Source organism: Streptomyces sp. SJL17-4 (assembly GCF_036826855.1).
Taxonomy (GTDB): domain Bacteria; phylum Actinomycetota; class Actinomycetes; order Streptomycetales; family Streptomycetaceae; genus Streptomyces.
In genome coordinates this window covers 2,411,573-2,642,258 of record NZ_CP104578.1, presented here as the reverse complement: position 1 = coordinate 2,642,258, position 230,686 = coordinate 2,411,573, and the positions used below count along the sequence as shown (strand labels likewise).

The window sequence follows — 230,686 nt, the reverse complement described above, 5'->3', positions numbered from 1 at the left end:
CGGCCTACGCGGCCGAGTACGGCGGCAACGAGTTCGAGGGCGGCGACTTCTCCGGCGCCGACTTCGACTCCGGCGACTTCGGCGGCGGGGGTGGTGACGGCGGCGGCTTCGGCGGCGGCGACTTCGGCGGTGGCGGCGACTTCGGCGGCGGCGGATTCTGACCGCCGGCCCGCACGGCCTGGTCAGACCAGTGGCTTCACCGACATCAGGAGATGGCGGTGGGCCGCTTCCGGGCCGACGGCGCCGTCGGTGAGCAGGGCTCGCTGGCCCGGGCCCAGGAGGTGGAAGTGGACCTTCGGGGTGTCCAGGGTGGTCAGGGCGTCCAGGAGGTAGCCCGGGTTGAAGGCGACCGTGAGGGTGTCCGGGCCCGTGAGGGTGGCCGGGAGCTGCTGGGAGGCCACGTCGTCCTCGTAGCCCGCCCGGAGGTGGATCGACGTGGGGGTGAAGGTCAGCTGGACCGGGCTGTCGCCCTCGGCGACGACCGCGACCCGCTTCACGGCCTCGGTCAACGGGACCCGGTCGGTGGAGGCCAGGGCGTGGTCGCCCAGGGCGAACAGCTTGTCGTGGCGGGGGAGACGTCCGTCGAGCAGCCGCGTGGTGGTGCGCAGACCGCCGCTCTCGAAGCCGACCGAGCCGCCGTCCAGGGCGAGCGTGGCCGGGCCCGCGTTCACCAGGGAGCGGGCTATCTCGGTGAGGCGCCGGGCCGGGACGACCACGTCGGCGGGTTCGTCCCGGGTGTCCGCCCCCGGCTTCCATTCCAGGGTGCGGACGGCGTACCGGTAGCGGTCGGTGGCCGCGAGCGTCATGGTCGTGCCGTCCAGGGCGAGCCGTATCCCGGTGAGGACCGGCAGCGAGTCGTCCCGGCCCGCCGCCACGGCCACCTGACCGACCGCCGCGGCGAAGGCGTCCCCGTCCACCAGGCCGCGGACCTCGGGCAGCTCGGGCGGGGCGGGATAGTCGTCCAGGGGCAGCAGGGAGAGGCCGAAGCGGGCGTCGCCCGAGCTGACCGAGAGCCGGGCGCCCTCCACGGCGAGCTCCGTGCGGCCCCGGGGGAGCACCTTGCAGATGTCGAGCAGCCGCCGGCCCAGGACCAGCGCCCGGCCCTCGACGTCCGTGTCGGCCTCGACCTCGACCCGGGCCGAGGCCTCGTGGTCGAGGCCGGACACCCGCAGCCGGCCGTCCCTCGCCTCCAGGAGCAGGCCGCCGAGAACGGGCATGGGGGAGCGGGCCGGCAGGACGCGCGCGGCCCAGGCCACGGCATCGGTCAACACGCCGCTGTCGATACGGAATTCCATGCCACCGACGCTAGACGCCACCACTGACAACGCCGTTGGCCTGCGGCGCTCCAGAGGGAAGGAAATCGCTCGCTTGATCGTTCCGGTGACTGAACACGTCGGCGAGTTTCAGGGGGAGCAGCGCGATGAGCGACGGCCACGTCCACGGCACGGTGGAGCCCGGATTCGAGTCCGTACGGGAGGAGTTCGCCACCGTCGTGGCGAGCGAGGCACGCGACGGCGGAGCCCAGCTCGCCGTCCACCACCACGGCCGGCTCGTCGTGGACCTCTGGGGCGGCGACGGGGTCCACGGGGACTCGCTCCTCGGCCTCTACTCCTCCTCCAAGGGCGCCATGGCCCTGATCGCGGCCCTCCTCGTCCAGGAAGGCGTCCTCGACCTGGATCGCGAAGTCGCCTCCTGGTGGCCCGAGTTCGCCGCCGAGGGCAAGGGGAGGCTGACCCTGCGCCAACTGCTCGCCCACCGGTCCGGCGTGATCGGTGCCGACGGCGGCCTCAGCCCCGACGAGCTGGCCGACGACCGGGCCGTCGCCGCACGCCTCGCGGGCCAGCGCCCCTTCTGGGAGCCGGACACCGCCCACGGCTACCACGCCCTCGTGATCGGCGCCCTCGTCGGCGAGGTCGTCCTGCGGGCCACCGGCCGGACGATCCAGGAGCTGTTCGAGGAGCGGGTCCGCGCCCCGTACGCGCTCGACTACTACCTGGGCCTGCCCGAGGAGCTGGAGCCCCGCTTCCGTACGGCCCTGCCGATGCTGCCGACGCCCGCCGAGCAGGCCCTCCTCGCGGAGAACCCGATCGCCCCGGACAGCCTCATGGGCATCGCGTTCAACTTTCACGCGGACCCGCCGTTCGACATCGTCGGGTACGCCAACTCCCGTACGGTACGGGCCCGGGCGCCGATCTCCGGCGGCGGCGTCGGCTCCGCGCGCGGCCTCTCCCGGATGTACGCGGCGATCGCCGGCGAGCTCGACGGCCGCGCCCCGCTCCTGAAGCCGGACACGCTGGCCGAGGTCGCCCGGATCCACTCCTCCGGCCAGGACATGGTGACCGGCGCGACGAACGCCTTCGGCCTCGGCTTCGTCCCGCTGGCCACCCGCCACCCGGTGCTCAGCCCGCTCGCCGTCGGCCACAGCGGCGCCCCCGGCTCCCAGGCCTTCGCCGACCCGGCCACCGGCCTCGCCTACAGCTACACCCGCCGCCGCTTCGCCTTCGCCGCCGGGCCCGGCGCCGCCGAGAACGACCGCCTGATCCCGGCGGTGGCCGCGGCGGCCGCGGCGGCCGCGAGCCGGAACGCGGATCTCGGGCGTGGCGGAGGGCGTGGCCGAGAAGGAGACGTTTGACATGATCAGCCGATGCATCGAGAGGACGATCCCCTGGACGCCGTGAAACGGCTCGGACGCGCGGCGGAGGCCGGCGACGCGGCGCTCGTCGCGGAACTCCTCGCCGCGGGCGTGGACCCGGACGCGCAGGAGCAGTACCGGCCCACACCGCTGGACCTGGCGATCGGCAAGGGCCGCGCGGACGTGGTCGCCCTCCTCCTCGGCGCGGGCGCCGACCCGCAGCAGTACACCGGGGAGTACCGGGAGCTGACGCCGCTCTGCCAGGCCGTGTCATGGGGGCGCGCCGACATCGCGAGGCTTCTCCTCGCCGCCGGGGCCCCCACGGGCATCCAGTCCCGGCACGGGAACCTGCTCCCGCTCGTCCTCGCGGCGACCTGTACCCAGACCGACGACCGGGGGCCCCTCATCGACGTCCTCCTGGAGTACGGCGCGGAGCCGGACGACCGGTCGATGAAGGGTGAGACCCCTCTCGAATGGGCGGCGGGCACACCCCACCCCGACACGGTCCGCCATCTGCTCGCCCGCGGTGCCACCCCCACCCCGCTCGCCGCCGGCCGGGCCCACCGCGGCGCCCGGCGCCTTCCGGAGCATGCCGACGCCTTCCGGCAGATCGAGGAGGCCGTCCTCCGCGCCGCGGGACGCTGACGACGCCGCGACGCCGACAGCCGCGCGACGCCGGGAGCCGCGCAACGCCGAGCGCCCGCCTTCCGCTGCTGCGGAGGGCGGGCGCGCTCGTGTGACGTCGGAGTCGAGGTCCGGATCGGGTCCGGATCGGGTCCGAATCGGGTCCGGGTCGGGATCAGGCGGCGTTCTTGATCGCGGAGATGTCGAAGTTCAGCTTGACCTTGTCGCTGACCATCACGCCGCCGGTCTCCAGGGCCGCGTTCCAGGTCAGGCCCCAGTCGGAGCGCAGGATCTCGGCGGAGCCCTCGAAGCCGACGCGCTCGTTGCCGTACACGTCCGTCGCGGAGCCGTTGAACTCCAGGTCGATGGCGAGCGGCTTCGTGACGTCCTTGATGGTCAGGTCGCCGGTGATCCGGTACTTGTCGCCGCCCAGCTGCTGGGCGTGCAGGGAGCGGAACGTCATGAGGGGGAACTGCTCGACGTCGAAGAAGTCGCCACTGCGCAGGTGGCCGTCGCGGTCCGCGATGCCCGTGTCGATCGAGGCGATCCTGACGTCGATCGAGGCGGTGGAGGCGTCCGGGTTCGCGCCGTCCAGCTTCAGGGCGCCCTCGTGGTCGGCGAAGGTGCCGCGGACGTTGGTGACCATGGCGTGACGGACGGTGAAGCCGATGCTGCTGTGGGCCGGGTCGATGGTGTAGTCGCCGGTCAGGGCGGTCAGGGCCGGGTCCACCGGGAGGGTGGCGACGGCGACGGCGGACTCGTTGCTCTTGCGGTTGAAGATACCCATGACTGACAGCTCCTTGATCGGGATGTGTGTTGATCAGTTCTTGTTGAACCTTCAACGAGAATGACTGTAGACGCATTCCGTTCAACTTTCAACATCTCTGGAAGATGTTCATCCGAACAGTGCCGCCAAGACGCCGACGCCCTCTGGCGGACGCGCGTAGAACTACGGCACCATCTCCCTGCGCGATGAGCACCACCTGCACAACCGTCCCCACCGTCACGGTCACCAGCAGGAGGCACCCCATGAAGCTCCGCTCCGTCCTCACCGCCCTCGCCCTCGTCCTCGGCGCGCTCTTCGCGCCGGGCGTCGGCGTCCTCACCGCCGCCGGCGAGGCCCACGCCGTCACGAAGATCAGCCACGCCACCGCGACCTCGATGTTCCGGTCCTCCGGGATCACCTGGTCCTCGTCCGGCGGCTGCTCGGACCGAAACAACCCCACCTGTACGTCCTTCGAGCAGCTCAACCTCGCCACCGCCCAGGGCGCCCAGACGCTGAAGAGCGCCAGCGGCTGCGCCCTCAACATCACCGGCGGCACCGAGACCGGCCACGCGGGCGGCACGTACTCCCACTGGAACGGCTACAAGCTCGACTTCAGCAAGTACACGTGCGTCGGGAACTACATCAAGAACACGTTCACCTACATCGGCGTACGCGGTGACGGCGCCCCGCAGTGGAAGTCCGGCGCGGGCAACATCTACGCCGACGAGGGCAACCACTGGGACGTGACCTTCTACAACTGCGGCGGCTGCTGACCGGCCGCAGACCTCAAGGAACCCCCTCCGGTGGTCACTTGGACTAACCGAAGGGGGTTCTTGGACTGGAGGGGCCCGCGCGGCGCGATCTCGTTGACGCTGCCGCCGGGGCGGGGGCCAACTAGTGCGCATGTCCCTCCCCCCTTCGCGAAGAATCCGTGCGGCCTGTGCCCTCGCCGTCGCTTCCTCCGCCGTGTTCGCCCTGGCCGGGCCCGCCCTTGCCGACGGCGCCACGGCCGGGGGTGCGGCAGCCGCCACCGGCACCGCAGCCACCGCGGCCACCGCCACCGACGGCCCCGTCATCGCCTCCCGGCAGCTCTCCGTCGCCGTCGCCGAGGACTTCCCCCGCGTCCTCTCGTACACCGACCGCGCGAGCGGCGCCCGGCTCCTCGGCAGTACGGCCCCGGTCACGCAGATCGTCCTCAACGGCACCGCCCGTGCCGTCCGGGCCAAGGGCGCCCCCGTCCTGACGGCCGACTCCGCCGCGTACACCCTCACCTTCCCCGACCTCCCCGGCGTCGAGATCGACGCCCGGCTGAGCGTCGACGGGCGGGTCACCACGTTCCGGGTGACCGCCGTCCGCGACACCGAGGGCTTCCGGGTCGGCACCCTCGACATACCGGGCCACGACCTGGTCTCCGTCGGTTCCTCGGACGCCGGCGCCGCGACCGCCTTCACCCGGCTCGACCCGGACTCCACCCGGACCGCCGACGTCTTCGCCCGGATCACCGACGCGACCGCCGCCGAGGCCGACCCGTTGGGAGCGAGCTACGCCATCGTCAGCACCGGGCAGCTCGCCGCCGCCGTGGAGTCGAACTCCAGCTACGACAAGCCGTCGGGGGCATCGGCCCGCGACGGCGCCCGCTTCTGGCACCAGGCCCGCAAGCAGACCACCGGCACCGGCACCGAGACCCGGGTCGGCGTCTGGTCCGGCCAGTGGACCTACCGCGGCGAGGGCGCCCCGAAGCCCGCGAGCGGGGACGGCCTGCCCTGGGCCAAGGTCGTCGTCACCCCCGACGCCAACGCCGACGGCACCACCGACTGGCAGGACGGCGCCGTCGCCTTCCGCACGATCGGGATCAAGGCCCCCGGCAGCGAGGACACCCCCGACCGGGTCGTCGCCCACATCCCGTTCAACTTCGCCTCGCAGGCCACCCACCCCTTCCTGCGCACCCTCGACGACGTCAAGCGGATCTCGCTCTCCACCGACGGACTCGGCCAGTTCGCGCTGCTCAAGGGGTACGGCTCCGAGGGCCACGACTCCGCCCACCCCGACTACGGGGGCAACTACAACAAGCGGGCCGGCGGCCTCGCCGACCTCAACGTCCTCCTCAAGGAGGGCCGGAAGTGGGGCGCGGATTTCGGCGTCCACGTCAACGCCACCGAGTCGTACCCCGAGGCGAAGAACTTCAGCGAGACCCTCGTCGACAAGACGAAGCCCGGCTGGAACTGGCTGAACCAGAGCTACTACATCGACCAGCGCCGGGACATCAACAGCGGCGACCTCGCCCGCCGCTTCCAGCAGCTCCGCGACGAGACCGACCGCAACCTCTCCACCCTCTACATCGACGTCTACTACACCCACGGCTGGATCGCCGACGAGACGATGAGGGCCGTCCAGGCGCAGGGCTGGAACGTCGCCACCGAGTGGTCCGAGAAGTTCGAGCGGGCCTCGCTCTGGTCCCACTGGGCCAACGACCTCGACTACGGCGGCGCCACGAACAAGGGCCTCAACTCGCAGATCGTCCGCTTCATCCGCAACGGAGAGAAGGACGTCTGGAACAACCACCCGGTCCTCGGCCAGACCGCCCTCGTCGACTTCGAGGGCTGGACCGGCGAGACCGACTGGAACGACTTCACCGCCAACATCTGGCAGCGGAACCTGCCCGCCAAGTACCTCCAGCAGCAGCGGATCACCCGCTGGAACGGCAACGACCTCACCTTCACCGGCGGGGTCCGCGGCACCGTCGAGAACGGCCGCCGCACCTTCTACGAGAACGGCCGCAAGGTCCTCGACGGCGACGGCTACCTGCTGCCCTGGGACGACGGCAGCAAGCTCTACCACTACAACAAGTCCGGCGGCACCACCAGTTGGGCCGTCCCGTCCGGCGTCCGCTCGTACACGGTCCACAAGCTCACCGACAACGGGCGCGTGAAGACCGCCACCGTGCGCCCCGTCGACGGGAAGATCACCCTCGACGCCGTCGCCGGACAGCCCTACGTCCTCCACCCCGACCGCGCGCCCGCACAGCCCGCCCCGAAGTGGGGCCAGGGCACCCCGGTGAAGGACCCCGGCTTCAACGACGCCGCGCTCACCGGCTGGACCAGGACCGGCACCGTCGCCCGTGACACCGACGTGCAGGGCCGCAACAGCGCGAAGCTCTCCGGCACCGCCACCGCCTCGGTCCGCCAGTGGATCACCGGCCTCACCCCGGGCGAGCGGTACACCGCCTCCGCCCTGATCGAGGTCGAGCCCGGTGCCACCCGGCCCACCACCCTCTCCGTCGGCGGGCGGGCCGTCACCGTCGAACGGTCCTCGCTCCAGGACAGGGTCGCCGCCTCCGACTGGAACGGCACCCGCTTCCAGCGCGCCAAGGTCACCTTCACCGCGCCGCCGAAGGGCAGCACCCCGCTGAAGATCGAGGCCGCGGGCGGCAGCGCCGCCACCGTCCGGATCGACGACGTCCGCATCGTCGCCAACGCTCCCGCCACCAAGGCCGGGACCGTGGTGTACGAGGACTTCGAGGCCGTCGACCAGGGCTGGGGCCCCTTCCTCAAGGGCGACGCGGGCGGCACGACCGACCCGCGCACCCACATCGCCCAGCTCCACGCCCCCTACACCCAGGCCGGCTGGAACGGGAAGCTGATCGACGACGTCATCGGCGGCGCCGAGTCCCTCAAGTCCCACGACGAGAACAGCGGACTCGTCTACCGGACGGCGCCGTGGACCGTCCCCATGAAGGACGGCCGCAGCTACCGCGTCGAGTACGACTACCGGTCCAGCCACGCGGGCGCGTACGAGTGGATCACCGGCTACGACCGGACGAACGGCACCTCCGTGGAGACCCGCCGCACCCCCCTCGGACAGCAGCGGACGAGCGGGCACTTCTCCGAGACCGTCACCGCCGGCTGCGGAGACACCTGGACCGGACTGCGCAAGCGCGGTGACGCCCCGGACGGCGCCGACTTCGTCCTCGACGCCTTCACCGTCACCGACCTCGGCCCGGCCACCGAGCGCGCCGCCTGCGGCACGCTCACCGTCACCGCGCCCGAGACCCTGGAGCCCGGCCGCCCGAACCAGGTCACGGCCACCTTCGGCAACGACGAGGCGACCGAGGTCTCCGGCGCCCTGGCCGCGCTCACCCTCCCGGCGGGCTGGACCGCCGAACCGGCCGCGCCCGTCACCCTCGGCACCGTCGCGCCGGGCGGGAAGGCCACCGCCACCTGGCAGGTCACGCCTCCGGTGGACGCGGCCTACCAGCCGTACACCCTGGACGCCACCCTCACGTACGCCGTCGGGGGAGGGGAGCGGAAGCTCACCGCCGCGACCACCGTCCGCACGCTGCCCCCGCCGCCCACCGCCGACAGCTGGGCCAGCGACCTCGACTGGACCTCGGCCACCAACGGCTGGGGCCCCGTCGAGCGGGACCTCTCCAACGGTGAGACCGGCACCGGCGACGGCTCCCCGCTGCGGATCGGGGGAGTGACGTACGCCAAGGGCCTGGGCAGCCACGCGCCCGCGAAGGTCCGCTACTACCTGGGCGGCCGCTGCACCTCCCTCACCGCCGAGGTCGGGGTGGACGACGTCCAGACCAGCCGGGGCACCGTCCGGTTCAGCGTCCTCGCCGACGGCACGGAGCGGGTGAAGTCCCCGGTCCTCAAGGCCACGGACCCGGCCTGGTCCCTCACCGCCGACGTGACCGGAGCCACCTGGGTCGACCTGGTGGTCGACGACGGCGGCGACGGCAACGGCAACGACCACGCGGACTGGGGCAGCGCCCGCTTCCACTGCGGAGGCTGACCGGGGGCGGCACACCGGGCCCGCGACCCTTCGGGGCCGCGGGCCCTTTCGGCGGCATCGGCTACCTTGTGGGCGGCGAACACGGGCCCGGTGCAGAGGGCCGACGAATCCCGGCCCACCAAGGTCTATGTTGAACCCCTACAAACACGAGGGGTACCTGACTGTTGACTCGTGCTGAACGGTTCGTCGTTCTGTCCAGCCCCACCAGGATTCGACACGGGAGACTGTACGGAGTCGACGGCGGGGTTTTCTTGTCCGACTTCGTAGGGTCGGTACATGACCGTTGTGGACCAGATCCCGAGCGAGCCCGCTGACGCCCGTGGCCGAGTGGCCGAGCTGCACGTCCTGCGCGAGCAGGCCCTCCGCGGCCCGAGTGAGCGCGCGACCGAGGCCCAGCACGCCAAGGGCAAGCTGACGGCGCGCGAGCGCATCGAGCTGCTGCTCGACCCTGGTTCCTTCAGCGAGGTCGAGCAGCTTCGCCGGCACCGCGCCCAGGGCTTCGGCCTGGAGGCGAAGAAGCCGTACACCGACGGTGTGATCACCGGATGGGGCACGGTCGAGGGCCGGACGGTCTTCGTCTACGCGCACGACTTCCGGATCTTCGGCGGCGCGCTGGGCGAGGCCCACGCGACGAAGATCCACAAGATCATGGACATGGCCATCGCGGCCGGTGCCCCGCTGGTCTCCCTGAACGACGGCGCGGGCGCCCGTATCCAGGAGGGCGTCTCGGCGCTCGCCGGCTACGGCGGCATCTTCCAGCGCAACACCCGCGCGAGCGGCGTCATCCCGCAGATCTCGGTGATGCTCGGCCCGTGCGCCGGCGGCGCGGCCTACAGCCCGGCGCTGACGGACTTCGTGTTCATGGTCCGTGAGACCTCGCAGATGTTCATCACCGGACCGGACGTCGTCAAGGCGGTCACCGGTGAGGAGATCACCCAGAACGGCCTCGGCGGCGCCGACGTCCACGCGGGTGTCTCCGGTGTCTCCCACTTCGCGTACGACGACGAGGAGACCTGCATCGCGGAGGTCCGCTACCTCCTGTCGATGCTCCCGCAGAACAACCGCGAGAACCCGCCGACCGTCGCCTCCGAGGACCCGGCGGACCGCCGCTCCGACGTCCTGCTCGACCTGGTCCCGGCCGACGGCAACCGCCCGTACGACATGCACAAGGTCATCGAGGAGCTCGTCGACGACGGCGACTACCTGGAGATCCACGAGCGCTGGGCCCGCAACATCATCTGCGCGCTCGCCCGCCTCGACGGCCAGGTCGTCGGCATCGTCGCCAACCAGCCGCAGACGCTGGCCGGTGTCCTCGACATCGAGGCCTCCGAGAAGGCCGCCCGCTTCGTGCAGATGTGCGACGCCTTCAACATCCCGATCATCACCCTTCTGGACGTACCCGGCTTCCTGCCGGGCGTCGACCAGGAGCACGGTGGAATCATCCGGCACGGCGCGAAGCTGCTGTACGCGTACTGCAACGCGACCGTGCCCCGGATCTCACTGATCCTGCGCAAGGCCTACGGCGGCGCGTACATCGTCATGGACTCCCAGTCCATCGGCGCCGACCTGACGTACGCCTGGCCCACCAACGAAATCGCGGTCATGGGCGCCGAGGGCGCCGCCAACGTGATCTTCCGCAAGCAGATCGCGGAGGCCGAGGACTCCGAGGCCATGCGAGCCCGCATGGTCAAGGAGTACAAGGCCGAGCTGATGCACCCGTACTACGCGGCGGAGCGCGGCCTGGTCGACGACGTCATCGACCCCGCCGACACCCGCCAGGTGCTCATCAGGTCCCTCGCGATGCTCCGCACCAAGCACGCCGACCTGCCGTCCCGCAAGCACGGCAACCCGCCTCAGTAAGAGGAGTCATCCACGTGACAACCCCTGCCAACCTTCTCCGCGTCGAGAAGGGCCACGCCGACCCCGAGGAGCTGGCCGCCATCACGGCGGTGCTGCTCGCCCGTGCCGCCGCCCGGTCCGACGAGGACACCGCCGCGGGCCACCGCGGCCGCACCACGGCCGGCTGGCGCCGCCTGGAGCGCGAGCACGGCTTCCGCGCCCCGCACAGCTGGCGCTGAGCCGCCCGAAGGCACGACGGAGGGCCGGAAACCGGTGAGACCGGGTTTCCGGCCCTCCTTCATGCCTTCAGGGGCCCCTGACACGCCACACACGCCGAACAACACGTACAACGCCGTACAACGCCGAAGGCCGCGTTCCCGACGGGGAACGCGGCCTTTCGGTACGGGCGCCGGGGGACAGCTACCGCAGGCGGGCCATCAGGGCGTGCTCGACCAGGGTGATGAGCGCGCTCTTGGCGTCGGCGCGGTGCCGGGCGTCCGTGGTGATGATGGGGGTGTCCGGCCCGATCTGGAGGGCCTCGCGGACCTCCTCGGGCTGGTAGGGCTGGTGGCCGTCGAAGCCGTTGAGGGCGATGACGAACGGCAGGCCGCTGTTCTCGAAGTAGTCGACCGCGGGGAAGCAGTCGGCGAGACGGCGGGTGTCGACCAGGACGACGGCGCCGATGGCGCCGCGGACCAGGTCGTCCCACATGAACCAGAACCGGTCCTGACCGGGCGTACCGAAGAGGTACAGGATCAGGTCCTGGTCCAGGGTGATGCGGCCGAAGTCCATGGCGACAGTCGTCGTCGTCTTGTCGCCGGTGTGCGTGAGGTCGTCGATCCCCGCGGAGGCGGACGTCATGACGGCCTCGGTACGCAGCGGATTGATCTCAGAGACGGCGCCGACGAACGTGGTCTTGCCCACGCCGAAGCCACCCGCCACCACGATCTTCGCGCTGGTGGTTGAACGGGCCGCGCCGCCGCTAGAGCTTGCGAAGTCCACTGAGCACCCTTTCGAGCAGTGTCACGTCTGGCTGACCGCCGGCGGCTTCGTCGCCGCCCGGCTGGTGGATGGCGACGAGCCCGGCCTCTGCCAGGTCGGCCACGAGGATTCGGGCGACGCCGAGGGGGATGGAGAGAAGGGCCGAGATCTCGGCCACCGACTTGATCTCGAAGCACAGCCGGCAGATCCGCTGGTGCTCGGGCAACTGCCCCTGCAGCCGGGACGGATCGGCCGTGGTGCTGACCAGCGCCTCGATGGCGAGCTGGTAGCGCGGCCGGGTCCGGCCGCCGGTCATCGCGTACGGACGCACCAGCGGGTTGTGCGAGCCGCCCGAGCTGCTGGAGCCGGCGGCGGACGGAGCGCGCGAGGAGCCCTGCGCACCCGCGGGCTGGGCGTGGGGCTGCCGATAGGGCTGCGACACACCCTGTCTGCTCGGGGTGGAGGGAAAGTTGAACCGGTTCTGCGCGGTGTCGCCGAGCGGCGCCTGGTGCGCGTCATAACCGTTGTAGGGGCTTGAGCCCGGTGGTGTTCCCACGTCTCCTCCTCCGACTGCCTCGCGGTCCATGTCCCTTGGAACCGCGCCACCGCACCTTACGGGGCGGTGGCGCGAAACGCACTGTCTGTCTGTTAGTTGAGAAGACTTCCCTGAAGCTCCGCCCGGAGGTCAGGAGTCAGGACGGTGCCCGCGCGGTCCACGAGCAGTGCCATCTCGTAGCCCACGAGACCGATGTCGGCCTCGGGGTGGGCGAGCACGGCCAGCGAGGAGCCGTCCGAGATCGACATGATGAAGAGGAAGCCGCGCTCCATCTCCACCACGGTCTGATTGACCGCACCACCCTCGAAGATCCGGGACGCGCCCGCGGTCAGCGAGGTCAGTCCGGAGGCGACGGCCGCCAGCTGGTCGGCGCGGTCCCGGGGGAAACCCTCGGACATCGCCAGCAGGAGTCCGTCGGCGGAGACCACCACCGTGTGGGACACCCCGGGGGTGTTGTCCACGAAGTTGGTGATCAACCAGTTCAGATTCTGCGCCGCCTGGCTCATGCTCACACTAACGCTCCTGGTTGTAGGTACTGCCCGGGCCGAGGCCCGATCCGTTCGTGTCCGTTCCCGCGCTGCGTCCCTGCTGGACGCCGCGGCGCAGGTTGCTCAACCTGCCCCGTACGTCCTCGGGTGCGCGGGAGACCTGGGGGCCGCCCTGCGGGGTCTGCTCAGCCGTGCCCTCGACCAGGTTGGCCTTCGGGACCCGGCGGGGAAGACCGGACGAGGTGACCCCGCCCGCCTTCGGGTCCTTGAGCTTCCCGGCCCGCTGCCAGCGCTCGTCGTTGGTCGAGCGCCATTCGTCGGTGGGGTCGGCTTCGTTCTGCTGCTGCTCCTGCGCCGGCTGCGCGGGCTTGGCCTGCTGCGGTGCCTGCTGCTGCGGCGCCTGCTGGGTCGGCGAGGCGACGCTGCCGCGGCGCGGCAGTCCGGCGTCGGTCAGCGCGTGACCGGCGTCCGGGACGGCACTCGGGGTCGGACCCGGACGGTCGAAGCCTACGCGGTCGGGGTCCTGTTCGGGAGCGCTCGGGGCAGATTCCGATTCCGCTCCGAACGGCTGCTGGTAGCCGCCCTGGTAAGCGCTCTGATCCTGCCAGTCTCCCTGGTGGGACTGGGTATCGAACGCATTGCCGTACTGCTGGTGTTCGGTTCCCGGGGTCTCGTACGAGGCTTCCGCATAGCCCTGCTGCGGGTAGGCCTCGTAGCCCTGCTGCGGGTACGCGTAGCCGTCCTGCTGCTGCGGGAACCCGGCCGCGTACTCCTGGCCGTACCCCTGCGACTGCTGGGGCTGCTGCTGCCCGAACTCCTGCGCCGGGGCGTACTGCTCGGCCGGGTACTCCTGACCCTGCTGCTGCCCGTACTCCTGGCCCTGGGGCTGACCCTGCTGCGCGTACTCCTGGCCCTGCTGCCCGTACTCCTCCGGCTGCTCCGTCTCGTCACGGAACAGCGGCCGGTCGCCGCCCTGTGCCTGGGCCTCCAGGGCGGCACGCCGCCCCTCGCGCTTCAGCGAGCGGTTGACCGGGTCGAGCTGACGCTCCTCCTCGGCCGGCTGCTCGTAGCGCGAGTCGTCGAAGCCGAGGTCGGCGGCGGTCAGCATCGGCTGCTGCTGCGGCGGGGCGCTCTCGAAGGCGCTCTGCTGCTGCTGCGGAATGATCTGCGAGACCGTGAAGTCGTCCTGGAGCGGCTGCTCGCCACCGCCACCGTGCGTGATCGCGTCCGGCAGCATGACCAGCGAGGTCGTACCGGCCTGCTCGCCCGAGGGGCGCAGCTGGACCCGGATGCCGTGGCGGTCCGCCAGCCGGCCGACCACGAAGAGGCCCATGCGCTGCGAGACGGCCGCGTCGACGGTCGGCGGGTTGGCCAGCTTGTGGTTGATGTCCGCGAAGTCCTCGGCGGTGAGGCCGATGCCCTTGTCGTGGATCTCGACCATCACACGGCCGTCGGGCAGACGGGTCGCGGTGACGCGGACCTTGGTCTGCGGGGAGGAGAACGTGGTGGCGTTCTCCAGGAGCTCGGCGAGCAGGTGCACGAGGTCGGTCACGGCCTGGCCGTGGATCTCGGCGTCCGGCACGCCCGCCAGCTCGATGCGCTCGTACTGCTCCACCTCGGAGGAGGCGGCGCGCATGACGTCGACCAGCGGGACCGGCTGGTCCCAGCGGCGGCCGGGCTCCTCGCCGGCGAGGACGAGGAGGTTCTCGCCGTTGCGGCGCATACGGGTCGCCAGGTGGTCCAGGCGGAAGAGGTTCTCCAGCTGGTCCGGGTCGGCCTCGTTGTTCTCCAGGTCGGTGATGAGGGTCAGCTGGCCCTCGATCAGCGACTGGTTGCGCCGCGAGAGGTTGGTGAAGATCGCGTTGACGTTGCCCCGGAGCATGGCCTGCTCGGCGGCGAGCCGGACGGCCTCGCGGTGGACCTGGTCGAAGGCGCGGGCGACCTCGCCGATCTCGTCCTGCGTGTCGATCGGGATCGGCTGCACACGGGTGTCGACGCGGCCCGGCTCGGTACGGGAGAGCTGGTCGACCAGCATCGGCAGGCGCTGCTCGGCGATGCCGAAGGCGGCGGTGCGCAGCTGCTGCATCGCGCGGCTCATCTGGCGCGCCATCATCCCGGCGAGGATGAAGGCGGCGAGCAGGGCGACGACGACGATGGCGCCGATGACCCAGGCGTCCGTCTTGGACTCGTCGGAGATCTTGATCGCCTCGGCCACGGCCTTGTCGACCAGGGTCTTCTCGACCTCGGAGTAGCCCTCGAACTTGGCCGTGGCGATGGCCATCCAGGTCTCGGCCGTGATGCCCTTGGCCTTGAGCGACGCGAGGCCCTCGGGGTCCTTGGCGGTACCGATCGCGGTGGCCGCGCCCGAGTAGACGGAGCCGTCCTTGCCCTTGGGCAGGTCGAGGCCGGCGGCCTGCATCTGCTTGGCGCCCTCGGTGGCCTTGCCCGTCATGACGCGCTTCAGCATCTCGACGTCCTCGGGCATACCACCGGAGGCGAACTCGCCGAGGGCGATCTGCTCCAGGTAGTTGTACGAGTTGAACGCCACGGACTGCTGGGCGAAGACGGTCTCGGTGCGGCTGGGCCGGACCAGGAGCTGGGTGCCTATGGAGCGCTGGAGGGACTCGGCGCCCTTGGCCAGCTGGATGGCGTAGACGCTGCGGCCGTAGGCCGTGACGTTGCCGGTGCCGAGGCCGAGCTCGTTGGAGAACTCGGTCAGGTAGTGCTGGACGCCGGTGTACTGGAGCTGGGTGTTCACCGGGTCGAGGGAGCGGGTGTACGCGGCCTTGCGCAGCGCGTCGAGCTTCGGCTCCTCCTCGCGGAAGAGGTTCAGCCGGCGCTCCAGGCCCTGGCCCGAGGGCAGGTCCTTGGCGGCCTCGTCGAACTTCACCTTGGCGGCGTCGGTCGCCGCGTACGCCCTGGTGACCTCGTCGCTCTTGCGGTCCTCGGCGGTCTTCGCGGCCAGCAGCGGACCCGCGGTGAGGTCACGCTCGTTCAGGAGGGCGGTGCTGTACTCCGAGGCGGCGCGCACGATGAGCGCCGTCTTCTCGGCGTCCTGCGCCTCCTGCCAGGTGTCGATGGCTCCCTTGACCTGGAAGCCACCCATGACCAGGCCGACCAGCACGGGTATGCAGAGGATCGCGTTCAGCCTGGTGGGCACCCGCCAGTTGCGGGGCGAAAGCTTGCTGGAGCTGCCCGGGGCGGCGGCCACGGCGGGCTGCGTCACGGGCACGTCCGCGGGCGACATCACCGTGCGCGACGGCGGGGTGAAGTTGCCCCGTGTCTCCTGCTCCGCGGAGCTTTCCTTGCTGCGCCTCACTCGACCAACAACCTCTCGGCGTCGGCACCTACGTTGTGCCGGTGTTTCGTTCAGGGCCGTACTACTCGGGAGTTCATGAATTGCAGCACGTGAAGGGGGTCGGTTCCAAACAGTGGGATGCGGCCGGTTTCACGGGCCCACGCCTCGTATAAAACGGGCATAAAGAGCGAGCCCCGTCAAAAGACGGGGCTCAGGTGAGCGCAGCGACACCGATCGGATGCGTCGGGTGTCCGAGGCGCCCCAATTCTCTGTCGAAACGTTATGAACGCGCGGGCGGCCGTGTCGAACGACACAGACCGCCCCTGGCGGTGGCATATGACAACCGCTCTGGTCGTCCGGCTACTTGAGCCGGGCCATCAGAGCGTGCTCGACCAGGGTGATGAGCGCGCTCTTGGCGTCGGCGCGGTGCCGCGCGTCCGTGGTGATGATGGGAGTGCCGGGGCCGATCTGGAGGGCCTCGCGGACCTCCTCCGGCTGGTAGGGCTGGCTCCCGTCGAAGCCGTTGAGGGCGATGACGAACGGCAGGCCGCTGTTCTCGAAGTAGTCGACCGCCGGGAAGCAGTCGGCGAGACGGCGGGTGTCGACCAGGACGACGGCGCCGATGGCGCCGCGGACCAGGTCGTCCCACATGAACCAGAACCGGTCCTGACCGGGCGTACCGAAGAGGTACAGGATCAGGTCCTGGTCCAGGGTGATGCGGCCGAAGTCCATGGCGACGGTCGTCGTCGTCTTGCCACCGGTGTGCGTGAGGTCGTCGATCCCCGCGGAGGCGGACGTCATGACGGCCTCGGTACGCAGCGGATTGATCTCGGAGACGGCGCCGACGAACGTGGTCTTGCCCACGCCGAAGCCACCCGCCACCACGATCTTCGCGCTGGTGGTTGAACGGGCCGCGCCGCCGCTAGAGCTTGCGAAGTCCACTGAGCACCCTTTCGAGCAGAGTCACGTCCGGCGTGCCGCCGGTCTCTCCGTTGCCCGGCTGGTGGATCGCCACCATGCCGGCCTCCGCCAGGTCGGCGACGAGGATGCGGGCGACGCCGAGGGGCATCGACAGCAGCGCCGACACCTCGGCCACCGACTTGACCTCACGGCACAGGTGGCAGATCCGCTGGTGTTCCGGGAGGAGCGTGGCGAGGTGCGCCGGGTCGGCCGTGGTGCTGACCAGCGCCTCGATGGCGAGCTGGTAGCGCGGCCGGGTCCGGCCGCCGGTCATCGCGTACGGACGCACCAGCGGCTGGTCGCCCTCGTGTCCGTACTCGTCGACTGAGGCGCCGTACGGATCGTGAGAGGCGGGGGGCGGGGTCATGAATCCTCCGGGCGTGACGGCAAACCTTCTGCCGTCTGATGGGGCCGGTGGGGGGCCGGGTGGGGCGGCCGGACGGATAACGGTGCCAGGGCGGTACGGAGGGGCGTACCGCCCTGTCGGTCGGTGGTGCGGTGGGGTTTTCCGTGGAGCGACCGGCTAGTGGAGCAGGCTGCCCTGGAGCTCCGCGCGGAGATCCGGGGTGAGGACACTGCCGGCCCGGTCGACCAGCAGCGTCATCTCGTAGCCGACGAGGCCGATGTCGCACTCGGGGTGCGCGAGCACGGCCAGCGAGGAGCCGTCGGAGACCGACATGAGGAAGAGGAAGCCGCGCTCCATCTCCACCACGGTCTGCGCGACGGGGCCCCCCTCGAAGATCCGGGACGCGCCCGCGGTCAGCGAGGTCAGTCCGGACGCGACCGCCGCCAGCTGGTCGGCACGGTCACGGGGGAATCCTTCGGACATGGCCAGCAGGAGTCCGTCGGCGGAGACCACCACCGTGTGGGACACCCCGGGGGTGTTGTCCACGAAGTTGGTGATCAACCAGTTCAGATTCTGCGCCGCCTGGCTCATCGCGTTCAACTAACGCTCCTGCTGATGGTTCGGACCGAGGTGGTGATTACCCGTGGTCGAGTTACCTGCCTGCCGGCCCTGCTGGATGCCGCGGCGCAGATTGGTCAGCCGGCCGCGGACGTCGTCGGGTGCACGCGAGACCTGGGGGCCGGCCGTGTGGGCCTGCTCCTGTGCGGTCCCGGGTACGAGGTTGGCCTTCGGCACACGCCGGGGAAGACCAGAGGTGGTGACACCGCCGGCCGCGGGCTTGCGCACCCGCTCGGCCTGGCGCACCAACTCGTCGTTGGGCGAGGTCCGCCAGGCGGCCCCGCCGTTCTGGCGGCCGTCGGCCGGGTCACCGGCCGGACGCTGCGCGGGAGCGGACTGCTGCGGCGCGGCCGGGGCCTGCGCCTGCCGCTGCCCCTGCTGCTGCTGTGCCTGCTGCTGGGCCTGCTCCTGGTGGAACCAGTTGGTCTCCAGCGTGTCGTACAGCGGCGTACGGCCGTCGCCCGCACCCGCCGGCGGCAGCGCCTCCGGACGGCGCGGCTGCTGGAGCTGCGGCTGCTGGCCCTGCGGCTGACGCGGCTGGACCGGCTCCGGGCGCTGGGCGCCGAAGTCGCCGCTGCCACCGCCGGTGCGCTGACGCGGGGCCGGCGGCTGCGGGGCCTGCTGCTGCGCCTGCGGTACGAAGGGCTGCCGGCCGAACTGCTGCTGCTGCTGGCCGCCCTGGTAGCCCTGCTGCTGCGGGGCCTGCTGCGGGCTGTCGAAGTCGGGCCGCGCGAACTGGCCGGTGGAGCCGGGACCCTGCGGCGCGCCGAAATCGGGGCGCGGGAACTGCGCCGTCGACGCCGGGTCCTGGACGCCGCCCTGGTACACCTGCGGCGTCTGCTGCTGGCCCTGCTGCGGACGGCCCTGCGACTGCTGCTGAGGAGCATTGAAGTCGGGGCGCGGGAACTGGCCCGTGGAGCCGGGGCCCTGCGGGGCCTGGGCCGCGAACGAGCCGGTCGTCTCCGGGTCCTCGTGACCGCGCGGGGCGTCCAGCGGGGACATCTCCTGCTGCGGGCGGCGGACCGGCTGCTGGGCCTGGTCGTTGCCCCAGCTCGCCGCCTGCGGGCGCTGCGGCTGGGGGTTGCCACCCGGCAGCTCGGCGCGCGGGAACTCGTACCCACCGGTCTGCTGGGCACCCTGGCCCTGACCCTGCGGGGCGTGCTGCGGCGCGCCGGGTCCGGCCTGCGGGCCGCCCTGGCTGCCCCAGACGTCCGTACGGGACGGGATGGCGCTCGACGCGCCGCCGATGAGGCCGCCGCCACCGGGGCCCGGGCGGAGCGGCTCGCCGCTCTGCGGGGTCTGCGGCAGCTGACCGGTCCGGTCGAGCGACGCGTTCTGCGGCTGCGGGTTATGGGACTGCGGGGCGCCCTGCGGGCCACCGGCGAGCGGCGCACCGTCGCGGGCGGGCAGCGCGGCCCGGGGACCGCTCGTACCGACCTGACCGCGCGGGGCACCGGTGCCGAGACGGCCGGCCGCCGGGGACGGCGGACCGCCCTGGCCCGGACGTCCGCCGGGGCCACCGGCCGCGCCGGGGCCGGCGGGAAGCCGGCCGCCCGGGGCGGAGGCACCCGGCGGCATCGCGCCCTGGCCACCGGCACCCGGCTTGGGCATCGGCTTCTTGCCGCCCTGGGCGACGTCGACCGGCAGCATGACGAGCGCGGTGGTGCCGCCCGAGTCGGAGGGGCGCAGCTGGATGCGGATGCCGTGTCGCAGGGACAGGCGGCCGACCACGAAGAGACCCATGCGGCGGGAGACGGAGACGTCCACGGTGGGCGGCGAGGCGAGCCGCTCGTTGATCGCGGCGAGGTCCTCGGGGGAGAGGCCGATGCCGGTGTCGTGGATCTCGACGAGCACACGGCCGTCGGGCAGCGCGTGACCGGTGACCCGCACCTTGGTCTGCGGCGAGGAGAACGAGGTGGCGTTCTCCAGCAGCTCGGCGAGGAGGTGCACGAGGTCGTTGACGACGCGGCCGGCGACCTCGGTCGCGGGGACCGAGGCGAGTTCGATGCGCTCGTACTGCTCCACCTCGGAGGCGGCGGCACGGAGCACGTCGACCAGCGGGACCGGGCGGGTCCAGCGACGGCCCGGCTCCTCACCGGCGAGGACGAGGAGGTTCTCACCGTTACGGCGCATGCGCGTCGCGAGGTGGTCGAGCTTGAAGAGCGAGGACAGCTGGTCCGGGTCGGCCTCGCGCGACTCCAGTTCGGAGATGAGCGAGAGCTGACGCTGGATGAGGCCCTGGGAACGGCGCGAGAGGTTGGTGAACATCGCGTTGACGTTGCCCCGGAGGAGGGCCTGCTCGGCGGCGAGACGGACGGCCTCGCGGTGCACGTCGTCGAAGGCCGCGGCCACCTGGCCGATCTCGTCCCGGGAGTGCACACCGACGGACTCGACGGAGGTGTCGACGTCCTGCGGGTCGGACTCGGAGAGCTGCTTGACGAGCTCGGGCAGACGTTCCTGGGCGACCTTGGTCGCGGTGTCCTGGAGCCGGCGCAGCGAGCGGATCATGGACCGGGCCACGACGAAGGCGCCGATGAGCGAGACGCCGAGGACGAGGAGGATCAGGGCACCGTTGACGATGGCGTCCCGCTGCGACTCCTGGCGGAGCTCACGGGCCAGGCTCTCCATGTCGCCGAGCAGACCGCGCTCGATGCGGTTCATGGTGGCGATCTTGGTGCCGTACTCGTCGGTGAAGTTGAGGTGGCCGCGCGTGGGGCCGCGCTTCATGGCGTTGTCATCGTTGAGGACACGCTCGGCGTACTTCTCGGCGGCGGTGATCGACGGGTTGCCGGTGTTCAGGGAGGCGGTCTTCTCGGCGGCGTCGCCGCCGGTCGACTCGTAGATCGCCTGGAAGGACTGGAGCTCGCGGCCCTCGGAGTTGAGCGCGGCCTCGGCGTAGAGGCGGTCACCCTGCTGGATGTCACCGGAGGTCCGGTCGCTCGGCGGCAGCGCCGCGGCGATGATCGCCTGCTGGATGGAGGCGTACTCCTTGGCGGACGAGAACGCGGCGAGCGCGCGGGTCCGCTTGATCATCTCGGGGTTGCTGGTCGCCTGCGCCATGTCCTGGGACAGGCTGAGCAGCGAGCGGATGAGACGGCTGTACGCCTCGACCGTCACCGAGTGGGAGACGTCCTTCTCGTAGGCGTTGCTCCGGATCGTGTGCAGACCGCTGACCTGCGAGGCGATCTGGTTGACGTTCTGCCGGATGCTGCGCAGCGCCTCGTCGCCCTCGGTGGCCGGGATGGCCTCCGTGGCCTGGAGGAAGGCCTTGTACTCGAGGTCCGTCTTCCGGCGCGGGTTGGCGACCTGGTAGTCGCTGACCGGGCGGCCGTTGGCGAGCGGACCCGCGGAGAGGTCGCGCTCGGACTGGAGGGCCTGCGCGAGGTCGGTGGCCTCTCGGGTCAGCTTGGTGAGCAGCTGCATGTGGTCGAGCTGCTCCATGTCCTGGAGCGACTCGCTGATGCGGATGCCGCCCAGGGTGGTCGCGGCGACCACGGGGAGGGTGAGGAGCGCGACCAGGCGCGTGGAGATGCGCCAGTTGCGCAGGGCTATTCGGGGGCCGACTGCATTTTCGGCGGTCCCGGTGGTCCCGCCCTTCTCGGCCCGGCCCTTGGAGGAAGCGTCGGACGGCTCGGCGGAGGCGGACGCGGCGCTCGTGCGCCTGCCGCCGTCACCGCCGTCGCCGGACGGCCCCTGACCCTGGTTCGGGGTGTGCGAGGCCGAGGGACCGCGGTCGGTCCCGGCACGCGGTTCCTGCTCCGCCGGAGCATCCGCTCGGCCCTGACGGGCCTGGGGAGACCCCGAGCCATCCCTCTTGAAACGTCCCTGCACTAGCGTCGCAACCTCTGGACCAGGCGTCCTTCCGGATGAACGGAGAGGACGGTGTCGGCGTCAATCGGGGTGCGTGGAGGGCACCCCAGGTGGTCGTCGGTGACCGGCGCAGTTCCCCCTTCCCCGCCACTAGGCCGGCGCTGCGTTGCGCCCCCTGCGCGCCGGCTTGAATCCCGCGGCGGTGCGTGGAATTCCAGCACAGTGCCGGATCTCCAACAAGGGCCGCGTGTCGCGCCGGGAGGGTCATGACAACCCGTACGCACAGTGTCACCGCATGTAGAAGATGATCACGGAGGATTCGGACTTTTCCTCTCCAATGGCTGCGCGTACCCGTGTGTCCCAGTCGCGATGATCAGGAGCGGAATAGAGCATTCAGTGGCGGAATGTCCCTTTCCGTGACGTCAGGCCGCAGTCCGTAATGCCTGGAATGTGGCGCCCGTGGTGAGCAAACTCACACGAAGATCGATGTCTTAGCCATGCATTCGAAGGGAATCGCATGTTTAGCCTGACGCTTTACACCCCCTCGCGCCCGAACGCGGCGCCCGTTCCGGAACAAGGTCAGATCACCGCGATGAAGACGACGACGCCCGGCTCCACGGCCAACCCCCGCCGTTCCACCCTCGTCCACCTCTCGGACGCCGCAGAGCTCGGCCGGGTCGCCCTGCCCGAGTACGCGGTCGAGCTGCCGGCGAAGACGGCCAACCCGCGCCGCACCGTCCTCATGCAGCCCCCGGCCCCGTACCAGCCCCAGCCGTACGCCTCCGCGTCCCGCTGACGCCACCGCCGGAGCCACCCGCGTCATCCTTGTCACGGGCCCGGTGACATCGCCGGTCGGCCGCCCCGCGCCGCGTTAGCCTGGAGCGTCAGACTCCAGCCAGCACCAAGTGAGGGGCGACAGCACTCGTGCGCATCGCCAGATTCTCCATCGACGGCAATGTGGCCTTCGGCGCCGTCGAGGGCGAGGGAACCGTCGAGTCGGGCGGCCTCGTCCTCGACATCATCAAGGGCATCCCGTACACCGACTTCGAGCTCAGCGGCACCAAGGTCCCGCTGAGCAAGGTACGGCTCCTGCCGCCCGTGCTCCCCAACAAGGTCGTGGCCATCGGCCGCAACTACGCGGAGCACGCCGCCGAGCTCGGCAACGAGGTCCCCGACGTCCCCGTCGCCTTCTTCAAGCCCACCACCTCGGTGATCGGCTCCGGCGACGCCATCGAGTACCCCTCCTTCTCCAACGAGCTGCACCACGAGGCCGAACTGGCCGTGGTCATCGGCCGCATGTGCCGAGAGGTGCCCCGCGAGCGCGTCAAGGACGTCATCTTCGGCTACACCTGCGCCAATGACGTCACCGCCCGCGACGCCCAGCAGCGCGAGAAGCAGTGGGCCCGCGCCAAGGGCTTCGACACCTCCTGCCCCCTCGGGCCCTGGGTGGAGACCGACCTCGACCCGAGCGACCTGACCATCCAGGCCACGGTCAACGGCGAACAGCGCCAGCTGGGTCGGACGAGCGACATGATCCGCTCCATCGAGGACCTGGTCGTCCACATCACCGAGGCCATGACGCTGCTCCCCGGCGACGTCATCCTCACCGGCACCCCCGCCGGGGTCGGCCCCCTCAACGTCGGCGACGAGGTCGCCGTCACCATCGAAGGCATCGGCACTCTCACCAATAAGGTGATCAAGCGTGGCTAACGCGAAAATCCGCGTCCGTTTCTGTCCCTCGCCGACCGGCAACCCCCACGTGGGTCTGGTCCGCACCGCCCTCTTCAACTGGGCCTTCGCCCGGCACAACCAGGGCACCATGGTCTTCCGCATCGAGGACACCGACGCCGCTCGCGACTCCGAGGAGTCGTACGACCAGCTGCTCGACTCCCTCAAGTGGCTCGGCCTCGACTGGGACGAGGGCCCGGAGGTCGGCGGCCCGCACGCGCCGTACCGCCAGTCGCAGCGGATGGACATCTACAAGGACGTCGCCGACAAGCTGCTCGGCCACGGCTACGCGTACCGCTGCTACTGCACCACCGAGGAGCTCGACGAGCGCCGTGAGGCCGCCCGCGCCGCCGGCCGCCCCTCCGGCTACGACGGCCACTGCCGCGACCTCACCCTGGAGCAGAAGTCGGCCTACGAGGCCGAGGGCCGCGCGTCGATCGTCCGCTTCCGGATGCCCGACGAGCCGATCACCTTCACCGACCTGGTCCGCGGCGAGCTCACCTTCACCCCGGAGAACGTGCCGGACTACGGCATCCTCCGGGCAAACGGCGCCCCGCTGTACACCCTGGTCAACCCCGTCGACGACGCCCTGATGGAGATCACCCACGTCCTGCGCGGCGAGGACCTGCTCTCCTCCACCCCCCGCCAGGTCGCGCTCTACAAGGCGCTCATCGAGCTGGGCGTCGCCAAGGAGATCCCCTCCTTCGGGCACCTGCCGTACGTCATGGGCGAGGGCAACAAGAAGCTCTCCAAGCGCGACCCGCAGGCCTCCCTCAACCTCTACCGGGAGCGCGGCTTCCTCCCCGAGGGCCTGCTGAACTACCTCTCGCTCCTCGGCTGGTCCTTCTCGGCCGACCAGGACATCTTCACCATCCCCGAGATGGTGGCGAAGTTCGACATCGCCGACGTCAACGCCAACCCGGCGCGCTTCGACCTCAAGAAGGCCGAGTCGATCAACGCCGACCACATCCGCATGCTGGACGTGAAGGCGTTCGCCGAGGCCTGTGAGCCCTGGCTGCGGGCCCCCTTCGCCAACTGGGCGCCCGAGGACTTCGACCGGACCGCCTGGGAGGCCATCGCGCCGCACGCCCAGACCCGCGTCACCGTCCTCTCGGACATCACGGCCAACGTGGACTTCCTCTTCCTGGCGGAGCCGGTCTTCGACCAGCCCTCGTGGGACAAGGCGATGAAGGGCGAGCCCGCGGCCCTCCTCGCCACCGCCCGGGAGAAGCTCGAAGGCGCCGACTGGAGCGACCCCGAGTCCCTCAAGAACGCCGTGCTGGCCGTCGGCGAGGCCCACGGCCTCAAGCTCGGCAAGGCCCAGGCCCCGGTCCGCGTCGCCGTCACCGGCCGCACGGTCGGCCTGCCGCTCTTCGAGTCCCTGGAGATCCTGGGCAAGGAGAAGACCCTGACCCGCATCGACGCGGCTCTGGCGAAGCTCGCCGCCTGACCCCTCCCGCGCGGTACGGTCGGTCCATGACCATCCGCGCGGTGCTGTGGGACGTCGACGACACGATCTTCGACTACGCCCGCGCCGACCACGTCGGCATGAGCGCGCACCTGACGGCCGAGGGCCTGGTGGACGGATACGCATCCGTCGACCAGGCCCTCCGTCGTTGGCGGGAGCTCACGGCGATCCACTGGCGCATCTTCGAGGCCGGCGGGGTCGACTTCCAGGAGCAGCGGCGGGAGCGCGTCCGGGACTTCCTGGCGGCGCCGGGCCTGACCGCCGCGGAGGCAGACGGCTGGTTCGAGCGGTACGTCTCCCACTACGAGGCGGCCTGGGAACTCTTCCCCGACGCCGTCCCCGTCCTGGACCTGCTGGCCGATGACTATCGTCACGGGATCCTGTCCAACTCCAGCCTGCGCAACCAGGACCGCAAGCTGCGGGTCCTCGGCGTACGGGAGCGCTTCGAGGCCGTCCTCTGCGCGGCGGAGCTCGGGGTGGCCAAGCCGGCCCCGGAGGCCTTCCACGCCGCATGTACCGCCCTTGACCTGCGCCCGAGCGAGGTGGCGTACGTGGGGGACCAGCCGGACATCGATGCCAGGGGCGCCGTGGAGGCGGGGCTGCGGGGCATCTGGCTGGACCGCGCGGACACCGGCGGCCGCCCCGACCTGAAGCGGATCACGAGCCTCAGCCAGCTCCCGGCCCTGCTCGGAGGGCATACCCGTTTTGGAGCACCGTCCACCTTCGGGTAATGTTCTTTCTGCGCCGAGGGGAACAAGCCGAAAGGCAAGAACCCGAAAAGCGCAAGCCGAGCAAGATCCCCCTGGTGGGGAGGTTGTTCCGGTGGCCTATGGTGTAATTGGCAGCACGACGGTTTCTGGTTCCGTTAGTCTTGGTTCGAGTCCAGGTAGGCCAGCTCGCAGAGCTCATCTGCATCGTACGCGGATCTCATCCGCAAAGCCCCCGTTGTGTAGCGGCCTAGCACGCCGCCCTCTCAAGGCGGTAGCGCCGGTTCGAATCCGGTCGGGGGTACTGATCCATCCTGTAGGTCACTTGGGTAGCTCCCGGTGGATCTACGGTGACATCACCCGGCTCCGGCCGGGTGGGATCGCTAGGGCCCCCGTTGTGTAGCGGCCTAGCACGCCGCCCTCTCAAGGCGGTAGCGCCGGTTCGAATCCGGTCGGGGGTACGGTGTAACCACCATGGCCTATGGTGTAATTGGCAACACTACGGTTTCTGGTACCGTCATTCTTGGTTCGAGTCCAGGTAGGCCAGCTCGCAGAGCTTATCTGCACCGCGGATCTGATCCGCAAGGCCCCCGTTGTGTAGCGGCCTAGCACGCCGCCCTCTCAAGGCGGTAGCGCCGGTTCGAATCCGGTCGGGGGTACAGAACGAAGAAGCCCTTCCCTTCGGGGGAGGGCTTCTTCGCTGTTCGGTGCCGTATGGACGTACCTGGGCGCAACTCCGGCCCACCGCTGCGGCGTTGAAGCGGTGGGCCGGGACGAACGGAAGAGGGAGGACGTCAGCCGGTGCGGCGGAGCGCCTCGGAGAGACGGGCCGCGGCGTCGATGACGGCCTGGGCGTGCATACGGCCCGGGTGGCGCGTCAGACGCTCGATCGGACCCGAGACCGAGACGGCGGCCACCACGCGGTTCGACGGGCCGCGTACGGGCGCGGAGACGGACGCGACGCCAGGCTCCCGCTCGCCGATCGACTGGGCCCAGCCGCGGCGCCGTACGCCCGACAGGGCCGTCGCCGTGAAGCGGGCGCCCTGGAGGCCGCGGTGGAGCCGCTCGGGCTCCTCCCAGGCCATCAGGATCTGCGCCGAGGAGCCGGCCTTCATCGTCAGCGTCGAGCCGACCGGGACGGTGTCCCGCAGGCCCGAGAGCCGCTCGGCCGCCGCCACGCAGATGCGCATGTCGCCCTGCCGGCGGTAGAGCTGGGCGCTCTCGCCGGTGACATCGCGCAGATGCGTCAGAACCGGGCCCGCGGTCGCGAGCAGGCGGTCCTCGCCGGCCGCGGCGGCGAGCTCCGCCAGGCGCGGTCCGAGGATGAACCGGCCCTGCATGTCACGCGCCACCATCCGGTGGTGTTCCAGTGCCACGGCCAGTCGGTGTGCCGTGGGTCGTGCGAGTCCCGTCGCCGCGACCAGTCCTGCGAGGGTGGCCGGACCGGACTCCAGGGCGCTCAGGACAAGGGCTGCCTTGTCGAGAACGCCTACGCCGCTAGAGTTGTCCATGCAACGATATTCGCGTCTCACTCTGTGAAACGCAAGTTCAATTTCCTGCGGAACTTGTCACTCTGGTGAGGCGGCCGCACAACGGCCCGCGAAACGGGTCTCTAGTTGTGCCGGCGTAGACGTCGGCCGGAGGGAAAGCGATGGGTAGGACACTCGCGGAGAAGGTCTGGGACGACCACGTCGTCCGGCGCGCCGAGGGCGAGCCCGACCTCCTCTTCATCGATCTGCACCTGCTGCACGAGGTGACCAGCCCCCAGGCCTTCGACGGTCTGCGCCAGAACGGCCGGCAGGTGCGGCGCCTCGACCTCACCATCGCCACCGAGGACCACAACACCCCGACCCTCGACATCGACAAGCCGATCGCCGACCCGGTCTCCCGCGCACAGCTGGAGACCCTTCGGAAGAACTGTGCCGAGTTCGGCGTCCGGCTGCACCCGCTGGGCGACGTCGAGCAGGGCGTCGTCCACGTGGTGGGACCGCAGCTGGGCCTGACCCAGCCGGGCACCACCGTCGTCTGCGGCGACTCGCACACCTCCACGCACGGCGCCTTCGGCGCGCTGGCGTTCGGCATCGGCACCAGCCAGGTCGAGCACGTGCTCGCCACCCAGACGCTGCCGCTGGCCCGCCCCCGGACCATGGCCATCACGGTCGACGGCGAGCTGCCCGAGGACGTCACCGCCAAGGACCTGATCCTGGCGATCATCGCCAAGATCGGCACCGGCGGCGGCCAGGGCTACATCCTGGAGTACCGCGGTTCCGCCATCGAGAAGCTCTCGATGGAGGCCCGGATGACCATCTGCAACATGTCGATCGAGGCGGGCGCCCGCGCGGGCATGATCGCCCCCGACGAGACCACCTTCGCCTATCTGAAGGGCCGCGCCCACGCCCCCGAGGGCGAGGACTGGGACGCCGCCGTCGCGTACTGGAAGACCCTGAAGTCCGACGAGGACGCGGTCTTCGACGCCGAGGTCGTCATCGACGGCCCCTCGCTGGCGCCGTTCGTCACCTGGGGCACCAACCCGGGCCAGGGCGCGCCGCTTTCGGCGAACGTCCCCGACCCGGCTTCGTACGAAGACGCTTCGGAGCGCCTGGCCGCCGAAAAGGCCCTGGAGTACATGGGGTTGACCGCCGGGCAGCCGCTGCGCGACATCAAGGTCGACACCGTCTTCGTAGGCTCCTGCACCAACGGCCGCATCGAGGACCTGCGCAACGCCGCCGCCCTCCTGGAAGGCCGCAAGGTCGCCGACGGCGTCCGGATGCTGGTCGTCCCCGGCTCGGTGCGGGTCGCCCTGCAGGCCGTCGAGGAGGGCCTGGACAAGGTCTTCAAGGAGTCCGGCGCCGAATGGCGGCACGCGGGCTGCTCGATGTGTCTGGGCATGAACCCCGACCAACTGGCTCCCGGTGAGCGCTCCGCGTCCACCTCCAACCGCAACTTCGAGGGCCGGCAGGGCAAGGGCGGCCGGACCCACCTGGTCTCGCCCCAGGTCGCCGCCGCCACCGCCGTCCTGGGCCATCTGGCCTCCCCGGCCGATCTGTCCGACGTCGCCACCACCGCGGGGGTCTGAGGAACCATGGAAGCTTTCACCACGCACACCGGCCGGGCCGTCCCGCTGCGTCGCAGCAACGTCGACACCGACCAGATCATCCCGGCGCACTGGCTCAAGAAGGTCACTCGCGACGGCTTCGAGGACGGCCTCTTCGAGGCCTGGCGCAAGGACTCCGAGTTCATCCTCAACCGCCCCGAGCGGCAGGGTGCCTCGGTCCTGGTCGCCGGCCCCGACTTCGGCACCGGCTCCTCCCGCGAGCACGCCGTCTGGGCGCTCCAGAACTACGGTTTCCAGGCGGTGATCTCCGCCCGCTTCGCCGACATCTTCCGTGGCAACTCGCTGAAGAACGGCCTGCTCACCGTGGTCCTGCCGCAGGAGACGGTCGACGCGCTCTGGGAGCTGACCGAGGCCGACCCGACCGCCGAGGTCACCGTCGACCTGGAGCGGCGCAAGGTCCTGGCCGCCGGGATCGACGCCGACTTCGAGCTCGACGAGAACGCCCGCTGGCGACTCCTGAACGGTCTCGACGACATCAGCCTCACCCTTCAGAACGAAGCCGACATCGCGGCATACGAGGCGTCCCGACCGGCCTTCAAGCCCCGTACAATTACGGTCTGAGCAGCGCTTTTCCAAGACTGCGCCCCCCACCGCCCGGTGGGGGGCGCAGTCGCTTGTTGAGACCCTGTCGGGCGACAACTCGCCCTAGATGGCACAATCGGTGCATGGAACGCGACAGCCAACTCGAGCTCTACGAGTCAGTCGCCGCCCGATTGAAGGAAGCGCACACAAGAGTGCGCTCACTGCAAGTCCCGGAGGGCGTAAGGATGGCGCTGTCCCGGAAGCTGCTGGTCGTGACGGCCGCGGCGAAGCACGATCTCAAGGACGCGGCAACGCGTCTGGACCGGTTGATGAAGGACCTCGACGAGGGCCGATTCCCAGAGGACGACTGACACCAAGAACTCCGCAGCGGATCTTCTGCGTTGCGGCACTAGGGTGATTAGCCCGTTTCGTGTTTGATTTGCGGTATATACATGCCTAACGTGCGAAAAAGCTTGAACACTTTCGTTCTGGCAATGTCTCCGAAGGGGAAGACGTGAACAAGGCGCAGCTCGTAGAAGCGATTGCCGACAAGATGGGCGGTCGCCAGCAGGCCGCCGAAGCCGTCGACCACGTGCTTGACGCCATCGTGCGTGCCGTGGTCGGTGGCGACCGGGTCTCGGTGACGGGTTTCGGCTCGTTCGAGAAGGTCGACCGCCCGGCCCGCTACGCCCGCAACCCGCAGACGGGTGAGCGGGTGCGGGTCAAGAAGACCTCGGTCCCGCGCTTCCGTGCCGGTCAGGGCTTCAAGGACCTGGTCAGCGGCTCGAAGAAGCTCCCCAAGGGCGGCGAGGTCTCCGTCAAGAAGGCCCCCAAGGGCAGCCTGACCGGTGGCGCCTCCGCCACCGTGAAGAAGGCCGCCGCCAAGAAGGCCAGCACCGCCAAGAAGGCCGCCGCGAAGAAGGCGACCCCGGCGAAGAAGGTCACGACGGCGGCTGCCAAGAAGGCGACCCCGGCCAAGAAGACCACCACGGCGGCCGCCAAGAAGGCGACCCCCGCCAAGAAGACCACCACGGCCGCGGCGAAGAAGACCTCCGCCGCCGCCAAGAAGACCACCACGGCCGCCGCGAAGAAGGCGACCAAGGCCACGGCCAAGAAGACCGCGCCGGCCGCGAAGAAGGCCACGGCGACGAAGGCGCCCGCCAAGAAGACCACGGCGCGCAAGACGACCGCCAAGAAGACCGCCGCCAAGAAGTAGGACGAGCGGTAGACACCCGCCGGGCCGGGCTCCCCCCAGGGAGCCCGGCCCGCGGCGCGTCCGGGGCCCCGACAGCGGGGACCGGGCGCGTCAGAACGTCTGGAGCGTCACCAGGGTGATCCGCAGGCCGGCCCCCGACGTGCCCGGCTCCGCCTCGATCCGGACCCGCTGCCCCGGCCGCAGCAGCCGCAGCCCGCCCGCCTCGAAGGCCTCCGCCCCGAACTCCACGGGGGTGCCGTCGTCGAGCAGCACACTGCCGCTGTGGGTCTCGGAGTCGTACGTGAACGCGGTCGCCTGCATGGGCCGCAGCCTATCGGGCCGCCGGCAGCCACCGGGCGGCCGTCCGCGGGCCGAGTCCCAGCTCCCCGGCCGCCGCCAGATCCTCACCGGTGTCCACGTCCCGGCGCACCGAATCCACCCCCGCCAGCAGGATTTCCACCGCGCCCGAAGACAAATGCCGAAGCCGCGACGCACCTCCGAATGCCGGTTCCAATTCCACGCCCGGACCCGCCGAGAGGAATGTCGTACCTATTTCGGCGGCATCCGCGAGAAAAGCCCTCGGAAATTTTCCGGCCACGTCCAGGACCCGGGTCAGCTCCTCGGGCCGCAGCGCCGGCAGATCCGCGTTGAGCGCCGCCACCCGCGCGGACGGCCGCCGGGACCGTACGGCACGGACCCCGTGCGCGAGCGCCGGGTTGAGACCCGCCGCCGGGGTGTCCGGGACGATCCGCGCGCCCAGGGCCGCGAGCGCCCCGCCGGCCGCCGGATCGTCCGTGACGACCACCACATCCCGTACCCGCGGGCAGTTCAGCACCGCCCCCACGGTGTCCTCGGCGAACGCGAGCGCCAGCCGCGGGCGCAGCCGGGCCCCGGCCGCCGCGGCCAGTCTGCTCTTCGCCAGGGCAAGGGGCTTCAGGGGTACGACCAGGGACCAGCCGTCGTCCGCATGCGTGTTCATCGCGGCCCATTCTGTCCCGCCCACGCGGTCCCCCGGAGGGCCCGGGGCGTACGGTGTCACTCGACAGAGCTGGAGCATGGGGCGACACTTGACCCCCTGCCAGCCGGTCCCGGAGAAAGGTGTACGAGTGCCCCGCCGCAGAATCGGCTTCTGGTACCGCCTCGCGGCGGTCATCGCCAAACCCCCCCTGGTGGTTCTGTTCAAGCGGGACTGGCGCGGCATGGAGCACATTCCGGTCGACGGCGGCTTCATCACCGCGGTCAACCACAACTCCTACCTGGACCCGCTGTCCTACGCGCACTACCAGTACAACACCGGCCGGGTCCCGCGCCTCCTCGCCAAGGCGGGCCTCTTCAAGGCCCCCTTCGTCGGGATGATGCTGCGCGGCACCGGACAGATCCCCGTCTACCGGGAGACGACCAACGCGCTCGACGCGTTCCGCGCCGCCGTCGACGCCATCGAGCGCGGCGAGTGCGTCGCCTTCTACCCCGAGGGCACCCTCACCCGGGACCCGGACATGTGGCCCATGGCGGGCAAGACCGGTGCCGCGCGCGTCGCGCTGCTCACCCGGGCCCCCGTCATCCCGGTGGCCCAGTGGGGCGCCAACCTGGCGATGCCGCCGTACGCCAAGGAGAACAAGCTCAGCCTGTTCCCCCGCAAGACGCTGACCGTGCAGGCCGGTCCGCCCGTCGACCTCTCCCGCTTCTACGGACTCGAGCCCACGCCCGAGGTGCTCCGCGAGGCGACCGAGGTCATCATGGCCGCCATCACCGCGCTCCTGGAGCAGATCCGCGGCGAGCGGGCGCCCGCCGAACCGTACGACCACCGCAAGGCGCGCCTGGCACAGCGGCGCAAGGCCGCCGAAGGGGGCACCAAGTGACCAAGGCAGCCGTCTTCGGAAACGGATCCTGGGGTACCGCGTTCGCGATGGTGCTCGCCGACGCGGGCTGCGAGGTGAGCCTCTGGGGCCGCCGCGCCGAACTCGCCAAGGAGATCAACGCCTCCCGGGTCAACCCCGACTACCTCCCGGGCGTCGAACTCCCCACGGCGATCACGGCCACCGCCGACCCGGCCGAGGCGGCCCACGACGCCGACTTCACCGTCCTCGTCGTCCCCTCCCAGACCCTCCGCGGCAACCTCGCCGCCTGGGCGCCGATGCTGGCGCCCGACACCGTCCTCGTCTCCCTCATGAAGGGCGTCGAACTCGGCACCGCCAAGCGGATGAGCGAGGTCATCACCGAGGTCGCCGACGTGCCCGCCGAGCGCGTGGCCGTCCTCACCGGCCCCAACCTGGCCAAGGAGATCGCCGCCCGGCAGCCCGCCGCCGCCGTCGTCGCCTGCGTCGACGAGACGGTCGCCCAGCGCCTCCAGGCCGCCTGCATGACCCCGTACTTCCGCCCGTACACCAACACCGACGTGGTGGGCTGCGAGCTGGGCGGGGCCGTGAAGAACGTCATCGGCCTCGCCGTCGGCATCGCCAACGGCATGGGGCTCGGCGACAACTCCAAGGCCACGCTCATCACCCGCGGCCTCGCCGAGACCACCCGCCTCGGCCTCGCCATGGGCGCCGACCCGCTCACCTTCTCCGGCCTCGCGGGCCTCGGCGACCTCGTCGCCACCTGCTCCTCGCCGCTCTCCCGGAACAACACCTTCGGCACCAACCTCGGCCGCGGGATGACCCTCCAGGAGACCATCGCGGCCACCAAGCAGACCGCCGAGGGCGTCAAGTCCTGCGAGTCGGTGCTCGATCTGGGCCGCCGCCACGGCGTCGACATGCCCATCACGGAGACGGTCGTCTCGATCGTCCACGACGGCAAGCCGCCGGTCGTCGCCCTCAAGGAACTGATGTCGCGCAGCGCGAAGGCCGAGCGCCGGTAGGTCCTGACGGTCCCCCCTGTCGGGTCCGGCGCGCGCTGCGCCGGACGCGCGAGGGGACCGGGGCCGCAAGGTCGTTCGGGACGCGCAAGGTACGCTCATCGCGATATGAGCGAGAACACCCAGAGCCCCCGCAAGCCGCGCGTGGCCGTCGTCTTCGGCGGACGCAGCTCCGAGCACGCCATCTCCGTCGTCACGGCGGGCGCCGTCCTGAGCGCCATCGACCGGGACAAGTACGACGTGCTGCCCATCGGCATCACGACGGACGGGCGCTGGGCGCTCACCGCCGACGCCCCCGAGCGCATGGCCATCGCCGACCGCGCCCTGCCGAACGTCGCCGACCTGGCCGAGTCCACCGAGGGCGGCGTCGTCCTCTCCGTGGACCCCGCCAACCGCGAGGTCGTCCTCACCGAGCCCGGCGCCGTGCCGAGGGCCCTCGGCGAGGTCGACGTGGTCTTCCCGATGCTCCACGGCCCCTACGGCGAGGACGGCACCCTCCAGGGCCTCCTGGAGCTCTCCGGCGTCCCCTACGTCGGCGCGGGCGTCCTCGCCTCCGCCGTCGGCCAGGACAAGGAGTACATGAAGCGGGTCTTCGTCTCCTTCGGCCTCCCGGTCGGCCCGTACGAGGTCATCCGGCCGCGCGAGTGGGAGCAGAACCCTGCCGCGGCCCGCAAGAAGATCGTCGAGTTCGCCGCCGACCACGGCTGGCCGCTCTTCGTGAAGCCGGCCCGCGGCGGCTCGTCCATGGGCATCACCAAGGTCGACGACCTCTCCGGCCTGGACGAGGCCATCGAGGAGGCCCGCCGCCACGACCCCAAGATCCTCGTCGAGTCGCTGCTGCGCGGCCGCGAGATCGAGTGCGGCGTCCTGGAGTTCGAGGACGGTCCGCGCGCCAGCGTGCCGGCCGAGATCCCGCCGGTCACGGACCACGACTTCTACGACTTCGAGGCCAAGTACATCGACTCGGCCTCCGGCATCGTGCCCGCCCCCATCGGGGACGAGGCCACCGCCGAGATCCAGCGCCTCGCCGTCGCCGCCTACGAGGCGGTCTCCTGCGAGGGCCTGGTCCGCGCCGACTTCTTCCTCACCGAGGACGGCGAGTTCGTGATCAACGAGATCAACACCATGCCGGGCTTCACGCCGATCTCCATGTACCCGCGCATGTGGCAGGAGAGCGGCGTGAGCTACCCCGAGCTCGTCGACCGGCTCATCCAGGCCGCGCTGACCCGCTCCACGGGCCTGCGCTGATCCGACGCGTCCCGGAAGACCGTGCCGCCGCCCTCAGAGGCTGGACGGCACGGTCTTCCGTACGGGATCGGCGAGATCCGCGAGCGGCGTCATGTCGTGCGTGTACCGCTCGCCGAGCGTCACCTCGACGTACGTCTTCCGGTACGTCGTGGTGAAACGGGGCCCGCTGCCCTCGGGACGCTCCAGCATCCAGTTGACGCCGTTCGCCTCGACGCCCTGCGCCTTGGGATCGCTCATCTTTTCGGGCCGGGGCACCCCGCAGCGCAGTACGATCGCACCGTCACCCCAGCCGGCGGTCAACTCGGAGCCGGGCTCCGGGTCACTCCGTTCCAGCCCCACCACGGTGTCCGGAAGCTCCTTCGCCAGTGCCTGGCAGAAGGCGGCCTCCGCCGCCGGGGGGCTGGGAACCACGACGGACGCCGCGGCGTCCGACGAGGAACAGCCGGTGGCGGCCAGCAGCAGTACGGCTGCCGAGACGGCGGCGGGCAGGCCGAAGGGCCGGTGGGAAGACATCACCGGCCAAGCGTAGACGGGGGCTACAGATGAACGACCGGGCAGGTGAGGGTGCGCGTGATGCCGTCCACTTGCTGGACCTTCGCGACCACCATGCGGCCGAGTTCGTCGACCGTGTCCGCCTGCGCACGCACGATGACGTCGTACGGACCGGTCACGTCTTCCGCCTGGAGCACCCCCGGGATCTTGGAGATGGTGTCGGCGACGGTCGACGCCTTGCCCACCTCGGTCTGGATGAGGATGTACGCCTGAACCACGGAACCTCCAGGGCGACCACGAGGATCTTGTGGGAGAAAGGGACGCCACGGTACCGCGTCGCCGCGGGCCGCGGGGAGACCCGCGCCTCCCGAGGCGCTCGCGGGGTGGCGTACGCAGGACAGAAGTTGACGGTCTACTTGACGGTACCCAGCACGGTGACGGCCCGCGACCCGCGGCGCGAACAGACGCGCCCCCGCCCGCCGGCCGGCACGAAGACACGAGGTGAGGCGCGGTGAAGGGCACAGTCGGAGAGCTGGGCGAGTTCGGGCTCATCAGGGAGCTCACGTCCCGGCTCACCTCCACCCCGGCGGTACGGATCGGGCCGGGCGACGACGCCGCGGTCGTCTCCGCGCCCGACCGGCGCGTGGTGGCCAGCACGGACATCCTTCTCGAAGGACGTCACTTCCGCCGCGACTGGTCGACGGCGTACGACGTCGGCCGCAAGGCCGCCGCACAGAACCTCGCCGACATCGCCGCCATGGGGGCGGTCCCCACCGCGCTCCTCCTCGGCCTGGTCGTCCCCGCCGAGCTCCCCGTCACCTGGCCCACCGAACTCATGGACGGCCTGCGCGACGAATGTCAGGTCGCGGGCGCCGCGGTGGTCGGCGGCGACGTCGTCCGGGGCGACACGATCATGGTCTCCATCACCGCGCTCGGCGATCTGCGCAACCACGACCCGGTCACCCGGGGCGGCGCGCAGCCCGGCGACGTCGTGGCCTACACCGGCTGGCTCGGCTGGTCCGCCGCCGGTTACGCGGTCCTCTCCCGAGGCTTCCGCTCCCCCCGCGCCTTCGTCGAGGCCCACCGCAGGCCCGAACCGCCGTACCACGCGGGTCCCGCGGCCGCCGGTCTCGGCGCCACCGCCATGTGCGACGTCAGCGACGGCCTCATCGCCGACCTCGGCCACATCGCCGAGGCCAGCAAGGTCCGCATCGACCTGCGCTCCGGCCTCATCGACATCCCGACCCAGATGAACGACATCGGCCAGGCCGTCGGCGTCGACCCCATGCAGTGGGTGCTCACCGGGGGAGAGGACCACGCGATCGTGGCCACCTTCCCGCCCGACGTGAAGCTGCCCGCCCGCTGGAAGGTCATCGGCGAGGTCCTCAACCCCTCCGCGCTGCCCCAGGTCACCGTGGACGGCGCGCCCTGGCACAGCGTGGGCGGCTGGGACCACTTCGGGGAGACCGAATGACCTCCCCGCCCCCGCTGGTGCTGACCGTCGCCGGATCCGACTCCGGCGGCGGCGCCGGCATCCAGGCCGACCTGAAGGTGATGCTCGCGCTCGGCGTCCACGGCATGAGCGTGCTCACCGCCGTCACCGCCCAGAACTCACGGGGAGTCCAGGGCGTCTGGGAACTGCCCGTGGAGGCCGTACGCGCCCAGTACCGGGCCGTCGTCGACGACATCGGCGTCCAGGCCGTCAAGACCGGCATGCTGGCCTCGGCCGCGCTCGTGGAGACCGTCGCCGAGCTGCTCGGCGACACCGTTGCCCCGGTCGTCGTCGACCCGGTCGGCGTCTCCAAGCACGGGGACTCGCTGCTCGCCGAGAGCGCGCTCGACTCGGTCCGCACGAAGCTGCTGCCCCGGGCCACCGTCGCCACCCCGAACCTGGACGAAGTGACACAGCTCACCGGCGTCCACGTCGTCCACGAGGCCGACATGCGGGTCGCGGCCGAGGCGATCCTGTCGTACGGGCCGGAGTGGGTCCTGATCAAGGGCGGGCACCTGCCCACCGGCCGGGAGGCCGTCGACCTGCTCACGGACGGCTCGGAGGAGCACTGGCTGCGCGCCCCGCGCCACGACAACCGGCACACCCACGGGACGGGCTGCACGCTCGCCTCGGCGGTCGCGTCGGGGCTCGCGAAGGGCCTCCCGGTGCCGGTGGCCGTACGGGAGGCCAAGGAGTACGTGACCGGGGCCATCGCCGCCGGATTCGCCCTGGGATCGGGCATCGGGCCGGTCGACCACGGCTGGCGGTTCAGGGACTGAGGGTTCCGGGAGCCTGCGGGCCCCGGGGTCCTGCCGTTTCATGGCAAGGCAAAAGGCCGGTTCACCTAGGTGAACCGGCCTTTCAAGGCAACCGCAGGGGCTGCGCTACGACAGAACACGTCGCAATTAGCGCGAGACCTTGCCGGCCTTGATGCACGAGGTGCAGACGTTGAGCCGCTTCGGCGTCCGACCGACCACGGCACGCACACGCTGGATGTTCGGGTTCCAGCGACGGGGCGTACGGCGGTGCGAGTGCGAAATGTTGTTGCCGAAGCCCGGCCCCTTGCCGCAGACGTCGCAGTTGGCAGCCACGGGTCACTCCAAAGACTTCAGATTTACAGTGAAATCCGGCGCACCGGAATCAGGAGTCTGAAGTGGCTTGCCGGGGGATGGCCCGGTGTGAACCGGGCAACCGAAGCAGCATACAACGCCTGCCTCGGTGGAACGAAACTACCATGGTCTCGGCGGACCTCGCCCCGGGCCCAGGTCACTGGGGGTCTCCCCTGGTCGAGCGAAGCCGAGAGCTTGGGGGAGGGACACCTCGGGTCTACCCTGCGGTGAGCCCACCGCCGAAGGAGGACCCCCCGTTGTCGCGAGCCCTTCAGCCCTTCGAGGAGCTCGTCGAGCTCGACGCCGAAGCGGTCAGGTCCTGGTGCGCGCGGTCGCTGGACGCGCTCGGCCGGGAGCGCGAGGAGATCGACGCGATCAACGTCTATCCCGTGGCGGACGGGGACACCGGCACCAATCTGTACCTGACGGCGGAAGCCGCCCACCAGGCCGTCGAGGCCGTCTTCGCCGCCGCAGCACCCGGGCCCGACACCGCCGAGACCGTACGGGCCATGGCGCACGGAGCCCTGCTCGGCGCCCGCGGCAACTCCGGAACCATCCTGTCCCAGCTCCTCCGCGGCATGGCGGGCGTCCTCGCCGACGGCTGTGACGGTGATCACCTCGCCCGCGCCCTCGGCGAGGCCGCGAGCGCGGCCCGTCGGGCCGTCGCCCACCCCGTGGAAGGCACCATCCTCACCGTGGCGAGCGCCGCGGCCGGGGCGTGCACCGCCGGCGGCGGGCTCGTCGAGGTGGCCAGGAACGCCCACGAAGGGGCCAGGACCGCCCTCGCCGCCACCTCGGGGCAGCTCGAGGTCCTCGAACGCGCCGGCGTCGTCGACGCGGGCGGCAGGGGCCTCGTGACGGTCCTCGGCGCCCTCCTCGAAACGGTGACGGGACAGACCCCGCCGCCGGTGCCCGAGGCGCGGATCAAGCCCGTACCCCCGGAGGACTGCCCCACCGAGGACGGGCCCGCCTATGAGGTGATCTACCTCCTGGAGGCCGGGGACGAGGCCGTGGAACGGCTCCGGTCCCGGCTCGATGCCCTGGGGGAGTCCCTCGTCGTCGTCGGCGGCGACGGGCTGTGGAACGTCCATGTGCACGTCGACGACGCGGGCGCCGCCGTCGAGGCCGGTGTCGAGGCCGGCCGGCCGCACCGCATCCGGATCACCCACTTCGCCGCCGACTCGGCGGCCGCCTCCGCGCGCGGGGAGCGCGCCCAGCGCGCGGTCGTCGCCGTCGTCCCCGGCGAGGGCCTCGCCGGGCTCTGCGCCGAGGCGGGCGCCACGACCGTACGGACCCTGCCCGGCGAACAGCCCGCCGGCGACGAACTCCTCGACGCGATCCGGCGGGCCCACGCGCGCGAGGTGGTCCTCCTGCCCAACGACACCGACCTGCGGCAGACCGCGGCGGCCGCCGCCGAACGCGCCAGGGCCGAGGGCATCCGCGTCGCCCTCATCCCGACCCGCGCCGCCGTCCAGGGCATCGCCGCCCTCGCCGTCCACGAACCCGACCGACGCTTCGACGAGGACGTCGTCGCCATGACGGCCGCCGCCGGAGCGACCCGCTACGCCGAACTCGCCGTCGCCGAACGGCAGTCCTTCACCTCCGCCGGCGTCTGCCAGGCCGGCGACATCCTCGGCCTCATCGAGGGCGACGTCGCCGTCATCGGCACCGACCTCGCCGAGACCGCCCGCACCGTCCTGGACCGGATGCTCTCCGCCGGCGGCGAACTCGTCACCCTCGTCGTCGCCGACGACACCCCGCCCGACCTCGCCCCCGACCTGGAGGCCCACGTCCGGCGCGGCTACCTGGCCGTCGACACCACCACGTACCACGCGGGCGCGGGCGCTCCACCGCTGCTCATCGGGGTGGAATGAGAGCGCCCGGACTTTGGGCTCGCGATATCGCGGCCCCAAAGCCCGGGCGCTTTGGCACACTGTGTCGGTTCGATCCCGTGGTGTGCAGTGACTCCGCCGGTGCGTGATGCGGTGGCTCCTCACTCGCCCGCTGACGCGAACTCGTGACGGACAAGCCCTGCCCGATGCCCAACGGCATGCGGCGAATCTAACGCCTCGCTGACGACCGTGTCCCAGGATCCGGTACGAGAGCTGGGCCGAAATGTCAGAGTGGTGGTGTGCAATAGAACTCGTGCCCGCGCTCGACGAACCACTCAAGAAGTCCCTCGGCCCCGCCACCGCCAAGGTCATGGCCGAGGCACTCGACCTGTACACGGTCGGTGACCTGCTCCACCACTACCCCCGCCGGTACGCCGAGCGAGGGGAGCTGACGACCCTCGCCGACCTGCCGCTCGACGAGCACGTCACGGTGGTCGCACAGGTCGCCGACGCCCGTGTGCACACCTTCAACGGCTCCAAGGGGCGCGGCCAGCGCCTCGAAGTGACCATCACCGACGGCAGCGGCCGACTCCAGCTGGTCTTCTTCGGCAAGGGCGTGCACAAGCCGCACCACGACCTGCTGCCCGGCACCCGCGCGATGTTCGCCGGCAAGGTCTCGCTCTTCAACCGGCGCCTCCAGCTCGCCCACCCGTCGTACGAACTCCTCCGCGGCGACAGCGAGGAAGCCGTGGACGTCTGGGCCGGGGCCCTCATCCCGATCTACCCGGCCACCACCAAACTGGAGTCCTGGAAGATCGCCAAGGCCGTCGACGCCGTGCTGCCCAGCGCCGTCGACGCCGTCGACCCGCTGCCCGACGCCCTGCGCGAGGGCCGCGGCCTCGCCGAGCTCCCCGACGCCCTCCGGCTCATCCACCGGCCCCGTACCAAGGCCGACATCGCCACCGCGCGCGACCGCCTCAAGTGGGACGAGGCCTTCGTCCTCCAGGTCGCCCTCGCGCGCCGCCGGCACGCCGACACCCAACTCCCCGCCGTCGCCCGCCGACCCGTCCCCGAGGGCATCCTCGACGCCTTCGACGCCAAGCTCCCCTTCACCCTCACCGACGGCCAGAAGAAGGTCTCCAAGGAGATCTTCGACGACCTCGCCACCGAACACCCCATGCACCGCCTCCTCCAGGGCGAGGTCGGCAGCGGGAAGACCATGGTCGCGCTGCGCGCCATGCTCGCCGTCGTCGACTCCGGGGGACAGGCCGCCATGCTCGCCCCCACCGAGGTCCTCGCCCAGCAGCACCATCGCTCCGTCACCGAGATGATGGGCGAGCTCGCCGAGGGAGGGATGCTCGGCGGCGCCGACCGGGCCACCAAGGTCGTCCTGCTCACCGGCTCCATGGGCACCGCGGGCCGCCGGCAGGCCCTCCTGGACCTGGTCACCGGCGAGGCCGGCGTCGTCATCGGCACCCATGCGCTGATCGAGGACAAGGTCCAGTTCCACGACCTGGGCCTGGTCGTCGTCGACGAGCAGCACCGCTTCGGCGTCGAGCAGCGCGACGCCCTCCGCGGCAAGGGGAAGCAGCCCCCGCACCTCCTGGTGATGACCGCCACCCCCATCCCGCGCACGGTCGCCATGACCGTCTTCGGCGACCTGGAGACCTCCGTCCTCGACCAGCTGCCCGCCGGACGCTCCCCGATCGCCACCCATGTCGTCCCCGCCGCCGACAAGCCGCACTTCCTCACGCGCGCGTGGGAACGCGTCCGCGAGGAGGTCGAGAAGGGCCACCAGGCCTATGTGGTCTGCCCCCGCATCGGCGACGAGGAGGACCAGAAGAAGAAGGCCAAGGCGTCCGCCGAGGACGAGGCCGAGAAGCGTCCGCCGCTCGCCGTCCTCGACGTCGCCGAGAAGCTCCGCACCGGGCCCCTCGCGGGACTCCGGATCGCCGTCCTGCACGGCCGCATGCACCCCGACGACAAGGACGACGTCATGCGCCGCTTCGCCGCGGGCGAGCTCGACGTCCTCGTCGCCACCACCGTCATCGAGGTCGGGGTCAACGTCCCCAACGCCACCGCCATGGTGATCATGGACGCCGACCGCTTCGGCGTCTCCCAGCTCCACCAGCTCCGCGGCCGCGTCGGCCGGGGCTCGGCGCCCGGCCTCTGCCTCCTCGTCAGCGAGATGCCCGAGGCCGCCCCCGCCCGCCAGCGCCTCGCCGCCGTCGCCGCCACCCTCGACGGCTTCGAGCTCTCCCGTATCGACCTCGAACAGCGACGCGAGGGCGACGTCCTCGGCCAGGCCCAGTCCGGCGTCCGCTCCTCCCTGCGGGTGCTCACCGTCATCGACGACGAGGAGGTCATCGCCGCCGCCCGCGAGGAGGCCACCGCCCTCGTCCTCGCCGACCCGGACCTCACCGCCCACCCCGGTCTGCGCACCGCGCTCGACGCCCTGCTGAGCGAGGAGCGGGAGGAGTACCTGGAGAAGGGCTGACCCCACGCGGACACGAGCCGCCATAAGCTATTGCGTACGCAATGGCTTATGGATGACGAGGACACCGATGACTCGCGTGATCGCCGGCACCGCCGGCGGGCGCCGCCTGGCCGTGCCGCCCGGCAACGGCACCCGCCCCACCTCCGACCGGGCGCGCGAAGGCCTCTTCTCCACCTGGGGAGCCTTCCTCGGCACCCTCGACGGGGCCAGGGTCGCCGACCTGTACGCCGGCTCCGGCGCCGTCGGCCTGGAAGCACTCTCCCGGGGAGCCGCCCACGCCCTCCTCGTCGAGGCCGAACCGCGCGCCGCGAAGACCATCCGCGAGAACATCGCCTCGCTCGGCCTGCCCGGCGCCGAACTCCGCACCGGCAAAGCGGAGCAGATCGTGACGGGACCGGCGCCCTCCGACCCGTACGACCTGGTCTTCCTCGACCCGCCGTACGCCGTCACCGATGAGGATCTTCGCGAGATACTCCTCACACTCCGCTCGGGGGGCTGGCTCGCGGACGACGCCCTCGTCACCGTGGAGCGCAGCACCAGAGGCGGAGAATTCGGCTGGCCGGCCGGTTTCGAACCACTGCGGGCCCGTCGTTACGGCGAGGGAACGTTTTGGTACGGTCGCGCCGCCTCTACGTGCGAAGACGCACGATGACCGGACCGGAGAGCGAGGGACCCAAGTTGCGCCGCGCCGTCTGTCCGGGGTCATTCGACCCCATCACCAACGGACACCTCGACATCATCGCCCGCGCCTCCAAGCTGTACGACGTCGTACATGTCGCGGTGATGATCAACCAGTCGAAGAAGGGCCTGTTCACGGTCGACGAGCGGATCGAGCTGATCCGCGAGGTGACCGCCGACTTCGGCAACGTCGAGGTGGAGTCCTTCCACGGACTGCTCGTCGACTTCTGCAAGCAGCGAGACATCCCCGCGATCGTCAAGGGACTGCGCGCGGTCAGTGACTTCGACTACGAGCTGCAGATGGCCCAGATGAACAACGGCCTCACGGGCGTGGAGACCCTCTTCGTCCCCACCAACCCGACCTACAGCTTCCTGTCGTCCTCGCTGGTCAAGGAGGTCGCGGCCTGGGGCGGCGACGTCTCCCACCTGGTGCCTCCGGCGGTCTTCGGCCGGCTCACCGAGCGCCTGGCGCAGAAGTGACGCGTGGCCACCGCCGCTGACGCTCCGTCACTCGGTGTCGGACGGGCGCCGACTGCCCTTACAGTCGTCCCGTCCGTCTCCATCCAGCTGTAGAGAGTGGCGAGCACCCGGTGGACGTACAGAAGAAGCTCGACGAGATCGTCGCGACCGTGCAGGGCGCCCGCTCCATGCCCATGTCGGCATCCTGCGTGGTCAATCGCGCCGAGCTGCTCGCCCTGCTCGAAGAGGTACGGGAGGCCCTGCCCGGCTCCCTCGCCCAGGCCCAGGAGCTGATCGGCGGCCGCGAGCACATGGTCGAGCAGGCCCGCCAGGAGGCGGAGCGGATCATCGAGGCCGCCCACGCCGAGCGCGGCTCGATCGTCTCCGACACCCAGGTCGCCCGGCAGTCGCAGGAGGAGGCCGACCGCATCCTCTCCGAGGCCCGCCGCGAGGCCGAGGAGGTCCGCGCCGAGGCCGACGACTACGTCGACTCCAAGCTCGCGAACTTCGAGGTCGTCCTCAACAAGACGATCGGCTCCGTCGACCGGGGCCGCGAGAAGCTCCTCGGCCGGGGCCCTGGTCTCGACCAGAACGGTTACGCGGACGAGGACGCCCCCGAGTACAGCGCCGACCCGCAGACCCTGATCCACCGGGCCGACGAGTACGTCGACGCCAAGCTCGGCGCCTTCGAGGCGGTGCTCAGCAAGACCCTGGAGGCCGTCGGCCGGGGCCGGCAGAAGCTGCACGGCCGGATCGCCACCGACGCGCTGGGCGAGCACATGGCCGCCCAGGACGGTCTCGGCGGCGCCGTGCACACCAGCGACTCCGACTACCTGGCCGGGCTCGCGGAGCTCTCCGACCCCGAGCCGGTCCAGATCCCCGTCCAGCAGCAGGCGCCGCAGCACCAGCCCGACCCGTACGCGGGATACCAGCAGGTGCAGCAGCAGCCCGACCCGTACGCCGGCTACCAGCAGGCCCAGCAGCAGTCCGACCCGTACGCGTACCAGCAGCAGCCGCAGCACGCCGATCCGTACGGATACCAGCAGCAGGACCCGTACGCGTACCAGCAGCCCGTCCAGCAGCAGGGGCACCAGCAGCAGGGCGCCGCGCTCGACGAGACGAGCTTCTTCGACACGAGCATGATCGACCTGGAGCAGCTGCGCCGGTACGAACAGGGGCAGTAGCGCGGGGCCGGTAAGGCCCTCAAGGCCCGGATTGGGCCCTGAGCGAAGCGTCCAGTATCCTGGCTCTTCGGTCGCGCGTATCTCCGCGATCCATGCTGCCCGCGTCTGGCAGCCTCCTCGACGCAGCATGATTCGAAAGCAGGAAGAACCCTGAGCACGCGCCTCGACCACCGCAACCCCCTCGTGTTCGACACACACGAGCTGGGGCGGCGTCCTGGTGCCCTCCAGCGGATCTCGCGTTCGATCGAGGCCCCCAGGGACCTGGGCGTCGAAGGAGTGATCGGAGTGCCCGAGGGTGCTCCGGTGGAAATCGATCTCCGTCTTGAGTCGGTCATGGAAGGGGTGCTTGTCACAGGCACCGCCCGTGCATCGGCCGAGGGGGAGTGCGTAAGGTGTCTGGAGCCCGTCGAGCTTGATCTCGACGTGGACTTCCAGGAGATGTTCTCGTACCCCGACTCCGACGACCGGGGCCGCTCCAAGGCGGCCGCGGACGACGAAGCCGAGGCAGACGAGGACATCATCCCCCTCGAGGACGGCATGTTCGACCTCGAACCCGTGCTGCGTGATGCGGTGGTGCTCGCACTGCCGATGCAGCCGGTGTGCCGGGAGGACTGTGCAGGCCTGTGTTCCGAGTGTGGAACCAACCTGAACGAGAACCCGGACCACCACCATGACGCCGTCGACGCTCGTTGGGCGGCACTGCAGGGACTCGCCGGTTCGCTGGGAACCGATGAGAAGGACAACATGAGCGGCAAAGCCTCTGACGGGGACGTCCGAAGCGCCGCCGAGAAGCAGGAGAAGTAGCCGTGGCTGTTCCGAAGCGGAAGATGTCGCGCAGCAACACGCGCCACCGCCGGTCGCAGTGGAAGGCTGCGGTCCCCACCCTGGTTTCGTGTGAGCGTTGCCAGGAGCCGAAGCTGCAGCACATCGCGTGCCCGAGCTGCGGCACCTACAACAAGCGCCAGGTCCTCTCGGTCTGATTGGGCTGGTGAGAGGCGCAATGTCTGAGTCCCGCAAGACGGACGACAAGACGGACCATGCCTCGTCCCACACGCTTCTGGAAGGGCGGCTCGGCTATCGGCTCGAGTCCGCCCTTCTGGTGCGTGCGCTGACGCACCGTTCGTACGCGTACGAGAACGGCGGTCTGCCCACCAACGAGCGGCTGGAGTTCCTCGGGGACTCCGTGCTCGGCCTGGTGGTCACGGACACGCTGTACCGGACCCACCCCGACCTGCCGGAAGGCCAGCTGGCCAAACTGCGGGCCGCGGTGGTCAACTCGCGTGCGCTGGCGGACGTGGGACGCGAACTCGAACTCGGCTCCTTCATCCGGCTCGGCCGGGGCGAAGAGGGCACGGGCGGCCGGGACAAGGCGTCCATCCTCGCCGACACCCTTGAAGCGGTGATCGGCGCGGTCTATCTCGACCAGGGCCTCGACGCGGCGTCCGAGCTGGTGCACCGGCTCTTCGACCCGCTGATCGAGAAGTCCTCGAACCTCGGTGCCGGCCTGGACTGGAAGACCAGTCTCCAGGAACTCACCGCGGCCGAGGGTCTGGGTGTTCCGGAATACCTCGTCTCCGAAGAGGGTCCGGACCACGAGAAGACCTTTACTGCTGCCGCCCGCGTCGGTGGTGTCTCGTACGGCACCGGCACCGGCCGCAGCAAGAAGGAAGCGGAACAGCAGGCGGCGGAGTCCGCGTGGCGCGCGATTCGCGCGGCCGCGGACGAACGCGCGGCGGCGGCGAAGGCCGCGGCCGAGGCGGGAACGGGAGAGGTCGCCGACCCCTCTCCGACCGCCCACCGGGCGTCGGCCTGACGGCCGCACCCTCGCTTCCCGAGAACCCCGCCCCAGGGCGGGGTTCTCGTCTTTTCACCTGGTGGCCCCCGGTAGGGTTGAACCGCTGAGGAAGACGTACGTCCGGAGGAGTCCCGTGCCCGAGCTGCCCGAGGTCGAGGTCGTACGGCGCGGTCTGGAGCGCTGGGTCGCCGGACGGACCGTGACCGAGGTCGAGGTGCTGCACCCCAGGGCCGTACGGCGCCATCCGGCGGGCGGCGCGGACTTCGCGGCCCGGCTGAAGGGGCAGCGGTTCGAGGTGGCGCGTCGGCGCGGCAAGTACCTCTGGCTCCCGCTCGCCGAGACCGGCGTCTCCGTCCTCGGACACCTCGGCATGAGCGGGCAGCTGCTCGTCCAGCCGGAGGGCGCCGCCGACGAGAAGCACCTCCGCATCCGGATCCGCTTCGACGATGCGGCCGGTACCGAGCTCCGCTTCGTCGACCAGCGCACCTTCGGCGGACTCTCGCTCCACGACCAGACCCCCGACGGCCTCCCGGACGTCATCGGGCACATCGCCCGCGACCCGCTGGACCCCGAGTTCGACGACGCCGCCTTCCAGAGCACGCTGCGGCTGCGCCGTACGACGGTCAAGCGGGCGCTGCTCGACCAGTCGCTGATCAGCGGCGTCGGCAACATCTACGCCGACGAGGCGCTCTGGCGGTCCCGGCTGCACTACGACCGGCCCACCGCCACCCTCACGCGCCCGCGCTCGGCCGAACTCCTCGGTCACGTACGGGACGTGATGAACGCGGCCCTCGACGTCGGCGGCACCAGCTTCGACAGCCTGTACGTGAACGTCAACGGCGAGTCCGGCTACTTCGACCGGTCGCTCGACGCCTACGGGCGCGAGGACGAGCCGTGTCACCGCTGCGGTACGCCGATGCGGCGCCGCGCGTGGATGAACCGCTCCAGCTATTTCTGCCCCCGCTGCCAGCGACCGCCGCGCGCGGGCGTCTGACGCGCGGGCGCCGGGCGCGACGGGCGCCGGGCGGGACGGGCGCCGGGCGGGACGACCGTCTGACGGCGCGGGCGTCTGACGGTCAGGTGCCGACCGGGGTCGCGCGCTCCGCGTCGTAACTCTCCCGGGCCGCCTCGACCTGGGGCATACGGCCCTCCACCAGCTCGATCAGGCCGATCAGCCGCTCCGCGATCTCGCGGCCGAGCGGAGTGAGCCGGTAGTCGACCCGCGGCGGGTTCGTGGGCTGCGCCTCGCGATGGACGAGTCCGTCGCGCTCCAGGGCGTGCAGGGTCTGCGACAGCATCTTCTCGCTCACTCCGTCGACCCGGCGCCGCAGCTCGTTGAAGCGGAACGTCCCGTCGTGCAGGGCGCCGAGGGTCAGGCTGCCCCAGCGGCCCGTCACGTGCTCCAGCGTGCCGCGCGAGGGGCAGGCGCGCGCGAACACGTCGTAGGCGAGGTCGTCAGTCATGCCCTCCACCGTACTCCCGCACAGCGCTCACTTCCATGCATGCGCTAACTGATGGGTTGCGCTATGGAAAAGTTAGTTCTCTCCATGCCCGTACGTGAAAGGGCCCGTCACCGAGAAGGTGACGGGCCCTTTCACGTACGGGCTACGGGGACTGCCGGCTCAGTAGCCGAAGTCCTGGGTCCACCAGGGACCGCCGTCGGCGAAGTGGACACCCACGCCCAGGGTGGTGAAGTCGCAGTTCAGGATGTTGGCGCGGTGGCCGTCGCTGTTCATCCAGGACTCCATCACGGCCGCCGCGTCCGCCTGGCCGCGGGCGATGTTCTCGCCGCCGAGGCCCGAGACGCCCGCCTGCTCGGCGCGCGCCCACGGGGTGTCGCCGTCCGGATCCGTGTGGTCGAAGAATCCGCGGGCCGCCATGTCCGCGCTGAACGCCCCGGCCAGTGCCGCGAGCCGGGCGTCCGCGCTCACCGGCGAGCAACCCACCTTGGCGCGCTCGGTGTTGACGAGGCGGACGACCTCCGCCTCCGCCGCCGCACCGCGGTCGGCGGTGGAGGGGGCCGAGGTCTTCTCGACCGGGGCCTCGGTCGTCGGGTCGGGCTTCGGCTCCGGCTTCGGCGCGGGGGCCTGGGTGGAGGGCGCGGCCGTGGTCCTCGGGGCCACCGGCTTGGCCGGGGCCTTCGTGGGCGCCTTGGTCGGCGCCTTGGCCGGGGTCTTGGTCGGCGCCTTCGAGGGGGTCGGCGTCGCCTTCGGGGTCGGCTTCGTGGACGGGGTCGCCGACGGCGAGGCCGCCTTGCCCTTGTCCGTACCCGCGCTCGCCTTCGCGCTCGGACGCGCGCTGCCCGATTCGTCGGTCGGGGTCTGCGTGGACCCGCCCTGCGTCGTCAGCTCCGGCGCCTGCCGGGCCTGGCTCGGGCGCTCGCTCGTACCGACGCTGCCGACCGTGAAGGTGTCTCCGCCGGGCAGCAGGCCCGAGGCGACGGCGATGGCGCCCACCGCGACGGCGGCGGAGGCTCCGAGCAGGCCGGTGCGCACGGGGGCGCGCCGCTTGCGGCGGGTACCCCGGTGACGGCGGTCCGAACCGTCCGCGTAGTCTTCTGCGGCGGGTGCGGCTCCGGCGCGACGGTGGCGTCCCATCTGGTCTGCCTTCCTCTTGCTGGTCCTGCTGTGGTCCTGTGCCGCCCTGCGGCCTTTGCTGATCTTTGCTGTCGGTACCGTTTCGGACCGGCGGTCGAACAGGGCGGGTCCGAACGGGTGAGGCGTGTTCGGTCGGGACTGTAGTCCATGCGGGCCGGGGGCGATGTGCTCATCTGGCAATCCGCCCGTTAGCGTGCAGGCATGAGTGACGACGTTCGGATGACCGCCTGGGTACGCGGCCGGGTACAGGGAGTGGGCTTCCGCTGGTTCACCAGGGCAAACGCTTTGGAGATCGGCGGCCTGGTGGGCTTCGCCCTGAACCTCGACGACGGCCGGGTGCAGGTGGTGGCCGAAGGGGCGCGTGAGAATTGCCACCGTCTCCTCGCCTGGCTCCACTCCGCCGACACACCCGGGCGCGTGGACGGCGTCACTGAGATCTGGGCCACCCCGCGCGGTGGCTACGACAGCTTCGCCATCCGCTGACGATCACTCTCCGACACCCTTTCCGGTGACCGAGAGAGGCGCCGGAAGGACGCGCGGTAACAGCCGGGTGGCGGGGAAACCGCCTGGTGGTTGCCAAGGAGCGCCCGTCATGGAAGGCTGCCGGGTAAGGATGATCGCGACGCCCTGAGGCACCGAGTTCATGAGGCCCCGCCGCCCACTGAGCGGCCCGGGACTCCTCGGTCGCCCCTTCAAACGGGGCGTGATCGTGTTGACCGTCAAACTTTTTGGTGAGACTCTGGAAGCCCCGCGCACCTTAGCTGTTTGGCAGTGGAACCGGCACGACAAGCAGTACTGCCGAGCACCGCGGGTGCGAAATCCCTCACGACCCAACCGCTTCGGTCGGTCACTCATTGTGGAGGACCATCCATCATGGCAAAGGCGCTTCTCGGTTACGTCGGCGGCTCCGACCCGCGACTCCTCGCCGAGATGCGACGGCTTCAGCAGCGCGTCCAGGACCTGGAATCCGAGCTGGTACGGATCCAGTCCGAGAACGACTCGCTTGCCGCTGCCGCCGCTCAGCACCAGGGAGAGTCACTGCTGAACAGCATCGACCTCGACGTACCCCAGGCGGAGCCTGCGCTCACCTGACAACCCAGCCCCGAGGGGCCAGGTGGGAAACACTCACGTGGGAAACACTCACGCCGGCACAGCCGACAGACAGCACACTTCTGTCGGCAGGCCGACAGAACTCGTGTCGGTCGACCCGACTGAACACTCACGCCGGCAGAGCAGACATGCAAGGGGCGCTTCGGCGTCCCTTCTTTCTTTCACCCGCCGTTCCCCTCCCGTCCCACCCCTCCTCACCCGAGGATCTGCCCTACACCTTCGCGGGTGAAACGCACGAGCCCCGGTAGAGTCCCGGGCGTGCACCTCAAGGCCCTGACCCTCCGCGGATTCAAGTCGTTCGCCTCGGCCACCACGCTGCGGTTCGAACCCGGAATCACCTGTGTCGTGGGCCCCAACGGATCGGGCAAGTCCAACGTCGTGGACGCCCTGTCCTGGGTCATGGGCGAGCAGGGCGCCAAGTCGCTGCGCGGCGGCAAGATGGAGGACGTCATCTTCGCCGGCACGACCGGGCGCCCCCCGCTCGGCCGTGCCGAGGTGTCCCTCACCATCGACAACTCCGACGGCGCGCTCCCCATCGACTACGCCGAGGTCACGCTCACCCGCATCATGTTCCGCGGCGGCAGCAGCGAGTACCAGATCAACGGCGACACCTGCCGGCTGCTCGACTTCCAGGACCTGCTCTCCGACTCCGGCATCGGACGCGAGATGCACGTCATCGTCGGCCAGGGCCAGCTCGACTCCGTGCTGCACGCCGACCCGATGGGCCGCCGCGCCTTCATCGAGGAGGCCGCCGGAGTCCTCAAGCACCGCAAGCGCAAGGAGAAGGCGCTGCGGAAGCTCGACGCGATGCAGGCCAACCTCGCGCGCGTGCAGGACCTCACCGACGAACTGCGCCGCCAGCTCAAGCCCCTCGGCCGGCAGGCCGCCGTCGCCCGCCGCGCCGTCGTCATCCAGGCCGACCTGCGCGACGCCCGGCTCCGCCTCCTCGCCGACGACCTCGTCCACCTCCAGCGGGCCCTCACCGCCGAGGTCGCCGACGAGGCGGCCCTGCTCGCCCGTAAGGAAGCCACCGAGACCGAACTCCGGGCCGCGCTCGCCCGCGAGGCCACCCTCGAGGCCGAGGCACGCGCGCTCGTGCCCCGCCTCGAACGCGCCCAGCAGAACTGGTACGCCCTCTCCCAGCTCGCCGAACGCGTCCGCGGCACGGTCTCCCTGGCCGACGCGCGCGTGAAGAGCGCCACCGCCGCACCTCCCGAGGAACGCCGCGGCCGCGACCCGGAGGACCTGGAGCGGGAGGCGGCCCGCGTCCGCGAGCAGGAGGCGGAGCTGGAAGCCGCCCTGGAGGCCGCCGAGCGCGCCCTGGAGGACACCGTCACCCACCGCGCCGAACTCGAACAGGCTCTGGCCTCCGAGGAGCGCCGCCTCAAGGACCTGGCCCGCGCCCTCGCCGACCGGCGCGAGGGCCTCGCCCGCCTCCACGGCCAGGTCAACGCGGCCCGCTCGCGCGCCGCCTCCGCCCAGGCCGAGATCGACCGCCTCGCCGCCGCCCGCGACGAGGCGGGGGAGCGGGCGGTCACCGCCCAGGAGGAGTACGAGCAGCTCAAGGCCGAGGTCGACGGCCTCGACGCGGCGGACGCCGAGCACGGCGAGCGGTACGAGGCGGCCCGCCGGGAGCTGGCCGACGCGGAGGCCGCGCTCGGCGCCGCGCGTGAGTCCGCCGCCACCGCCGAACGCCGCCGCGCCGCGACCCAGGCCCGGCACGAGACCCTCGCCCTCGGACTGCGCCGCAAGGACGGCACGGGTGCCCTGCTGACCGCCGGACTCAGCGGACTCCTCGGCCCTGCGGCCGAACTCCTCACCGTCACCCCCGGATACGAGATCCCCGTCGCCGCCGCCCTCGGCGCCGCGGCCGACGCCGTCGCCGCCACCGGCCCTTCCGCCGCCGCCGAAGCCCTTCGTCTGCTGCGCAAGCAGGACGCCGGCCGCGCGTCCCTGCTCCTGACCGGAGCCCCGGAACCGGACCGCCCCGGAGAGGCCGGGGCTCCCGCGTCCGAGGGGCACCCGTACCTCGCCGACCTCGTCCGGGGGCCCGACGAACTCATGGGAGCGGTACGCCGGTTGCTCGCCGGAGTCGTGGTCGTCGACGACCTGGACCAGGCCGCGGAACTCGTCAGGACCCGGCCCGCGTCGACCGCCGTCACCCTCGAAGGCGACCTGCTCGGGGCGCACTTCGCCCAGGGCGGCTCCGCGGGAGCGCCCAGCCTCCTCGAAGTCCAGGCCTCGGTCGCGGAGGCCGCCGCCGAGCTCGACGAACTCGCCGTACGCTGCGAGGAGTTGGCGACCGCCAAGGGTGAGGCCGAGGAGCGGCGCCGTACCGCCGCCGCGCTCGTCGAGGAACTCGACACCCTTCGCCGTACCGCCGAACGGGAGAAGTCCGCCGTCGCCCAGCAGCTCGGCCGGCTCGCCGGGCAGGCCAGGGGAGCGGCCGGGGAGGCCGAGCGGACCGCGGCCGCCGCCGCCCGCGCCCAGGAGGCCCTGGAGAAGGCGACCGCCGAGGCGGAGGAACTCGCCGAACGGCTGCTCGTGGCCCAGGAGGCCGCGGCGTTCGGTGAGGGCGGGGACGAGGAACCCGACACCGCCACCCGCGACCGGCTCGCGATCGACGGGTCCAACGCACGCCAGACCGAGATGGAGGCCCGCCTCCAGGTCCGTACCCACGAGGAGCGGGTCAAGGGGCTCGCCGGGCGGGCCGACTCGCTCGACCGGGCCGCCCGCGCCGAACGGGAGGCACGCGCGCGTGCCGAGCAGCGCCGCGTCCGGCTGCGCCACGAGGAGCGGGTCGCGGGCGCGGTCGCCGCCGGCGCCCGGAGCCTGCTGGCCCATATCGAGGTGTCGCTCGTCCGCGCCGAGCGGGAGCGGGTGGTCGCGCAGGCGGCGCGGGCCGACCGGGAGGAGGGCCTGACGGCCGCCCGGACCCGGGGCCGCGACCTCAAGGCCGAACTCGACAAGCTCACCGACTCCGTGCACCGGGGCGAGGTCCTCGGCGCCGAGAAGCGACTGCGGATCGAGCAGCTGGAGGCGAAGGCCCTGGAGGAGTTCGGCGTGGAGGCGACCGCACTGGTCGCCGAGTACGGCCCGGACCAGCCCGTACCCCCGTCGCCGGTCGCGCCCGACTCCGCCGACTCCGCCGACGGCGGGGACGCGGGCGCCGACGAGCCGCGCCCCTTCATCCGTTCGGAGCAGGAGAAGCGCCTCAGAGCCGCCGAACGGGCGTACCACCAGCTCGGCAAGGTCAACCCGCTGGCCCTTGAGGAGTTCGCGGCCCTGGAGGAGCGGCATCGCTTCCTCTCCGAGCAGCTGGAGGACCTGAGGAAGACCCGGGCCGACCTGCTTCAGGTCGTGAAAGAGGTCGACCTGCGGGTCGAGCAGGTCTTCACCGAGGCCTACCGGGACACGGCCCGTGAGTTCGAGGGTGTCTTCTCCCGGCTCTTCCCGGGCGGCGAGGGCCGGCTGATCCTCACCGACCCCGACAACATGCTCACCACCGGCGTCGAGGTGGAGGCCCGCCCGCCCGGCAAGAAGGTGAAGCGGCTCTCGCTGCTCTCCGGTGGCGAGCGCTCGCTGACGGCCGTGGCGCTGCTGGTCTCGATCTTCAAGGCCCGGCCCAGCCCGTTCTATGTGATGGACGAGGTCGAGGCGGCGCTCGACGACACCAACCTCCAGCGGCTGATCCGGATCATGCAGGAGCTCCAGGAGTCCTCGCAGCTGATCGTGATCACCCACCAGAAGCGGACCATGGAGGTCGCGGACGCGCTGTACGGCGTGTCCATGCAGGGTGACGGCGTCTCGAAGGTGATCGGCCAGCGACTGCGCTGAGATCGATGCCCGTGCGCGGATCGATGCACATACGCGCCCCATCATCTCTTCAAGTGTTGAACTCAAGCCATCTTGTGATGCTGATTAAGTCACACGACATCGCCTATTGACTTCGAAACTTGAAGGCATAGTCTCTGCAACGTTGCTTTTACCTTCACGTGGTGGGCGGCGTGATGTTGTGCGCCACTGGAAGGGCTTGCCCCCCACCGAGGAGTCCATGTGACCAACACCGCGCAGGCGCCCACGCCGCCGCCTTCCGAAGGCCGAGCCGCCCACCCGGACCACCTCGGCCACGTCATCTTCATCACGGCCTCCGCCGCGATGGGCGGTTTCCTCTTCGGATACGACAGCTCCGTCATCAACGGCGCCGTCGAGGCGATCCGCGACCGCTACGACATCGGCTCCGGCACCCTCGCCCAGGTCATCGCCATCGCCCTGATCGGCTGCGCCATCGGCGCCGCCACCGCCGGCCGGATCGCCGACCGCATCGGCCGCATCCGCTGCATGCAGATCTCCGCGGTGCTCTTCGCCGTCAGCGCCGTCGGCTCCGCGCTGCCCTTCGCCCTCTGGGACCTGGCGCTCTGGCGGGTCATCGGCGGCTTCGCCATCGGCATGGCCTCCGTCATCGGCCCCGCGTACATCGCCGAGGTCGCCCCCGCCGCCTACCGCGGCCGCCTCGGCTCCTTCCAGCAGGCCGCGATCGTCATCGGCATCGCCATCTCCCAGCTGGTCAACTACGGCATCCTCCAGCTCGCCGACGGCGACCAGCGCGGCGAGATCGGCGGCCTGGAAGCCTGGCAGTGGATGCTCGGCGTGATGGTCGTCCCCGCCGTCCTCTACGGCATGCTCTCCTTCGCCATCCCCGAGTCGCCCCGCTTCCTCATCTCCGTCGGGAAGATCGACCGGGCCAAGGAGGTCCTCTCCGAGGTCGAGGGTCACGGCGTCGACCTCGACCACCGCGTCGCCGAGATCGACGCGGCCATGCGCAGCGAGCACAAGTCCACCTTCAAGGACCTGCTCGCCGTCGGCTCGCGCTTCCGGCTGCTGCCCATCGTCTGGGTCGGCATCGGACTCTCGGTCTTCCAGCAGCTCGTCGGCATCAACGTCGCGTTCTACTACTCCTCGACGCTCTGGCAGTCCGTCGGCATCGACCCGTCGAGCTCGTTCTTCTACTCGTTCACCACGTCGATCATCAACATCATCGGCACGGTGATCGCGATGGTCCTGGTCGACCGCGTCGGCCGCAAGCCGCTCGCCCTCGTCGGCTCCGTCGGCATGGCGATCGCCCTCGCCTTCGAGGCCTGGGCCTTCTCCGCCGACCTCGTCGACGGCAAACTGCCCGAGACCCAGGGCGTCGTGGCGCTCGTCGCCGCCCATGTCTTCGTGCTCTTCTTCGCCCTCTCGTGGGGCGTGGTGGTCTGGGTCTTCCTCGGCGAGATGTTCCCCAACCGGATCCGCGCCGCCGCCCTCGGTGTCGCCGCCTCCGCCCAGTGGATCGCCAACTGGGCCATCACGGCCAGCTTCCCGTCCCTCGCGGACTGGAACCTCTCCGGCACGTACGTCATCTACACGGTCTTCGCCGTGCTCTCGATCCCCTTCGTGCTCAGGTACGTCAAGGAGACCAAGGGCAAGGCGTTGGAGGAGATGGGCTAACCCCCGCTGCCCCTCTCCTCACCCACGGAACTGCCCCGGCCCGAGGCCTCACGCCCCGGACCGGGGCAGTACGCCGTGGTCCTCCGCCCCGGCGCCGTGAGCCGGGGTAAGTACGCCGTGGTCCTCCGCCCTCAGGCCGCGAGCCTGGGCAGTACGCCGTCGCAGAACAGCCGCACGCTCCGCCACCCCTCCTCCACCGGCATCCCGCCGCACAGCGGATGCAGCACGAGGCTCTCCAGGCCGAGCGCCAGGCACTCCTCCGGAGTGACGACCCGGTAGACCCCCTCCGCGCGCAGCTCCGCCACCGTCGTCGCCGTCGACCGCACCGCCGAGCGGATGTCCTTCGACTGCCAGGAGGCGTACGTCCGCGCCTCGTGCAGGAAGTGCTCCCCGTACTCCGCCCAGGTCCGGTCCGGGTCCTCCGACAGGTGCAGCAGCGGCGTCACCTCGGCCGGCATCATCGTCCAGCCCTCCGTGCCGTACTCCGCGCACCGCTCCCGGTAGTACGCCTCCAGCTCCGGCAGGTGCGCGCTCGGGAAGAACGGCAGCCCGAGCCGGGCCGCCCGCCGCGCCGCCGCCCGCGACGACCCCCCGACCAGCAGCATCGGATGCGGCTGGGTGAAGGGCCGCGGGGTGACCCGTACCGTACGGCCCCGATACGTGAACGGCTCCCCGCTCCAGGCCGTCAGCAGGGTCTCCAGGAGCAGGTCCTGGAGCTTCCCGCGCCGCCCCCAGTCGACGCCGCGCTCCTCGTACTCCTCCGGGCGGTAGCCGATCCCCGCCACCGTCACCAGGCGTCCGCCGCTCAGCAGGTCGAGGACCGCGATGTCCTCGGCGAGCCGCAGCGGGTCGTGCAGCGGCCCGATGATCGCAGAGACGGTCACCGCGATCCTCTTCGTCGCTCCGAAGACCGCTCCGGCGAAGGCGAAGGGGGAGGGCAGCCAGTTGTTCGCGACCCCGTGGTGCTCCTCGGTCTGCACGGTGTCGACCCCGTGCGCGTCGGCGTACGCGGCCATCTCGACGGCGGCCCGGTAGCGGGCGGAGAGGGACTCGGGGGTCGCGCGGGGATCGACGAGGTTGAACCGTACGACGCTGAACGGCATGGGAAGTCCCCCTCCGCGGGTGGGATACCGGCGAAGGGGGACGTTATCTGACGTTGCGTCAGATGGAAACGGTCGCGCGGGCCTCGATCGGCTCGGCGGAAGCCCTCTCGGGCGTACGCGGCAGTACGGCGTACAGCGCGCCCGCCACCACGATCGTCGCCGCCCAGCCCAGGCCGTTCTCGCCGATCCAGGAGGAGGCGAGCGGACCGGAGAACCAGTCGACCTTCGTGAAGAGGAGACCCACGAGCAGCGCGACCGCCCAGGCGGCCATCGCCTGCCAGGCGAAACCGCCCCGGTACCAGTACGCGCTGGTCCGCGTGGTGTCCATGAGCGCCACCGCGTCGTACGACCGGCGCCGCAGCATGTCCACGCCGAAGACGCCGATCCAGGCCGAGAACGCCACCGCGAGCAGGGTCAGGAAGGAGATGAACGAGCCGATGAAGCTGGTCGCCACCACCATGAGCAGGAAGCCGAAGACGAGGCTGATCACCGCGTTGACGCTGACCGCCGCCGCACGCGAGACCTTGATGCCCAGGGTCTGCGCGGTGAACCCGGCCGAGTACATCGACATCGAGTTGATCAGCAGCATCCCGATCAGGGCGATCACCAGGTACGGCACCGAGATCCACATCGGCAGCAGCTCACCGATGAAGGAGACCGGGTCCTGCGCCGAGGCCAGGTCCGGCGTCGACACCGCCATGACCGCGCCCATCAGGACCATCGGCAGCACGACGATCCCGGCGCCGCCGACCGTCGAGCCGACCATCGCCCGCGACGAGGCCGTACGGGGCAGGTAGCGGGTGAAGTCGGGACCCGAGGGGACCCAGCTGATGCCACCGGCCGCGATCGTGCCGATGCCCGCGATCATCATCGCCGTCGAACCGGCCGGCTTGTCGAAGACCGCCGACCAGTCGGTGTTCGCCACCAGGTAGACCAGGACGAGCACCGAGAAGGCGCCGAAGAGATACGTGGACCACTTGCTGCACACCCGCAGCGCGTTGATCCCGAGCCCCGAGACGAGGAAGGTGCAGGTGACGAAGAGGAGCAGCGTCACCACGATGAGGAACGTGTTCGACTTCACTCCGAAGAGCAGGTCGAGGACGGTCAGCACCGCGTAGGCGCCGGTGACCGCGTTGATGGTCTCCCAGCCCCACCGTGCCACCCAGATCAGCGCGCCGGGAAAAAGGTTTCCGCGCTGACCGAACACCGCGCGCGACAGCGCCATCCCGGGTGCGCCACCCCGCTTGCCCGCGATCGAGATCAGGCCGACGATCCCGTACGAGAGGACCGGCGCGGCGACCGCCACAGTCAGGACCTGCCAGAAGTTCAGGCCGTTGAAGACGATCAGGCCGGCGCCCATCGTGAGCAGCAGCACACTGATGTTGGCCGCGACCCAGGTCGGGAAGAGCTCGCGGACCCGGCCGGTCCGCTCGGCGTCGGGGACGGGCTCGAGACCGCGGGTCTCCATCGCGCCGTCGTGCGTCGCGCCTGCGGCTTCGGAGGCGTCGTGGGGCATGGGGGTACTCCGTACAGATGTGGGGGGAACCCACCCAGCGTACGTGCTCCTGCTCCGGCCGCTTCGTGGCCGATACTGGTGGCGTTATGGAACTCATCCTTGCTGTAGTCATCGCTCTGGTCGTCGCGGTCGCCGTGACGAGCGGGCTCGTGATCAGCGGTCGCAAGAAGAAGCAGCTGCCGCCGGCCGAGCCGCCGTCCACCACGCCGACCATCACCGCTCCGCCCGCCGAGCCGCATGTCGGCGAGGAGGCGGAGACACCGCGGGAGGAACCACGCCGCACGGTCGAGGAGGTCCCCCTCCCCGCCGAGCAGGCCGTCGAGACGCCGGCCGCCGTCGAGGACCCCGTCGTCGCCGAGCCCGAGGCCCCGGAGATCGAGATCCCGGAGCCCACCGCCGGCCGTCTCGTACGGCTCCGGGCCCGGCTCGCCCGCTCGCAGAACTCGCTCGGCAAGGGGCTGCTCACGCTGCTGTCCCGCGAGCACCTCGACGAGGACACCTGGGAGGAGATCGAGGAGACCCTTCTCACGGCCGATGTCGGCGTCGCTCCCACCCAGGAGCTCGTCGAGCGGCTGCGCGAGCGGGTCCGGGTGCTCGGCACCCGCACCCCGGAGGAGCTGCGCGCGCTGCTCCGCGAGGAGCTCGTCACCCTGCTCGGCCCCGACCTCGACCGCACGGTGCACACCGAGAGCCCCTCGGACGTGCCCGGCGTCGTCATGGTCGTCGGTGTCAACGGCACCGGCAAGACCACGACCACCGGCAAGCTGGCCCGTGTCCTCGTCGCCGACGGCAAGTCCGTCGTCCTCGGCGCGGCCGACACCTTCCGTGCCGCCGCCGCCGACCAGCTCCAGACCTGGGGCGAGCGCGTCGGCGCCCGGACCATCCGCGGCCCGGAGGGCGGCGACCCGGCGTCGATCGCCTTCGACGCGGTCAAGGAGGGCATCGCGGAGGGCGCCGACGTCGTCCTCATCGACACCGCCGGCCGGCTCCACACCAAGACCGGCCTGATGGACGAGCTCGGCAAGGTCAAGCGCGTCGTCGAGAAGCACGGCCCGCTCGACGAGATCCTGCTCGTCCTCGACGCCACCACCGGCCAGAACGGCCTGATCCAGGCCCGTGTCTTCGCCGAGGTCGTCGACATCACCGGCATCGTGCTCACCAAGCTCGACGGCACCGCCAAGGGCGGCATCGTCGTGGCCGTCCAGCGCGAGCTGGGCGTCCCGGTCAAGCTGGTCGGCCTCGGCGAGGGCCCGGACGACCTGGCGCCCTTCGAGCCGGGCGCCTTCGTCGACGCCCTGATCGGCGACTGACTCCGGGCGCGACACCGCACACCGCGACACCGCACACCGCGACACCGCACACCGCGACACCGCGACACGCGACACCGCGACACACGGAAGGGCCCTCGCCACCGGATGGCGAGGGCCCTTCCGTGTACGTCCGGGGGTCTCAGAAGTGGGTGCGGTGGCAGATGTACGCGAGGGTGCCGAGCAGCAGCCGCGCCTGCGGCGGCGCGCCCGCCGTGTCCAGCGTCGGGGGCCGCAGCCAGCGCACCGGACCGAGCCCGCCCAGGTCCGACGGGGGAGCCGTGACATGGGTGCCGGGTCCCAGGCAGTGCAGATCCAGATCGGCGTCGTCCCAGCCCATCCGGTAGAGCAGCTGCGGAAGCTCCGCCGCCGCTCCGGGCGCCACGAAGAACCGCGCGCGGCCGGTCGGTGTCGCGCACACGGGGCCCAGCGGCAGCCCCATGCGCTCGAGCCGTACGAGCGCCCGGCGGCCCGCGGCCTCGGCGACCTCGATCACGTCGAACGCGCGGCCCACCGGGAGCAGCAACGCCGCGCCGGGGTACTCCGACCACGCCTTGGTCGCGTCGTCGAGGCCGGCGCCCGCCGGGACCGGTTCCGCGAAGGAGAGGGGGTGCGCGCCGGGGGCCGTACACGCCCGGTCCCCGCAGGAGCACTGGCCGGAGACGGCCCGCGCTCCGGGCACCACGTCCCAGCCCCACAGCCCTGTGTACTCGGCCACCGCAGTGCACTCCGTGGTGCGAACGCGGCGGCGTGCGCCGGACCGCATCTCACGAATGCCGCCGATCGTGAAACCCATGTCCCCTCCAACGGGTCGAGCGCGCCGGTGGTTACGACTCGGAGGATCGTCGTCACCCTTCGTCACGGTCCGTCGCCGAAGGTGGCGCGCGGTCGTGTGCGGGGTGGTGCGGGCCGGTGCGCGCGCCTTTCCGTGCATCCGTCCGCCGACTCCGGTTCGTCGCATGTCAAGTGAATCGCGTTCCACGGGCGGCGAGTTCATTCGAAGGGGTGGCGAATGGTGGCGTTTCTTGAATCGCCCTCGTGGAGGGGTGATCGTAGGATTACTTTCGGTACTCGAACCCCCCGGGGGCGCTTGCGCACGCGGGTATGCCGGAGGCAACCCGGTTTCCAGTTCGAAGGAGTACGAACTCCGGACGGGTGTCGCGAGACGCGGCATTCTGGTAGGGGTTCACATGACAGGCAATCAGGTGGATGGGGGCGTTCCAGTGGGCGGCAACGGCGCAGACGATACGACTGCCGGCAAGCGCCCGAACGAGCAGCTGGGTTCGTGGTTCGTGCGCAGCGGCTGGTCGAAGGGCGAACTCGCGCGCCAGGTGAACCGCCGTGCGCGCCAGATGGGCGCGCACCACATCTCCACCGACACCTCGCGCGTCCGCCGCTGGCTCGACGGCGAGCAGCCGCGCGAGCCCATTCCGCGGATCCTCTCCGAGCTGTTCTCCGAGCGCTTCGGCTCCGTCGTCGCCATCGAGGACCTCGGCCTGCGCACCGCCCACCAGTCGCCCTCCGTCTCCGGCGTCGACCTGCCCTGGGCCGGACCGCAGACGGTCGCCCTGCTCGGCGAGTTCTCCCGCAGCGACCTCATGCTCGCCCGCCGCGGCTTCCTCGGCTCCTCCCTGTCGCTCGCCGCGGGACCCGCCCTCATCGAACCGATGCAGCGCTGGCTCGTCCCCACCCCCGCGGGCGACCTCGAGCGCCCCGACCCGCTCGCCGACGCCCGCCGCCCCAACCGGCTCTCCGAGATCGAACTCGACCTCCTCGAATCCACCACCGCCATGTTCCGCAAATGGGACGCCCAGTGCGGCGGCGGACTGCGCCGCAAGGCCGTCGTCGGCCAGCTCCACGAGGTCACCGACCTCCTCCAGGAGCCCCAGCCGACCGCCACCGCCAAGCGCCTCTTCACCTGCGCCGCCGAACTCGCCGAACTCGCCGGGTGGATGAGCTATGACGTGGGCCTCCAGCCCACCGCCCAGAAGTACTTCGTGCTCGCCCTGCACGCCGCCAAGGAAGCCGGCGACAAGCCCCTCGGCTCGTACATCCTGTCCTCGATGAGCCGCCAGATGATCCACCTCGGCCGGCCCGACGACGCCCTCGAACTCATCCATCTCGCCCAGTACGGCAGTCGGGACTGCGCCACCCCGCGCACCCAGGCCATGCTGTATGCGATGGAGGCCCGCGCCTACGCCAACATGGGGCAGCCCTCCAAGTGCAAGCGGGCCGTCCGGATGGCCGAGGACACCTTCGCCGACGTCGGTCTCGACGGCGAGCCCGAGCCCGACTGGATCGGCTTCTTCTCCGAGGCCGAACTCAACGGCGAGAACTCCCACTCCTACCGCGACCTCGCCTACGTCGCCGGACGCTCCCCGACGTACGCCTCGCTCGCCGAACCCGTCATGGAGCGGGCCGTCGAGCTCTTCGAGAAGGACCCCGACCACCAGCGGTCGTACGCGCTGAACCTCATCGGCATGGCCACCGTCCACCTCCTCAAGCGCGAGCCCGAGCAGTCCGTCGTCCTCGCGGAGAAGGCCCTCGGAGTCGCCCGCAGCATCCGCTCCGAGCGGGTCAACACCCGGCTCCGCAAGACCGTCGACCACGCCGCCCGCAACTACAGCGACGTCGCCGAGGTCGTCCACCTCACCGACCGGCTCACCCAGCTGCTCCCCGAGGCCGCCGAAGCGGTCTGACCCACCCGGCGCCCCGCCGCCGCCCGTACTCCGGCCGCGCCGGACGTCCCGTACTGCCCGACTCGGCTCCCCCGCCGCAAGGTCACACGGACGTCAGGCGCGGCCGGTTCTGTACGTGCCACGGCCCCCGGGCCCAGCCCGATTCTCCTGTGCGGAGGGTACGGGCGTCACCTCGCCGTGACACGGCCGTTCACGGCCGCGTAACACGCCCCACCCCTTCGTCACCGCTCCGAAACATCGAGCGGCATCGGCGGAAACCGCCCTGCGCGAATCTCTGGCCCATAACCGGCCACCCCTCACGGCCGCAGCCGCCCTTTCGGCCCCGCCCCCGCACAGGCCGCATTCGACGACGAGGAGACGCCGATGGCACCAGCCATCACGACCCTGGCAGCAGACGCCCCCGAGCTGTCCGCCGCCAACACCGGGTTCATGCTCATCTGCTCCGCCCTGGTCATGCTGATGACCCCGGCACTCGCCTTCTTCTACGGAGGCATGGTCCGCGTCAAGTCCACCCTCAACATGCTGATGATGAGCTTCATCAGCCTCGGGATCGTCACGATCCTCTGGGTGCTCTTCGGCTTCAGCCTCGCCTTCGGCACCGACATCGGCTCGATCGTCGGCTGGTCCTCCGAGTACGTCGGTCTCAGCGGCATCGGCGTCACCGAGCTGTGGGACGGCTACACCATCCCGGTGTACGTCTTCGCGGTCTTCCAGCTGATGTTCGCCATCCTCACCCCGGCCCTGATCAGCGGCGCCCTCGCCGACCGCGTCAAGTTCACCGCCTGGGCCCTCTTCATCACCCTCTGGGTCACCGTCGTCTACTTCCCCGTGGCCCACTGGGTCTGGGGCGCCGGCGGCTGGCTCTTCGAGATGGGCGTCATCGACTTCGCCGGCGGCACGGCGGTCCACATCAACGCCGGCGCCGCGGCCCTCGGCGTCATCCTCGTCATCGGCAAGCGCGTCGGCTTCAAGAAGGACCCGATGCGCCCGCACAGCCTCCCGCTGGTCATGCTCGGCGCCGGTCTCCTCTGGTTCGGCTGGTTCGGCTTCAACGCCGGCTCGTGGCTCGGCAACGACGACGGCGTCGGCGCCGTGATGTTCGTCAACACCCAGGTCGCCACCGCCGCCGCCATGCTCGCCTGGCTCGCGTACGAGAAGATCCGCCACGGCTCCTTCACCACCCTGGGCGCCGCGTCCGGCGCCGTCGCCGGCCTGGTCGCCATCACCCCGTCCGGCGGCGCCGTCAGCCCGCTCGGCGCGATCGCCATCGGCGTCATCGCCGGTCTCCTCTGCGCCATGGCCGTCGGCCTCAAGTACAAGTTCGGCTACGACGACTCCCTCGACGTCATCGGCGTCCACCTCGTCGGCGGTGTCCTCGGCTCCCTCCTCGTCGGCCTCTTCGCCACCGGCGGGGTCCAGTCCGACGCCAAGGGCCTCTTCTACGGCGGCGGCCTGGAGCAGCTCGGCAAGCAGGCCGTCGGCGTCTTCGCCGTCCTCGCCTACTCTCTGATCGCCTCCGCGATCCTCGCGCTCATCATCGACAAGACGATGGGCATGAGGGTCAGCGAGGACGACGAGGTCTCCGGCATCGACCAGGTCGAGCACGCCGAGACCGCGTACGACTTCAGCGGAGCCGGCGGCGGCGCGTCCTCGCGCTCCACCGCCGCCCCCGCCCCGGCCGTCACGGAGAACACGAAGGTGGACGCATGAAGCTCATCACCGCGGTCGTCAAGCCGCACCGGCTCGACGAGATCAAGGAAGCCCTCCAGGCCTTCGGCGTCCACGGCCTCACCGTCACCGAGGCCAGCGGCTACGGCCGCCAGCGCGGCCACACCGAGGTCTACCGGGGCGCCGAGTACACGGTCGACCTGGTTCCCAAGATCCGCATCGAGGTCCTCGTCGAGGACGAGGACGCCGAACAGCTCATCGACGTCGTCGTGAAGGCCGCCCGAACCGGCAAGATCGGAGACGGCAAGGTGTGGAGCGTGCCGGTCGAGACCGCCGTACGCGTCCGCACCGGCGAACGCGGTCCGGACGCCCTGTAGCAGCGGTTCGGACGCACCGTAAGCAACGAAGGAGCCGCCGGGTGACGAGCCTCGAAGTCAGCGAAGAGACCGAAGATTCGGGACCCGGCGGTTACGCGGCGGCCCGGCTGCTCCTCCTCCACGAGAAGGAGCGGTCCGGGCCGCCGCGCCGTGCCGCCCTCGCCCGGCTCACCGACGACTGGCTGGCCGCGCTCTTCGCCGCCGCCGCCCCGCCCCGCGGGGTCGCCCTCGTCGCCGTCGGCGGCTACGGCCGCGCAGAACTCTCCCCGCGCAGCGACCTCGACCTCCTCCTGCTCCACGACGGCAGCGCCGACAAGGCCGCGATCGCCGCCCTCGCCGACCGCCTCTGGTACCCCGTCTGGGACCTCGGGCTCGCCCTCGACCACTCCGTCCGCACCGCCGCCGAGGCCCGCGCCACCGCCGCCGACGACCTCAAGGTCCACCTCGGCCTCCTCGACGCCCGGCCCGTCGCCGGAGACCACGGACTCGTCGCCGCCCTGCGCACCACCGTCCTCGCCGACTGGCGCAACCAGGCCCCCAAACGCCTCCCCGAACTCGACGCGCTCTGCCGTGAACGCGCCGAACGCATGGGCGAGCTGCAGTTCCTCCTCGAACCCGACCTCAAGGAGGCCAGAGGCGGCCTCCGCGACGCCCAGGCCCTCCGCGCCGTCGCCGCCTCCTGGCTCGCCGACGCCCCCCGCGAAGGCCTCGACAGCGCCCGCCGTCGCCTCCTCGACGCCCGCGACGCCCTCCACCTCACCACCGGCCGCGCCACCGACCGGCTCGCCCTCCAGGAACAGGACGCCGTCGCCGCCGAACTCGGCCTCCTCGACGCCGACACCCTGCTCCGCGAGGTGTACGAGGCCGCCCGCACCATCTCGTACGCCACCGACGTCACCTGGCGCGAGGTCAACCGCGTCCTCAAGGCCCGCTCCGCCCGGCCCCGCCTCCGCGCCCTCCTCGGCGGCCGGGGCGGCGCCGGCCGGGCAGGCGCGGGTCGGGCCGCCACCGGGAAACCGCCCGTCGAACGCACCCCGCTCGCCGAAGGCGTCGTCGAGATGGACGGCGAGGTCGTCCTCGCCCGCACCGCCCGGCCCGAACGCGACCCCGTCCTGCCGCTGCGGGCCGCCGCGGCGGCCGCCCAGTCCGCCCTGCCGATCTCCCTGCACGCCGTACGCCGCCTCGCCGCCACCGCCACCCCGCTGCCCGTCCCCTGGCCCGCCGAGGCCCGCGAGGAACTCGTCACCCTGCTCGGCGCCGGCGAGGCCACCGTCCCCGTCTGGGAAGCCCTCGAAGCCGAGGGGATCATCACCCGGCTCCTCCCCGACTGGGAGCGCGTCCGCTGCCGCCCCCAGCGCAACCCCGTCCACACCTGGACCGTCGACCGCCACCTCGTCGAGACCGCCGTCCGCGCCTCCTCGCTCACCCGCCGCGTCGGCCGCCCCGACCTCCTCCTCGTCGCCGCCCTCCTCCACGACATCGGCAAGGGCTGGCCCGGCGACCACTCCGTCGCCGGCGAGACCATCGCCCGCGACCTCGCCACCCGTATCGGCTTCGACCGCACCGACGTCGCCACCATCGCCACCGCCGTCCGCCACCACCTGCTCCTCGTCGAGACCGCCACCCGCCGCGACCTCGACGACCCCGCCACCGTCCACGCCGTCGCCACCGCCGTCGGCACCGTCGGCACCCTGGAGCTCCTGCACGCCCTCACCGAGGCCGACGCCCTCGCCACCGGACCCGCCGCCTGGTCCGCCTGGCGCGCCTCACTCGTCGCCGACCTGGTCAAACGGGTCGCCGGCGTCCTGGCGGGGGAGACCCCGCCCGACCCCGAGGCCGCCGCCCCCAGCGCCGAACAGGAACGCCTCGCCATCGAGGCCCTGCGCACCGGCGAACCCGTCCTCGCCCTCCACACCGCGCCGGTCGTCCCGGAACCCGAGGAACCCGAACCGGTCGGCGTCGAACTCGTCATCGCCCTGCCCGACCAGCCCGGCGTCCTGCCCGCCGTCGCCGGCGTCCTCGCCCTGCACCGGCTCACCGTCCGCGCCGCCGACCTCCGCGCCGTCGACCTCCCGATCGACCTCGGCGCCGGCTCGGGCCCCGTCCTCGTCCTCGACTGGCGGGTCGCCGCCGAATACGGCTCCCTGCCCGAGGCCGCCCGGCTCCGGGCCGATCTCGTGCGCGCCCTCGACGGCTCCCTCGACATCCCCGCCCGCCTGGCCGAGCGCGAGGCCGCCTACCCCCGCCGCCGCGGCCTCACCGCCCCGCCGCCCCGCGTCACCGTCGCCGCCGCGGACTCCCGCCTCGCCACCGTCATCGAGGTCCGCGCCCAGGACGCGCCCGGCCTCCTCCACCGCATCGGCCGGGCCTTGGAGGGCGCGGCGGTACGGGTGCGGAGCGCGCATGTGTCGACACTCGGCGCCAACGCCGTCGACACCCTGTACGTGACCCGCCCCGACGGCTCCCTGCTGCCCGACGAGGAGGCGATCGACCTGGCGCGGACGCTGGAGTCGGCGCTCCGCTGATCCGGGGGCCGCGCCGTTGATCCGGGGGCCGTGCCGTGCCGGACGGCCGGACGCCCCCTCCCCACCCATCCCCCGTGCGCCGGAATCCGGCGGGCGGGGGCACACACTTCGAGCGGCCCGATACCCTGGAGGGCAGTCCGACCGCCCCCGACACCGAGGATCCGCGACCGCCGTGTTCGATACCCTCTCCGACCGCCTTGCAGCGACCTTCAAGAACCTCCGCGGCAAGGGCCGTCTGTCCGAGGCGGACATCGACGCCACCGCGCGCGAAATCCGTATCGCGCTGCTCGAAGCGGATGTCGCCCTGCCGGTCGTCCGGTCCTTCATCAAGCAGGTCAAGGAACGCGCCCTCGGCATCGAGGTCTCGCAGGCCCTGAACCCGGCCCAGCAGGTCATCAAGATCGTCAACGAGGAGCTCATCGGCATCCTCGGCGGCGAGACCCGGCGCCTGCGGTTCGCCAAGACCGCGCCCACCGTGATCATGCTCGCCGGTCTCCAGGGTGCCGGTAAGACCACCCTCGCCGGAAAGCTCGGCCTCTGGCTCAAGGGCCAGGGCCACTCCCCGCTGCTCGTCGCCTGCGACCTCCAGCGCCCCAACGCCGTCACCCAGCTCGGCGTCGTCGCCGAGCGCGCGGGCGTGGCCTTCTACGGCCCCCAGCCGGGCAACGGCGTCGGTGACCCGGTCCAGGTCGCGAAGGACTCGATCGAGTTCGCGCGGACCAAGATGTACGACGTCGTCATCGTCGACACCGCCGGCCGCCTCGGCATCGACCAGGAGCTGATGCAGCAGGCCGCGGACATCCGCGACGCCGTCAGCCCCGACGAGGTCCTCTTCGTCGTCGACGCCATGATCGGTCAGGACGCGGTCAACACCGCCGAGGCCTTCCGCGACGGCGTCGGCTTCGACGGCGTCGTGCTCTCCAAGCTCGACGGCGACGCCCGCGGTGGTGCCGCGCTCTCCATCGCGCACGTCACCGGCAAGCAGATCATGTTCGCCTCCAACGGCGAGAAGCTGGACGAGTTCGACGCGTTCCACCCGGACCGCATGGCGTCCCGCATCCTCGGCATGGGCGACATGCTCTCCCTCATCGAGAAGGCGCAGCAGACCTTCGACGAGGAAGAGGCCGCCAAGATGGCCTCGAAGCTCGCGTCGAAGAAGGGCCAGGAGTTCACGCTCGACGACTTCCTGGCGCAGATGGAGCAGGTCCGCAAGATGGGCTCCATCTCGAAGCTGCTCGGCATGCTCCCGGGCATGGGCCAGATGAAGGAGCAGATCGCCAACATCGACGAGAAGGATGTCGACCGCACGGCCGCCATCATCAAGTCGATGACCCCGGGTGAGCGGCACGACCCGACCATCATCAACGGCTCGCGCCGCGCCCGTATCGCCAAGGGTTCCGGCGTCGAGGTCAGCGCGGTCAAGGGCCTCGTCGAGCGGTTCTTCGAGGCCCGCAAGATGATGTCCCGCATGGCCCAGGGCGGCGGCCTCCCCGGCATGCCGGGCATGCCCGGCATGGGCGGTGGCCCCGGCCGGCAGAAGAAGCAGGTCAAGCAGGCCAAGGGCAAGCGCAAGAGCGGCAACCCGATGAAGCGGAAGGCCGAGGAGCAGGCCGCCGCCGAGCGCCGCGACCAGGCGCAGCAGGGCGGGGCCTTCGGCCTGCCGGCGCCGGGGCAGACCCCGAAGGACTTCGAGCTGCCGGACGAGTTCAAGAAGTTCATGGGCTGATGAGCCGATGAGCCGACCGGGCCGCGCGCCCGAGGACGGCATGAGGGGCCCGGGGCGGTACGAAACCGCCCCGGGCCCCTTTTCATCCCTCCGGACCGCCCGCGATGCCGCGTTCGTCCCGCTCTTCGATACTGGGGCCACAGCCGCCCCGAGGAGAGCCACGTGGCCAACCCCGTACCCCCGCGCGACCGGACAGACCAGCCCTGGCGCTCGGAAGGGGCCCCGCCGCCACCGCCGGCGAAGAAGAAGATGCCCGGCGGCTGGGGCGGCCTCATCCTCACGGCCCTGATCGTCTACCTGATCGCCAACCTCGTGCTGTCGTTCTTCAACCGGGGCGACGAGCCGACGATCTCGTACACCGAGTTCAGCAAGCAGGTGAGCTCCGGCAACGTCACCAAGATCTACTCCAAGGGCGACGCCATCCAGGGGGAGCTGAAGAACAAGCAGCCCCTGCCCAACGGCGACAAGGGCGACTACAGCAAGTTCGTCACCCAGCGGCCCGCGTTCGCCGACGACGACCTGTGGGCGCAGCTGACCCGGCAGAACGTCACCGTCACCGCGGAGCCGGTCGTCCAGGAGCGCAGCTTCCTCGCCAACCTCCTCATCTCGCTCGCGCCGATGCTGCTGCTCGTCGTGCTGTGGATCTTCATCGCCCGCCGGATGAGCTCCGGGATGGGTGGCGCCGGCGGCATGCTGGGCCGCAAGGCCCCGCCCAAACCCGTCGAGCTGGAGGCCGGGGCCAAGCGCACCACCTTCGCCGACGTCGCCGGCATCGACGAGGTCGAGGGAGAACTCAACGACGTCGTCGACTTCCTCAAGAACCCGCAGGCCTACCGCGCGATGGGCGCCAAGATGCCGCGCGGCGTACTCCTCGCCGGCCCGCCCGGCACCGGAAAGACCCTCCTCGCCCGCGCGGTCGCGGGGGAGGCCGGGGTGCCGTTCTTCTCCGCGTCCGCGTCCGAGTTCATCGAGATGATCGTCGGCGTCGGCGCCTCCCGGGTCCGCGAACTGTTCGCCGAGGCCCGCAAGGTCGCCCCCGCGATCATCTTCATCGACGAGATCGACACCATCGGCCGGGCCCGCGGCGGCGGCTCCGGCATGGGCGGCCACGACGAGCGCGAGCAGACCCTCAACCAGATCCTCACCGAGATGGACGGCTTCACCGGCTCCGAGGGCGTCATCGTCCTCGCCGCCACCAACCGCGCCGACGTCCTCGACCCCGCGCTCACCCGGCCCGGCCGCTTCGACCGGATCGTGCACGTCAACCCGCCCGACCGGGGCGGCCGCGAGGCCATCCTCAGGATCCACACCCGGGAGATCCCGCTCGCCAAGGACGTCGACCTGGAACACGTGGCCCGCACCACCCCCGGCATGACCGGCGCCGAACTCGCCAACCTCGCCAACGAGGCCGCCCTCCTCGCCGTCAAGCGCGCCCAGAAGGCCGTCACCCGGTCCGACCTCTCCGATGCCCTGGAGAAGGTCCAGCTCGGCGCCGAACGCCCGCTCGTGATGCCCCCGGAGGAGCGTCGCCGGACCGCGTACCACGAGAGCGGTCACGCCCTCCTCGGCATGCTCCAGCCCGGTGCCGACCCCGTCCGCAAGATCACCATCGTGCCCCGCGGCCGCGCCCTGGGCGTCACCCTCTCCACCCCCGACTCCGACAAGTACGCCTACACCGAGGACTACCTGCGCGGCCGGATCATCGGCGCCCTCGGCGGCATGGCCGCCGAACAGGTCGTCTTCGGCGTCATCACCACCGGCGCCGAGAGCGACCTGGAACAGGTCACCAACATCGCCCGCGGCATGGCGGGACGCTGGGGCATGAGCGAGCGCGTCGGCCGCCTCACCGCCATTCCCGGCGACTCCCAGCAGGCGTACGGACTCTCGGCGGCGCCCTCGACCCTCGACACCGTCGACGCGGAGATGCGCCGCATCGTCGACGAGTGCTACGAGAGCGCCGTACGGCAGCTCCGCGAGCACCGCGACCAGCTGGACGCGCTGGCCGCCGCGCTCCTGGAGAACGAGACCCTGGAAGAGGCCGACGCCTACCGCGCGGCGGGCATCACGCGCGCGGCGCGGGAGGACTGAGCCGGCGTACGGGCCACCGGCCAACGGCTTCCGGGGGCCACGGGCGTTCGTACGGGCCACCGGGGCCCCGGCGGCCGGGGCGTCTACGGCACCTGGGCGACGACGTACCGGAAGACGTTCGGCATCCACACCGTGCCGTCCGCGCGCACGTGCGGGGCGATCGCCTCCTCGATCTCCTTCTCCACCTGGGAGAGCTCCGTCGCCCGCACGGCCTCGTCGAAGGCGCCCGTCGACAGCAGCCCGCGCACCGCGCTGCCCTCGTTCGCGTACCCGAACGGACAGGACACCCGCCCCGAACCGGCCGACCGTAGCCCCGCCCCGGACACCAGCCCCTCCAGGTCCGTGCGGAGGCCCGGCCGGCGGTCCGTGAGCCGGGCCGCGACCTGCAGCACCGCCTCCGTGGAACACCGCTCCGGCGGTCCCCAGCCGGCGAGCACGACCGTGGCGCCCGGCTGGGCCGTACGGGTGAGCGCCGCCAGCTCCGGGAGGAGCGCGTCCGTCGTGTGGAAGGCCGTGATCACGTCGTACGTGTCCCCCTCGGGGGGATCCTCCGTGACCGTCACGTCCTGGGGGAGCCGCTCCCTTGCCAGCTCCACGCGCGCGTGGTCCCGGTCCACGCCGGCCACCCGGGCGCCCCGCGCCGCCGCCATGAGAAGCGCCAGGCCGGAGCCGCAGCGCAGGCCCAGGACCCGGGTCCCGGCGCCCACGCCGACGCGGTCGTACACCGCCTCGTAGAGCGGGACGAGCATCCGCTCCTGGATCTCGGCCCAGTCACGCGCGGGGTGGTGCGGGACGAGCGTAGGTGTCATGGAAAAGTGCCCCAATCCGTGCTCGGACGACAACCCCCCGTAGCCAGGGAACTGCGCATCCCGTGCCGCGTCCAGTGCTCGCACCGCACCGATTCGTCCGGGCGGGAAGCGACCCGGTAATGTTTTTGCCACGCTTCCCGGTCCGCCCGGGAACCGTGCCCCAAGGGGCGCGCGCACCATGGCTGCACGCCGGGGCGTATGCGCCGCTACGCACCAGCTTGACGCCCCCTGCGTGACTTCTCCGCAGATCGGCGCACTGGCCCTCGTCACGACACATCAACGGCAACTGACGGGTACGTGCAAAATATTTGGGATGCCCCGGAATGGAACCCGGGGGCACTTCGGCTCGTTGTACGCGACGTGAGCACGACACCACCTGTTCTCGCCGCAGAGCTGGCACAGGCGTGGGCCGACATTCAGCGGCACCACCCCGAGCTGCCCGATCTTGCCGCGCCCGAGTCCCTGATCGGAGAGTCCTCGTCCGCCTGCGGCGCCGAGCTCTCCTTCGAACGACTGCTCCACGAGGCAGTCCACGGCATCGCCGCCGCCCGGGGTGTCCGCGACACCTCCCGCGCCGGCCGCTACCACAACCGCAGATTCCTCGCGATCGCCGAGGAGATGGGCCTCGACCACCCCGAGGAGCCACACGCCAGCAGCGGCTTCTCCCTGGTCACGCTCAACCCCGAGGCGAGGCGGCGCTACCGCCCCACCATCGAGCGGCTCCAGCGCGCCCTCAAGGCCCACACGGTCGCCACCGCGGCCGACACCAAGCGCTCCTTCCGCGGACCGGCCGCCCGGCACGGCTCCTCGGGCGGCGGCGTCCGCGTCAAGGCCGTCTGCGACTGCGGACGCAACGTACGCGTGGTGCCTTCGGTGCTCGCCCAGGCCCCGATCGTCTGCGGCGGCTGTGGCAAGCCCTTCCGTATCCCGGAGACCGTGGGCGCCGCGAGCTGACCTCGCGGTGTGTGGCACAATGGCTAGCTGTACTCGACAGTCGCACAGGACCCCTCTCTCCTCCGGCTGACGCGTCCATCGGGCATCCGAGTACCGCAACCCCACGTGGCATCTCAAAGTGCCCAACCACGTCAAGACCAGGAGACACCACTCCAGTGGCAGTCAAGATCAAGCTCAAGCGCCTCGGCAAGATTCGCCAGCCGCACTACCGCATCGTCGTCGCCGACTCCCGCACCCGTCGTGACGGTCGCGCGATCGAGGAGATCGGCCTCTACCACCCGACGTACAACCCGTCGCGTATCGAGGTCGACTCCGAGCGTGCGCAGTACTGGCTGTCCGTCGGCGCCCAGCCGACCGAGCCGGTTCTCGCCATCCTGAAGCTCACGGGCGACTGGCAGAAGCACAAGGGCCTCCCGGCCCCCGAGAAGGCTCTGCTCGTCCCGGCGACGAAGGAGGCCAAGCGCGCCTCGTTCGACGAGTTCGCGAAGGCCCTCGAGGGCGACGAGGCCAAGGGTGAGGCCATCACCCCGAAGGCCAAGAAGGCCGACAAGAAGGCGGACGAGGCCGAGGCCGCGTCCACCGAGTCGACCGAGGCCTGATCATGCTCGAGGAGGCTCTCGAGCACCTCGTGAAGGGCATCGTCGACAACCCCGACGACGTGCAGGTGGCCTCGCGCACCCTGCGTCGCGGCCGCGTGCTGGAAGTCCGGGTCCACCCGGACGACCTCGGCAAGGTGATCGGCCGCAACGGCCGCACCGCACGCGCGCTGCGTACCGTCGTGGGCGCCATCGGCGGCCGTGGCATCCGGGTCGACCTCGTCGACGTGGACCAGGTCCGCTGAGCAGGCCGGCAGCATCACCTTAGTTGTGCCGGCACGGGCCGGGGAGGGCTTACGAGCCCACCCCGGCCCGTTGTCGTTCGCGTCGTACGAGCTGTGTGACAGGAGAGTGTGGAGCAGTGCAGTTGGTAGTCGCGCGGATCGGCCGCGCCCACGGGATCAAGGGCGAGGTCACCGTCGAGGTACGCACGGACGAGCCCGAACTCAGGCTCGGTCCCGGTGCCGTACTGCGCACCGACCCGGCCTCCGCCGGGCCGCTGACCATCGAGACCGGCCGGGTGCACAGCGGCCGGCTGTTGCTGCGCTTCGAGGGCGTCCGCGACCGCAACGCCGCCGAGGCACTGCGCAACATCCTCCTCATCGCCGAGGTCGACCCCACGGAGATGCCCGAGGAGGAGGACGAGTACTACGACCACCAGCTCATGGACCTGGACGTGGTGCTCGCCGACGGCACCGAGATCGGCCGCATCACCGAGATCTCCCACCTGCCGTCCCAGGACCTCTTCATCGTCGAGCGCCCCGACGGCACCGAGCTGATGATCCCGTTCGTCGAGTCGATCGTCACCGAGATCGACCTGGAGGAGCAGCGGGCCGTCATCGACCCGCCGCCCGGACTGATCGACGACCGCGCCGAGATCGTCTCCTCCCGCGACGAGTCCGACGAGAAGTCCGACGAGAAGTCCGACGAGAAGTCCGACGACGCGTCCGGTGAGGACCAGGCATGAGGCTCGACGTCGTCACGATCTTCCCCGAGTACCTCGAACCGCTGAACGTCTCCCTCGTCGGCAAGGCCCGCGCGCGTGGACAGCTCGACGTCCACGTCCACGACCTGCGGGACTGGACGTACGACCGGCACAACACCGTCGACGACACCCCGTACGGCGGCGGCCCCGGCATGGTCATGAAGACCGACCCCTGGGGCGACGCGCTCGACCAGACGCTCGCCGACGGCTACGAGAGCGGCGCCCACGGCCCCGTCCTCGTCGTCCCGACGCCCAGCGGCCGTCCCTTCACCCAGGAGCTCGCCGTCGAGCTCTCCGAGCGGCCCTGGCTGATCTTCACCCCGGCCCGCTACGAGGGCATCGACCGCCGCGTCATGGACGAGTACGCGACCCGGATGCCCGTCTACGAGGTCTCCATCGGCGACTACGTCCTGGCCGGCGGGGAGGCCGCCGTCCTCGTCGTCACCGAGGCCGTCGCCCGCCTCCTGCCCGGTGTCCTCGGCAACGCCGAGTCCCACCGGGACGACTCCTTCGCCCCCGGCGCCATGGCCAACCTCCTCGAAGGCCCCGTCTACACCAAGCCCCCCGAGTGGCGCGGCCGGGGCATCCCCGACGTCCTCCTCAGCGGGCACCACGGCAAGATCGCCCGTTGGCGACGCGACGAGGCCTTCCGCCGTACCGCCGCCCACCGGCCCGATCTCATCGAGCGCTGCGACCCCGCCGCCTTCGACAAGAAGGACCGCGAGATCCTCTCGATGATGGGCTGGGCGCCCGAGCCCGGCGGCCGATTTTGGCGCAAGCTCGACGACGTGGAAGAATAGGCCGCTGTCGTCCGTCCGGCGCGCGCCCCTGCCACAGGGGGAACGACGCCGCCAGGACCGGACGATCTTCCGAATCACTTCGAACGTACCGCTGATGACCTGTGGCATCAGCGAGGAAAGAGACCTCCATGGCCTCCCTGCTCGACCAGGTCAACGCGGGTTCGCTCCGCTCCGACCTCCCCGCCTTCCGCCCCGGCGACACCGTGAACGTCCACGTGCGCGTCATCGAAGGCAACCGCTCGCGTATCCAGCAGTTCAAGGGCGTCGTCATCCGTCGCCAGGGTTCGGGCGTCAGCGAGACCTTCACGGTCCGCAAGGTCTCGTTCTCCGTCGGCGTCGAGCGCACCTTCCCGGTGAACAGCCCGATCTTCGAGAAGATCGAGCTCGTGACCCGCGGTGACGTCCGTCGCGCCAAGCTCTACTACCTGCGTGAGCTGCGCGGCAAGGCTGCCAAGATCAAGGAGAAGCGCGACCGCTGAGCTCAGGCTCCCGGCACGCTCGACGCTTCCGAGCCCTCGCACAGGCAGGCCGGATAGGCTCTGCCACCGATGGACACCGAAGCACAGCACACGGAGCGCGACCCCTCTTCCGACACGGAGGACGGGTCGCGCTCCGCGCGCGTTTCCGAGGACTCCGGGACCGCTCCGTCCTGGCGGCGTACGGCCCTCGTGGGCGGCGCCTGCGTGGCGTTCCTGCTGCTCGTGAGTCACTTCGTGATGCAGCCCTTCCTGATCCCCAGCCGCTCCATGGAACCGACCCTCCAGGTCGGCGACCGGATCCTGGTCAACAAGCTGGCGTACCGTTTCGGCGGTGAGCCGGGCCGGGGCGACGTCGTCGTCTTCGACGGCACCGGATCCTTCGTACGCGAACAGCCCCGGCACCACCCCGTCACCGGACTCCTGCACGACGGCGCGGCCGCCCTCGGGCTCGCCGAACCCGACGAGACCGACTTCGTGAAGCGGGTCGTCGGCATCGGCGGCGACCGGGTCGTCTGCTGCGACAAGAACGGCCGGCTCACCGTCAACGGCGTCCCCGTCGAGGAGCGCTACGTGATGTTCGGCGACCAGCCGTCCAGCGTGCCCTTCGACATCGTCGTCCCGCAGGACAGGCTCTGGGTCATGGGCGACCACCGCAGCCAGTCCAGCGACTCCCGGGACCACCTCGGCAGCCCCGGCGGCGGCATGGTCCCCGTCGACAAGGTCGTGGGCCGCGCCGACTGGATCGCCTGGCCCTTCGGCCGCTGGTCCACGGTCCAGGAGACCGACGCCTTCGACGCCGTACCCGCCGCGCCTGCCGGCGGACACGGAACGGCACCCCATGGGTAGCCGGGGACGACCGCCGGGCGGCACCGGGCGCGCCACCGACCAGGGACCCGAGCAGGCCCCGCCCCTGCCGGGCCGGGCCGAGCGGCGCAGACTCGCCCGCAAGGTCAAGCGGCGCCGGCAGCGCTCCGCGATCCGCGAGATCCCCATCCTGATCACGGTGGCCGTGCTCATCGCGCTCGTCCTGAAGACCTTCCTGGTCCAGGCGTTCGTCATTCCCTCCGGCTCCATGGAACAGACGATCCGCATCTCCGACCGGGTCCTCGTCGACAAGCTGACCCCCTGGTTCGGCTCCCGCCCGCAGCGCGGCGACGTCGTCGTCTTCAAGGACCCCGGCAACTGGCTCCAGCAGGAGGCCACGCCGCCCGCCGACGACCCGGTCGGCGTCAAGCAGGCCAAGCAGGCGCTGACCTTCATCGGGCTGCTGCCCTCCGCCGACGACCGGGACCTCATCAAGCGGGTCGTCGCCGTCGGGGGCGACACCGTCCGCTGCTGCGGCAAGGACGGGCGGATCACCGTCAACGGCGTACCGCTCGACGAGCCGTATCTGCACCCGGGGAACGAGCCGTCGACCATCCCCTTCGAGGTGAAGGTCCCGCAGGGCCGGATCTTCGTCCTCGGCGACCACCGCTCCGACTCGGCCGACTCCCGCTTCCACCTCGACGAGAAGGACCACGGCACCGTCTCCGAGGAGCAGGTCGTGGGCCGTGCCGTGGCGATCATCTGGCCCGTCGCACACTGGCGGGGCCTGGAGGAACGCGGGACGTTCGCCGCCGTACCGGACGCCCGTACGAGTTCCGAGGCCGCGCTCGGTCCGTCGCATAGTGTGTCCCAGCGGAATCTCAACGGATTCTCCGGGCTCCCGACCCCTGCGGAACTTCTGCTCGTTATGGGAGTGGTGGGCCTGTCCCTGTTCCGGGGCAGGCGAACGCACGGACTGAGGAGTGGATGTGGGGGATTTGGCCGTCGGCGCACGATCCGGACACGATGAGCCCGACAAGAGGGCCGGCGGGGCCTTCGGCGATGACACGACGGGTGACGACGTGACGGATGACGGGCAGGCGCAGCCGCCGAGTGGCGGGGCACCGGGCGATGGGGCGCCGGACGACGGCGACGAGACGGCGGGCGGCTCCGGCCGGAGCCCCAAGAAGCAGCGTTCCTTCTGGAAGGAACTGCCCCTTCTCGTCGGCATCGCGCTCGTCCTCGCGCTGCTGATCAAGACCTTCCTGGTGCAGGCGTTCTCGATCCCGTCGGAATCGATGATGAACACCCTCCAGAAGGGCGACCGGGTCCTCGTCGACAAGCTGACCCCCTGGTTCGGCTCCGAGCCCGAGCGCGGCGAGGTCGTCGTGTTCCACGACCCGGGCGGCTGGCTCGAGGGCCAGGACACCCCCACGCCCAACGTCGTGCAGAAGTTCCTCAGCTTCATCGGACTCATGCCGTCCGCGGAGGAGAAGGACCTCATCAAGCGGGTCATCGCCGTCGGCGGCGACACCGTGTCCTGCAAGGAGGGCGGCAAGGTCGTCCTCAACGGCGTCGCGCTCGACGAGACGGCGTACCTCTACCCCGGCTCCGTCCCCTGCCAGGACTCCTTCGGCCCGATCAAGGTCCCCGAGAACCGCATCTGGGTCATGGGCGACAACCGCCAGAACTCCCTCGACTCCCGCTTCCACCAGCAGCTCCCCGGTGGCGGCACCGTCTCCGACGACGAGGTCGTGGGCCGCGCCGTCGTCATCGCCTGGCCGGTCACCCGCTGGGCCACCCTCCCGGTGCCCGACATCTTCGACCAGCCCGCCCTCAACCAGGCCATGGCCGCCGCCCCGCTCGGCGCGGCCGGTCTCGCCGGAGCGCTCCCGCTGGTCCTGTGGCGCCGGAAGAAGGTCGCCGCACGGCATACCGCCGAGTAGTGACCCGCGGGTAGGGTGCCGTCCCGGACCGTCGACAGACCAACGGTCCGCCGACAGACCTACGGGGTGCGCACATGAGCGGAAACATACGGACCAAGGGCGGCCACGGCCGCCTCGGCAGCGTGCTGTCGGGGCTGGCCGTGGCCGTCGGCTGTGTGCTCTTCCTCGGCGGCTTCGTCTGGGGAGCCCTGCTCTACCAGCCGTACTCCGTCCCCACCGACTCCATGACCCCCACCCTCGACGTCGGATCCAAGATCCTCGCCCAGCGCGTCGACGGCGACGAGGTGCGGCGCGGCGACGTCGTCGTCTTCACCGACCCCCTCTGGGGCAACGTGCCCACGGTCAAGCGGGTCGTCGCCGTCGGCGGTGACACCGTCGCCTGCTGCGAGGCCGACGGCCGCCTCACCGTCAACGGCAAGCCCGTCGACGAGCCCTACCTGCGACCCGGAGCGGGCGGCAGGGTCATCGCCTCCGGTACGGACTTCTCCGTCACTGTCCCGGCCGGCAACCTCTTCCTCCTCGGCGACGACCGGCACACCTCGCTCGACTCCCGTACGCACATGGAAGAGGCCGGACAGGGCTCCGTGCCCCGCTCCTCCGTGATCGCCAGGGTCGACGCCGTGGTCTGGCCCGCCAAGGGCCTCCTGGACCGCCCGACGGGCTTCGCCGGGCTTCCCGGCGGGATCTCGGAGCCCGGCCCCGTCATGTCCCTCCTGGGCGCGATCGCGGCCGGAGGCGTGCTGGTGCTGCTCGGGGGTGCGTACGGGCCGGCGGTACGGCTGGCCGGCCGGCTCACCGAGCGCCGATCGACGGGCACCGCGGCCGGGGCACGGGAGAAGGTGGGTACATGACGGACTCCGCGGCACCGCAGACGCAGGGGCCCGGTGCCGGGCCGTGCGGCGAGCCCGGCACCGCGCCGGGGGCCGCCCCTCGCGCCGAGGTCCGACAGGTCGCGCGGGTCGTCCTGCTCGACCCCGACGACCGCATCCTCCTCCTGCACGGGTACGAGCCCGACGACCCCGGTCGGACCTGGTGGTTCACGCCGGGCGGAGGCCTGGAGGGCGACGAGACCCGGCAGGAGGCCGCCCTGCGCGAGCTCGCCGAGGAGACCGGCATCACCGACATCGACCTCGGGCCCGTGCTCTGGACGCGGTACTGCTCGTTCCCCTTCGACGGGCGCCGCTGGGACCAGGACGAGTGGTACTACCTCGCCCGCACCCGGAGAACCGAGGCCGCACCCCGGCCCCAGGCCCTCACCGAACTGGAGAACCGCAGCCTCGCGGGCCTCAGATGGTGGACCTCCGCCGAACTGTCGGCGGCCCGTGAGACGGTGTACCCGACCAGACTCGCCGAGCTGCTGCGCACGCTGCTCGACGAGGGACCTCCGCGTGCACCGGTGGTTCTCGCCCCGGAAATCGTTTAGGGGCGCGTCCGCCTGGCGCACAATAGGGGGACGCACGGCTGAAGGGGAACATGCCATGAGCGCCGAGGACCTCGAGAAGTACGAGACCGAGATGGAGCTGAAGCTCTACCGGGAGTACCGCGATGTCGTCGGGCTGTTCAAATACGTGATCGAGACCGAGCGCCGCTTCTACCTCACCAATGACTACGAGATGCAGGTGCACTCGGTCCAGGGCGAGGTCTTCTTCGAGGTCAGCATGGCCGACGCCTGGGTCTGGGACATGTACAGGCCGGCCAGGTTCGTCAAGCAGGTCCGCGTTCTGACCTTCAAGGACGTGAACATCGAGGAGCTCAACAAGAGCGACCTCGAACTCCCCGGCAGCTGAACCCGCTCGCCCGCAAGGGTGAGCGGGTTTTCCACAGACCCCCGGCCGTCCACAGCGCCGCACGCGGTCCCCTCCTCTCCGTCACAGTCGGTGACGGAGGTGGTACCGCATGAACAGGACCCAAGCACTCGGACGGTACGGGGAAGAGCTGGCCGCCCGCCTGCTCACCGCGACCGGCATGCACATCCTCGCCCGCAACTGGCGCTGCGGCCGGACCGGCGAGATCGACATCGTCGCCCGCCACGGCGACACCCTCGTCATCTGCGAGGTCAAGACCCGGCGCGACGGCGCGTACGAACACCCGATGGCCGCCGTCACACCCCGCAAGGCGGACCGGCTCCGACGCCTCGCCGCCTGCTGGCTCGACCGCAACGGCATCCCCGCCCCCTTCGGGGGCGTCCGCATCGACCTCATCGGCATCGTCCTGCCCCGCCGCGGCGCCCCGCTCCTCACCCACGCCCAGGGGGTGGCCTGAGATGGGATTCGCCCGCACCTGCTCCGTCGCCCTCGTCGGCGTCGAAGGCGTCGTCGTCGAGGTCCAGGCCGACCTCGAACCCGGCGTCGCCGCCTTCACCCTCGTCGGCCTCCCCGACAAGAGCCTCACCGAGAGCCGCGACCGCGTCCGCGCCGCCGTCGTCAACTCCGGCGCCGAATGGCCCCAGAAGAAACTCACCGTCGGACTCAGCCCCGCATCCGTCCCGAAGGGGGGATCAGGCTTCGACCTCGCCGTCGCGGCGGCGGTGCTCGGCGCCGCCGAGCGCATCGACCCGCGCGCCATCGCCGACCTCGTCCTCATCGGAGAACTCGGCCTCGACGGACGCGTCCGGCCCGTCCGCGGCATCCTCCCCGCCGTCCTCGCCGCCGCCGACGCCGGATACCGCCAGGTCGTCGTCCCCGAACAGACCGCCGGCGAAGCCGCCCTCGTCCCGGGCGTCTCCGTCCTCGGCGTCCGCAGCCTCCGCCAGCTGATCGCCGTCCTCACCGACGAACCCGTCCCCGAGGAGGAACCCACCGAGGCCGGCCGACCCGACGCCATGCTCGCCGGACTCCTCGTCCCCGGCGCCGGCCTCGGCACCGGACTCGCCGCCGACCCCACCGACCCCGCCGAAGGCCCCGACCTCACCGACGTCGCCGGGCAGCACCGAGCCCGCCGCGCCCTCGAAGTCGCCGCCGCGGGCAGCCACCACCTCCTGCTCTCCGGCCCACCCGGCGCCGGAAAGACGATGCTGGCCGAACGCCTTCCCGGCATCCTCCCGCCCCTCACACGGCAGGAATCCCTTGAAGTCACCGCCGTCCACTCCGTCGCGGGCATCCTCCCGCCCGGCGAGCCTCTCGTCCGCCGCGCCCCCTACTGCGCGCCCCACCACTCCGCCACCATGCAGTCCCTCGTCGGCGGCGGAAACGGCCTCCCCAGGCCCGGCGCCGTCTCCCTCGCCCACCGCGGCATCCTCTTCCTGGACGAAGCCCCGGAATTCTCCGGAAAGGCTCTCGACGCCCTCCGTCAGCCCCTCGAATCCGGGCATGTCGTCATCGCCCGAGCCGCCGGAGTCGTCCGCCTCCCCGCCCGCTTCCTCCTCGCTCTCGCGGCCAACCCCTGCCCCTGTGGACGCCACACCCTGAACGGCGCCGGCTGCGAATGCCCCGCCGCACTCGTCCGGCGCTACCAGGCACGCCTCTCCGGACCGCTCCTCGACCGTGTCGACCTCCGCGTCGACGTCGAACCCGTCACCCGCGCCGACCTCCTCGGCCAGGGCGGCCGCGGCGAGACCACCGCGGTCGTGGCCGAACGCGTCCGCGAAGCGCGCGCCCGCGCCACCGCCCGCCTCGGGGACACCCCCTGGAGCGTCAACAGCGAGATCCCCGGACACGAACTCCGCACCCGCTACCTCGCCGCCCCCGGAGCCCTCGCCACCGCCGAACGCGACATCGAACGCGGACTCCTCACCGCCCGCGGTCTCGACCGGGTCCTCCGCGTCGCCTGGACCGTCGCCGACCTCGCCGGACACGACCGCCCCGACAGCGAGGACATCGCCCTCGCCCTCGAACTGCGCACCGGCATCGCCCGCGGTGTGCCCGTCGGAGCGGGGGACCGCGCATGACCACCCCCGCCTCCGACCCCCGCCCCGAAACCCCCGGCACCGCCTCCCTCGGCGAGCGGCTGGCCCGGGCCACGCTCAGCCGCGCCGTCGAGCCCGGCGACGAACACGCCGGCCGCTGGCTCCAGCGCTACGGCGCCACCGGCTTCCTCGACCGGCTGCTCGACACCACGCCCGCTCCCCGGGGAGACGGCGAAGCAGACCCCTTCCCCGGCACCGCGCCCAGAAGGGTCGCCTCCTGGCGACTCCGCGCCACCGCCGCCGACCCCACCCGCGACCTCGCCACCATCCACGACCTCGGCGGACGCTTCCTCGTCCCCGGCGACACCGAATGGCCCCGCCAACTCGACGACCTCGCGGACACCCGCCCCCTCGGCCTCTGGGTCCGAGGCCCCGCCGACCTGCGCACCTGGGCCCTCCGCTCCGTGGCCCTCGTCGGCGCCCGCGCCTGCACCCCGTACGGCGCCCACACCGCCGCCGACCTCGCCACCGGCCTCGCCCGCCAAGGCTGGGTCGTCGTCTCCGGAGCCGCCTACGGCATCGACGGAGCCGCCCACCGCGGCGCACTCGCCGCAGGCGGAGCCACCGTCGCCGTCCTCGCCTGCGGCGTCGACACGCCGTACCCCCGCGGCCACGACCAGCTGATCCGCCGTGTCGCCGAACAGGGCCTCGTCGTAGGGGAGTTGCCGCCCGAGAGTCACCCCACCCCCAGCCGCTTCATCCTCCGCAACCGGGTCATCGCCGCCCTCACCCGAGGCACCGTCGTGATCGAGGCCCAACACCGCAGCGGCTCCCTCGTCACCGCCCGCGCCGCCGCGCGCCTCGGTCGCCACACCATGGGCGTCCCCGGCCCCGTGACCAGCGCACTCTCCGCCGGCGTCCATGAACTCCTCCGCGGCGACGCCACCCTCGTCACCGACGCCGACGAGATCGTCGAACTCGTCGGCGACATGGGTCAGCTCGCCCCGGCGCGCCGGGGACCCGTCCTCCCGCGCGACCTCCTCGCCCCCGCCACGGCGCACATCCTCGAAGCGATCCCCGCCCGCGGCCCCACCCCCACCACCGTCATCGCCCGCCGCGCCGGAACCACCCCCGACGACACCCTCGCCAAGCTGTACGAACTCCACTCCCTCGGCTTCGTCGAACGACACGGAGACGGCTGGCAGTTGACGAACACGACAACACCCGTGTCGAACGCGCGGCGAGGCGGTACTTGACCTGGCGCATTCGGGTGAAAAGGTGATGCCGATGAACAATCGAGTTCTCTCGGCCGCACCCGAGGGGCCGACACGCGCCACGGCCCGGGTTCGAAGGTGTGGCCGACGGCGTCCACCCGGAGCGGCGCGATCCGCCGATGTTCGCGCACCGCGACCGCGCACTCACGCTACGCTCACCAGGATTCCGTCCAGGACACCCACACCGACGCACCCGACAGCAGAACGGCTCAAGGCAACGCATGCCCCAGCACACCTCCGGGTCTGACCGCGCTGCGGTGCCCCCAGCAGCCCGGGGCACCGTGCGACCACCCGCACCGACCTCCCTCGACGAACTGTGGCGGTCGTACAAGGACACGGGAGACGAGCGGCTGCGGGAACAGCTGATCCTGCACTACTCGCCCCTCGTCAAATACGTCGCCGGAAGAGTCAGCGTCGGCCTGCCGTCCAATGTGGAACAGGCCGATTTCGTCTCCTCCGGCGTCTTCGGCCTCATCGACGCCATCGAGAAGTTCGACGTCGAGCGCGCGATCAAGTTCGAGACGTACGCCATCACCCGCATCCGCGGCGCCATGATCGACGAACTCCGCGCCCTCGACTGGATCCCCCGCTCCGTCCGCCAGAAGGCCCGCAACGTCGAGCGCGCGTACGCCACCCTCGAAGCCCAGCTCCGGCGCACCCCCTCTGAGACCGAGGTCGCCGCGGAGATGGACATCACGCTGGAGGAACTGCACGCGGTTTTCAGCCAGTTGTCCCTGGCGAACGTCGTCGCCCTCGAAGAGCTGCTGCACGTCGGCGGCGAGGGCGGTGACCGGCTCTCCCTGATGGACACCCTCGAGGACACCGCCGCGGACAACCCCGTCGAGGTCGCCGAGGACCGTGAGCTGCGCCGACTGCTCGCGCGCGCCATCAACACGCTCCCCGAGCGGGAGAAGACCGTCGTCACGCTCTACTACTACGAGGGCCTCACCCTCGCCGAGATCGGCCACGTCCTCGGCGTCACCGAGAGCCGTGTCAGCCAGATCCACACCAAGTCCGTCCTCCAGCTCCGCGCCAAGCTGGCCGACGTCGGACGCTGACCGGAGGCGAGCCGGTCGTACAGTGGAGCCGTGCCCAGGATTCGAGCGGCCTCGGTGGCCGAGCACCGGACGATGCAGCGCGGCGCCCTCCTGGACGCCGCGCGTTCCCTGCTGTCCGAGGGCGGTACGGAGGCGCTGACCTTCCCCGCCCTCGCCGAGCGCACGGGCCTCGCCCGCTCCTCGGTGTACGAGTACTTCCGATCGCGCGCGGCCGTCGTCGAAGAGCTGTGCGCCGTCGACTTCCCCGTCTGGGCCGCCGAGGTCGAGTTCGCCATGGACGGCGCTGGCACCCCCCAGGGCAAGGTCGAGGCCTACGTCCGCAAGCAGCTGGAGCTCGTCGGCGACCGCCGGCACCGCGCGGTCGTCGCCATCTCGGCGAGCGAGCTCGACGACGGCGCCCGCGAGAAGATCCGCGCGGCCCACGGCGGCCTCGTCGCCATGATCGTCGAAGCCCTCGCCGCCCTGGGCCAGCCCCAGCCCCGGCTTGGCGCCATGCTCCTCCAGGGCGTCGTCGACGCCGCGGTCCGCCGCATCGAACTCGGCGCGGCCGAGGACCCCGCGGAGATCGCCGAGGCGGCGGTCACGATGGCCCTCCACGGGGTCAACGGCACCCAGCCCTGACGGCTCAGGCGGGAGTGCCCTGACCGCTCACGAAGGCGTCCCCATCGGCAGCAGGCGGGACGGAGCGCGCGCGGTCAGGAGCAGCGGGTTCAGGTACTGGTCGCCTCTGAGGAGGCCCCAGTGGAGGCAGCTCTCCGGACAGTGCGTGCCGGGGGCGACCCGGGCGATCGGGGTGCCGGCCGGGACCCGCGTGCCGGGCTCCACCAGCGGAGTCACCGGGGTGAACGTGGTGCGCAGCGGGGGAGCGCCCGAGTTCGGCAGGGTGAGGGTGAGGACCCCGCGGCCGCCGACCGGGCCCGCGAAGGTGACCGTGCCCGCGGTGGGCGCCAGGACCGGGGTGCCCGGTGGTGCGGCCAGGTCGACGCCGCGGTGGCCGGCCGCGTAGGGGCCCGGTGGCGGCTGCCAGCCGCGGAGGATCTCCGGGGGTGGCGGGCCCACCGGCCACAGGAGACCGAGGGTGAGGATCAGTGCCGTGAGGTGCATGGGAGAACGCTCCCGCGCACGTCCGGTTCACGGGGGTCGCGGACGGTATCTGTGGACTGCTCGCGGGTTGTGGACAGTGCCGTCACCCGCTGCTCCCGGGTTCCCGTACACTTCCTATGGCGACCCGGGTCACCGGGTCGACTTCGCACGCCCCGCCACTACCCTCACCGGTCGTGGCAGCGCCTTTCGGTCCCTTGCGGGCATGGCGCGTCGGGGCGTCAGGAACATAACCGAGAAACTCAAGGAGATACGGCCATGGCCGTCGTCACGATGCGGGAGCTGCTGGAGAGCGGCGTCCACTTCGGTCACCAGACCCGTCGCTGGAACCCGAAGATGAAGCGCTTCATCTTCACCGAGCGCAACGGCATCTACATCATCGACCTGCTCCAGTCGCTGTCGTACATCGACCGCGCCTACGAGTTCGTCAAGGAGACCGTCGCGCACGGCGGCTCCATCATGTTCGTCGGTACGAAGAAGCAGGCCCAGGAGGCCATCGCCGAGCAGGCGACGCGTGTCGGCATGCCGTACGTCAACCAGCGTTGGCTCGGTGGCATGCTCACCAACTTCTCCACCGTCTACAAGCGTCTGCAGCGCCTCAAGGAGCTCGAGCAGATCGACTTCGAGGACGTGGCCGCCTCCGGCCTCACCAAGAAGGAGCTCCTGGTCCTCTCCCGCGAGAAGGCCAAGCTGGAGAAGACCCTCGGTGGTATCCGCGAGATGCAGAAGGTGCCGAGCGCCGTCTGGATCGTCGACACCAAGAAGGAGCACATCGCCGTCGGTGAGGCGCGCAAGCTCCACATCCCGGTCGTCGCGATCCTCGACACCAACTGCGACCCCGACGAGGTCGACTACAAGATCCCGGGCAACGACGACGCGATCCGCTCCGTCACCCTGCTCACCCGCGTGATCGCCGACGCCGTCGCCGAGGGCCTCATCGCCCGCTCCGGCGCCGCGACCGGCGACTCGAAGCCGGGCGAGAAGGCCGCCGGCGAGCCCCTCGCCGAGTGGGAGCGCGACCTGCTCGAGGGTGAGAAGAAGGCCGACGACGCTGAGGTGCAGACCTCCGCCGAGACCGAGAAGGTCGCCGACGCCGAGGCCGCCGACGCCCCGGCTGAGGTTGCCGCCGAGGCCGCCGAGGCTCCGGCCGCGGACGCCGAGCAGGCCTGACCCTTCAGGACCTTCGGGTGACGACGGCGGGGGCTCACGAGGCCCCCGCCGTCCACCCGTGGACCCGCCCGATCTTTCAGACTTCGAGAGAGAAACAGACTCATGGCGAACTACACCGCCGCTGACGTCAAGAAGCTCCGCGAGCTCACCGGCGCCGGCATGATGGACTGCAAGAAGGCCCTCGACGAGGCCGACGGCAACGTCGACAAGGCCGTCGAGGCCCTGCGCATCAAGGGCCAGAAGGGCGTCGCCAAGCGCGAGGGCCGCTCCGCCGAGAACGGCGCCGTGGTCTCCCTCATCGCCGACGACAACACCTCCGGTGTCCTCGTCGAGCTGAAGTGCGAGACGGACTTCGTCGCCAAGGGTGACAAGTTCCAGGCCGTCGCCAACCAGCTCGCCGCGCACGTCGCCGCCACCGCCCCGGCCGACCTGGAGGCGCTGCTCGCCTCCGAGATCGAGGCCGGCAAGACCGTGCAGGCGTTCGTCGACGAGGCCAACGCCAACCTCGGCGAGAAGATCGTCCTGGACCGCTTCGCGCAGTACGCCGACGGCTTCGTCTTCGCGTACATGCACCGCACGATGCCGGACCTCCCGCCGCAGATCGGTGTCCTCGTCGAGTTCGACAAGGCCGACGCCGCCGTCGCCAAGGGTGTCGCCCAGCACATCGCCGCCTTCGCGCCGAAGTACCTCACCCGTGAGGACGTTCCGGCCGAGGTCGTCGAGACCGAGCGTCGCGTCGCCGAGGAGACCACCCGCGCCGAGGGCAAGCCCGAGGCCGCGCTCCCGAAGATCGTCGAGGGTCGCGTGAACGGCTTCTTCAAGGACGCGACGCTGCTCGGTCAGCCGTACGCCCTTGACAACAAGAAGTCGGTCCAGCAGATCCTGGACGAGGCCGGTGTCACCCTGAAGCGCTTCACCCGCATCAAGGTCGGCATCTGAGTCCGTACGCGAACGCGACGGACACCGGACCCCGGTAGGGTCTGAGGCAGTCGACCGCGCACGCGCAGGACGACCGCAGATCTGACGAGGAGGCCATTGCCGCACGGGATACCCGCGAGGACCCAGGGCAATGGCCTCCTTCGTATGTGCACGAGGAGATCTCCATGAACCAGCACGCCGTACAGGGCGACGACAACAACGGCAAAATGGCCGGCCGCTACATGCTGAAGCTGTCCGGAGAAGCCTTCTCCGGCGGTACGGGCCTGGGCGTCGACCCCAATGTCGTGCACGCCATCGCGCGTGAGATCGCGGCCGTCGTCCGCGACGGCGCGGAGATCGCGGTGGTGATCGGCGGCGGAAACTTCTTCCGCGGCGCCGAGCTCCAGCAGCGCGGCATGGACCGGGCCCGCTCCGACTACATGGGCATGCTCGGCACCGTGATGAACTGCCTCGCCCTCCAGGACTTCCTGGAGAAGGAAGGCATCGACTCCCGCGTCCAGACCGCCATCACCATGGGCCAGGTCGCCGAGCCGTACATCCCGCTGCGCGCCGTGCGCCACCTGGAGAAGGGCCGCGTGGTCATCTTCGGTGCGGGCATGGGCATGCCGTACTTCTCCACGGACACCACCGCCGCCCAGCGCGCCCTGGAGATCGACGCCGAGGCCCTGCTCATGGGCAAGAACGGCGTGGACGGCGTCTACGACTCCGACCCGAAGGCCAACCCCAACGCGGTCAAGTTCGACGCGCTGGAGTACGGCGAGGTGCTCTCCCGCGACCTCAAGGTCGCCGACGCCACCGCCATCACCCTGTGCCGGGACAACAAGCTCCCGATCCTCGTCTTCGAACTGCTCACCGAGGGCAATATCGCGCGCGCGGTGAAGGGTGAGAAGATCGGCACGCTCGTGAGCGACCAGGGCACCCGGGCCTGACCCGAACCGGGGAACCGCCCCGCAAGGGGATGGACAGAGCCCTGCCGGTCGTACACCGTGCAGGACACAACGCGACGACACGCAGGAGCATGTGGTGATCGAAGAGACCCTCCTCGAGGCCGAGGAGAAGATGGAGAAGGCCGTCGTGGTCGCCAAGGAGGACTTCGCCGCGATCCGCACCGGCCGTGCGCACCCGGCGATGTTCAACAAGATCGTGGCGGAGTACTACGGCGCCATCACCCCCATCAACCAGCTGGCCTCCTTCTCCGTTCCGGAGCCCCGGATGGCCGTGGTGACCCCGTTCGACAAGACCGCGCTGCGCAACATCGAGCAGGCGATCCGCGACTCGGACCTCGGCGTCAACCCGAGCAACGACGGCAACATCATCCGGGTGGTGTTCCCCGAGCTGACCGAGGAGCGCCGCCGGGACTACATCAAGGTCGCCAAGACCAAGGCCGAGGACTCGAAGATCTCGATCCGCTCGGTCCGCCGCAAGGCCAAGGAGACCATCGACAAGTTCGTCAAGGACGGCGAGGTCGGCGAGGACGAGGGCCGCCGCGCCGAGAAGGAGCTCGACGACACCACCGCGAAGTACGTCTCGCAGGTGGACGAGCTGCTCAAGCACAAGGAAGCCGAGCTGCTCGAGGTCTGATGAACGACTCTTCCTGGGGGGCCCCGGCCGGTTCCGGCCGTGGGGGACCCGACCAGGGGCCCGCCCCGGCGGGTCCCGCATACGATCGGCATCAGGCGGCGCAGACTCGGCCCATGCCCATCGTGCCCGACGTTCCCGCCGGCGGATTCCAGGACGGTCACGGACGGGGGGCCGCTCACCCGAGCGGTCCCCTGTTCCGTGACGAGACGCCGCACGAGCACCCGCAGGAGCCCATGCCCAGCCCCACCCCGCCTCCGCCGCCCGCGCCGACGGCGCCACGGCAGAAGAAGAGCGCGGGGCGTGATCTGGGCGCGGCCATAGGGGTCGGGGTCGGCCTCGGGGCCGTCATCATCGCGTCGCTGTTCATCTGGAAGCCGGCGTTCGTCGGGGTGATAGCGGTCGCCGTGGTGGTCGGGCTCTGGGAGCTGACCTCCCGCCTCCAGGAGCGCAAGGCGATCAAGGCGCCGCTGGTCCCGCTCGCGGTCGGCGGTGCGGCGATGGTCGTCGCCGGTTACGTCCGGGGTCCCGAGGGCGCCTGGGTGGCGATGGCGCTCACGGCGCTCGCGGTGCTCGTCTGGCGGATGACAGAGCCTCCCGAGGGCTATCTGAAGGACGTCACGGCGGGTGTGTTCGCGGCGTTCTACGTGCCGTTCCTGGCGACGTTCGTGGCGTTGATGCTCACCGCCGACGATGGCCCGCAGCGGGTGCTGACCTTCCTGATCCTGACCGTGGTCAGCGACACCGGGGCGTACGCGATCGGCTGGCGCTTCGGCAAGCACAAGCTGGCGCCGAGGATCAGTCCCGGAAAGACCCGTGAGGGTCTGGTCGGCGCTGTGACGTTCGCGATGGCGGCGGGCGCGCTCTGCATGGAGTTCATGATCGACGACGGCAGCTGGTGGCAGGGTCTGCTGCTGGGACTCGCGGTGGCGACGAGTGCGACGCTCGGCGACCTCGGCGAGTCGATGATCAAGCGGGACCTGGGCATCAAGGACATGGGCACCCTGCTTCCGGGACACGGCGGGATCATGGACCGGCTGGACTCGCTGCTGCCGACGGCTCCGGTCGTGTGGCTGCTGTTCGTGATCTTCGTCGGTTCGGCCTGATCCGTACGCGTCTGCCGTAAGGGCCCGTCACCCCTCCAGCGGGTGGCGGGCCCTCACGCGTATGAGCGCGGTCGCCGAGCCGAAATCCCTGCATATGGACACAATGCGGTCATGGCATCCAAGGCAGGCGCGGGCGGCGCGCCCGCGGGCGCGCGACTCGTCCTGTTGACCCTCGCGGCGGGCCAGTTCCTGATGGCCCTGGACAGCTCCGTCATGAACGTGGCGATCGCGACCGTGGCCGACGACGTGGGCACGACGGTGACCGGGATCCAGGGCGCCATCACCGCCTACACGCTGGTGATGGCGATGTTCATGATCCCCGGAGGCAAGGTCGGGGTGCTGATCGGCCGTCGGCGCGCGTTCATGATCGGCTGCGTGATCTACGGCTTCGGCTCACTGACCACGGCGCTCGCGCCGAACCTCCCCGTTCTGCTGCTCGGCTGGTCGTTCCTCGAAGGCATCGGGGCGGCGCTCATCCTGCCGTCGATCGTGGCGCTGGTGGCCGGCAACTTCCCCACCGAAGGCCGCGCCGCGGCGTACGGCATCGTGGCGGCGGCGGGCGCCGTGGCCATCGGGCTCGGACCGCTCATCGGCGGTGTCGCCACGACCTACTTCTCCTGGCGCTGGGTCTTCGCCGGCGAGGTCCTGCTCGTGCTCGTCATCCTGGTGTTCGCCCGCCGCATCACCGACGCCGCCGACGAGAACCACCCGCGCATCGATCTCGTCGGCGCCGTCCTCTCCGCCGCCGGGCTCGGGGTCTTCGTCTACGGCGTCCTGCGCTCGGACGAATGGGGCTGGGTCCGGCCGAAGGCCGACGCGCCCGCATGGCTCGGGGTGTCGATGACCGTGTGGCTGATGATCGCGGGTCTGCTCCTGCTGTACCTGTTCCTCCGCTGGGAGGCCCGGCTCGTCGAGCGGGGCCGGGAGCCGCTCGTCGACCCGGCCATGCTGCGGAACAAGCAGCTCACCGGCGGTCTGACCATGTTCTTCTTCCAGTACCTCGTGCAGATGGGCGTCTTCTTCGTCGTCCCGCTCTATCTGTCCGTGGCCCTCGGTCTGTCCGCGCTGCAGACGGGCGCGCGGATCCTGCCGCTCTCGCTGACGCTGCTGGCCGCCGCGGTCCTGATCCCGCGTTTCCTCCCCGATGTCTCGCCGCGGCGGGTGGTACGGACGGGGGTGGCGGCGCTGCTCGCCGGCGCGGTCGCCCTGATGGCCGCGCTGGACGCGGACGCAGGGGCGGAGATCGTCACCGTCCCGCTGCTGCTGATCGGGTTCGGGATGGGGGCACTGGCCTCTCAGCTCGGCTCGGTCACGGTGTCGGCGGTCCCGGATCGGCAGAGCGCGGAGGTCGGAGGGATCCAGAACGCCGTCACCAACCTCGGGTCCTCGATGGGCACGGCGCTCGCGGGCTCCCTGATGATCGCCGCGCTGACGTCGTCGTTCCTGGGCGCTGTGGAGCGGAACGAGGCGATCCCGGCCGAGGTGAAGAGCCAGGCCGTCGTCGAGTTGCAGAGCGGTGTCCCGTTCCTCTCGGACGCCCAGCTGACGACCGCCCTCGACGAGGCGGACACCAGCGAGAAGGTGGCCGAGGCAGCCCTGGAGGCCAACGAGGCCGCCCGGCTGGACGGCCTGAGGGCAGCCCTCGCGATCCTGGCCGGTGCGTCCGTCGTGGCGCTCTTCTTCACCTCCAGGATCCCGCGCACGCAGCCCCGGGCTCCCGCCCCCTGAACCGGTGAACCGTGGGCTACGCGCGCGTGAGCCGGTGAACCGGGCCACGCGCGCGCGTCTGCGACACTGGTATCACCATGCCCAAGCCCGGAGAACTCACCGGGAGACGGGCCGGATAGGGCCCCTGACCTGCATGTTCAGTGCAGACCAGGGGCCGTGTTCAGCTCACGGGGCCGTCTCGGGGCCGTCAGCGTCGCGAGGAGCGGGCGGAAAGAGCCTGTCGATCGCCTTCCGGGTCCGCTCGCGGCTGGCCGGCATCAGGTGCGCGTACACCCGGAGCGTCAGGCCGGGGTCGGCATGACCCAGGTACTCGCTCACGGCCTTGATGTTCTCGCCCGCGTCCAGGAGCACCGAGGCGTAGAAGTGCCGCAGCGCGTGCATCCCGTGCTCACGCGCCGAGGCGTACGGCTGACCGTCCTCCGGCTCCGGGATGAGGCCGGCCGCGGCCAGGGCGGGCTTCCACTCCTGGATGTTGAAGTTGCTCCGCCAGACCAACCCGCTCGCGGTGTTCGTGAAGAGCAGCCGCACGGTCACCTTGGGGCCGTCCGGCTTCCGCCACGGCAGTGTCACCTCGACGGGCTTGTACGCGTCCATGTGGCGCCGCAGTGACTCCGCGACGGACCGGGGGAGTGGCACGTCCCGTTCCTTGTTGCACTTGGGCGGGGCGAGCACAGCCTTGCCCCGGATGAGCTTGACCTGACGGCTGACCCGGAGAACGTCCTCCTCGAAGTCGAGGGCGTCCTCGGCTAGGCCGACGATCTCGCCTTGCCGGAGCCCGCATCCGGCGCCGACGTCAGCCATCGCCCGGTAGCGCTCGGGCAGGGCGGCACGGACAGCGTGGACATGGTCGGGCAGCCAAGGGACGACGCGACGCGGATCGCTCGTAGGAGGGCGCACGGACTTCGCTCCGCAGGGATTCCGGGACAGAAGTCCGTCGTCAACGGCGGCCGCCAGGACGGCGCGCACGTCGCTGTAGACGTTCCGTGCGTACGAGCTGCCGATCGGGCTCGCCTCCAGAGCCGCCAGGAGTTCCCGGATGTGCTGCGGACGGAACGAGTCCAGCGGGCGGGCGCCGATTTGGGGAAAGGCGTGCAGCCGCAGCCGACGTTCAACCTCGATCTGACTCGACAGCTCGGTCGTCTGTCCCTTGAGCCACTTCTCGGCGTACCCCTTGAAGGTGATTCGGGCCGCGCGGGGGTCGACGTACTGGCCGCGGGCCATGTCGGCCGCCGTCTCGCTCAGCCACCTCTCAGCGAGCCGCTTCTGCTTGTCGGGGAAGCTCTTGGACTTCTCGGTGCCGTCGGGCCCGACGTACCGGGCGCGGTAGCGCATGCCGATGCCATGACGGCTCGTCTTCTCCCGGATGGGCTTTCCGTCTGGGTCTAAGGAGGTCTTGAACCAGCGGTCTTGGATGTGGCCGGCCATTGGGGCAGAGGGTCCTTTCAAGGTGCTCGGCGCACCCTGGGGTGCGCCGAGGAAGTTCGATCTGTTGTGGGAGCGAGCCGAGTCAGGCAGCGATGTCGGCGCTGCTCTGCTGCGCGACCCAGGCCCGCACCTCGGCGGGGTCGTACCGGACGTGCTTGCCCACGCGGAATCCGGGCGGCCCGGTGCGCTTCTTGCGCCACTGGTAGACCGTCTCCAGCGGGACCTTGAACTTGAAGGCGATGTCGTCCGGGGTGAGGTACTCGTCGGGGAGTTCGGTGACGGGCTGGGGCGTCTTGGCGGTGGCCATCAGGCTCCTTCAGCTCGGTGCGGGGCCCTTGGGCCCCTTCCTGTCAGGTCCGCTACTTCCGCTACCTCCGCTACCGCCCTGGTCAGGGGCATGATCGAGGTAGCGGAGAGGGGTAGCGGTAGCGGACGTGTCCGCTACCGGCCCCGGCCTTGGGGGCGCGGGGCCGGTAGCGGGTAGCGCTTAGGTAGCGGACGGGAAGAGCTCTTCCGCTACCGTTTCCGGGCCGCTGACCTGCGGGGTAGCGGAGGTAGCGGAGGTAGCGGCCCTCAGGAGGGGTGGGGGGCAGTAGCGGGCCCACGCGTCGTGGAGGTCGGCGGCGTAGTAGCCCTTGAGGACGGTCCCGGCGGTCTTGATGTTGCGGGCCTTGACCGGGGTGTTGTCGCTGGTCATGTACTCCCCCAGCATCTTCGCGAGCCCTCGGGAGTCGAGCGGCCGGCCGCTCATGTCGGCCCATGGCGCCTCGTCGAGGGAGCAGAGCCGGTCGAGGACGGCGACGGTGGGCAGCCGGTCGATGCCGACCAGCACGTGGTCACGGAGGTCGGTGAGGAGCCGGATGCCGATCGAGCCCTTGTCGTCGGCGCGGGCCGCGTTGACCAGCTCCACGCACGCGGCGCGGGCACGCTCGGGCCAGTCCCCACCGGCCGCATCGGCGACGGACAGCAGGGGCTCCCAGACGTCGGCCGGGCGGTCGGTGACCCCGTCGGGCATCTCGGGCCAGCGTCCGGCGACGTCCTCGCGGACCTGGTCGGCCCACTGGGTGAGCCGGTCGCGGAGCTGGTTGCCCTCGGATTCGTGCAGCCGGGCCCGGAAGGGTTCGACGTGCTCGTTCCTGGCGCGGCGGCGCATGCGGATGATGACAGAGCGGGTGGTGATGGTGTCGGGTAGGCCGCCGAGTCCGGCGACGGCGACGGCGGTGTAGGAGGGGAACTCCACCACGGTCTGGTTACCGCCGTCGCCGATGCACCGGTAGGTGACGCCGGAGCGGCGGTGTCCGGCGTTGAGGAAGCCGCGGAGTTCCTCGTTGTCCCCGGCCTTGGGGCCGAAGACGGTGTCGATCTCGTCGAAGAGGATCGTGGGCCGTCCGGCCGGGTCGGAGACGGACCGAAACAGGGCGGCGGCCCTCGCATTCACGGCCAGCATCGGCCGCGGCACGAGGGTCTCGACGACCTCCAGCGCCCGGGACTTGCCGGAGCCGGGCTCCGGGGACAGGAACGCGAGCCGCGGGGTGGAGTCGAACGCGTCGAGGAGGTGGGAGTGGGCGTCCCACAGGGCGACGGCGACGTAGGCGGCCTCACGGGGGAAGACGTTGAACCGCCGGTGGAACGCCTCCACCTCGTTGAGCAGGGCGGCGCCGTCGATGGGCTGCTGGGTCATGCGGCTTCCTTCCTTTCGGTAAGGAGCGGGCAGAGGGCCCGGTGGGCGGTGTGGTCGGCGACGAGGGCGAGCACCTGGTGGTGGCCCGTAGCGAACAGGTCCCGTCCGCACTCGCAGCGGGACGTGGCGGCGGGGACGGTTCCACGGTCGGGCAGGGTGATGTGGAGCATCCCGACGATCCGGCGCCCGGTGGTGGGGTGCGGGTCAGAACCAGAAGGGACGCCTTCGGCGACGACCCTTTGGGCGCCCACGGCCACCGGGGCTACCGGCTGCTCGGCGGCACTGGACTGGTGCGTGGTTCGGGTGTTGCTCTTCAAGCGGGGAGGGGTCGGGTGGTTCATGCGGCCCGCCGCTGCGGGTTGTGGGCGATGGACCAGTTCAGCCCGCTGCGGATCGTCGCCGCACAGGCCTTCGGCGCCAGGCCGGCCGCCTCCCCCGCCTGTTGAAGAGCCTCCTCAACCACGTCCCGGGGAAGATCGCCCCACGCGACGAACCGCCCCAGGGCTCGCGCCGCCGACAGCAGAGTGGAGTTGCGCTCGCCCTGCATCGCCCCCGCCACGCTCGCGGTCTCGGCCTCCAGACCGCGCAGCGCGTACCGCTGGGCACGCACTGCCCGGTCGGCGACCGCCGCACGGGACGATGCCGCCGAGCGGGACAGGGTGAGCAGGCTGTGCAGCCACTCCGGGAGGGGTGCGGGGGTGCGGTCGTCGAGGACCGTGTACGGGCCGGTGGGGGTGAGGCTGCCGGGGGCGACGACGTACCCGCCCCACGCGCGGGTGTCGATCAACTTGCCCAGCTTCCCAGCAGAGTTGGGCATGCGGACACCGGGCGGGGCGGTGAAGTAGAGGTGCGTCCCGCCGCTCGCGGTCCGCGTCCGGTAGGTGGCGGGGACGGGCTGTCCGGCGCGCTCGCAGAGCGCCTCGAAGGTCGTCACGCCGTCAGGCGCGTCCTGACTGCCGTTGGTCTTGGGCAGGTCGAGGTCCACCACGAGCAGCCCGGACGGGCCGGTGGCGATGCCGACGTTGAACGGGCGGTCCGCCCACGCCCGCCGGATCCGGTCCGGGTCGGTCGTGGCACGGTCCTCCCACTTCCGGTGCCCGCCGGCGCAGTCCCGGATCCGCGGGCACTGCTCCTCACCGTGGAGCGCGGGCCGCTTCGTGCCGGGGCGGAGCGGGAAGACGTGCCAGCCGCGTTCGGCGGCGCTGAGAGCGGCGTCGAGCGTCGACGGCGGCTCGCCGTCTCGCCGGATCGGGGTGGGTTGGGTCATGCTGGAGACCTCCACAGGTCTGTTGCGGATCGGGAGATGAGGGCGGCCCCGGACTTTGGCGAGACGGGGGCCGCCCTTCGTGCTGCTACGCGGCGATCAGGCCGCGCTGGCCCGGCTCGACGTCGATGGCGACGACGGCGGGCGGGCGGTGGTGGTGACGGGGGTGAGGACTGCACCCGCTGGTCGGTCAGAAGGGCGGTTCGTCGCGATACCCGGCAGGTGTGGCCCACGGGTCGCTGCCCGTGGTACGGCGGCGCGGCAGGGACAGGAGCGGGAGGAGGGTCCAGCGGCGGTTCTCGTCCCAGCAGAAACAGGGGATCCAGTCGGTCCCGGCGTATTCACCGGTCTCGTGGTCGCCGTAGTCCTGCTCGCGGCCGCCCTCGCCCCGGCACTCGTAGCAGTCGGGGCGAGGGGAGTCGGTCAGGACCAGGGCCCGTCGGGGCCAGGTCGCGACGATGATGCGCGGCCGGAGTCGACGCATGCGGGTCTCCTAGGCGGGAGTGCGGGCGGGGAGGATCGGCTGGTTGATGTGGCGGTGGTGGGTGTGGACGTAGTCGTCGAGGACGGAAAGGTCGGCGGCGAGGAGTTCCGCGATGGCGACGGAGCGGTGACGGCCGCCGTAGCAGTGGACGTGGACGTCGATGTGCTGCTCGCCCCGGACGATGCGCTGTTCGATGTCGCGGCGGGCGGTGTCGAGGAGGTGGTGGGCGCCGGGGGTGGCCAGGACGTAGGCGGCGACGTCGGGGTGCCGTCCGGTGAGCTGCGTCAGCGTGGCGCGGACAGCGGGGTCGTCGGGCGGGTTGTGCAGGGCGGTTGTGTCTACGACGACCGGGTCGGGGGCGGTCGGGCCGTCGTCGTGTCCGGTGCCGTAGGAGGTGATCCGGATGTGGGCCATCGGTTGCGCTCCTAGTGGTGGTTGATGGTGCCGTTGGCGCGGCCGAACAGGCCGGTGGCGGTGATGTTCTGCGTGATGTGCGTCGTCGACCCCGACCCGCCGCCATTGCCGGTGGCGCGTCGGGCGGTGCGGATGAGGACGGTGACGGCGGTGACGGCGGCGACGATGAGGGCGGCGGCGGACCACAGGGCGTGGCTCATGGCGATGAGTCCCGGGGCGGCGTAGGAGAGTCCGATGCCGGCGGCGGCGACGCCGCCACCGACGGTGGGCGCGAGCAGGGCGGTGGTCTTCGCCCATGCCGGGACCGGCCGTACGGCCGGCACGGGGGCGGGCAAGGCGGGGGCGAGGGCGTAGCCGGTGATGATGCGGCCGTCGGGGAGCTGGATGCTCTGCACGGCCGGGAGCCCGGTTGGCGGGGCGGCGGCGAGCGGGGCGCTCACGGCGGAGTGGTGGAGGGGGACGGGGTAGTGGACGGCGGTGGGCCCGGGGGGCTGCTCGGGGTAGGGCATGGCGAGTCCTCGGGGTACGGCACGGGCCCGTGACGGGTGGGTGTCACGGGCCCGTGCGTCGGGGTGTCAGGGGGTGTCACGCGGGGGTGTCAGAGGCGCGTGACACCCTCGTTTGCCTGAGGGTTTGGGTGTCAGGGGCCCGTGACGGTGTCAGGCGTCAGGCGGGGTGTCAGGCGGCGGCGAGGACGGGCACGATCCGCCACCGGCCGCTCTGGTTGGTGGGCTGGAGGCGGCCGTCCATGGCCGCGTCCTTGAGCCGGGCGGAGACCCAGGGTCGGCTGTAGCCGTGGGTGTCGCACCAGTCGGTGAAGTCCTTCGGGCCGACGATCATCCGGCCCTCCTCTTCGAACTCCTCCAGCGCCTGAGCGAGCAGGAGCCGGGCCTCATCCGGGCTCGGCTTTCGGCCGGTGTCCGTGCCGAACACGGGCTCGTCGTCGCCCGGTTCGTCGTCGGGGAGGTCGGCCTCGGGGTCGATACCGTCGTCCTCCGGGTCCATGAACGAGTCCTCGAACATGTCGTCCTCCTCCACACCGTCCATCTCCGACGGGCCGGTTTGAGGGGCGGGGGTGCTGTCTGGGGTGTGGCGGCGGCGCTTGGTGTAGGCGTTGCCGACGGTGCCCTCGGCGGCTCGGGTGGTGATCGGGTCCATGGCCGGGCCGTGGGCGGCGGCCCAGTCCGCGAGCTGTTCCATCACGTCCATGGATCGGGAGGTGAACCGGCGGGTGCGGCCCGGGGCGGGGTAGCGGTCCTCGGGGATGCCCGGGGAGACGACGTAGCAGTAGCCGGGACGGCGGTTGCCCCACGCGCCGGGGTGGGCGCCGGAGTCGATGACCGTCTCCGGGAGGGAGAACCCTTCGTCGCGGGGGTCGCAGCCGAACGCGATCACGGACGGGAGGGACGCGCGGGTGCTGGTGCTCATCTGGTCGTAGCTCGGGCGCTGGAGCGAGACGACCAGGGAGACGCCGGCCGCACGGGCCTCCTGAGCGATGCCGGTGAACGCGTCGTCGCCGAGAGCCCTCAGGGTGTTGGCGGCCTCCTCGAACCAGCCGACCAGGTAGGCCATGCCGGGGCAGCCGCACGCGGTGCCGTCACTCCGGCAGGAGTGCGCCGGATCGGTCTGCCGCTCGGCGGCTTCGGGGAGCCACTGCCGGTAGCGGTGGGCGCCGAGCCAACGGGTCCGGGCGGGGATGACGGCCTGGAGTGCTTCGACCATCGCCTCCGTACCCGCTCCGCCCTCTTCGGCCCAGTCGAACGCGGGCAGGAGGGGGCGGAAGTCCTGGAAGGACTTGGGGTCGGACAGCCAGACGTTGACGTCCCGGCGGGAGAGAATCTCCGTGAGGACGTTGAGGGCGCCGTCGCCCTTGCCGGAGCCGGTGCCGCCCGCGATCAGTACGTGGGTAGCGTTGCGGCCCGCCTCCGGGTCACCCGGCAGCCACAGCATGAGCGGCGACCCGTCGTCGTACCGGCCGATGATCAGCGGGTCGGCGATCGAGCCGCCCAGCTGGGACGGTCCGTCGTACTCGACGACCTCGGCGAGCATGTCTTCGGGGACGATGACCAGCTCACCGCGCCGGGCGGAGTCGGCGTTCGGCATGTAGCGCAGGGCGGTGGTCGGCAGGTCCAGGGCTGAGGCGAGCCGCGGGAGGACTTTGGTGACGTCGTCGTTGGTCTGCTCGCCCGGCTCCAGCGCGATAGGGGCGGTGACCCGGTTCGGCTCGACCTTCGCCGCACCGATCGCCGCGCGGGCCAGGCCGACCTTCTCCAGCAGCCCCTTGTCGGAACTGGAGGCCGCGGCGTCGGCGTCGGTGCGGCGCATGACCATGCGCACGTTCCACGACAGGGCGATCACCGGGCCGCCCATCAGGAACAGGTCCCCGAGCGGTCCGGCGGCCGGTCCGGCCAGGCACGCGCCGGTCAGCCACGCCGACCCCGCCGCGACTGTGATCGCGGAGTGCAGGCGCCGCTGCTGGCTGGTGTTCCGGCCGATCCACCACGTGGCGCTCGTCAGGGCCACCGAGGCGACGGTGAGGCCGACGCCGGCGGCGGCGCTGTCGGCCCACCGCATGTGGCCCAGCACCCCGCCGAGGCCGGTGCCCGCGACGCCGAGCCACGGCGGCAGGTGCGGCTTCGCGCGGTGCAGCAGGTAGCCGCCGATGCTCCCGCTCTCCGAACCGCCCCGCGGGTGGTCGTCGAGGACGTATTCCGTGTTCTTGCGTGCCATGGCCCCTCTCCCTTCTACTGCTGGGCCCAGTCCATGCGCGGCGTCGCGCGGGGACGGGCACGGTGGCGGACTCGGTTGATCTCCTCCTGGTACTCCTGCTGGAACGTCGCGTACGCGGCGGCGGCGTTCTTCGCCGCGTCCCGCAGGTCGTCGGCGGCCTTGCGGAGCTTGCGGGACACCTTCGCCGCGCGGATGCGGGAGCCGCCGATCCGGCCCTCCGGGTCCGGGACCGCCGCCAGGACGCTCTTGAGGATCTCCGTCCCCATCGCCACCTCGATCGAGAGGGCGACGGCGGCGGCCCGCAGGCTGTTGCAGTAGTTCCGCACCTGCGCCGGCGAGCTGAAGTCCGGCGCGGGCAGCAGCGCTTCGGCGTGCGGCCGACGCCCGCCACCACCTCGGTTGGTGGTGCGGTTGACGGTGACGTTGATCGGCGGGGCGAACGAGCCGCCCATCGCGCCGACGAAACCGCCGACGGCTGCCCCGGCGCTGGCGAACTTGTCCGACTTGCCGTTACTCGGACCCGCGTTGCTGGTGCTGGTCCGGGGCTGCCGGGGGCGGGTGGTGCGGCGACTGTTGGGAATCTGGGCCATGACGGGAACTCCTCAGGTCAGTGGGAGCGGCGGACGACGAGCCAGAACACCTGCGCGGTCGTGGCGAGCAGCAGCCACAACCACACCAGCGGGCCGGTGAGCGGCCCGAAGTGGACCGTGGCGGCGGCCCAGCCGAGTGCGGCCGTGGCCAGGACCGTCAGGGCCACCAGGCGGGCGGTGTGCTCGCCGAAGGCGTCGGGGCGCGTGCGGCGGACCCACCACAGCCCGCCGGCGGGCGCGGGCGTCAGGGCGGCGAGGGCCCAGACCATCCACGGCGCGATGACGTGCACGGCGGCGATGGCGGCGAAGACGCCGACGGCGATGCCGGACGGGGCCCACGTCGTGCGGTGACGCCACAGCCAGCCAACGACCGCCCACGCGGCCCGGGAGGTGAGCGAGGGCCGCTGCTCGGGAATCAGGACGACGACCGGGGCGGCGGGGCGGAAGCCGCGCTGCCTGGGGATACGAACGGTCGTGGCGCCGGCAGGCACCTTCACCGCACGCGAACGTGAACGGGATCGGGATCGGGACACAGCGGGCCTCCTCAGATGGTGTTGGGCTCGAAGGCGAAGTACAGGACGACCGCACCCTCCATCGACGGGTACTGGCGCACCGCGTCGAGACGGAGCTGGGCGAGGATGTCGAACCGGGTGAGCCCCGGCGGCGGGGTGTAGGTGCCGGAGAGGGTGCACGCGCTCTCCTGGCGGTTCTGCATGGTCAGCACGTACATGTGCGAGCCCTGCTGGGTGTTGCTCTGCACGGGAAACCTCCAGGTCAAGCAGCGAGTTGGGGAGCGTCCGCACACGGGACGCACATACCGAGCGAAGTGGGGATGCGGTATCCGGCGTCCCGCCCGCATTCCGGGCAGACCCGGCGGGCCGCGTTCGCCCGCTCCAGAGCCGCCCACCGCGCCGGAGTCATCGGCCGGACCGGCCGAGCCAGGTCGACCCGGTACAGGAACGCGACCAGCGGTTCCTTCCGGCGGCGGGGCCGTTCGAGCTGGGCCACCACCGGCTGACCACCGGGCCGCAGGTTCATGGCCCGCAGCTGGCGAAAGGTGGCCAGCCCCTCCGGCGCGAGCCGCCAGCGGTAGACGGGCAGCGTGCTCACTAGGCGGCCTCCTCAAGCGGCTGGGCGGGACCCTGGTCGCGCAGTTCCTGGTAGCGGGTGGAGACCCAGCCCACCGACCAGCCGCACAGCTCAGCGGCCTGCCGCACCGGCACCCCCGACTGGAAGGCGGCGGCCACGGTCAGGCGGGCCTGCTCCTCGGACTGCTTCACTGGCGCGGGTCCGGCGGCGAGCAGGGCGGCGCGTTCACGCTCGGCCCGCTCCTCTCGCTCGCGCTGTTCACGGCGGTCGCGCTCCTCGCGCTCCAGACGCGCCTTCTCAGCCCTCGCCGCGGCTTCGCGTTCAAGGCGTTCACGGTCCATCCGCTGCTGTTCACGCTCACGCTCACGACGTTCACGCTCAGCCCGCTCCGCCCGCTCGGCGGCCTCGGCCCGCTCGCGCTCCTCACGCCGCGCGCGCTCTTCCCGCTCATCCTGTTCACGGGCCAGGGAGGCTTCGTGGTCGCGCTGTTCACGCATCAGCCGGGCCTCGAACTCCCGCGCCTCACGAGCCCGCTTCTCCGCCGCGTCCGCACGCTCGACAGCGGCCCTCTCCCGGGCGTCCCGCTCAGCGCGTTCACGCTCCTGATGGGCGGCGAGCGCGTTCGTGATCGCCCGGCGGTAGGCAAGACCAGTCTCGGCCGTGACGATCAGCAACAGCGGCGCCACCGCGTGGACCGCCACCCCGACCAGGTCATTCTTCAGAGCAGAGTCGGCGACGTTGAGGGCCAGCGTCATGCCCCCGGTCATCCACCGCAGCACGACCGGCCACCTGCCACCATGCCCGCCCAGACGGGCCAGGACAGAGTCGAGACGGACCACGATCACGACCGCCGCGTCCACCACGAGCGGCAGAATCGGGGACGTCCACCGCCACTCGGCCGGCGTGTGGGCGGCCATCAACGGGGTGACCGTGAGCACCGAGTAGAGCATCGCCCCGCCCACGATCAGCCACGTGCCCACTGACAGGGCCCGCTCCGCTGAACGGATCTGAACACCGTTCACGACCCGACCCCCGCACCCGCCAGAACCGGCTCGACGGCCGGGACCTTCGCGTAGCCGACCAGCTCCAGCTCAGCCCCGGCGAACGTCGCATGAACACGCAGGACGCCGGTCTGACCGCCGACCTGAACGCGATGAACAACGGACTCGGGGGCGATGTTCAAGGCCTCGCGCCACGCCTCGAAGGCGGCGAAGTCGTCGTGGAACGTCAGCTCCAGCCGCTCCGGGTAGATCGGCGAGACCTCCACGGTCGGCGCCGCCATGTGCGCGAACTCCGCCGTCAGCAGCCGCAGCGCCAGCAGCGGGGCGGACAGGTCCGCCAGCGTCTGGGCCCTCACGCGGCACCGCCCGACTGCACGGCGGCGCGGTTCGTGAGGTCCCGGCGGGCCGCCACGACCCGGTGACGGGCCCGGCGGATCCGCCGCTCGTCCAGCTTGGTGACGGGACGGTCCAGCGTCTTGATCACCGCGTCGAGCAGCTCGACGTCCGCCAGGATCAGCGGCATCTCGTTCTCGATCGCGTTCAGCTCGGCGTTCGACGGCTCACCGTCGAACGGGGTAGCCGTAACAACGGCCTGAAGTGCAGCGATGGACAACATTGGGTGTGTTCCTTCCAGTCAGGAACGGCCCGAACCGAGGCCCCGGTGTCCTACCACCGGGGCCTCTCGCCGTTAGAACCAGGAATCTCCGGCTCCCCTCAACCCCGCCCGTACGGCACCCCGCGAACAGGGCCCGGACGGGCAGGGGAGGCAACCGGCCGCAGCCCGTGAGCTGCGGAGGGTCAGAAGACGCGGTGGGCGTGGCCGGCGTGCCGGTCCAGCACGAACGGCGCCCAGGTACTTCGTCGGTACATCGAGACCCCCTCAGGTCGGCGGGACGAGAGCAAGCACTGCAAGGGGGACCCGTGTCCCCACTCTCCGGCCGTTGCTCGCGGTCGCCGGGCCACCTCGCCAGTACGGGCCGAAACCCTGTTCCACCTGGCCTTTAGCGGGATTGCAGCGTCCCCGCCCTCTGCTCGCGGGCAGCACCCCTCGCCGGACCGGAATCCGATGAGGTACATGTACTACCTGTTCCTCATCATGGGGAGGGGGATTCGCATCGTCAAGTCCCTTGGTTCTTCGGGGCTTCGCGAGTCCGCTCCGCTTGATGTCTCAAGCGTGGCCTGAACAGGGCAGACGCTGGACTCCGTGGATGTACGGCTCCGAGACGACTCGCTACGGTGGAAGTCGTCCCAAGTCGTCCCGTCAGGGGGAGAGCACGACATGGCCAATGAACGGCTGCGCGGCGCCATCATCGAGAGCGGATTGACGCTTGATCAGGTTGCGGAGCGGCTCGGGGTCTCGGCCAAGACGGTGGAACGCTGGATCAACGAGCCCAAGCGCCAGCCCTACCGCCGATTCAAGTACGCCGCGGCCTCGCTCCTCCAGCGGGAGATGTCCTACCTGTGGCCGGAGGAGCGGACGTCGGCCGAGGTCACCGAAGCAGGTGGCGCAGAACTGGTCAAGCTCTACCCCCACCGATCCGTCGTCCCGAATCGGCTCTGGCCGCAGCTTTACGCGGGGGCGGCGCGGCAGTTCGACGTCCTCGTGTACTCAGGGTTCTGGCTCACCGAGGACGCCGCCTTCCACCAGGTGGTAAAGGAGAAGTCGGCTGCCGGCGTCCCGGTCCGCTTCATGCTCGGGGACCCCGACTCGGCCGCCGTCGCCGTCCGTGGAGACGACGAGGGCATCGGTGGCGCGATGGCGAGCAAGATTCGCAACGCGCTGGTCAACTACGCGCCGCTGTTCGGGCTGCCCAGCGTCGAGTTCCGGCTCCACTCCACCACGCTCTACAACTCCATCTACCGGGCCGACGACGAGATGCTCGCCAACGGCCACCTGTACGGGGTGGGTGCGTACATGGCGCCGGTTCTCCACATCCAGCGCGTCCCCGGGGGCGAGCTGTTCGACGCCTACGCTGAGAGCGTCGAGCGGGTCTGGGAGGGCGCCCGGCGTATCTCCTCGCCCACGGACCTGAGAGGTTCAGACACATGAGCAGGATCGACTACTTCCGCGACCCGAAGGCCCCAAGGGCCAACTCGGTGGTGCCCTCGGTCACGGTCGTCGTGCGTGACGGTGACGGTCGACTCCTACTCATCCACAAGACCGACAACGACCTGTGGGCGCTACCGGGGGGTGGCCACGACATTGGCGAGCGCATCGGCGATACGGCTGTGCGTGAGGTCGTGGAGGAGACCGGGATTGAGGTCGAAGTGGACAACGTCGTCGGGCTCTACACCGACCCTGAGCACGTCCTCGCGTACGACGACGGTGAGGTGCGGCAGCAGTTCTCGATTTGCTTCCGGGCCCACCCGGTCGGAGGCTCCCTCCGCACGAGCAGCGAATCGAAAGAGGTCCGCTGGGTGGACCCAGCGGACCTCGATGACCTGGACATTCACCCGTCCATGAGGCTGCGCATCCGGCACGGCCTGGATGAGTCGGGACGGGACCCCTACATCGGCTGAGCGCCGGCCGCGGCTGCGGCCATCCGCCTTTCCACCCGCTCGTTGGCGGCATGGATCTCCGGTGCCGCCCGCTGGATGAACCGACCGACGATCGTGTCCGGGCCGTACCGCTGAACGATCTCGTCCAGCCGAGCCGCCGGCGTCGTGTGCTCGCCGGTCGGCGTCGTCGTCATGTCGGACACGATGAGCGCGTCGACCAGCTCGGGCCGCTCCAGCTCGAACTCTGTCTCCAGCTCATGCCGGAGCCCACGCTCCTCGGCCTCCAGAAGCGCGCAGGAGTGGTGGGCCACGAGCCGGACAACCCGTTCGTCGGCGCCTTCCTGGTCCCGGAGGAACCGGGCTCCGTCGAGCGGGTGGAAGCCGGTGGCGGCGATGGAGGGCGAGTAGCCGATGTCATGCAGGACGGCCGCAGCCTCCAGCAGCTCGGCGTTCGCGCCGAGGATCGGGGCGAGGGACCGGGCCCGCTTGGCGACACCGAGAGAGTGCGACCAGCGGCGGGGCAACGGCTCGGACAACATCGATTCGGAGAGCGAGTACGCCCACCCAGTAAGGTCCATGGGCACCAAGGCTAGGACTCCTCCAGGTTGGACGGGAGGGCTTGAACCGTTCGGCCCTTGCCATGAACGGTGGAGAGCATCCCAGTCCCCTCCATCTGCGCGAGGGCTCGGCGCACCGCTGTACGGGAGACTCCGAACCGTGCGCACAGCTTCGCCTCCGACGGGTAGGCGGCGCCCACCGCCAATGCGTCTTCCCTGATCAAGCCAATCATGCGGTCGACGAGGGGACGGATAGGCTGGGCGGACAGTCGCCACCCGGCACCGGGCACGGAACTGATCAGGTTCTCGGCCTGCAGCGTCTTGAGCGCGCGCCGGACCGTGTTGCGGGAGACGTCGTGCTCCCGCATGAGATCGGCCTCGGACGGCAGCGCGTCCCCGGGAGAGCCTTTCTCGATGTCCTTCCGCAGCGCGTCAGCAATGAGCAGATAGGTTCCGCGCGGGCTGGCCTCCGGCACGGCACCTCCTTCCGGCAGCTTCGACTGTTGCAAGGGTCGCATGTGCCACCGGCGAGGAGACCACTGCGGGTTGGAGCCGGTTCGCCGAACCGTGCGAGCTGGCCACGGGCCGTGGTCAGCCACCTAGAAAGGTGGGTACGTCCGCCGGTGGAGTGGGAACATGAGACATGGCCCCGGACGAGGATGCTTCAGATCCACAATCACTCATTCCTGTCAGCATGCGAAGCGCAAGTGCTGACCGATGCTGGTGGTGCGGAGGGTTTGCTGACTCCCGGGAGCATCGCCATAAGAGGTCCGATGTTGTCGGAACGTTCGGCGGAGGGCGCTGGACTGACGGCGGGGTCGTCCGCGTAGTCAGCGGACGCAACCGCCCTGACTACATCCAGGGGCCGAACTCCGGCAAGTTGAAATTCCCTAAGGTTCTTTGCACGAGTTGTAATAATTCGAGCAGTCAGGCCTTCGATCTCGCCTATGAAGCCTTCTCTCAGTACTTGCGCGAGAACGCCCGCGTCGTGGACGACGGGTTCAGATTTAAGTTCTCCGATGTATACGGATCCGACTGGAGAATCCACAGAGAGGAACTGGTCAGGTACTTCGTCAAGCACGTAGGTTGTCGTCTCGCTGAGGTTGGTATCGCAGTGCCGGATGCATTGATCGACTTCATGAATGGAAAAGGGAGACGTGCGCCTCATCTCAATATGCAGATGAGCGCCAATCTTTCTAAGCTGGAGATGGGTCGGCACATGAGTCGGGTTCATGGTAGTAACGAGGGGAGTCTTTGGCTCGGCGACCATGAGCTATTGCTGGGGCGGGATGGGTCGCCTGGGGGAACCCAGAGTTTTTTCGGTTTTGATTGGTTCACGCTGTCCTGGGGGTTCTCATTCACGTGGCGGCGCGGGCAAAGTAATTTCTATCATTCGGATAAGGTTGAAATTCCTCAGTTCTGGCCCGGCGGCATGGCCGCAGGTGACGTGGAACGAGTCTGTGTGGACTGTAATTCGATCGAGAAGAAGGCGTGAATGATTCTGCGCGCATACATCGAATGTCCGGCATGTGAATCTCCAGTCATTGTGCGCGTAGGAATCGTGCGGGAGAGCCAATCTCTAACCGTGGCGTGTCCGCATTGTCAGTCCGCGATTAGGGGTGAAACATCCCCGCCCTCCGATGGTGAATTGCCTAGGTTCAATCTTCCAGGTGTCAAGATGGTTGATCATCGGACCCCTGGAGCAGATTGGAGGGTCGTCAGCACCTATGGCGACCTTCCCAGTACTTCATCTGAGGAGCACTCCTCTTTCATCTTCGCCACGCAGGTCTTCGGTGACCAATTTATGGAATATTTCCAATGTGTGGGAATTGTTCGAGAATTCGAGGAGAGGGTGGATGCTATTGAGCACGCCTACGGCTTCTATCTCCAGGAGAGATGGGATCTTCTCGACTCGGTAATGAGGCGCAGCTTCGAGGATGCCTGGCCGAAATCCCCGTCAATTCTTGATAGGCATACCCATCTGCATCGAATCCTTTCGGTGCTCGCGGCGGCGCTGGATCCCAATGGTGCCTACCCCAGAGCGAAGCGCGAGTTGTGGTCTCGAACCTTCGGAAGGGAAGAGAAATTTTCCGAGCTGGCGTTTCGTGCCACTTCGGATCCAAACTTCAAAGTAATCAATCGCCGCCTTTCGGATCAACTCGTGAGGCTTCTGCGGGATGCTGCCGATTGGATTCCGGCTCTGGCGATTGTGCATCTCCGGGCCGGGCGGATGCCGATTCCGGAAGATTGGCGAGTCCCGCTCGTCCGTATCGATACCTTGCGCGACGCCTACAGGCAGAACTTCGAAGTGAGTTGCCAAATGCTGCCACTCGTGGTTCGCATGCAGAATATGGTGGAGGGGCGCGATTTTGACGTGATCCGCGACCCTGGCCTGCCTGGTGGTTGGGAGCCTCGGATCTTGCTCCCGCGTGAGCTAGTTAATAACGTGAATCAGTACACGAAGGCGAGAGCGTCGATCAAAGAGGCGTACCTAAATCGAAACTCCCGACTGCGGTACTTTTGGAATTCTGCTTTTACTAGAGATGTCAGAAATGGCATCGCACATGCGGAGTTTGACTACGTGATGCATGATGGAATCGTGAGGTACAAAGGGGTAGAGGTGCCTCAGTATGTTTTTGTTGAGGCACTGATCCAGCAGATTGCCCTCCTGGTGTTTTGGCTTGATCTGTGCAAGCTTTGCAAGATTTATGGATCGCGGTGGGACCCGTCGAGCAAGAAGTTTCTGGGTCTCGCCTAGTTGGGGTGGCGCAGCTGAGTGGATGGCGTGTCTCAAGCCGCCTCATACTCGTGAGCTCGGCCGCCCCGCCACTTCACCCAAGCCGGGTCGTCGAGGAGGTCCTCGGCGTCCGGGAGGCCTGCGCGGCGGAGGAACTCGACCACGTCCTCGTCGCTGTGCGCGAGGCCGAGGATGTTGCCGCGTGCGGTGACGCGCCTCCCGCCGGTGGGGGAGGGCTGATGGACGACTATCGGGGCACTGTCCATACCCTCCAGGATGCCCCGGGCCGGGCGTGGGCACTGAGACCGCGCTCGGCTGGCGGACGGGGAGGTCGGGAGCGTCCCCGGCATGATCAGGAGGGCGGCCGCTCGCGCGCGAGCGGCCCGATCGGGCACCTTGGCAGTAGGTAGTCGCCCACGTTCATGACCATGGATTTCCCGCTGGCCGGCCTCCGCCCGGGGCCGTCTCTGGGCCGTCTGAAGGCGGCCCGAGACGGCCCCGGACGGCCCGGGACGACCACCACCGGAACGCGGAGCCCCTGGTTACCGGGATCGATCTGCGACACTGGGGGAACCATGCCCAAGCCCGGAGAACTCACTTTCGTCGCCCCCCGCGGAGCCAAGAAGCCGCCGCGGCACCTGGCCGACCTCACGCCCGCCGAGCGGAAGGAGGCCGTCGCCGCGATCGGCGAGAAGCCGTTCCGCGCCAAGCAGCTGTCCACCCACTACTTCGCGCGGTACGCGCACGATCCCGCCGAGTGGACGGACATTCCGGCCGCCTCGCGGGAGAAGCTGGCCGGGGAGCTGCTGCCCGATCTGATGTCCGTGGTGCGGCACATCTCGTGCGACGACGACACCACCCGTAAGACCCTGTGGCGGCTGCACGACGGCACGCTCGTCGAGTCGGTGCTCATGCGCTACCCGGACCGGGTGACCATGTGCATCTCCTCGCAGGCCGGCTGCGGGATGAACTGCCCGTTCTGTGCGACGGGGCAGGCCGGGCTCGACCGGAACCTGTCGACCGCCGAGATCGTGCACCAGATCGTGGACGGCATGCGGTCGCTGCGGGACGGGGAGGTGCCCGGGGGACCGGCGCGGCTCTCCAACATCGTGTTCATGGGCATGGGTGAGCCGCTCGCGAACTACAAGCGGGTCGTCGGTGCCATCCGGCGCCTCACCGACCCTGAGCCGGACGGTCTGGGGCTCTCGCAGCGCGGGATCACCGTCTCCACCGTCGGGCTCGTGCCCGCGATGCTGCGCTTCGCCGACGAGGGCTTCAAGTGCCGGCTCGCGGTCTCGCTGCACGCCCCCGACGACGAGCTCCGGGACACCCTGGTGCCGGTCAACACGCGCTGGAAGGTGCGTGAGGTCCTCGACGCGGCCTGGGAGTACGCGGAGAAGTCCGGGCGCCGGATCTCCATCGAGTACGCGCTCATCCGGGACATCAACGACCAGGCGTGGCGCGGTGACCTGCTGGGCCGGCTGCTGAAGGGGCGTCGGGTGCACGTCAACCTGATCCCGCTGAACCCGACGCCGGGTTCGAAGTGGACGGCGTCGCGTCCGGAGGACGAGAAGGCCTTCGTCGAGGCCATCGCCCGCCACGGCGTGCCGGTGACCGTGCGGGACACCCGGGGCCAGGAGATCGACGGTGCCTGTGGACAGCTGGCCGCCGCCGAGCGCTGACCTTGTAGTCTGAGCTCGAACACATCTCCATATTCCGACAGGGGAGCGCCACAGCGCTGAGAGTGCGGTCACCGTAGGACCGCAGACCCTCTGAACCTTGCCCCGGTCATTCTGGGTAGGAAGTTCGGTCGTTAACTCAAGCTGTTGCGCCCTGCCCGCGCCCGGTTCGCCGGTCGTGGGCAGGGCCGCGTCTCTTCCTGGTCATACCCAGGAGGAATCTCAGTGAGCACCACTCCGGTGAGCATCAAGAAGGCCGCCGCCGCCGCGCTCGTCGCGGCGCTGGGCGTCACCACCCTCGCCGCCTGCGGCACGGACGACGCCCGCGAGGCCGCCGGCAAGTCCGGCGCTCCCGCGCCGAAGACCGTGACCCTCGTGAGTCACGACTCGTTCAACGCCTCCAAGGAGGTGCTGGCCGAGTTCACGAAGCAGACCGGCTTCACCGTCAAGGTGCTGAAGAGCGGCGACGCGGGCGAGGCCGTCAACAAGGAGATCCTGACCAAGGGCTCCCCGCAGGGCGACGTCTTCTTCGGCGTCGACAACACGCTGCTGTCCCGCGCCCTCGACAACGGCATCTTCGTGCCGTACGCGGCGAAGGGGCTGGACCGGATCCCGGAGGCGTACCAGCTCGACAAGGAGCAGCACCGCGTCACGCCGATCGACTCCGGTGACATCTGCGTCAACTACGACAAGAAGTACTTCGCCGACAAGAAGCTGGCGCCGCCGGTGACCTTCGACGACCTGGCGAAGCCGGCGTACCGGAACCTGCTCGTCGTCGAGAACCCCGAGCGGTCCTCCCCGGGCCTCGGCTTCCTCCTCGGGACGGCCGCGAAGTACGGGGACGAGGGCTGGCAGGACTACTGGAAGAAGCTCAAGGCCAACGGCGTGAAGACCGTCGACAGCTGGGAGCTCGCCTACAACCAGGAGTTCTCCGGCTCGGCCGGCGGCAAGCAGGCCAAGGGCGACCGGCCGCTCGTCGTGTCGTACGCCTCCAGTCCGCCGGTCGAGGTGCTCTACGGCGAGCCGCAGCCGAAGGTGGCCCCCACCGGGGTGTCCACCGGGACCTGCTTCCGGCAGACGGAGTTCGCGGGCCTGCTGAACGGCGCGAAGAACCCCGAGGGCGGCAAGGCGCTGATCGACTTCCTGATCTCGAAGAAGTTCCAGGAGGACATGCCGCTCCAGATGTTCGTCAACCCGGTGGCGAAGGACGCGGCCCTGCCCGAGCTGTTCACCCAGCACGGCGTGGTCGTCGACACGCCGGAGACGATGGCGCCGGAGAAGATCGCCGAGAAGCGTGACCCGTGGATCCAGCAGTGGTCGTCGCTCGTTCTGAAGTAGTCCCCGACCGCCGGGGAAGCGCGGCGCGGCTCGGCCTGATGGTCGTGCCCGTCGCCTTCTTCGCGCTGTTCTTCGCCTGGCCCGTCGTCTCGATCGTCGAGCGCGGGCTGCGGGTCGACGGGGTGTGGCAGTTCGGCCGGTTCGGCGAGACGCTGAGCCGGCCGGAGATCCTCGACGTCCTGTGGTTCACGCTCTGGCAGGCACTCGCCTCCACCGGTCTCACCCTGCTGATCGCCCTGCCCGGCGCGTACGTCTTCGCGCGCTTCGACTTCCCCGGCAAGGGGCTGCTGCGGGCGGTCGTCACCGTGCCCTTCGTGATGCCGACGGTCATGGTCGGTACGGCCTTCCTGGCGCTCGTCGGCCGAGGCGGGCTCCTCGACGAGCTGTGGGGCGTACGACTCGACACCACGGTCTGGGCGATCCTGATCGCCCATGTGTTCTTCAACTACGCCGTCGTCGTACGGACCGTCGGGGGCCTGTGGGCGCAGCTCGACCCGCGCCAGGAGGAGGCCGCCCGGGTCCTCGGCGCCTCCCGCTGGAAGGCGTGGCGGACGGTGACGCTGCCGGCGCTGGCCCCGTCCGTCGCCGCGGCCGCGCTGATGGTCTTCCTCTTCACCGCGAGCTCCTTCGCCGTCGTCCAGATCCTCGGCGGATCCACGTACTCCACCCTTGAGACGGAGATCTACCGGCAGACCGTCGTCCGCTTCGATCTGACGACGGCGGCCGTCCTCACGATGGTGCAGTTCGTCGCCGTCGGCGTCGTCCTCGCCGTGCACGCCCGGATCGTTCGCCGGCGGGAGACCGCCCTGCGGATGGTGGCGCCCGAGGAGACGGCGCGCCGGCCCCGTGGCGTCGGGCAGTGGGCGCTGTTCGTGGCCGTCCTGCTCTCCGTCGCCCTGCTGATCGTGCTGCCGCTCGGTGTGCTCGTCGAGCGGTCCTTCGCCACCTCCCACGGATACGGGCTCGACTACTACCGGGCCCTGCGGACCCCGGACCCGTCCGGCACCTTCCTCGTGCCCCTCCTCGACACGATCGGGAACTCGCTGCGGTACGCCGTCGTCGCCACCCTGATCGCCCTTGTCATCGGTGGACTCGCGGCGGCCGCGCTGACGAGGCGTGCGGGGCGCCTGGTGCGGGGGTTCGACGCGTTGCTGATGCTGCCGCTCGGGGTGTCCGCGGTGACCGTCGGCTTCGGGTTCCTCATCACGCTCGACGAGCCGCCGTTCGACCTGCGGGCCAGCTGGATCCTCGTACCGCTGGCTCAGGCGCTGGTCGGGGTGCCCTTCGTCGTACGGACGATGCTGCCGGTGCTGCGGGCGGTGGACGAGCGGCTGCGGGAGGCGGCGGCCGTGCTCGGTGCCTCGCCGTGGCGGGCCTGGCGGGAGGTGGACCTGCCGCTGGTGCGGCGGGCGCTGCTGATCGCCGCCGGGTTCGCGTTCGCCGTCTCGCTCGGCGAGTTCGGCGCGACCGTCTTCATCGCCCGCCCCGACAGCCCGACGCTTCCGGTGGCGGTGGCCCGGCTCCTCGGCCGGCCCGGCGAACTCAACTACGGCCAGGCGATGGCCCTCTCGACGATCCTCATGGTGGTGTGCGCGGTGTCCCTGCTGCTGCTCGAACGGCTCCGGACCGAACGCACCTCGGGGGAGTTCTGATGCTGGTACTCGACGGGGCGACCGTACGGTTCGGGGAGCGGGCCGCGCTCGACGCCGTGGACCTGGAGGTCGCCGACCACGAGATCGTGTCCGTGCTCGGGCCGAGCGGCAGCGGCAAGTCCACGCTGCTGCGGGCCGTCGCCGGGCTGCAGCCCCTCGACGGCGGGCGGGTGCTCCTCGGCGGCACCGACCAGCGCGGGGTGCCGGTGCACCGGCGGGGCGTCGGCCTGATGTTCCAGGACCACCAGCTGTTCCCGCAGCGGGACGTCGCCGGCAACGTGGCCTTCGGGCTGCGGATGCGGGGTGCGGGGAAGGCCGAGCAGGCCGAGCGGGTGGCGGAACTGCTCGACCTCGTCGGGCTGCCGGGCGCCGGGCGGCGGTCCGTCGCCTCGCTCTCCGGCGGTGAGCAGCAGCGGGTGGCGCTGGCCCGCGCCCTGGCGCCCCGCCCCCGGCTGCTGATGCTCGACGAGCCCCTCGGCCAGCTCGACCGGGGGCTGCGGGAGCGGCTCGTCGTGGAGCTGCGGCAGCTCTTCGGACGGCTCGGTACGACGGTCCTCGCGGTGACCCACGACCAGGGCGAGGCGTTCGCGCTGGCCGACCGGGTGGTGGTCATGCGGGACGGGCGCATCGCCCAGTCGGGTGCGCCCGTGGAGGTGTGGTCGCGGCCGGCCTCGGAGTTCGTGGCCCGATTCCTGGGCTTCGACAACGTGGTGGCGGCCCGGGTGACCGGCCCGGTCGCGGAGACCGCCTGGGGGAAGGTCCCGGTGCCGGACGGCTCGCCGCAGGGCGAGCGACGGCTCCTGGTCAGGCCCGGCGGGGTCCGGCTCGTGCCCGTCGAGGACGGGGCGGCCTGGACGGTCGAGTCCCGGACCTTCCGGGGCAGCCATGTGGCCGTACGGCTCCGCCCGGTGGACGGCCCGCCGCTGGACGCGGAGCTTCCGCTGCGGGAGGTGCCGGAGGAGGGCGCCGCGGTGGGGGTGGAGTTCCGGGCGGAGGACGTGGTGGTGCTGGGCGACGACACGCCGTAGGAGACCCGGGGGCGGGGGTGCGATGAGTTTTCGCCGCCGGGGGAGTCTCCTTGGTGTTGTTGTTCCGTCGTCTCTCGTCGTCGCACGCACAGGAGGAACGTCATGGGCGAGCAGCTGCTCAGGGTCCAGAACTTCATGGTCTCGGCAGACGGGTTCGGTACCGGTGAGGGCCAGAGCCTGGAGCATCCCTTCGGGCACGCGGATCCCGGGGCCATGTTCTCCTGGGCGGGTGCCACGGCGAGCTGGCCCAACCGGACCGACCCCGGGGGCAGTCGTGGCCTCGACGACTACTTCACCCGGGACTTCTCCCACAACATCGGCGCCGAGATCATGGGCCGCAACAAGTTCGGGCCCCAGCGCGGGCCCTGGCGGGACTACGAGTGGCAGGGCTGGTGGGGTGACGAGCCGCCGTTCCACACGCCGGTGTTCGTCATGACCCACCACCCGCGTCCCTCGTTCACGCTGTCGGACACGACGTTCCACTTCGTCGACGGCGATCCGGAGACCGTGCTGGCGCGGGCGAAGGAGGAGGCGGACGGCAAGGACGTCCGGCTCGGCGGCGGGGCCACCGTCATCCGTGAGTTCCTCGACGCCGGCCTCGTCGACACCCTGCACGTCGCGGTCGCGCCGGTGAAGCTCGGTTCCGGGGTACGGCTCTGGGAGTCGCCCGACGAGCTGCTCGACCGGTTCCACTGTGACGTCGTGCCCAGCCCGGGAGGTGCGGTGACGCACCACATCTACTGGCGGAAGTGAGCGGAAGTGATCCGGGGGCGTCCTCAGCAGCGATCGCAGGCCCCGCGGGCCGCCCGCTGGTACAGGAGCGTGGCACGGGCCAGGGCGAGGCCGTAGCAGGAGAAGCCGCCGTAGGCGACGGCGACGACCCACGGGGCGTGGTCGGCCATCCCGACGTCGGTCACGCCCGTCCAGTCCAGCACGCCGACGGTCGCCAGGAGCGCCCCGAACGGGGCGAGCGCGCCCGCCCCGGCCCAGCCGAGCGCGAGCACCGGCAGCCGGGGCAGCCGCCGTCCCCACGGGCGGGTCAGGGCGAGCGCGAGGACCATGCCGAGGACGGCGAGGACCGCGGTGACGTCGACCCCGTGGTCGTACAGCCAGATGCCCAGGTCGCTGGTGTACTCCGGGTCTGCTCCGGGGCGGCCGGTGCCGGTGTACCCGGGGGTGACGCCCAGCGCCCAGGCCGTCTTCAGGGCGGTGTACGGCACGAGGGCGGCGATCGCGAAGAGTCCGGCGCGGGTGGTGTTCCGCCCGGCCACGGGCGGGGCGTGTCCGCCGCAGTGGGGGCAGGCGCCGAGCGCCCGGCGGCGGTGCGCGAGGGCCGCGTACCCCCACAGGACCGCGCCGAGGACGGCGGCGCTCTGGTTGGCGAGGGCCGCCCAGTCGATCGGCGGCTGGTTGCGGGAGAGGAAGAACAGCAGGTGGAGGGGGCTGAGGAGGGCACCGAAGCCGGAGGCCAGGCAGAGCGCGACGACGGGCCGGGCCGCCGTGGAAAGACGCTTCGCGTCCGGGCGGCGGAGCAGGGCGTACGCGAGGGCGGCGGCAGCCCCGTACACCACCGCCACGGCGGTCTCGGAGGGCGTGCCCGTGCCCTTCCCGAGGAGCGCGTAGCCGAACGCGGGCCCGGTGAGGGCGGCGAGGGCCGCGCCCGCGGCGTACAGCAGCGACCACAGAAGGGCGGCGCGACCGGCCCAGGAAGGCCAGTCGGCCAGAAGTCTCTTGCGCGTCATGGACCGAGCCTCCCGGCGGAGGGCCCGGGGGCCGTCGGCCTGTGGGCCGGTCCGTCTCCGCCGCGCGGGGGAGCGGGGGCGCGACCTCGGCGGTACGGGAGCCCGGCGGTACGGGAGCCCGGCGTGATCCGAAGGACAGGCCCTAACCCACCCTTCGCCTCGCCAGCCGCTCCAGGGCGTCCGGGGCCTCCTCGATCGAGTCCACGAGGGCGATGCGGGCGGCCATCGGGCGGCCCGCGGCCAGGGTCTCCAGGAGGGGCCAGGCCGGGAGGCGTTCCGTCCAGTGGGCGCGGTCGACGAGGACCATCGGGGTCGGGGGGCCCTGGGACGGGTAGTAGTTCGGGGTCGCGCTGTCGAAGATCTCCTGGACCGTGCCCGCCGCGCCCGGCAGGAAGACGACGCCCGCCGTGGACCGGGAGAGAAGGCCGTCCTCCCGTGTGGCGTTGGCGAAGTACTTGGCGATGTGGCCCGCGAAGGCGTTCGGCGGCTCGTGGCCGTAGAACCAGGTGGGGATGCCGACCGAGTCGCCGCCGTGCGGCAGGAGGGCCCGTACGCGGAAGGCCGCGCGGGCCCAGTCCGTCACCGAGGGCGCGAACGACGGGACCTCGGCGAGCTCGGCGAGCGCTTCGGCCAGGGCCTCGTCGGCGAGCGGTGCCACGTACGCGCCGAGGTTCGCGGCCTCCATCGCGCCGGGGCCGCCGCCGGTCGCCACGGTGAGACCGGCGCGCGCCAGCGCTCTGCCGAGCCGTGCGGCGCCCGCGTACGCCTCCGTGCCCCGGCCCATCGCGTGGCCGCCCATCACGCCGACGACCCGGGCCCCGTCGAGGAGTTCGTCGAGGGCGTCGGAGACGGCGTCGTCGTGGATCGAGCGGAGCATCGAGGCGAGGATGTCGCCGTCGGCCCGGGTCCGGCCGAACCACGCGTACGCGAGGGCGTCCGCCGTCCCCTCGTACCCGGTGTCCACGATCCCCTCGAAGAGTTCCTCGGGGGAGTAGAGCGACGCCCGGTACGGGTCGAAGGGCAGGTCGGGCACGGGAGGGAAGACGAGCGCGCCGTCGGCACGGACCTTGGCCGCCGCTTCCGGCTGCATCGGGCAGCCGAGGAAGACGGCGTCGACGGCGACGGCGGTCAGCAGGGCGAAGGTCCGGTCGGTGAGGTCGACCGACTGCACGCGGTACCCGGCGAGTGAGCCGGGCCGGGCGAGGGCCTCGTCGAACGCTTGAAGCGTGTGGATCTCGCGCCCGGACCGCCCGTGCCCGCGCGGTCCGGGCGGCCGGTATGCCGGGGGGAGCGTCGCCATGGGCTCACGATAGGGGCGGCACCGGGGTGCCGCCCCTGGAGGTGTCGTGCCGGTCGGACCGGGCTCGCGGCCCGACCGGCCGTCACCCCTTCGGTGTCTCAGCCGGTCAGCGGCAGCGCCGCCAGTTCAGCCACCGCCCAGGTGAGGGGGAGGAAGACCGCGAGCAGGACGCCGGCGCGCAGCAGGGCCGCCGAGCGGAGGACCGTGGGCGGGGCGCCGATGCGGAGGAGGGCCTCGGTGGTGTGGGCGCGGCACTGCTTGGACTCCAGGGCCGCGGTGAGGAGGGTGGCCGTCGTGCAGGCCAGGACGAGGGCGGCGCCCAGGCCGGTGAGCGGGCCGAAGGCGCCGGGGCCGGTGCCTTCGTCGTGCAGCGCCGCCGCCGCGAGCGTTCCGGAGATCACCGCGCTGACCACGCCCAGGGGGCGGCCGATACGGCGGGACTCGTCCATCAGGACGCGGCCCGCGAGCAGCCGGGTGGCGCCCGGCCGGACGGACTGGAGGAGGCGGCCGCAGCCGTGGACCAGGCCGGGGCCCGCCATCGCGAGGCCGGCGGCGGTGAGGACCCAGCCGGCCAGGACGCCCGCCGGGTTGCCGTCGAAGCGGCCCGGCAGGGGGAGCCCGTCGCCGGTGCCGCTGCGGCCCGCGTACGTCTCGATGGCCAGCCCGATCGCGACCAGGGCGATGCCCCACGGCAGCCCGGACGGCACCGGCTGCTCCGCGCCCTCGGGGGCGGTGGGCGCGGTGCGCGGCCGCAGGGCGAGACCCGCCGCCGTGGCCGCGACGACCGGGAGGACGGCGAGCAGGGTGAGGGCGGCGGCGAGCGGGATCGGCCGGTCGGCGGCGAGGAGGTCGGCGGCGGCCCCGTCGAAGGGCAGGCCCGTGATGTCACCGCGCAGGTGCAGATAGAACAGCAGCGCGACCATCGAGCCGAGCGTGCAGGCGACGGCCGTCGACGCGGCGGCGATCGCGGTGAGGCGGGCGGGGCCGAGGCCGATCGCGGAGAGGCCGGGACGGGGACGGGTGCTGGGGTCGGTGCGGGCCACCGCGACCGCGAACTGGACGGTCGCGGCGAGCGGCAGGACGCACCAGAGCAGCCGCAGCACGGACGCCGAGGACCGCTCCGGGTGCCCGACCGCGTATCCGAGGGTGCAGAGCAGGAGGAAGCCCACCCCCGCCGCCGCGACGGCGACGAGGAGCCTGCGCGTCTGGACGAGGGGGTGGGCCCCGCGGGCTAGACGGAGAGCGAGCACGCCGCGACGCCCTCCGCCCCTGACGCCGGGGGTACGGTGCCGACCCGGCGTCCGTCGAGGAGCGCGACCATGCGGTCGGCGAGCGCCGCGACCTCGGCGTCATGGGTGGCGAGGAGCACGGTGATGCCGTGCGAGCGGGCGGCGGCGGTCAGGGTGCGCAGGACCTGGGCGCCGTCGGCCCGGTGCAGGATCGCGGTGGGTTCGTCGGCGAACAGCACCGACGGGGTGGTGACCAGCGCGCGGGCGATGGCGATGCGCTGGCGCTGTGCGTGGGTGAGGGCGTGCGGCCGCTTGCGGGCGCAGGCGCCGATGTCGAGGCGCTCCAGCCACTCCGCGGCGGCGGTCTTCGCGACCCGGTGGGAGGCGCCGCGGAGGAGCAGGGGCAGGGCCACGTTCTCCCAGCCGGTGAGCTCGGGCACGAGACCGGGCTCGGGGTCGATCCAGCCGAAGCGGTCGCGCCGGAGCCGTTCGCGGTCGGTGGGTCCCAGGGTGTGCACGGGGCTGCTGTTGAACCAGACCTCGCCCTGCTGGGCGAGGAGCTGGCCGGACAGGCACCGCATGAGGGTGGTCTTGCCGCTGCCGCGCGGGCCGACGAGGGCGAGGATCTCGCCCTCGCGGACGCCGAGTGAGACGCCGCTGAGGGCGTCCGAACCGCCCAGGGCGCAGTGCAGGGAACGCGCCCAGAGCACGTCGTTGTCCGGTGGGGCCATCGCGTACACCTCGATGTCGGATCCGATCTGTGTCCCCCGTCCGGGGGAACGAAGGGACGGGCCTGTCGGTCACTGGGCACCGTAAGTATTCGGATCCGTTTGTACGGACAGCACGCGGCCCGGGCCGCCGCCATCCACTCGGATGGCGGCATGCCCGGGCCGGGGTCACGCCGTGAGGGCGGCGTGATGTCGTGTGCCTCGCGCGGCGGGGACCTCTAGAGCTTGGTCCAGGCCTCGGTGAGCACCGAGCGCAGGATGCCTTCGATCTCGTCGAAGGTGCCCTGGTCGGCGATCAGCGGCGGGGCGAGCTGGATGACCGGGTCGCCACGGTCGTCGGCACGGCAGTACAGACCGTTCTCGAAGAGCGCCTTCGAGAGGAAGCCGTAGAGGACGCGCTCGGTCTCCTCGTCCGTGAAGGACTCCTTGGTGACCTTGTCCTTGACGAGCTCGATGCCGTAGAAGAAGCCGTTGCCGCGGACGTCGCCGACGATCGGGAGGTCGTGCAGCTTCTTCAGGGTGTCGAAGAAGTTGCCCTCCTGGTCGAGGACGTGCTGGTTCAGGCCTTCCTTGTCGAAGATGTCGAGGTTGGCGATGGCGACCGCCGACGACACCGGGTGGCCACCGAAGGTGTAGCCGTGGAGGAAGGTGTTGTCGCCCTTGTAGAAGGGCTCCGCGATGCGGTCGGAGACGATGCAGGCGCCGATCGGGGAGTAGCCCGAGGTCATGCCCTTGGCGCAGGTGATCATGTCCGGCACGTAGCCGAACTTGTCACAGGCGAACATCGTGCCGAGGCGGCCGAAGGCGCAGATCGTCTCGTCGGAGACGAGCAGCACGTCGTACTGGTCGCAGATCTCGCGGACGCGCTGGAAGTAGCCGGGCGGCGGCGGGAAGCAGCCGCCGGCGTTCTGCACCGGCTCCAGGAAGACGGCCGCGACGGTCTCGGGGCCCTCGAAGAGGATCTGCTGCTCGATCTGGTCGGCGGCCCAGCGGCCGAAGGCCTCGGGGTCGTCGCCGTGGATCGGGGCGCGGTAGATGTTGGTGTTCGGCACCTTGTGCGCGCCGGGGACCAGCGGCTCGAAGGGGGCCTTGAGGGCCGGCAGGCCGGTGATGGACAGGGCGCCCTGCGGGGTGCCGTGGTAGGCGACCGCACGCGAGATGACCTTGTACTTGGTGTGCTTGCCCTGCAGCTTGAAGTACTGCTTGGCGAGCTTCCACGCGGTCTCGACGGCCTCGCCGCCACCGGTGGTGAAGAAGACCTTGTTCAGGTCGCCCGGCGCGTAGTCGGCGAGACGCTCGGCGAGCTCGACGGCCTTGGGGTGCGCGTACGACCACACGGGGAAGAACGCGAGCTCCTGGGCCTGCTTGTACGCGACCTCGGCCAGTTCCTTGCGGCCGTGTCCGGCGTTGACCACGAAGAGACCCGCGAGACCGTCGAGGTAGCGCTTGCCCTTGTCGTCGAAGATGTAGGTGCCCTCACCACGCACGATGGTGGGAACGGGCGAGTTCTCGTACGAGGACATGCGGGTGAAGTGCATCCACAGGTGGTCGTACGCGGTCTTGGAAAGGTCCTGGGTCACGATTATCGAGTTCCCCACATATAGGTCTGCTTCTTGAGCTTGAGGTAGACGAAGCTCTCCGTGGAGCGCACGCCGGGGAGGGTGCGGATGCGCTTGTTGATCACATCCAGCAGGTGGTCGTCGTCCTCACAGACGACCTCCACCATCAGGTCGAAGGAGCCCGCGGTCATCACCACGTACTCGCATTCGGCCATGGCCGTCAGGGCTTCCGCAACCGGATCCAGGTCACCCTCGACGTTGATGCCGACCATCGCCTGCCGCCGGAAACCCACGGTGAGCGGGTCGGTGACGGCGACGATCTGCATGACGCCCTGATCGAGCAGCTTCTGGACGCGCTGCCGCACGGCTGCCTCGGAGAGGCCCACGGCCTTGCCGATCGCCGCGTAGGGACGGCGACCGTCCTCCTGGAGCTGTTCGATGATCGCCAGGGAGACGGCGTCGATCGTCGGGGACGAACCGGTTCCGGTTCTGGGTTCTGTGCTTCGACTGACCACGACTTCACTGTGCACCGAGAATGTCGGTCTTGCAACCCCAGAGTGATGAAATCCGTTGTCGAGGGACTTGAATCTCACGGAATCCGAAGTTGGAGGGGGGTGGGCCTGTTGAAAGCGTCAGCCGAGCGACTAGGCTGAGGTGTCTCGCCCATCGGGACACCGCACAAGGACGTGCGACGACAGAACGTGACAGGAGGGGTGGCAAGTGACCACCGAGCTGCGCCGGCTGCGTAACTACATCAACGGGGAGTTCCGCGACGCGGCCGACGGCCGCACCATCGAGGTGGTCAACCCGGCCACCGGCGAGGTGTACGCCACCTCCCCGCTCTCTGGCCAGGCTGACGTCGACGCCGCGATGGAGGCCGCCGCGGCCGCCTTCCCCGCCTGGCGTGACACCACCCCGGCCGAGCGCCAGAAGGTGCTCCTCAAGATCGCCGACGCCTTCGAGGAGCGCGCCGAGGACCTGATCGCCGCCGAGGTCCAGAACACCGGAAAGCCCGTCGCCCTCACGGCGAGCGAAGAGATCCCGCCGATGGTGGACCAGATCCGCTTCTTCGCCGGTGCCGCCCGGATGCTCGAGGGCCGCTCGGCCGGCGAGTACATGGAGGGCATGACCTCCATCATCCGCCGCGAGCCCGTGGGCGTCTGTGCCCAGGTCGCGCCGTGGAACTACCCGATGATGATGGCCGTGTGGAAGTTCGCCCCGGCGCTCGCCGCGGGCAACACCGTCGTCCTCAAGCCCTCGGACACGACCCCCGCGTCGACCGTCCTGATGGCGGAGATCATCGGCCAGATCGTCCCCAAGGGCGTCTTCAACGTCGTCTGCGGCGACCGCGAGACGGGCAAGGCGATGGTCGAGCACCCGACCCCCGCCATGGCCTCCATCACCGGCTCCGTACGTGCCGGCATGCAGGTCGCCGAGTCGGCGGCCAAGGACGTCAAGCGCGTCCACCTGGAGCTGGGCGGCAAGGCCCCGGTCGTGGTCTTCGAGGACACCGACATCGACAAGGCCGTCGAGGACATCTCCGTCGCCGGCTTCTTCAACGCCGGCCAGGACTGCACGGCCGCCACCCGCGTCCTCGTGCACGAGTCCATCCACGACGAGTTCGTGGCCGCGCTCGCCAAGGCCGCCTCCGAGACCAAGACCGGTCAGCCGGACGACGAGGACGTGCTCTACGGCCCGCTCAACAACGCCAACCAGCTGAAGCAGGTCACCGGCTTCATCGACCGCCTCCCGGCGCACGCCAAGGTCCAGGCCGGCGGCCACCGGGTCGGCGACAAGGGCTACTTCTACGCCCCGACCGTCGTCTCCGGCCTCAAGCAGGACGACGAGATCGTGCAGAACGAGGTGTTCGGCCCGGTCATCACCGTCCAGTCCTTCGCGGACGAGGCGCAGGCCCTGGAGTTCGCGAACGGCGTCGAGTACGCTCTCGCCTCCTCCGTCTGGACCAAGGACCACGCGCGCGCGATGCGCATGTCCAAGTCGCTCGACTTCGGCTGCGTGTGGATCAACACCCACATCCCGCTGGTCGCCGAGATGCCCCACGGCGGCTTCAAGAAGTCCGGCTACGGCAAGGACCTCTCCGCCTACGGCTTCGAGGACTACACGCGCATCAAGCACGTCATGACCTCCCTGGGCTGAACCCCGGCCTGAACGCCACGCGGCCCCGGCACCCCGGTCGACAGGGTGTCGGGGCCGCGCCGCGTCGCTCGACGGAGCGTCCATTGCCCCGCCCGGTGACCTGCCGCGATGCTGCCTGGGTGAGAGCGACAGCCAGGAACAACATGTCCCGCCGGTCCCTGCTGCGCGGCATCGGCGGTGCCGGGGCCGCGAGCCTGCTCGCCGTCGGATGCGGGGTCCCCGCCGCCTACGTGGACGAGGGCGACCGGGCCGGCCGCGACCTCTCCGCCGGGGACCGGACGCTCGACTTCGCCAACTGGCCGCTCTACATCGACACCGACGACGAGGACGCCAGGAAGCGCCCGACCCTCGACGCCTTCGGGAAGCGCACCGGGATCTCCGTCCGGTACACCGAGGAGATCAACGACAACGACGAGTTCTTCGGCAAGATCAGCCCGTCCCTGATGAACCGCCAGGAGACCGGCCGTGACCTGATCGTCGTCAGCGACTGGATGGCCGCCCGCTTCGTCCGCCTCGGCTGGGCCCAGGAGATGAACCGCGCCACCCAGCCGAACGTCACCGAGCACCTCGACCCGCAGCTCCGCTCGCCCGCCTTCGACCCGGGCCGGCTGCACAGCGTCCCCTGGCAGTCCGGGATCACCGGCATCGCGTACAACCGCCGGAAGCTGGGCCGGGAACTCCGCTCCACCCAGGAGCTGTGGGCCGACGACCTGCGCGGCAAGGTCACCCTGCTGTCCGGGCTCGACGAGGCCTTCGCGCTGCTCATGATGGGCCGGGGCGTCGACGTCACCCGATGGACCGGCGACGACTTCCACGCCCTGTGCGAGCAGGTCGAGGGCCTCGTGAAGACCCGGCACATCCGCCGCTTCACCGGCAACGACTACATCAAGGACCTGTCGACCGGCGACGTGCTGGCCTGCCAGGCCTACTCGGGCGATGTCATCCAGCTCCAGGCCGACAACCCGGACATCGAGTTCGTCGTGCCCGAGGAGGGCGCCGAACTGTGGGCCGAGTCCCTCGTGATCCCCAACCTCGCGCACCACAAGGCCAACGCCGAGAAGCTCGTCGACTACTACTACGAGCCCGAGGTGGCCGCCGAACTCGCCGCCTGGGTCAACTACGTCTGTCCCGTGCCGGCCGCGCAGCAGGTCCTCGCGGACTCCGGCGACGAGGAACTCGTGGCGCTCGCGGAGGACCCGCTGATCTTCCCGGACGCGGACATGCGCGGGCGGCTCGCGATCGCCCGGGACATCACCGCGCGGGAGCGGCAGGACTTCACGAAGAGGTGGAACGCGATCGTGGGGCTGTGAGTCGGGCGAGGGGCCGGGACCGTGGGCCGTGAGCCGAGGCGACGGAACCGACCCCCATTTCTGAACACGTTCAAGATGGGCGTACGCTGCCCTCATGAGCGACTCGAACGGGCCGAGAGCCCTTCTCACGCGCATCCGCGTCTGGCTGATCGTCTTCGTCGTCTGCCTGGTCCTGAGCGGGATCACCGCGTTCCCGCTCGTCACCGAACTCCGGCTGCTCGACTCCTCGCTCGACGGGTGGGCGGCGCCCGTGGCCGAGCTCCTCCCCGGCCTCGCCGAGTGGATCGACCGGGTGCGGGGCGGTCTCGAAGCCGCCGACGAGCAGGCCCCGTACCTGCTCTACGGCAACGACTGGCTGGCCTTCGCCCACCTCGTCATCGCGGTCGCCTTCCACGGCCCCTACCGCGACCCCGTCCGCAACATCTGGGTCGTCGAGTTCGGCATGATCGCCTGCGTCGGCATCATCCCGCTCGCCCTGATCTGCGGACCGATCCGCGACATCCCCTTCTGGTGGTCGGTCATCGACATGTCCTTCGGCGTCATCGGGATCCTGCCGCTGCTCCACGTGCGCCGGATGATCAAGCGGCTCGAGGCGGCCGGGACCGGGACGGTCGCGCCGGAGCCCGTGACCGTCTAGTCCGGCAGGCCGTACGCCGCCACCATGACGTTCAGGGCGGTCGGGTTCATGTCCTGGCCCTTCGCGTCGGTGGAGTTGACGCTGTAGACGAGGGTGCGCTCGCCGCCGCGGGTGGAGGCGATGGCCGCGTTGTACCCCCAGCGGCCGCCGGTCTTGCCCCAGACCTCGCGGCCGCCGAGCTTCTTCATCGACAGGCCGGCGGAGTACGCGGCCGGGGCGCCGGACTTCAGGTCCGTCACCTTCGGCAGGGTGAACATCTCCTCCAGGAGCGGCCCGCGCACCACCCGGCCCGCGAACAGCGCCCGGGTGAACCGCTCCAGGTCGGCCGTGGTCGAGATGATGTCCCCGGCCGCCCAGCCGTCCGTCACCCCCCAGACGGAGACGTCGCGCAGCCCCGTCGTCCCGTCGTCGAGCCGCATGGTCTGGTAGCCGTGGTTGTACGGCCCGGCGATCCCGGCGGCCTCACCGGGGAGGTACGTGTCCCGCAGGCCCAGCGGGCGCAGGATCCGCCGCTCCACCTGCCGCTCGTACGAGTCGCCCGTCACCCGCTCCACGATCAGACCCGCGATCGTGTACCCGATGTTGAGGTAGTGCTGCTGGGTGCCGGGCCGGAACTCGCGCGGCTTCGCCGTCGCCGAGCGGACCATGGCCTCCGGGCTGTGGACGTCGAAGCGGTGGGCGTACCACTCCTCCACCGTGTCTCCGACGGCCAGGTCGGGGGCCGGGATGCCGTGGGTGTGGTTCAGGAGCTGGCGGACGGTCACCGTGGCGTACCGGCCGGGGATCAGCTCCGGAAGGTACGAGCGGGCCGTGCGGTCCAGGTCGATCCGGCGCTCGGAGGCCAGCTGGAGGACGGTCGCGGCCGTGAAGACCTTCGTCACCGAGCCGGCGCGGAAGCGGGCGGCCGGGTCCGCCGGGGCGCCGGTCGTCAGGTCGTGGACGCCCGAACTGCCCTGCCAGGAACCCTCGGTGCCGCCGACCCGGACGAGCGCGGCCGTGGCGTCGGCGCGGGGCAGTCCGGCGATCGCCGTGCTCAGGTCCGGGCTCACCGGCCGTGTGGTCGACGCTGCGGCCGGGGGCGTCGCGAAGGCCGGCGTGAGCGCCGGGCCCGCCGCCACCCCCAGGACGAGCGCCGCGGCGAGCAGCGTGCGGGTGGACTTCCTCATGGTCAACTCCGGTGGTGTGAGCCGTTGTTCTCGATGGCTCCATCCTGCTGACCTGCGGCGATCGGCGGATCGCCCGCACCGGCGGTCTTCCGCCGGTCAGTTCCTCGCCGACGCGGGGGAGGGGCGGGACCCCTCGCCTCCCCCGGGCGGGGGAGAGCCCGCCGCGACCAGACCCGTCTCGTACGCGCAGATCACCGCCTGGATCCGGTCCCGCAGGCCGAGCTTGGAGAGCACGTTCCCCACGTGCGTCTTCACCGTGTGGTCGCTGACCACCAGCTCCGCCGCGATCTCCGCGTTGGAGAGACCGCGCGCGAGGAGCAGCAGCGTCTCCCGCTCCCGGCCCGTCAGCACGTCGAGCCGGGGGTCCGGGGCGGTCCTGCGCGGGCCGGCCGCCGTGTACTGCTCCACCAGGCGGCGGGCCACGGACGGCGCGAGCAGCGAGTCGCCCGCGGCCACCACCCGTACCGCGTGCACCAGATCGTCCCGGCGCACGTCCTTGAGGAGGAAACCGCTCGCGCCCGCGTGCAGCGCCTCGTACACATACGCGTCGGTGTCGAAGGTCGTCAGGATCACCGTCCGGCAGCCGGTCCCCGCGCTGATCGCCCGGCAGGCCTCGATGCCGTCGGTGCCGGGCATCCGGATGTCGAGGAGCGCCACGTCCGGGGCGTGCCGGCGCACCGCCTCGATCGCCTCCGCCCCGTCCCCGGCCTCCGCCACGACCTCGATGTCCGGCTGCGCGTCGAGGATCATCGCGAAGCCGCTGCGGACCAGTTCCTGGTCGTCCGCGACCACCACCCGGATCGTCGTCATCCGCCCACCTCCGCCGTGGAGGGTACGGGGAGCAGGACCCGCACCTCGAACCCCCGGCCGCCCGGACCCGGGCCGGCCGTCACCGTCCCGCCGTGTGCGGTGGCCCGCTCCCGGATGCCGGTGAGGCCGTGGCCGCCGGAGCCGGTGCTTCCGTCGGGGCCGCGTCCATCGTCCGTGACGGTGACCCGGAGGACGCCGTCCGCGTGGGCGAGCCGGACATCGGCCCGGCGCGCGCCCGCGTGCTTGACCACGTTCGTCAGGGCCTCCTGCACGATCCGGTAGGCGCTCGCACCGGTCGCCGCGGGCAGCGCCCGTACCCCGCCCTCCGTCGTGTACTCCACCAGCAGACCGCCGGACCTCACCCGCTCCACCAGCGAGGGGATCCCGGAGAGGTCCGGCTGCGGCTCGCGGGGCGGCGCGCCCTCGGGCCCCTCCCGCAGCAGCCCCAGCATCTGCCGCAGCTGGGTCATCGCCTCCCGGCCGGTCTCCGAGATCGCGCCGAACGCGGCCTCCGCGCGCTCCGGCGCCGTCCGCACCGCCACCGGTCCGGCCTCCGCCTGCACGATCATCAGGCTCACCGCGTGCGACAGGATGTCGTGCATCTCCCGTGCGATCCGGGCCCGTTCCCGCGCGGCGGCCCGCTCGGCCTCGATCAGGTGCGCCCGCTGCCGGGCGTCCTGGAGCCGGCCGAAGACATAGGCCGCGGCGAACACGAAGAGCGAGAAGGTCAGTTCGCGGGCCGTCCGGGTGTTGAGCCCCACCGAGACCGGCACCGCGACGACCAGGAGCCCCGCCGTCGCGAGCCGTTTCCACGTCGGCGAGAGCAGCGCGATCGTGTAGACGATGACGAGTCCGGTGTACGGCAGCGGCTGCCCCGGCCCTTCGAGCGCCAGCTTGTACAGCGCGCTCGTCGCCAGGATGGCGAGGAGTACGGCGAGGGGCGCACGCCGCCGCCAGACGAGCGGGACCACCGTGAGCGTGGTCAGTCCGTACGCCGCCCAGGTCGCCGGTTCGAGTTCCGGCCCGCGCGGCACCACGAACGGCATCGTCATCGCCGCCTGGACGAGCAGCGCGATCCCCACGTCCACCGCCCATGGATTCGCCGCGCCCCAGGTGCGGGCCCGCTCCCACCGGCCGCGTACGTCCCCCCGGCCGCGGACATTCCCTCTCGGGGCCATTACGGCTTGCGGCCCACCGCGCCGAACTGCGCGACCACGGGGACGTCTCCGGTCGTCGCGCGCCAGCGCGAGCAGGACAGGATGCCCGGCTCCAGGACGTCGAGGCCGTCGAGGAAGGAGGCGAACTCGGTACGGCTGCGGGCGGTGATCGGCGGGGTCGCGTTCTCGTTCCAGAAGGCCATGGCGGCCTTGTTGCCCTCCCCGCCGAGCTCCGGCTCCAGGGTGGGGTGGGTCAGGACCAGGTAGCTGCCGGAGGGGACGGCGTCCATCAGGGTGCGGACGATCGTCCGGGCCTCGGTGGTGTCCAGGACGAAGTTGAGGATGCCGAGCATCATCACGGCGACCGGACGGGAGAGGTCGAGGGTCGCGCCGGCCGCCGCCAGGATCTTCTCCGGGTCGTGGGCGTCGGCGTCCACGTACTCGGTGACGCCCTCCGGGGCGCTGGTCAGCAGCGCGCGGGCGTGGGTGAGGACGATCGGGTCGTTGTCGACGTAGACGATCCGGGCGTCGGGCGCGGCCCGCTGGGCGACCTCGTGGGTGTTGTCGGCGGTCGGCAGGCCCGTACCGATGTCGAGGAACTGGCGTACCCCGGCGTCCGCGGCGAGGAAGGTGACGGCGCGGCCGAGGAACGCCCGGTCCGCGCGGGCCACTTCGCCGATGCTCGGGTAGAAGCCGGTGACCTGGTCGCCCACCGCCCGGTCGACCGGGTAGTTGTCCTTGCCGCCCAGCCAGTAGTTCCACACCCGGGCGTTGTGGGCGATGTCGGTCCGGATCCGGTCGTTCATCCCTGGGCCTTTCGAAGGACGGCGGAGAGCGTGTCGACCCGGTTCGTGGTGATCGCGTCGACCCCGTTCCCGATCAGCTTACGCATGGTGCGCGGGGTGTCCGCCGTCCAGGCCGAGACGAGGAGACCGTCCCGGTGCACCCGGTCGGTCAGCGCCCGACTCACCAGGCCGAAGCGGTAGTTGAGCCAGCGGGGCCGGACCACGTCGAGCAGGATCGGGCGGGGCGGGGCGAGCGAGGTCCAGGTGAGGGCGATCTCGGCGGCCGGATCGGCGGCGCGCACCTGGAGCATGGCGACGGCCCCGGCGCAGTAGTAGACGCGCTCCCCGGCGCCGCACTCGCGGACCGTACGGACGATGGCCCGGACCGAGTCCTCGTTCCCGCCGGGCAGGTCCAGCATCAGCCGCTTCTCCCCGGCGGTGAGCAGTGCCTCGCGCAGGGTCGGGACCTTGCCGTACGTCAGCTCCCGGACCTGCTCGTACGAGAGGGCGGAGAGCGGGCGGTCGTGGCCCCACAGGCGCTTCAGGGTGTCGTCGTGGAGGAGGACGGGCACGCCGTCCTTCGTCAGCCGGACGTCGACCTCGACGGCGTCCGCCCCCCGCTCGATCGCCGAGGCGATCGAGGCGAGGGTGTTCTCGCGGACGCGGTACGGGTCGCCGCGATGGCCCACGACGGTGACGGAGGCCCTGGCCTCGGCGGCTTTCACGACGGCGGTCGGGTCCATGGCGGTGTCGGAGTCCATGGGCCCATTCTCGCCGTCGTCGGCGCGGGAGCCAGCCGTCGGCGCGTGAGCCGGTCGTCAGCGCGCCGGCCGGCTGCCGGTCAGCGCGCCAGCCAGTTGTCGGTGTACGTGTCGATCTCGGCGGCGATCCGGGCCTTCCCGGCCGGGTCGAGGAACGAGGCCTCCACCGCGTTCTTCGCGAGGGCGGCGACACCGCGCTCGTCGAGGCCGAGGAGCCGGGCGGCGACCGCGTACTCGTTGTTGAGGTCGGTGCCGAACATCGGCGGGTCGTCGCTGTTGATGGTGACGAGGACGCCGGCGTCCACCATCTGCCGGATCGGGTGCTCGTCCAGGGTGGCGACGGCCCGGGTGGCGATGTTCGAGGTCGGGCAGACCTCCAGCGCGATGCGGTGCTCCGCCAGGTGGGCGAGGAGCGCCGGGTCCTGGACCGAGCTGGTGCCGTGGCCGATGCGCTCGGCGCCCAGGTCGTTGATCGCGTCCCAGATCGTCTGCGGGCCGGTCGTCTCGCCCGCGTGCGGGACCGAGCGCAGTCCGGCCGCGCGCGCCCGGTCGAAGAACGGCTTGAACTGCGGGCGCGGCACGCCGATCTCGGGGCCGCCGAGGCCGAAGGAGACCAGGCCCTCGGGGCGCAGCCCGTCGGTGGTGGCCAGGCGGGCGGTCTCCTCGGCGGAGACCAGGCCGGCCTCGCCCGGGATGTCGAAGCACCAGCGCAGGAGGGTGCCGAACTCGGCCTCGGCCGACTTGCGGGCGTCCTCGATGGCCGCCATGAAGGCCCGCTCGTCGATGCCCCGGCGGGTGGAGGAGTAGGGCGTGATGGTCAGCTCGGCGTACCGGATGTTCTGCCGGGCCATGTCACGGGCGACCTCGAAGGTCAGCAGCCGGACGTCCTCGGGGGTGCGGACCAGGTCGACGACCGAGAGGTAGACGTCGATGAAGTGCGCGAAGTCGGTGAACGTGAAGTAGTCGGTCAACGCCTCCGGGTCCGTGGGGACCTTGGAGTCGGGGTGCCGGGCGGCGAGCTCGGCGACGATCCGGGGCGAGGCGGAGCCGACGTGGTGGACGTGCAGCTCTGCCTTGGGCAGGCCCGCGATGAAGGGATGGAGGTCGGTCATCCCGTCATCGTAGGCCGGACGGTTCCCCCTCAGAGGTGAGGCCGTAGCATGGCGGGACCATGATGGGGGAGGCCCATGTCTGACAACCAAGACCAGTCGCGGGGCGGGTACGACCCGACGGACCCGTGGGCTCCGCCGAACCGCGACGGGGTCGAACTGAGCAAGCCGGCGACCCCGTCGCCGCCGCCGGTGCACGACCAGCAGACCGTCACGTCCGTGCCGCTCGCGTCGCCCGGCCCGCACGACGTTCCGCCGCCGCCGGTCGCACCCGGCGGGCCCGCGGCCACGCCCGGCGCGTACGGCTATCCGGCGGCGGACACGTCCGGCGGGTACGGCTACCCGGTGGCCCCGACCCCGGCGGCGACGCCGACGGGCTCCTCGTACGGCTACCCCGGCTACCCCTCGACGGGTGGCGGCTACCCCGGCCAGACCGGCTGGCAGCAGTCCCCGTCCAACGGCATGGGGACGGCCTCGATGGTGCTCGGCATCATCTCGGTGGCGGGCTTCTGCCTGTGGGGCCTGGGGGCGATCCTCGGCATCCTGGCGCTGATCTTCGGCATCATCGGGATGAAGAAGGCAGGCCGGGGCGAGGCGACCAACCGGGGCATGGCGGTCGCGGGCGTCGTGCTCGGTGCGATCGGCACCCTGATCAGCGCCGTCTTCCTGGGCTTCATCATCTGGGCGGCCAGTCAGGACTCGTCCAGCTTCGACGACTCCGGCTACGACGAGGACCCGTTCGCGTCGAGCCTGGTGGTCGGGAGCGACCGCTAGACCGAAGAGCACGCGCCGAAGGCCCCGCACTCCGTGAGGAGTGCGGGGCCTTCGGCGTCCGTCCCACCGGCGCGTCTCACGCGGCGCCCTGCCGCAGCCGCTCCCGTGCCTCCATCAGGGCGAAGCCCAGGAGGTTCTCGCCGCGCCAGCTCGCCGGGTCGTGGGCGCGGGGGTCGTCGGCCGCCAGGCCGATGCCCCAGACGCGGTCCACGGGGCTCGCCTCCACCAGGACCCGGGTGCCGGTGCCGAGGAGGTAGGCGCGCAGGGCCTCGTCCGAGGAGAACTTGTGGACACTGCCCTCGACGACGATCCCGAAGCGCTCCCGCGCCCACACCGTCTCGTCGAAGCCCCGGACGAGCCGTCCCGCCTTCTTGGCCTCGGCCGGGGTACGGGCGGACAGCGCGGCCCGCTCCGCTTCGGCGTCCCCGAAGAGCCGGGCCTTGGCCGCCATCATCCAGTGCTCGGCCGTCGCGTACGACACGCCGGAGACCACGAAGGGCGCCGGCCACCACTGGCTGAGACAGCTCGCCGAGAGCCGCCCGCCGGGATGCGGGCGGTGGCCCCAGAAGTGCAGCCACTTCACCTTGTCACCCCTGCTGACCTGCTGTGTCAGTGTCTCGACCATGCTCATGCACGCGAGTCTGGCATCCGCCACGGACACTCCGTACGGAGATTTTCCGGCCTCCTCGACACATGGTCGACCGATTCCGTCGCGTAACCAAAAGGCAACAACGGAATCACTTGTTGGACCACCATCCCTCTGTCAGGATCGGCACTCAATTCGAGCTGGAACAACGGAGAGCGTCATGGGCAACCGCTTCCAGGTGACGGACCGCTTCGCGGACGGCGCACAGTACATCGGCGGGCGGCTCCGCGCCGGAACCTCCGGTCAGGAACACAGCGTGATCGATCCGGCGACCGGGGAGAGCGTGTACACCTACACGCTCGCCTCCACCGCCGACGTGGACGAGGCCGTCGCCGCCGCGAGGGCGGCCTTCCCGGGCTGGGCGGGTGCCACCCCGGGCGAGCGCTCCGACGCGCTCCACCGCTTCGCCGGTGTCCTCGCCGAGTGGGCCGAGGACTTCGCCCGCGTCGAGTCCCTCCAGTGCGGCAAGCCGCTCAAGCTCACCACCGAGTTCGACGTGCCCGGCACCGTCGACAACACCGCCTTCTTCGCGGGGGCCGCCCGTCACCTCCAGGGCCAGTCCGCCGCCGAGTACAGCGGCGACCACACCTCGTACATCCGCCGCGAACCCATCGGCGTCGTCGGCTCCATCGCACCCTGGAACTACCCCCTCCAGATGGCTGCCTGGAAGATCCTCCCGGCCATCGCCGCCGGCAACACGATCGTCCTCAAGCCCGCCGAACTCACCCCGCTGACCTCCCTGATGTTCGCGCAGGCGGCGAAGGAGGCCGGCATCCCCGACGGTGTGGTCAACATCGTCAACGGCGCCGGGAAGACCGTCGGCGAACACCTCGTCGGCCACCCCGACGTCGTGATGACCTCCTTCACCGGCTCCACCCCCGTCGGCAAGCGGGTCGCCGAGATCGCCACCGCGACCGTGAAGCGCCTCCACCTCGAACTCGGCGGCAAGGCCCCCTTCGTCGTCTTCGACGACGCCGACCTGGAGGCCGCCGCCCACGGGGCCGTCGCCGCCTCCCTCATCAACAGCGGCCAGGACTGCACGGCCGCCACGCGCGCGTACGTCCAGCGCCCGCTCTTCGACGCGTTCGTGGCGCGCGTGGCCGAGTTGATGGAGTCCGTGCGGCTCGGCGACCCCTTCGCGCCGACCACCGACCTCGGCCCGCTCATCAGCCACGCCCAGCGCGACCGGGTCGCGGCCTTCGTCGAGCGGGCCCGCGGCTACGCCACCGTCGTCACCGGCGGCGAAGCCCCGGGCGGAGACCTGAAGGAGGGTGCGTACTATCGTCCGACCCTGATCACCGGCGCCGCGCAGGACAGTGAGGTCGTGCAGTCGGAGATCTTCGGCCCGGTCCTGGTGGCCCTGCCCTTCGACAGCGACGACGAGGGCATCCGGCTCGCCAACGACACCCCCTACGGCCTGGCCGCCTCGGCCTGGAGCCGGGACGTCTACCGGGCCAACCGCGCCACCCGGGAGATCAAGGCCGGCTGTGTCTGGGTCAACGACCACATCCCGATCATCAGCGAGATGCCCCACGGCGGCACCAAGGCATCGGGCTACGGGAAGGACATGTCGGCCTACTCCTTCGAGGAGTACACGCAGGTCAAGCACGTGATGTTCGACAACACCGCGGTGGCGGCGAAGGACTGGCACCGCACGATCTTCGGGGACCGATAGCAGCCCGTCGCCCGACCCGCGACGCAACCATCCCGAAAGGGCACAGCGCATGGAGCAGTACGAGTCCGACAGCCTGTCCGCCGCGCAGACGGCGGCGATACGCCGCAGCCTGACGAGCGGCCGGGGCGCTCTCACCCGCCGTTCGATGCTGCGCGCCGGAGGCGTCGGAGCGCTCACGGTCGGCGGCTTCGCGTCCCTGAGCGCATGCGGCATCCCGCCGGCCAAACGGGAGGGCCAGGGACCCGCCTCCACCGACGTGTCGGCCAAGGAGAAGACCCTCGCCTTCTCCAACTGGACCGAGTACATGGACGTCAGCGAGGACGAGAAGTCCCGCCCGACCCTGGAGGCGTTCGCGAAGCGCACCGGGATCAAGGTCAAGTACACCGAGGACATCAACGACAACGTCGAGTTCTTCGGCAAGATCAAGCCGCAGCTCGCGGCCGGCCAGGACACCGGCCGCGACCTGATCTGCGTCACCGACTGGCTCGCCGCCCGCATGATCCGCCTCGGCTGGGCCCAGAAGCTCGACGCCTCGAACCTCCCCCACGCGTACGCGAACCTCTCCGCCCAGTTCCGCAGCCCCGACTGGGACCCGGGCCGCGCCTACTCGTACCCGTGGACCGGTATCTCCACGGTCATCGCGTACAACGCCAAGGCGACCGGCGGGAAGAAGGTCGACTCGGTCACCCAGCTCCTCGACGACCCCTCCCTCAAGGGCCGGGTCGGCTTCCTCACCGAGATGCGCGACTCCGTCGGCATGACGCTGCTCGACCTCGGCAAGGACCCGGGGAACTTCACCGACGCCGACTACGACGCGGCGATCGGGCGCCTCCAGAAGGGCGTCGACAAGAAGCAGATCCGCCGCTTCACCGGCAACGACTACACCTCCGACCTGGACAAGGGCGACATCGCCGCCTGTCTCGCCTGGGCCGGCGACATCATCCAGCTCCAGGCGGACAACCCGGACATCAAGTTCTCCATCCCGTCCGCCGGCTACATCACCTCCAGCGACAACCTGCTCGTCCCCACGCAGGCCCGGCACAAGACGAACGCCGAGAAGCTCATCGACTACTACTACGAGCTTCCCGTCGCCGCCCAGCTCGCCGCGTACATCAACTACGTGTGCCCCGTCGACGGGGTGAAGGACGAGCTCGCCAAGATCGACCCCGAACTCGCGAACAACACGCTGATCCTCCCGGACAAGGCCATGGCCAAGAAGTCGCACGCCTTCCGCTCGCTCACCGGCGCGGAGGAGACGGCGTACGAGGAGAAGTTCGCCAAGCTCATCGGCGCCTGAGGCCCCCTTCGTCCACCTCTCTCACTCCCTGGGACCACGACCCATGACTGACAAGACTGCTCACACTGGAAAGAACACGGGCGGCGGCGACGTCCGTCTCACCGGGATCAGCAAGACGTACGGCTCCTTCACCGCCGTCCACCCCCTCGACCTGACCGTCCCGCAGGGCTCCTTCTTCGCCCTCCTCGGTGCCTCCGGCTGCGGCAAGACGACCACCCTGCGGATGATCGCCGGCCTGGAGGACCCCAGCACCGGCACCGTCTTCCTCGGCGACAAGGACGTCACCGACCTCCCGCCGTACAAGCGCCCGGTCAACACCGTCTTCCAGTCCTACGCGCTCTTCCCGCACATGGACATCACCGAGAACATCGCCTTCGGCCTGCGCCGCCGCGGCATCAAGTCGGTGAAGAAGCAGGTCGACGACATGCTGGAACTCGTCCAGCTCGGCGACAAGGCCCGGCACAAGCCGCACCAGCTCTCCGGCGGCCAGCAGCAGCGCGTCGCCGTCGCCCGCGCCCTCATCAACCACCCGCAGGTCCTGCTCCTCGACGAGCCGCTCGGCGCCCTCGACCTCAAGCTGCGCCGCCAGATGCAGCTGGAGCTCAAGCGCATCCAGACCGAGGTCGGCATCACCTTCGTGCACGTCACCCACGACCAGGAGGAGGCCATGACGATGGCCGACCAGGTCGCGGTGATGAACGGCGGCCGGGTCGAGCAGCTCGGCGCCCCCGCCGACCTGTACGAGAACCCGCAGACCACCTTCGTCGCCAACTTCCTCGGCACCTCGAACCTCATCGAGGCCGAGGTCCTGGAGACCGGTTCCGACGTGCTGGTCACGGCGGGCGGCGGCAAGCTCCGCGTCCCCGGTGACCGCTGTACCTCCGCCGTCCGCCAGGGCGGCAAGGTGCTCGTGGGCGTCCGCCCCGAGAAGATCTCGCTCGCGCACGCCGACGACGCGGGCTCGATAGCCGACGGCCGCAACCGGGTCACCGGCCGGATCGCCGACTCCTCCTTCATCGGGGTCTCCACGCAGTACGTGGTGAACAGCCCGGCGGGCGCCGAACTCCAGGTGTACGAGCAGAACATCGAGCGCGACACGCGGCTCGTCCCGGGTGCCGAGGTGGTCCTGCACTGGAACCCCGCGCACACCTTCGGGCTCGACGCCGCCCAGGACATCGACGCGGGCGTGGAGACGGTGGAGGACGCCGGATGAGCACTTCCACCCTGACGAAGGAGGAAGCGCCGCAGCCGGTCGAGGAACCGGTTCTGCGCAAGCCCTCCACCCGCAAGCGGCTCGTCCCCTACTGGCTGCTGCTGCCCGGCCTCCTCTGGCTCGTCGTCTTCTTCGCGCTGCCGATGGTCTACCAGGCCTCGACCTCGGTCCAGACCGGCTCCCTCGAAGCCGGCTTCAAGGTCACCTGGCACTTCCAGACCTACTGGGACGCCTTCCAGGAGTACTGGCCGCAGTTCGTCCGCTCCCTGCTGTACGCCGGGACCGCGACCCTGCTCTGTCTGCTGCTCGGCTACCCGCTCGCGTACCTGATCGCGTTCAAGGCCGGCCGCTGGCGCAATCTGCTCCTCGTCCTCGTCATCGCGCCCTTCTTCACCAGCTTCCTCATCCGGACGCTGGCCTGGAAGACGATCCTGGCCGACGACAGCGTGGTGGTCGAGGCGCTCAACGCCCTGCACTTCCTGGACGTGACCAGCTGGCTCGGCTGGACCGAGGGCGACCGCGTCCTCGCCACCCCGATGGCGGTCGTCTGCGGTCTGACGTACAACTTCCTGCCCTTCATGATCCTGCCCCTCTACACCTCCCTGGAGCGGATCGACGGCCGGCTGCACGAGGCCGCGCAGGACCTGTACGCCTCCCCGGCGACCACCTTCCGCAAGGTGACCTTCCCGCTGTCGATGCCCGGCGTCGTCTCCGGCACCCTGCTCACCTTCATCCCGGCGAGCGGCGACTACGTCAACGCCGAACTGCTCGGCTCCACCGACACCAAGATGGTCGGAAACGTCATCCAGTCGCAGTTCCTGCGGGTCCTCGACTACCCGACGGCCGCCGCGCTCTCCTTCATCCTCATGGCGATCGTGCTGGCCATGGTCACCGTCTACATCCGCCGAGCGGGAACGGAGGACTTGGTCTGATGCGTTGGATCCGCCGGAACCTCGTCGTCATCGCGGGCCTGCTGACGCTCGCCTACATGATCCTGCCGAACCTCGTCGTGATGGCGTTCTCCTTCAACAAGCCGAAGGGACGCTTCAACTACTCCTGGCAGGAGTTCTCGCTCGACGCCTGGAAGGACCCCTGCGGCGTCGCCGACATGTGCGAGTCGCTCTCCCTCTCGCTCCAGCTCGCCGCCTGGGCCACCGTCGGGGCCGTCGTCCTCGGCACGATGATCGCCTTCGCGCTCGTCCGCTACCGCTTCCGGGCGCGCGGCGCGATCAACTCGCTGATCTTCCTGCCGATGGCGATGCCCGAGGTCGTCATGGCCGCCTCGCTGCTCACCCTCTTCCTCAACATGGGCATCGAGCTGGGCTTCTGGACGGTCCTGATCGCCCACATCATGTTCTGCCTGTCGTTCGTCGTGACGGCGGTCAAGGCCCGGGTCATGTCCATGGACCCGCGTCTGGAGGAGGCCGCGCGCGATCTCTACGCGGGGCCCACACAGACCTTCCTGCGCGTGACCCTGCCGATCGCGGCCCCCGGCATCGCCGCCGGCGCCCTGCTCGCCTTCGCGCTCTCGTTCGACGACTTCATCATCACCAACTTCAACGCGGGCTCCACCGTCACCTTCCCCATGTTCGTCTGGGGCTCGGCGCAGCGCGGAACCCCCGTTCAGATCAACGTCATCGGCACCGCGATGTTCGTCCTCGCGGTACTGGTGGTCGTGGCCGGGCAAATCATCACGAACCGGCGCAAGAAATCAGCAACAGCCTGAGCCCACGGCCCTAGCCACAGGCAGCTCAGGCACCGAAGGAGTTGGAAACCATGGCCCCAGTCGCCATGCGTCTCGCTGCACAATCTCTCTCCGACGCCCAGCCCGTCCCCTTCTGGCTGGAAGACCCCGGCAAGCCCGGCGCCCTGCCCGCCCTCACCGGCACCGAGAAGTGCGATCTCCTCGTCGTCGGCGGCGGCTACAGCGGACTGTGGACCGCGCTCCTCGCCAAGGAGCGCGACCCCGCCCGGGATGTCGTGCTGATCGAAGGCCGCGAGGTGGGCTGGGCCGCCTCGGGCCGCAACGGAGGCTTCTGCGCGGCCTCCCTCACGCACGGCTTCGGCAACGGGCTCGCCCGCTGGCCGGGCGAGCTGCCGAAGCTGGAAGAGCTCGGCGAGCGCAACCTCGACGGCATCGAGGAGGCGGTCGCCCGCTACGCGCTGGACTGCGACTTCGAGCGCACCGGCGAGATCGACGTGGCCACCGAGCCGTACCAGGTCGACGAACTCCACGAGGTGTACGAGGAGATCGACCGGCTCGGTCTCGCGGACGGCCTCGAACTCCTCGACCGGGACGCCGTCCGCGCCGAGGTCGACTCCCCGACCTTCCTCGGCGGCCTCTGGGACCGCCGCGGTGTCGCCATGCTGAACCCGGCCAAGCTGGCCTGGGGCCTGAAGCGGGCCTGCCTGGACCTGGGTGTACGGATCTACGAGAACACCCCCGGCCTCGACCTGGTCTCCTTCGGCGCCGGCATGGGCGTGCGCACCCCGTACGGCCGTGTCCTCGCCCGCCGGGTCGCCCTCGGCACCAACGTCTTTCCGTCGCTGGTCAAGCGGGTGCGCGCGTACACCGTCCCGGTCTACGACTACGCCCTGATGACCGAGCCGCTCAGCCCCGAGCAGCTCGCCTCCGTCGGCTGGAAGAACCGGCAGGGACTCGGCGACTCCGCCAACCAGTTCCACTACTTCCGGATCACCGCCGACCACCGCATCCTCTGGGGCGGTTACGACGCGATCTACCCCTTCGGCGGCAAGGTCAGCGCCGAGATGGACCACCGCCCGGAGACGTACCTCAAGCTCGCCGAGCACTTCTTCCGCTGCTTCCCGCAGCTGGAGGGGCTCCGCTTCAGCCACGCCTGGGGCGGCGCGATCGACACCTGCTCCCGCTTCTCGGCCTTCTTCGGTACGGCGTACCAGGGCAAGGTGGCGTACGCGGCGGGGTTCACCGGCCTCGGCGTGGGCGCCACCCGTTTCGGCGGTGACGTGATGCTCGACCTGCTCGCGGGGGAGCGGACCGAACGCACCGAGCTCGAGATGGTCCGCCGCAAGCCGCTGCCGTTCCCGCCCGAGCCGGTCGCGTGGGCCGGCATCGGCATCACCAAGTGGGCGATGGCCCGCGCCGACGAGAACGGCGGCCGCCGGAACCTGTGGCTGAAGGCGATGGACCGGATGGGCCTCGGCTTCGACAGCTGAACTCTCGCATGTGACCTACGTCACAACTGATGGGTAGCTGAAACCGCGTAAGAGTAGCCGCTCGCCGCGCTCTCTCCGTACGGACACCGTGTCCACACGGAAGGAGACCGTTGCGATGACTGGTACGGGGGCCTCGGGCGCCAAGAGCGCGGTGGAGTGGCTGGTTTCGGTCGCGCCCGATCCCGACGCCTGCCGATGGGAGTGGGAGCGCAACCCGCACGGGGTCGCGCTGCTGCCCGCCGGCAGGCGCTGGGACGTCCTGATCCTGCCGGCGGAGCTCGGCTACCCCACGCTCGACGTCCTGACCCGCCTGGTGGACCGGCCGGGCCCGGTCCTCGCCGACTTCGGCGACGCCCGGATGGGCTTCTTCGTCCCGCCCGGCACCGCGACCCGCTGGCTCGGCACCGGAGTGCGCGGCGCGGGCGCCGGGACCTGGATCGTCGTCCCGTACCCGGGCCGGTCGACCGGCGGGGTGCGCTGGCTGGTGGCACCGGACGGTGCGGGCACCCTCACCGACGCCTCGCTCCTGGAGCTGGCGATGCACGAGGCGGCGGGGCAGCTGGCGCGGGGAGTCGACGGGGGCTGAACCGGAGTCGAGGCGCAGAGGTCTTGACCACTTGATTGGTCTGGACCATGCTGTGGCGCGCTCCCACCTCGATTCCCCCACCCCCGGAGGCAGTTGTGGACCGCGCCAGACCTCTCACCCTGCTCCTCGCGGGCGTCCTAGCCGCCGGAGGGCTCGCCGCGCTCGGCCCCGCCGCCCAGGCCGCCGACGCCGAACTCGCCCGCAACGGCGGCTTCGAGGCCGGCCTCGACGGCTGGAGCTGCACCGCCGGCAGCGGCGCCGTCGTCTCCAGCCCCACCCACAGCGGTACGAAGGCACTCCAGGCGACCCCCGCCGGCAGCGACAACGCCCGCTGCTCCCAGACCGTCACCGTCAAGCCCAACTCCTCGTACACGCTCAGCGGTTGGGTGCGCGGCAGCTACGTCTACCTCGGCGCCACCGGTACGGGCACCACCGACGTCTCCACCTGGACGGGCTCCGCCCCCGACTGGCAGCGGCTCGCGACCACGTTCACGACGGGCGCCTCGACGACCTCGGTCACGATCTACACCCACGGCTGGTACGGCACCCCCGCCTACCAGGCCGACGACCTCTCCCTCTTCGGCCCCGGCGGCGACCCGGTGCAGCTCCCGGCCGCCCCCACCGGCCTCGCGGCGGGCTCCCCCACCTCCACCACCGTGCCCCTGACCTGGTCCGCGGTCTCGGGCGCCACCTCGTACCACGTCTACCGCGGCACCACCAAGGTCCAGACGGTCAGCGGCACCTCGGCCACCGTCACCGGGCTCACCGCCTCCACCGCGTACACCTTCCAGGTCAGCGCCGTGAACAGCGCGGGCGAGTCCCCGAAGTCGGCCACCGTGAGCGCGACGACGACCAGCGGCGGCAACCCGGGCAACCCCGGCCTGCCCGCGCACGCCCTCGTCGGCTACCTCCACGCCAGCTTCGCCAACGGCTCCGGCTACACCCGGATGGCCGACGTCCCCGCCTCCTGGGACGTCATCAACCTCGCCTTCGGCGAGCCGACCTCGGTGACCTCGGGCGACATCCGCTTCAGCCTGTGCCCGGCGACCGAGTGCCCGAACGTCGAGTCGGTCGCCGACTTCAAGGCGGCCATCAAGGCCAAGCAGGCCGCCGGCAAGAAGGTCCTCATCTCCATCGGCGGCCAGAACGGCCAGGTACAGCTCTCCACCACCGCCGCCCGTGACATGTTCGTCTCCTCCGTCTCGAAGATCATCGACGAGTACGGCCTCGACGGCCTCGACATCGACTTCGAGGGCCACTCGCTGTCCCTCCAGACCGGCGACACCGACTTCCGGAACCCGACCAGCCCGGTCATCGTCAACCTGATCCAGGCGGTCAAGACCCTCAAGGCCAAGTACGGCCAGAACTTCGTCCTGACGATGGCCCCGGAGACCTTCTTCGTCCAGCTCGGCTACCAGTACTACGGCTCCGGCCCCTGGGGCGGCCAGGACCCGCGCGCCGGCGCCTACCTGCCGGTCATCCACGCCCTGCGCGACGACCTCACCCTGCTGCACGTCCAGGACTACAACTCGGGCTCCATCATGGGCCTGGACAACCAGTACCACTCGATGGGCGGCGCCGACTTCCACATCGCGATGACCGACATGCTGCTCACCGGCTTCCCGGTCGCGGGCAACACCGACCGCGTCTTCCCGGCCCTCCGCCCCGAACAGGTCGCCATCGGCCTCCCGGCCTCCACCCAGGCGGGCAACGGTCACACCGCCCCGGCCGAGGTGAACAAGGCGCTGGACTGCCTGACGAAGAGGACCAACTGCGGCAGCTACCAGACCCACGGCACCTGGCCTGCCCTCCGCGGCCTGATGACCTGGTCGATCAACTGGGACCGCTACAACCAGTGGCAGTTCTCGAACAACTTCGACGCCTACAACTGGAGCTGACCCCGGCCCGGTCAGCCCCCTGCCACGTCACGGAACACCCGGGCCGGAGCCGTCACGGGCTCCGGCCCGGCCAGCCCGCCGAGGACCTCCCGCAGATCCAACGGCACGGCCCGGACGACCGCGGACACCGCGCCGTCCGCACCCCGGACGGACACCGTCGCCCCGGCGGAACCGGCATCCCCCGGGTGGACCAGGGAGCAGCGCCCGGGACCGCCGCCGGACAGCGCATGGGCGTACAGGAACGCCTGGTACAGATCCTGCGTGGACAGCTTCCGCTGGTCGTAGAGCTTGTACTTCACGTCGACGGGCAGCCGGAAGGGCGCACCGTCCCGGGTGCCGGAGACCAGCAGGTCCGGTCGCACCTCGGAGTACGGCCCACCCGTGGCCTCGTCGAACAGCACCCGCCGCTGCCGCGACTGCGCCTCGGCGCGCATCCCGGCGGCAGCGGAACCCTCCCGCAGCAGACGCGTCACGAACGCCTCGAACAGCTGGTTCATGTCGAGGAGGAAGGCCCGGGAGGCAAGCGGACCGGCGGTGAACAGGTCCTCGATCCCGCCGCCCGAGAGCAGCAGCCGCGACCAGAGGTGAGCAGGCCGGTAGTGCTCGTTGTGCCGGTGATAGACCGGCTGCGACACGGCGGCGCGGAGATCCCCCAGCGGACCCGGGGCGTAGGCCGCGAAGCGCGCCGCCGCGCGCCTGGCCCGGCTCCGTACCTCGGAGGAGCGCGCCGTGCGGGCCGCCCGCTCCACGGCGTGGGCGCAGATCCGGTTGTCGAGGATGTCGGCGTCGTGCTCGTCGAACCGGCAGGCCAGCCGGTCCAGCCGGCCGTGGTGGCGGACGAGCTGCCGGTCCGTCAGCAGCCGGCCGCGCACGACGGGCAGGTCGTCCTCCCGCGTGAGGTAGTCGCTGCGGACCCCGTGGCGCAGCAGCCGCTCGGCGTGCTCGGTCACCATGAGGGCGACCAGGTCCCGCAGATGGGGCGGGCCGCCGCTGAAGTCCTGGCCGAGGGGAAGGGCGGTTCCGGACCCGCCCCAGGCGTAGTCGAGCATCCGCAGCACGTCGAGGTCCCCGCCCAGGTACTTCGGCAGGACGCGCAGCTCGCAGGCGTCGAGCCGGACGACTCCGACGTACGGCCCCGCGGTCACCTCCAGCCGGTCGCCCCGCAGTTCCCGTACACGCAGCCGTCCGTCGAGCGCCCCGCCCTCGACCAGTCGCCGGTCGGCGTCCGTCAGGCGGACACCGGGAACGACCAGCTGCCCGTACTCGCGCAGGACGTGCGGTCCGTGCTCAGGCGGGTTCGGCATCGGCGTCGGCCCTGAGCTCGGAGTGCAGCGCGTACACGAGCGACTCGTCGTCGAGATCGCGCAGGCAGTGGTTGACGGTGTCGACGACGGCCTCGCCGAGGAACGAGGCCAGCAGCCCGTAGTCGTCGTACGCGTACTCCTGCAGCAGCGGCATGATCTCGTCCCGGACGATCGCCGCAAGCTCCGCCGCCGTCGCCACCGGCTCGCCGCCGGGCATCAGGAAGGCGTGGCCGATCTGCCTCTCCCGGTCGAGCAGCCGCCGGACACGGGCGTTGAGCGCTTCCAGGAACACACCGAGGTCGAGCTGGTCGACGTTGAACCCGCGCAGCGGCTTCGGGTCCGGAAGCAGCTCCACGAAGGCGAAGCGACGGCGTATCGCGGAGTCGAGCATCCGGATGGACCGGTCGGCGGTGTTCATGGTGCCGAGCAGCAGCACGTTCCGCGGCACGGCGAACGGCCGCTCGCTCAGCGGGAGCGTCACGGACAGCCCGCGCTTGTCCTTCTCCAGGACGGTGATCAGTTCACCGAGGACCTTCGGCACGTTGCCGCGGTTGAACTCGTCGACGATCACGAGGTAGGTGTGGTCGGGGTCCTCCGCCGCCTGCTCGCAGACCCGCTTGAAGACCCCCGGCCGAGGCTCCAGGGCCAGCCCCGCCTGCCCCTTCACCGGTCGCAGTCCCTCGACGAAGTCCTCGTACCCGTAACTCGGGTGGAAGGTGACGAGGGTGAGCCGGCCGGCGTCCTGGAGCGCCTTCAGGGTCGTGCGGTACTCGGCGCTCTCGGGCTCGGCCCACGGGGCGACGCCCGGGAGGTCGTCGGACAGGGCTCCGAGCCGCTGCACGGCGTAGCGCAGGGCCTGATACGTCTTCCCGGTGCCCGGCGGGCCGTAGAGGATCGCCTGGCCGCGGCGGGTCAGCGCGTCGTCGACGCGCTGGAGTTCGGGGTCGAGCGGCTGGAGGACGGGGACGTCCTCGACATCCTCGACGGCCTCGTCGAGTTCGGCGTCGGCCTCCTGTGGGGCCCGGAAGTTCAGCTCATCGGCGCGCAGCTGCTTGATCCTCGTCCAGAACGCGGGCTTGACCTCGGCGATCCGGTCCGGCCCCCACCCCGGGACCGGACGGTCGAGGGACACGGAGAAAGAGGAGTCCCACTCCACCGCGACGGTGTGCCGGCGGTTGGACCGCCCGGACCGCCAGGCATAGCCGTCACCGGTGACGCGGCCGACCGCGAAGATCGCGTCGGCGGCGAGATACCCCACGACCCGGTCGCCCGGCCGCATCTCCAGGAGCCGCCAGACGTCGGCCGCGTACCGCGCGTCCTGCGCCGGCAACCGGTCCCGCACGGCCCGTGTGAACTCCTCCTTGTCGGCGAAGTCGTGCAGGTCGCCGAGTTCGTCGTGGCCGACGGCCGCGTAGCCCTCGGTGAGGCAGTCCAGGTCCAGTTCGCCGTCGGGGTGGATGCCCACGGCGAACACGCGCGGCGCCACCCGCGGCGGAGCCCACCAGGCGAGGAAGCGGTAGACGAGGTGGGGCGGCCAGTCCTTGAGCCGGGGGTGCTGCGCGACCAGCCGGCGCAGGTACTCCTTGCGGGCGAAGGGGCGCATCCGTGCCGGCACGTCGTCCGAGAGCAGGGCCGTGTAGTGCCGGGTGTAGCTGTCCGCGTACACCGGGACGATCGCGTCCGGGGCGTAGATCCGCAGGGTCTTGGCGATCAGTGTGTTCGCCGCCCGGACGGCGGTGATGTCGTCGATGTCCCCGACCCTGCCCTCGCGGGCCGCCGTCACCGCCTCGACGATGCCCAGGCGTACAGCGCTCCAGGCCGTGGCGGCGTCGGGATAGCCGGAGTCGTGCCACCAGCGACCGCCGTCCTGGCAGTAGATGAGGTGCTTCTTGGCCGAGCCGCCGGTGATGCTGCCCAGCTCGCCGCTGCCGTACTCGAGTGCGTGACAGTACGGCGGGGGGAGGTCCGGGCGGTGCTTGTGGACGCCGAGGGCGTAGCGCTCCAGCGGGAGTTCCGGCCACGCCTCCAGCGGGAAGTCCCGGCGGATCTCCTCGGCCCGGCGGTCCGCGGCTTCGAGGGCCGCCCGGTGCCGCTCGACGTCGAACGCGTCGAGGGCCTCGTCGAGGGGCCAGTACGGCAGACCGTCGGCGTGGTTCGCCGTGACGGGCCGCAGAGCGCAGGAACAGACGCCCGTCAGGGGCTTGCCGCGGCCGTTCAGCAGGCCGACGGACGCGGACCAGGAGGCAGGGTCCTCGGCGTCGAGCAGCCGGCGCCAGAGCAGACCGTCCTCGTCGGGGTGGCGGTCGAGCCGGTGCGCGTCGGTGAGATGACCGCAGCCGGGATCGTGGTGGATCTTGGCACCGTGGGCCGGGAGGATGATCTGCCCGCCCGAGGGGTTCAGCTCGTGCGCACGCCCGTCGAACGTGACCGAGAAACGTGTGCCGTGGTCCGCCATCCGTGTCCCCCTGGGAGTCTCACCCCCGCGCGCCCCCCGCGCGGTCCCGACGACCGTACCGCGTCGCGAGGACGGGCCAGCGCAGCAGCGGAAGGCACAGGGCGAGCGAGGCCAGGACGTCCAGCGGCCAGTGGAATCCCCGCAGGATCAGCCCCGTTCCGGTCACCGCCGTCAGCACGGCGGCGACCGGGAGCAGCCGGTTCGAGACCAGGAAGGCCGCGCCGAAGTAGGCGACCATCGCCGTGGCCGTGTGACCCGAGGGGTAGTACCCGTGGGCCCAGGGTTCCAGCGGGCCGGGGCGGGCCGTCCACTCCTTGAGGGGAATCACGAGCAGGGGCACGGCGGCCATGGCGAGAACCGCGTACAGGGCGGCGAGCCGGCGGCCGCGCCACACCGCGTACGCCGTCGCGCAGGCGAGGACGGGAAGGGCGACGGTCATGTTGCCGAGGTCGGCGGCGAGTTCGGAGAGGGGCCGGGGGACCGTGTCCACCGCGGCCCGGGACACCCGCTCGTCGAGCCTGGCCAGGGGGCCGTGGACGAGCACCTGCCAGGTCACGACGACGAGGGCGACGAGCGCCGAGAAGAGAGCCGGCCGCCCTGGAACAGGGGGGGTGGTTCCAGGGCGGCCGAGAGGATCGGATCGCCGCACGCCCCGGGGGGTGTGGGGCGGGCGGCCGTCCGATCGGTGAGGAGTTCCGGAGCACGAGGCTCCAGGGGTGTGCGCGACGGCACGGTGTGGGCGGGGCTGGGGAGGCTCCGCCCGGGGTGTTTCTCTCATCTGCAGAAACCGTACGTCAGAGAAGAGGGGACCGACAGCGGGAAACGCATCCCGCCATCGGCCCCCCACAGAGTCTTCACACGGAGTGTCAGATCTGGGCGAACGCGTTCTCGATGATGTCGAGACCCTCGTTCAGCAGGTCCTCGCCGATGACCAGCGGCGGCAGGAAGCGCAGCACGTTGCCGTAGGTGCCACAGGTCAGGACCAGCACGCCCTCGGCGTGGCAGGCCTTCGCCAGCGCGGCGGCGGCCTCCGCGTACGGCTCCTTGGTGTCCCGGTCCTTGACCAGCTCGATGGCGATCATGGCGCCGCGGCCACGGATGTCACCGATGGCGGGGAACTTCTCCTGCATGGCGGTGAGACGGGCCTTCATGACCTCCTCGATGCGCCGGGCCTTGGCGTTGAGGTCGAGCTCCTTCATCGTCTCGATGGAGCCCAGCGCACCGGCGCAGGCCACCGGGTTGCCACCGTAGGTGCCGCCCAGACCGCCGCCGTGGACGGAGTCCATGATCTCGGCGCGGCCGGTGACGGCGGCGAGCGGCAGACCGCCCGCGATGCCCTTGGCGGTGGTGATGAGGTCCGGGACGATGCCCTCGTCCTCGCACGCGAACCACTGGCCGGTACGGCAGAAGCCGGACTGGATCTCGTCGGCGACGAAGACGATGCCGTTGTCGTTCGCGAACTTCACGATCGCCGGCAGGAAGCCCTTGGCCGGCTCGATGAAGCCGCCCTCGCCGAGGACCGGCTCGATGATGATCGCGGCGACGTTCTCGGCGCCGATCTGCTTGGTGATGTTGTCGATCGCCTGGGCGGCGGCCTCGGGGCCGCAGTTCTCCGGACCGGTGGGCCAGCGGTAGCCGTAGGCCACCGGCACGCGGTAGACCTCGGGCGCGAACGGACCGAAGCCCTGCTTGTACGGCATGTTCTTCGACGTCAGCGCCATCGTGAGGTTCGTACGGCCGTGGTAGCCGTGGTCGAAGACGACGACGGCCTGGCGCTTGGTGTACGAACGGGCGATCTTGACGGCGTTCTCGACGGCCTCGGCGCCGGAGTTGAACAGCGCCGACTTCTTGGCGTGGTCGCCCGGGGTCAGCTCGGCGAGCGCCTCGCAGACCTCCACGTAACCCTCGTACGGCGTCACCATGAAACAGGTGTGGGTGAAGTCCTGGAGCTGCGCGGAGGCGCGGCGCACGACGGCCTCGGCGGAGGCGCCGACCGAGGTCACGGCGATGCCGGAACCGAAGTCGATCAGGCGGTTGCCGTCGACGTCCTCGATGATGCCGCCACCGGCCCGCTTGGTGAAGACGGGGAGCGTGGAGCCCACGCCACCGGCGACCGTGTCGAGACGGCGGGCCTGAAGCTCCTGCGACTTCGGACCGGGGATGGCGGTGACGACGCGCCGCTCCTGCGGGACAGCGTTCATGCGGGGCTCCTGGGGGTGTTCTGGACGCACTTGCGGGTTTCCTCCGCAGGCTAGGCGCGGGGGAGGGGTGGAGGCATGCGCCGATCGGGAGTGGTGGGGGTGTGTCGTTGTCCGGGATGGATATGACGGAGCTGGGGGCGCCCCGAGAGCGGGCACCCACCGGTGCGCGGGCACACGGGTGGGTGAAACCCCTCCGGGGCGTCCACGGGCCACTAGATTGACGGTGGCACAGAGACGGCGACCTGGCTGGTCAGGGGGCAGGGGTTCATGGAGACCGACGGCACGTACGAGTCGCGCGACACCCGGGGGGGTGCGGTCCCGCGGCCGGCGGGTCCCCCCGTGCCGTCCGGCCCTCCGCCGCAAGGGCCGCCCCCCGTGCCGTACCCCGGGCGGACCGGGCAGGCGCCTCCGGTCGGACACGCTCCGCAGGCAGGATCGGCAGGATCGGCAGGACCGACTGGTCCTGCGGGGCCGGCGGGGCAGGGGTCGCGGTCGGCCACGCCGCCTCCCGTGCCGCCTCGGCCCTCCCAAGCGCCGACGCGCATCGGGGTCGCCGAGTGGCTCCGGATCCCCCGCCCCGCCGCCGCGCCCGGCATCTGGCGGCTCGGGCACCGTGAGCGGCCCGAGCAGGAGCCGGACGTCGTGGCCGGCCGGCAGCTGATCACCGGTGGGTTGATCGCGTACCTCGTCGGCTGGCTGCTGTGGTCGCTGCTGTGGAACGGGTACCTCGAGGGAGGGTGGATCTTCGTCGACAACTGGTGGCAGCTGCCGATGCTGTGGCTCGTGCCCAACGACTGGCGGAACCCCGACAGCTCTGACTTCGAGCTGTACATCGCTGCTCAGTACCTCTGGTACGCCGTCCTCCTCGTCCTCTTCTCCGTCGGTTTCGGCCGCGTCGGCAACTGGCGGGAGATCTGGCAGCGATACGGCGTTCCCGTGTGGCCGGTGTTCGTACTCCTGCCGGGAGTCTGGCGCGAGCTCCCTCGCACGATCAGCTGGTTCACCTGGGTCTCCAACGTCTACTACGTGCTCCTCATCGCCGCCCTCGTCGCAGCCGTCGGCCGGGTCGGCGTCTGGCCCGCCGTGCGGCGACGCCGGGGGACCGGTGGCTCTGCGGTCGCCCCGACACCTCCGCCTCATTCGGCCGCCGATCCAGCCGAGTGGACCGAGCTGCGCGACGCCGGAATGGTCGAGACCGCCGAGCAGCTGGCCACGGCAACCCGCCAGGGAGTGCTCGGGGACGTCGACTACGCCCGGATCCGCCGCGCCTGGCAGGGCGTGCGGACCCGGCCGGAGCGGCTCGCGGCCTTCACCGAGGCCGTGCGCAGCCGGGGCGCAGCCGCCTGCGGCCATCCTTCGGGCCTTCGCGACCTGCCCGTTCGTACCGCCACTCATGACCTGGCCACCGAGCAGGTTCTCATCGGAACCGCCGCGGACCACCCTCGCAATCCCTACGCCCGTCGCACGACGGGCGTCGCCCTGGAACCGGGCGTTCTCGGGACCTCTCTGCTCGCCGTCGGGCCCGCCGGGGCCGGGAAGACGGTGCGCCTCGTGCGCCCCGTCGTCGAGTCGCTCTGTCTGCAGGCCCTCGCCAACCGCGCCGTCGTCGTTGCTGTCACCTCCCACGGCGCCTCGATCGGCCCTGACGGTGCCTTCGACGTGGTCGTCTCCGTCGGACAGCAGGAGTCCACGCACGACCTCGACCTGTACGGCGGCGTCGACGACCCCGACGAGTCCGCCCGGATCCTTGCCGAGGCGCTCGTCGGGGACCTGGTCGCCGACAGCCGACGGGCCGCCACCGCACTCGCCCAGCTGATCGGTCCGTACCAGGCGGCGTACGGCCGCTTCCCCGGCGTGCCCGAGCTGCGCGAGCTGCTCGTCGGGACTCCCCACGCACTCGCCACGCTGCGCGAAGCCGTCGCGGGCGACGCGGCCCAGCTGCGTGAACTCGATGCCCGGCAGCGCCAGGCTGAACGCGGCGACGAGGTGGGAGTTCTGCTCGCAGAGCGCATCGCCTTCCTCGACCGGCCCGCCTTCGCACACTTTTTCCGACCGGACCGCTCGGAGGGCTCGCGGCCGCAGTTCTCCCTGCGGGCCGTCGAGCACCCTCTGCGCGTCCGCGTCGACCTCCCCCAGCGCGGCCACGCAGAAGCCTCTCGGATCGTCTCCCGGCTGCTGCTCGCGCAGTTCTCCGAGTCCGCCCTCGCCCGCCGTGACCGTTCCCTCTTCGCCTGCCTTGTCCTCGACGATGCCACCTACACGGTCACCGCCGAATCCGTCCGGGCCCTTCAGCGGCTGCGCTCGGCCAACGCCGGCGTGGTCCTCGCGCTGCGCAGCCTGGAGGACGTGCCCGAGGCGCTGCGCGGGCCACTGCTCGGAGCTGTCGGTTGCCGGATGGCGTTCGCCGGGATCGCGCCCTGGGACGGCGGACGGTTCGCCGAGACCTGGGGGACCGAGTGGGTGCAGACCCGCGATGTCACCAACCGGCAGATCATCTCCGACGAGCCCCTCACCAAGGCCCTGCACTTCATGCGGCGCCTCGTGACAGGCAAGGCGACGACGGCCGAGGCCGTCACCGTCCGTGAAGTCGAGCGGCAGCGGTGGTCCGCCTCCGATCTCGCCCACGACGTCCCCGCCGGGCACGCCGTACTGTCCCTCACCCACGTCCGGGGCGAGCACACGCCACCCCTGCTGGTGGACCTGCGGGGCTGAGGCGGGCTGTGGCGGGTCGGGGCGGGGGTTGAGGCGGGACCGAGACGAGACCGAGGCGCGTCGTCGAGGACCGTGCACGGCCCCCGACGCGGCCGCCCACCCGCCCCCGAGCCGGAGCGAGGGACGGCCCGCCCTGGCACAATCGGTGGCGCCGCTCGGCTGAGCGGCGCCCCCTCGCTCAAAGGTCCGACGGTCCCCAATGCCGCCCACCCTCGCCTCGCTCGTCCAGCACTCCGCCCTCAAGCTCGTCGTCCGGGCGGGGGAGGACCGCCTGGACACCCCCGTCCGCTGGGCGCACGTCAGCGAGCTCGCCGACCCCGTCCCGTACATGGAGGGCGGCGAGCTCCTGCTCACCACCGCGCTCACCCTCGACGCGGAGGACCTGGACGCGATGCGCCGCTACGTGCGGCGGCTGCTCGGCGCGGGGGTCGTCGGGCTCGGCTTCGCCGTCGGCGTCAACTACGACGAGATCCCGCCCGCCCTGCTGGACGCCGCCCGCGACGAGCACCTGCCCCTTCTCGAAGTACCGCGCCGGACCCCGTTCCTCGCCATCAGCAAGGCCGTCTCCGCGGCCATCTCCGCCGACCAGTACCGCGCCGTCACCGCCGGCTTCGAGGCCCAGCGCGAGCTGACCCGCGCCGCGCTCGCCGAAGGACCCGAGGCCGTCGTCGCCCGGCTCGCCGCGCACGTCGACGGCTGGGCCGCGCTCTACGACACCTCCGGCACCGTCGTCGCCGTCTCGCCCGACTGGGCGGCACGCCGGGCCGCCCGCCTCACCCCCGACGTCGAGCGGCTCCGCGACCGGCCCGCGCCCGCCAGCGCCGTCGTCGGCGGTACGGACGACCGCGTCGAGCTCCAGTCGCTCGGCACCGGACGGCGCGTGCGGGGCGCCCTCGCCGTCGGCACCGGCGCGCCCCTCGGGACGGCCGAGCGGTACGCGGTGCACTCGGCGATCGCCCTGCTCACCCTCACCACGGAACGCTCCCGTTCGCTCCAGGCGGCCGAACAGCGGCTCGGCGCGGCGGTCCTGAAGATGATGCTCGCGGGCCAGCCCGACCACGCGCGCGCGGTGGCCGGCGATGTCTACGGCGGGCTCCTCGACGCCCCCTTCCGGCTCCTCGTCGCCGAACCCGCCGGAGGCGACCCCACCGGCGAACCGGCGCTCCAGGTCCTGGCCGAAGCCCTGGAGTCGGCGGCCGCACGCGCGGGCGAGGCGGTGCTCACCGTCCCCGAGAGCGAGCAGCGGCTCGTCGTCCTCGCCGGCGACGCGGGCGCGGTCGTCGCCGCCTGCGAGGGGTACGCCGAACGGGACGCCGAGGACGCCGGCATCACCATCGGCCTCTCGGCCCCCGCCGGTCCGATCACGGCCGCCGCCGCGTACAAGCAGGCGGAACAGGCGCTGTCGGTGGCGCGAAGGCGCGGGAAGGCGCTCGTCGAACACGAGGACCTGGCGGCGGGCTCGGTCCTGCCGCTCCTCGCCGACGACGCCGTCCGCGCCTTCGCCGACGGGATGCTCCGCGCCCTCCGGGACCATGACGCGACGGGCCGCGGCGACCTCGTCGCCTCCCTGCGCGCCTGGCTCTCCCGGCACGGCCAGTGGGACGCGGCCGCGGCCGACCTGGGCGTCCACCGGCACACCCTGCGCTACCGGATGCGGCGGGTGGAGGAGATCCTCGGCCGCTCGCTCGACGACCCGGACGTACGGATGGAGCTGTGGCTGGCGCTGAAGGCGACGGGGGAGGGCGGCGCCGAGTAGCAGCGGGAGCGGGGAGCGGGCGGAGCCGCCCTACGGCCTGTCCGGGCCGTCGGGCGGAGCCGCCCTACGGCCTGTCCAAGCCGTTCATGGTCACCGGGGGCCACGGCTCTCCCGCCCGATCCGCCGTCCAGGCCCTACGCGTCCCCGCCCCGATCCGCCGTCCAGGCCCTACGCGTCCCCGCCCCGATCCGCCGTCCAGGCCCTACGCGTCCCCGCCCCCACCGTCGCCCCCGCTTCCGACGCTCCTCCGCCGGTTGCTGTCCCGCACCATGCTGCCCAGCGCCAGGGTCACGGCGGCGACCCCTCGCACCCAGCGGGGCCCGCCCCGCGCGGCCCACACCACGCAGACGCACCCTCCGACGGCGAGCACCAGGACGCCGGTCAACGCCAGCACGATCATGCGAGTCCCCCTGTCTGTCGTCTCCCTCCACCGCGTCCGCGGTGGGTCCGGACATCCTGTCATTCCTCGGAATCGGTCTTCCCACGCCTGTCTACTGGCTCCCGCCTGCCCGAATACGGGCAATTCTCTTGGTCATCGGGCCTGTGACTCCTTACTCTCCTGCTCATGACAAGCCCCGCCGTCGATCCGGCCCCCGAGGCGCCCCAGGCCGCTCCCGAGCCCGAGTCCCGTACCCCCGCGCGTGCGACCGCCACCACGGTCACCACCCCGACCCGCCGGATCACCGGGGCCGTATGGGCCGCGCTCGGCATCGTGTACGTCGTGTGGGGGTCCACGTACCTCGGCATCCGGATCGTCGTCGAGACGATGCCGCCGTTCCTCTCGGCCGGCGCCCGCTTCGTCACCGCGGGGCTGCTCCTCGCCGGGATCATCGCCTGGCGCCAGGGCCCCGCGGCCCTCAAGGTGAACCGCCGGCAGCTCGGTTCGGCGGTGCTCGTCGGTCTGCTCCTGATCCTCGGCGGCAACGCCCTCGTGGTCCTCGCCGAGACCTCCATCCCCTCCGGCCTGGCCGCCCTCCTCATCTCCGTCGTCCCGGCCTGGGTCGTGATCCTGAAGGCCGCCACCGGGCAACGGCCGACCGCCGGCGGTCTCGCCGGCGTGCTCCTCGGACTCGTCGGGCTCGCGGTGCTCACCCTGCCGGGGGTCAGCGGTGACGTGAAGGTCGGCGGGGTCGTCCTGGTCGTCGTCGCGACCCTGCTGTGGTCCCTCGGCTCGTTCTCCTCCTCGCGCCTGCCGATGCCGCCCAACCCCTTCACGGCCAGTGCGTACGAGATGATCGCGGGCGGTCTCGCCGGTCTGGTCCTCGGTCTGGGCCGGGGCGAGCACCACGGCCTCGACCTGGCCGAGATCTCGACCCGGTCCTGGGTCGCGCTCGCCTATCTGATCGTCTTCGGCTCGCTGATCGCCTTCACCGCGTACGCGTGGCTCCTCCAGGCCGCACCGCTCTCGCTCGTCGCCACGTACGCGTACGTGAACCCGGTCGTCGCGGTCGCCCTCGGTGCCCTCGTCCTGAACGAGGCCCTGTCGTGGCCCATCGTCCTCGGCGGCGCGATCGTCGTGGGAGGGGTGTGGCTCATCGTGTCGACGGAGCGGCGCGGCTGATCCCCGACAGGGCGGCGTGGTCGATCCCCGGCCGGGCGGCGTGGTCGATTCCCGGCCGGGTGACCCGCGTGACGGCGGGTGATCTCGTCTCTTCGGCCAATTCGGACAGAGGTCCTGACCCATCACTCCACACCGGACAAGCCCACGCCGGCCGCCCCGGCCCTAACGTGTCACGAGAGCAATCGCTCGCACCCCCCGATACGGAAAGGGCCGGGACGCAATGACGACCACCCACGCCTTCTGGCTCGCCGGCCGCGAGGCCACCGGCGAGGCCACCTTCGACGTCACGAACTCCTTCGACGGACGTCTGGTCGGCAAGGTCAGCGTGCCCACCGAGGCCCAGGTCGAGGAGGCCGTCGCCGCCGCGCACGCCGTCGTCGACGAGTTCGCCGCGACCCCGGCGCACGTCCGCGCCGCCGCCCTCGACCACGTGTCGAAGCGGCTCGCCGAGCGCACCGAGGAGATCGCCCTGGTGATCTCCGCCGAGAACGGCAAGCCCATCAAGTGGGCCCGCGGCGAGGTCGGCCGTGCCGTCTCCGTCTTCCGTTTCGCCGCCGAGGAGGCCCGCCGCTGGAACGCCGGCGAGGCCCAGCGCCTGGACACCGAGGCCGGCGGCGCGGGCCGCCTCGCCCTGACCCGCCGTATCCCCAAGGGTGTCGTCCTCGGCATCGCGCCGTTCAACTTCCCGCTGAACCTCAGCGCCCACAAGGTCGCCCCGGCCATCGCCGTCGGTGCCCCCATCATCCTCAAGCCGGCCCCGTCGACCCCGATCTCCTCCCTGATCCTGGGCGAGATCCTGGCCGAGACCGACCTGCCGGCCGGCTCCTGGTCGATCCTGACCGTGCCGAACGACCGCATGCCCGCCCTCGTCAAGGACGAGCGCCTCCCGGTCATCTCCTTCACCGGCTCCGACACGGTCGGCTACGCCATCCAGCAGTCGGTGCCCCACAAGCACTGCACCCTGGAGCTCGGCGGCAACGCCGCGGCCGTCGTCCTCCCCGACTGGTCCTCCGAGGAGGACCTGGACTGGGCGGCGAGCCGTATCGCCACCTTCTCCAACTACCAGGGCGGCCAGTCCTGCATCTCCGTCCAGCGCGTGATCGTCGACTCCTCCGTCCACGACCGCCTGCTGCCGAAGATCGTCGCCGCCGTCGAGGCGCAGGTCACCGGTGACCCGTCCGACGCCGCCACCGACGTCGGCCCGCTCGTCGACGAGGCCGCCGCGAAGCGCGTCGAGTCCTGGGTGGACGAGGCCGTCGCGGCCGGCGCCAAGCTCCTCGCGGGCGGCAAGCGCGAGGGCGCGACCTACGCCCCGACCGTGCTCACCGAGCTTCCGGCGGACGTCACCCTGGCGCGCGCCGAGGTCTTCGGACCGGTCCTGACCATCGCCAAGGTCGACGGCGAGGCCGAGGCCTTCGCCGCGGTCAACGACTCCGACTTCGGCCTCCAGGCCGGTGTCTTCACCCACGACCTCCAGGCCGCCTTCCGCGCCCACCGCGCCCTCGAGGTCGGCGGCGTGATCGTCGGCGACGTCCCCTCGTACCGCGCCGACCAGATGCCGTACGGCGGTGCCAAGCGCTCCGGCGTCGGCCGCGAGGGCGTCAAGTACGCGATGGACGACTACACCTACGAGCGCGTCCTCGTCCTGACGGGCCTCGCCCTGTAAGGCGTACGTCCAGGGCGTACGGCGTACGTCCACGAGACCAGGCGGTCCGAACCCACTGTGCGGGGGTTCGGGCCGCCTTTCGCCGTACGGCCCAGGCTCGCCGTACGGCCCAGGCCCCCCGTACGGCCCAGGCCCCCCGTCCGGTCTCCCGCCTGTCCAGACCTCCCGAAATCGGGTACGACGGACAGTGAGACCGAGGAGGTGTCCATGTCCGCTCCCACCCAGCGGCCCAAGGTCACCGCGCACGAGGCCCGGCAGACCGCCGAGGCCGCACGTGAGCGTGACTGGCACAAGCCCAGCTTCGCCAAGGAACTCTTCCTCGGCCGGTTCCGGCTCGACCTCGTCCATCCCCATCCGCTCCCCGCCGACGAGGACGCCCGCCGCGGAGAGGCCTTCCTGGCCACCCTCCGCACGTTCTGCGAGACCCGGATCGACGGCGGCCGCATCGAGCGCGAGGCCCGCATCCCCGACGAGACGCTCGCCGGGCTCAAGGAGCTCGGCGCGCTCGGGATGAAGATCGACCGGAAGTACGGCGGCCTCGGCCTCACCCAGCTGTACTACAACCGGGCCCTCGCGCTCGTCGGCTCGGCCAGCCCCGCCGTCGGCGCCCTGCTCTCCGCGCATCAGTCGATCGGCGTACCGCAGCCGCTGAAACTCTTCGGCACGCAGGAGCAGAAGGACGCGTTCCTGCCCCGGCTGGCCCGTACGGACATCTCCGCGTTCCTGCTGACCGAGCCGGACGTCGGCTCCGACCCGGCGCGGCTGGCCACCACCGCCGTACCCGACGGGGACACGTACGTCCTCGACGGCGTGAAGCTCTGGACCACCAACGGCGTCATCGCCGACCTGCTCGTCGTCATGGCCCGCGTACCCGTCTCGGACGGACATCCCGGCGGCATCACCGCCTTCGTCGTCGAGGCCGGCTCGCCCGGCATCACCGTCGAGCACCGCAACGCCTTCATGGGCCTGCGCGGCCTGGAGAACGGCGTCACCCGCTTCCACGGCGTCCGGGTCCCCGCCGAGAACCGCATCGGCCCCGAGGGCGCGGGCCTCAAGATCGCCCTCACCACCCTCAACACCGGCCGGCTCTCGCTGCCCGCCTCCTGCGCCGGTGCCGGGAAGTGGTGCCTGAAGATCGCCCGCGAGTGGGCGGGCGTCCGTGAGCAGTGGGGCGGGCCGGTCGGCCGGCACGAGGCCGTCGGCACCAAGATCTCCTTCATCGCGGCCACCACCTTCGCCCTGGAGGCGGTCGTCGACCTCGCCTCCCAGATGGCCGACGAGGACCGCAACGACATCCGCATCGAGGCCGCCCTCGCCAAGCTGTACGGCTCCGAGATGGCCTGGCTCATCGCCGACGAACTCGTCCAGATCCGGGGCGGCCGCGGCTACGAGACCGCCGACTCGCTCGCCGCCCGCGGCGAACGCGCCGTCCCCGCCGAGCAGGTCCTGCGCGATCTGCGGATCAACCGGATCTTCGAGGGCTCGACCGAGATCATGCACCTGCTGATCGCCCGCGAGGCGGTCGACGCCCACCTCTCCGTCGCGGGGGACCTCATCGACCCCGGGAAGTCGCTCGCCGACAAGGCGAGGGCCGGCGCGCGGGCGGGCGGCTTCTACGCCCGCTGGCTGCCGGGACTCGTGACGGGTCCGGGGCAACTGCCGGGCTCGTACGGCGAGTTCGGCGAGCTGGCGGTGCATCTGCGGTACGTCGAACGAACCTCCCGCAGGCTCGCCCGCTCCACCTTCTACGCGATGTCGCGCTGGCAGGGCCGGATGGAGCTCAAGCAGGCGTTCCTCGGCCGGATCGTGGACATCGGCGCGGAACTCTTCGCGATGAGTGCGGCGTGTGTACGGGCCGAACTCCTGCGGACCACCGGCGAGCACGGCCGCGAGGCCCACCAGCTCGCGGACGCCTTCTGCCGGCAGGCGCGGCTGCGGACCGAGGAGCTGTTCGGACGGCTCTGGTCCAACACGGACGACGTCGACCGGCGGGTCGCCGACGGGGTCCTCACCGGGCGGTACGCGTGGCTGGAGGCGGGGATCGTGGACCCCGGCGACGAGGGCCCGTGGATCGCGGACGCGAACCCGGGCCCCTCGACCCAGGAAAACCTCCACCGCCGAATTCCCTGACCGTGCCCCGGCACCCCCCGTTGTGGCCCCGGCCGCCGCGGGCCGCCGCCTGGTGCTGCGCCCGCGCCCCTCGTTGTGGGCATCTGTTCCTCCCCCAAGGACTTCGTCCAGGGGGGACCCCCAGGGGCGGAACGGGTGGGCACAACGGAACGGTGCCCCTTGCCGGGCCTAGGCTTTCGCGCCTGGACCCGCACCCCGTGTGCGGCGCGCAAGGAGTGCGGGTCCAGGCACAAGGGGCGGGGGCGCCGCCAAGGGCGCCGTCCCGCACGGGGTACCGTCGCGCCCCGCGGCGCCCCGCCCCGTCCACGGTGCGGACCACCGCGCGAAGGCCTCCTGCCGCACGGCAGGATGAGCGGCGTGACCGTCATCCACATCCCCGGCTCCAAGTCCGTCACCGCCCGCGCGCTCTTCCTCGCCGCCGCGGCCGAGGGCACCACCACGCTCCTCCGGCCCCTCGTCTCCGACGACACCGAGGGCTTCGCCGAGGGGCTCGCCGCCCTCGGTTACGCCGTCCGACGCGAGAGCGACACCGGCGAGAACGGCGAGACCGGCGAGACCAGCGAGACCGGCGACGCCGCCGACGCCTGGCACATCCAGGGCCGCCCCGCCGGCCCCGGCGCGGACTCGGCCGACGTCTACTGCCGTGACGGCGCCACCACCGCCCGTTTCCTGCCGACCCTGGCCGCCGCCGGCCACGGCACGTACCGCTTCGACGCCTCCGCCCAGATGCGGCGGCGGCCCCTCGGGCCGCTGACCACAGCCCTGCGCGACCTCGGCGTCGACCTCCGGCACGGAGGGCAGGAGGGGCACCACCCCGTCGACGTCCACGCCCACGGCGTGAAGGGCGGCGCGATCACCCTGGACGCCGGGCAGTCCTCCCAGTACCTGACGGCCCTCCTCATGCTGGGCCCGCTCACCGCCGAGGGCCTCGACATCACCGTGACCGACCTGGTCTCGGAGCCGTACGTCGAGATCACCTTGGCGATGATGCGGAGCTTCGGCGCCGAAATCCGCCAGGAGGGCCGTACCTACCGCGTCGCCCCCACCGGCTACCGCGCCCTGACCTACGGCATCGAGCCCGATGCCTCCACTGCCAGCTACTTCTTCGCCGCCGCCGCCCTCGAACCCGGCCGCTCCGTCACCGTCCCCGGCCTCGGCACCGGCGCCCTCCAGGGCGACCTCGGCTTCGTCGACGTGCTGCGCCGCATGGGCGCCGATGTCGAGATCACCGACGCCGGCACCACCGTCCGCTCCACCGGCACCCTGCGCGGCCTCACGGTCAACATGCGCGACATCTCCGACACCATGCCGACCCTCGCCGCGATCGCCCCCTTCGCCGACGGCCCGGTCCGCATCGAGGACGTCGCCAACACCCGGGTCAAGGAGTGCGACCGCCTCGACGCCTGCGCCGAGAACCTGCGCCGCCTCGGCATCACCGTCCACACCGGCCCCGACTGGATCGAGATCCACCCCGGCACGCCCACCGGGCCCGTCGAGATCGCCACCCACGGCGACCACCGGATCGTCATGTCCTTCGCGGTCACCGCCCTGCGTACCCCCGGCATCACCTTCGACGACCCCGGCTGTGTGAAGAAGACGTTCCCCGACTTCCACCGGGTCTTCGACACGTTTGTCCACAGTTAGTCCGCACCCCGTGAAGTCCGCGCAGTCTTTGCGGCAAGAATGGGGGGCATGAGCGACCGCCCCTCTCCTCTCGCCGATCCCCATATCGCCTTCGACGTCTCCGAAGGACGCCGGGACATCGTCGTCCTCGGCTCGACCGGGTCCATCGGCACGCAGGCCATCGACCTGGTGCTGCGCAACCCCGACCGCTTCCGGGTCACCGCCCTGGCCGCCTCGGGCGGCCGGGTCGCGCTGCTCGCCGAGCAGGCGCACCGGCTGAAGGTCGCCGCGGTCGCCGTGGCGCGCGAGGACGTGGTGGAGGAGCTCCGTACGGCCCTGAAGGCGCTGTACGGCTCCGAGCCGCTGCCCGAGCTCCTCGCGGGCCCCGACGCGGCCACCCAGCTCGCCGCCTCGCCGTGCCACACCGTCCTCAACGGCATCACCGGCTCCATCGGCCTCGCGCCGACCCTGGCCGCTCTCGAAGCCGGCCGTACCCTCGCCCTCGCCAACAAGGAGTCGCTGATCGTCGGCGGCCCCCTGGTGAAGGCGCTCGCCAAGCCCGGCCAGATCATCCCGGTCGACTCCGAGCACGCCGCCCTCTTCCAGGCGCTTGCCGCGGGCACCCGCGCCGACGTCCGCAAGCTGGTCGTGACCGCCTCCGGCGGCCCCTTCCGCGGCCGTACGCGCGCACAGCTCGCCGACGTCACCCGCGAGGACGCGCTCGCCCACCCGACCTGGGCCATGGGTCCGGTGATCACGGTGAACAGCGCCACCCTGGTCAACAAGGGCCTGGAGGTCATCGAGGCGCACCTCCTCTACGACATTCCCTTCGACCGCATCGAGGTCGTCGTCCACCCGCAGTCGTACGTCCACTCGATGGTCGAGTTCACGGACGGCTCCACGCTCGCCCAGGCCACCCCGCCGGACATGCGCGGCCCGATCGCCATCGGCATCGGCTGGCCCGAGCGGGTCCCGGACGCGGCCCCCGCCTTCGACTGGACCAAGGCTTCCACCTGGGAGTTCTTCCCGCTCGACACCGAGGCGTTCCCGTCGGTCGGGCTGGCCCGGCACGTCGGCGAGCTGGGCGGCACCGCCCCCGCGGTCTTCAACGCGGCCAACGAGGAGTGCGTCGAGGCGTTTCTCGCCGGACGGCTGCCGTTCAACGGAATCATGGATACGGTCACAGCGGTCGTCACGGAGCACGGCGTTCCCGCCACGGGAACCTCCCTCACCGTGCCGGACGTCCTCGAAGCGGAGACCTGGGCGCGCGCCCGGGCCCGAGAGCTCGCAGCGAAGGCAACAGCGGAGGCCCGCGCATGACCGAAATGCTCCTGTACATCCTGGGCATCGTGCTGTTCGCGTTCGGACTGCTCGTCTCCATCGCCTGGCACGAGCTCGGTCACCTCTCCACGGCCAAGCTCTTCGGCATCCGCGTGCCGCAGTACATGGTCGGCTTCGGCCCCACGATCTGGTCGAAGAAGCGCGGCGAGACCGAGTACGGCATCAAGGCCATCCCCGCCGGCGGCTACATCCGCATGATCGGCATGTTCCCGCCGGGCGAGGACGGCAAGATCGAGGCCCGCTCCACCTCGCCCTGGCGCTCGATGATCGAGGACGCCCGGGAGGCCTCGTACGAGGAGCTCAAGCCCGGCGACGAGACCCGGCTCTTCTACACGCGCAAGCCGTGGAAGCGCGTGATCGTGATGTTCGCCGGACCGTTCATGAACCTGGTCCTGGCGGTGGCGCTGTTCTTCGGCTCGATGATGACGCTGGGCATCGAGGGCCAGACCACGCAGGTCGCGGGCGTCCAGAAGTGCGTCATCGAGCAGGACGAGAAGCGCGAGAAGTGCGCGGCGGGCGACCCCGTCTCCCCGGCCTTCAAGGCCGGTCTGAAGGACGGCGACAGGATCGTCGCCTTCAACGGCACCCCGGTGAGCGACTGGGACACCCTCTCCGACCGCATCCGCGACACCATCGGCCCGGCGACGATCACCGTCGAGCGCGCCGGGCAGCAGGTCGAACTGCACCCCACCCTCGTCGCCAACAAGGTGCTGGCGAAGGACGAGGACGGCAAGGTCGTCCAGCCCGTCAAGTACGTCGACGCCGGCTACCTCGGCTTCGCGTCCAAGACCGAGGTCGCGGCCCTCACCTTCGGCGAGACCACCGACCGGATGGGCGACCTCCTGGAGAACGGCGTCCACTCGGTCATCGCCCTCCCCGGCAAGATCCCCGGCCTGTGGGACGCCACCTTCGGCGACGGCGAGCGCGCCGACGACTCCCCGGTCGGCGTCGTCGGCGCCGCCCGCATCACCGGTGAACTGATGAACGTCGAGGCCCCGCCGACGACGATCCTCGTGATGTTCATGAACCTGCTCGTCGGGTTCAACGTGTCGCTGTTCCTGTTCAACATGCTCCCGCTGCTGCCGCTCGACGGCGGTCACATCGCGGGTGCCCTGTGGGAGTCCGTACGCCGTCACACGGCCCGGATCTTCAGGCGCCCCGACCCGGGCCCCTTCGACGTGGCGAAGCTGATGCCCGCCGCGTACGTGGTGGCCGGGGTCTTCGTCTGTTTCACGCTGCTCGTCCTCGCCGCCGACCTCGTCAACCCGGTGAGGATCACGTAGCCCGCAGGGGGGCCGGACCCGGTGGTGTCCGGCCCCCCGCCCCCGGGGCGGTAACCTCGGAGACCTGAGCCCGCCGACGCACAACCTTGAGGTTGCACAGAAGATGACCGCGATTTCTCTCGGTATCCCGACCGTCCCGACCCGGCTCGCCGAGCGGCGCAAGAGCCGCCAGATCCAGGTCGGCAGCGTGGCCGTCGGCGGTGACGCACCCGTCTCCGTGCAGTCGATGACCACCACCCGTACCTCCGACATCGGCGCCACGCTCCAGCAGATCGCCGAGCTGACCGCCTCCGGCTGCCAGATCGTGCGGGTGGCCTGCCCCACCCAGGACGACGCCGACGCCCTCGCCGTCATCGCGCGGAAGTCGCAGATCCCGGTGATCGCCGACATCCACTTCCAGCCGAAGTACGTCTTCGCCGCGATCGACGCGGGCTGCGCCGCCGTCCGCGTCAACCCCGGCAACATCAAGCAGTTCGACGACAAGGTCAAGGAGATCGCCAAGGCGGCCTCCGACGCGGGGACCCCGATCCGCATCGGCGTCAACGCCGGCTCGCTCGACGCGCGCCTGCTCAAGAAGTACGGCAAGGCCACCCCCGAGGCGCTCGTCGAGTCCGCCCTCTGGGAGGCGTCCCTCTTCGAGGAGCACGGCTTCCGCGACATCAAGATCTCGGTCAAGCACAACGACCCGGTGATCATGGTCGAGGCCTACCGTCAGCTCGCCGCCCAGTCCGACTACCCGCTGCACCTCGGCGTCACCGAGGCGGGCCCCGCCTTCCAGGGCACCATCAAGTCGGCCGTCGCCTTCGGCGCGCTGCTGTCCCAGGGCATCGGCGACACCATCCGCGTCTCCCTCTCCGCGCCGCCGGCCGAGGAGATCAAGGTCGGCATCCAGATCCTGGAGTCGCTGAACCTGCGCCAGCGCCGCCTGGAGATCGTCTCCTGCCCGTCCTGCGGCCGCGCCCAGGTCGACGTCTACAAGCTCGCGGAGGAGGTCACCGCCGGCCTCGACGGCATGACCGTCCCGCTGCGCGTCGCCGTCATGGGCTGCGTCGTCAACGGACCGGGCGAGGCCCGCGAGGCCGACCTCGGCGTCGCCTCCGGCAACGGCAAGGGCCAGATCTTCGTGAAGGGCGAGGTCATCAAGACCGTCCCCGAGTCGAAGATCGTCGAGACCCTCATCGAAGAGGCGCTGAAGATCGCCGAGCAGATGGAGAAGGACGGCGTCGCCAGCGGCGAACCGTCGGTCGCCGTCGCGGGCTGAGAATTCCCGGCTCCTCTCGAAGCCCCCTCCTCCCTCCGGGGAGGAGGGGGCTTCGTCTGCGCGAAGGGCCCTGCCACAGACGAGAGGGGTAAAGTGCGGAGACCACGTAGAACCGTACGGTGAGGCCCCCTTCGTGCTGACACAACCCGCCACCCGGGTCCTCGAACCCGCCGACCTCGGCGCCGCACTCGCCGTCCTGGAGAGTGCCCCCGTCGAGAACGCCTTCGTGACCGCCCGCGTCCAGGTCGCCGGGCTCGATCCCTGGCGGCTCGGTGGCGAGATGTGGGGCTGGTACAGCGAGGGGCGGCTGCGTTCGCTCTGCTACTCCGGGGCCAACCTCGTGCCCCTCTGCGCGACGCCCGAGGCCGTGCGCGCCTTCGCCGACCGGGCGCGCAGGACCGGGCGCCGCTGTTCCTCGATCGTCGGGCCCGCCGAGCCCACCACCGAGCTGTGGCGGCTCCTGGAGCCCAGCTGGGGCCCTGCGCGGGACGTCCGCGCCCGGCAGCCGCTGATGGTCGCGGAGGAGCCCTCCGTGACCGTCGCGCCCGACCCGCTGGTGCGCCGCGTCCGCAAGGACGAGATGGACGTGATCATGCCCGCGTGCGTGGCCATGTTCACCGAGGAGGTCGGCATCTCCCCGCTCGCCAACGACGGCGGACTGCTCTACCAGGCCCGGGTCGCCGAACTCGTCGGCGCCGGCCGTTCCTTCGCCCGCATCGAGGACGGCAAGGTGATCTTCAAGGCGGAGATCGGCGCCGCCACCCGCCAGGCCTGCCAGATCCAGGGCGTCTGGGTCGCCCCCGAGCACCGCGGCAAGGGCCTCTCCGAGTCGGGCATGGCCGCCGTTCTCCAGTACGCCCTGGCGGATGTCGCGCCCCTCGTCAGCCTGTACGTGAACGACTACAACACCCCGGCGAGGGCCTCGTACCGCCGTGTCGGCTTCCAGGAGACCGGTGCCTTCATGAGCGTGCTGTTCTGAGGCCCCGGCCGCTTGTAGGGTGCGCCGCATGGATGACGCAGAGATCATGGTCGGTCCGGTCAATCTCGCCGCCCGGGTGGACGAGGCACTCGCCGTGCAGGCGCTCGCCTTCGGCCTGGACCAGGACGAGATCGCCGTACGCCGCCACATCGTGCTGCGCCACCTGCTGAACCCCGGCGCCCGCGCCTACGGGGCCACCACCCGCGACGGGAAGCTCGTCGGGTTCGTGTACGGGATGCCCAACGACCGCGGCCACTGGTGGTCCACCGTCGTCGAGTCGTATCTGCGCGCCACCGGCACCGTCGACTGGCTCGACGACTCCTTCGTGATCACCGAACTCCACGTCCACCCGGCCCACCAGGGACGAGGTGTGGGCCGCGAGCTGATCACCACCATCACCGACGAGGCCGCCGAACCGCGCTCGATCCTCTCCGCGATCGACACCGACAGCCCGGCCCGCGGCCTCTACCGCTCCCTCGGCTACCAGGACCTCGCCCGCCAGGTGCACTTCCCGAGCGCGGCCCGCCCATACGCGGTGATGGGCGCGTCCCTGCCGCTCAAGCGCCGGAACTGATTTCTCCGACCCGGGGAGGCCCGGCTAATCTCGGGGCCATCATCCTTACCCGGCAGGAGTACGAGAACCATGGCCAACGCACCGGTCCAGCGCATGTCCCAGTTGATGGCGAAGACGCTGCGCGACGACCCGGCCGACGCCGAGGTCCTCAGCCACAAGCTCCTCGTCCGCGCCGGCTACGTGCGCCGCACCGCCGCCGGCATCTGGAGCTGGCTGCCCCTCGGCAAGAAGGTCCTCTCCAACGTCGAGCGCATCGTCCGCGAGGAGATGGACGCGATCGGCGCGCAGGAGGTCACCCTCCCCGCGCTGCTGCCGCGTGAGCCGTACGAGGCGACGGGCCGCTGGGAAGAGTACGGCGCCGAGCTCTTCCGCCTCCAGGACCGCAAGGGCGGCGACTACCTCCTCGGCCCGACGCACGAGGAGATCTTCACCCTCCTGGTCAAGGACCAGTGCTCGTCGTACAAGGACCTGCCGGTCATCCTGTACCAGATCCAGAACAAGTTCCGTGACGAGGCCCGCCCCCGTGCCGGCATCCTGCGCGGCCGCGAGTTCCTCATGAAGGACTCGTACTCCTTCGACACGGAGGACGAGGGCCTCGCCCAGTCCTACGCCCTGCACCGCCAGGCCTACCAGCGGGTCTTCGAGCGCCTCGGCCTCGACTACCGCATCGTCGCGGCCACCGCCGGCGCCATGGGCGGCTCGAAGTCCGAGGAGTTCCTCGCGCCGGCCGAGGCCGGCGAGGACACCTTCGCCGACTGCCCGAACTGCGACTTCGCGGCGAACACCGAAGCGGTCTCGTACGAGCTCCGGTCGGTCGACGGCTCGGCCGTCCCGGCCGCCGAGGAGATCCCCACCCCCGACACCCCGACGATCGAGACCCTGGCCGCCTCCCTCGGCGTCCCGGCCTCCGCCACGCTGAAGAACCTCCTCGTGAAGGTCGACGGCGAGATCGTCGCCGTGGGCGTGCCCGGCGACCGCGAGGTCGACATGGGCAAGGTCGAGGAGCACTTCGCGCCGGCGACCGTCGAGATGGTCACCGAGACCGACTTCGCCGAGCGCGCCGACCTCGTACGGGGCTACGTCGGCCCGCAGGGCCTGGAGAAGGTCAGGTACGTCGCCGACCCCCGGGTGGCCCCGGGCACGGCGTGGATCACGGGCGCCAACAAGGACGGGATGCACGCGAAGAACGTCGTCGCGGGCCGTGACTTCGAGGTCGAGGAGTACGTCGACGTCGTCGTCGTCCTGGAGGGCGACCCGTGCCCGAAGTGCGGCACCGGCCTGAAGCTGGACCGCGCCATCGAGATCGGCCACATCTTCCAGCTGGGCCGCAAGTACGCCGACGCCCTCAAGCTCGACGTCCTCGGCCAGAACGGCAAGCCGGTCCGCGTGACCATGGGCTCGTACGGCATCGGCGTCTCGCGCGCCGTCGCCGCGCTGGCGGAGCAGACGGCCGACGAGAAGGGCCTGTGCTGGCCGGCCGAGGTCGCCCCGGCCGACGTCCACGTCGTCGCCGCCGGCAAGGCCCTCCAGACGGAGCTGGCCCTGGAGGTCTCCGAGAAGCTGTCCGCCGCAGGCCTCCGGGTCATGGTCGACGACCGCGCGGGCGTCTCGCCGGGCGTCAAGTTCACCGACGCGGAGCTCATGGGCGTCCCGAAGATCCTGGTCGCCGGCCGCCGCGCGGCGGAGGGCGTCGTGGAACTGAAGGACCGCCGGACGGGCGACCGCGAGGAACTGACGGTCGACGAGGCGCTGGCCCGCCTGACCGCCTGACGGCGGGAGACATGACGGAGGGGCGGGGGCCCGAGGCCCCCGCCCCTCCCGTCGTGAAACGCCCAGGCCCCTCCCGTCGTGAAACGCCCAGGCGCCTCCCGCCGTGAAACGCTCAGGCGCCGTCCTCCGACGGTGCCGGTTCCACCGACGCCCCCGTCAGGTCTTCCACCGGCTCCACCCCCTCCGCCGCATGGGCCGCGCCCTTCAGATACGCGTCACTGACCGGCTGCGGCGAGGTCGTCGGCGGGGTGGGCGCCACGGCGGGCGCCTGGCCCACGGCGGCCGCGGGCCCCACCGTCGACCGTTCAAGGAACCTCAGCAGCTCCACCGGGAACGGCAGCACCAGCGTCGAGTTCTTCTCCGCCGCCACCGCCACCACCGTCTGCAGCAGCCGCAGCTGGAGCGCCGCCGGCTGGTCGGACATGACCTCCGCCGCCTCCGCCAGCTTCTTCGAGGCCTGGAGCTCCGCGTCCGCGTTGATCACCCGCGCCCGGCGTTCCCGGTCCGCCTCCGCCTGCCGGGCCATCGAGCGCTTCATCGTCTCCGGCAGGGAGACGTCCTTGATCTCGACCCGGTCGATCTGCACGCCCCAGCCGATCGCGGGGGAGTCCAGCATCAGCTCAAGCCCCTGGTTGAGCTTCTCCCGGTTCGACAGCAGGTCGTCGAGGTCGCTCTTGCCGATGATCGACCGCAGCGACGTCTGCGCCATCTGCGAGACCGCGAACTTGTAGTCCTCGACCCGGATCAGGGCCTCCGCCGCGTCGACGACCTTGAAGTAGACGACCGCGTCGACCCGCACCGTCACGTTGTCCCGCGTGATGCCCTCCTGCGCGGGCACGGGCATCGTGACGATCTGCATGTTCACCTTGTGGAGGCGGTCCACCCCCGGAACGATCATCGTGAAGCCGGGCGCGCGGACATCGTCGCGCAGCCGGCCGAAGCGGAAGACGACGCCTCGCTCGTACTGCTTCACGACCCGCGCCGCCGCGCCCGCGTACACGCCGATCGCCGCAGCGGCGCCGACTGCCGCCATCAGCAGCTCTTCGATCATCACGGCCCCCTGGATTGAGCCGAACGGTACAAAAAGGGTATTCCCCTACAGCCAGCTCGCGAACTCCAGGAGCAGCTCGGCATCCTGCCGCCGCCCCGCCGTCAGCGCCCGCGTCCCCGACTCGACCGCGCGGAACAGCGTCCAGCCACGCAGCCGCTCCCGGTCCAGGTCCAGGGAGTCCGCCAGCTTGTTGACCCGCCGCCGGGCCGCCGAGGCGCCTGAGGAGGCGGCCACCAGGTCCTCGACCCGGTCCCGTACGAGCCGGGCGAGGTCGTACGCCCGCTCACCGACCAGCGGCTCGGGGCCGACGGCCAGCCAGGGCGCCCGGTCACCACCGAGCACCTTGCCCTGCCGGAAGTTCCCGTGCAGCAGCACGGTCTCCGAGGAGCCGGACAGCAGCTCCTCGCGCGCCGCCAGCGCCGCCGTCGTCAGCTCGGCGGTCGCCGCCCCGGTCAGGTGGGGGGCCATCGCGGCCGCCTGCCGGGCGGTCCGCTCGGCCACCGTCTCGAAGCCGTGCTCCGCCGCCGGCTCGACCCACAGCTTGCGTACGGTCCCGGCCGCCTCCAGGAGCGCCTTCGCCTCCGGGAGCGAGCGCAGCGAGACCTCGGGGTGCAGCCGTTCGAGAACGAGCGCGCCCTCCGCGGCCTCGTCGAGGAGCTGGACCGCGCCCCAGCCGTTCCAGTGGGCGAGCGCGTCCCGCTCCAGGTCCGGCCGGGCGAACGCGGGCGCGATCTTGAGCGCGGCGGGGGAGCCGTCGGACCGCCGGACGAGCACGACCAGGCTGCTGCGTCCGCCGGGCGCCATCACCCGTTCGGCGTCCAGCGAGGCGCGGTCGAGCACCTGGCCCGCGAGCTCGGGCAGCTTCCCGAGCCACTCGGCCGCCACGGCGTCCCCGTACGTCTCACCGAGCGTCCTGATCAGTCGCTGCGGCGGTTCGAAACCCATGCGTTGGTTGTTCCTTCGGTCGGGGCGGGGCTCACACCCGCTCGGCGAGCCCAGGAAAGGTTACGTCGCTGCCGCGCCAGCGCACCGCGCGTACCGCCGCCTCCCGCAGCGCGGCGGCCGCCTCGCGGCGCCGAGGGCCCTCGGTGGCCCGGACGAGGTCGGAGTAGACCCCGGCCACCCGGTCCTCCAGGACGGCCGCGAGCCGTACGGCGCCGGCCGGGTCCGCGACCCGGAACGGCAGCTCATACGCGGCCTCCGCCATCACCGGCGTACCGCCGAGGTCGCGCACGCTCCGGCGCAGCGCGTCCCGGCGGGCCCGGTGCGCCTCGTACGCGGCGGTGGCCTCGGCCCGCCGCTCCGTACCGATCCGGCCGCCGACGACCCCGTACCCGTACACCGCCGCGTGCTCGGCGGCCAGCGCGGCCTGGGTCGCGTCGAGGGCGCTCATGCCCGTGCTCCTTCGGTCAGCAGAAAGGCGTGGGCGGCGCCGGCGGCGGCCACGGAGGCCAGCAGCCGGGCGTACTCGGGCGGGGCGGTGACCAGGGCGGCGGTGTGGGCGTCGGAGGCGGTACGTTCGGCCGCCGCGAGCTCCTTCAGTGCCGCCCGGGGGTCGGGCGCGACGGGGACGGGGGCCGGAGCGGGCCGCGCGGAGGCGGAGGCGGAGACCGAGGCCGAGGCGGTGGCGGGGGCGGTCGGCGGGGCCGTCGCGGGCCGCACCGTCGTACCGCCCTCGCCGAGCGCCGCGGCGTGCGCCGCCACGGAGCGTCGCAGCGGGATCAGCCGGGGCGCGAGGGCCGGATGGGCGGCGAGCGCCGCGTCGTAACGTTCCAGCAGGGTCCTGGAGGCGGTCACGGAGCGCAGCCGCAGCGCGGCCTCGGCGCGCGCCACCCGTTCGGCCTCCACCTCGGCCGCGCTGGGCTTCCGGGGACCCGGGTCCTCCGAGCCGGTGCAGCCCGCGAGCGCCGCCGCGGCGGCGGCCGAGACCCCCGCCGTCAGGAGTGCGCGCCTGCCCGTCGTCGTCACGCTCTCTCCCTCAGCTGTGGTACGTCGTCGAAGATCGTCGGGATCACCGCAGGCGAGCGTACCCGCGGGCCCCGGGGCGGTGGACGGCAACACCCTCCCGGACCGGATACCCTTTGGTCTGACACGCGAGGAAAACGCGACGAACCCACAACAGCACACGCGGCCGAGGAGTCACCCGGATGAGCACCACCCAGAGCGACAGGCTGCGCGGACTCGTGGAGCCGCTCGTCCACGCGAGGGACCTGGATCTTGAAGAGATCGAGGTGTCCCGGGCCGGCCGCCGCGGACTGCTGAGGATCGTCGTCGATTCGGACGAGGGCGTGGAACTGGACGCCTGTGCCGAGCTGAGCCGCGCGATCTCCGAGAAGCTCGACGAGACCGACGCGATGGGCGAGGGCGAGTACGTCCTCGAAGTCAGCTCCCCCGGCGCCGACCGCCCCCTGACCGAGCACCGCCACTACGTGCGGGCCACCGGCCGCCTCGCCAAGCTCCAGCTGACCACCGACGGCGCCGCCGAGGAACTGGTGGCGCGGATCCTGGCCGTGGACGAGGACGGCCTCGACCTCGAAGTGCCGGGCGTGAAGGGGCGCAAGCCCACCGCCCGCCGGGTCGCGTTCGCCGACATCGCCAAGGCGCGTGTCGAGATCGAGTTCAACCGCAAGGACAAGAAGGAAGAGGAGGCGTAGCCGTGGACATCGACGTGAAGCTGCTCAAGGGCTTGGCGCATGAGAAGGAGATCTCCTTCGACCTGCTGGTCGAGGCGATCGAGTCGGCCCTCCTCATCGCCTACCACCGCACCCCCGACGCCCGCCGCCACGCGCGTGTGGAGCTGGACCGGCTCACCGGTCACGTGACGGTGTGGGCGAAGGAAGACCCCTCCGATCTGGAGGAGGGCCAGGAGCCCAAGGACTTCGACGACACCCCGTCGGACTTCGGCCGGATCGCGGCGAGCACCGCCCGCCAGGTGATCCAGCAGCGTCTGCGGGACGCCGAGAACGACGTGACGTTCGGCGAGTACGCGCGCCGCGAGGGCGATGTCGTCGCCGGTGTCGTGCAGCAGGGCAAGGACCCCAAGAACGTCCTGGTCCGTCTGGACGACAAGCTGGAAGCCATTCTTCCGGTGCAGGAGCAGGTGCCGGGCGAGGACTACACGCACGGTCTGCGGCTGCGGACGTACGTCGTCCGGGTGGCGAAGGGTGTCCGCGGTCCGTCCGTCACCCTTTCGCGCACCCACCCCAATCTGGTGAAGAAGCTCTTCGCCCTGGAGGTGCCGGAGATCGCCGACGGCTCGGTCGAGATCGCGGCCATCGCCCGTGAGGCCGGCCACCGGACCAAGATCGCCGTCCGTTCCACCCGTTCGGGCCTGAACCCCAAGGGCGCCTGCATCGGCCCGATGGGCAGCCGCGTCCGCAACGTGATGGCGGAGCTGCTCGGCGAGAAGATCGACATCGTCGACTGGTCGGACGACCCGGCCGAGATGGTGGCGAACGCGCTTTCCCCGGCGCGGGTGTCCCGGGTGGAGGTCGTCGACATGGCGGCCCGCTCCGCCCGGGTGACGGTGCCCGACTACCAGCTGTCGCTGGCGATCGGCAAGGAGGGCCAGAACGCCCGCCTCGCCGCGCGCCTCACCGGCTGGCGGATCGACATCCGGCCGGACACCGAGCCGAGCGGTCCCGAGGACTGAGACCGTTTTTGGCCAACAACTGTTCGATTCTTGCCCCAAACAGGTGAGGTCGGTACGGGGAGGTAGACTTAATCGTGTCTGGCCGGACGCATGCCCGCGCGTGCCCTGAGCGAACCTGTGTGGGATGCCGGGTGCGAGCGGCCAAGAGCGATCTGCTGCGGATCGTGGTGAGTAAGGACGAGTGCGTTCCCGATCATCGCGGTACGCTGCCCGGCCGGGGTGCGTACCTGCACCCCGCCGTGGCTTGTCTCGACCTGGCGGTCCGCCGCCGAGCGTTTCCGAGGGCCTTCCGGGTCCAGGGCCCGCTCGAAACAGCGGAACTACGTCACCACGTCGAACGGCCGGCACCGCAGTGAAGAAGTACGGCACGGAACACCGTGCGGTCAGGTACCTCGCGAGTTGGAAGTAGGTCGAGATTGCGATGAGCACTCGATGAGTACGCGATGAGTACGCCCATGAAGTAGCGACGGTCCGGCGGTAACCCGGACCTCAAAGGAGCGAAGTGGCTAAGGTCCGGGTATACGAACTCGCCAAGGAGTTCGGCGTGGAGAGCAAGGTCGTCATGGCCAAGCTCCAAGAACTCGGTGAATTCGTCCGTTCGGCGTCCTCGACGATCGAGGCGCCGGTCGTGCGCAAGTTGACTGACGCTTTGCAGGGTCCCGGCGGCAACGCCGGCAAGACCGCTGCGAAGCCCGGCGCGCCTCGTAAGGCCGCCCCCTCCAAGCCCGCGGCGCCTTCTCCGGCCGCCGCGGCACGTCCCGCTGCCCCCAAGCCCGGCGCCCCGGCCCCCAAGCCGGCCCCCGCCGTGCCTGCGGCGCCGGCCCCGGTCACTCCGGCCGCGCCCGCGAGCAGCACCCCCTCTCCGGCTCCGGCCGCCTCGGGCCCCCGCCCGGGCCCGAAGCCCGCGCCCAAGCCGGTCACCCCGGCTCCGGCCGCCCCCGAGTTCACCGCGCCCCCGTCGGCTCCCGCCGCCGGTCAGCGCCCCGGTGGCGCCGCGCAGGGTCCCCGTCCCACCGGCGAGCGTCCCGCTCGTCCGGGTCAGGGCGCACCGCGTCCGCAGGGCCAGGGTGCCCCGCGTCCGCAGGGTCAGGGCGCTCCCCGTCCGGGCGGTGCCCGTCCGGCCGGTCCGCGTCCGGGCAACAACCCCTTCACCTCGGGTGGCTCCACCGGCATGGCGCGTCCGCAGACGCCCCGTCCCGGTGGCGGCGCTCCCCGTCCCGGCGGCCCCGGTGCCGCTCCGGGCGCCCCGCGTCCGCAGGGTGGCCCCGGCGGCGCCCCGCGCCCGCAGGGTCAGGGCGGCGCTCGTCCCACCCCCGGTGGCATGCCTCGTCCGCAGGCTCCCCGTCCGGGCGGCGCGCCCGGCGGTAACCGTCCCAACCCGGGCATGATGCCGCAGCGTCCCGCTGCCGGCCCGCGTCCCGGTCCCGGCGGCGGTGGCCGTGGTCCCGGTGGCCCCGGCGGCCGTCCGGGTGGTCCCGGCGGTGGCGGCGGCGGTCGTCCCGGCTTCGCCGGTCGTCCGGCCGGTCCCGGCGGTGGCGGCGGCGGCTTCGCCGGTCGTCCCGGTGGTCCCGGTGGCGGCGGCGGTCGTCCGGGTGGTCCCGGCGGCGGTGGCGGCGGCTTCGGCGGTCGTCCCGGTGGCTTCGGTGGCCGTCCCGGCGGTCCGGGTGGCCGTGGTGGCACGCAGGGCGCCTTCGGTCGTCCCGGTGGTCCCGCGCGTCGCGGTCGCAAGTCGAAGCGTCAGAGGCGCCAGGAGTACGAGGCCATGCAGGCCCCGTCCGTGGGCGGCGTGATGCTGCCTCGCGGCCACGGCGAGACCATTCGCCTGTCGCGCGGTGCCTCCCTCACCGACTTCGCCGAGAAGATCGGCGCCAACCCGGCGTCGCTCGTCGCGGTGATGATGAACCTCGGTGAGATGGTCACGGCCACGCAGTCCGTCTCCGACGACACGCTGACGATGCTCGGCGAGGAGATGAACTACACCGTTCAGATCGTCTCGCCGGAGGAAGAGGACCGCGAGCTCCTCGAGTCCTTCGACATCGAGTTCGGCGAGGACGAGGGCGGCGAAGAGGCTCTGGTCTCCCGTCCGCCGGTCGTCACCGTCATGGGTCACGTCGACCACGGTAAGACCCGACTTCTCGACGCGATCCGCAAGACGAACGTCGTCGCGGGCGAGGCCGGTGGCATCACCCAGCACATCGGTGCCTACCAGGTGGGTACCGAGGTCAACGGCGAAGAGCGTCGCATCACCTTCATCGACACCCCGGGTCACGAGGCGTTCACCGCCATGCGTGCCCGTGGTGCGAAGTCGACCGACATCGCGATCCTCGTGGTCGCGGCCAACGACGGCGTCATGCCGCAGACGATCGAGGCGCTCAACCACGCCAAGGCCGCCGGCGTCCCGATCGTCGTCGCGGTCAACAAGATCGACGTCGAGGGTGCGGACCCGACCAAGGTCCGCGGTCAGCTGACCGAGTTCGGTCTGGTGGCCGAGGAGTACGGCGGCGACACGATGTTCGTCGACATCTCCGCCAAGCAGGGTCTGCACATCGACTCCCTGCTGGAGGCCGTCGTCCTCACCGCCGACGCCTCGCTCGACCTGCGGGCCAACCCGAACCAGGACGCGCAGGGTATTGCGATCGAGTCCCACCTCGACCGTGGTCGCGGTGCCGTCTCGACCGTCCTGGTCCAGCGCGGAACGCTGCGCATCGGCGACACCGTGGTGGTCGGCGACGCGTACGGCCGTGTCCGGGCGATGCTCGACGACAAGGGCAACAACGTCGAGGAGGCGACCCCGTCGACTCCCGTCCTGGTCCTGGGTCTCACCAACGTCCCGGGTGCCGGCGACAACCTCCTGGTTGTCGACGAGGACCGTACGGCCCGTCAGATCGCCGAGAAGCGCGCCGCGCGTGAGCGCAACGCCGCCTTCGCCAAGCGCGTCCGCCGGGTGTCCCTCGAGGACCTCGACAAGGTGCTCAAGGCCGGTCTCGTCCAGGAACTCAACCTCATCATCAAGGGCGACGCGTCCGGTGCGGTCGAGGCCCTGGAGGCTTCGCTGCTCCAGCTCGACGTCGGCGAAGAGGTCGACATCCGTGTCCTGCACCGCGGTGTGGGTGCGGTCACCGAGTCGGACATCGACCTGGCCATGGGCTCCGACGCCATCGTCATCGGCTACAACGTCCGTGCGGCCGGCCGTGCCGCGCAGATGGCGGAGCGCGAGGGCGTCGACGTCCGGTACTACTCGGTCATCTACCAGGCGATCGAGGAGATCGAGGCGGCGCTCAAGGGCCTCCTCAAGCCGGAGTACGAAGAGGTCGAGCTCGGTACGGCGGAGATCCGCGAGGTCTTCCGCTCGTCCAAGCTGGGCAACATCGCCGGTGTCCTCATCCGCTCCGGCGAGGTCAAGCGCAACACCAAGGCGCGCCTCGTCCGCGACGGCAAGGTCATCGCCGAGGACCTCACGATCCACGGTCTGCGCCGCTTCAAGGACGACGTCACCGAGATCCGCGAAGGCTTCGAGGGCGGTATCAACCTCGGAAACTTCAACGACATCAAGATCGACGACGTCATCGCGACGTACGAGATGCGCGAGAAGCCGCGCGCCTGATCGCGTCCGATCGCAGCAGTGAGCCGGGGCCGGTCGGCGGAAACTATTCCGTCGATCGGCCCCGGCCGTTGCGTGTACGGTTTCGGATGTCCCCGCCGAGCGGTCGGCGGGCACACCGAACCCGAACCGGCGGGACATCCGGACATACATGTATGTGGGGACACTGTCCTTCGATCTGCTCCTCGGCGACGTTCGTTCGTTGAAGGAGAAACGCTCCGTCGTCAAGCCGATCGTCGCCGAGCTCCAGCGGAAATTCGCGGTGAGCGTGGCGGAGGTCAGCGGCCAGAACCTCCATCGACGGGCCGAGATCGGCGTCGCGATGGTGTCGGGGGACACGGGACACCTCAGCGATGTACTGGACCGGTGCGAGCGGCTCGTCGCCGCCCGCCCCGAGGTGGAGCTGCTGTCGGTGCGCCGCAGGCTCCACACTGATGAAGACTGATGTTGAGCAAGGCAAAGAAGGAGAAGGACCAGTGGCCGACAACGCGCGGGCGAAGAAGCTGGCAGACCTCATCCGGGAGGTGGTCGCCGAGAAGCTGCAGCGCGGCATCAAGGACCCCCGCCTGGGCACGCACGTGACCATCACGGACACCCGCGTCACCGGCGACCTGCGGGAGGCCACGGTCTTCTACACGGTCTACGGCGACGAGGAGGAGCGGGCGAGCGCCGCCGCCGGCCTGGAGAGCGCCAAGGGCATCCTCCGGTCGGCCGTGGGCCGCGCGGCCGGGACCAAGTTCACCCCGACCCTGGCCTTCGTGGCCGACGCCCTCCCGGAGAACGCCAAGACGATCGAGGACCTCCTCGACCGGGCACGCGCCTCGGACGAGCAGGTGCGGGAGGCGTCCTCGGGCGCCACCTTCGCCGGCGAGGCCGACCCCTACAAGAAGCCGGGCGAGGACGAAGCCGCCGAATGAGCAACGCAGCAAAGACTCCCGACGGACTTGTCATCGTCGACAAGCCGTCGGGATTCACCTCGCACGACGTCGTGGCCAAGATGCGCGGGATCGCGAAGACCCGCCGGGTCGGTCACGCCGGCACGCTCGACCCCATGGCCACCGGCGTCCTCGTCCTCGGCGTGGAGCGGGCGACCAAGCTTCTCGGTCACCTCGCGCTGACCGAGAAGGAGTACCTGGGCACCATCCGCCTGGGCCAGACGACGATCACCGACGACGCCGAGGGCGAGATCACGGCGTCGGTCGACGCTTCGAAGGTCACCCGCGAAGGCATCGACGCGGGCGTCGCCGAGCTGACCGGCGCCATCATGCAGGTGCCGTCGAAGGTCTCCGCGATCAAGATCGACGGCAAGCGGTCGTACGCGCGCGTGCGCGGCGGCGAGGAGTTCGAGATCCCGGCCCGCCCGGTCACCGTCTCCTCCTTCCAGGTGTACGACGTCCGTGAGGCCACCGCCGAGGACGGCACTCCCGTCGTCGACCTGGTCGTCTCCGTCGTCTGCTCCTCCGGTACGTACATCCGGGCGCTCGCCCGGGACCTCGGCGCCGGCCTCGGCGTGGGCGGGCACCTGACCGCGCTGCGCCGCACCCGGGTCGGGCCGTACAAGCTGGACTCGGCGAAGACGCTCGACCAGCTCCAGGAGGAGCTCACGGTCATGCCGGTCGCCGACGCGGCCTCGGCGGCGTTCGCCCGGTGGGACGTCGACGAGAAGCGGGCCAAGCTGCTGCTCAACGGCGTCCGTCTGGAGATGCCGGAGTACCCGGCGGGTCCCGTCGCGGTCTTCGGGCCCGAGGGGACGCTCCTGGCGCTCGTGGAGGACCAGCGGGGCAAGGCCAAGAGCCTCGCCGTCTTCGGCTGATCCGAGCGGTTCGGAGCTCATCGTCGGCTCACAGTGAGGGCGGGCACGCGCGCGTGCCCGCCCTCACGTGTTTCCCCCCTCTGTTTCCCCCGCGAGAGCCTGTCCGGCGGAACGCCGAAGAATCACCCCATCAGGGAGGCGCTCGGAGTGAAGGGGGGAGTGCCAGGGGGCGCGTTCCCCGGTCGTGGTCCTCCGTGTGATCACCGGCGACCTACCGTCGACTCCATGGGACGCGGGGACCTGGCGACGCTGGTGAGGATCTGCGATCTGGCGGGCCGGCCTCGCGGCACCGGATTCCTCGCCGACCACCACGGAACGGTCGTCACCAGTCACGAAGCCGTCGACGGGCTCAGCCGTGTCGTCCTGCACGCCCCCGGCGACCGGACCTGGCTCGCCGAGGCCGAGGCCGTCACCCCGCTGCCGGAGAGCGGCCTCGCGCTCGTACGGACCGAGGGCCTCGGCGTACGGCCGCTGCCGCTCGCGACCCGGACCGAGATCGAACCCGGCACATACGTACGGATCGCCGCCCACGGCTGGCGCGAGGCGCGCGTGCTCGGCCCCGCCGCCGTCACGTACACCGCCACCGACCGCTTCCACCTGCTCGACGACGCCCTGGAACTCGCCATCGGCACCGAAGGCGCCGAGGCCCTCCGGCTCGGCGGACAGGCCGCCGGCGGCCCCGTCCTCGACACCACCACCGGCACCGTCCTCGCCGTCCTCGGCACCGCCCTGCACGGCGAGCGCCCGGCCGCCGGATACGCGGTGCGACTGCGGCCCGAAGGCACCCTCACCGCCCTCCTCCGGCGCAACGCGGCCACCGTCCCCGCCTACGGCCCCGACCTCAACCTCGCCGGAATCCTCGAACTCACCGCCACCTCCACCGGCCCCGTACGGGAACCCGACCCGTGGCCCGAGCCCGTCGAACGCCCCGAGTGCGTCCGCGAGTTCGCCCGCTTCACAGCGGGCGAGGCACCGGTCCTCGCCCTCGTCGGCGCCCCCGGCACCGGCCGGACCACCGCCCTCGCCGCCCTCTGCGCCCGCCGCGCCCGGGGCGTCGCACCCGCCCCCACCGTCCGGCTGCGCGGCGCCGACCTGCGCGCCGAGGACCGCTCGCTCGCCGAGGGCGTCGGCCGGGTACTCCAGCAGGCCGGCCGGATCGTCGCCGCCTCCGGGGCGCCCGGCGACACCACCACCGCCACCCCCGAACGGGCCGCCGCCCTCGCCCACGAGGCGGGCCGCCCGCTCCTGGTCGTCCTCGACGGCCCCGAGGAGATGCCGCCCCGCCTCGCCCACCGGCTCGCCGACTGGACGGCGGCCACCGAGGACTGGCTCCGCGCCCACCACGTCCACCTCGTCACCGCCTGCCGCCCCGAGCACTGGGAACGTGCGGGCGCCCTCTACCGCCCCGGCGCGCTGCACCGGCCGGCGACGGGTCCCCGGGACGGAGGTCCCCGGGACGGAGCGGCCGGCGGACTGCCGGCCGCCCTCGTCCTCGGGCCGTACTCCGCGGCCGAGGCCCAGGCCGTACGCGAGGGATACGGGCTCAACAAGTCGGACCTCGCCGAGGCCGACGCCCGCCACCCGCTGGCCCTGCGGCTGCTCGCCGAGGTGCGGGCCGCGCTGCCGGCCGACGTCCCCGGGCGGCCGGGACGCGAGGAGATCTTCACCGCGTACCTCGACCTGATGTGCCTGCGGATCGCCGTCCGGATCGCCGCGGGTTCCCGGCCCCTGCCCCCGGGGACCGCCGTACGCCGCCTCGCCGCGCGTGTCACCGGTCAGGTGCACGAGGCGGCCCGCCGCTGCCTCGGCCCGGGGCACGGCGTCCTCGACCGGGCCTCCTTCGAGGAACTCTTCCCCTGGCGGGCGGGCTGGGCCTCGGCGGTCCTCACCGAAGGCCTCCTGGTCCCGGCCGGCTCCGGCTACCGCTTCGCCCACGAGGAACTCGCGGACTGGGTACAGGCCGCGCACCTGGACCTGGACGGCGCCCTGGAGGCGCTGCTCTCGCCGACGGCGGCCGCGGCCGCCCCACCGGAGCCCGGCGAGCCCCCGGTGCTCCCCTTCGCTTCGTCGCCGGGTCCCGGCACCGCGCCCGCCGTCCCCCGGCAGCGGACCCCCGACGAAGCGCCCCCGCCCGTCCCGCGTCACCGCATCGGCCCCGTCCTCCAGGCGCTCCTGCTGCTCCACCGGGAGCGCGGCCCGGCCGCCCTCGCCCCCCGTCTCGCCGTGCTCGCCGAGGCGCTCGGGCGTTACGCAGGCGAGGAGGGAGGGTCCTCCGGCGACGGGCCCTGGTGGGCCGCCCGGCTGTTCGGGGAGAGCGTGCGGCGACTGCCGGACCCCCGGCCGTACCTGCCCGTCCTGCGGCTGCTCGCCGACCGGATCGGGGAAGGCCAAGGGAGAGGCGCGGTGTTCGCCGCGTTCGGGCCGGAGTTCTGGCTGGGGCTGCCGCTCGGGGAGGACGAGCGGATCGATCTGCTGCGGCGGCTCGTACCCGCGGACCCGCCGCCCGGCAGGAAACCCGGCGAGGAGCCCGGCACGGGGCAAGGCAAGTACCACGGCACGGAGCCCGGCACGGGACAGGGCAAGGACCACGGCACGGAGCCCGGCGAGGGGCACGGCAAGGAGCCCGGCGAGGGCCCCGGCGGCGGGCGGTCTCTCGCCGCCGTCGCCGGGATGCTCACCGCCGACCCCCGGGGCGTGCAACCGCTGCTCTGCCGCTGGTTCGGCGACGACCGTGCCCTCCCCGCGGCCCCGGGCGCGACCGTCGCCACCGCCGCCCAGGCCCTGCTGCACACCCATCGGGCGCTCGCCGTCGACGATCTGTGCGAGGCGCTCGTCGCCACCGCCCACCCGCTCGCCGACGGCCTCCTCGCCGCCCTCGCCGAGGACGAGCCCTCCGCCGTCTGCCGCGCCGTCGACCGCTGGGCCCACGACGACGGGCGCCCGGAGCGGCGCGTCGCCGCCGCCACGTACGGGCATCTGGTCGCGGCCCACGCCACCCGCCCCGCCGACCGCGAACTCCTCCGCTTCGCCGCCCTGGCCCTGCTCGCCCGCCCCGGCGACCAGGCGCTCCACGGCGCCGCCCTCGGACTGCTGATCCGCGACCCGCACACCCGGGCCCGCCATCTGCCCCGCGCCCTCGCCGAGCCCCGGGTGCCCGCGGGCGCCCTCGCCGAGGCCCTCACGGCCGACCCCGGGCCGGTCCTCGCCGCCTTCGGGGCCCGGCTGGACGGCACCGGCGAGGCCCCGGCCGCCGCCCTGCGGGCGCTCGCCGACGTCGACACGCCCGCGCTCGCCCGCCGGGTGGCCTCCCTGGTCCGCGGGTACGTCGCCCGCCACCCCGAGGGCGCCGGGCACGTGGCCGACTTCGTCGACCGGCGCTTCGAGTACGGCCCGGCCGCCAGGTCCGTCCTCTTCCCGCTGGTCTCCGGCCTGATCCGGGGCCGTCCCGCGCAGGTCCGCCGCGCCCTCGCCGCCGTCCTCGCCGCGCCCGGCACCGGCGCCTCCCGGCATCTGCGCGCCGAACTCCTCGACGTACTCCTGGAGCACGAGCGGTACGAGGCGGAGACGGGGGAGTTCACCGTCCTGGACGCTCTCCTGGAGGCCGCCGCGGAGGCCGCCGAGCGGCGCAGCGAGCCACGCACCCGGGCGCTCACCCACCGGGTCGGCACCCTGTGGGCCCGTACCCCCGAAGGGGCGAGGCTGCTCGACCCGGCCCTCGCGGGGCACGTCCGCGCACGGCCCGCGTTCGCCACGCTGCTCGCCCGCTGGACGGTCGCCGACCCCGCCGAGTGGGCGCCGCTGCTCGGTCCGGAGACCCTCCGGGCGCTGCGGAGCCACGGCACTTCCATGCCGATGCGAACCGACGGCCGTGGGCATGGCAGTCTTAGACCTGCGTAATCGGCGAACAGGCGGACGAGGAGCGGTCACAGTGCAGCGCTGGCGTGGCTTGGAGGACATTCCCCAGGACTGGGGGCGCAGCGTCGTCACCATCGGCTCCTACGACGGTGTGCACCGCGGGCACCAGCTGATCATCGGGCGGGCCGTCGAGCGCGCCAGGGAACTCGGCGTCCCCTCCGTGGTCGTCACCTTCGACCCCCACCCCTCCGAGGTCGTGCGGCCCGGCAGCCACCCGCCGCTGCTCGCCCCGCACCACCGGCGTGCCGAGCTGATGGCCGGCCTCGGCGTGGACGCGGTGCTCGTCCTGCCGTTCACCGCCGAGTTCTCCCAGCTGTCCCCGGCCGACTTCATCGTCAAGGTGCTCGTCGACAAGCTGCACGCGAAGGCCGTCATCGAGGGCCCCAACTTCCGCTTCGGACACCGGGCCGCCGGAAACGTCGCGTTCCTGTCCGAGCTCGGCGCCACCTACGACTACGAGGTCGAGGTCATCGACCTGTACGTCAGCGGCACGGCGGGCGGCGGCGAGCCCTTCTCCTCCACCCTCACCCGCCGGCTCGTCGCCGAGGGCGACATGGCCGGGGCGGGCGAGATCCTCGGCCGTCCGCACCGGGTCGAGGGCATCGTGGTCCGCGGCGCGCAGCGCGGCCGCGCACTCGGCTTCCCGACGGCCAACGTCGAGACCCTCCCGCACACCGCCATCCCGGCCGACGGCGTCTACGCCGGCTGGCTGACGGCCGCCGGGGAGCGGATGCCGGCGGCCATCTCGGTCGGCACGAACCCGCAGTTCGACGGCACGGAGCGGACGGTGGAGGCGTACGCGATCGACCGCGAGGGCCTCGATCTGTACGGGCTGCACGTGGCCGTGGACTTCCTCGCGTACGTCCGCGGGATGCTCAAGTTCGACACCCTGGACGATCTGCTCGAAGCGATGGCCGGCGACGTGAAGCGCTGCCGGGAGCTGACGGAAGCGTACGACCTGGAGAACCCCCAGGCCGGCTAGGGCCTGTCTGAGGGCGTCGTGGGGCCGGCCGAGGTGGATCATCCGGCGGCTCATCGAGGACGTCGGACAGGCCCTAGCCCGTCGCCGTACGCTCACCAGGTGACGAGGAGCTCCTTCGGGCCGCGGATCAGCCCCTTCGACTGCCACACCACGTCCTCGGGGCGCCCCGCGAGCCGCAGTTCCGGATAGCGGCGCAGCAGCGTCGACAGCATCACCTCCGACTCCATGCGGGTGAGCATCGCGCCCATGCAGTGGTGCGGCCCGTGCCCGAAGGACACATGGCCGATGCCCTCGCGGTCGAAGTCGAGGCTGTGCGGGTCCTCGAAGGCCTCCGGGTCCCGGTTGGCCGCGAGGTAGGAGGCGTACACCGCCTCACCCGCCCGGATCAACACCCCGCCGACCTCGACGTCCTCGGTCGCGATCCGCGGCAGCCCCACGCCGTTCCGGTGCGGGATCCACCGCAGCAGCTCGTCCACGGCCTGCGGGAGCAGCTCGGGCTCCGCGCGCAGCCGGTCCGCCAGCTCCGGCCGGGTGAGCAGCACGTAGACCATGTTGGCGCTGTTGTTCCGTACCGCGTGCGCGCCGCTGATCAGGATCGCCATCGCCAGCGAGACGGCCTCGTCGACGGAGATCCTGCCCTCGACGAGGGACTCCGCGAGCACCCCCGCCAGATCGTCCTGGGGCTCGGCGCGCCGCCGGTCGAGCAACCGGGTGATGTAGCCGTGGATCTGGGCCTTGGCCGCCTTGCTGCTCTCCGGGCCGGGCCCCGACGACAGGATGAGGTCGGGCCAGGAGGCCAGCTCCGCCCGGTCCTCCTCGGGGATGCCGAGCAGATCGCACACCACCGACATCGGCAGCGGGCCGTGCAGGTGCTTCATCAGGTCGGCGGGCCGGCCCGCCGCCTCCATCGCGTCCAGGAACCGGTCGGTGCTCGCCTGGGCCAGCGGGCGCAGCCGCTTGGTGCTCTGCCCGGTGAAGGCCTTGGTGACGGCCTTGCGCAGCTGCGTGTGGTACGGCGGATCGGCGTAGTTCAGGGCCGCCTTCGAGGCCACCATGTGGCCGGTCATCTTGGTGACCTGCCGGTCGAGCAGGGCGGTACGGCTGAACCGGGGGTCGGAGGTCACAGCGCGCACGTCCTCGTACCGGGTCACCAGCCAGGCCTCGTTCTCCGCGGTGAACGGCAGCCGGATGCGGGCGACGGGCTCCTTCTCCAGGAGCTCGGTCAGCAGCGGGTCGAAGGCGAGGGCGGGGAGGTCGTCGACCGCCCAGGAACGGGCGGCCGACGGCGCGGCGGCGGAGGCGGGCACCCCGGTGGGGCAGCCCGGGGGACGCGGCGGTTCGGAGCCCGGTCCGGCGGCCGCTTCGGAGGTCATCTCGGAGGTCATGTGGGAGGTGTTCCCGGCGGCGGAGAGCGGGGACACGCCGAGCGCCGACAGCCCCCCGGACGGAGCACCATTCTCCCCTCGCGCCGTTCACCCTCCGTAGGCATCCGGTGGCGCTCGCGGTTGCGAGGGCGCGATCACCGGGTGAGTGTGGGCGGCAGTTCACGCGAACGAGACGAAGGAGCGAGTGTCGTGGTGACTTTGTGCAAGCCCGCTGTGTCCGTGCCCGAGCACGTGATCACGATGGAGGAGACCCTCGACCTCGCCCGTGCACACCATGAGGGGCACCCCCAACTGGCCCTGGCGCTCCGGCTGATCGGCAACACCGGGGTGACCCGGCGCCACATCGTCCAGCCCATCGAGGAGACCCTGAAGCACCCGGGCTTCGAGGAACGCAACATCCGCTACGAGGCCGAGGCCAAGGCCCGCGTCCCAGCGGTCGCCCGGGCGGCCCTGGACAACGCCGCGCTGCGCCCCGCGGACATCGACATGATCGTCTACGTGTCGTGCACGGGCTTCATGATGCCCTCGCTGACCGCCTGGATGATCAACACGATGGGCTTCCCCAGCCACACCCGCCAGGTCCCGATCGCGCAGCTCGGCTGCGCCGCCGGAGGCGCGGCGATCAATCGCGCGCACGACTTCTGCACCGCCTACCCGGACGCCAACGTCCTCATCGTGGCCTGCGAGTTCTGCTCGCTCTGCTACCAGCCCACCGACCTCGGCGTCGGCTCGCTGCTCTCCAACGGCCTGTTCGGCGACGCCGTCGCCGCGGCCGTGGTGCGCGGACGCGGCGGCACCGGGATCGCCCTGGAGCGCAACAGCTCCCACCTGGTGCCCGACACCGAGGACTGGATCGCCTACAGCGTCCGCGCCACCGGCTTCCACTTCCTGCTCGACAAGCGGGTGCCCGGCACGATGGAGCCGCTGGCCCCGGCGCTCCGCGAGGTCGCGGGAGCGCACGGATGGGACGCCGGTGAGCTGGACTTCTACATCATCCACGCGGGTGGTCCGCGGATCCTCGACGACCTGAGCCGCTTCCTCGAAGTGCCCCCGGACGCCTTCCGGTTCAGCCGCGCCACGCTCACGGAGTACGGCAACATCGCCAGCGCCGTCGTCCTCGACGCCGTCCGACGGCTCTTCGAGGAGGGCGGCCAGCCCGAGGGCGCGCGGGGCATCCTCGCCGGCTTCGGCCCCGGCATCACCGCCGAGATGTGCCTCGGCCGGTGGACGAACGCCCCGGTGTCGCCCGAGCCGAGCCTCGGCACCCGCCGCATCGTCGGCTACTCGCCACCGTTCCGCCCGGCTCGTACGTCGGCGGCCTGAGGGTCGTCCGTCGGCGGCCCGCGGGCCGTCCTTACGCCGTCCGAGCAACCAGTCCCGTGTTCCCGCACCTCGCGTTCACCGCACCGCCCAGCAGAGGAGAGCCGTATGTCCGCAACGCCACCCTCCCGCCGCAGGAAGCGCCCCCGAGCCCTGCGCGGGCCCGCCGCGATCACCGCGCTGCTCGCCGGCGCGGCCGCCGCCTCGCTGGCGGGCGCGCCCGCCGAGGCGTCCGCCCCGAACGGCGCACGGGTGCCCATGCACCAGTGCTGGGTGAACGACGTCTCCGCCCCGCCGGGCGACGTCGTGAGCGGCACCAGCCAGGACGACCACATCTTCTGCGACAGCGATCTGGAGAACGTCACCGTCTGGGGCGGCGGCGGGAACGACATGATCGAGGTACGCGGTCTGGTCATCGACTCGGCCGTGATGGGCGGCGACGGCGACGACGTCATCCGCACCAAGCACCTGGTGCCCCAGAGCGCCTCCAGCATGGTCCGGGGCAACCGTGGCAACGACATCATCAAGGTCGCCACGGTGGCCGGCGACGGGGCCACGAAGGGCGCCGTCGTCCACGGTGACGACGGCGACGACAAGATCACCACCGGCTCGGTCACCGGCGCGCCCGGCAAGTTCAACCGCGGCGGCGGCATCGTCACCGGGAACGACGGCGTCGACACCATCAAGGTCGGCACGATCGACTTCTCCGGCCGGGTCCTCGGCGGCAGCGAGGCCGACACTATCGAGGCGGACGCCCTCGGACCCGAGTCCGGCGGGCTCATCCAGGCGGGTCCCGGCGACGACACGATCAGCGGCCCCGGCGGCGCGGTCCTCATCGTCGGCGAGCACTGGGGGATGGTGGACGCCGGCGTCGGCAAGGACACCTGCACGGTGAAGTCGGTCTCCACGCGGACGTCCATCAGCTCCTGCGAGGTGATGCCGAAGGCCGCGGCGCCCACGGACACCACGGGTCAGCCGACCGGCACCACGGGCCGGCCGACGGAATCGACGGGCAAGCCGCCCGCCGATCCCGCCGCGCAGCCCGCCAAGCCCGCCGCATCGGTCGCCCACCCCGCCGCGCAGCCCGCCGCGCAGCCGGGCGGGCCGGTCGCCGTGCCCGCCGCGCCCGACGGGCCGGTCGTCCGGCCCGCCGCTCCCTGAGCCGGTCGGCTCGGAGCATCCTTCCCTGAGCCGACCGGATCAAGACCACCCTTCCTGAGCCGGTCGGCTCAGACCACCGTCTCCCGCGCCACCCAGTGGCAGGCCACCGCCTGATCCCCGCCGCCGCCCAGGACCGGCAGGCCCTCGCCGCGGCAGCGGTCCGCGACCGCCGCCGCCTCGCCCGAGGCGAGAACCTGGCAGCGGGCGTGGAAGCGGCAGCCGGACGGGATGCGGGACGGGTCCGGGGGCTCACCGGTCAGCACCACCGGAGCGCCCCCGGACTCCGGGAGCACCGACAACAGGGCCTGCGTATAAGGATGTCGGGGCCGGGTCAGGACGGACTCCACGGTGCCGGTCTCCACGACCCGGCCCAGGTACATCACCGCCACCCGGTCCGCGATGTTCCACGCGAGACCCAGGTCGTGCGTCACCACCAGGGCGGACAGCCCGAGTTCGTCCCGCAGGCGCAGCAGCAGCGCCAGGATCTCGCCCCGTACGGAGGCGTCCAGGGAGGCCACCGGCTCGTCGGCGACGATGAGTTCGGGCTCCAGGACCAGCGCGCCCGCGATGACGACGCGCTGCCGCTGCCCGCCGGACAGTTCGTGCGGGTAGCGCAGGAAGAAGCGCTCCGGCGGACGGAGCCCGGCCCGCGCGAGGGCCCCGGCGACCGCCTCCCGCTCATCACCCGCGTATCCGTGGATCCGCAGCCCCTCCGCCACCGCGTCGTACACCGTGTGCCGGGGATTCAGCGAGCCGCTCGGGTCCTGGAGGACCAGCTGGGCGCGCTTCCGGTAGGCCTTGAGCGCCCCCGAGCCGTACGCGAGCGGTTTCCCGTCGAAGGAGACCGTCCCCGACGTGGGCCGGACCAGGCCGAGGAGCGAGCGGGCCAGGGTCGTCTTGCCGCAGCCCGACTCCCCGACGAGGGCCACGATCTCGCCCGCGCCGATGTCCAGGTCCACCCCGTCGACCGCCCGTGCGGGCGGCGCGCCCCGCCGCCCGGGGAAGGTGACGTGCAGCCCGCGCGCCGACAGCAGGGACGCCGACGGTGTCTCCGTACGCACGGCCGTCTCCGTACTCATGTCGTGCTCCCCACATGGACGCAGGCGGCCCGGTGGTCCGCGCCCGCCTCCCGTAGCTCCAGGTCGATTTCCCCGCACGCGTCCACCGCCACCGGGCAACGCGGATGGAAGGTGCAGCCGCCCGGCAGGTCCGCCGGGTCCGGCGGGTCCCCCGGCAGCCCGCGCGGCGCACGCCGGGACGCGAGGTCCCCGACGCGCGGGAACGCCGAGGACAGCGCCCGGCCGTAGGGGTGCCGCGCGGCCTCGTACACCGCCCGCGCCGGCCCCTCCTCGACGACCCGGCCCGCGTACATCACGGCGAGCCGGTCACAGGTGTCGGCGAGGACCGCGAGGTCGTGGCTGATCATCAGGAGGCTGATGGACTGTTCGGCGACGAGACGTTCGATCAGCCGCAGGATCTGCGCCTGGATCATCACGTCGAGCGCGGTCGTCGGTTCGTCCGCGACGATCAGCCGCGGATCGCAGGCCAGTGCCATCGCGATCATCACGCGCTGCCGCTGTCCACCGGACAGTTCGTGCGGATAGGCGGCCGCGCGCGCGGCGGGCAGACCGACGTGTTCGAGCAGCTCGCCGACCTTCTTGCGGGCCGCCGCCGGGGTCGCCCGGCCGTGTACGAGCAGCGGTTCGGCGATCTGGTCCCCGATCCGGTGCACGGCGTTGAGCGAGTGCATCGCGCCCTGGAAGACGATCGACGCTCCCGCCCACCGCACGGCCCGGAGCCGGCCCCACTTCATGGCGAGGACGTCGTCGCCGTCGAGCAGGATCCGCCCCTCGATCCGCGCCGACGCCGGGAGCAGGCGCAGCAGCGCGAGGGCGAGCGTGGACTTGCCGCAGCCGGACTCGCCCGCCACCCCCAGTTTGCGGCCCGGCTCCAGGGTCAGGTCGACTCCGCGCACGGCGGGCACGGCGGCCGCGCCCGACCCGTACGTCACCCTGAGGTCCCGTACCTCCAGCAGGCTCTGTGTACTCATCGGCCCGCCCCCAGCTTCGGGTTGAGTACGGACTCGACGGCCCGGCCGCACAGGGTGAACGCCAGCGCGACCAGGGCGATGGCGATGCCGGGCGGGGCCAGGTACCACCAGTGCCCGGAGGAGACCGCGCCGGCCTCGCGGGCGTCCTGGAGCATGCCGCCCCAGGAGACGACCGTCGGGTCGCCGAGCCCGAGGAAGGCGAGGGTCGCCTCGGTGAGGATGGCGGTCGAGATGCCGAGCGTGGTCTGCGCGAGCACCAGGGGCATCACGTTCGGCAGCACGTGCTTGCTCATGACGTGCCCGTGGCCGCCGCCGAGCGCGGTCGCCCGTTCGATGTACGGGCGGGACTCGACGGCGATCGTCTGGGCCCGCACCAGGCGGGCCGTGGTCGGCCAGGAGGTCACCCCGATGGCCAGGACGACCGTCCACATCGACCGGGACATGACGGTGGCGAGCACGATCGCGAGGACCAGGGCCGGCATCACCAGGAACCAGTCGGTGATCCGCATGACGACGGTCGAGAACCAGCCACCGTAGTGCCCGGCGATGATCCCCACCAGGGTGCCGATGGCGACCGACAGGCCCGCCGCAAGGAGCCCGACGAGCAGCGAGATCCGGGCTCCCCAGATCAGCAGACCGAGCAGGGAGCGCCCGAACTGGTCGGTTCCCAGCGGGAATTCGACGCTCGGCGACTCCAGGGCGGTCCCCGGGGCCTGCGTCACCGACTGCACGTCGGCGCCGACGAGCAGCGGGGCGGTCAGCGCGAGCAGCGCGATGAGGGCGAGCCCGGCGAGGCCGTAGAGCCCGGCGCGCTGGGTGCGGTACGCCTTCCAGAAGCGGGCCACTGAGCTGCGGCGGCGTTCCCACCGCAGCGAGGCCGCCGACGGCAGCGTCGGCTCGGTCGAGGTCATCGGCCCACCCTCGGGTCGAGCAGCGGATACAGCAGGTCGGCGATCAGGTTCATCAGGATCATCGCTCCGGCGAAGACCACGAACAGACCCTGGACGAGCGGCAGATCGGGCACGCTCAGGGCCTGGTAGAACAGCCCGCCGAGCCCCGGCCAGGAGAACACCGTCTCCACCAGGATCGAACCGGCCGCCACATGACCCAGGTTGATGAAGATCATGGTCACGGTCGGCAGCAGCGCGTTCGGCACGGCGTGCCGGCGCCGCACGTCGTCGTCGCGCAGCCCCTTCGCCCGCGCCGTCGTCAGATAGTCGCCGCCCATCTCGTCGAGGAGCGAGGAGCGCATCACGAGCAGGGTCTGCGCGTATCCGACGGCCACGAGCGTGACGACCGGGAGCACGAGATGGTGGGCGACGTCGAGGACGTACGCGAAGCCGGTCTCGCCCGTGCCCGACTCCATGCCGCCGGTCGGGAAGAGCCCCGGGACCGGGCCGATGCCGACCGAGAACACGATGATGAGCAGCAGGCCGAGCCAGAAGGAGGGCACCGACCACAGGGTCAGCGCGATCCCGGTGTTCAGCTTGTCGCCGAGCCCGCCGTGCCGCCAGGCCGAGCGGGTGCCGAGCCAGAGCCCGAGCGCCGAGTAGATCACCACGGCGACCCCGGTGAGCAGCAGCGTCGCGGGCAGCTTCTCCCAGATCAGGTCGCCGACCGGGGCACGGAACTGGAACGAGGTGCCGAGGTCACCGCTCAGCGCCTTGGCGCAGTAGTCGGTGAACTGCTGCCACAGCGGCAGGTCGAGACCGAACTGGCGGCGCAGCGTGGCGAGTTGCTCGGCGGAGGTGGGCACGCCGTGCGTCATCGCCTTCACCGGGTCACCGGGGATGATCCGGAACAGGAAGAAGCTGGTGACGAGGACGGCGAAGAGGGAGACGAGCGCGCCGCCGAGCTTGCCCGCCGCGTGGCGGAGATAGCCGAGGGAGGAACCGGTGCGGGGTGCGCCGTCCGTGGCGCGGGCCTCTTCGGCCCGCGCCACGTCGGCGGAGGTGCTCGCTGTCGTCACGGACTACTCGCGGTCGTCGGCGGTGGTGCGGCGACGACGGGCGGTCCAGACGCCCACGGCGACGAGGACGAGCGCGGCGGGGCCGAGGATCAGCCAGATGGTCGTCGAGGAGCCGGAGCCGGAGCCGTCGCCGGACGCGGAGGCCGTGGGCACGGCCGACCACCAGCTCCAGTAGCCGTCCTGGCCCCACAGGTTCCCGGCGGCCTCGGGCATGGTCGTGATGGACTCGATCTGGTCCGTGCGGTACGCCTCCAGGGCGTTCGGGTAGGCCATGATGTTCATGTACCCCGTGTCGTACAGCCGGGACTGCATCCGCTTCACCAGATCCGCCCGCTTGGCGGTGTCGTACTCCACCGCCTGCTGCGCGTAGAGCCCGTCGAACTCCTTGTCGCAGATGAAGTTGTCGGTGGCCCCGGAGTCCTTCGGTGTCGCGGGGAGGGTGCCGCAGGTGTGGATCGACAGGACGTAGTCCGGGTCGGGGTTGACCGACCAGCCGTCGAACGCGAGGTCGTAGTCACCCTTGACCCACGGGTCCGAGACGCTGTCCAGGCATTCGACCTTCAGGCCGATGCCCAGCGCGCCCCACCACTCCTGGAGGTACTTGCCGACCGCCTTGTCGTTCGGGTCGGTGGCGTGACAGAGGATCCGGAACTCCAGCGGCCTGCCGTCCTTGCCGACCCGCTTGCCCTCCGCGTTCTTCCGGTACCCGGCCGCGAAGAGGAGCTTGTCCGCGGCGGTGGGGTCGTACGACCGCTTCTGGGCGTCGCCGGGCTTCCAGAAGTACGAGCCGAAGCGCGGCGGGATGTAGCCCTCGCCCTCGACCGCGTGCCCCTGGAAGACCTTGTCGACGAGGGTGGTGCGGTCGACCGCGAGGAAGAGCGCCTTGCGGACGGCCGGGTCGAGCAGCGCCTTGTGGCCGTTGCCGAAGGTCTTGCCGTCCTGGGCCCTCGCGCCGGGGTTGGTGGCGATGGCGTAGAAGCGGCGGCCGGGCGCGTCGTTGACCTTGACGTTCTTCTGGGTCTTCAGCGCGTCGGCCTGGGCGGGCGTCAGATTCGGTACGAAGGACACCTCGCCCTTCTGGAGGGCGGCGACGGCGGCGTCCCCGTCCTTGTAGTACTTGAAGACCAGCTCGTCGAACTTCGGCGCGCCCCGCCAGAACGTCTTGTTCGGCTTGAGCTTGATGTACTGGTCGACCTTGAAGTCCGTGATGACGAACGGCCCGTTGCCCACGATGGGGAACTGCTTGTCGTTGTTGAACTTCGAGAAGTCGCCGACCTTCTCCCAGACGTGCTTGGGCACGATCGGCACGTCGAGCGCGGTCATCGTCGCCTGCGGCTTCTTCAGCCGGATGACGAGCGTCTTCGGGTCGGGGGCCGTGACCTGCGCGAAGTTGGCCGTGAAGCTGCCGTTGGCGGTGGCCGCGTTCGGGTCGGTCATCATCTTGTTGAAGGTCCAGGCCGCGTCCTCGGCGGTGGCCGGCTTCCCGTCGGACCACTTCGAGTCCTCGCGGATCGTGTACGTCCACGTCAGCTTGTCCGCCGAGGGGGCCCACGCCGTCGCCAGGCCCGGGATCGTACGGGCGTCCTTCGCGTCGTAGTTGGTGAGGTACTCGTACGCCAGCCGGTGGATGCTGGTCGAGGTGAGCTTCTGGGCGAGGAACGGGCTCAGCGAGTCGATGCTCTGCGAGACGGCGACGGTGAGCGTGTTCCCCGCGGCCTTGTCGTCCTCCGCGGCGGCGGTACCGGGGACGGCCACGAGCGAGACGGCGGTGACACCGGAGGCGAGCAGCAGACGGAGCGCTCTGTGTGTGGGGGTGTGACGGGGTGGAACCTTCGTGACCATGACCATGGGACGTGACCTCGCGTCGGGGGATCTGTCGTGGATCTTGGGCTGACGGTGAGTGAAGCGAAGGTTTATCAGCGGTGGTCTGCCGTCGTCAACGATCCCTCAAACCCCTTGTGGACTGCGGGAATGCCAAGAGGCCCCGTACCGGTGAACCGGTACGGGGCCTCATTGGTCTACTCCTGTGACGCCTTACTGCTGAGGGGCTGGCGGAGCCTGCGGAGGCTGCTCCTGCGACCAGTTCGGCGGCGGGACCTGCCCCTGTCCCTGGTCATGGCCCTGCGCTTGGCCCGGCGGCTGCCCGTGACCGTGATCCTGCGGATCGGCCTGCGGAGGCAGCGGCTGACCCGGCTGCGGCTGCTGCCAGCCCTGCGGCATCCCGGGCTGACCGGGAGGCGCGCCGAACGGCTGTCCGGGCGCGGGCTGTGCTCCGTACGGCTGACCCGGAGCGGGCTGACCGGGCATCGGCTGACCGGGCATGGGCTGCCCCGGCACCTGCTGCCCCGGCATCGGCTGTCCGGGCATCGGCTGAGCTCCGTACGGCTGACCGGGCGCGGGCGGCGCGCCGTACGGCTGACCGGGCGCCGGCTGCTGTCCGTACGGCTGCTGCGGCGGGTACGGCTGTCCGGGCTGACCGGGCGGCTGCTGGCCGGGCGTCGGCTGGGCCCCGTACGGCTGTCCCGGTACGGGCTGTCCGGGCGCGAACTGCCCCGGCACGGGCTGACCGGGCATCGGCTGTCCCGGCACCGGCTGGCCGGGCATCTGGTGGCCCGGCATCGGCGGGGCCATGTGCGGCGGCAGCGCCCCCTGGCCGTCGCCGGTCCACAGGCCCTGCGCCTGCTGGGCCCGTACGAAGTCCTCGGCCACCATCGCCGAGAGGTGGAAGTACGCCTCCCGGGTCTTCGGCCGCATCATGTCGAGGTCCACCTCGGCACCGGCCGACAGGTGCTCGTCGAAGGGCACGACCACGACACCGCGGCAGCGGGTCTGGAAGTGCTGCACGATGTCCTCGACCTTGATCATCTTGCCGGTCTCGCGGACCCCGGAGATGACCGTGATGGAGCGCTGCACCAGGTCCGCGTAGCCGTGCGCGGAGAGCCAGTCCAGCGTCGTCGACGCGCTGGACGCGCCGTCCACGGAGGGCGTGGAGATGATGATCAGCTGATCGGCGAGGTCGAGCACCCCGCGCATCGCGCTGTACAGCAGACCCGTACCCGAGTCCGTGAGGATGATCGGGTACTGCTTGCCCAGGACGTCGATCGCCCGCCGGTAGTCCTCGTCGTTGAACGTCGTCGAGACGGCCGGGTCCACGTCGTTGGCGAGGATCTCCAGACCGGACGGCGCCTGCGAGGTGAACCGGCGGATGTCCATGTACGAGTGCAGGTACGGGATCGCCTGCACCAGGTCACGGATGGTCGCCCCGGTCTCGCGCCGTACCCGGCGGCCCAGGGTTCCGGCGTCCGGGTTGGCGTCGATCGCCAGGATCTTGTCCTGTCGCTCGGTCGCGAGGGTCGCACCGAGCGCGGTGGTCGTCGTGGTCTTGCCGACACCGCCCTTGAGCGAGATGACCGCGATCCGGTAGCAGGAGAGGACGGGGGTCCGGATCAGCTCCAGCTTGCGCTGCCGCTCCGCCTCCTCCTTCTTGCCGCCGAGCTTGAAGCGGGAGGCCGCGCCGCCGGGCGTCCGGCTGGACTTGGGCTTCTGCTTGTTGTTCCGCAGGAGGCGGTCGGAGGACAGCTCGACGGCCGCGTTGTAGCCGAGCGGGGCGCCCGGCACGGACCGCTCCCGCTGGTCGTGCGTCACGGGCGAGGGCCAGGCGGCCCCGGTCCGCGGGTCGACGGGCTGCCCGTCGTGCGGCGGCTGGGGGGCCGGGGCCTGCGGGGGTACGGCGGCGGGGTGCGGGTAGCCGTAACCGCCCTGGGCCTGCGGCGGCACGCCACCGGGGACGCCGGGCTGTCCCCCTGGGCCCTGCGGCCCGGGAGGTGCCCCCAGCGGGTAGCCGTAACCGGCCTGCTGCGGAGGCGTCCCGGGCTGCGGGAAACCGTAGCCGCCCTGGGGAGCCGGGGTCGGGTCCTGGGGCTGCGGCTGGGACTGCGGGGCCTGGGCATCCTGCGGTGCCTGCGGGTAGCCGTAGGCACCGGGCACCTGCGGCTGGGGCTGCGGGTAACCGTAGGCACCGGGAGCCTGGGGCTGCGGCTGGGCCTGCGGCGGTACGGGGCCGGGCGCGCCGGGAGTGGCGGGCGGCGGCCAGGCGGCGGCGGGCGGCAACGGCGCGGCCTGGGGCTGCGGCTGCGCGCCCGGGGCCGGCTGTGCGGGCCACTGCTGGGCGGGCCCGGGAGCGGCCGGCTGGAACGACGGCGGCAGCGGCGGCAGGCCGGCGCCGGCCTGCGGCCCGGCGGCCGGGAAGGGCTGGCCGGGCGCGGGCGCGGGCGCGGGAGCTGGAGCCGGAGCGGCACCGGGGAACGGACCGGGAGCCGCGTCGGGACCGAAGCCCTGCGGCGCGGCGTCGGCCGGCGGGTGGGGGACGGGCGCCAGCGGCTCCGTCAGGGCCTCGGGAGCGGCCGGGACGGCGTCCGGAAGGGCCGCGTCGCCGGACGCGTCCGACGGTACGGCGTCGGTGACGGGGCCGGAGTCCGCGTCGGAGTCCGCCTCGGCGTCCTCCGTGCGCGTGCTCGCCACGGCATCGGTGGCCGGGTCGCCCGCGGCCTCGTCGTGGGCTTCCGGTGCCTCGGGTGCCTCGGGCCTCTCAGAAGCATCGGGTGCGTCGGGTGCGTCGGATGTTCCGGCGGAGAGGGCGTCCTCCGCGCCGGACTCCGTCACGTCGGCCGCCTCGCTGTCGGCCGCCTCGGCCGCGGTCGGCGCGCCGTCGTCGGCGGTCGCGGTGGCGGGGGTGGCCGCCTCGGCCTCCGCCGATCGCTCCGCGATCTCGCGCTGGAGCGCGGCGGGGGAGAAGCGCATGGTCGAGCCGCTCTCGACGTCCCCGCCCCCGAACGGCGCCGCGGGCGCGGGCGCCGAAGCACCCGGCAGCGGGGCGGGCGGCGGGAAGGCACCCGGCGCCGAGGCATCGGGAGCCGAGACGACGGGAGGCGTGGCGACCGGGGGTGCGACAACCGGGGGCGTGGCGACCGGAGGTGTCACCGCGGGCGGCACAACAGCCGGAGGCCCGGCCACGGGAGGCATCCCGACCGGAGGCACCCCCACCGGAGGCATCCCGACCGGAGGCACGTGTCCGGCAGCCGGAGGCATACCCACCGCGGGTCCGCCCACCACAGGTCCGCCCACCGCAGGAGTACCCGCCACGGGAGTACCCGCCACGGGAGTACCCGCCACGGGAGTGCCCCCGGCAGGCGTACCCGCCGCCGGGGCCCCCGCGTTCCAGCTCGGCTCGAAGCCGCTGCCCGCGGGGAGGCCCGGGACCGGGACCGGGACCGGCGCTCCGCTCGGTGGCGGGGGAGTGGCACCGCCGGCCCCCGCACCGCCCGACGCGTTCTGCGTGTACCAGGCCGGCGGGGTGTAGTCGATGGTGAACTCACCCGTCATCTCGGCGGGATCCGCGTCGGACTGATCGTCGGCGGGCGGACTCCAACCCCCGTGGATCTCGTCGCGATCGCCGTTCACTTTGCCTCCTGGTGTGGTCGAGCACCCTTGTGCCGTTGTGGGCGGGGCTCTTCCACCCTAATCGGCGCGGGCAACCCCCGGGCAGGCCCGACGGCCCCTCCGCGCCCGTCCCCGTGACCCGTTCCGGTCACCAAGTGACCTGACCACGTCGCAGAGTGAGAACCCCGACCGTTCAAATCGATGCAAAAACGGACGTACTTGAACGACTTCGCGCCGTTCGGTGCCGTTCGGTGCCGCTCAGTCCATCCTGCGCGCGGCGCCCAACAATCCGGTCTCGGCGTCGGTGCCCTGCGTCATGACGAACTGCCGGTCGCTCGGTGTACACCAGAGCGTCACTCCGTCCGCGAGCGTGGAGAGCGCCTCGTACTCGTGGCGCGGGAGGCTCATGATGCGGCCGATCTGGGTGGCCTCGTCGGGGGAGACCCGCTGGACGCCGACCAGGGAGGACTTCTCCAGGAGCCGGGGCGCGACCGGGCTGAGATAGGGCAGCAGCGTGACCACCGACTGCCAGGGCGCGGACACGACGCGGCCGCGCGGCGGCCGCATGCCGCAGTCGCGGATCACGACCACGGGACTGCCCGCGGACGCGCCCTGCGGCGGCACGCGCCCCACGTCGTGCAGCGAGATGCACGGCTGGCCGCCGCCGGCGGCCTGCGCGAGCGCCGTCCAGGCCTGCGCCCGGCCGGTCTCGACCGCCACCCGGGCGCCCGTCGCGGCGGCCCGGAGGGCCAGCACCTGCGCGGTCCACAGACCGCCGATGAGCGTGATGTCGTACGGGACGGGCCGGTTGATGCCGAGCACGGCGGGCCGGCTCTCGGCGTCGACGCCGATCACCATGCCGTCGTCGCCGACCGGCAGGGCCAGTGCCTCGAATTGGTCGAGGGGGACGGAGTGCCGGTCGCGGCGCGGCCCGACGAGCCCGAAGCCGAAGCGGGGCTTCGTGCCCCTGCCCGTACCCCGGGAACCGGCGCCCCGGGAGCCGGCCCGGCCGGTGCCGCCGGAGCCCGAGCGGGCCGGCGTGCCGAAGGAGGAGGAAGGGGAGGCGGCGTGGGACATCAGCGCGCACCCCCCAGCGGAAGCGTCGCGAGGATGCCCGGCACCTGTTCACGGTCGAGTCGCACGAGTCCCGTCCTCACCCCGCGCGCCGCGCGCTCCAGTTCATGCCGCGCGGCCACCAGTTCCTCGTCGCTGCGCCCGGTGATCCTTACGTGTCCGGTCACCGTCACCTCCTGCCGGTCCCCGCCGCTCAGCGTCAGACTGAACGTCGTCGCGAGCGCGGGCAGCGAGGTCAGCAGGGCCACCAGCTGCGGCATCGAGGCCCCCGAGCCGCCCTGGCCGCCGAGCTGGGGCCAGCGCCCCACCCAGTACGTCGTGTGCCGCCGGTCGTCCACCCGCCAGGTCCGCGCGGTCTCCTGGGTCCGGCGCCCCTGCGTCTGCCCCCGGCCCGCCTGCGCTATCGCCATCGGACTGGCGGAGGTCGAGGTGGCGAGCGCCGAGACGAGCTCCTGCTCCGTCAGCACGCTCGCGGCGAACCCGGCACCCGCGAGCCGGCTCGCCAGCTGGTCCGCCGCCCGCACCACGCACTTCTGCGCGCCCTTGAGGCCGCCGCCGCGCGCGGCGACCGCCTCGGGGCAGAGCTCGGGGTCGAGCTTGAGCGCGATCCAGGTGATCCGTACGGCGGGCGAACCCGTCTGCGCCTGGAGCGGCCCGTAGTTGCGCGCGGCCATCGACTGCGCGGGCAGGTGCGGCGCGGGGGCGGGCTGTGTGTGCTGCACGATCTGCGCCGACTCGAGACGGATGCCGTCCACGCTCAGGACGTCCCGGACGAGCCGGACGGGCAGCGGCGCGGCCGCCCGGTCCGGGCGCAGCGCCGTACCGTCCGACTCGACCCGCAGGACCGCGGTCAGGAAGGTGCCGTCGCCGACCATGCCGACCGGTCGCCGGTCACGATCGCTGTACGCGTAGGTCCGCAGGGCCGGGTCGCACTCCACGACCGGCGCGAGCCCCGGCTCGGTGCCCTCGGGCACCGTGAACGAGGACGCCCGGCGGGTGCGCGCGCGCAGCGCGAGGAACGTTCCGAGCCACTCGGGCAGCGAGCGGCGGTGCCGGCGGACGACCGCCATCAGCACGAGCACGACGGCGACCACGCCCGCGGGGACCATCAGCATCGGCTCGACGACCCAGGCGACGAGCATCAGTGCCGCCGCCACCTCGATCAGTACGAGCTGTTGCAACTGGAACGAACCGAAGTGTCCCGGACGCGCCTGGAGCTTCGGCGAGACCGAGGAAACAGGCCCCGTGGACGGGGGTGCGGAGGCGGTGGCCGCGGCGGGCCGCGTCCGCGTCGCGGAAACCATGATGGAGAATCCCCCTCAATTCATCCCGATCACCCTGGCCCGCCAGGGCATTGGCGGCCGGATCACCCTACCCGCCCCACGAACCCCACGGGACAGCAGGCATAGTAGGGGGCCGGTCCGACAGCCGGGGCCCGGGTGTCACCTCCCCCGGCTCCCGCGCGAAGATCGCGCCTGACGAGAATGGGGACTCATGGCATCGCGGCGGGACGAGCTCAACGCGTACACCTTTGCGAAGAAGCGCACGGTGGCGGCATTCCTCCAACCCTCGCCCTCCGGCACGGAGGAGGGGGCACCGAAGCCGCTGCGCGCGATCCTCCCCGGGTTGATCGTCGCCGCGCTCGTGGTGGCCGGCTTCGGCGCCTGGGGCATGTTCAAGCCGCAGGCCCCCAAGGGCTGGGACACCCCCGGTACCCGGGTGATCGTCGGCAAGCAGTCGACGACCAGGTACGTGGTCCTGGAGACCGGCAAGGGCAAGGACGCGAAGACGCTGCTCCACCCCGTGCTCAACCTCGCCTCCGCGCGGCTCCTCCTCGACCCGGACCAGTTCCAGGTCGTCCAGGTCGCCGACAAGACGCTCGACGAGGGCAAGGGCACGCCCCCGCGCGGCCCGATCCTCGGCATCCCGTACGCCCCCGACCGGCTGCCCAGCGCGGAGGACGCGGGCACGGCGAAGCGCTGGGCGGTCTGCGAGCAGCCCGGTGGCGGCAGCGGCGCCAGTGTCCAGAAGGCGACCTTCCTCTTCGCCGAGCGGGACCTGAAGCTCACCGAGGACGGCAACGAGCTCAAGGACGGGGAGGTCCTGTACGTCAAGGGGCAGAAGGACGCCGCCCAGTTCCTCGTCGATCACACCGGCACCAAGTACCCGGTGAAGGCCGACTCCACCGGACTGGTCACCGCGCTCGTCGGCCTCAGCAAGGAGCCGCAGCCCGTCACCGACGACTGGCTCGCCACCCTGAACACCGGCGACGAGATCGACTTCCCGCGCATCGAGAGCGGCGAGGTCGGCCGCACCACCCGGATCCCCGGCTCCACCCTGACCGATACCGAGAGCCGGATCGGCAACGTCCTCATCGCGCCGACCGGCTCCGGGCCCCAGAACTACGTCGTACTCCCCGGGAAGGTGCAGCCCGTCACGCCGTTCACCGCCTGGCTGCTCATCAACTCCCCGCAGACCCGCAGCCTCGACATGGACGGCAAGCGCACCCAGGCCGACGCCTCCTCGTTCGTCCCGGACCCCACCGTCTTCCACGGCGACGTGAACTGGCCGAAGGCGGAGTCCAAGCAGGTGAACTCCGTCACCGGAGCGGGCGCCCGCGACACCATCTGCAGCGTCCTCACCGGCGTCGGCGAGAAGGGCCGGACGACCCTCATGACCTGGGCCGGCACCAAGTACCCCGCCGACATCACCGCGGGCGGCAGCAGCACGTACGTCACCCCCGGCACCGGCCTGCTCTACACCCAGATCCAGGGCAAGCAGAAGACCCCCGACGGCTCGCTGTTCCTCGTCACCGACACGGGCCTGCGCTACGCGGTGCAGGCCAACGGCGACAGCGATTCCGCCCGTTCCGAGATCGGCACCGGGGCCAAGGAGAAGCCGACCGACGGACGCCCGGAACCCAGTGACGCCCAGAAGCGTCTCGGCTACGAGAAGGTCATGCCGGCCCGGGTCCCCATCGAATGGTCAGAGTTCCTTTCGAAGGGCCCCCGGCTCGACGCCAACAGCGCTCGTCAGCCGCAGGGTTCCTAGGGGGTGGTACCGGTGACGAAGAACCACCGCACGACGCCCCGCGAGACGTCCCGAACGCCGTCCGGCAGCCTGTCCGGCATGCCGTCCGGCACGCCCTCCCGCATGCCGTCCCGCATGCCGTCCCGCATGCCGTCCCGCACGGCCGCGCTGCTGGCCGCCGGCACCCTCACCGCCCTCCTCGCGGCCCCCGGCGCGGCCTCGGCCGCCCCCGCCGCCCCGGAGCACCGTGGCGGCCTCGGCCTCGGCCTCGGCTCCGGCCCCGTCCTCGACGGCAGCGGCGAATGCACCTTCCCCATGAAGAAGCAGATCGCGGACACCCCCTGGCCGCTCCAGCGGGTCCTCCTCGACGAGCTGTGGCAGGACACCAAGGGCAAGGGCGTCAGGGTCGCGGTCATCGACACGGGCGTCGACGACGTCAACCCGCAGCTGCGGAAGGCCGTCGACGCCAAGGCGGGCAAGGACTACCTCAAGCCCGACAAGAAGAACCCCGGCTTCGGCGACGAGCAGCGCGGCAAGACCGACGGCACCGTCGACCTGGTGGGCCACGGCACCAAGGTCGCCGGCATCATCGCCGCCCGCCCCCAGGACGGAACCGGATTCGTCGGTCTCGCGCCCGAGGCGACGATCATCCCGATCCGGCAGAACGACGAGAAGAACAGCGGCAAGTCCGACACGATGGCGGAGGCCATCAAGTGGGCCGTCGACAAGGGCGCCCACGTCATCAACATCTCCCAGGACACCACTCAGGAGCTCAGCCCGGACTCGCCCATGGGCAAGGCGGTGGCCGAGGCGATCAGGCGGAACGTCGTCGTCGTCGCCTCCGCCGGAAACGACGGCATGGACGGCAAGTTCAAGAAGACCTATCCCGCCGCCTTCCCCGGCGTCCTCGCCGTCGCCTCCTCCGACCGGAACAACGAGCGCGCCGCGTTCTCCCAGGCCGGCGACTTCGTGGGCGTCGCCGCCCCCGGCGTCGACGTCGTCTCCACGGTCCCCGGCGGCGGCCAGTGCGTCGACAACGGCACCAGCTTCTCCGCGCCGTACGTCGCCGGTGTCGCCGCCCTGCTCCGCGCCGAGCACAAGGACTGGAGCGCGGCCCAGATCGTCGCCCGGATCGAGCAGACCGCCGTCCGCTCGGTCAACGGACGTGACAACTACGTCGGTTGGGGCGTGGTCGACCCGGTGCGGGCACTCGCGGACGTCCCCGGGACACCGCCCACCGCGCCCACGCCCGACCCTCGCCCGCCCAAGCCGCCGGCTCCCGAGCCGGCGCGTCTGGCGCTGTCGGAGACGCCTCAGGAGCGCTCCGAACGGCTCGCCACCTACACGTTGGGGATCGGTGTCGTCCTGGTGGCCGTGGTCGCCGGGACGGCCATCGTGATCCGCGACAGCCGCCGCGGAAGGGGGGCCCGTTGACCGGCGTGTCGGTCAAGTATCCCGACCCTCCTTTGCAGTTGGAACTGCCGCCGTCAATGGCTAAAGTGACCGCTGGGCGCACGGCAGTGCGATCCCAGCACGGGGGCGGCATCAGAAGATTCCCGTCCGCATCACGACCGGATGGCCCGACGGCTCAGCCGTCGACGTCACCGAAGGAAGAAGGGGCAAGATGTCGAAAGACCTGAACGTAACCAGTGCCGAACAAGTCAAGCTCGCCGGCCGGATCCAGGACTTCTCCGACGAGCTCCAGTCCCGCATCACCTCGCTCAACAGCGTGGTGGACCGCGTCCAGGCGGGCTGGCAGGGTGCTGCGAGCAAGGAGTACGACCGGGTCCAGAACGACCTGAACCAGCGTCTGCGCAGCATGCGTGCCGAGCTCACCAAGCTCGAGGAGATCATGCGCATGAGCGCCGACGGGTTCACGCGCGAGGAGGAGGACCGCCTCCGGTCCTTCCGCACCATGGACAGCAGCGGCGGCGGCCAGAGCGCCATCCTGGGCGTCTGAGCCTGCCCGTCCGACCTCAGTCCTCCGCGCCACTCTCACTTCAGGAGTCATCATCATGACCACTGCGGTCAATTACGACACCGTGACGCAGGCGGCGGCCGACACCCGGCTGACCTCCACCACGCTCACCCAGAAGCTCGACGACCTCATGGCCGAGGTCAACCGCGTCGCCTCCAACTGGGAAGGCGAGGCGAAGGTCGCCTACCGCGAGAGCCAGGACCGCCTGACCCGCGACATGGCCGGCATGAACCAGGACCTGGCGCGCATCGCCCAGCTCCTCGACGAGTCGGTCATGGGCTACCAGGACACCGACAAGGGCAACGCCGCCCGGTTCCGCATGATGTGAGCCCCGGCGAACACGCATGAGGGGGTGGCCCGTACGACGGGCCACCCCCTCACGCGTGTCCGCGGGTCACCGCAGGTCGAACTCGCCGTCCCTGGCCCCGAGGACGAACGCGTCCCACTCGGCCTTCGTGTACCGCAGCACCGTGTCCTTGTCGAGGGACGAGCGCATCGCCACCGCCCCCTCCGGGAGCCGGGCGATCTCCACCCGCTCCTCGTCAGGGCTCGTCCCGGGAGCGCCCTCCCACGCGACGCCGGAGATGTCGAGCGCGTACAGCTCGTCCTTCTGGCGCTGCTTCTCGGCGGCCAGAGCGCTGCCCGCAGCGCTCTCGGAGGCGCTGTCGGCGCTGGTCGTGCTCGTGTCTGCGTCGGTCATCGGCGCGTTCCCTTCGCGGTGGTACGGCGGTCCCTCCCACAGTAGTGGGACCGCCGTACCCGATCAGCGGGAATTCCCCCGCCCGTCCGGCCCGCTCCGTCAGTGCTGCTCCGGCAGCCAGCCCAGCTGCACCAGCGGCGTGCCCCGCTTCCGCGACACGAACGTGCCCCGGCCCGGAGGCATCGGCCGCGCCCGGACGCTGCCCAGGATGTCGCCCTCCTGCGGATCGCCGGAGAGGATCACGCCCTGCGCGCCCATCTCCTTCACCCGCTGCATGAACGGCTCGTACATCGCCCGGGAGGCACCCGCGGCGCTGCGCGCCACGATGAACCGGATGCCGACGTCCCGCGCGAACGGCAGGTTCTCCACCAGGACCGCCAGCGGGTTCCCCGAGTTGGTGGCCACCAGCTCGAAGTCGTCGACCAGGACGAACAGTTGCGGGCCCGTCCACCAGCTGCGGTCCCGCAGCTGCTGCGGCGTGATGTCGGGCTTGGGCGCCCGCTTCGTCATCACCGTGTTGATCGCGTCCATGTGCATCTGCATGGCGGAGGCCATCGGCGCGTACTCCAGGAGGTGCGAGGGCGCGACCGCCTCCAGCATCGTCCGCCGGTAGTCACCCACCACGATCCGCGCCTGCTCCGGCGTGTACCGCTCGCACAGCTGCTTGGCGATCAGCCTGAGCAGCGCCGTCTTGCCGGACTCGCTCTCGCCGAAGATCAGGAAGAACGGGTCCGACTCGAAGTCGACGAACACCGGCTCCAGGTTCGTCTCGTCGATGCCGATCGCGATGCCGTGCTGCGGGTACTCGAAGCCCTTCGGCAGCCGCTCCGCCGGCAGCTTGCGCGGCAGCAGCCGCACCGCGGGGGCCGGAGCCCCGGTCCAGGACGCCTGCACCGACCGTACGAACGCCGCCGTGCCGTCCGACAGGTCGGCCGCCGAGCTCGATCCGTCGATCCTCGGCAGCGCGCCCATGAAGTGCAGCTTCTCGGGCACCTGGCCTCGACCCGGCACGCCGGGCGGCACGTTCGCCGCGACCTTGCGGTCGAACTCGGAGTCCATGACGTCACCGAGCCGCAGTTCGAGCCGGCCCAGGATCTGGTCCTTGAGCGCCGCGCGCACCTCCATGTACCGGGAGGCGGTGATCACCACATGGATGCCGTAGCCGAGACCGCGCGCGGCGATGTCGGAGACGATCGGCTCAAGCACGTCGTAGTCGTTGCGGAAACCGCCCCAGCCGTCCACGACCAGGAAGACGTCGCCCCAGGCCTCGCCGGGCAGCTCACCCGCGGCCCGCTTGCGCCGGTAGGTCGCGATCGAGTCGATGGAGTGCGAGCGGAAGAACTCCTCGCGCCGGTTCAGTACGCCCATCACCTCGGCGACCGTACGCCGCACCCGCTCCGGGTCCAGCCGGGACGCCACCCCGCCGACGTGCGGCAGATCGGCGAGCGACACCATGCCGCCGCCACCGAAGTCCAGGCAGTAGAACTGCACCTCGGCCGGCGTGTGGGTGAGCGCGAACGACGAGATGAGCGTCCGCATCATCGTCGACTTGCCGGACTGCGGACCGCCGACCACCATCATGTGGCCCGCCGCGCCCGAGAAGTCCCGGTACAGCACCTCGCGCCGCTGCTCGAACGGCTTGTCGATGAGGCCGAGCGGCACCGTGAGCCCGCCCTGACGCGTGTACTCGGTCGCCGTGAGCCCCCGGTCCGCGGTCTGCGCGAGACCCGGGAGCAGCTGGTCGAGCGACGGCGCCTGGTCGAGCGGCGGCAGCCACACCTGGTGCGCGGGCACGCCCTGGCCCTCAAGGCGGCGCACGATCACGTCGAGGACGGTGTCCGCGAGCGCCTCGTCCTCCTCCGCCCGCTGCTGCGCGAGGTACGCCGGGTCCGGCGCCGCGTACACGACGGGCACCGGCGCCGCGGTGAACAGCGCGGGACGCCGCTCCACCGGCATGTGCCCGATCTCAAGGCGAGGCCCGCCCGTCCGGTACGTGCCCGAGACGTACGCCGCCTTGAAGCGGGTCATCTCGTCCGTACCGAACTTCAGATAGCCCGAACCCGGCACCGAGGGCAGGTGGTACGCGTCCGGCACACCGATCGCCGTACGCGACTCCGCCGCCGAGAAGGTCCGCAGACCGATCCGGTACGAGAGGTACGTGTCGAGGCCGCGCAGCTTGCCCTCCTCCAGGCGCTGCGAGGCGAGCAGCAGATGCACACCCAGGGAGCGGCCGATGCGGCCGATCTGGATGAACATGTCGATGAAGTCCGGCTTGGCGGTGAGGAGTTCGGAGAACTCGTCGATCACAAGGACCAACGAGGCCAGCGGTTCGAGCGGGGCGCCCGCCGCGCGCGCCTTCTCGTAGTCGTGGATGTTGGCGTAGTTGCCGGCCGACCGCAGCAGCTCCTGACGCCGCTGCAGCTCACCGCGGATCGCGTCGCCCATGCGGTCGACGAGCGTCAGGTCGTCCGACAGGTTGGTGATGACCGCCGCCACGTGCGGCATCTGCGACATGCCCGCGAAGGTCGCGCCGCCCTTGAAGTCCGCGAGGACGAAGTTCAGCGTCTCCGAGGAGTGCGTCACCGCGAGGCCGAGGACCAGCGTCCGCAGCAGCTCCGACTTTCCGGAACCCGTCGCGCCCACGCACAGACCGTGCGGACCCATGCCCTCCTGCGCGGCCTCCTTCAGGTCGAGCATGACCGGCTGGCCGTCCTCGCCGACACCGATCGGCACCCGGAGGCGCTCGGCCACCGAACGGGGCCGCCAGGTCCGCGCCACGTCCACGGAGGCCGCGTCGCCCAGGTTCAGCAGATCCGTGAAGTCCAGATTGGCGAGCAGCGGCTCGTCGTCGTCCCCGCCGCCCATCCTCAGCGGGGCCAGCTGGCGGGCCAGCGCCTCCGCCGCGGGCAGCGAGATGCCGTCCGGCAGACCCTCGTACGCGAAACCGCCCCCCGACTCCAGTCGCAGCCGGCCCGGCCGTACGACCACGGAGAGACCACCGCGCGGCTCGTCGAGGTCGCCGGAGACGACCTCCACGATCGTCACGCCCTGGAGGCCCTCGGCCGCCGCGAGCAGCGAGTCCGGCGGCACCAGACCACCACGGGTGGAGTTGGAGTCCAGGACCACGACCACGTGCGGCTGGTCGAGCACCGGCTGGTTCTCCCGGGAGAACCGCGGCCGGCCGTCCAGCTTCGAGCGGACCAACTGCTCCAGCTCACCGAGGTCGTCGCCGAACAGACGCTTCGTGCCCGCCCCGTCGACCTGCCCCGGCACCTGCGTGTGCGGCAGCCACTTCGTCCAGTCCCAGCGCTCCTGCGCCGACCGGGCCGCGACCACCGCGAGCATCAGGTCCTCGGGGGAGTGCAGGGTCACCAGCTGCGCCACCAGGGCACGCGCCGCCGCCTGCGCCGACTCCGGCTCACCGGAGACCGTCACGTGGTAGAACGCCCGCATCGAGACCGCCATCGGCAGCCCGTCCAGGGTGCCGTGCACCGCGAGGAACTGCTGCATCGCGCCCGCGCACAGCGGCTCCAGCTCGTCCACCGGAGCCGTGTCCGGCGCCACGAGCGCCGTCGCCAACTGCTGCGCCCCGAGCCCTATCCGCGCCTGCCCGAAGTCGTGGTCGCCGACCCGGCGCTCCCACACCCGCGAGCCCTCGGCCACGACCGGCCACAACTGCTCGGGGGAGGGGTGCAGATACAGCTGCGCGTCCCGCTGCTTGTGGGCCGTGCGCCGGACCGTACGCCGGGTCTGCGCGAGGTATTTGAGGTAGTCGCGGCGGACATCGGACATTTGCCCCTGCGTACCGCGACGGAATCTCACGAACTGGGCGACGGCCATCGCGATGGTCGAGGCGAGCATCAGCGTGCCCATGATCCGCATGATCGGCGACGGTGTCATGAAGAAGAACACCACCGAAGAACCCATGCCGAGCATCGGCAGGAGCTGCATCAACGCCGACTCCTGCTGTCCCCGCGGGAGTTCCGGCGGAGACTCCAGGACCAGTTCCCCACCGGGCACTTCCGGCGGAAGAGACCTCGGCGGGCGTTTGACGACGATCTGGCTCACCGGCGCATCAATCCCTCGTTGGAGGCGGGCTCGTGGCGGGAGCATCCGCCCGGCACCCCTGTCGGCAGCCGGGCACACGGACTTCCCCCATGGGACGGCGATCCTACTTGCAGCCCTCACCCGCCGTCCCCGGTAGGGTGGCGCGCGCATCGTGCGCAACCGCGAATCAGGGGGTCCAGACACGTGAGTACGACCGCAGCGACCGGTTTCTGCCGCGTCACCGTCGTGGCGCCGGACAGCCGCATCGACGTCGCGCTCCCCGAGGACATCGCCGTCGCCGACGTCTACCCGGAGATCCTGCGGCTCACCGGGCAGACACAGGCCGCCGGTACGCCCACGGGCTACCACCTGGTCCGCCGGGACGGATCCGTCCTCGACGGGGCCCGCACCCTCGCGGCCCAGCAGGTCCTCGACGGCGAGGTGCTCTCCCTGCGCCCGTTCGCCCAGTCCCTGCCGCCGGCCGTCTACGACGACGTGTCCGACGCCGTCGCCTCCGCCGTCACCCGCGACCGGCACCTGTGGAGCGACGAGCTGCTGCGCGGCGCCGGACTCCTCGGCGGCGTGCTGCTCCTCGTCCTGATGGGCTTCGTGCTCTGGTTCGCCGACCCGATCCGGCACGACATGCACAGCCTGCCCGGCATCATCGCGGGCGCCGCCGGATTCCTCCTCACCGCCTTCGCCGGAGTACGCGCCCGCGTGTACGGCGACCGGGCCACCGCCGTCGCCCTCGGCCTCGGCGCACTGCCGCTGCTGCTCATCGCCGGCTCCGGCATCGTCGGACCCGACGCCGGCCAGGGCCCCGGCCGCCTCCAGTTCCTGCTCGGCTGCGTCACCGTCCTGGTCGCCTCGGTGGCGCTCGTCGCGCTCACCCCCAGCGGCGACGCGCCCTTCGTCGCCGCCACGTTCCTCGCCACCGTCGGCACCCTCGCGACCTTCGTGGCGATCCTCACCGAGTCGACCGCCACCGAGACGGCCTCCGTCACCGCCCCCGTCTCCATCGGCCTCGTCGCCTTCCTGCCCGGCCTCTCCGCCCGCTTCGCCCGGCTCCCCATCGGCTACGCCGCCCCCCGCAGCGCCGCCGACGACGAGTTCCACGGCGACCCGCAGTCCCCGGCCGGCGACGACCTCCAGCCCGTCGACGGCGAGCGCATCGCGCTCCAGGCCCGCCGCGGCCACGAGATGCTCCTCGGTCTGGTCGGCGGCTGCGCCGCGGTCGTCGTCGGCTCCGCCGCCGTCCTCGGCTTCGCCGGAAACCTCTGGGGCCAGCTCCTCGCCCTCGCCGCCGGCCTGGCGATGCTGCTGCGCGCCCGTCTCTTCCGCTACACCTCGCAGGTCGTCTGCGTCCTGGTCGCCGGCATCGCCGCCATCGCGCTGCTCGTCCTCGGCCTCTCCCTCAACCCGCCGGCGGACCTGGTCAAGGACCTCCTCATGTACGGCGACCGGGGCGGCCTGGACATCCGTACGATCTGGCTCACCGCGTCCGTCGCCGCCGGAGCCGCGCTGATCACCGCGATCGGCCTGATCATCCCGAGGAAGGGCCTCTCCCCGTTCTGGGGCCGCCTCCTCGACCTGGCCGAGGGCTTCGTCCTGCTCTCCCTCGTCCCGCTCTGCCTCGCCGTCCTCGACGTCTTCTCCACCGTCCGGTCCTTGACCAGCAAGTAGAGGTCTGCTCCGGGGGCGCTCCGGCGAGCTGGTACGCTGTGTGACGGCCGTTTGTGTACGCGCTCCCGGAATCCTCTGGAAGCTGCGCCCATCGGACCTTCGCCCGTCGAGTCACGGAAGCTTCCCCTGAGATCAAGACCAGGGGCACTCGCGGGCGCACGAACACCAAGAGGAGATCCGCGTGGCTCTCGACGCCGCTGTCAAGAAGCAGATCATGGCCGAGTTCGGCACCAAGGAGGGCGACACCGGCTCCCCCGAGGTCCAGGTCGCGATGCTGTCCCGTCGCATCTCGGACCTGACCGAGCACCTCAAGCAGCACAAGCACGACCACCACTCCCGTCGTGGTCTGCTGATCCTGGTCGGCCAGCGCCGCCGCCTGCTGCAGTACCTGGCCAAGAAGGACATCCAGCGCTTCCGTACGCTGGTCGACCGTCTCGGCATCCGCCGTGGTGCGGCCGGCGGCGCCAAGTAAGTCGCCGTTGAGGGAGCGGTTCCCCCTTTCAGGGGGCCGCTCCCTTTGCTGTACGTGCACAAAGTGCGCATCGGCCCGTAGGCTGGTCGCACAACCCCCATAACGACGAGCGAGGAGCCGCCGGCTCGCCGCCGGTCCTCGGTAGTGGCCCCCGGAAACGAATCCCCGGGTGCTTCGATCGAAGACCGGCCAGCACCCGAGGCGTGCTTCTCCGCCCCCGTCGCACACCGTCCCCGGCCACACGGGCCCCGGACGCAAAGACGAACACGTAGGAGAAACCGCTAGTGGAGAACGAGACCCACTACGCCGAGGCCGTCATCGACAATGGCACCTTCGGTACCCGCACCATCCGCTTCGAGACCGGCCGCCTCGCCAAGCAGGCCGCCGGCTCCGCCGTCGCCTACCTGGACGACGACACGATGGTCCTTTCCGCGACCACCGCCTCGAAGCGCCCCAAGGACCAGCTCGACTTCTTCCCCCTCACGGTGGACGTCGAGGAGCGGCAGTACGCGGCCGGCAAGATCCCCGGCTCCTTCTTCCGCCGGGAGGGCCGCCCCTCCGAGGACGCCGTCCTCACCTGCCGTCTGATCGACCGGCCGCTGCGCCCCTCCTTCAAGAAGGGCCTGCGCAACGAGATCCAGATCGTCGAGACGATCATGGCGCTCAACCCCGACCACCTGTACGACGTGGTCGCGATCAACGCCGCCTCCGCTTCCACGATCCTGGCGGGCCTGCCCTTCTCCGGCCCCATCGGCGCCACCCGCGTCGCCCTGATCAAGGGCCAGTGGGTCGCCTTCCCGACGCACACCGAGCTCGAGGACGCCGTCTTCGACATGGTCGTCGCCGGTCGCGTCCTGGAGGACGGCGACGTCGCGATCATGATGGTCGAGGCCGAGGCCACCGAGAAGACCATCGCCCTCGTCAAGGGCGGCGCCGAGGCGCCGACCGAGGAGATCGTCGCCGCCGGTCTCGAGGCCGCGAAGCCCTTCATCAAGGTCCTCTGCAAGGCCCAGTCGGACCTCGCCGCCAAGGCCGCCAAGCCCACCGGCGAGTTCCCGGTCTTCCTCGACTACCAGGACGACGTCCTGGAGGCACTCTCCGCCGCCGTCAAGGGTGACCTCGCCAAGGCGCTCACCATCGCCGGCAAGCAGGAGCGCGAGACCGAGCTCGACCGCATCAAGGAGCTCGCCGCCGAGAAGCTCCTCCCGGCCTTCGAAGGCCGCGAGAAGGAGATCTCGGGCGCCTACCGCGCGCTGACCAAGAAGCTGGTCCGCGAGCGGATCATCAAGGACAAGGTCCGCATCGACGGCCGCGGCATCACGGACATCCGTACGCTCGCCGCCGAGGTCGAGGCCATCCCGCGCGTGCACGGCTCGGCGCTGTTCGAGCGTGGCGAGACCCAGATCCTGGGCGTCACCACCCTCAACATGCTCCGCATGGAGCAGCAGCTGGACACCCTCTCCCCGGTGACCCGCAAGCGCTACATGCACAACTACAACTTCCCGCCGTACTCCGTCGGCGAGACCGGCCGCGTGGGCTCGCCCAAGCGCCGCGAGATCGGCCACGGCGCCCTCGCCGAGCGCGCCCTCGTGCCGGTCCTCCCGACCCGCGAGGAGTTCCCCTACGCGATCCGTCAGGTGTCCGAGGCCCTCGGCTCCAACGGCTCGACGTCGATGGGCTCGGTCTGCGCCTCCACCATGTCGCTGCTGAACGCCGGTGTGCCGCTGAAGGCCCCCGTCGCCGGTATCGCCATGGGTCTGATCTCCGAGGAGATCGACGGCCAGACGCACTACGTCGCCCTCACCGACATCCTCGGTGCGGAGGACGCCTTCGGCGACATGGACTTCAAGGTCGCCGGTACGAAGGAGTTCGTCACCGCCCTCCAGCTCGACACCAAGCTGGACGGCATCCCGGCCTCCGTCCTGGCCGCGGCCCTCAAGCAGGCCCGCGACGCCCGCCTCCACATCCTCGACGTGATGATGGAAGCGATCGACACGCCGGACGAGATGTCCCCGAACGCCCCGCGGATCATCACCGTCAAGATCCCGGTGGACAAGATCGGTGAGGTCATCGGCCCCAAGGGCAAGATGATCAACCAGATCCAGGAGGACACCGGCGCCGAGATCACGATCGAGGACGACGGCACCATCTACATCGGTGCCGCCGACGGCCCGGCCGCCGAGGCCGCCCGCGCCACGATCAACGGCATCGCCAACCCGACCATGCCGGAGGTCGGCGAGCGCTACCTGGGTACGGTCGTCAAGACCACCACCTTCGGTGCCTTCGTCTCCCTGCTCCCGGGCAAGGACGGCCTGCTGCACATCTCGCAGATCCGCAAGCTCGCCGGTGGCAAGCGCGTGGAGAACGTCGAGGACGTGCTCGCGATCGGCTCCAAGGTCCAGGTCGAGATCGCCGAGATCGACCAGCGCGGCAAGCTCTCCCTGATCCCCGTGATCGCGGACGAGGACGCCGCTGCCGACGACAAGGGCGACACCGACCAGTGACGTCCCGTAGTTCCGTGACGACGGCCCGCCCCTCTTCGGAGGGGCGGGCCGTCGCCCGTACCCAAACGCTTCTCCCGGGGAAGGACGGCATCGGCACGGTCCGCCGTACGACCCTCCCCGGCGGCCTCCGGATCGTCACCGAGACCCTTCCCTCCGTGCGCTCCGCCACCTTCGGCATCTGGGCCCACGTCGGATCCCGCGACGAGACCCCGGCGCTCAACGGCGCCACCCACTACCTGGAGCACCTCCTCTTCAAGGGCACCCACAAGCGGTCCGCCCTCGACATCTCCGCCGCGATCGACGCGGTCGGCGGCGAGATGAACGCCTTCACGGCGAAGGAGTACACCTGCTACTACGCCCGGGTCCTCGACACCGACCTGCCGCTGGCGATCGACGTCGTCTGCGACATGCTCACGGGCTCGCTCATCCTCGACGAGGACGTGGACGCCGAGCGCGGTGTCATCCTCGAAGAGATCGCGATGACCGAGGACGACCCCGGTGACGTCGTGCACGAGCTGTTCGCGCAGACCATGTTCGGCGACACCCCGCTGGGCCGCCCGGTCCTCGGCACCGTCGACACGGTCAACGCGCTCAGCCGCGGCCAGATCGCCCGCTTCTACAAGAAGCACTACGACCCGACCCACCTGGTCGTGGCCGCCGGGGGCAATGTCGACCACGCCACGGTGGTACGCCAGGTCCGCCGCGCCTTCGAGAAGGCCGGCGCCCTCACCCGCACCGACGCCGCCCCCGTCGCCCCCCGCGACGGCCTGCGCACCCTGCGCGCGGCGGGCCGCGTCGAGCTCCTGAACCGCAAGACCGAGCAGGCCCACGTGGTCCTCGGCATGCCGGGTCTGGCCCGCACCGACGAGCGCCGCTGGGCCCTCGGCGTGCTGAACACCGCCCTCGGCGGCGGCATGTCCTCCCGCCTCTTCCAGGAGGTCCGCGAGAAGCGCGGTCTGGCCTACAGCGTGTACTCGTACACCTCGGGCTTCGCCGACTGCGGCCTCTTCGGGGTGTACGCGGGCTGCCGCCCGGGCCAGGTCCACGACGTCCTGAAGATCTGCCGCGACGAGCTCCACAAGGTCGCCTCGGACGGTCTCACGGACGACGAGATCGCCCGCGCCGTCGGCCAGCTCTCCGGTTCGACCGTGCTCGGCCTCGAGGACACCGGCGCGCTGATGAACCGCATCGGCAAGAGCGAGCTGTGCTGGGGCACCCAGATGTCGGTCGACGACATGCTGGACCGGATCGCGGCCGTCACCCCGGACGAGGTCCGTGAGGTCGCCCGCGATGTACTGGACCAGCGGCCCTCGCTCTCGGTGATCGGCCCGCTGAAGGACAAGCAGGCGGACCGCCTCCACCAAGCGGTCTCCTGACCCCCAAGTCCCCTAAGGAAGAGCAATGAGCAAGCTGCGCGTGGCGGTCCTCGGTGCCCAGGGCCGTATCGGCTCCGAGGCCGTGAAGGCCGTCGAGGCCGCCGAGGACATGGAACTGGTCGCGGCCCTCGGCCGCGGCGACAAGCTGGAGCGCCTCGTCGACGCGGACGCCCAGGTCGTCGTCGAGCTGACCACCCCCGCCTCGGTCATGGAGAACCTCGACTTCTGCGTGCGCCACGGCATCCACGCGGTCGTCGGCACCACCGGCTGGACCGAGGAGCGCCTCGCGCAGCTGCGGACCTGGCTCGCCGCCTCCCCGGAGACCGGCGTGCTCATCGCTCCGAACTTCTCCATCGGCGCGGTCCTCACCATGAAGTTCGCCCAGATCGCGGCCCCGTACTTCGAGTCGGTCGAGGTCGTCGAACTGCACCACCCGAACAAGGTGGACGCCCCCTCCGGCACCGCCACCCGGACGGCCCAGCTGATCGCCGCCGCCCGCGCCGAGGCCGGTCTGGGCGCCCAGCCGGACGCCACCGCGACCGCCCTGGACGGGGCGCGCGGCGCGGACGTGGACGGCGTCCCGGTCCACGCCGTACGCCTCCGGGGCCTCCTGGCCCACCAGGAGGTGCTGCTCGGCGGCGAGGGCGAGACCCTCACCGTCCGCCACGACTCCCTGCACCACTCCAGCTTCATGCCGGGCATCCTTCTGGGCGCCCGCCGTGTCACCAGCACTCCGGGCCTCACCTTCGGCCTGGAGAACTTCCTGGACCTGGGCTGACGGCCATGGGCGGAAAAATCACGTACGTCTTCCTCGCCACCGTGCTCGTCCTCGTCTTCGGCGTGGTGGCGATGGAGGGCGTCCTGCTGCTCCTCACGGGCGAGCCGGCCGCCATGGGCATGGGCGCGGTGGCGTTCCTGCTGCCCGCGGTCGGCGGCTGGTTCCTCTGGAAGAACACCCGGTTCGCCCGTCAGGCGGGCCGCCTCGCCACCGAACTGGAGGCCGAGGGCGGCCTGCCCGTCGACGAGCTGAAGCGCACCGAGGGCGGCCGGATCGACCGCGACTCGGCCGACGAGGTCTTCGCCCGTCGCAAGGCCGAGACGGAGGACGCGCCGGACGACTGGCGCTGCTGGTTCCGGCTCGCGGTCGCCTATCACGACGCCCGCGACACCCCGCGGGCCCGCAAGGCGATGCAGAGGGCCATCGCCCTCCACGAGGGGCGTCCGGTCAGCGCGTAGCGGCCGGAGCCACGCCGTACTCGGCGTTCCAGGCCTCGACCGTGTCGGCCGCCCGGTCGAAGGCCTCGACACGGGAGAGGAAGTCGGCGTTGTGGTCGGTGAGCAGCATCAGCTGCTCACCACCCTGCCGGCCGAGCACCAGGGCCTGGCCCTGGACCGTACGGGGGAGCCCCAGCCAGCGCACCGGCTGCTGCACGGTCCGTACGTGGGTCACCTTGGCCCACGGCACGGTGACGGTCGAGAAGAAGGCCACGCGGCGGATCCCGGCGCGGCTCACCCAGGTGCCCATGCGCAGCATCCGCAGGGCGGCCAGGATGACGAGCACGGCGGTGGCCAGGGTGGCGGCCCCTCCGCTGAATCCGCCGGCCGCGGTGATGATCACCGCGGCGAGGAGTACGAACGAGGCCAGCAGCAGCGCGAGCGCCGCCGCCCCGACCCGCCAGGACCCCGGCCGGTACGGACGACGCCACTGGTCGTGGTCGTCGAACGGCAGGGCGACGTGGTCGGTCGTGTCAAAAGCACGGTCGGCCGTCAGAAAGGGCAGGGGCACGACAGGTCCTCACTCACAAGCACGCTCGAAGGGGCGGTGCCCGGTGAGGCTACCTCAGCGGTTGTCGGAGGCTTCGGACTGCTGCTGACGAGTGGCGGAGTCGCCTGCCTGAAGGGACGGCATCCCGAAGATCAACGAGCCCACGAGGCCGGCCACGACGGTCAGCCCCAGCAGCGTACGGCCCACGATCTGCGAGGCGCCGAGGCGCTCCCGGGGTGGCGGAGTGACGTTACTGCGGAAGTGGTCGGCCTCCGCGACGAACGCGAACGGTACGGCCTCTTTCCGGCTGAACATCAGGGCCACTCTCCTCAGGTCGTCGTCATGTGTCACAGGTAGAGACGAGAGAACCGGGGTTTTGGTGCCCTATTTCACCAAAGCAGCCGAATCTCATCCTCCGGTAGGACGTCGTTAGAGTGGGCGACTGCAACAGCCGATTGGAAGGACCGCTGGTGACCGACAGCCCCACCGAGAACGTGAAGATCGACTTCCGGAGCGACGTCACCGTCGAGCTGGTCAAGAGCGCGGCGGCCGACTCCGACGTCCTCTGGGCAGCCCGGGTCTCCACGGCGGGCGAGCAGTCCCTCGAAGAGCTCCAGAAGGACCCGGAGCGCTCGAAGGGCCTCATCAACTACCTGATGCGGGACCGCCACGGCAGCCCCTTCGAGCACAACTCGATGACCTTCTTCATCAGCGCCCCGATCTTCGTGTTCCGCGAGTTCATGCGGCACCGCGTGGGCTGGTCGTACAACGAGGAATCGGGCCGCTACAGGGAGCTCCAGCCGGTCTTCTACGTCCCGGACGCCTCCCGCAAGCTCGTCCAGGAGGGTCGCCCCGGCAAGTACGTCTTCGTCGACGGCACCCAGGAGCAGCACGACCTGGTCAGCCGCACGATGGAGGAGTCGTACCGTCAGGCGTACGCCACCTACCAGGAGATGCTGGCCGCCGGCGTCGCCCGCGAGGTCGCGCGCGCGGTCCTCCCGGTCGGTCTCTTCTCCTCGATGTACGCCACGTGCAACGCTCGCTCGCTGATGCACTTCCTGGGTCTGCGCACCCAGCACGAGCTGGCCGCGGTCCCGTCCTTCCCGCAGCGGGAGATCGAGATGGTCGGCGAGAAGATGGAGGAGCACTGGGCCCGGCTGATGCCGCTGACCCATGGCGCCTTCAACAAGAACGGCCGTGTGGCCCCATAGGGCACAGATGTCCGAACACCTCGTGCGAAGTGTCCGTATTGCGACGTTTCACGAAGTTCATCTAGGCTGATCAAACGGACCCGGCGCTGCCTGAACCCCCGAGCAGGCAGCGCCGGGCTCCCTTTCTCCTGTCCCCCGAGGGGACACCCGGCGCTGAGCAGCGAGTAGCGTGTTACCCATGGCTCCGATCTCCACTCCGCAGACCCCCTTCGGGCGGGTCCTCACCGCCATGGTCACGCCCTTCACGGCGGACGGCGCACTCGACCTCGACGGTGCCCAGCGACTGGCCACCCATCTGGTGGACGCAGGCAACGACGGCCTCGTCATCAACGGCACCACCGGCGAGTCCCCCACCACCAGCGACGCGGAGAAATCGGAGCTGGTACGAGCGGTACTGGAGGCGGTCGGGGACCGCGCCCACATCGTGGCCGGCATCGGCACCAACGACACCCACCACTCCATCGAGCTCGCCCGCACCGCCGAGCGGGACGGCGCCCACGGCCTGCTCGCCGTCACGCCGTACTACAACAAGCCCTCACAGGAGGGCCTGTACCGGCACTTCTCGGCCATCGCCGACGCCACCGAGCTCCCGGTGATGCTCTACGACATCCCCGGCCGCAGCGGCGTCCCGATCGACACCGAGACGCTCGTCCGGCTCGCCGAGCACCCGCGCGTCGTCGCCAACAAGGACGCCAAGGGCGACCTCGGCCGCGCCAGCTGGGCCATCGCCCGCTCCGGCCTCGCCTGGTACTCCGGCGACGACATGCTCAACCTGCCCCTGCTCTCCGTCGGCGCCTGCGGCTTCGTCTCCGTCGTGGGCCACGTCGTCACCCCGGAGCTCCGCGCCCTGCTCGACGCCCACCTGGGCGGCGAGATCCAGAAGGCCACCGAGATCCACCAGAAGCTCCTCCCGGTCTACACCGGGATGTTCCGCACCCAGGGCGTCATGACGACCAAGGCCGCCCTCGCCCTCCAGGGCCTCCCGGCCGGTCCCCTGCGGCTCCCCCTCGTGGAGCTGTCCAGCGAGGAGACCGAACAGCTCAAGATCGACCTGGCCGCCGGCGGGGTAGAGCTCTGACTACGGACTTCACAACTGAACACTGACAACAGCAAGTGCACGAATGTCATGCACGCCACGTGCCAAGGGGGTACGTGGCGTGCGTGGTGAGGAGAGTCTTTTGAGTCATCCGCATCCTGAACTCGGTGCCCCGCCGAAGCTCCCGAAGGGCGCCCTGCGCGTCATCCCGCTCGGCGGGCTCGGCGAGATCGGCCGGAACATGACGGTCTTCGAATTCGACGGCCGTCTGCTCATCGTCGACTGCGGCGTCCTCTTCCCCGAAGAGGAGCAGCCCGGCGTCGACCTGATCCTCCCGGACTTCACCATCATCCGGGACCGTCTCGACGACATCGAAGGCATCGTGCTCACGCACGGCCACGAGGACCACATCGGTGCCGTCCCCTACCTGCTCCGGCTCAAGCCGGACATCCCGCTGATCGGCTCCAAGCTGACCCTCGCCCTGATCGAGGCCAAGCTCCAGGAGCACCGCATCCGCCCCTACACCCTCGAGGTGAAGGAGGGCGACCGGGAGGTCCTGGGTTCGTTCGACTGCGAGTTCATCGCCGTCAACCACTCCATCCCGGACGCCCTCGCGGTCGCGATCCGGACCCCCGCGGGCATGGCCGTCGCCACCGGCGACTTCAAGATGGACCAGCTCCCGCTGGACGGCCGCCTCACGGACCTGCACGCGTTCGCGCGTCTGAGCGAGGAAGGCATCGACCTCCTCCTCTCGGACTCCACGAACGCCGAGGTCCCGGGCTTCGTCCCGCCGGAGAAGGACATCTCCAACGTCCTGCGCACGGTCTTCGCGAACGCCCAGAAGCGCATCATCGTGGCCAGCTTCGCCAGCCACGTGCACCGCATCCAGCAGATCCTCGACGCCGCCCACGAGTACGGCCGCCGGGTCGCCTTCGTCGGCCGCTCGATGGTCCGCAACATGGGCATCGCCCGCGACCTGGGCTACCTCCGGGTCCCGGCCGGCCTCGTCGTCGACGTGAAGACCCTCGACGACCTGCCGGACGACGAGGTCGTGCTGGTCTGCACGGGTTCCCAGGGCGAGCCGATGGCGGCCCTGTCCCGCATGGCCAACCGCGACCACCAGATCCGCATCGTTCCCGGCGACACGGTCATCCTGGCCTCGTCCCTCATCCCGGGCAACGAGAACGCGGTCTACCGCGTGATCAACGGCCTGACCCGCTGGGGCGCGAACGTCGTCCACAAGGGCAACGCCAAGGTCCACGTCTCGGGCCACGCCTCGGCCGGCGAGCTGCTGTACTTCTACAACATCTGCCGCCCGAAGAACCTCATGCCGGTCCACGGCGAATGGCGCCACCTCCGCGCCAACGCCGAGCTCGGCGCGATGACGGGTATCCCCAAGGACCACATCGTCATCGCCGAGGACGGCGTCGTCGTCGACCTGGTCGACGGCCGCGCCCGCATCACCGGCAAGGTCCAGGCGGGTTACGTGTACGTCGACGGCCTCTCGGTCGGCGACGTCACCGAGGTCCACCTCAAGGACCGCCGCATCCTCGGCGAAGAGGGCATCATCTCGGTCTTCGTCGTGGTCGACTCCTCGACCGGCAAGATCGTGGGCGGCCCGAACGTCCACGCCCGCGGCTCCGGCATCGACGACGCCGCGTTCGACGCGGTGCTCCCGAAGATCGACCAGGCGCTCAACAAGTCGTTCCAGGACGGCGTCGTGGAACCCCACCAGCTCCAGCAGCTGATCCGCCGCAGCGTCGGCAAGTGGGTCTCCGACACCTACCGCCGGCGCCCGATGATCCTCCCGGTCGTCGTGGAGGTCTGACAGGCCTGACGGCCTGACCAGCGCAACACCGGAGCGGGGCCCCTCGATTTGCATCGGGGCGCCCCGCTCCAGTACGTTTACGGCTCCGCCAGAACGGGAAGCCCCGGCGCCGACGTGCGCCCGAACGCTTCACCGGGAGGCGGGAAATCCGACTCAGATTTTCTGATAAAGTCGGAACCGCCGAAAGGCCCCCGGAGTGAAAACAAAAGGGACCGGAAAGCACCGAGGAAATCGGATCGGAAAGATCTGATAGAGTCGGAAACGCAAGACCGAAGGGAAGCCCGGAGGAAAGCCCGAGAGGGTGAGTACAAAGGAAGCGTCCGTTCCTTGAGAACTCAACAGCGTGCCAAAAATCAACGCCAGATTAGTTGATACCCCGTCCATCTTCGGATGGCGAGGTTCCTTTGAAAGTCCTGCCGGCCCTTGTGGCGGGTAGGCAACATACACAGCGAGGACGCTGTGGACAGTCGGCCTTATTCCGGCCTGACTGTCCCGCTCAACGCGAGTGTCACCCGATTACGGGTAAACATTCACGGAGAGTTTGATCCTGGCTCAGGACGAACGCTGGCGGCGTGCTTAACACATGCAAGTCGAACGATGAAGCCCTTCGGGGTGGATTAGTGGCGAACGGGTGAGTAACACGTGGGCAATCTGCCCTTCACTCTGGGACAAGCCCTGGAAACGGGGTCTAATACCGGATAACACCGGCTTCCGCATGGGAGCTGGTTGAAAGCTCCGGCGGTGAAGGATGAGCCCGCGGCCTATCAGCTTGTTGGTGGGGTAATGGCCTACCAAGGCGACGACGGGTAGCCGGCCTGAGAGGGCGACCGGCCACACTGGGACTGAGACACGGCCCAGACTCCTACGGGAGGCAGCAGTGGGGAATATTGCACAATGGGCGAAAGCCTGATGCAGCGACGCCGCGTGAGGGATGACGGCCTTCGGGTTGTAAACCTCTTTCAGCAGGGAAGAAGCGAAAGTGACGGTACCTGCAGAAGAAGCGCCGGCTAACTACGTGCCAGCAGCCGCGGTAATACGTAGGGCGCAAGCGTTGTCCGGAATTATTGGGCGTAAAGAGCTCGTAGGCGGCTTGTCACGTCGGGTGTGAAAGCCCGGGGCTTAACCCCGGGTCTGCATCCGATACGGGCAGGCTAGAGTGTGGTAGGGGAGATCGGAATTCCTGGTGTAGCGGTGAAATGCGCAGATATCAGGAGGAACACCGGTGGCGAAGGCGGATCTCTGGGCCATTACTGACGCTGAGGAGCGAAAGCGTGGGGAGCGAACAGGATTAGATACCCTGGTAGTCCACGCCGTAAACGTTGGGAACTAGGTGTTGGCGACATTCCACGTCGTCGGTGCCGCAGCTAACGCATTAAGTTCCCCGCCTGGGGAGTACGGCCGCAAGGCTAAAACTCAAAGGAATTGACGGGGGCCCGCACAAGCAGCGGAGCATGTGGCTTAATTCGACGCAACGCGAAGAACCTTACCAAGGCTTGACATATACCGGAAAGCATTAGAGATAGTGCCCCCCTTGTGGTCGGTATACAGGTGGTGCATGGCTGTCGTCAGCTCGTGTCGTGAGATGTTGGGTTAAGTCCCGCAACGAGCGCAACCCTTGTCCTGTGTTGCCAGCATGCCCTTCGGGGTGATGGGGACTCACAGGAGACCGCCGGGGTCAACTCGGAGGAAGGTGGGGACGACGTCAAGTCATCATGCCCCTTATGTCTTGGGCTGCACACGTGCTACAATGGCCGGTACAAAGAGCTGCGATGCCGTGAGGCGGAGCGAATCTCAAAAAGCCGGTCTCAGTTCGGATTGGGGTCTGCAACTCGACCCCATGAAGTCGGAGTTGCTAGTAATCGCAGATCAGCATTGCTGCGGTGAATACGTTCCCGGGCCTTGTACACACCGCCCGTCACGTCACGAAAGTCGGTAACACCCGAAGCCGGTGGCCCAACCCCTTGTGGGAGGGAGCTGTCGAAGGTGGGACTGGCGATTGGGACGAAGTCGTAACAAGGTAGCCGTACCGGAAGGTGCGGCTGGATCACCTCCTTTCTAAGGAGCACAGTACCGATTGCAGACAAACGTTCTGCACGGTCAGCTCATGGGTGGAACGTTGATTAGTTGGCACGATCTCGAGGATCACTTCACAAGTACTGCTTCGGCGTGGAACGTGATGATGAACCGACGGGTCGTGCTTGGCACGTTGTTGGGTATCTGAGGGTACGGCCGTAAGGTTTGTATCTTCGCGATGCCGGCCCCAGTGAACTTGATTCTTCGGAGTCAGGGTGATGGGTGGCTGGTCGTTGCTTGAGAACTACACAGTGGACGCGAGCATCTGTGGCCAAGTTTTTAAGGGCGCACGGTGGATGCCTTGGCACCAGGAACCGATGAAGGACGTGGGAGGCCACGATAGTCCCCGGGGAGCCGTCAACCAGGCTTTGATCCGGGGGTTTCCGAATGGGGAAACCCGGCAGTCGTCATGGGCTGTCACCCATGCCTGAACACATAGGGCATGTGGAGGGAACGAGGGGAAGTGAAACATCTCAGTACCCTCAGGAAGAGAAAACAACCGTGATTCCGGGAGTAGTGGCGAGCGAAACCGGATGAGGCCAAACCGTATGCGTGTGATACCCGGCAGGGGTTGCGCATGCGGGGTTGTGGGATCTCTCTTTCACAGTCTGCCGGCTGTGAGACGAGTCAGAAACCGTTGATGTAGGCGAAGGACATGCGAAAGGTCCGGCGTAGAGGGTAAGACCCCCGTAGCTGAAACATTGACGGCTCGTTTGAGAGACACCCAAGTAGCACGGGGCCCGAGAAATCCCGTGTGAATCTGGCGGGACCACCCGCTAAGCCTAAATATTCCCTGGTGACCGATAGCGGATAGTACCGTGAGGGAATGGTGAAAAGTACCGCGGGAGCGGAGTGAAATAGTACCTGAAACCGTGTGCCTACAAGCCGTGGGAGCGTCGGATACAGCTTGCTGTATCTCGTGACTGCGTGCCTTTTGAAGAATGAGCCTGCGAGTTTGCGGTGCGTTGCGAGGTTAACCCGTGTGGGGAAGCCGTAGCGAAAGCGAGTCCGAATAGGGCGATTCAGTAGCGCGCTCAAGACCCGAAGCGGAGTGATCTAGCCATGGGCAGGTTGAAGCGGAGGTAAGACTTCGTGGAGGACCGAACCCACCAGGGTTGAAAACCTGGGGGATGACCTGTGGTTAGGGGTGAAAGGCCAATCAAACTCCGTGATAGCTGGTTCTCCCCGAAATGCATTTAGGTGCAGCGTCGTGTGTTTCTTGCCGGAGGTAGAGCACTGGATAGGCGATGGGCCCTACCGGGTTACTGACCTTAGCCAAACTCCGAATGCCGGTAAGTGAGAGCACGGCAGTGAGACTGTGGGGGATAAGCTCCATGGTCGAGAGGGAAACAGCCCAGAGCATCGACTAAGGCCCCTAAGCGTACGCTAAGTGGGAAAGGATGTGGAGTCGCAGAGACAACCAGGAGGTTGGCTTAGAAGCAGCCACCCTTGAAAGAGTGCGTAATAGCTCACTGGTCAAGTGATTCCGCGCCGACAATGTAGCGGGGCTCAAGCGTACCGCCGAAGTCGTGTCATTGCAGCAATAGGGCCAACGCCCGCTGTGATGGGTAGGGGAGCGTCGTGTGCCGGGTGAAGCAGCCGCGGAAGCGAGTTGTGGACGGTTCACGAGTGAGAATGCAGGCATGAGTAGCGATACACACGTGAGAAACGTGTGCGCCGATTGACTAAGGGTTCCTGGGTCAAGCTGATCTGCCCAGGGTAAGTCGGGACCTAAGGCGAGGCCGACAGGCGTAGTCGATGGACAACCGGTTGATATTCCGGTACCCGCTTTGAAACGCCCAATATCGAGCCCATTAATGCTAAGGCCGTGAAGCCGTTCCGGACCCTTCGGGGAAAGGAAAGTGGTGGAGCCGCTGACCCAAGGTGGTAGTAGGTAAGCGATGGGGTGACGCAGGAAGGTAGTCCAGCCCGGGCGGTGGTAGTCCCGGGGTAAGGGTGTAGGGCGTTGTCCAGGTAAATCCGGACAGCACATAGCCTGAGACCTGATGCCGAGCCGATTGTGGTGAAGTGGATGATCCTATGCTGTCGAGAAAAGCCTCTAGCGAGTTTCATGGCGGCCCGTACCCTAAACCGACTCAGGTGGTCAGGTAGAGAATACCGAGGCGTTCGGGTGAACTATGGTTAAGGAACTCGGCAAAATGCCCCCGTAACTTCGGGAGAAGGGGGGCCACGTCTGGTGATCGGATTTACTCCGTGAGCTGGGGGTGGCCGCAGAGACCAGCGAGAAGCGACTGTTTACTAAAAACACAGGTCCGTGCGAAGCCGTAAGGCGATGTATACGGACTGACGCCTGCCCGGTGCTGGAACGTTAAGGGGACCGGTTAGTCACATTTCGGTGTGGCGAAGCTGAGAACTTAAGCGCCAGTAAACGGCGGTGGTAACTATAACCATCCTAAGGTAGCGAAATTCCTTGTCGGGTAAGTTCCGACCTGCACGAATGGCGTAACGACTTCTCGACTGTCTCAACCATAGGCCCGGTGAAATTGCACTACGAGTAAAGATGCTCGTTTCGCGCAGCAGGACGGAAAGACCCCGGGACCTTTACTACAGTTTGATATTGGTGTTCGGTTCGGCTTGTGTAGGATAGGTGGGAGACTTTGAAGCCGTGACGCCAGTCATGGTGGAGTCGCCGTTGAAATACCACTCTGGTCGTGCTGGATGTCTAACCTCGGTCCGTGATCCGGATCAGGGACAGTGTCTGATGGGTAGTTTAACTGGGGCGGTTGCCTCCCAAAGGGTAACGGAGGCGCCCAAAGGTTCCCTCAGCCTGGTTGGCAATCAGGTGTTGAGTGTAAGTGCACAAGGGAGCTTGACTGTGAGACCGACGGGTCGAGCAGGGACGAAAGTCGGGACTAGTGATCCGGCGGTGGCTTGTGGAAGCGCCGTCGCTCAACGGATAAAAGGTACCCCGGGGATAACAGGCTGATCTTCCCCAAGAGTCCATATCGACGGGATGGTTTGGCACCTCGATGTCGGCTCGTCGCATCCTGGGGCTGGAGTCGGTCCCAAGGGTTGGGCTGTTCGCCCATTAAAGCGGTACGCGAGCTGGGTTTAGAACGTCGTGAGACAGTTCGGTCCCTATCCGCTGTGCGCGTAGGAATATTGAGAAGGGCTGTCCCTAGTACGAGAGGACCGGGACGGACGAACCTCTGGTGTGCCAGTTGTCCTGCCAAGGGCATGGCTGGTTGGCTACGTTCGGGAGGGATAACCGCTGAAAGCATCTAAGCGGGAAGCCTGCTTCGAGATGAGTATTCCCACCTCCTTGAGAGGGTAAGGCTCCCAGTAGACGACTGGGTTGATAGGCCGGATGTGGAAGCCCAGTAATGGGTGGAGCTGACCGGTACTAATAGGCCGAGGGCTTGTCCTCAGTTGCTCGCGTCCACTGTGTTAGTTCTGAAGTAACGAACTGTGCCGATACCGGTTCGTCAACTTCATAGAGTTTCGGTGGTCATAGCGTTAGGGAAACGCCCGGTTACATTCCGAACCCGGAAGCTAAGCCTTTCAGCGCCGATGGTACTGCAGGGGGGACCCTGTGGGAGAGTAGGACGCCGCCGAACACCCGCCCTTTTAGCTCAGTCGGTAGAGCGTCTCCATGGTAAGGAGAAGGTCAACGGTTCGATTCCGTTAAAGGGCTCCGAGTAAGAAGGCCCCCGCCTATGGCGGGGGCCTTTTTGCGTTCCCGGCGTGGGACGGAACGGCCGGCGATCCCCGGAGGGGGATCGCCGGCATCGTCAGCGGTCGTCCGGCTCGCGGAGGCGCATGGCCAGGATGGCCATGTCGTCGGAGGCCGGGGCCTGGGCGAAGCGTTCCACCGCGCGGAGCACGCGGGAGGCGACCGCGCCGGCTGTGAGGCCCGTGCAGGTCTTGAGGACCTCGGCGAGGCCGTCGTCGCCCAGCATGCGGCTGCCCTCGCGGCGTTCCGTCACGCCGTCCGTGACGCACAGGAGGACGTCGCCCGGGTCGAGCGTGATGGTCTCCTCGTACAGTTCGAGGTCTTCCAACACGCCGAGGAGTGGCTGGGGCTCGGCCGCGGACGTGACCGTGCCGTCCGGGCGGAGGCGCAGGGGGAGCGGGTGACCGGCGCAGACGACCTTGAGGATCGCCGAGCCGTCCTCCTGCGGGCGCATCTCGCCGTACAGGAGGGTGAGGAAGCGGCTGCGGGCGCCCTCGTCGAGGATCGCCGCGTTCAGGCGTTCCAGGACGGCCGGGCCGCCGAAGCCCTCGCGGGCCAGGAGGCGGAGGGCGTGGCGGGCCAGGCCGGTGACGGCGGCCGCCTCCGGGCCCGTACCGCAGACGTCGCCGATGGCGAATCCATAGGCGCCGTCGCTGATCGGGAAGAGGTCGTAGAAGTCGCCTCCGACCTCGTTGCCCTCGCCGGCCGCGCGGTAGATGACGTCGACCTCGACACCCGGGATGTGGGGGAGGCCGGGCGGAAGGAGGCTGCGCTGGAGGGACTGGCTGATCGCCACGCGCTCCGAGTACAGGCGGGCGTTGTCCAGGGCCAGGGCGGCTCGGCGCGAGAGGTCCTCGGCGAGCTCCAGGATCTCCTGGCGGAAGTGGTCGTCCGAGGGCCGGCCGAGGGTCAGCATGCCGATGACCCGGTTGCGGGCGACCAGCGGCAGGACGACCGTCTCGCCGGCGACCGTGCTCGCGGTGGCCAGGGTGGTGTCGATGCCGGAGGAGAGGGGGCTCGTGGGGTGGTCGAGGGCGCGGACCGAGGCGGTCAGGGCCGCGCGGTGCGCGGCGTCGCCCGGCGCGGTCCAGACGCGGGCGCCGGGGGTGGGCACCGGGTCGGGCGGGGAGATGGAGGAGAGCAGGTCCTTGAGGCCGTCGATGCGGTCCTCGTCCTCGTGGAGCACGTACGAGAGGTACGGGTCGGAGGCCTGGTCGGCGATCGTGTAGACGGCGCACCAGGTCGCGAGGGTCGGGACCGTCATCTGCGCCATCAGGGCCAGGGTCTGGTCGCGGTCGAGGGTGCCGGCGAGGAGGTCCGAGGCCTCGACGAGGAAGCTGAGGGAGCCGCGGCGCAGGCGCTCCAGTTCGCCGAGGCGGGCGGACTCCACGGCCAGGGCGATGCGGTCGGCGGCGAACTGGAGGCGGAGTGCCTCTTCGTTGGAGTAGCGGTTCGCGGTCTCGGCGGCCACGCCGAGGGAGCCGGTGAGGCGGCCCTCGACCTTCAGCGGCACGGTGACGACCGAGCGCATGCCGGTGCCTTCGAGGAGGGGGACGGCGCCGGGGACGGCGGCCAGGTCCTCGTGGACGGCGGGCATGCGGGCGGAGCCGTAACGGCTGGCGCCGGTCTCGACGGGGACGCGGGCGAAGCGCTGGCGGGCGGCCGGGAGGCCGGTGGTCGCCCGTACCTCGAGTTCCGTCTCGTCGTCGGTGGCGAGGAGGAGGAAGGCGGCGTCGCCGTCGAGCATGTCTCGGGCGCGTTCGACCGTGCGCTGGAGGAGGCCGTCGAGGTCGTCGGGGGCCGGGGAGCCGATGAAGACCTCGAAGGGGTCGGCGGCGCGGCTCTCGGAGCCCGGTTCGGCGGTGGGGCGGTGCGGGGTCTGGAGGATCGCCCGCTCGTGCTCGCGCACCAGGAGACAGACGGTGGAGGGCTCGCCCTGGGCGTCACGGACACGGAGGTGGGCGGCGTAGACGGGGATGACCCGGCCGTCGGCGCAGCGGATGCCGTAGCTGCCCTCCCAGCGGGAGAGGCGGAGGGCCTCGGCGAGGCCGGTGCCGATGCCGGGGGTATGGGGCCAGGCGGCCAGGTCGCCCAGGGGTTTGCCGGTGACCTGCTCGGAGGCGTATCCGAAGAGTTCCTCGGAGTCGTCGTTCCAGCCGGTGATGGCTCCGCCGCGGTCGATCTGGACGACGGCGACGCGGACGCGGCTGTCGGTGACCGGGAGGAGCGCGTCGGGGAGGACGGGGCCCGCGGAGCGGGTGCCGACCGGGCGCTGGGCGAGATCGAGGTGGAACCAGACGTGCTTGCGGGTGGGGGTGTAGTCGACGCCCCAGCGGTGGGCGAGGGCGGCGCAGAGGAGGAGGCCCCGGCCGTTCTCGCGGTCCGGGTTGCCGAGGGTGCGGCCGCTCTGGACGGGGATCTCGCGCTCGGGGTAGCGGTCGGCGACCTCGACGCGGATGCTGTCCTCGGAGCGGAGACAGAGGACTTCGGCGGAGGTGCCGGCGTGGATGACGGCGTTGGTGACGAGCTCGCTGGTGAGCACGACGGCGTCGTCGACGAGTTCGGGGTGTCCCCAGCCCTGGAGGGTGTCCCGGACGAAGGCGCGGGCGGCCGCGACGGACCGCCCGACGGGCTCGAAGCTGGCAGTCGCCCGCGCGGTGATCACAGCACTCCTCGTACGCGTCTCGACGCCCGGCTCTGCCATGCTCGGTCTGTCCCTCCCGCTGCCCGGTGGTCGTACGCGCGCCACACCGCCCCCGCCGGGCGGACCGGGGCGGTTGGACAGTCGGAAGCCAGGTTACTTACCTTCACTGTCCGAGCGGATGCCGGTCATCGCTGAATCCGTCCCCAGGGGGTAGGGACGCTGTGCGAAGCTGCCGAACTGTTATCGCCTTGTTCGGTGGCGGTGAAACACTGGGCAGGCTACCGGCGGAAGCCGGAGCGGTACGGTCGACCCCTTTCGGGAGGGACACGGTGGAACCTGGCACGGCGGCGCGGCGCGGCGGAGGCAGCGGTACGCGCGCGAGGGGCGGGCGTTCCCGTGGGGGGACGGTGCAGGTGGACGCGGCGGCGCTGGAGCGGCTGCTCGCCGCACTGGTGTCCATGCGGGACGGAAACCTCCGCAGGCGGCTCACGGTGTCCGGCGACGGGGTCATGGCGGAGATCTCCGCCGTGTTCAACGAGGTCGCGGACCGGCAGATGCATGTGACGGGAGAGCTGTCGCGGGTCCGCCGGGTGGTGGGACGCGAGGGCAAGCTGTCCGAGCGTCTTGAGGCGGGGGCCGGTGAGGGGGCGTGGGCCGCGGCGATCGAGGCCGCGAACGCGCTCGTCGACGATCTGGCCCGGCCGGTGTCCGAGGTGGGGCGGGTGCTCTCGGCGGTGGCCGAGGGTGATCTGGACCAGCGGATGGACCTGCGTTCGGAGGGTGCCGACGGGACGGTCCGGCCGCTGCGCGGGGAGTTCCTGAAGGTCGCCCGTACCGTCAACAACCTCGTCGACCAGCTGTCGGTGTTCGCGTCCGAGGTGACGCGGGTCGCCGTCGAGGTGGGTACGGACGGCAAGCTGGGCGGGCAGGCGCAGGTGCGCGGGGTGTCCGGTTCGTGGAAGGACCTCACGGACTCCGTCAACACGATGGCGAACCGGCTGACGGCCCAGGTGCGGGACATCGCGCTGGTGACGACGGCGGTCGCCAACGGCGATCTGTCGCAGAAGGTCACGGCGAACGTGGCCGGCGAGATGCTGGAGCTGAAGAACACGGTCAACCGGATGGTGGACCAGCTGTCGTCGTTCTCCTCCGAGGTGACCCGGGTCGCCCGCGAGGTGGGTACCGAGGGTGAGCTCGGCGGTCAGGCAGAGGTGGCCGGGGTCGCCGGTGTGTGGAAGGACCTCACGGACTCCGTCAACACGATGGCGGGCAACCTGACCAACCAGGTGCGGGGCATCGCCGAGGTCACGATGGCGGTGGCCAACGGTGATCTTTCGCAGAAGGTACGGGTGTCGGCGCGCGGTGAGATCGCGCAGCTGGCGGACACCATCAACCAGATGACGAAGACGCTGCGGATCTTCGCCGACGAGGTGACCCGGGTGTCGGGCGAGGTCGGCGCCGAGGGTCTGCTCGGTGGTCAGGCGCAGGTGCCGGGGGCGGCGGGCACGTGGAAGGACCTCACCGACTCGGTCAACACCGTCTTCCGGAACATCACCACACAGGTGCGTGACATCGCGCAGGTGACGACGGCGGTGGCCAACGGTGACCTGTCGCAGAAGGTCACCGTGGATGTGGCCGGCGAGATGCTGGAGCTGAAGAACACCGTCAACACGATGGTGGACCAGCTGTCGGCCTTCGGTTCCGAGGTGACCCGGGTGGCCCGGGAGGTCGGTGTCGAGGGTCTGCTCGGCGGCCAGGCCGAGGTGAAGGGTGCGGCGGGCACGTGGAAGGACCTCACCGACTCGGTGAACACGGCCTTCCGGAACCTGACCGGTCAGGTGCGCGACATCGCGCAGGTGACGACGGCGGTGGCCAACGGTGACCTGTCGCAGAAGGTCACCGTGGATGTGGCCGGCGAGATGCTGGAGCTGAAGAACACCGTCAACACGATGGTGTCGCAGCTGTCGTCGTTCGCGGACCAGGTGACCCGGATGGCGCGGGACGTGGGCACCGAGGGCCGGCTGGGCGGTCAGGCGCGGGTGGACGGTGTGTCGGGGCGCTGGCGGGAGCTCACCGACTCGGTGAACTTCATGGCCGGCAACCTGACGTCGCAGGTGCGGCAGATCGCCCAGGTGACGACGGCCGTGGCACGCGGAGACCTGTCGCAGAAGATCGACGTGGACGCGCGCGGCGAGATCCTGGAGCTGAAGAACACCATCAACACGATGGTCGACCAGCTCTCCGCGTTCGCCGACCAGGTGACCCGGGTGGCCCGTGAGGTGGGTACCGACGGGCGCCTCGGCGGGCAGGCGCAGGTGCCGGGCGTGGCCGGCGTGTGGCGGGACCTGACGGATTCGGTGAACGGCATGGCCGGGAACCTGACCACCCAGGTCCGTAACATCGCGCAGGTCGCCACGGCGGTGGCGCGCGGAGACCTGTCGCAGAAGATCGACGTGGACGCGCGGGGCGAGATCCTGGAGCTGAAGAACACCCTCAACACGATGGTGGACCAGCTCTCGAACTTCGCCGAGCAGGTGACGCGGGTGGCCCGCGAGGTGGGTACCGAGGGCATTCTGGGCGGTCAGGCCGAGGTGCAGGGGGTCTCCGGCACCTGGAAGGACCTCACCCAGTCCGTGAACTTCATGGCGAACAACCTCACCATCCAGGTGCGGAACATCGCCGAGGTCACGACGGCGGTCGCGAAGGGCGACCTGTCGAAGAAGATCACCGTCGACGCCCGGGGCGAGATCCTGGAGCTGGTGACGACCGTCAACACGATGGTCGACCAGCTGTCGAACTTCGCGGACGAGGTCACGCGGGTGGCCCGCGAGGTGGGTACGGAGGGCATCCTCGGCGGCCAGGCGCGGGTCCGGGGCGTCACCGGTACCTGGAAGGACCTGAGCGACAACGTCAACCTGATGGCCAACAACCTGACGAGTCAGGTGCGGAACATCTCCCGGGTGTCGGCGGCCGTCGCCAACGGCGACCTGACGAAGAAGGTGACGGTCGAGGCGCGCGGCGAGGTCGCCGAACTCGCCGACACCGTCAACACCATGGTGACGACCCTGTCGTCGTTCGCCGACGAGGTCACGCGGGTGGCCCGTGAGGTGGGTACGGAGGGTGAGCTGGGCGGCCAGGCGCGGGTGCCGGGTGTCTCGGGCACCTGGAAGGACCTGACCGAGTCGGTGAACTCGATGGCCTCCAACCTCACCGGTCAGGTGCGCCAGATCGCGGCCGTCACCACGGCCATCGCCAAGGGCGACCTCACCAAGAAGATCGACATCGACGCGCGCGGCGAGATCCAGGAGCTGAAGAGCACCATCAACACGATGGTCGACCAGCTGTCGAACTTCGCCGAGGAGGTCACGCGCGTGGCCCGCGAGGTGGGTACGGACGGCCAGCTGGGCGGTCAGGCCCGGGTGCGTGACGTGGACGGCACCTGGCGGGACCTGACGGAGTCCGTGAACGAGATGGCCGGGAACCTGACCCGGCAGGTGCGCGCCATCGCCGCCGTGGCGACGGCGGTGACGCGGGGCGACCTGAACCTCAAGATCGACGGTGTCGACGCGGCGGGCGAGATCCAGGCCCTCCAGGAGAACATCAACACCATGATCGCCAACCTGCGCGACACCACCCTCGCCAACGAGGAGCAGGACTGGCTGAAGGGCAACCTGGCCCGTATCTCCGGCCTCATGCAGGGCCGGCGGGACCTGGACGACGTCGCCTCGCTCATCATGAGCGAGCTGACGCCGGTGGTCTCGGCGCAGCACGGCGCCTTCTTCGTGGCGATGCCGACCGGCTCCGCCCACAGCGACGCCGAACTCGTCGGTGAGGGAGAGGGCTCGTACGAGCTGCGGATGCGCGGGAGTTACGGCTACTCCGCCGGGTCCATGCCGACCTCGTTCCGTCCCGGTGAGACGCTCATCGGGACGGCGGCCGAGGAGAAGCGGACCATCCAGGTCAACGTTCCGCCGGGCTATCTGAAGATCTCCTCCGGGCTCGGAGAGGCCGCGCCGGCGCATGTGATCGTGCTTCCGGTGCTCTTCGAGGGCAAGGTCCTCGGCGTGATCGAGCTGGCCTCCTTCCAGCCGTTCACGCAGATCCAGCGCGACTTCCTCAACCAGCTCGCCGAACTGATCGCCACCACCGTCAACACGATCAGCGTCAACACCAAGACCGAGGTGCTGCTCCAGCAGTCGCAGGAGCTCACGTCGCAGCTCAAGGAGCGCTCGGCCGAGCTGGAGCACCGGCAGAAGGAGCTCCAGGGCTCCAACCTGGAGCTGGAGGAGAAGGCCGAGCTGCTCGCCCGGCAGAACCGCGACATCGAGGTGAAGAACACCGAGATCGAGGAGGCCCGGCAGGTCCTGGAGGAGCGGGCCGAACAGCTCGCTGTCTCCATGCGCTACAAGTCCGAGTTCCTGGCGAACATGTCGCACGAGCTGCGCACCCCGCTCAACTCGCTGCTGATCCTGGCCAAGTTGCTCGCGGACAACGCCGAGACCAACCTGACGCCGAAGCAGGTCGAGTTCGCGGAGACCATCCACGGAGCCGGTTCCGACCTGCTCCAGCTGATCAACGACATCCTCGACCTGTCCAAGGTCGAGGCGGGCAAGATGGACGTCTCGCCGACCCGGATCGCGCTCGTCCAGCTCGTCGACTACGTGGAGGCGACGTTCCGGCCGCTCACGGCGGAGAAGGGGCTCGACTTCTCGGTGCGGGTCTCGCCCGAGCTGCCGGCCACCCTCCACACCGACGAGCAGCGGCTGCTCCAGGTGCTCCGCAACCTCCTCTCCAACGCGGTGAAGTTCACCGACACGGGGGCGGTGGAGCTGGTGATCCGGCCGGCCGGGATCGATGTGCCGCAGTCGATCCGCGAGCAGCTCCTGGAGGCCGGTTCGCTGCGCGATCCGGAGGCCGATCTGATCGCGTTCTCCGTCACCGACACCGGGATCGGGATCGCCGCCAGCAAGATGCGGGTCATCTTCGAGGCGTTCAAGCAGGCCGACGGCACGACCAGCCGGAAGTACGGCGGTACGGGTCTGGGGCTTTCGATCAGCCGGGAGATCGCGCGGCTGCTCGGCGGCGAGATCTTCGCGGCGAGCGAGCCGGGCCGCGGCTCGACGTTCACCCTGTATCTGCCGCTGAGCCCGACGGAACTGCCGGGCGGTTACGGGCAGGGGGCGGCCGACGACCCGCAGGAGGGCGCCGAGGAGGGGGCCGCGGGGGCCGTCCACCCGTTCCCGCACTTCCC

General features: G+C 70.9%; 199 protein-coding genes, 6 tRNA genes, 3 rRNA genes and 1 riboswitch (2 of these 209 cut by a window edge). Of the genes, 130 read left to right on the top strand and 78 right to left on the bottom strand.

Annotated elements, in window-relative coordinates:
• On the top strand, positions 1–161 hold the final stretch of the coding sequence (locus N5875_RS11410; RefSeq protein ID WP_318207715.1) for a hypothetical protein. Its footprint begins 1,186 nt before the window's first position; 161 of the gene's 1,347 nt are visible here — the last part of the coding sequence; its start codon lies off the left edge, out of view; the stop codon is at positions 159–161.
• Positions 162–182: 21 nt separating this feature from the next.
• Here the strand turns inward: N5875_RS11410 and dnaN are convergent, their stop codons facing one another.
• Positions 183–1,295: a DNA polymerase III subunit beta gene (gene dnaN, locus N5875_RS11405; protein ID WP_318207714.1), complete on the bottom strand. Its 1,113-nt coding sequence runs from the start codon at positions 1,293–1,295 to the stop codon at positions 183–185.
• Between the two features lie 125 nt (positions 1,296–1,420).
• Here dnaN and N5875_RS11400 point away from each other — a divergent pair, with 125 nt between their 5' ends.
• Together N5875_RS11400 and N5875_RS11395 are read left to right on the top strand one after the other, a co-directional pair.
• Entirely contained in the window at positions 1,421–2,632 is a 1,212-nt protein-coding gene (locus tag N5875_RS11400) for a serine hydrolase domain-containing protein (protein ID WP_338493438.1), read from the top strand.
• Positions 2,633–2,644: 12 nt separating this feature from the next.
• Positions 2,645–3,277 (top strand): ankyrin repeat domain-containing protein, encoded by a 633-nt coding sequence (locus N5875_RS11395; protein ID WP_318207712.1) that lies wholly within the window; start codon positions 2,645–2,647, stop codon positions 3,275–3,277.
• A 154-nt stretch (positions 3,278–3,431) separates the two neighbouring features.
• Here the strand turns inward: N5875_RS11395 and N5875_RS11390 are convergent, their stop codons facing one another.
• A complete protein-coding gene (locus tag N5875_RS11390) occupies positions 3,432–4,043 on the bottom strand; it encodes a YceI family protein (protein WP_318207711.1) in 612 nt (203 codons plus the stop codon).
• 242 nt (positions 4,044–4,285) lie between these two features.
• Here N5875_RS11390 and N5875_RS11385 point away from each other — a divergent pair, with 242 nt between their 5' ends.
• The 4 genes from N5875_RS11385 to N5875_RS11370 all read left to right on the top strand — a co-directional run bounded on the left by N5875_RS11385 (position 4,286) and on the right by N5875_RS11370 (position 10,894).
• Positions 4,286–4,795, top strand: coding sequence for a hypothetical protein (locus N5875_RS11385; protein ID WP_318207710.1), 510 nt, complete (start codon positions 4,286–4,288; stop codon positions 4,793–4,795).
• 130 nt (positions 4,796–4,925) lie between these two features.
• Positions 4,926–8,816 carry an endo-alpha-N-acetylgalactosaminidase family protein gene (locus N5875_RS11380; RefSeq protein WP_338493436.1) on the top strand — a complete coding sequence of 1,297 codons (3,891 nt, stop codon included), beginning with the start codon at positions 4,926–4,928 and terminating at the stop codon, positions 8,814–8,816.
• A 276-nt stretch (positions 8,817–9,092) separates the two neighbouring features.
• Entirely contained in the window at positions 9,093–10,676 is a 1,584-nt protein-coding gene (locus N5875_RS11375) for an acyl-CoA carboxylase subunit beta (protein ID WP_318207708.1), read from the top strand.
• A gap of 14 nt (positions 10,677–10,690) precedes the next feature.
• A complete protein-coding gene (locus N5875_RS11370) occupies positions 10,691–10,894 on the top strand; it encodes an acyl-CoA carboxylase subunit epsilon (RefSeq protein ID WP_030320260.1) in 204 nt (67 codons plus the stop codon).
• A gap of 181 nt (positions 10,895–11,075) precedes the next feature.
• Here the strand turns inward: N5875_RS11370 and N5875_RS11365 are convergent, their stop codons facing one another.
• The 8 genes from N5875_RS11365 to N5875_RS11330 form a co-directional block, all read right to left on the bottom strand.
• Complete coding sequence (locus tag N5875_RS11365; protein WP_017235983.1) at positions 11,076–11,657, bottom strand: ATP/GTP-binding protein; 582 nt, start codon at positions 11,655–11,657, stop codon at positions 11,076–11,078.
• The gene (locus tag N5875_RS11360; RefSeq protein WP_266969610.1) at positions 11,638–12,192 is read right to left on the bottom strand and encodes a DUF742 domain-containing protein; all 555 of its coding nucleotides are present in this window, start codon (positions 12,190–12,192) and stop codon (positions 11,638–11,640) included. The genes N5875_RS11365 and N5875_RS11360 overlap by 20 nt, the downstream gene beginning before the upstream one ends.
• Positions 12,193–12,284: 92 nt before the next feature.
• Entirely contained in the window at positions 12,285–12,698 is a 414-nt protein-coding gene (locus N5875_RS11355; RefSeq protein ID WP_026057603.1) for a roadblock/LC7 domain-containing protein, read from the bottom strand.
• 7 nt (positions 12,699–12,705) lie between these two features.
• On the bottom strand, positions 12,706–15,999 hold the full coding sequence (locus N5875_RS11350) for a nitrate- and nitrite sensing domain-containing protein (protein ID WP_318207707.1): 3,294 nt from the start codon (positions 15,997–15,999) through the stop codon (positions 12,706–12,708).
• A gap of 339 nt (positions 16,000–16,338) precedes the next feature.
• The gene (locus N5875_RS11345; protein ID WP_055602619.1) at positions 16,339–16,920 is read right to left on the bottom strand and encodes an ATP/GTP-binding protein; all 582 of its coding nucleotides are present in this window, start codon (positions 16,918–16,920) and stop codon (positions 16,339–16,341) included.
• Positions 16,901–17,305, bottom strand: a complete 405-nt coding sequence (locus N5875_RS11340; protein WP_017235980.1) for a DUF742 domain-containing protein — start codon at positions 17,303–17,305, stop codon at positions 16,901–16,903. The genes N5875_RS11345 and N5875_RS11340 overlap by 20 nt, the downstream gene beginning before the upstream one ends.
• A gap of 156 nt (positions 17,306–17,461) precedes the next feature.
• Positions 17,462–17,875 (bottom strand): roadblock/LC7 domain-containing protein, encoded by a 414-nt coding sequence (locus N5875_RS11335; RefSeq protein ID WP_030325548.1) that lies wholly within the window; start codon positions 17,873–17,875, stop codon positions 17,462–17,464.
• A 9-nt stretch (positions 17,876–17,884) separates the two neighbouring features.
• Positions 17,885–21,733, bottom strand: a complete 3,849-nt coding sequence (locus N5875_RS11330; RefSeq protein ID WP_338493431.1) for a nitrate- and nitrite sensing domain-containing protein — start codon at positions 21,731–21,733, stop codon at positions 17,885–17,887.
• Between the two features lie 571 nt (positions 21,734–22,304).
• On the opposite strand from N5875_RS11330, the gene N5875_RS11325 reads away from it, so the two are divergent.
• The 9 genes from N5875_RS11325 to N5875_RS11285 all read left to right on the top strand — a co-directional run bounded on the left by N5875_RS11325 (position 22,305) and on the right by N5875_RS11285 (position 26,274).
• On the top strand, positions 22,305–22,508 hold the full coding sequence (locus tag N5875_RS11325; RefSeq protein WP_318207705.1) for a hypothetical protein: 204 nt from the start codon (positions 22,305–22,307) through the stop codon (positions 22,506–22,508).
• Positions 22,509–22,636: 128 nt separating this feature from the next.
• Positions 22,637–23,422 (top strand): fumarylacetoacetate hydrolase family protein, encoded by a 786-nt coding sequence (locus tag N5875_RS11320; RefSeq protein ID WP_024755926.1) that lies wholly within the window; start codon positions 22,637–22,639, stop codon positions 23,420–23,422.
• Positions 23,415–24,890 (top strand): glutamate--tRNA ligase, encoded by a 1,476-nt coding sequence (gene gltX, locus N5875_RS11315; protein WP_338493429.1) that lies wholly within the window; start codon positions 23,415–23,417, stop codon positions 24,888–24,890. The genes N5875_RS11320 and gltX overlap by 8 nt, the downstream gene beginning before the upstream one ends.
• A gap of 26 nt (positions 24,891–24,916) precedes the next feature.
• On the top strand, positions 24,917–25,639 hold the full coding sequence (locus tag N5875_RS11310; protein ID WP_318207703.1) for an HAD family hydrolase: 723 nt from the start codon (positions 24,917–24,919) through the stop codon (positions 25,637–25,639).
• A gap of 92 nt (positions 25,640–25,731) precedes the next feature.
• Positions 25,732–25,803: transfer RNA gene (locus N5875_RS11305), tRNA-Gln, on the top strand.
• Positions 25,804–25,846: 43 nt separating this feature from the next.
• Positions 25,847–25,919, top strand: a tRNA-Glu gene (locus N5875_RS11300).
• A gap of 84 nt (positions 25,920–26,003) precedes the next feature.
• A tRNA-Glu gene (locus N5875_RS11295) sits at positions 26,004–26,076 on the top strand.
• Between the two features lie 14 nt (positions 26,077–26,090).
• Positions 26,091–26,162 (top strand) — tRNA-Gln (locus N5875_RS11290).
• 39 nt (positions 26,163–26,201) lie between these two features.
• Positions 26,202–26,274: transfer RNA gene (locus N5875_RS11285), tRNA-Glu, on the top strand.
• A gap of 135 nt (positions 26,275–26,409) precedes the next feature.
• On the opposite strand, the gene ndgR is transcribed toward N5875_RS11285, so the two are convergent.
• On the bottom strand, positions 26,410–27,126 hold the full coding sequence (gene ndgR / locus N5875_RS11280) for an IclR family transcriptional regulator NdgR (RefSeq protein ID WP_015036427.1): 717 nt from the start codon (positions 27,124–27,126) through the stop codon (positions 26,410–26,412).
• Between the two features lie 140 nt (positions 27,127–27,266).
• On the opposite strand from ndgR, the gene leuC reads away from it, so the two are divergent.
• From leuC to N5875_RS11260, 4 genes are all read left to right on the top strand, one after another.
• A complete protein-coding gene (gene leuC, locus N5875_RS11275; RefSeq protein WP_338493426.1) occupies positions 27,267–28,691 on the top strand; it encodes a 3-isopropylmalate dehydratase large subunit in 1,425 nt (474 codons plus the stop codon).
• A gap of 6 nt (positions 28,692–28,697) precedes the next feature.
• Entirely contained in the window at positions 28,698–29,291 is a 594-nt protein-coding gene (leuD, locus tag N5875_RS11270) for a 3-isopropylmalate dehydratase small subunit (RefSeq protein ID WP_318207701.1), read from the top strand.
• Positions 29,292–29,395: 104 nt separating this feature from the next.
• Positions 29,396–29,623: a hypothetical protein gene (locus tag N5875_RS11265; RefSeq protein WP_030325570.1), complete on the top strand. Its 228-nt coding sequence runs from the start codon at positions 29,396–29,398 to the stop codon at positions 29,621–29,623.
• 143 nt (positions 29,624–29,766) lie between these two features.
• Positions 29,767–30,468 (top strand): HU family DNA-binding protein, encoded by a 702-nt coding sequence (locus N5875_RS11260; protein WP_318207700.1) that lies wholly within the window; start codon positions 29,767–29,769, stop codon positions 30,466–30,468.
• A 90-nt stretch (positions 30,469–30,558) separates the two neighbouring features.
• Here the strand turns inward: N5875_RS11260 and N5875_RS11255 are convergent, their stop codons facing one another.
• Both N5875_RS11255 and cofC read right to left on the bottom strand, forming a co-directional pair.
• A complete protein-coding gene (locus N5875_RS11255) occupies positions 30,559–30,768 on the bottom strand; it encodes a hypothetical protein (RefSeq protein WP_030325574.1) in 210 nt (69 codons plus the stop codon).
• Between the two features lie 10 nt (positions 30,769–30,778).
• Positions 30,779–31,426 carry a 2-phospho-L-lactate guanylyltransferase gene (gene cofC / locus N5875_RS11250; RefSeq protein ID WP_318207699.1) on the bottom strand — a complete coding sequence of 216 codons (648 nt, stop codon included), beginning with the start codon at positions 31,424–31,426 and terminating at the stop codon, positions 30,779–30,781.
• Between the two features lie 127 nt (positions 31,427–31,553).
• On the opposite strand from cofC, the gene N5875_RS11245 reads away from it, so the two are divergent.
• From N5875_RS11245 to N5875_RS11235, 3 genes are all read left to right on the top strand, one after another.
• Positions 31,554–32,306: a lysophospholipid acyltransferase family protein gene (locus tag N5875_RS11245; protein ID WP_338493421.1), complete on the top strand. Its 753-nt coding sequence runs from the start codon at positions 31,554–31,556 to the stop codon at positions 32,304–32,306.
• Positions 32,303–33,304 carry an NAD(P)H-dependent glycerol-3-phosphate dehydrogenase gene (locus N5875_RS11240; protein ID WP_318207697.1) on the top strand — a complete coding sequence of 334 codons (1,002 nt, stop codon included), beginning with the start codon at positions 32,303–32,305 and terminating at the stop codon, positions 33,302–33,304. Before N5875_RS11245 ends, N5875_RS11240 begins: the two co-directional genes overlap by 4 nt.
• Positions 33,305–33,409: 105 nt before the next feature.
• The gene (locus N5875_RS11235; RefSeq protein ID WP_318207696.1) at positions 33,410–34,549 is read left to right on the top strand and encodes a D-alanine--D-alanine ligase family protein; all 1,140 of its coding nucleotides are present in this window, start codon (positions 33,410–33,412) and stop codon (positions 34,547–34,549) included.
• A 33-nt stretch (positions 34,550–34,582) separates the two neighbouring features.
• Here N5875_RS11235 and N5875_RS11230 read toward each other — a convergent pair whose 3' ends face one another.
• Positions 34,583–35,062 (bottom strand): DUF3515 domain-containing protein, encoded by a 480-nt coding sequence (locus tag N5875_RS11230; RefSeq protein WP_318207957.1) that lies wholly within the window; start codon positions 35,060–35,062, stop codon positions 34,583–34,585.
• A 23-nt stretch (positions 35,063–35,085) separates the two neighbouring features.
• A complete protein-coding gene (locus N5875_RS11225; RefSeq protein ID WP_015036438.1) occupies positions 35,086–35,319 on the bottom strand; it encodes an Lrp/AsnC ligand binding domain-containing protein in 234 nt (77 codons plus the stop codon).
• A gap of 233 nt (positions 35,320–35,552) precedes the next feature.
• Between N5875_RS11225 and N5875_RS11220 the strand changes: the two genes are divergently transcribed.
• Both N5875_RS11220 and thiD read left to right on the top strand, forming a co-directional pair.
• A complete protein-coding gene (locus tag N5875_RS11220; protein WP_073819075.1) occupies positions 35,553–36,515 on the top strand; it encodes a thiamine-phosphate kinase in 963 nt (320 codons plus the stop codon).
• The gene (thiD, locus tag N5875_RS11215) at positions 36,512–37,312 is read left to right on the top strand and encodes a bifunctional hydroxymethylpyrimidine kinase/phosphomethylpyrimidine kinase (protein WP_338493417.1); all 801 of its coding nucleotides are present in this window, start codon (positions 36,512–36,514) and stop codon (positions 37,310–37,312) included. The genes N5875_RS11220 and thiD overlap by 4 nt, the downstream gene beginning before the upstream one ends.
• Positions 37,313–37,438: 126 nt before the next feature.
• Here the strand turns inward: thiD and rpmB are convergent, their stop codons facing one another.
• Positions 37,439–37,624, bottom strand: coding sequence for a 50S ribosomal protein L28 (gene rpmB / locus N5875_RS11210; RefSeq protein ID WP_015036441.1), 186 nt, complete (start codon positions 37,622–37,624; stop codon positions 37,439–37,441).
• Between the two features lie 275 nt (positions 37,625–37,899).
• Between rpmB and N5875_RS11205 the strand changes: the two genes are divergently transcribed.
• The 9 genes from N5875_RS11205 (at position 37,900) to mutM (ending at position 47,081) form a co-directional block, all read left to right on the top strand.
• Positions 37,900–39,516, top strand: coding sequence for a DAK2 domain-containing protein (locus N5875_RS11205; protein ID WP_338493416.1), 1,617 nt, complete (start codon positions 37,900–37,902; stop codon positions 39,514–39,516).
• A gap of 262 nt (positions 39,517–39,778) precedes the next feature.
• A complete protein-coding gene (recG, locus tag N5875_RS11200; RefSeq protein WP_338499147.1) occupies positions 39,779–41,971 on the top strand; it encodes an ATP-dependent DNA helicase RecG in 2,193 nt (730 codons plus the stop codon).
• A gap of 67 nt (positions 41,972–42,038) precedes the next feature.
• Positions 42,039–42,623 (top strand): 16S rRNA (guanine(966)-N(2))-methyltransferase RsmD, encoded by a 585-nt coding sequence (rsmD, locus tag N5875_RS11195; RefSeq protein ID WP_318207693.1) that lies wholly within the window; start codon positions 42,039–42,041, stop codon positions 42,621–42,623.
• Positions 42,624–42,649: 26 nt separating this feature from the next.
• Positions 42,650–43,129, top strand: a complete 480-nt coding sequence (gene coaD, locus N5875_RS11190; RefSeq protein WP_187623233.1) for a pantetheine-phosphate adenylyltransferase — start codon at positions 42,650–42,652, stop codon at positions 43,127–43,129.
• A 110-nt stretch (positions 43,130–43,239) separates the two neighbouring features.
• Positions 43,240–44,292, top strand: a complete 1,053-nt coding sequence (locus N5875_RS11185) for a cell division initiation protein (protein ID WP_338493415.1) — start codon at positions 43,240–43,242, stop codon at positions 44,290–44,292.
• Between the two features lie 150 nt (positions 44,293–44,442).
• Positions 44,443–45,096, top strand: a complete 654-nt coding sequence (locus N5875_RS11180; protein ID WP_318207955.1) for a DUF177 domain-containing protein — start codon at positions 44,443–44,445, stop codon at positions 45,094–45,096.
• 2 nt (positions 45,097–45,098) lie between these two features.
• Positions 45,099–45,272 (top strand): 50S ribosomal protein L32, encoded by a 174-nt coding sequence (rpmF, locus tag N5875_RS11175; RefSeq protein WP_015036448.1) that lies wholly within the window; start codon positions 45,099–45,101, stop codon positions 45,270–45,272.
• A gap of 20 nt (positions 45,273–45,292) precedes the next feature.
• Positions 45,293–46,105 (top strand): ribonuclease III, encoded by an 813-nt coding sequence (gene rnc, locus N5875_RS11170; protein ID WP_318207691.1) that lies wholly within the window; start codon positions 45,293–45,295, stop codon positions 46,103–46,105.
• Positions 46,106–46,220: 115 nt separating this feature from the next.
• On the top strand, positions 46,221–47,081 hold the full coding sequence (gene mutM / locus N5875_RS11165) for a bifunctional DNA-formamidopyrimidine glycosylase/DNA-(apurinic or apyrimidinic site) lyase (RefSeq protein ID WP_318207690.1): 861 nt from the start codon (positions 46,221–46,223) through the stop codon (positions 47,079–47,081).
• Positions 47,082–47,163: 82 nt separating this feature from the next.
• Here mutM and N5875_RS11160 read toward each other — a convergent pair whose 3' ends face one another.
• On the bottom strand, positions 47,164–47,550 hold the full coding sequence (locus tag N5875_RS11160) for a helix-turn-helix domain-containing protein (RefSeq protein WP_318207689.1): 387 nt from the start codon (positions 47,548–47,550) through the stop codon (positions 47,164–47,166).
• Positions 47,551–47,709: 159 nt separating this feature from the next.
• Positions 47,710–48,684 (bottom strand): CAP domain-containing protein, encoded by a 975-nt coding sequence (locus N5875_RS11155; RefSeq protein WP_338493410.1) that lies wholly within the window; start codon positions 48,682–48,684, stop codon positions 47,710–47,712.
• 201 nt (positions 48,685–48,885) lie between these two features.
• Here N5875_RS11155 and N5875_RS11150 point away from each other — a divergent pair, with 201 nt between their 5' ends.
• From N5875_RS11150 to N5875_RS11135, 4 genes are all read left to right on the top strand, one after another.
• Positions 48,886–49,167 carry an acylphosphatase gene (locus tag N5875_RS11150; protein WP_318207687.1) on the top strand — a complete coding sequence of 94 codons (282 nt, stop codon included), beginning with the start codon at positions 48,886–48,888 and terminating at the stop codon, positions 49,165–49,167.
• 390 nt (positions 49,168–49,557) lie between these two features.
• Positions 49,558–49,776: a hypothetical protein gene (locus N5875_RS11145; RefSeq protein ID WP_015036455.1), complete on the top strand. Its 219-nt coding sequence runs from the start codon at positions 49,558–49,560 to the stop codon at positions 49,774–49,776.
• A gap of 276 nt (positions 49,777–50,052) precedes the next feature.
• On the top strand, positions 50,053–53,631 hold the full coding sequence (smc, locus tag N5875_RS11140) for a chromosome segregation protein SMC (RefSeq protein ID WP_338493407.1): 3,579 nt from the start codon (positions 50,053–50,055) through the stop codon (positions 53,629–53,631).
• 219 nt (positions 53,632–53,850) lie between these two features.
• Positions 53,851–55,284 (top strand): sugar porter family MFS transporter, encoded by a 1,434-nt coding sequence (locus N5875_RS11135; protein WP_318207685.1) that lies wholly within the window; start codon positions 53,851–53,853, stop codon positions 55,282–55,284.
• A gap of 131 nt (positions 55,285–55,415) precedes the next feature.
• Here N5875_RS11135 and N5875_RS11130 read toward each other — a convergent pair whose 3' ends face one another.
• Positions 55,416–56,387: an LLM class flavin-dependent oxidoreductase gene (locus tag N5875_RS11130; protein WP_318207684.1), complete on the bottom strand. Its 972-nt coding sequence runs from the start codon at positions 56,385–56,387 to the stop codon at positions 55,416–55,418.
• A 58-nt stretch (positions 56,388–56,445) separates the two neighbouring features.
• Entirely contained in the window at positions 56,446–57,903 is a 1,458-nt protein-coding gene (locus N5875_RS11125) for a cytosine permease (protein ID WP_318207683.1), read from the bottom strand.
• A gap of 86 nt (positions 57,904–57,989) precedes the next feature.
• Here N5875_RS11125 and ftsY point away from each other — a divergent pair, with 86 nt between their 5' ends.
• Positions 57,990–59,213 (top strand): signal recognition particle-docking protein FtsY, encoded by a 1,224-nt coding sequence (gene ftsY, locus N5875_RS11120; protein WP_318207682.1) that lies wholly within the window; start codon positions 57,990–57,992, stop codon positions 59,211–59,213.
• A 139-nt stretch (positions 59,214–59,352) separates the two neighbouring features.
• On the opposite strand, the gene N5875_RS11115 is transcribed toward ftsY, so the two are convergent.
• Complete coding sequence (locus N5875_RS11115) at positions 59,353–60,006, bottom strand: bifunctional DNA primase/polymerase (protein WP_318207681.1); 654 nt, start codon at positions 60,004–60,006, stop codon at positions 59,353–59,355.
• A gap of 427 nt (positions 60,007–60,433) precedes the next feature.
• Here N5875_RS11115 and N5875_RS11110 point away from each other — a divergent pair, with 427 nt between their 5' ends.
• From N5875_RS11110 to ftsH, 6 genes are all read left to right on the top strand, one after another.
• Positions 60,434–61,909 carry a hypothetical protein gene (locus N5875_RS11110; protein WP_318207954.1) on the top strand — a complete coding sequence of 492 codons (1,476 nt, stop codon included), beginning with the start codon at positions 60,434–60,436 and terminating at the stop codon, positions 61,907–61,909.
• Between the two features lie 363 nt (positions 61,910–62,272).
• Positions 62,273–63,619 carry an ammonium transporter gene (locus N5875_RS11105; protein WP_318207680.1) on the top strand — a complete coding sequence of 449 codons (1,347 nt, stop codon included), beginning with the start codon at positions 62,273–62,275 and terminating at the stop codon, positions 63,617–63,619.
• Positions 63,616–63,954, top strand: a complete 339-nt coding sequence (locus N5875_RS11100) for a P-II family nitrogen regulator (protein ID WP_015036464.1) — start codon at positions 63,616–63,618, stop codon at positions 63,952–63,954. Before N5875_RS11105 ends, N5875_RS11100 begins: the two co-directional genes overlap by 4 nt.
• 41 nt (positions 63,955–63,995) lie before the next feature.
• The gene (locus N5875_RS11095) at positions 63,996–66,479 is read left to right on the top strand and encodes a [protein-PII] uridylyltransferase (protein ID WP_338493404.1); all 2,484 of its coding nucleotides are present in this window, start codon (positions 63,996–63,998) and stop codon (positions 66,477–66,479) included.
• 172 nt (positions 66,480–66,651) lie between these two features.
• Positions 66,652–68,205 carry a signal recognition particle protein gene (gene ffh / locus N5875_RS11090; protein WP_318207678.1) on the top strand — a complete coding sequence of 518 codons (1,554 nt, stop codon included), beginning with the start codon at positions 66,652–66,654 and terminating at the stop codon, positions 68,203–68,205.
• A gap of 162 nt (positions 68,206–68,367) precedes the next feature.
• The gene (gene ftsH, locus N5875_RS11085) at positions 68,368–70,293 is read left to right on the top strand and encodes an ATP-dependent zinc metalloprotease FtsH (RefSeq protein ID WP_318207677.1); all 1,926 of its coding nucleotides are present in this window, start codon (positions 68,368–68,370) and stop codon (positions 70,291–70,293) included.
• Positions 70,294–70,376: 83 nt separating this feature from the next.
• On the opposite strand, the gene N5875_RS11080 is transcribed toward ftsH, so the two are convergent.
• The gene (locus N5875_RS11080) at positions 70,377–71,102 is read right to left on the bottom strand and encodes a methyltransferase domain-containing protein (protein ID WP_338493402.1); all 726 of its coding nucleotides are present in this window, start codon (positions 71,100–71,102) and stop codon (positions 70,377–70,379) included.
• A 360-nt stretch (positions 71,103–71,462) separates the two neighbouring features.
• On the opposite strand from N5875_RS11080, the gene N5875_RS11075 reads away from it, so the two are divergent.
• The 17 genes from N5875_RS11075 to N5875_RS10995 all read left to right on the top strand — a co-directional run bounded on the left by N5875_RS11075 (position 71,463) and on the right by N5875_RS10995 (position 84,463).
• Positions 71,463–72,056, top strand: a complete 594-nt coding sequence (locus tag N5875_RS11075) for a hypothetical protein (RefSeq protein ID WP_024755886.1) — start codon at positions 71,463–71,465, stop codon at positions 72,054–72,056.
• A 155-nt stretch (positions 72,057–72,211) separates the two neighbouring features.
• Positions 72,212–72,655: a 30S ribosomal protein S16 gene (gene rpsP / locus N5875_RS11070; protein ID WP_266969669.1), complete on the top strand. Its 444-nt coding sequence runs from the start codon at positions 72,212–72,214 to the stop codon at positions 72,653–72,655.
• 2 nt (positions 72,656–72,657) lie between these two features.
• On the top strand, positions 72,658–72,897 hold the full coding sequence (locus N5875_RS11065) for an RNA-binding protein (RefSeq protein ID WP_003980229.1): 240 nt from the start codon (positions 72,658–72,660) through the stop codon (positions 72,895–72,897).
• 116 nt (positions 72,898–73,013) lie between these two features.
• On the top strand, positions 73,014–73,619 hold the full coding sequence (rimM, locus tag N5875_RS11060; protein WP_338493400.1) for a ribosome maturation factor RimM: 606 nt from the start codon (positions 73,014–73,016) through the stop codon (positions 73,617–73,619).
• Positions 73,616–74,437 carry a tRNA (guanosine(37)-N1)-methyltransferase TrmD gene (gene trmD / locus N5875_RS11055; RefSeq protein ID WP_318207674.1) on the top strand — a complete coding sequence of 274 codons (822 nt, stop codon included), beginning with the start codon at positions 73,616–73,618 and terminating at the stop codon, positions 74,435–74,437. The genes rimM and trmD overlap by 4 nt, the downstream gene beginning before the upstream one ends.
• Before the next feature lie 128 nt (positions 74,438–74,565).
• Positions 74,566–74,916 (top strand): 50S ribosomal protein L19, encoded by a 351-nt coding sequence (gene rplS / locus N5875_RS11050; RefSeq protein WP_015036473.1) that lies wholly within the window; start codon positions 74,566–74,568, stop codon positions 74,914–74,916.
• A 69-nt stretch (positions 74,917–74,985) separates the two neighbouring features.
• Positions 74,986–75,762, top strand: a complete 777-nt coding sequence (gene lepB, locus N5875_RS11045) for a signal peptidase I (protein WP_318207673.1) — start codon at positions 74,986–74,988, stop codon at positions 75,760–75,762.
• Positions 75,755–76,750 carry a signal peptidase I gene (gene lepB / locus N5875_RS11040; RefSeq protein ID WP_338493397.1) on the top strand — a complete coding sequence of 332 codons (996 nt, stop codon included), beginning with the start codon at positions 75,755–75,757 and terminating at the stop codon, positions 76,748–76,750. The genes lepB (N5875_RS11045) and lepB (N5875_RS11040) overlap by 8 nt, the downstream gene beginning before the upstream one ends.
• On the top strand, positions 76,719–77,666 hold the full coding sequence (gene lepB / locus N5875_RS11035; RefSeq protein ID WP_318207953.1) for a signal peptidase I: 948 nt from the start codon (positions 76,719–76,721) through the stop codon (positions 77,664–77,666). The genes lepB (N5875_RS11040) and lepB (N5875_RS11035) overlap by 32 nt, the downstream gene beginning before the upstream one ends.
• Positions 77,667–77,740: 74 nt before the next feature.
• Positions 77,741–78,517, top strand: a complete 777-nt coding sequence (lepB, locus tag N5875_RS11030; protein WP_338493395.1) for a signal peptidase I — start codon at positions 77,741–77,743, stop codon at positions 78,515–78,517.
• On the top strand, positions 78,514–79,089 hold the full coding sequence (locus N5875_RS11025; protein WP_338493393.1) for an NUDIX hydrolase: 576 nt from the start codon (positions 78,514–78,516) through the stop codon (positions 79,087–79,089). The genes lepB (N5875_RS11030) and N5875_RS11025 overlap by 4 nt, the downstream gene beginning before the upstream one ends.
• 55 nt (positions 79,090–79,144) lie before the next feature.
• The gene (locus tag N5875_RS11020; protein ID WP_005311352.1) at positions 79,145–79,453 is read left to right on the top strand and encodes a DUF2469 domain-containing protein; all 309 of its coding nucleotides are present in this window, start codon (positions 79,145–79,147) and stop codon (positions 79,451–79,453) included.
• A gap of 109 nt (positions 79,454–79,562) precedes the next feature.
• Positions 79,563–79,928, top strand: a complete 366-nt coding sequence (locus N5875_RS11015) for a YraN family protein (protein WP_318207669.1) — start codon at positions 79,563–79,565, stop codon at positions 79,926–79,928.
• 1 nt (position 79,929) lies between these two features.
• Positions 79,930–81,552 (top strand): YifB family Mg chelatase-like AAA ATPase, encoded by a 1,623-nt coding sequence (locus N5875_RS11010; RefSeq protein WP_318207668.1) that lies wholly within the window; start codon positions 79,930–79,932, stop codon positions 81,550–81,552.
• Positions 81,549–82,766: a DNA-processing protein DprA gene (dprA, locus tag N5875_RS11005; protein ID WP_338493384.1), complete on the top strand. Its 1,218-nt coding sequence runs from the start codon at positions 81,549–81,551 to the stop codon at positions 82,764–82,766. The genes N5875_RS11010 and dprA overlap by 4 nt, the downstream gene beginning before the upstream one ends.
• A 239-nt stretch (positions 82,767–83,005) precedes the next feature.
• Positions 83,006–83,842, top strand: a complete 837-nt coding sequence (gene whiG / locus N5875_RS11000) for an RNA polymerase sigma factor WhiG (RefSeq protein WP_318207666.1) — start codon at positions 83,006–83,008, stop codon at positions 83,840–83,842.
• Positions 83,843–83,914: 72 nt separating this feature from the next.
• Positions 83,915–84,463: a helix-turn-helix domain-containing protein gene (locus N5875_RS10995; RefSeq protein WP_318207952.1), complete on the top strand. Its 549-nt coding sequence runs from the start codon at positions 83,915–83,917 to the stop codon at positions 84,461–84,463.
• Between the two features lie 27 nt (positions 84,464–84,490).
• Here N5875_RS10995 and N5875_RS10990 read toward each other — a convergent pair whose 3' ends face one another.
• A complete protein-coding gene (locus tag N5875_RS10990) occupies positions 84,491–84,946 on the bottom strand; it encodes a M23 family metallopeptidase (protein WP_338493381.1) in 456 nt (151 codons plus the stop codon).
• A gap of 255 nt (positions 84,947–85,201) precedes the next feature.
• Here N5875_RS10990 and rpsB point away from each other — a divergent pair, with 255 nt between their 5' ends.
• The 6 genes from rpsB to N5875_RS10960 all read left to right on the top strand — a co-directional run bounded on the left by rpsB (position 85,202) and on the right by N5875_RS10960 (position 91,464).
• Positions 85,202–86,113 (top strand): 30S ribosomal protein S2, encoded by a 912-nt coding sequence (rpsB, locus tag N5875_RS10985; RefSeq protein WP_318207664.1) that lies wholly within the window; start codon positions 85,202–85,204, stop codon positions 86,111–86,113.
• Between the two features lie 102 nt (positions 86,114–86,215).
• Complete coding sequence (gene tsf / locus N5875_RS10980; protein ID WP_148006367.1) at positions 86,216–87,052, top strand: translation elongation factor Ts; 837 nt, start codon at positions 86,216–86,218, stop codon at positions 87,050–87,052.
• Positions 87,053–87,216: 164 nt separating this feature from the next.
• Positions 87,217–87,981, top strand: coding sequence for a UMP kinase (pyrH, locus tag N5875_RS10975; protein WP_318207663.1), 765 nt, complete (start codon positions 87,217–87,219; stop codon positions 87,979–87,981).
• A 94-nt stretch (positions 87,982–88,075) separates the two neighbouring features.
• On the top strand, positions 88,076–88,633 hold the full coding sequence (gene frr, locus N5875_RS10970; protein ID WP_318207662.1) for a ribosome recycling factor: 558 nt from the start codon (positions 88,076–88,078) through the stop codon (positions 88,631–88,633).
• Positions 88,633–89,736: a phosphatidate cytidylyltransferase gene (locus N5875_RS10965; RefSeq protein WP_338493377.1), complete on the top strand. Its 1,104-nt coding sequence runs from the start codon at positions 88,633–88,635 to the stop codon at positions 89,734–89,736. The genes frr and N5875_RS10965 overlap by 1 nt, the downstream gene beginning before the upstream one ends.
• A 111-nt stretch (positions 89,737–89,847) precedes the next feature.
• Positions 89,848–91,464, top strand: coding sequence for an MFS transporter (locus tag N5875_RS10960; protein WP_338493376.1), 1,617 nt, complete (start codon positions 89,848–89,850; stop codon positions 91,462–91,464).
• A 165-nt stretch (positions 91,465–91,629) separates the two neighbouring features.
• Here the strand turns inward: N5875_RS10960 and N5875_RS10955 are convergent, their stop codons facing one another.
• From N5875_RS10955 to N5875_RS10880, 16 genes are all read right to left on the bottom strand, one after another.
• A complete protein-coding gene (locus tag N5875_RS10955; RefSeq protein WP_338493374.1) occupies positions 91,630–92,889 on the bottom strand; it encodes a site-specific integrase in 1,260 nt (419 codons plus the stop codon).
• 82 nt (positions 92,890–92,971) lie between these two features.
• Positions 92,972–93,196, bottom strand: coding sequence for a helix-turn-helix domain-containing protein (locus tag N5875_RS10950; protein WP_338493372.1), 225 nt, complete (start codon positions 93,194–93,196; stop codon positions 92,972–92,974).
• 180 nt (positions 93,197–93,376) lie between these two features.
• Positions 93,377–94,570 (bottom strand): DUF3631 domain-containing protein, encoded by a 1,194-nt coding sequence (locus N5875_RS10945; protein WP_338493370.1) that lies wholly within the window; start codon positions 94,568–94,570, stop codon positions 93,377–93,379.
• Entirely contained in the window at positions 94,567–94,887 is a 321-nt protein-coding gene (locus tag N5875_RS10940) for a hypothetical protein (protein WP_338493368.1), read from the bottom strand. Before N5875_RS10940 ends, N5875_RS10945 begins: the two co-directional genes overlap by 4 nt.
• 20 nt (positions 94,888–94,907) lie before the next feature.
• Positions 94,908–95,837 (bottom strand): bifunctional DNA primase/polymerase, encoded by a 930-nt coding sequence (locus tag N5875_RS10935; RefSeq protein ID WP_338493366.1) that lies wholly within the window; start codon positions 95,835–95,837, stop codon positions 94,908–94,910.
• Positions 95,838–96,024: 187 nt separating this feature from the next.
• A complete protein-coding gene (locus tag N5875_RS10930) occupies positions 96,025–96,318 on the bottom strand; it encodes a hypothetical protein (RefSeq protein WP_338493364.1) in 294 nt (97 codons plus the stop codon).
• 9 nt (positions 96,319–96,327) lie between these two features.
• On the bottom strand, positions 96,328–96,732 hold the full coding sequence (locus tag N5875_RS10925) for an RNase adapter RapZ (RefSeq protein ID WP_338493362.1): 405 nt from the start codon (positions 96,730–96,732) through the stop codon (positions 96,328–96,330).
• 11 nt (positions 96,733–96,743) lie between these two features.
• The gene (locus tag N5875_RS10920; protein ID WP_338493360.1) at positions 96,744–97,241 is read right to left on the bottom strand and encodes a hypothetical protein; all 498 of its coding nucleotides are present in this window, start codon (positions 97,239–97,241) and stop codon (positions 96,744–96,746) included.
• A gap of 169 nt (positions 97,242–97,410) precedes the next feature.
• Positions 97,411–99,462, bottom strand: coding sequence for a plasmid transfer protein TraB (gene traB / locus N5875_RS10915; protein ID WP_338493359.1), 2,052 nt, complete (start codon positions 99,460–99,462; stop codon positions 97,411–97,413).
• Positions 99,463–99,476: 14 nt separating this feature from the next.
• Positions 99,477–100,052 (bottom strand): plasmid transfer protein TraA, encoded by a 576-nt coding sequence (traA, locus tag N5875_RS10910; RefSeq protein ID WP_338493358.1) that lies wholly within the window; start codon positions 100,050–100,052, stop codon positions 99,477–99,479.
• 17 nt (positions 100,053–100,069) lie between these two features.
• The gene (locus tag N5875_RS10905; RefSeq protein ID WP_338493357.1) at positions 100,070–100,549 is read right to left on the bottom strand and encodes a hypothetical protein; all 480 of its coding nucleotides are present in this window, start codon (positions 100,547–100,549) and stop codon (positions 100,070–100,072) included.
• A gap of 47 nt (positions 100,550–100,596) precedes the next feature.
• Positions 100,597–100,812, bottom strand: coding sequence for a hypothetical protein (locus tag N5875_RS10900; protein WP_338493356.1), 216 nt, complete (start codon positions 100,810–100,812; stop codon positions 100,597–100,599).
• Positions 100,813–100,826: 14 nt separating this feature from the next.
• On the bottom strand, positions 100,827–101,162 hold the full coding sequence (locus N5875_RS10895; protein ID WP_338493354.1) for an RRQRL motif-containing zinc-binding protein: 336 nt from the start codon (positions 101,160–101,162) through the stop codon (positions 100,827–100,829).
• Positions 101,162–102,163 (bottom strand): DUF2637 domain-containing protein, encoded by a 1,002-nt coding sequence (locus tag N5875_RS10890; RefSeq protein ID WP_338493352.1) that lies wholly within the window; start codon positions 102,161–102,163, stop codon positions 101,162–101,164. Before N5875_RS10890 ends, N5875_RS10895 begins: the two co-directional genes overlap by 1 nt.
• The gene (locus N5875_RS10885) at positions 102,160–102,498 is read right to left on the bottom strand and encodes a hypothetical protein (protein WP_338493350.1); all 339 of its coding nucleotides are present in this window, start codon (positions 102,496–102,498) and stop codon (positions 102,160–102,162) included. The genes N5875_RS10890 and N5875_RS10885 overlap by 4 nt, the downstream gene beginning before the upstream one ends.
• Positions 102,495–102,758, bottom strand: a complete 264-nt coding sequence (locus N5875_RS10880; protein ID WP_338493348.1) for a DUF6284 family protein — start codon at positions 102,756–102,758, stop codon at positions 102,495–102,497. The genes N5875_RS10885 and N5875_RS10880 overlap by 4 nt, the downstream gene beginning before the upstream one ends.
• Before the next feature lie 663 nt (positions 102,759–103,421).
• Between N5875_RS10880 and N5875_RS10875 the strand changes: the two genes are divergently transcribed.
• Complete coding sequence (locus tag N5875_RS10875) at positions 103,422–104,192, top strand: helix-turn-helix transcriptional regulator (RefSeq protein WP_338493346.1); 771 nt, start codon at positions 103,422–103,424, stop codon at positions 104,190–104,192.
• Complete coding sequence (locus N5875_RS10870) at positions 104,189–104,662, top strand: NUDIX domain-containing protein (RefSeq protein ID WP_338493344.1); 474 nt, start codon at positions 104,189–104,191, stop codon at positions 104,660–104,662. Before N5875_RS10875 ends, N5875_RS10870 begins: the two co-directional genes overlap by 4 nt.
• Here the strand turns inward: N5875_RS10870 and N5875_RS10865 are convergent.
• Positions 104,650–105,219 carry an HD domain-containing protein gene (locus N5875_RS10865; RefSeq protein WP_338493342.1) on the bottom strand — a complete coding sequence of 190 codons (570 nt, stop codon included), beginning with the start codon at positions 105,217–105,219 and terminating at the stop codon, positions 104,650–104,652. The genes N5875_RS10870 and N5875_RS10865 overlap by 13 nt on opposite strands.
• Before the next feature lie 11 nt (positions 105,220–105,230).
• The gene (locus N5875_RS10860; protein ID WP_338493341.1) at positions 105,231–105,674 is read right to left on the bottom strand and encodes a winged helix-turn-helix domain-containing protein; all 444 of its coding nucleotides are present in this window, start codon (positions 105,672–105,674) and stop codon (positions 105,231–105,233) included.
• Positions 105,675–105,841: 167 nt separating this feature from the next.
• On the opposite strand from N5875_RS10860, the gene N5875_RS10855 reads away from it, so the two are divergent.
• On the top strand, positions 105,842–106,693 hold the full coding sequence (locus tag N5875_RS10855; protein ID WP_338493339.1) for a hypothetical protein: 852 nt from the start codon (positions 105,842–105,844) through the stop codon (positions 106,691–106,693).
• 183 nt (positions 106,694–106,876) lie between these two features.
• Positions 106,877–107,956 (top strand): hypothetical protein, encoded by a 1,080-nt coding sequence (locus tag N5875_RS10850; protein WP_338493337.1) that lies wholly within the window; start codon positions 106,877–106,879, stop codon positions 107,954–107,956.
• A 32-nt stretch (positions 107,957–107,988) separates the two neighbouring features.
• Here the strand turns inward: N5875_RS10850 and N5875_RS10845 are convergent, their stop codons facing one another.
• Entirely contained in the window at positions 107,989–108,201 is a 213-nt protein-coding gene (locus tag N5875_RS10845) for a hypothetical protein (protein ID WP_338493335.1), read from the bottom strand.
• Positions 108,202–108,510: 309 nt separating this feature from the next.
• On the opposite strand from N5875_RS10845, the gene rlmN reads away from it, so the two are divergent.
• The 5 genes from rlmN (at position 108,511) to N5875_RS10820 (ending at position 114,385) form a co-directional block, all read left to right on the top strand.
• Positions 108,511–109,617 carry a 23S rRNA (adenine(2503)-C(2))-methyltransferase RlmN gene (gene rlmN / locus N5875_RS10840; protein ID WP_055598437.1) on the top strand — a complete coding sequence of 369 codons (1,107 nt, stop codon included), beginning with the start codon at positions 108,511–108,513 and terminating at the stop codon, positions 109,615–109,617.
• A gap of 29 nt (positions 109,618–109,646) precedes the next feature.
• Positions 109,647–109,757: riboswitch (TPP riboswitch) on the top strand.
• A gap of 82 nt (positions 109,758–109,839) precedes the next feature.
• Positions 109,840–110,952, top strand: coding sequence for a thiamine ABC transporter substrate-binding protein (locus N5875_RS10835; protein WP_318207659.1), 1,113 nt, complete (start codon positions 109,840–109,842; stop codon positions 110,950–110,952).
• Between the two features lie 38 nt (positions 110,953–110,990).
• A complete protein-coding gene (locus tag N5875_RS10830; RefSeq protein WP_338499144.1) occupies positions 110,991–112,604 on the top strand; it encodes an iron ABC transporter permease in 1,614 nt (537 codons plus the stop codon).
• Positions 112,604–113,632 (top strand): ABC transporter ATP-binding protein, encoded by a 1,029-nt coding sequence (locus tag N5875_RS10825; protein ID WP_318207658.1) that lies wholly within the window; start codon positions 112,604–112,606, stop codon positions 113,630–113,632. The genes N5875_RS10830 and N5875_RS10825 overlap by 1 nt, the downstream gene beginning before the upstream one ends.
• A gap of 102 nt (positions 113,633–113,734) precedes the next feature.
• The gene (locus tag N5875_RS10820) at positions 113,735–114,385 is read left to right on the top strand and encodes a dihydrofolate reductase family protein (RefSeq protein ID WP_338493332.1); all 651 of its coding nucleotides are present in this window, start codon (positions 113,735–113,737) and stop codon (positions 114,383–114,385) included.
• Between the two features lie 23 nt (positions 114,386–114,408).
• Here N5875_RS10820 and N5875_RS10815 read toward each other — a convergent pair whose 3' ends face one another.
• From N5875_RS10815 to N5875_RS10790, 6 genes are all read right to left on the bottom strand, one after another.
• Positions 114,409–115,374 (bottom strand): hypothetical protein, encoded by a 966-nt coding sequence (locus tag N5875_RS10815; protein WP_318207656.1) that lies wholly within the window; start codon positions 115,372–115,374, stop codon positions 114,409–114,411.
• A gap of 142 nt (positions 115,375–115,516) precedes the next feature.
• Positions 115,517–116,674 carry a Rossmann fold nucleotide-binding protein gene (locus N5875_RS10810; protein WP_338493330.1) on the bottom strand — a complete coding sequence of 386 codons (1,158 nt, stop codon included), beginning with the start codon at positions 116,672–116,674 and terminating at the stop codon, positions 115,517–115,519.
• A 98-nt stretch (positions 116,675–116,772) separates the two neighbouring features.
• Complete coding sequence (locus tag N5875_RS10805) at positions 116,773–117,924, bottom strand: hypothetical protein (protein ID WP_338493328.1); 1,152 nt, start codon at positions 117,922–117,924, stop codon at positions 116,773–116,775.
• Positions 117,906–118,634 carry an ATP-binding cassette domain-containing protein gene (locus N5875_RS10800; RefSeq protein WP_338493326.1) on the bottom strand — a complete coding sequence of 243 codons (729 nt, stop codon included), beginning with the start codon at positions 118,632–118,634 and terminating at the stop codon, positions 117,906–117,908. Before N5875_RS10800 ends, N5875_RS10805 begins: the two co-directional genes overlap by 19 nt.
• Before the next feature lie 215 nt (positions 118,635–118,849).
• Positions 118,850–120,229: an aspartate aminotransferase family protein gene (locus N5875_RS10795; RefSeq protein WP_318207652.1), complete on the bottom strand. Its 1,380-nt coding sequence runs from the start codon at positions 120,227–120,229 to the stop codon at positions 118,850–118,852.
• The gene (locus N5875_RS10790) at positions 120,214–120,705 is read right to left on the bottom strand and encodes an Lrp/AsnC family transcriptional regulator (RefSeq protein ID WP_318207651.1); all 492 of its coding nucleotides are present in this window, start codon (positions 120,703–120,705) and stop codon (positions 120,214–120,216) included. The genes N5875_RS10795 and N5875_RS10790 overlap by 16 nt, the downstream gene beginning before the upstream one ends.
• Before the next feature lie 205 nt (positions 120,706–120,910).
• On the opposite strand from N5875_RS10790, the gene N5875_RS10785 reads away from it, so the two are divergent.
• The 3 genes from N5875_RS10785 to N5875_RS10775 all read left to right on the top strand — a co-directional run bounded on the left by N5875_RS10785 (position 120,911) and on the right by N5875_RS10775 (position 124,294).
• Positions 120,911–122,347 carry a gamma-aminobutyraldehyde dehydrogenase gene (locus N5875_RS10785; RefSeq protein WP_318207650.1) on the top strand — a complete coding sequence of 479 codons (1,437 nt, stop codon included), beginning with the start codon at positions 120,911–120,913 and terminating at the stop codon, positions 122,345–122,347.
• Positions 122,348–122,490: 143 nt separating this feature from the next.
• Complete coding sequence (locus N5875_RS10780) at positions 122,491–123,657, top strand: spermidine/putrescine ABC transporter substrate-binding protein (RefSeq protein WP_338499143.1); 1,167 nt, start codon at positions 122,491–122,493, stop codon at positions 123,655–123,657.
• 94 nt (positions 123,658–123,751) lie between these two features.
• Entirely contained in the window at positions 123,752–124,294 is a 543-nt protein-coding gene (locus N5875_RS10775) for a hypothetical protein (protein WP_318207649.1), read from the top strand.
• On the opposite strand, the gene N5875_RS10770 is transcribed toward N5875_RS10775, so the two are convergent.
• From N5875_RS10770 to N5875_RS10745, 6 genes are all read right to left on the bottom strand, one after another.
• Positions 124,291–125,460 (bottom strand): serine hydrolase domain-containing protein, encoded by a 1,170-nt coding sequence (locus tag N5875_RS10770; RefSeq protein WP_318207648.1) that lies wholly within the window; start codon positions 125,458–125,460, stop codon positions 124,291–124,293. The two genes, N5875_RS10775 and N5875_RS10770, sit on opposite strands and share 4 nt — an antisense overlap.
• A gap of 96 nt (positions 125,461–125,556) precedes the next feature.
• Complete coding sequence (locus N5875_RS10765) at positions 125,557–126,270, bottom strand: response regulator transcription factor (protein WP_318207647.1); 714 nt, start codon at positions 126,268–126,270, stop codon at positions 125,557–125,559.
• Positions 126,267–127,448 (bottom strand): histidine kinase, encoded by a 1,182-nt coding sequence (locus tag N5875_RS10760; RefSeq protein ID WP_338493323.1) that lies wholly within the window; start codon positions 127,446–127,448, stop codon positions 126,267–126,269. The genes N5875_RS10765 and N5875_RS10760 overlap by 4 nt, the downstream gene beginning before the upstream one ends.
• Complete coding sequence (locus N5875_RS10755; RefSeq protein ID WP_338493321.1) at positions 127,448–128,233, bottom strand: SAM-dependent methyltransferase; 786 nt, start codon at positions 128,231–128,233, stop codon at positions 127,448–127,450. The genes N5875_RS10760 and N5875_RS10755 overlap by 1 nt, the downstream gene beginning before the upstream one ends.
• Entirely contained in the window at positions 128,230–128,955 is a 726-nt protein-coding gene (locus N5875_RS10750) for a glycerophosphodiester phosphodiesterase (protein WP_318207949.1), read from the bottom strand. Before N5875_RS10750 ends, N5875_RS10755 begins: the two co-directional genes overlap by 4 nt.
• A 98-nt stretch (positions 128,956–129,053) precedes the next feature.
• Positions 129,054–130,085 (bottom strand): adenosine deaminase, encoded by a 1,032-nt coding sequence (locus tag N5875_RS10745; RefSeq protein WP_318207644.1) that lies wholly within the window; start codon positions 130,083–130,085, stop codon positions 129,054–129,056.
• 75 nt (positions 130,086–130,160) lie between these two features.
• Here N5875_RS10745 and N5875_RS10740 point away from each other — a divergent pair, with 75 nt between their 5' ends.
• On the top strand, positions 130,161–130,856 hold the full coding sequence (locus N5875_RS10740; protein WP_338493320.1) for a DUF4190 domain-containing protein: 696 nt from the start codon (positions 130,161–130,163) through the stop codon (positions 130,854–130,856).
• Between the two features lie 76 nt (positions 130,857–130,932).
• Here the strand turns inward: N5875_RS10740 and N5875_RS10735 are convergent, their stop codons facing one another.
• Complete coding sequence (locus tag N5875_RS10735) at positions 130,933–131,487, bottom strand: NADAR family protein (RefSeq protein WP_338493318.1); 555 nt, start codon at positions 131,485–131,487, stop codon at positions 130,933–130,935.
• Between the two features lie 175 nt (positions 131,488–131,662).
• On the opposite strand from N5875_RS10735, the gene N5875_RS10730 reads away from it, so the two are divergent.
• The 8 genes from N5875_RS10730 to N5875_RS10695 all read left to right on the top strand — a co-directional run bounded on the left by N5875_RS10730 (position 131,663) and on the right by N5875_RS10695 (position 141,366).
• Positions 131,663–133,177: a gamma-aminobutyraldehyde dehydrogenase gene (locus tag N5875_RS10730; protein ID WP_318207641.1), complete on the top strand. Its 1,515-nt coding sequence runs from the start codon at positions 131,663–131,665 to the stop codon at positions 133,175–133,177.
• Between the two features lie 49 nt (positions 133,178–133,226).
• Positions 133,227–134,474, top strand: coding sequence for a spermidine/putrescine ABC transporter substrate-binding protein (locus N5875_RS10725; RefSeq protein WP_318207640.1), 1,248 nt, complete (start codon positions 133,227–133,229; stop codon positions 134,472–134,474).
• A gap of 43 nt (positions 134,475–134,517) precedes the next feature.
• Positions 134,518–135,687 carry an ABC transporter ATP-binding protein gene (locus N5875_RS10720; RefSeq protein ID WP_318207639.1) on the top strand — a complete coding sequence of 390 codons (1,170 nt, stop codon included), beginning with the start codon at positions 134,518–134,520 and terminating at the stop codon, positions 135,685–135,687.
• The gene (locus tag N5875_RS10715; protein WP_318207638.1) at positions 135,684–136,619 is read left to right on the top strand and encodes an ABC transporter permease; all 936 of its coding nucleotides are present in this window, start codon (positions 135,684–135,686) and stop codon (positions 136,617–136,619) included. The genes N5875_RS10720 and N5875_RS10715 overlap by 4 nt, the downstream gene beginning before the upstream one ends.
• On the top strand, positions 136,619–137,413 hold the full coding sequence (locus tag N5875_RS10710) for an ABC transporter permease (protein WP_318207637.1): 795 nt from the start codon (positions 136,619–136,621) through the stop codon (positions 137,411–137,413). Before N5875_RS10715 ends, N5875_RS10710 begins: the two co-directional genes overlap by 1 nt.
• 50 nt (positions 137,414–137,463) lie before the next feature.
• Positions 137,464–138,882 carry an FAD-dependent oxidoreductase gene (locus N5875_RS10705; protein ID WP_318207636.1) on the top strand — a complete coding sequence of 473 codons (1,419 nt, stop codon included), beginning with the start codon at positions 137,464–137,466 and terminating at the stop codon, positions 138,880–138,882.
• 115 nt (positions 138,883–138,997) lie between these two features.
• A complete protein-coding gene (locus tag N5875_RS10700) occupies positions 138,998–139,468 on the top strand; it encodes a hypothetical protein (protein ID WP_338493315.1) in 471 nt (156 codons plus the stop codon).
• Positions 139,469–139,563: 95 nt separating this feature from the next.
• Positions 139,564–141,366 carry a glycoside hydrolase family 18 protein gene (locus N5875_RS10695; protein WP_338493314.1) on the top strand — a complete coding sequence of 601 codons (1,803 nt, stop codon included), beginning with the start codon at positions 139,564–139,566 and terminating at the stop codon, positions 141,364–141,366.
• Between the two features lie 11 nt (positions 141,367–141,377).
• Here N5875_RS10695 and N5875_RS10690 read toward each other — a convergent pair whose 3' ends face one another.
• The 4 genes from N5875_RS10690 to gabT form a co-directional block, all read right to left on the bottom strand.
• Positions 141,378–142,670: a hypothetical protein gene (locus N5875_RS10690; protein ID WP_338493312.1), complete on the bottom strand. Its 1,293-nt coding sequence runs from the start codon at positions 142,668–142,670 to the stop codon at positions 141,378–141,380.
• Entirely contained in the window at positions 142,654–145,125 is a 2,472-nt protein-coding gene (locus tag N5875_RS10685; RefSeq protein ID WP_338493310.1) for an AAA family ATPase, read from the bottom strand. Before N5875_RS10685 ends, N5875_RS10690 begins: the two co-directional genes overlap by 17 nt.
• 19 nt (positions 145,126–145,144) lie before the next feature.
• Positions 145,145–145,903 (bottom strand): phosphatase PAP2 family protein, encoded by a 759-nt coding sequence (locus tag N5875_RS10680; protein ID WP_338493309.1) that lies wholly within the window; start codon positions 145,901–145,903, stop codon positions 145,145–145,147.
• An 88-nt stretch (positions 145,904–145,991) separates the two neighbouring features.
• Entirely contained in the window at positions 145,992–147,326 is a 1,335-nt protein-coding gene (gene gabT, locus N5875_RS10675; RefSeq protein WP_318207630.1) for a 4-aminobutyrate--2-oxoglutarate transaminase, read from the bottom strand.
• A gap of 510 nt (positions 147,327–147,836) precedes the next feature.
• Here gabT and N5875_RS10670 point away from each other — a divergent pair.
• On the top strand, positions 147,837–150,038 hold the full coding sequence (locus N5875_RS10670) for an ATP/GTP-binding protein (protein ID WP_338493308.1): 2,202 nt from the start codon (positions 147,837–147,839) through the stop codon (positions 150,036–150,038).
• A gap of 199 nt (positions 150,039–150,237) precedes the next feature.
• Positions 150,238–151,794, top strand: coding sequence for a PucR family transcriptional regulator (locus N5875_RS10665; protein ID WP_318207628.1), 1,557 nt, complete (start codon positions 150,238–150,240; stop codon positions 151,792–151,794).
• A gap of 202 nt (positions 151,795–151,996) precedes the next feature.
• Here the strand turns inward: N5875_RS10665 and N5875_RS10660 are convergent, their stop codons facing one another.
• Positions 151,997–152,194 carry a hypothetical protein gene (locus tag N5875_RS10660; RefSeq protein ID WP_318207627.1) on the bottom strand — a complete coding sequence of 66 codons (198 nt, stop codon included), beginning with the start codon at positions 152,192–152,194 and terminating at the stop codon, positions 151,997–151,999.
• Between the two features lie 165 nt (positions 152,195–152,359).
• Between N5875_RS10660 and N5875_RS10655 the strand changes: the two genes are divergently transcribed.
• The 10 genes from N5875_RS10655 (at position 152,360) to N5875_RS10610 (ending at position 165,982) form a co-directional block, all read left to right on the top strand.
• Positions 152,360–153,355: an EamA family transporter gene (locus N5875_RS10655; RefSeq protein WP_338493306.1), complete on the top strand. Its 996-nt coding sequence runs from the start codon at positions 152,360–152,362 to the stop codon at positions 153,353–153,355.
• 220 nt (positions 153,356–153,575) lie between these two features.
• Positions 153,576–155,021 (top strand): aldehyde dehydrogenase family protein, encoded by a 1,446-nt coding sequence (locus N5875_RS10650; protein WP_055603555.1) that lies wholly within the window; start codon positions 153,576–153,578, stop codon positions 155,019–155,021.
• Between the two features lie 207 nt (positions 155,022–155,228).
• Positions 155,229–157,151, top strand: coding sequence for an acyl-CoA dehydrogenase family protein (locus N5875_RS10645; protein WP_318207625.1), 1,923 nt, complete (start codon positions 155,229–155,231; stop codon positions 157,149–157,151).
• Between the two features lie 357 nt (positions 157,152–157,508).
• Entirely contained in the window at positions 157,509–158,795 is a 1,287-nt protein-coding gene (gene aroA / locus N5875_RS10640) for a 3-phosphoshikimate 1-carboxyvinyltransferase (RefSeq protein ID WP_338493304.1), read from the top strand.
• A 39-nt stretch (positions 158,796–158,834) separates the two neighbouring features.
• Positions 158,835–160,094 carry a 1-deoxy-D-xylulose-5-phosphate reductoisomerase gene (gene dxr / locus N5875_RS10635; protein WP_318207623.1) on the top strand — a complete coding sequence of 420 codons (1,260 nt, stop codon included), beginning with the start codon at positions 158,835–158,837 and terminating at the stop codon, positions 160,092–160,094.
• On the top strand, positions 160,091–161,398 hold the full coding sequence (locus tag N5875_RS10630; protein WP_318207622.1) for a site-2 protease family protein: 1,308 nt from the start codon (positions 160,091–160,093) through the stop codon (positions 161,396–161,398). Before dxr ends, N5875_RS10630 begins: the two co-directional genes overlap by 4 nt.
• A gap of 103 nt (positions 161,399–161,501) precedes the next feature.
• Entirely contained in the window at positions 161,502–162,659 is a 1,158-nt protein-coding gene (gene ispG, locus N5875_RS10625) for a flavodoxin-dependent (E)-4-hydroxy-3-methylbut-2-enyl-diphosphate synthase (RefSeq protein WP_318207621.1), read from the top strand.
• A 133-nt stretch (positions 162,660–162,792) separates the two neighbouring features.
• Positions 162,793–163,638 carry a GNAT family N-acetyltransferase gene (locus N5875_RS10620; RefSeq protein WP_318207620.1) on the top strand — a complete coding sequence of 282 codons (846 nt, stop codon included), beginning with the start codon at positions 162,793–162,795 and terminating at the stop codon, positions 163,636–163,638.
• A gap of 28 nt (positions 163,639–163,666) precedes the next feature.
• Entirely contained in the window at positions 163,667–164,212 is a 546-nt protein-coding gene (locus tag N5875_RS10615) for a GNAT family N-acetyltransferase (RefSeq protein ID WP_318207619.1), read from the top strand.
• Positions 164,213–164,281: 69 nt separating this feature from the next.
• On the top strand, positions 164,282–165,982 hold the full coding sequence (locus N5875_RS10610) for a proline--tRNA ligase (protein WP_338493301.1): 1,701 nt from the start codon (positions 164,282–164,284) through the stop codon (positions 165,980–165,982).
• Between the two features lie 112 nt (positions 165,983–166,094).
• Here N5875_RS10610 and N5875_RS10605 read toward each other — a convergent pair whose 3' ends face one another.
• Genes N5875_RS10605 through N5875_RS10590 form a run of 4 tightly spaced genes read right to left on the bottom strand, consistent with a single transcriptional unit; the run spans position 166,095 to position 169,001 of the window.
• Positions 166,095–167,033 (bottom strand): slipin family protein, encoded by a 939-nt coding sequence (locus N5875_RS10605; RefSeq protein ID WP_318207617.1) that lies wholly within the window; start codon positions 167,031–167,033, stop codon positions 166,095–166,097.
• Between the two features lie 45 nt (positions 167,034–167,078).
• Positions 167,079–167,978: an aminoglycoside phosphotransferase family protein gene (locus tag N5875_RS10600; protein ID WP_318207616.1), complete on the bottom strand. Its 900-nt coding sequence runs from the start codon at positions 167,976–167,978 to the stop codon at positions 167,079–167,081.
• A gap of 31 nt (positions 167,979–168,009) precedes the next feature.
• Positions 168,010–168,426 carry a ferritin-like domain-containing protein gene (locus tag N5875_RS10595; protein WP_318207615.1) on the bottom strand — a complete coding sequence of 139 codons (417 nt, stop codon included), beginning with the start codon at positions 168,424–168,426 and terminating at the stop codon, positions 168,010–168,012.
• Positions 168,423–169,001, bottom strand: coding sequence for a hypothetical protein (locus N5875_RS10590; protein ID WP_338493298.1), 579 nt, complete (start codon positions 168,999–169,001; stop codon positions 168,423–168,425). The genes N5875_RS10595 and N5875_RS10590 overlap by 4 nt, the downstream gene beginning before the upstream one ends.
• Positions 169,002–169,180: 179 nt before the next feature.
• On the opposite strand from N5875_RS10590, the gene rimP reads away from it, so the two are divergent.
• The 9 genes from rimP (at position 169,181) to N5875_RS10545 (ending at position 180,996) form a co-directional block, all read left to right on the top strand.
• Complete coding sequence (gene rimP, locus N5875_RS10585; RefSeq protein ID WP_318207613.1) at positions 169,181–169,687, top strand: ribosome maturation factor RimP; 507 nt, start codon at positions 169,181–169,183, stop codon at positions 169,685–169,687.
• A gap of 2 nt (positions 169,688–169,689) precedes the next feature.
• A complete protein-coding gene (gene nusA / locus N5875_RS10580; RefSeq protein WP_073913073.1) occupies positions 169,690–170,685 on the top strand; it encodes a transcription termination factor NusA in 996 nt (331 codons plus the stop codon).
• 74 nt (positions 170,686–170,759) lie between these two features.
• Entirely contained in the window at positions 170,760–171,041 is a 282-nt protein-coding gene (locus tag N5875_RS10575) for a YlxR family protein (protein WP_318207612.1), read from the top strand.
• A 146-nt stretch (positions 171,042–171,187) separates the two neighbouring features.
• Positions 171,188–174,289, top strand: a complete 3,102-nt coding sequence (infB, locus tag N5875_RS10570; protein ID WP_318207611.1) for a translation initiation factor IF-2 — start codon at positions 171,188–171,190, stop codon at positions 174,287–174,289.
• 148 nt (positions 174,290–174,437) lie between these two features.
• Positions 174,438–174,731: a DUF503 domain-containing protein gene (locus tag N5875_RS10565; protein WP_318207610.1), complete on the top strand. Its 294-nt coding sequence runs from the start codon at positions 174,438–174,440 to the stop codon at positions 174,729–174,731.
• 31 nt (positions 174,732–174,762) lie between these two features.
• Positions 174,763–175,203 carry a 30S ribosome-binding factor RbfA gene (rbfA, locus tag N5875_RS10560; protein ID WP_318207609.1) on the top strand — a complete coding sequence of 147 codons (441 nt, stop codon included), beginning with the start codon at positions 174,763–174,765 and terminating at the stop codon, positions 175,201–175,203.
• Positions 175,200–176,099, top strand: coding sequence for a tRNA pseudouridine(55) synthase TruB (gene truB / locus N5875_RS10555; RefSeq protein ID WP_338493295.1), 900 nt, complete (start codon positions 175,200–175,202; stop codon positions 176,097–176,099). The genes rbfA and truB overlap by 4 nt, the downstream gene beginning before the upstream one ends.
• A gap of 225 nt (positions 176,100–176,324) precedes the next feature.
• Positions 176,325–179,996 carry a serine protease gene (locus N5875_RS10550; protein WP_338493294.1) on the top strand — a complete coding sequence of 1,224 codons (3,672 nt, stop codon included), beginning with the start codon at positions 176,325–176,327 and terminating at the stop codon, positions 179,994–179,996.
• Between the two features lie 31 nt (positions 179,997–180,027).
• Positions 180,028–180,996 (top strand): bifunctional riboflavin kinase/FAD synthetase, encoded by a 969-nt coding sequence (locus N5875_RS10545; RefSeq protein ID WP_318207606.1) that lies wholly within the window; start codon positions 180,028–180,030, stop codon positions 180,994–180,996.
• Positions 180,997–181,088: 92 nt separating this feature from the next.
• Here N5875_RS10545 and N5875_RS10540 read toward each other — a convergent pair whose 3' ends face one another.
• Complete coding sequence (locus N5875_RS10540; protein ID WP_318207948.1) at positions 181,089–182,303, bottom strand: cytochrome P450; 1,215 nt, start codon at positions 182,301–182,303, stop codon at positions 181,089–181,091.
• A gap of 78 nt (positions 182,304–182,381) precedes the next feature.
• Here N5875_RS10540 and N5875_RS10535 point away from each other — a divergent pair, with 78 nt between their 5' ends.
• Both N5875_RS10535 and N5875_RS10530 read left to right on the top strand, forming a co-directional pair.
• Positions 182,382–183,704 carry a type III polyketide synthase gene (locus N5875_RS10535; protein ID WP_318207605.1) on the top strand — a complete coding sequence of 441 codons (1,323 nt, stop codon included), beginning with the start codon at positions 182,382–182,384 and terminating at the stop codon, positions 183,702–183,704.
• Between the two features lie 105 nt (positions 183,705–183,809).
• Positions 183,810–184,862: a hypothetical protein gene (locus N5875_RS10530; protein WP_338493291.1), complete on the top strand. Its 1,053-nt coding sequence runs from the start codon at positions 183,810–183,812 to the stop codon at positions 184,860–184,862.
• 68 nt (positions 184,863–184,930) lie between these two features.
• On the opposite strand, the gene N5875_RS10525 is transcribed toward N5875_RS10530, so the two are convergent.
• From N5875_RS10525 to eccE, 8 genes are all read right to left on the bottom strand, one after another.
• A complete protein-coding gene (locus N5875_RS10525) occupies positions 184,931–185,941 on the bottom strand; it encodes an ABC transporter ATP-binding protein (protein WP_318207603.1) in 1,011 nt (336 codons plus the stop codon).
• Positions 185,938–186,912, bottom strand: coding sequence for an ABC transporter ATP-binding protein (locus N5875_RS10520; RefSeq protein WP_318207602.1), 975 nt, complete (start codon positions 186,910–186,912; stop codon positions 185,938–185,940). The genes N5875_RS10525 and N5875_RS10520 overlap by 4 nt, the downstream gene beginning before the upstream one ends.
• A complete protein-coding gene (locus N5875_RS10515; RefSeq protein ID WP_338493289.1) occupies positions 186,909–187,823 on the bottom strand; it encodes an ABC transporter permease in 915 nt (304 codons plus the stop codon). The genes N5875_RS10520 and N5875_RS10515 overlap by 4 nt, the downstream gene beginning before the upstream one ends.
• Positions 187,820–188,881, bottom strand: a complete 1,062-nt coding sequence (locus tag N5875_RS10510; RefSeq protein ID WP_318207600.1) for an ABC transporter permease — start codon at positions 188,879–188,881, stop codon at positions 187,820–187,822. The genes N5875_RS10515 and N5875_RS10510 overlap by 4 nt, the downstream gene beginning before the upstream one ends.
• Positions 188,882–188,884: 3 nt before the next feature.
• Positions 188,885–190,723, bottom strand: a complete 1,839-nt coding sequence (locus N5875_RS10505; RefSeq protein ID WP_318207947.1) for an ABC transporter substrate-binding protein — start codon at positions 190,721–190,723, stop codon at positions 188,885–188,887.
• Positions 190,724–190,915: 192 nt separating this feature from the next.
• Positions 190,916–194,341 (bottom strand): SCO5717 family growth-regulating ATPase, encoded by a 3,426-nt coding sequence (locus tag N5875_RS10500; protein ID WP_338493287.1) that lies wholly within the window; start codon positions 194,339–194,341, stop codon positions 190,916–190,918.
• Positions 194,342–194,578: 237 nt separating this feature from the next.
• Complete coding sequence (locus N5875_RS10495; protein ID WP_338493285.1) at positions 194,579–195,397, bottom strand: hypothetical protein; 819 nt, start codon at positions 195,395–195,397, stop codon at positions 194,579–194,581.
• Positions 195,397–196,698 carry a type VII secretion protein EccE gene (eccE, locus tag N5875_RS10490; RefSeq protein ID WP_318207598.1) on the bottom strand — a complete coding sequence of 434 codons (1,302 nt, stop codon included), beginning with the start codon at positions 196,696–196,698 and terminating at the stop codon, positions 195,397–195,399. Before eccE ends, N5875_RS10495 begins: the two co-directional genes overlap by 1 nt.
• A 190-nt stretch (positions 196,699–196,888) precedes the next feature.
• Here eccE and eccB point away from each other — a divergent pair, with 190 nt between their 5' ends.
• From eccB to N5875_RS10470, 4 genes are all read left to right on the top strand, one after another.
• Complete coding sequence (eccB, locus tag N5875_RS10485) at positions 196,889–198,445, top strand: type VII secretion protein EccB (protein ID WP_318207597.1); 1,557 nt, start codon at positions 196,889–196,891, stop codon at positions 198,443–198,445.
• 126 nt (positions 198,446–198,571) lie between these two features.
• Complete coding sequence (gene mycP, locus N5875_RS10480) at positions 198,572–199,858, top strand: type VII secretion-associated serine protease mycosin (protein ID WP_338499141.1); 1,287 nt, start codon at positions 198,572–198,574, stop codon at positions 199,856–199,858.
• 190 nt (positions 199,859–200,048) lie between these two features.
• Positions 200,049–200,384, top strand: coding sequence for a WXG100 family type VII secretion target (locus N5875_RS10475; protein ID WP_318207596.1), 336 nt, complete (start codon positions 200,049–200,051; stop codon positions 200,382–200,384).
• A 55-nt stretch (positions 200,385–200,439) separates the two neighbouring features.
• On the top strand, positions 200,440–200,730 hold the full coding sequence (locus N5875_RS10470; protein WP_266897328.1) for a WXG100 family type VII secretion target: 291 nt from the start codon (positions 200,440–200,442) through the stop codon (positions 200,728–200,730).
• A 66-nt stretch (positions 200,731–200,796) separates the two neighbouring features.
• On the opposite strand, the gene N5875_RS10465 is transcribed toward N5875_RS10470, so the two are convergent.
• Together N5875_RS10465 and eccCa are read right to left on the bottom strand one after the other, a co-directional pair.
• On the bottom strand, positions 200,797–201,036 hold the full coding sequence (locus N5875_RS10465; RefSeq protein WP_318207945.1) for a DUF397 domain-containing protein: 240 nt from the start codon (positions 201,034–201,036) through the stop codon (positions 200,797–200,799).
• 165 nt (positions 201,037–201,201) lie between these two features.
• On the bottom strand, positions 201,202–205,170 hold the full coding sequence (eccCa, locus tag N5875_RS10460) for a type VII secretion protein EccCa (RefSeq protein WP_338493282.1): 3,969 nt from the start codon (positions 205,168–205,170) through the stop codon (positions 201,202–201,204).
• Positions 205,171–205,353: 183 nt separating this feature from the next.
• Here eccCa and eccD point away from each other — a divergent pair, with 183 nt between their 5' ends.
• The 6 genes from eccD (at position 205,354) to N5875_RS10430 (ending at position 212,420) form a co-directional block, all read left to right on the top strand.
• Positions 205,354–206,832: a type VII secretion integral membrane protein EccD gene (eccD, locus tag N5875_RS10455; RefSeq protein WP_318207594.1), complete on the top strand. Its 1,479-nt coding sequence runs from the start codon at positions 205,354–205,356 to the stop codon at positions 206,830–206,832.
• Positions 206,833–207,013: 181 nt separating this feature from the next.
• Positions 207,014–207,304 (top strand): 30S ribosomal protein S15, encoded by a 291-nt coding sequence (gene rpsO / locus N5875_RS10450; RefSeq protein WP_015036567.1) that lies wholly within the window; start codon positions 207,014–207,016, stop codon positions 207,302–207,304.
• A 284-nt stretch (positions 207,305–207,588) separates the two neighbouring features.
• Positions 207,589–209,808 carry a polyribonucleotide nucleotidyltransferase gene (locus N5875_RS10445; protein WP_318207593.1) on the top strand — a complete coding sequence of 740 codons (2,220 nt, stop codon included), beginning with the start codon at positions 207,589–207,591 and terminating at the stop codon, positions 209,806–209,808.
• A complete protein-coding gene (locus N5875_RS10440) occupies positions 209,805–211,184 on the top strand; it encodes a pitrilysin family protein (protein WP_338493278.1) in 1,380 nt (459 codons plus the stop codon). Before N5875_RS10445 ends, N5875_RS10440 begins: the two co-directional genes overlap by 4 nt.
• 25 nt (positions 211,185–211,209) lie before the next feature.
• The gene (gene dapB, locus N5875_RS10435) at positions 211,210–211,962 is read left to right on the top strand and encodes a 4-hydroxy-tetrahydrodipicolinate reductase (protein WP_318207591.1); all 753 of its coding nucleotides are present in this window, start codon (positions 211,210–211,212) and stop codon (positions 211,960–211,962) included.
• A 5-nt stretch (positions 211,963–211,967) separates the two neighbouring features.
• Complete coding sequence (locus N5875_RS10430; RefSeq protein WP_318207590.1) at positions 211,968–212,420, top strand: hypothetical protein; 453 nt, start codon at positions 211,968–211,970, stop codon at positions 212,418–212,420.
• On the opposite strand, the gene N5875_RS10425 is transcribed toward N5875_RS10430, so the two are convergent.
• A complete protein-coding gene (locus N5875_RS10425) occupies positions 212,410–212,970 on the bottom strand; it encodes a hypothetical protein (RefSeq protein ID WP_318207589.1) in 561 nt (186 codons plus the stop codon). The genes N5875_RS10430 and N5875_RS10425 overlap by 11 nt on opposite strands.
• Before the next feature lie 54 nt (positions 212,971–213,024).
• On the bottom strand, positions 213,025–213,264 hold the full coding sequence (locus tag N5875_RS10420) for a hypothetical protein (protein ID WP_318207588.1): 240 nt from the start codon (positions 213,262–213,264) through the stop codon (positions 213,025–213,027).
• A 155-nt stretch (positions 213,265–213,419) separates the two neighbouring features.
• On the opposite strand from N5875_RS10420, the gene thyX reads away from it, so the two are divergent.
• The 7 genes from thyX to N5875_RS10385 all read left to right on the top strand — a co-directional run bounded on the left by thyX (position 213,420) and on the right by N5875_RS10385 (position 222,752).
• Positions 213,420–214,160: an FAD-dependent thymidylate synthase gene (gene thyX / locus N5875_RS10415; RefSeq protein ID WP_318207587.1), complete on the top strand. Its 741-nt coding sequence runs from the start codon at positions 213,420–213,422 to the stop codon at positions 214,158–214,160.
• 178 nt (positions 214,161–214,338) lie between these two features.
• Complete coding sequence (gene dapA, locus N5875_RS10410; RefSeq protein WP_318207586.1) at positions 214,339–215,238, top strand: 4-hydroxy-tetrahydrodipicolinate synthase; 900 nt, start codon at positions 214,339–214,341, stop codon at positions 215,236–215,238.
• Between the two features lie 100 nt (positions 215,239–215,338).
• Positions 215,339–217,024: a ribonuclease J gene (locus N5875_RS10405; protein ID WP_318207585.1), complete on the top strand. Its 1,686-nt coding sequence runs from the start codon at positions 215,339–215,341 to the stop codon at positions 217,022–217,024.
• 529 nt (positions 217,025–217,553) lie between these two features.
• Positions 217,554–219,079: ribosomal RNA gene (locus N5875_RS10400) — 16S ribosomal RNA — on the top strand.
• 287 nt (positions 219,080–219,366) lie between these two features.
• A 23S ribosomal RNA gene (locus tag N5875_RS10395) occupies positions 219,367–222,485 on the top strand.
• Positions 222,486–222,558: 73 nt separating this feature from the next.
• Positions 222,559–222,675, top strand: a 5S ribosomal RNA gene (gene rrf, locus N5875_RS10390).
• The 16S, 23S and 5S rRNA genes sit together here with 1 tRNA gene alongside, the layout of an rRNA operon.
• Positions 222,676–222,679: 4 nt before the next feature.
• Positions 222,680–222,752 (top strand) — tRNA-Thr (locus tag N5875_RS10385).
• Between the two features lie 97 nt (positions 222,753–222,849).
• On the opposite strand, the gene N5875_RS10380 is transcribed toward N5875_RS10385, so the two are convergent.
• Entirely contained in the window at positions 222,850–225,495 is a 2,646-nt protein-coding gene (locus N5875_RS10380; RefSeq protein ID WP_338493275.1) for a SpoIIE family protein phosphatase, read from the bottom strand.
• 269 nt (positions 225,496–225,764) lie between these two features.
• Between N5875_RS10380 and N5875_RS10375 the strand changes: the two genes are divergently transcribed.
• Positions 225,765–230,686: the 5' portion of a HAMP domain-containing protein gene (locus tag N5875_RS10375; RefSeq protein WP_338493273.1), read on the top strand. 556 nt of this gene lie beyond the right edge of the window; 4,922 of the gene's 5,478 nt are visible here — the first part of the coding sequence; the start codon lies at positions 225,765–225,767; its stop codon lies off the right edge, out of view.

What these genes read in the sequence shown, in the direction of transcription:
- dnaN (WP_318207714.1), bottom strand. Translation starts at nt 1,295, where the DNA reads ATGGAATTCCGTATCGACAGCGGCGTGTTGACCGATGCCGTGGCCTGG.
- N5875_RS11400 (WP_338493438.1), top strand. Translation starts at nt 1,421, where the DNA reads ATGAGCGACGGCCACGTCCACGGCACGGTGGAGCCCGGATTCGAGTCC.
- N5875_RS11395 (WP_318207712.1), top strand. Translation starts at nt 2,645, where the DNA reads ATGCATCGAGAGGACGATCCCCTGGACGCCGTGAAACGGCTCGGACGC.
- N5875_RS11390 (WP_318207711.1), bottom strand. Translation starts at nt 4,043, where the DNA reads ATGGGTATCTTCAACCGCAAGAGCAACGAGTCCGCCGTCGCCGTCGCC.
- N5875_RS11385 (WP_318207710.1), top strand. Translation starts at nt 4,286, where the DNA reads ATGAAGCTCCGCTCCGTCCTCACCGCCCTCGCCCTCGTCCTCGGCGCG.
- N5875_RS11380 (WP_338493436.1), top strand. Translation starts at nt 4,926, where the DNA reads ATGTCCCTCCCCCCTTCGCGAAGAATCCGTGCGGCCTGTGCCCTCGCC.
- N5875_RS11375 (WP_318207708.1), top strand. Translation starts at nt 9,093, where the DNA reads ATGACCGTTGTGGACCAGATCCCGAGCGAGCCCGCTGACGCCCGTGGC.
- N5875_RS11355 (WP_026057603.1), bottom strand. Translation starts at nt 12,698, where the DNA reads ATGAGCCAGGCGGCGCAGAATCTGAACTGGTTGATCACCAACTTCGTG.
- N5875_RS11340 (WP_017235980.1), bottom strand. Translation starts at nt 17,305, where the DNA reads ATGACCCCGCCCCCCGCCTCTCACGATCCGTACGGCGCCTCAGTCGAC.
- N5875_RS11335 (WP_030325548.1), bottom strand. Translation starts at nt 17,875, where the DNA reads ATGAGCCAGGCGGCGCAGAATCTGAACTGGTTGATCACCAACTTCGTG.
- N5875_RS11325 (WP_318207705.1), top strand. Translation starts at nt 22,305, where the DNA reads ATGAAGACGACGACGCCCGGCTCCACGGCCAACCCCCGCCGTTCCACC.
- N5875_RS11310 (WP_318207703.1), top strand. Translation starts at nt 24,917, where the DNA reads ATGACCATCCGCGCGGTGCTGTGGGACGTCGACGACACGATCTTCGAC.
- ndgR (WP_015036427.1), bottom strand. Translation starts at nt 27,126, where the DNA reads ATGGACAACTCTAGCGGCGTAGGCGTTCTCGACAAGGCAGCCCTTGTC.
- leuC (WP_338493426.1), top strand. Translation starts at nt 27,267, where the DNA reads ATGGGTAGGACACTCGCGGAGAAGGTCTGGGACGACCACGTCGTCCGG.
- leuD (WP_318207701.1), top strand. Translation starts at nt 28,698, where the DNA reads ATGGAAGCTTTCACCACGCACACCGGCCGGGCCGTCCCGCTGCGTCGC.
- N5875_RS11265 (WP_030325570.1), top strand. Translation starts at nt 29,396, where the DNA reads ATGGAACGCGACAGCCAACTCGAGCTCTACGAGTCAGTCGCCGCCCGA.
- N5875_RS11255 (WP_030325574.1), bottom strand. Translation starts at nt 30,768, where the DNA reads ATGCAGGCGACCGCGTTCACGTACGACTCCGAGACCCACAGCGGCAGT.
- cofC (WP_318207699.1), bottom strand. Translation starts at nt 31,426, where the DNA reads ATGAACACGCATGCGGACGACGGCTGGTCCCTGGTCGTACCCCTGAAG.
- N5875_RS11235 (WP_318207696.1), top strand. Translation starts at nt 33,410, where the DNA reads ATGAGCGAGAACACCCAGAGCCCCCGCAAGCCGCGCGTGGCCGTCGTC.
- N5875_RS11230 (WP_318207957.1), bottom strand. Translation starts at nt 35,062, where the DNA reads ATGTCTTCCCACCGGCCCTTCGGCCTGCCCGCCGCCGTCTCGGCAGCC.
- thiD (WP_338493417.1), top strand. Translation starts at nt 36,512, where the DNA reads ATGACCTCCCCGCCCCCGCTGGTGCTGACCGTCGCCGGATCCGACTCC.
- rsmD (WP_318207693.1), top strand. Translation starts at nt 42,039, where the DNA reads ATGACTCGCGTGATCGCCGGCACCGCCGGCGGGCGCCGCCTGGCCGTG.
- rnc (WP_318207691.1), top strand. Translation starts at nt 45,293, where the DNA reads ATGTCTGAGTCCCGCAAGACGGACGACAAGACGGACCATGCCTCGTCC.
- N5875_RS11160 (WP_318207689.1), bottom strand. Translation starts at nt 47,550, where the DNA reads ATGACTGACGACCTCGCCTACGACGTGTTCGCGCGCGCCTGCCCCTCG.
- N5875_RS11155 (WP_338493410.1), bottom strand. Translation starts at nt 48,684, where the DNA reads ATGGGACGCCACCGTCGCGCCGGAGCCGCACCCGCCGCAGAAGACTAC.
- N5875_RS11150 (WP_318207687.1), top strand. Translation starts at nt 48,886, where the DNA reads ATGAGTGACGACGTTCGGATGACCGCCTGGGTACGCGGCCGGGTACAG.
- N5875_RS11145 (WP_015036455.1), top strand. Translation starts at nt 49,558, where the DNA reads ATGGCAAAGGCGCTTCTCGGTTACGTCGGCGGCTCCGACCCGCGACTC.
- N5875_RS11130 (WP_318207684.1), bottom strand. Translation starts at nt 56,387, where the DNA reads ATGCCGTTCAGCGTCGTACGGTTCAACCTCGTCGATCCCCGCGCGACC.
- N5875_RS11125 (WP_318207683.1), bottom strand. Translation starts at nt 57,903, where the DNA reads ATGCCCCACGACGCCTCCGAAGCCGCAGGCGCGACGCACGACGGCGCG.
- ftsY (WP_318207682.1), top strand. Translation starts at nt 57,990, where the DNA reads ATGGAACTCATCCTTGCTGTAGTCATCGCTCTGGTCGTCGCGGTCGCC.
- N5875_RS11115 (WP_318207681.1), bottom strand. Translation starts at nt 60,006, where the DNA reads ATGGGTTTCACGATCGGCGGCATTCGTGAGATGCGGTCCGGCGCACGC.
- N5875_RS11105 (WP_318207680.1), top strand. Translation starts at nt 62,273, where the DNA reads ATGGCACCAGCCATCACGACCCTGGCAGCAGACGCCCCCGAGCTGTCC.
- N5875_RS11100 (WP_015036464.1), top strand. Translation starts at nt 63,616, where the DNA reads ATGAAGCTCATCACCGCGGTCGTCAAGCCGCACCGGCTCGACGAGATC.
- N5875_RS11080 (WP_338493402.1), bottom strand. Translation starts at nt 71,102, where the DNA reads ATGACACCTACGCTCGTCCCGCACCACCCCGCGCGTGACTGGGCCGAG.
- N5875_RS11065 (WP_003980229.1), top strand. Translation starts at nt 72,658, where the DNA reads ATGCTCGAGGAGGCTCTCGAGCACCTCGTGAAGGGCATCGTCGACAAC.
- trmD (WP_318207674.1), top strand. Translation starts at nt 73,616, where the DNA reads ATGAGGCTCGACGTCGTCACGATCTTCCCCGAGTACCTCGAACCGCTG.
- rplS (WP_015036473.1), top strand. Translation starts at nt 74,566, where the DNA reads ATGGCCTCCCTGCTCGACCAGGTCAACGCGGGTTCGCTCCGCTCCGAC.
- lepB (WP_318207673.1), top strand. Translation starts at nt 74,986, where the DNA reads ATGGACACCGAAGCACAGCACACGGAGCGCGACCCCTCTTCCGACACG.
- lepB (WP_338493397.1), top strand. Translation starts at nt 75,755, where the DNA reads ATGGGTAGCCGGGGACGACCGCCGGGCGGCACCGGGCGCGCCACCGAC.
- lepB (WP_338493395.1), top strand. Translation starts at nt 77,741, where the DNA reads ATGAGCGGAAACATACGGACCAAGGGCGGCCACGGCCGCCTCGGCAGC.
- N5875_RS11025 (WP_338493393.1), top strand. Translation starts at nt 78,514, where the DNA reads ATGACGGACTCCGCGGCACCGCAGACGCAGGGGCCCGGTGCCGGGCCG.
- N5875_RS11020 (WP_005311352.1), top strand. Translation starts at nt 79,145, where the DNA reads ATGAGCGCCGAGGACCTCGAGAAGTACGAGACCGAGATGGAGCTGAAG.
- N5875_RS11015 (WP_318207669.1), top strand. Translation starts at nt 79,563, where the DNA reads ATGAACAGGACCCAAGCACTCGGACGGTACGGGGAAGAGCTGGCCGCC.
- N5875_RS11010 (WP_318207668.1), top strand. Translation starts at nt 79,930, where the DNA reads ATGGGATTCGCCCGCACCTGCTCCGTCGCCCTCGTCGGCGTCGAAGGC.
- dprA (WP_338493384.1), top strand. Translation starts at nt 81,549, where the DNA reads ATGACCACCCCCGCCTCCGACCCCCGCCCCGAAACCCCCGGCACCGCC.
- whiG (WP_318207666.1), top strand. Translation starts at nt 83,006, where the DNA reads ATGCCCCAGCACACCTCCGGGTCTGACCGCGCTGCGGTGCCCCCAGCA.
- N5875_RS10995 (WP_318207952.1), top strand. Translation starts at nt 83,915, where the DNA reads ATGCAGCGCGGCGCCCTCCTGGACGCCGCGCGTTCCCTGCTGTCCGAG.
- N5875_RS10990 (WP_338493381.1), bottom strand. Translation starts at nt 84,946, where the DNA reads ATGCACCTCACGGCACTGATCCTCACCCTCGGTCTCCTGTGGCCGGTG.
- rpsB (WP_318207664.1), top strand. Translation starts at nt 85,202, where the DNA reads ATGGCCGTCGTCACGATGCGGGAGCTGCTGGAGAGCGGCGTCCACTTC.
- tsf (WP_148006367.1), top strand. Translation starts at nt 86,216, where the DNA reads ATGGCGAACTACACCGCCGCTGACGTCAAGAAGCTCCGCGAGCTCACC.
- pyrH (WP_318207663.1), top strand. Translation starts at nt 87,217, where the DNA reads ATGAACCAGCACGCCGTACAGGGCGACGACAACAACGGCAAAATGGCC.
- N5875_RS10965 (WP_338493377.1), top strand. Translation starts at nt 88,633, where the DNA reads ATGAACGACTCTTCCTGGGGGGCCCCGGCCGGTTCCGGCCGTGGGGGA.
- N5875_RS10960 (WP_338493376.1), top strand. Translation starts at nt 89,848, where the DNA reads ATGGCATCCAAGGCAGGCGCGGGCGGCGCGCCCGCGGGCGCGCGACTC.
- N5875_RS10955 (WP_338493374.1), bottom strand. Translation starts at nt 92,889, where the DNA reads ATGGCCGGCCACATCCAAGACCGCTGGTTCAAGACCTCCTTAGACCCA.
- N5875_RS10950 (WP_338493372.1), bottom strand. Translation starts at nt 93,196, where the DNA reads ATGGCCACCGCCAAGACGCCCCAGCCCGTCACCGAACTCCCCGACGAG.
- N5875_RS10945 (WP_338493370.1), bottom strand. Translation starts at nt 94,570, where the DNA reads ATGACCCAGCAGCCCATCGACGGCGCCGCCCTGCTCAACGAGGTGGAG.
- N5875_RS10935 (WP_338493366.1), bottom strand. Translation starts at nt 95,837, where the DNA reads ATGACCCAACCCACCCCGATCCGGCGAGACGGCGAGCCGCCGTCGACG.
- N5875_RS10930 (WP_338493364.1), bottom strand. Translation starts at nt 96,318, where the DNA reads ATGCGTCGACTCCGGCCGCGCATCATCGTCGCGACCTGGCCCCGACGG.
- N5875_RS10925 (WP_338493362.1), bottom strand. Translation starts at nt 96,732, where the DNA reads ATGGCCCACATCCGGATCACCTCCTACGGCACCGGACACGACGACGGC.
- N5875_RS10920 (WP_338493360.1), bottom strand. Translation starts at nt 97,241, where the DNA reads ATGCCCTACCCCGAGCAGCCCCCCGGGCCCACCGCCGTCCACTACCCC.
- traB (WP_338493359.1), bottom strand. Translation starts at nt 99,462, where the DNA reads ATGGCACGCAAGAACACGGAATACGTCCTCGACGACCACCCGCGGGGC.
- traA (WP_338493358.1), bottom strand. Translation starts at nt 100,052, where the DNA reads ATGGCCCAGATTCCCAACAGTCGCCGCACCACCCGCCCCCGGCAGCCC.
- N5875_RS10880 (WP_338493348.1), bottom strand. Translation starts at nt 102,758, where the DNA reads ATGTTGTCCATCGCTGCACTTCAGGCCGTTGTTACGGCTACCCCGTTC.
- N5875_RS10875 (WP_338493346.1), top strand. Translation starts at nt 103,422, where the DNA reads ATGGCCAATGAACGGCTGCGCGGCGCCATCATCGAGAGCGGATTGACG.
- N5875_RS10870 (WP_338493344.1), top strand. Translation starts at nt 104,189, where the DNA reads ATGAGCAGGATCGACTACTTCCGCGACCCGAAGGCCCCAAGGGCCAAC.
- N5875_RS10865 (WP_338493342.1), bottom strand. Translation starts at nt 105,219, where the DNA reads ATGGACCTTACTGGGTGGGCGTACTCGCTCTCCGAATCGATGTTGTCC.
- N5875_RS10855 (WP_338493339.1), top strand. Translation starts at nt 105,842, where the DNA reads ATGGCCCCGGACGAGGATGCTTCAGATCCACAATCACTCATTCCTGTC.
- N5875_RS10850 (WP_338493337.1), top strand. Translation starts at nt 106,877, where the DNA reads ATGGTTGATCATCGGACCCCTGGAGCAGATTGGAGGGTCGTCAGCACC.
- N5875_RS10845 (WP_338493335.1), bottom strand. Translation starts at nt 108,201, where the DNA reads ATGGACAGTGCCCCGATAGTCGTCCATCAGCCCTCCCCCACCGGCGGG.
- rlmN (WP_055598437.1), top strand. Translation starts at nt 108,511, where the DNA reads ATGCCCAAGCCCGGAGAACTCACTTTCGTCGCCCCCCGCGGAGCCAAG.
- N5875_RS10830 (WP_338499144.1), top strand. Translation starts at nt 110,991, where the DNA reads ATGGTCGTGCCCGTCGCCTTCTTCGCGCTGTTCTTCGCCTGGCCCGTC.
- N5875_RS10825 (WP_318207658.1), top strand. Translation starts at nt 112,604, where the DNA reads ATGCTGGTACTCGACGGGGCGACCGTACGGTTCGGGGAGCGGGCCGCG.
- N5875_RS10820 (WP_338493332.1), top strand. Translation starts at nt 113,735, where the DNA reads ATGGGCGAGCAGCTGCTCAGGGTCCAGAACTTCATGGTCTCGGCAGAC.
- N5875_RS10815 (WP_318207656.1), bottom strand. Translation starts at nt 115,374, where the DNA reads ATGACGCGCAAGAGACTTCTGGCCGACTGGCCTTCCTGGGCCGGTCGC.
- N5875_RS10810 (WP_338493330.1), bottom strand. Translation starts at nt 116,674, where the DNA reads ATGGCGACGCTCCCCCCGGCATACCGGCCGCCCGGACCGCGCGGGCAC.
- N5875_RS10800 (WP_338493326.1), bottom strand. Translation starts at nt 118,634, where the DNA reads ATGGCCCCACCGGACAACGACGTGCTCTGGGCGCGTTCCCTGCACTGC.
- N5875_RS10780 (WP_338499143.1), top strand. Translation starts at nt 122,491, where the DNA reads ATGTCCCGCCGGTCCCTGCTGCGCGGCATCGGCGGTGCCGGGGCCGCG.
- N5875_RS10775 (WP_318207649.1), top strand. Translation starts at nt 123,752, where the DNA reads ATGAGCGACTCGAACGGGCCGAGAGCCCTTCTCACGCGCATCCGCGTC.
- N5875_RS10770 (WP_318207648.1), bottom strand. Translation starts at nt 125,460, where the DNA reads ATGAGGAAGTCCACCCGCACGCTGCTCGCCGCGGCGCTCGTCCTGGGG.
- N5875_RS10765 (WP_318207647.1), bottom strand. Translation starts at nt 126,270, where the DNA reads ATGACGACGATCCGGGTGGTGGTCGCGGACGACCAGGAACTGGTCCGC.
- N5875_RS10760 (WP_338493323.1), bottom strand. Translation starts at nt 127,448, where the DNA reads ATGGCCCCGAGAGGGAATGTCCGCGGCCGGGGGGACGTACGCGGCCGG.
- N5875_RS10755 (WP_338493321.1), bottom strand. Translation starts at nt 128,233, where the DNA reads ATGAACGACCGGATCCGGACCGACATCGCCCACAACGCCCGGGTGTGG.
- N5875_RS10750 (WP_318207949.1), bottom strand. Translation starts at nt 128,955, where the DNA reads ATGGACCCGACCGCCGTCGTGAAAGCCGCCGAGGCCAGGGCCTCCGTC.
- N5875_RS10745 (WP_318207644.1), bottom strand. Translation starts at nt 130,085, where the DNA reads ATGACCGACCTCCATCCCTTCATCGCGGGCCTGCCCAAGGCAGAGCTG.
- N5875_RS10740 (WP_338493320.1), top strand. Translation starts at nt 130,161, where the DNA reads ATGTCTGACAACCAAGACCAGTCGCGGGGCGGGTACGACCCGACGGAC.
- N5875_RS10735 (WP_338493318.1), bottom strand. Translation starts at nt 131,487, where the DNA reads ATGAGCATGGTCGAGACACTGACACAGCAGGTCAGCAGGGGTGACAAG.
- N5875_RS10730 (WP_318207641.1), top strand. Translation starts at nt 131,663, where the DNA reads ATGGGCAACCGCTTCCAGGTGACGGACCGCTTCGCGGACGGCGCACAG.
- N5875_RS10725 (WP_318207640.1), top strand. Translation starts at nt 133,227, where the DNA reads ATGGAGCAGTACGAGTCCGACAGCCTGTCCGCCGCGCAGACGGCGGCG.
- N5875_RS10720 (WP_318207639.1), top strand. Translation starts at nt 134,518, where the DNA reads ATGACTGACAAGACTGCTCACACTGGAAAGAACACGGGCGGCGGCGAC.
- N5875_RS10715 (WP_318207638.1), top strand. Translation starts at nt 135,684, where the DNA reads ATGAGCACTTCCACCCTGACGAAGGAGGAAGCGCCGCAGCCGGTCGAG.
- N5875_RS10710 (WP_318207637.1), top strand. Translation starts at nt 136,619, where the DNA reads ATGCGTTGGATCCGCCGGAACCTCGTCGTCATCGCGGGCCTGCTGACG.
- N5875_RS10705 (WP_318207636.1), top strand. Translation starts at nt 137,464, where the DNA reads ATGGCCCCAGTCGCCATGCGTCTCGCTGCACAATCTCTCTCCGACGCC.
- N5875_RS10700 (WP_338493315.1), top strand. Translation starts at nt 138,998, where the DNA reads ATGACTGGTACGGGGGCCTCGGGCGCCAAGAGCGCGGTGGAGTGGCTG.
- N5875_RS10690 (WP_338493312.1), bottom strand. Translation starts at nt 142,670, where the DNA reads ATGCCGAACCCGCCTGAGCACGGACCGCACGTCCTGCGCGAGTACGGG.
- N5875_RS10685 (WP_338493310.1), bottom strand. Translation starts at nt 145,125, where the DNA reads ATGGCGGACCACGGCACACGTTTCTCGGTCACGTTCGACGGGCGTGCG.
- N5875_RS10680 (WP_338493309.1), bottom strand. Translation starts at nt 145,903, where the DNA reads ATGAGAGAAACACCCCGGGCGGAGCCTCCCCAGCCCCGCCCACACCGT.
- gabT (WP_318207630.1), bottom strand. Translation starts at nt 147,326, where the DNA reads ATGAACGCTGTCCCGCAGGAGCGGCGCGTCGTCACCGCCATCCCCGGT.
- N5875_RS10665 (WP_318207628.1), top strand. Translation starts at nt 150,238, where the DNA reads ATGCCGCCCACCCTCGCCTCGCTCGTCCAGCACTCCGCCCTCAAGCTC.
- N5875_RS10660 (WP_318207627.1), bottom strand. Translation starts at nt 152,194, where the DNA reads ATGATCGTGCTGGCGTTGACCGGCGTCCTGGTGCTCGCCGTCGGAGGG.
- N5875_RS10655 (WP_338493306.1), top strand. Translation starts at nt 152,360, where the DNA reads ATGACAAGCCCCGCCGTCGATCCGGCCCCCGAGGCGCCCCAGGCCGCT.
- N5875_RS10650 (WP_055603555.1), top strand. Translation starts at nt 153,576, where the DNA reads ATGACGACCACCCACGCCTTCTGGCTCGCCGGCCGCGAGGCCACCGGC.
- N5875_RS10645 (WP_318207625.1), top strand. Translation starts at nt 155,229, where the DNA reads ATGTCCGCTCCCACCCAGCGGCCCAAGGTCACCGCGCACGAGGCCCGG.
- dxr (WP_318207623.1), top strand. Translation starts at nt 158,835, where the DNA reads ATGGGGGGCATGAGCGACCGCCCCTCTCCTCTCGCCGATCCCCATATC.
- N5875_RS10630 (WP_318207622.1), top strand. Translation starts at nt 160,091, where the DNA reads ATGACCGAAATGCTCCTGTACATCCTGGGCATCGTGCTGTTCGCGTTC.
- ispG (WP_318207621.1), top strand. Translation starts at nt 161,502, where the DNA reads ATGACCGCGATTTCTCTCGGTATCCCGACCGTCCCGACCCGGCTCGCC.
- N5875_RS10615 (WP_318207619.1), top strand. Translation starts at nt 163,667, where the DNA reads ATGGATGACGCAGAGATCATGGTCGGTCCGGTCAATCTCGCCGCCCGG.
- N5875_RS10610 (WP_338493301.1), top strand. Translation starts at nt 164,282, where the DNA reads ATGGCCAACGCACCGGTCCAGCGCATGTCCCAGTTGATGGCGAAGACG.
- N5875_RS10605 (WP_318207617.1), bottom strand. Translation starts at nt 167,033, where the DNA reads ATGATCGAAGAGCTGCTGATGGCGGCAGTCGGCGCCGCTGCGGCGATC.
- N5875_RS10600 (WP_318207616.1), bottom strand. Translation starts at nt 167,978, where the DNA reads ATGGGTTTCGAACCGCCGCAGCGACTGATCAGGACGCTCGGTGAGACG.
- N5875_RS10595 (WP_318207615.1), bottom strand. Translation starts at nt 168,426, where the DNA reads ATGAGCGCCCTCGACGCGACCCAGGCCGCGCTGGCCGCCGAGCACGCG.
- rimP (WP_318207613.1), top strand. Translation starts at nt 169,181, where the DNA reads ATGAGCACCACCCAGAGCGACAGGCTGCGCGGACTCGTGGAGCCGCTC.
- N5875_RS10565 (WP_318207610.1), top strand. Translation starts at nt 174,438, where the DNA reads ATGTATGTGGGGACACTGTCCTTCGATCTGCTCCTCGGCGACGTTCGT.
- truB (WP_338493295.1), top strand. Translation starts at nt 175,200, where the DNA reads ATGAGCAACGCAGCAAAGACTCCCGACGGACTTGTCATCGTCGACAAG.
- N5875_RS10550 (WP_338493294.1), top strand. Translation starts at nt 176,325, where the DNA reads ATGGGACGCGGGGACCTGGCGACGCTGGTGAGGATCTGCGATCTGGCG.
- N5875_RS10530 (WP_338493291.1), top strand. Translation starts at nt 183,810, where the DNA reads ATGTCCGCAACGCCACCCTCCCGCCGCAGGAAGCGCCCCCGAGCCCTG.
- N5875_RS10525 (WP_318207603.1), bottom strand. Translation starts at nt 185,941, where the DNA reads ATGAGTACGGAGACGGCCGTGCGTACGGAGACACCGTCGGCGTCCCTG.
- N5875_RS10520 (WP_318207602.1), bottom strand. Translation starts at nt 186,912, where the DNA reads ATGAGTACACAGAGCCTGCTGGAGGTACGGGACCTCAGGGTGACGTAC.
- N5875_RS10515 (WP_338493289.1), bottom strand. Translation starts at nt 187,823, where the DNA reads ATGACCTCGACCGAGCCGACGCTGCCGTCGGCGGCCTCGCTGCGGTGG.
- N5875_RS10505 (WP_318207947.1), bottom strand. Translation starts at nt 190,723, where the DNA reads ATGGTCACGAAGGTTCCACCCCGTCACACCCCCACACACAGAGCGCTC.
- N5875_RS10495 (WP_338493285.1), bottom strand. Translation starts at nt 195,397, where the DNA reads ATGTCCCACGCCGCCTCCCCTTCCTCCTCCTTCGGCACGCCGGCCCGC.
- eccE (WP_318207598.1), bottom strand. Translation starts at nt 196,698, where the DNA reads ATGGTTTCCGCGACGCGGACGCGGCCCGCCGCGGCCACCGCCTCCGCA.
- eccB (WP_318207597.1), top strand. Translation starts at nt 196,889, where the DNA reads ATGGCATCGCGGCGGGACGAGCTCAACGCGTACACCTTTGCGAAGAAG.
- mycP (WP_338499141.1), top strand. Translation starts at nt 198,572, where the DNA reads ATGCCGTCCCGCACGGCCGCGCTGCTGGCCGCCGGCACCCTCACCGCC.
- N5875_RS10475 (WP_318207596.1), top strand. Translation starts at nt 200,049, where the DNA reads ATGTCGAAAGACCTGAACGTAACCAGTGCCGAACAAGTCAAGCTCGCC.
- N5875_RS10470 (WP_266897328.1), top strand. Translation starts at nt 200,440, where the DNA reads ATGACCACTGCGGTCAATTACGACACCGTGACGCAGGCGGCGGCCGAC.
- dapB (WP_318207591.1), top strand. Translation starts at nt 211,210, where the DNA reads ATGAGCAAGCTGCGCGTGGCGGTCCTCGGTGCCCAGGGCCGTATCGGC.
- N5875_RS10430 (WP_318207590.1), top strand. Translation starts at nt 211,968, where the DNA reads ATGGGCGGAAAAATCACGTACGTCTTCCTCGCCACCGTGCTCGTCCTC.
- N5875_RS10420 (WP_318207588.1), bottom strand. Translation starts at nt 213,264, where the DNA reads ATGTTCAGCCGGAAAGAGGCCGTACCGTTCGCGTTCGTCGCGGAGGCC.
- dapA (WP_318207586.1), top strand. Translation starts at nt 214,339, where the DNA reads ATGGCTCCGATCTCCACTCCGCAGACCCCCTTCGGGCGGGTCCTCACC.
- N5875_RS10380 (WP_338493275.1), bottom strand. Translation starts at nt 225,495, where the DNA reads ATGGCAGAGCCGGGCGTCGAGACGCGTACGAGGAGTGCTGTGATCACC.